This window comes from Brevibacillus sp. 7WMA2 (assembly GCF_010748895.1).
Taxonomy (GTDB): Bacteria; Bacillota; Bacilli; order Brevibacillales; family Brevibacillaceae; genus Brevibacillus_B; species Brevibacillus_B halotolerans.
In genome coordinates, this window is record NZ_CP048799.1 from 25001 (window position 1) to 255686 (window position 230686).

Consider the following 230686-nt stretch of genomic DNA (forward strand, 5'->3'; position numbering starts at 1 on the left):
TAGGTGGGAAGCTGTGAAGCGAGGGCGCCAGCCTTCGTGGAGCTGTCGTTGGGATACCACCCTTGATGTACGGAGTTTCTAACTTGCCGCCCTTATCGGGTGGAAGGACCATGCCAGGTGGGCAGTTTGACTGGGGCGGTCGCCTCCTAAAGAGTAACGGAGGCGCCCAAAGGTTCCCTCAGAATGGTCGGAAATCATTCGTAGAGTGTAAAGGCACAAGGGAGCTTGACTGCGAGACCTACAAGTCGAGCAGGGACGAAAGTCGGGCTTAGTGATCCGGTGGTTCCGCATGGAAGGGCCATCGCTCAACGGATAAAAGCTACCCTGGGGATAACAGGCTTATCTCCCCCAAGAGTCCACATCGACGGGGAGGTTTGGCACCTCGATGTCGGCTCATCGCATCCTGGGGCTGAAGTAGGTCCCAAGGGTTGGGCTGTTCGCCCATTAAAGCGGTACGCGAGCTGGGTTCAGAACGTCGTGAGACAGTTCGGTCCCTATCTGTCGCGGGCGTAGGAAGTTTGAGGAGAGCTGTCCTTAGTACGAGAGGACCGGGATGGACGCACCTCTGGTGCACCAGTTGTCACGCCAGTGGCACAGCTGGGTAGCTATGTGCGGACGGGATAAGCGCTGAAAGCATCTAAGCGTGAAGCCCCCTTCAAGATGAGACTTCCCATAGCGCAAGCTAGTAAGACCCCTTATAGACGATGAGGTTGATAGGTTCGGTGTGGAAGTGCAGTAATGCATGGAGCTGACGAATACTAATCGGTCGAGGACTTATCCACATTGCCTTATGCTAACTTTCATTATTCAGTTTTCAGGGAATAAAGGTATGTGTTTGATATAATTATTCCTTAGGTATATTAAATAAGAATAATGTAGTAGATTGAATCATATAGATTTATTCTGAGGAGTTATTATACGGAGAGTTACCCAAGAGGCCGAAGGGGACGGTTTGCTAAACCGTTAGTATGCGTAAGCGTAGCGAGGGTTCGAATCCCTCACTCTCCGCCATATTGTTTTATATCGTTTTTTGGCGGTGTAGCTCAGCTGGCTAGAGCGTTCGGTTCATACCCGAAAGGTCGGGGGTTCGATCCCCTCCGCCGCTACCATAGGGGCATAGTTTAGTGGTAGAACAAAAGTCTCCAAAACTTTTGGTGTGGGTTCGATTCCTACTGCCCCTGCCAACTTTTACTTACATAATGGCGGTCGTGGCGAAGTGGTTAACGCATCGGATTGTGGCTCCGACACTCGTGGGTTCGATTCCCATCGATCGCCCCTTTTTAATTTCATAAGGGAGTATAGCCAAGTGGTAAGGCACAGGTCTGCAAAACCTTTATTCCCCGGTTCAAATCCGGGTACTCCCTCCAAAATGCGTCTCAGTAGCTCAGCTGGATAGAGCAACCGCCTTCTAAGCGGTCGGTCGGGAGTTCGAGTCTCTCCTGAGACGCCATTTTTATGTATTTGTAAAAATTGAATGCCAACCTTCAAAAAAGGAAATCACATAAGACTCTGCTCGGCCAAAGGGTTCGTATCGCTGAGTTTTTATTTGTTTTTATAGTTGTAAAGAAAAGTAAGAAGTGAGAAATTTGTTAAAAATATTCCATAAAAATTCATATTTTGTCATTTTATACAAAAAAATTGCTGATGAAATAGGATTTTTTATAAGAGACAGAGAATAGGTAAATGATTACATCTAATGTCAATTAGTTCTTTTGTCCCTGGGATAAAAAAACATCACTATAGAAATTTTACTAGGAATATCGGCTGACCTTTAGTTATAGAGGCCAGATTTTTGCATCTTCTGGATTCAAGCCTATTTGAAAAGGGTAGACCTTTTTATAGCAGGCTTTTTTTTCTGTAGTAAATTTTGAGGTTGCAGAATAAGAGTAGGATGAAGAGGGAAACGTGATAGGGACAAGTGTTTCTCAAAAACTGCTTGCAAGATGAAGCGAATCACTGAGCTTTTGCGTCATATTAAGCAACAAATAGATATAGAGAGAAGTAAACATTGATTTTTCCCACTTTTGAACGATTGCAGGCTAGTTGTGAATCGTGTAAACTCGCAAATAGGGTTTGAAGGAGATATAACACTACCTGTATGCATATAAGCATACTAGGTCGAGGAGAAGAAAAGATGGTTGACTTAAAAGATATAATTGAGGGGCTTTTCATCGGTTTTACCACCACAATGGGGTTAGTCAGCATCTATCAAACAGCAATTTCAGTAGGGGGAGGCATTTTACTTCATAAGAAAAAGCCTGTGACCCACAAGCCAGAGAAAACATTTGCTGTATTGATAGCTGCACACAATGAATCAGCGGTTGTTGCACCATTGATCGAGAATTTGAAAAAAATGGACTATCCGCGTGAGATGTACGACATTTTTGTTATCTGTGACAATTGTACAGATAACACCGCGGAGATTGTTCGGAAGCATGGCGCCTATGCTTGCGAACGATTTGACACTTCAAAGCGTGGCAAGGGCTACGGTATTGAGTGGATGCTAGAAAATTTATGGTCACGAGAAAAGCAGTACGATGCTGTCGTAATGTTTGATGCAGATAACTTGGTAGAGAAAAACTTCCTAACTGTCATGAACGATCGTCTATGCAAAGGACAACAAGTTATCCAAGGTTACCTTGACTCCAAAAACCCGTTTGACTCTTGGATTACTCTTTCGTACGCTTGTACGTACTGGTTCACCAACCGTATGTGGCAATTGGCTCGCCATAACCTAGGGTTGCCAAACACATTAGGTGGTACAGGACTTTGTATTGAGAGTAAGCTGTTAAAAGATATGGGTTGGGGGGCAACCAGCTTAACGGAAGACTTAGAGTTTGCAACGAGATGTATCGAACGTGGCATCTATCCTTGCTGGGCTCATGAAACAAAGGTTTTTGACGAAAAACCAATCGACCTAAAATCTTCAATGAAGCAGAGACTTCGTTGGATGCAAGGTCATTATGATGTAGCTGGACGTTACATTGGTTCAGTTGTCAAAAATGGCTTAAAAGCAAGAAGACTAGGAATGCTTGACGCAGCTTTTTACCTCTTTCAACCCATGTATGTGTTGATTGTTACATTTATGTCGGTATTGTTTATGGCCAGATTGTTGAGCTTTAACACGTTCCTACCTACAACAGGCTTCTTGCCTGATTGGTTGATTTACGTGACAACAGGTATTTTCTATTTGTTACCTGTACTCGCATTGTACTTAGAGAAAGTCCCACTAAAAGCTTATTTGGGACTCATCCTGTTGCCAATTTTCTTCCTGACATGGTTACCTATCTTTATTTACGCGTTCTTTACCAAGAACAATCAAGAGTGGAGCCATACTGCACATACACGTGCAATTCAGATAGAAGAAATGCAACAGTAATGTAAACGTAATAAAGTGGGAAATATAATGATAATGAACCGCGGGAAAGAACTGCGGTTCTTTTTTTCTAGTAAAAACTTCGAAATGTTATTGATGTTGATATAAAAGCAACAATTGACGGAAGCATGATATGTGCAAAAATGTGTGGTGTAATATTTTTCACTATTAAAAAGCTCTACAGAAACTGGTATACTGTAGAAATGCATGGGACAGAAGGGAGTATAAAGATGTCAACGGAGGATATACAAAAGAGCTGTCAGCCTCTGCTATGGGGTGATAAGCGTTATCATACATGGAACTATCATTTGCGTAGTATGTTTCAACACAAGGTATTTAAGGTACCGCTAGATGGAGGATTTTCCTGCCCCAATCGAGATGGCAATGTTGCAGTAGGTGGCTGTACATTTTGTAGTGCACGCGGATCGGGGGACTTTGCAGGCGATCGTCGTATGACGTTAGAGAAGCAGTTTCATGATGTTAAGGATCGTATGCATGAAAAATGGCCTACAGCGAAGTACTTAGGTTTTTTTCAGGCATTTAGCAATACCTATGCGCCTGTAGAAGAGCTTCGCGATATGTACGAAACGATTTTACGACAAGATGATGTTGTGGGTCTTTCTATAGCAACCAGACCTGACTGTTTAGAAGATGATGTAGTAGAGTACTTAGCAGAATTAAATGAACGTACCTATCTATGGGTAGAATTAGGGTTGCAAACAGTACATGAACGTACACAGCTACTGATTAATCGTGCCCATGATTATCAATGCTATCTTGATGGACTAGAGAAGCTTCGTAAACATAACATTCGTGTCTGCTCCCACATTATTTATGGATTACCTGGAGAAACTGCCGAAGATATGATGATGACTGCGCAGGCCGCTGCTCATTTGGACGTACAAGGTATTAAAATACATTTGCTACATCTGTTAAAGAAAACGCCAATGGTGAAGCAGTACAATGCTGGTTTATTGGAATTCTTGACACAAGAGGAGTATACGAAATTAGTTGTCGACACTCTGGAAATTCTACCACCAGAAATGATTGTGCATCGTATTACTGGTGATGGGCCTCCTGATATTTTGATTGGGCCGATGTGGAGTCGTAAAAAATGGGAAGTGCTCAATGGCATTGAGGCAGAGATGAAACGTCGTAATACATGGCAAGGAAAGTTCTTTGATCCAAATTGGGTACCGCCTCTGGACCTTGGAAAATAATCGAATCGGAATGTAAAAAAGGAACGCAAGCAATTAGCGTTCCTTTTTTTATTATAAATTCTTGCTTCTTACTACATGCTGGGGAGTTAGCTTTCATGAACAGAGGTGACAGCAAAGCCATGATTCTCCAGTTCCTGAATAATATCAATCAGATTATCTTCCGTTTTAAACTTAACTAAAATACGTCTGACACCAGAGTGTTTAGAATCAAAGGATACACAGGAGATCACATTTGACTTGTGTTCGGTCAAAATACTAGAGATTTCTCGTAACACACCTTTTCCTTCGAAACGGGTTAGGGTTATTCTAGTCCCTTTCACACCCATCCCAAAAACAGATTCTAATACTAACTCCATATCTTTACGTTTAATGATACCAAGAAAACGATTATTCTCGTCTACAATCGGTACAAATGGATAACGCACAATAATAGGGAGGGCGTCTTCATAAAGATGTTCAGTCGTAAGTGGCTTTAAATTCTGATCAACACCATCGGCAAGAGGAAGTTGAGTGAATTCTGTAAAAGTTTTGTCCGCATGATCTTGTTCGAATTTTTCAAACAAACTGCGTTTGCTCAGCGTTCCAAAATAAGTACCATCTTCATTAATCACAGGCATGCTAAGCAATTTTCCCTTTTTCATTTCCTCCAGAGCATGGGCAATGGTGTCGGTTGGCTTTACCACTGTGAGAGAATGTAGTGGTGATAGACAGTCGGTAATGAACATGCAATAACCCCCTTATATCCTGATCTCTTCTTTAGTATAGAAATATCCTGTAGGGCTTGTAAACAATCCTTTTACTTCTTATTCAAATATTTTCGTGCTACATTAGGATAATTTGTAATTATGCCATCAATTTGTAATGAAAAGAGCTCCTGCATGCGTTCCGGAGTGTTCACTGTCCATGCAAGCAGTGATAAATGGTGCTGACGAGCAGCTTGCAGTAGTGCTTTATTTACCTGTTCCTCGGGGGCATGGAGTTCGTCAGCACGAAATTGTTTGGCAATCTCCCAGGGTTTATGTAGTTGTCCGAAATAAAGCATACCGGTGCGAATTTGTGGGTCTAGCTCCTTAACATGCAACAGACTGTGATAATTAAAAGAGGAAATGACCACCTGTTTATGTAAACGAAGATCATGGATGAGACGAATTACATGCTCTTCCAATTGAGGCTGAGGGACGATAAAGTTCTTTAGTTCAATGATAAGTCGAAGCCCAGTTGTTTTGACGAACAATAAGACATCTGATAGCTCTGGAACCTTTGTAGGGGGATAATATTTTCTGCTTTTGGCTGCCGCATTTAGACGATAGATCTGTTCATAGGTGAGATGCCGTACTTCGCCGACCCCGTCAGTTGTATGCTCTACATTGGTATCGTGCATGACAATAAGCTGTTCATCGGCTGTTACTTGAACGTCGATTTCCATACCGTTAGAGCCTTGTAGATAGGCAGCATGAAAAGCTGGAAATGTATTTTCGGGATACATGCCAGAGGCACCCCTGTGAGCATAAATAAGGGTATGCATGGGTGGAATCCTCCTTTTTTCCTGTCTCTTCTTGATACCTATGCGCAAAGGCTATGGTTTAGATATGAAAGAAGCGAATTGTGTCAAAGAGGTACTTTGGACAACTTGTCGAATGACTAGCAATGCAAGGGGTTTTATAATAGAAAGAAATAACGCAATGAGGTGTAAAGAAATGACGATGGAACCGATTGAAAATCTTTCACAAATAATTGTGGATATACATAACCAACGTATCAAGGTAATGGAGTACGACTCTGATCAAATTGACGAGATTGCAAAGTCTTGCAAACAACAGGCTGACAAATTGGGTATGACTAAGCTAATTGTCTATGCCCGACATGAGGATTTGTCAGCCTGGGGGAAACATGGATTTGTACGTGAAGGGATTCTAGAAGGCTGTATGAATGGTCAGAATGCTCACATGCTTCGTTATTTTGTTACATCAGAGCGAGGAACTCCTAAAAATGAGCCACTTGCAGACGAAATTCTACAAATAAGCTTGGCCAAACAAGCAACCAATAGTGTATGCAAGGAGCTACCAGACGATTGTCGTGTCCGCTGGGCTAAGCTTGAAGATGCTGAAGAACTGGCTAAGCTGTATCAAGTTGTTTTTGAGACCTATCCAACCCCCATGCATGATCCCGAGTATGTGCGAACTACGATACAAGCAGACACCTATTACGCTGTTGTAGAAGCAGGGGGCAAGATTGTTTGCGCTGCTTCTGCTGAAGTGACGCCGAATTGGGGATCAGCAGAAATGACGGATTGTGCCACACACCCTGAATGGTTAGGAAAGGGATTGCTTCAGCACCTGTTTGTAGCTTTGGAGCAACATATGCAAGAAATAGGTATTTCCTATCTATATACACTTACACGTGCCCATTCCGCTGCGATGAATGTGACAGCCGCTAAAATGGGCTATCGATATACTGGCAGGCTAATTAACAATTGTGTGATTTCAACCGGCTTTGAAGATATGAATATCTGGGTTAAGCCGTTGAAAGCTGTATGGGACTGATAGCTCCGTAAGCTTACTCTAGGGAATGCCTGACATGTCTGGGTAGAAAATTTGTTGTAAATGATAAGCCATGATGGCTAGCTGTAACTGCCAACGGTGAGATGCGTCTTGAAGTGATCCAGCGGTTTTTTGCTCGATCTGCTGTAAACGGTATTTAAGCGTGTGCCGGTGAATAAATAGACGTTGTGATGTTTTTTGCCCATTCAGACACTCTTCAAAATAAACTTGGATAGTCTCTAACAATTGTTGTCCATGCTTCTGATCATAGTGAAGCAATGTGGCTAAGAGTGGCTTCCAGAGCTCCTGTAAGGCCTCAGGCTGCGCGTGATAGGGAAACAGGAACTGATAGCCGGCTAGTCGGTCAAAATGAGATACAGACTGTATTTGGAGTGCTGGGAGGAGAGCTGATTGGCATTTCATGGCATAGATCGCTTCTTGAACGGCTATTGACAAGGTATCGAAGGAAGCACGGGGGTTGCTAATCCCGATTGCCAACGGATGCTGAGGATACAAATCAAGCCACTTTTTTGCCATTTTTTGAATAAAAACTTCACTAGCCTTATCCTCAGGCATTAGTAATAAGATTTCGGTTGCCCGTTCCTTACTGAGATAAGTAGGCTGATAAACCTCTGCTACCCGCTTTAATAAGGTGGGTAGCTTTTGTAGCATGGCAAAATTATATTCCTTTGCAGAAGGAGTAGCGGGTATGGCTAGCGCAACAACAAGGTGACGGGCATGATGATGTAGAGGGTAGCCTAACATACGGCTGCGTGCCTCCGATTCTGCATTACGTTCAAAGGTTCCGCTTAGTAATTCATCTAAAAAATCGCCTTTTAGACGCCATTCTGCTTGGGCTATCTCCCTGTCCTTACTGCAAGCTAAGGCAGCCAATGTTGAGGCATGCTGCAAAGCGATCATATCCCATTCCTGCCGGCATGTTTGCTGTTTGCGTAAGGTGATAGCGCCAAAGGTAAAACGAGCGGCTTCGATTGGATGGGTTAATTCGATAGAGGAGATGGATTCACGGCTTTGATCAGAGCGGACTTGACGGGAATCTTCTGTTGAGAGCATGTCAACAGTAGCAGGCCGACATGCCTGTGGGCACGTACGAACTAATTCATAGCCAAGTACGTCTGTTATAATTACTTCTCCTTGGGTAACGGTGGCTAATTCGTCTGCAATGGCAGAAAGACCCTCACCTAGCAAAGCTACATTTAACAATCGCTGATGAATTTGTTCTGAATAGCGAATCAGCTCAAATTGACGATTCACAATCGGCTGAAGAATGGCTTTTGTGATGGTAGAGAAATTAAGCTCTGTGGGAATCTCAATTAAAGGGAGTCCAAACTGATTCGCTTGTTGAACAAAAAGCGCTGGAATTTCACGTAAATAAAATCCGGTATGAATCGCAACTCCACTCAATCCTCGAGCTGCCAGTGAAGGTATGAATTGATCGTATTTATCCGTGTTCATCTCCAAACCAAAACCAGTGGTAATAAGAAATTCCCCTGCTTGTAAACGTTCCAAATCCTCTACAATTTCTACGATTGTGACCCATTGAATTGGATGATGTAATCCAGATTCCCCTGCTACCAATCTGGTTTGCACCATATCAGGTAACTGCATGGCTTCACGGATCGTTATAGACATGGGCTTCACCACCTCTCTATTACTTTGAAAACCTCTACTCTTTACATAAACTAGCATTATACAAAATGTACAAAAAATTCTGGTTTTTATCCAGCGTTTTTTGGCCAGGAAGTAGAATGTCAGGAGGTTCTAGATTCGATACGATGAGTAATAAAGTGGCAGTGAAAACGGAAGGAGCGAAGGGCATGGATAGCAAAACCGAACAAAAAAGCTATGTAATTAAACCTGAATGGGGCAAACAATATCCACGAATTTCTCACGGAAAAGGAATTTATTTATATGAAGAGAGCGGAAAGCGTTATATGGATGCTTGTTCAGGGGCTGTAACTGTGAGTATCGGGCATGCGATGGATGAAGTGGTCGATGCTATGAGACAGCAAGCTGAAAAGGTATCCTTTGCTTATCGCTCACACTTCAGTAGTGAAGCAGTAGAGGAGTTAGCGGATATTCTGGCTGCTTGGGCACCTGGTAATGTGAATTGGAGCTTTTTTGTCAGCAGTGGATCAGAGGCAACGGAGACAGCTCAAAAAATTGTAATTCAGTACTGGCAAGAACAAGGACGCATGACCAAAAATCGGATTTTATCACGCTGGATGAGCTATCACGGAATTACGATGGGGGCATTATCCATGTCAGGACATGTGCTAAGACGCAAGCGTTTCGTACCGTTATTGGCAGATTACCCCTGTATATCGGCACCCTATCCCTATCGAAATCAGCAGGGACTTGACAGTGATGCATATGCACGTCAGGCTGCGGATGAGTTAGAAGCGGCCATTATCAGAACAGGAGCGGAAAATGTTGCGGCCTTTATCGCAGAGCCAATTATTGGCGCTTCTGGAGGTGCTGTAGTACCCCCAGACGGCTATTTTGCTCGTATCCGTGAAATTTGTACGAAGCATCACATTTTATTTATAGCCGACGAAGTTATGACAGGTGTGGGGCGTACTGGTAAAAACTTTGGAATTGATCATTGGCAGGTAACGCCTGATGTAATGACGTTGGGGAAAGGAATGAGTTCAGGATATACACCGATGGCAGCCACTATGGTGAGTGATTCCATCATGCAGACGATTGCAGAAGGCTCTGGCTCTATCATGGCAGGTCATACCTACAGCGCTAACCCTCAATCAGCAGCGATCTGTGTGTCTGTGATACGTTACATGCAACAACATCAGCTAGTGCAAAAAGCTGAACAGAATGGAAAGTATTTATTACAACACTTAAAACAAATAGAGCAGGAATTTGACATTGTTGGAGAGGCACGTGGGAAAGGATTACTGTGTGGACTAGAGTTTGTAAAGAACAAGCTGACGAAAGAGCCATTCGCACTCTCACATCAAGTAACCAATCGAATTATCCAAATAGCGTTTGCTAAAGGATTGATGATTTACCCAGCTATTGGAGGTTTAGATGGAATAGCAGGCGATGCGGTCATTATTTCGCCTCCGCTTATCATTGAACAGCATGAAATTGATGAATTGATCCATTTACTGCGTCAGACTTTACAGGAAGCCCAAGCAGAGTTCACGAAAGAGGGAATTTGGTAGAAAGGAGGAGCGCATATGATATCACAATCAACCTGGAATAAAGAGATTTCATTAAAAGAAGCATTGGAGCATTTTCATGATGGGATGACATTGATGGTTGGTGGCTTCGGTGGGGTCGGTAACCCTCCTACCTTAATACAGGGACTATTGGAAAAACAATTCAAAGGACTAACACTGATTAGTAACGATACAGCTTTTCCTGATATTGGGGTCGGACGATTAATTACACAGCGCCGAGTAAAGAAGGTCATTGCTTCTCACATTGGCTCTAATCCGAATGCTGGTGCCCAAATGACGGCAGGGGAGCTGGAGGTGGAATTTTGTCCACAAGGCATTTTGGCAGAAAGAGTTCGAGCAGGTGGAGTAGGTCTAGGAGGAATTTTATCTGACATCGGAATCGGTACAATTGCGGAAGAAGGGAAGCAGCAGGTGATAGTGGATGGAAAAACATTTTTGATTGAGACACCGCTAACTGCCCAAGTGGCTATCGTATCTGCTAAAAAGGCAGATCGATTTGGCAATCTTGTTTTTGATACAAGTGCGCGTAATTTTAACCCCTTGGTGGCCATGGCTGGAGATATCACGATCGTGGAAGCAGAAGAAATTGTTGAGATTGGAGAGCTTGATCCTGAAGAAATCGTGACACCAGGCGTGTTTGTAACCTATATCGTGCAAAGTGAAGGGGTGAATTGGCGATGGGCATGGGAGAAGTAACAAAAGAAGGTACGACGGAGAGTTATCGGGAGCGAATTGCTAGGCGTGCTGCTTTGGAGGTAAAAAGCGGTATGCTGATTAATCTAGGGATCGGGATCCCTACGCTTGTAGCAGATTTTATACCAGAAGAAAAATATGTTTTGTTTCATGCTGAAAATGGCATTGTAGGTACAGGTCCCACTCCCCAGAAAGGAGAAGAAAATCCGAATTTGTGCAACGCGGGAGGCTTTCCTGTTACTTTGATGCCCGGCGCTTCCTTTTTTGATAGTGCCACTGCTTTTGCGGTCATTCGCAGAGGGTTGCTAGATATGACGATTCTTGGGGTGTTAGAGGTAAGTCAGCGTGGTGATATTGCCAATTGGATTGTTCCCGGAAAACGGGTTCCTGGGATGGGCGGTGCGATGGAATTAGCACAAAAGGCAAAGAAGGTTCTAGTCCTTACTACACATTTGGACAAAAATGGTCGCTCCAAGATTGTCCGTGAGTGCAAGCTACCTCTGACCGCAAAAGGAAGTGCCGATATGATAATCACTGATATGGCAGTGATGGAGGTAAAAACGGATGGATTGCATTTATTGGAGGTTATGCATCCATACACCGTAGCAGATGTGATTGGTGCGACAGAAGCAGAGCTGTTATTTAGCGGAGAAGTAACCACTTTTATCTAAGGGGGAGACTACCATGAGCGTAAGCCAGACACTAACATGGCAGGAACGAATTCGTGAGCAGCTACAGAAGGATCGAGCGGGTGCCATAGGCTTGTTGCAGGAATGGGTGCGTGAGGCTAGCGTACAAGGGCAGGAAGCGGGGATTCAGCAGAAAATAGCCAATCACTTGGTAGAGATGGGACTTGAAGTCGATGTGTGGGAGATGACAGGTGACGAGCTTGAAAAGCTGGAGAAACATGCCTATTTTGTTTCGCCGCGTACTGAATTTTCAGGTAGTCCGAACGTAGTAGGGGTATGGAAGGGTACGGGAGGAGGACGTTCTCTTATTCTCAATGGCCATGTTGATGTTGTGCCGGAAGGAGAGCGAAAACAATGGACACAGGAGCCGTTTAGTGGAGAAATTGTGGATGGAAAATTGTATGGCCGCGGGGTAACTGACATGAAAGGTGGCAATCTCGCGTCTCTCGTAGCTATTCAAACCCTCCAACAGCTTGGTGTACGTTTGAAGGGCGATGTTATCTTTCAAAGTGTTGTAGAAGAAGAAAGCGGTGGGGCTGGGACCTTATCCACCATTTTACGTGGGTATAAAGCCGACGCTGCTTTAATACCTGAGCCAACAAACCTGAAAATTTTTCCCAAGCAACAAGGCTCCATGTGGTTCCGCTTGTTCATACGAGGCAGATCGGCACATGGAGGTACACGCTATGAAGGAGTTAGTGCCATCGAAAAAAGCATGACCGTAATCAGACAGATTCAGCGCTTAGAGCAAGAGAGAAATCAACGAATGTCAGACCCTTTATACGCGAAATTGCCTATACCGATCCCGATTAATCTAGGTGTAATACAAGGGGGAAAATGGCCATCATCTGTTTCGGATTTGGTTACAATAGAAGGACGTATGGGTGTAGCACCTGGAGAAGAAATGGAGATGGCCAAAATTGAAATGCAGGCTGCGTTACAAAAGCTTACCGAGGAAGATGAATGGTTTGTAGATCATCCTGTGGAGCTGGAATGGTACGGTGCCAGATGGGTGCCAGGAGAAGTAGAAATGGATCATCCATTGCTTGCACGATTGCAGGAGCTATATCCGTCTGTTTTTGGAGAGGCAGCGATCATAGAAGCATCGCCATGGGGGACTGATGGAGGTCTATTAACGAAGCTGGCCGATACGCCTTCTATCATTATAGGACCAGGGGTAACCCAAGTTGCACATTATCCCGATGAGTATATCGTCCTCGATGATATTTTTGCGTGTGCTGAGTTATTTGCACTGACTCTCATCGAGTGGTGTGAGCTAGCTGATTGAAAAGAAAAACTATTAAACTCATAAATTTTTTTAAAAAGGTGTTGCTATTTGATTTTTTATATGCTATATTTTTTATGTAGAAACGCGGAGGGATACCGAAGTGGTCATAACGGGGCGGTCTTGAAAACCGTTAGGCGGCAACGTCACGGGGGTTCGAATCCCTCTCCCTCCGCCATACATAAAGAATAGCAAACCGATGAGCTGAGAGGTTCCTCGGTTTTTTTGTATGCTTATATAGTGGACGTGTCTAATAGCAAGAGTACATTGTAAATCACTACACAAAATGGATATAAACATACCTATATGAAAAATCCCGGCTCGTAGCCTTAGCAGGCGTGAACCGGGATTCTTACTTAGCAAGTAAAGTTAATAGACGAATATATTGGTGTTTACGGTGTTGATTTACCATCAGCAGCCTTCTGGATGTGTTGCTGAGCTAATTCACCTAGATCTTTAATATTAATGGAGAAATTAAAATTCTTATAGTAGACAGTGGCTTTCGGATCGCCCTTTTTCCCCTCAATACGGATATTCGTCGTCTTGATTTCATAGCTTCCATCTTCACGGAAATTGTAAGTGGCGTCCTTAATTTCAGAATCAATTAAAGGTCTTACAGTAGATGTGAACACTTCATCGACACCATTTACCACCTGACGTCCTATGTTCACCACTTCAGTTGGTGTATAATTGAAACCAAAGACCAGAATAGCCCCGACGACGAGACTAAATAAAACAATTTTGTACAAGGCTTTTAGAAAAAAATTAAGCACAAACACTGCCAATAAGACTAGGATAAGAATTACCCAATAATCCTTAGCAAATGTAATGAGTTGGTCCATTGCTACAAAGTCACTCCTTCATGAAAGGGTAAGAACCATAAGGATTATGTAGGAACTTACCAAATTACGTATTTAGTCTATCATACACAATCTGGTGAACGGATACAAACGTTGCAATCATTTTAGAAAAAAATAATAAAAAAATACTTGTCTTTTTACATATGCTCTAGTATAATAATCCTTGCTGATGTATTTCGCAGGACGAAATTATTTCATACATAATGATTATCAGCTATTATATGGAGGGATACCGAAGTGGTCATAACGGGGCGGTCTTGAAAACCGTTAGGCGGCAACGTCACGGGGGTTCGAATCCCTCTCCCTCCGCCATATTGCTTACATGGGAAGCCGATGACTTGTTCATCGGCTTTTTTACTTTCATAAAAACAATAGGCTACGACTAGAACAAGTTGCTAGGGGATGGATAATCTGTCTTAGGCTGCAATCGTTTGAAGCAGTAAGATTACGGGTATCAATAATGTAAATAGAGTACATAACGAAGATCACACCAATGAAATATGAATGAGTAATCACTTTTTTCCAAAAATACCTTGACGGTCATCAAAAAGCAGAGTACACTAATCTCTGTACTGACTGGTCAGTTTATATGGGGGTACATATTAATGAGTAAAAAGAAGGATTTAATTTATGAAAGTGCCCTGCAAGCTTTTGCCCAATATGGGTATACGGATACAACGATGGATACGATTGCAGAATTTGCCCAGGTAGCTAAGGGTACGTTGTATTATCACTTTAAGACAAAGGAGGAGTTATTCTATTATGTAAATCAAAAGGGAGTGGAAATGCTGATGGAGTCCGTCAAAGGGGCGACGGAAGATAGCAGCTTAACGCCACAGGAACGTCTTTTACACGTACTAGATGAGCATTTGCGCTTCTTTTCGGATAACAGTGAGTTTTGTTTATTGCTGTTAAGTTTCTCCTCAGGAGATATAACACGGGATAATATGGTTCGAACATTATTAGGTAATTATTTTTCTTTAATGGAGAAATACCTGGCAAACATGCAGGAACAAGGCTTTATAAAAAGCGATATGGAAACGCAGACAGTGGTATCCGCTTTGTTTGGGAGTATTGGGTTTGTGGTTCTTCGCAAGATGTTCCGCAATGAGCCAGTTTATACGCTAGAGACCAGAGATACATTACTCATTCTATTTAAAGGAGCTCTGGGACTCGCTTAAATTGCGAATTGGAGTGGAAGGTTATGAGAGAGAATAAAAAGATGATGGTTGGTTTGGTTGGGTTCTTAGCAGCTATCGTACTTTTAGGTGGATACTTACTTTTTTCTGAAAAAAATAGTTATGCCGGAGGTTCCGCGAAACAAGTAACTGCTGTTGTAGAAGGAACCGAGGTAGATTTAGCCTTCAAGGTTCCAGGAACCATTGACAAGATTGATGTTAAAGAGGGCGACAAAGTAGTTGAAGGTCAACTCTTAGCTGTGCTGGGAAGCGCTGAGATTGCAGCAAAACGCGATCAGGCAGCAGCAGCGTACCAATTAGCTCAAGCGAAATTGGAGCAGGCTAAAAAAGGAGTTTCCGTTACCAGCGGATCAAGCGATGCTACGGTAAAGCAGGCTCAGGCAGCTTTGCAAGCAGCTCAAGCTAATTTGCAAGCCAACAAAAACGGGGCTCGTCCAGAAGAGATTGCGCAGCTAAAAGGAAAGCTTCAGGCAACTAAAACAGCTCGCAACTTGGCTCAGACGAACATGAAACGCATGGAGGATTTATTAAAAGAAGGGGCTATTCCAAAAATTAAATTGGAAGAATCTCAGGCTGAATTTGAAAAATACTCCGCTGAATATACGGCAACACAAGAGCAATTAAACATGGCGCAAAAAGGTGCTCGACCAGAACAGATTGAAGCACTTACAGCTCAAGTAAACCAAGCGAATGCAGCATACCAGAATGCAATTGCTGGGCTTGGTCAGGTAGGATTGCGCGAATCTGATGTAAAATCAGCAGAAGCAGGCGTAAAACAAGCAAAAGGTGCTTTGGATGAAGCAGAGGCATACTTGCGCAATACACAAATGATTGCACCTGTTAGCGGTATTGTAAAATCTATTTCCTCACAAAAAGGGGAACTTGTAGCACAAGGCTCTTCCATCATGACAATTCAAGTAGAGAACGATAAATTTGTAAAAATGTATGTGGATGAAAACCAGCTTGGCAACATAAAAGTAGGCGAGAAAACTACATTGTTTGTCCCAAGCTTAAATAAGGAAGTAAATGCGACTGTACAAATGGTGGCACCAGCAGCAGATTTTGCAACGAAGAAAGCAACACAGGAGCTAAACTCCCGTGATTTGCGAGCATTCCAAGTGAAATTGCAAGTGGAGGATATTGATGTACGCCCTGGCTTTACTGTCGAATGGCACCTAAAAGGGGCTGGCGCTCGTGAATAGCTTTTTGCAATTAGTTGCTGACGAATGGCGATCCATTTATACGAATAAAACGATACGTAATATTGTGTTTCTTGTTCCGTGTGTCTATATGCTCATGTTTGGATATTTGTATCAGGAAAAACGCGTGATGGAAATACCGACAGTGGTAGCAGACCTGGACCAAACAGAATTAACAAGAGAATTGATTAGAGCGATTGATAATGATCAAACGTTTTCAGTAACAAATGTAGTTACAACAGAAGAAGAGTTACAACATCTGATGACTTATGAAGAGGCGCAGGTTGGATTTATCATTCCCAAGGGCTTGACCGTCAATGCCAAATTGGGTAAGCCAACAGAGATTTTAAATCTGATTGATGGAAGTAACATGATGGTTTCCAATACCTCTGTTCGCGCTGCGAGCTCTCTAGTGAAAACAATCTCTGGTGGAGTGACGTTAAAAAAGTTAGAGGCGAAAGGTGAATGGGGCAGTGCGGCAACAAACTTTGCGACAGGGATTGACTATCGCTATCGTATTCTGCATAACCCAACCTTTAACTATCTGGCATTTATGATCTTTGGGTTGGCCGGAACTGTTTTGCAGCAGGTAGCATTCTTGAGTGTTTCTTTAAGCGTAACTCGCCAAAAAGAAGAAGGAACTTGGATGGATACCTTAAACGGAAATGGGTTTGTCAAAATTGCGTTAAGTAAAATAACGACTCATATGATCCTTGCCATGTTTAACTTTTTGCTAACCTATGTACTGATCTTTAAATTTTTTGCTGTTACGTACTATGGAAGCTTGAGCTTACTTTTCCTTAGCGGATTTATTTTCAATCTAGCAGTCGTGTCTATTGGATTTGCTATCTCGTTTTTCTCTTCCAATATGCTACAAGCGACACAAACAGCTATGCTAATCGCAGTACCATCATTTATGCTATCTGGATGGACTTGGCCAATTACTTCTATGCCAACAGCGATTGCGATCATAGCAAAATCCTTGCCGCTCACATATTTCCTACATTCCGTACGAGAAATTATCAGTAAAGGACACGGCTGGGAATTTGTTAGCACCGATAATCTTATATTGCTCTTTATGGTTGTCGTGGCGCTATTTGTGGCATTTGTTACGTACATGTATCAAAAGAAATATACTAGAAAAAACTATCAATCTAATTCAGAAACTGTGTTATAAAATAAAAACTTCTTGTAACTCCGGGGCAGTTTTTTTACAATAAACGTAAATCTTAATATCTGTTGCCCTAAGGAGGATTCTCTATGTCAGACGCTCATGTAAAACAGTTATGCGAAGATACCTTTATGCGGTTGAAGAAGGTTAGCATAGAAGTGGAGAGATTCCTAAATCAAACTACTTTAGCAGATTTGATTGAAAGATCTGGAGATGCTGAGGAGTATGAAGCTTACTATGGTAGCTATCTTTCTGATTTACGTCGCTTGTTGGTTTATGCAGAGAATGCCTATGAGAAGTTGGGAATCTGTCTTCGGCGTGCTCGCTTTAACGAGGAGTTTGCCGAAGAAGCCCTCTATCAGGTGTACCACACCTGTGTAATTAATTTTTACTATCCCAAAGGCGAGGTTTACGATGAGGATGGCAGGTACTCGTACACAGGGCAAGACTGCATTATTTTCCGCAAAGAGGTTACTCCTGAACTAGAGAGCCTAACATTAGGATTATCTCGAATTTTTGAGCCTCTACGTGATGAATTGCAGTACTACGAAACAGATTACATTACGAAAAAGCGGATGCAACCGAGCAATTAACAGGAGAATGGGTTTACAAGTATTTATTTTATAACGGCATTATATCTGGGTGGAGACCTTTCATTTTGAAGGGTCTCTTTTTTCTCTGCTAATATGTTGTATGCTTTCTTTTTCTATTATACGAATAAATCAGAAAATTAAAAGGGAGTATATGAAAGAAAAGTGTCAAATTTTTTGACTTTTTTGTGACCTGTTACAAAATTTTACAAAATGAATTGATTTCTCCTTATAAAAAATAGGCTTTCCAAAAATTTTAATGGAACTGTTGCATGTAAGACAACATCTAGTCCATTTGAGGAAAGCCTATTTTTACATAGGGTCTACATCAGTACGGGAAGTTTTAACGAAGCAATCGCTTGACCTACCTGTTGTAGATAGGTTTCTCGAATAGCTTCCTCCACATATGGTACTTCTGCAAAATTATGATAGATAACTGGTTCAAATCCTGAGAATCGTAAAATACCATCTACGACCTGTTTTTTAACAACCTCATCTAGACCGCTTGCCTGCATTTCCTGCTGTGATTCTCGCGTAGTTGTAAAAACTAGGGCTTGTTTCCCCGTTAACAAACCAACAGGTCCATTTTTTTCATATTTAAAAGCAAACCCGTCTGAAAAGATACGATCAATGTAGCCTTTCAAAATGGCTGGCTGTGACCACCACCAAACAGGATGAATCATAATCAATAGATCAGATTCCGATAAAATGGTTTGTTCCTCTTCGATGGCTTTTGGCACTTGCTCTGATTCCAATGCCTGCATATCAGCGGGAGAAAAAATGGGTGAAAATTTTTGTTCATACAAATTACGTAAGATTGGGGTGATACCATGCTTATGCAGGCTCTCTGTCACTTGCTGTAAGATAGCGTGATTAAAGCTTTTCGTTCCAGGATGAGCAAACAAAATGACGGCTTTCAATAACATCGTCCTCCTTTTATATGGGGATATACCTTATTGCTGGTGGGTACGAAATGATTGTAGATAGCGACCCAGCAGTAACTCTAAAAAACGCTGAAAGCCAGAAACTGGAGCCTGTTCAGTGGAAGGCGTAGCCGCGGGAGAAATTAGAGGTGCTGTTTCTTGTCCCACTTGACTTTCCTGTAGCGCTTTTTTTACATTGATATATCCGTACCCATATAATGAATCCCGACCTGGTGCGCCTAAGTCTGTTGCTGTCTTTTCTAGAATTTGTCTGACCTGTTTATTGCTAAGAGAAGGATTAACAGAACGAATTAAACTGGCCACCGCTGCGACATGAGGGCAAGCCATCGACGTGCCTGAGAGTGCCGCATAGTCTTTGTAGATATAGGTACTAGGAATATCTACTCCTGGGGCAACGACACTAACCGTTTTTCCATAATTAGAGAAGTCTGCTAGATTCTCATCCTGATCGACGGCTGAAACCCCAATTACCTCTGGAAAAGCAGCTGGAAAGCTTGGTTGCTCGCTTGCATCGTTTCCAGTGGCAGCTACAAGTACTACATCATTTTGAAAGGCATACGTACATGCTGCCTTTAAGGCTGCGGAGGACACATAATTTCCCACACTTAAATTAATAATTGAAGCTCCATGGTCAACAGCCCACTCGATTCCCTGAGCAATGTCGATAGCACTACCACTACCATCTGCTCCAATTGCTTTAATAGGCATAATCTTACTTTTCCAAGAGATACCGGCGATCCCATCCTTATTATTGGTACGGGCGGCGATAATTCCCGCTACGTGCGTTCCATGACCATTATCGTCTTGTGGACGCTTATTCGTGTTTAATACATTGTATCCATTCACCAATTTCCCTTTGAACTCAGGATGGGTCAAGTCAACCCCTGTATCTACCACGGCTACAATGACCTGACTGGAGCCTTCAGTAATTTCCCAGCTTTGTTCCATACCTAGCTGGTTAAGATTCCATTGATAGCGTTTGTAGTAGGTATCATTAGGTTGTTTATTTGGCAGCAGTAAATAATTGGGTTCAGCATACACAGAATCTGGATGTTCAGCAAAATACCTCATCAGCTGTTCAGTAGATAGCGTGCGGGATTTGATAATCATTGCCTTTTTAAAGTCCCGTTTTACATATCCGTCAACCTTGCGTAGCATTTTTTGTAAATCTTGATTGGAAGGACGGGGAGTGAAGTGAACGACTACCTCTCGGTCAACATAATGGCTCTTATCCTTTTTGTTGTGATGAATGGTCTTGATATGCTGTCGACGCTCCATATCTCGGCGCATGTCCCGGACTTGCTCAACATAGTTAATTTTGGGAACCCGCACTTTATCTTGGGTTACAGCAGGCGGTTCTTTTTTGTTTTCTAAAGTTCGTGAGGTAGGGGATTTCACTGCTTGCGGCATTTGTTTTCCCGGAGTGAGCCAGTGACTTCCCGTAAACAAAACACCTGCTAAAAGGCCAACAAATAATAGTGTAAAGATGGTTTTCACGTAAACTCCTCCCCACATTAGATTATCTTTAGCCTGTACGTTTCCCCGTTCTTTATGACGGAAAATCTTAGTGGAGCCAAATGGTTAAAAATAAAAGGGACAAAGCAAAATAGAAGAGGAACGGTAAATGATATAAGGAGGTATGGAAGGTGGAAAAGCAAAACAATAAGAGTAACAATAAGCAGGCTTCAAGTGATCAGTACGCTACAAAATCATATGATATCAATGATTACCAAAGTAATGACATACAAAGTAAAGGGTTAGCCGTGACGCATGAGCAGGTAAGTGATTCCTATGCGCTGGGGACTGTTGACGGGACAAACATCCGTGAAGAGGATAGTGAGGCAAGCGTCCGAACAGAGTAAAAAATACAGGCATCTCCTAATCGTTCCATGATTTTTAGGGGATGCCTATCTTACCTATTGGTAAATTATAGCTAAAGCCACCACTGTAAAAAGATACTGCTTACATACCCATAGATAGGAGTATTTCGTTTAGCTGCTATTGATCCGTTTAGGGATTGATAAAATGGATTGGTCTTGAGCTTGCTCCATATGTTCTACCTTTCCAAAGCCAAAATTCATGGTAGGAGGACATTTTGGCTCCTTCTCACCTAAATAAAGTGGGGTGTGTAACCTAATCATCACAGGGGAATGAGGTAAGAAACTAGAACTTCCCGTCATGACAATTGGTGCTTTAATCATGGGTAGCGTTGATTTATCTAAAATGTTAGAATAATCAAAAGGTTAAGAGGAATTGATTCGTACTTGGAGAAATATGTATGTCGGAAAGTCTTCTCAGTACATGAACCTAGAGAATCGGAGAGTGAAGAATATGAAAGTTGAAAGCATTCCAGCAACCCATGAAAATAGTAACCTTAAAGATTACGATCGCACTTATGAAGCCTTTCAATGGGAAGATGTAGAGAAACAATTCAGTTGGTACGAGACAGGCAAGGTTAACATGTCCTATGAGGCTATTGATCGTCATGCTCATTCAGAAAAGAAAGATAAAGTAGCGCTTGTCTATAGTGATTCTACACGAGAAGAAAGCTATACCTATGCTGAATTAAGCAGGCTTTCCAACCGTTTTGCTAATGTTCTTCATGATTTGGGAGTAAATAAAGGAGATCGCGTATTTATTTTCATGCCACGTACTCCAGAGCTTTATGTAAGCTTATTGGGGATTTTAAAGAATGGGGCTATTGTAGGCCCGTTATTTGAAGCCTTTATGGAGGCGGCTGTTCGAGATCGACTAGCAGATAGTGAAGCAGTAGCTATTGTGACAACTCCTACCTTACTACCGCGTATTCCAGTTAAGGAGCTATCTCATCTCAAGCATGTTATTGTAGTGGGAGCGAAGGGAGAGGTATCTGACGGACAAGTAAGCTACGAGAAACAAATGGAACAAGCTTCCGATGAATTCGATATGGTTTGGCTAGATCGAGAAGACGGAATGATTTTACACTATACATCAGGTTCTACTGGAAAACCAAAGGGCGTATTGCATGTGCATAATGCAATGATTCAGCATTACCAAACAGGAAAATGGGTACTGGATTTAAAAGATGATGATGTATACTGGTGTACCGCCGACCCAGGCTGGGTGACTGGGACATCTTATGGTATCTTTTCGCCTTGGCTCAATGGTGTAACCAATGTTGTCCGCGGTGGCCGCTTCACACCAGATGACTGGTATAAAACGCTGGAAAAAAATAAAATTACCGTCTGGTATAGTGCACCAACTGCTTTTCGCATGCTGATGGGAGCGGGGGATGAATTAGTTCAAAAATACGATCTTACCTCTTTACGTCATATCTTGAGTGTAGGCGAGCCGCTTAATCCTGAGGTTGTGTATTGGGGTATGAAGGTTTTTGAAAAACGTATCCATGATAACTGGTGGATGACAGAAACAGGTGGGCAATTAATATCCAATTATCCAAGTATGTCGATTAAGCCAGGTTCCATGGGTAAACCAGTACCGGGCGTCTATGCGACCATTCTGGATAATCAAGGAAATGAACTACCGCCCAATCGCATGGGAAATTTGGCTATTAAAGCAGGCTGGCCGTCTATGATGCGAGCTATCTGGAAAAATCTCGCCAAGTATGAAGAGTATTTTTTTATACCTGGATGGTATATTTCAGGCGATTCTGCTTATAAGGATGAGGAAGGCTATTTCTGGTTCCAGGGGCGTATTGACGATGTAATCAATACTTCTGGTGAACGCGTTGGCCCATTTGAAGTCGAAAGTAAATTGGTTGAACACCCTGCTGTTGCTGAAGCTGGAGTTATTGGGAAACCTGATCCTGTGCGTGGAGAAGTAATTAAGGCCTTTATTGCTCTGCGTGACGGGTATGAGGCCAGTGATGAGCTGATGGATGACATTAAGCGATTTGTCAAAGAAGGATTAGCAGCACATGCAGCACCTCGTGAGATTGAGTTCCGTGATAAGCTTCCAAAAACCCGTTCTGGTAAAATCATGCGTCGAGTGCTTAAAGCGTGGGAGCTGGGGCTACCGACCGGAGATTTATCTACAATGGAAGACTAAAGGCAAATGCCAACAAGCGGTCGAATGAAATCGGCTGCTTGTTTATTTTCAGATATAAATGAAAATTCAGGTTTCTAGAGAAAAATTACTTGCAAAATAGAGCTATCTTCGCCTACTTTTATTATAAATACTTATCATATAAAGAGAGTAGGTAAATCCGTGTGAAAGTAAACCTCATCAAGCAGAGCCTGCCCCCTGAAACAGACAAAAAACAGACAAAACCAGAGAGTCATCCCGTTATTGCTATACCATTTGTTCATTCGAGAGCGATGTACACGGCTATTTTATTGCTCCATATCTTTGTTATTTGGTTTGCATTGCAACTAGACCCTGTTCATCCTAGAGTAGTTACCTATCCTTTGATTGCCTTACATTTTATTACGATTGTTATGGGAATCTGGATCTCTATTCAACCATATGAGCATCGAAGGCAGGTTTTAAGCCTACTGTTCTATGCCTATTACGGTTTTCTGACGTCGGTTGATTTATTATTTATTTCCGGCAAGCTTATACATATCTTTTTTCATGTTAAAGAGTGGTGGATGTACGCCATGCTTGGCGTTATTTATATAGGAGCTGGTCTGGAAATAGCTACGGCTGGCAAGTGGCGCTTACTCCTATTCGTTCAGCAACGCGAATGTTCTTACAAGAAAAAAATAACAGCAGAAGAAGCAAGGAAAAGAGAAAAACATTTTACAAATGCGGCGCTTATTATTTTGTCTCCATTAGCTGTCTTATTTGTTTTACCTTTCGCAACAACAAGACAGATTAGCATGGTATTGCTTCTGTTTGTCACAGCGTTATTATTTTTATTATTTGTACGCCAGTTGTCTCTTTATAAAATGGCTCGCAAGCATCCGGCTTGGATCGTGTACCAAATTAAGAGAAAGCAGCGACGAAAATCAGTAGGCGGCTAAACCTGACAGTTGGGTTGTATAGCTTTCTTCTGTTATACTAAATGGGAATAGACAGAAGATTGATACATAGAGCGGGGGATCGGAGTGAAGAAACCATCTATAGCTATGACAATTGCAGGTTCCGATAGTGGCGGTGGGGCTGGAATACAGGCTGATCTTAAAACCTTCCATCAAAGAGGAGTTTATGGCACCAGTGCTCTTACTGCTATTACCGCTCAAAATACACAGGGTGTTCACGGTGTTCATGTAATGACCCCAGAGTTTGTTGCTGATCAAATCAGAGTCGTATTAGATGATTTGCCTGCTGATGCTGTTAAGACAGGCATGCTAGCTACTGCTCCAATTATTCAAGCGGTAGGGGAACAACTTCGCAAGCATCAAGCAACCAAATTGGTAATTGATCCGGTTATGGTGGCTAAAGGCGGTGCCAAGTTACTTCAGGATGAAGCGATTCAAGCGCTTTTGACTCAGCTTCTCCCCCAAGCTCATATGATTACTCCTAATTTACCGGAAGCTGAGGTTTTAGTAGGGAGAACGATTCAAAATGTAGCTGATATGAAGGAAGCAGCAAAATATCTCCACGAATATGGAGTAGCACACGTAGTAATGAAAGGTGGTCATATGCTTGATCACCAACTGACTGATCTATTATTTGATGGTCAATATTTTCATGAAGTTGAGCATGTACGAATTAACACTCGACATACTCATGGAACAGGTTGTACATTCTCAGCATGCCTTACAGCCGAATTAGCTAAAGGAGCTGATGCTGTAACCGCTTTTCATACCGCACAGCAATTTATCGTAATGGCTATTCAAACGGCACCAAATCTTGGCTCTGGTCATGGGCCAACAAACCACTGGGTTCAGCTCCCACTCTAAGTTACCTCTTATGGAAAACCTCTCTCGTTAGCTGATCGCGATTTCACAAAATCATGTAGATAATTTTTAACGGGAGAGGTGCTTTATTAGACAGGACGCATATGATAGTAGAATAACTATTCTGGTTTTTTACCTTTTCTTGAATAGCAATATCTATAGATGTAAGCGTTTTCGTTAATTAAGGAAGGAGTAATGCTTCATGTGGGTTAAATGGGTAAGTATACACCAGTCGTATGGTTTACCGAGAGCAGCTGAGGATTATCGGCAGAGATTAAAACTGGCTCATATCCGAAGTAGAATTACGTCCAAAAAGAGCGGAGCCACCTTCATTTATAATGTCCAGGTTCCTATTGGAGAAAAAGACAGAGCATTGCAGGTGCTTCATACTATGAAAAAAGAGATGCAATTATAATACCCAGTATTCCCCTTGCTACTGATGCATGTAACACGGAAATGCTAGTAGTAAGAGGAGGGATAGCATGACTACTCAGGTGCTGGAAAGACCATCCACTGCAAAGCAGGTCTTTGGAAATCAGACAGGGGGGAATGGCACAACAGGCCCAACTCGATACTTTGAGCCTGATTTGGTTTATTTTGAACCAGATGCGCTTTCCTTTCCACTTGGGAAACAATTGTATGAGAAATACCAGAAATCCGATATTCCTATTAAAATGACCACAAGTCACAATCAGGTGCGTGGAATTCCGGGGGATACGGAACTGCAACAATACCGCAATGCCAAACGTACTTTGGTGGTTGGCGTCAAAAAAACGCTTAAATTCGAACAGTCAAAGCCGTCTGCTGAATATGCGCTTCCTCTGGCGACGGGGTGTGCTGCACACTGTCATTATTGCTATCTAAATACAAATGTAGGTACAAAGCCATATGTTCGCGTCTATGTTAATACAGACGAAATTTTAGCAAAGGCCGAAGCATATATTCAGGAGCGAGTACCAGAGATAACTCGATTTGAAGCGGCTTGTACATCAGATCCGATCAATATTGAGCATCTAACAGGAAATCTAAAAAAAGCGATTGAATTTATGGGAAAGCAGCCATTGGGGCGCTTGCGCTTCGTGACTAAGTTCCATCAGGTTGACTCCTTACTGGATGCAAAGCATAACAAGCATACTCGTTTTCGGTTTAGCATGAATGCAGATTATGTCATACGAAATTTTGAACCGGGAACCTCTTCCTTTGAACAGCGAATTGAGGCAGCGGGAAAGGTCTCGATGGCTGGTTATCCGCTCGGTTTTATTATTGCACCACTGTACTGGTTTGCTGGCTGGGAAGCAGGATATACAGATTTATTGGAACGTCTCAGCTCACGACTAGATGATGAAGCAAAAAAGGATATCACTTTTGAATTGATACAGCACCGATTTACGAAAATAGCTAAAGGCCTCATTCTAAAGAGATACCCAAAAACAAAATTAATCATGAATGAGGAAGAACGAAAATACAAATGGGGAAAGTATGGGAAAGGTAAGTATGTCTATCCTGATATTCAAGCCAATGCATTAAAGACACATATGCAAAAAGAGATTGCAAGGCTCTTTCCGGATGCTAAGATTGAATATTTTACCTGACCTTTTAGTAACAAAAAAGATCGTGCGGATATCGTCTCGCATGATCTTTTTGTATGTACAGTGACATGTTTATATAACCTAAATTTATGGTAGGAATGAAAATAAATTACTAGACAGATAGCGTTCTCCACTGTCTGCACAAATAGCAAGTACTTTTTTTCGGGGCCTAATTGTTTGGCTACCTGCAAGGCTGCATAAACTGCTGCACCGGAAGAGGGTCCGACTAGGATTGCCTCTTGTGAAGCAAGCTTGCGTGTCGTTTCAATAGCTTGCTCATCGGTTATATGAATGATTTCATCGTATACTTGCTGATTCAGAATGGGAGGAATAAAGCCTGGACTTGTGCCTACAATTTGATGGGGACCTGGCTTTCCACCTGCTAATACTGGTGATCCAGATGGTTCTACTACAGCTATGTGCAGATCTTTGTAATGCTGACGTAATACCTCACCGCATCCAGTAATGGTTCCGCCTGTACCTGCCGTTGCCACAAATCCATCAAGTGAGCTTCCCATCTGTTCGATTATTTCTAAAGCAGTGGTATGCCGATGAATATCTGGATTTGAGGCATTCTCGAACTGCATAGGCATAAAGCTGTTTGAAATACTAGCGGCTAATTCCGTAGCTTTGCGAATGGCACCCGGCATTTTTTCGTCGCCAGGGGTGAGAATGATCTCAGCTCCATAAGCACGTAACAGTTGAATGCGTTCGCGGGTCATTGTATCTGGCATAACAATTATGCAACGGTATCCTTTAGCGGCACATGCCATTGCTAAACCGATGCCTGTATTGCCGCTGGTTGGTTCAATGACGGTAGAACCGACTAAAAGCTTGCCTGCCTTTTCTGCTTGTACAAGCATATGGTAGGCCGCTCGGTCTTTAACACTGCCGCTCGGGTTGTATTTTTCTAATTTTACAAAGACCTGTGCCATGTCTTGACTTATCAATCGTTGCAGCTGGACTATCGGAGTGTGACCGATTAAATCAGCCATGGTTTGAGCAACACGCATGTTCGATTCCTCCCTGTGGCTTTATTTTCATTGTTTCTTGTTAATTACATCATAACATATCGGAATTGTGTGTATAATAATTGGCTGCCTACTTCAGTATGTTTTTCCTTTCGACAAATGATCGTTTCACATGGTAAAATGATATTCGTTTTGGTCTTACTGGGAGGGGTACAGATACGCATGAAATCCATTTTTATTACAGTGGAAGGCCCGATTGGGGTAGGGAAAACCTCTTTGTCAAAGGCGATTAGCAAGCAGTGGGGCTTGGAGCTTTTGGAAGAGATTGTGTACGAGAATCCATTTTTGGACAAGTTCTACGAGAATATTTCGGAATGGAGCTTCCAGACTGAGATGTTCTTTCTTTGCAATCGCTATAAACAATTACAAGATATAGCAAAACGGCTACATAATGGGTACTCTGTTGTGGCTGATTATAATATTTTTAAGAATACAATATTTGCTAAACGGACATTGAGTGAAGATAATTTGCCAAAGTACCAGCAAATTTATGGCATCCTGACTAGTGATATTCCTCAAGCTAATTTAGTTATTTATTTAAAAGCTTCTGTCGAAACGGCGATGCAACGGATTGCACTACGTGGTCGAGGGATGGAACAAATGATTGAACGGTCTTATATGGAGAATTTAATCTCGGATTATGAGGAATTTATGCACCAATTTCAATTGATGCATCCAACAATCCCTGTATTGACTATCGAATGTGATCAACTAGATTATGTACACCAACCAGAAGATTTGGACTATGTTATAAAGCGTGTCGCACAATTTTTACCTAACAATCTAACTAAACAGCGATAAGGAGTATATCATGTCGGTTTTTCAAACAAATGAATTGCGTGAAAAGTATCAAATTCCAAGTGATGCGGTTATTACCATTGCTGGAATGGTGGGTGTAGGCAAATCAACGTTTACGAAAGCGCTAGCTGAATTGCTTGGATTCCGTGTTTCTTATGAAAAAGTAGACAATAATCCTTATTTGGATCGATTTTATGATGATTTATCGCGGTGGGGTTTTCATTTACAAATCTTTTTCCTTGCTGAACGCTTTAAGGAACAAAAACGTATCTTTGACTACGGTGGTGGATTTGTGCAGGACCGTTCTATTTATGAAGATACAGGCATCTTTGCTAAAATGCTGCATGATCAGGGAAATATGACAGATGAGGATTATCAGACGTATACTCAATTATTTGAAGCAATGGTGATGACACCTTATTTTCCGCATCCAGATGTGCTGATTTCTTTAGAGGGTAGCTTTGAGGATATCATTGATCGCATTCAGGAACGCGGTCGACCAATGGAACAACAAACTCCGCTTAGTTACTGGAAGGATCTGTATGCTAGGTATGACGAGTGGATTACTAATTTTACATCTTGTCCGGTATTGCGTGTTAATATCAATGAATACGACGTGATGGATGATATCAACTCTGTAGAGGTTGTATTAGCACGTTTGTCTGATAAAATTAATACAGCTCGTCATTACCGACGCTAGTTGTTCCGACGGCTTTGCTGAACAGAATAAGCAAAGCCGTCGTTTTGCTATATTGATTTAGATTGATCCTGCTTTAGGCTTCGATCATCTAGGAGTAAGGGGTTACTTGCAATGGAAGAACGTAAACCTAAAGTTTTCTGCAAACCGGTAAATGTAAAACCTACGAACCGGGGTATGATATAATAACCGAAGTAGTTACAAATGTAACAGACGAAATGAGAATCAAAGGGGTAGAGAGCATGGGAGACGCTTGGTTTGAAAAAAGCTTCCGAGAAGACTATCTGCTGGTATATCAGCATCGAGACGAGGCTTCTGCGGATCAAGAAATACATAATCTATTGGAACGTTTACCTATTAAGAGTAAGGGAAGAGTTCTAGACTTGTGCTGTGGAAGCGGTCGACACTCGCGAGCTATTGCCAAACGTGGTTATGAGGTAGTGGGAGTTGATTTATCTTCTGTGCTGTTAGAGCAGGCAGAGCTACTTAATGACCAAAAGCAGGTTACGTATTATCAATATGATATGAGAGATATTCCGTTTGAGTCGGAATTTGATATTGTTGTTAACTTGTTTACAAGCTTTGGATATTTCTCTGATGATCAAGAGAGTGCTAAGGTTATTAAAAATATGGCGAAAGCTTTACGCTCGGGTGGAGAAGTTGTGATTGATTACCTTAACCCAAGCTATGTAAAAGCTCATCTGGTTCCAGAATCTGAACGAGAAGCAAATGGCTTATTGATTACAGAACGTCGTCTTCTTGAAGATGGTTTTGTAAAAAAAGAGATTACAATCCAAGACGTTGAAGCGAGAGAGCCGCGTATCTATCAGGAACAGGTAAGATTATTTGAATTAGAACAGATGATGGGAATGCTAGAGGACGCTGGATTTATCCAGATTCAGGTCTTTGGTGACTATGCCTTTAAACCTTACGACAAGGGAAGCTCTCCGCGTATGATTTTTCATGCGGTAAAAAAGTAAAGTCGAAAAAAGGAAACGTTTACAAATAAAAAAGGCTTTTCAAAAGAGTGCTATAGCGGGTAAGCTAACAGATAAAGTGCTACTCTCTCAGATTAATAAGGAGGTAACTATGGATATTCATAACCATGCTGCTCTAATGGAAATACTAGAAAAAGCATATGTAAATCAACAAGTGCAGATAACATATACAGACTGGGAAGGCGACGAGCAAGAAGACGAGGTAGTAACTACCTTTCGTGGGACTTTGCTAGGGGTGAGTCTAGTCGATAATGAGTTCGAGGAAAAAGATTTGGCCCTTCGCTTCTTAGAAGATGACGATGAGGTAGAGCTTTTAATGGAAATCCCAGCGGACGAACAAGATCTTGGTGTGAGTGAAGAACAACTAGTACGTATTTTCGGTACAGAGGCGGAGCTTGTTCTAGCAAAATGAGAAATGTTGAAACCTACGGATATTACGGTACGACTGAGCGGATGTCTCAGAAAGAATCGTACCATTTGCATAAATATGTAAAGAGGAAGAAAAACCGCCTTGTGCAAAAAGGGCATTTCTACATTGATGTAGATGCCCTGCAAAGGCCGTGTCACCTAGATTGCTTCAATTGTCATATTGTTCATCGCGAAACGTGTTGTGAGAATGGACAACCGTATGCTGTACAGGACTGGCAGCTTTCCATTATTGAAGCAGAAAGTCGCTCTGTTGCTGTCGCCTATCTGAACGGTCGATCACAACAAAGGGTTATGGAGCATGGTTGCTTTGAATCGGCTGAACCAGGAGTTGTACGTATGGAAAAAGGCTCCTGTCTATTCTACGGACAGGTAGATGGACAGCGCTGCTGTTTGCTGCATGCTCATGGGCTGCGCGAGCAAAAGGATGTGCATTCCATCAAACCGTTTAGCTGTCAGCTATACCCGATTGATTTAGTGATGATGGACAATGAACACATCCTAATAACTGCTTTAACGGAAGAGACAGCAGCCTTTTCACGCTGGGGACATGAATATTTGGACATATTCTACTGTGCTAACAAGGAAAAACGTAAACAAGCAACGCACATTGAAGAACACCTTTTTTCATTAGACGGATATCAGCCTGCTTATATCTGGGGCCGAGAGCTTATCGAACGCTCTTTTGGTGAGGAAGCTTATCAGGCGGTTATCGAAGCCATATATCAGTACAGCTAGAGAGGGAGAAACTGCTATGGACATGGAGTTAAAAGGAAAGACGGTCAAAGAATCACGTACGGTGAAAGCATCGCTTATCTTACCTTCAGATACCAATCATCATGGTACCATTTTTGGCGGGACAATTATGTCTTATGTTGATGAAGTGAGCGCGATTGCGGCGATGCGCCATTCTCGCAAGCCAGTTGTAACAGCTTCGATTGATTCGGTTGACTTTATCGTACCCGCAAAGCTGGGCTTCTCAGTATGTGTGGACGCGTTCGTTACTTCGACGGGGCGTACGTCCATTGAGGTCTTTGTTAAAATCATCAGCGAGAATTTGCAAACTGGGGAACGTCAATTAACCGCTACTTCGTTTGTCACTTTTGTCGCTTTAGATGAAGATGGAAAACCGACTCCTGTACCACCAATCATTCCAGAGACGGAAGAAGAAATTTATCTCTACCAGACGGCACCACAGCGAATAAAAATGCGTAGGGAACGTCGGAATGCAACTCAACAGTTTTACGATTCATTAGATATTACGAAGGATATCTAGCAACAAAGAGAAGCCTAATCCCTGAAGCGAACACTGCTAGGGATTGGGCTTTTTTTGTATGAGACTTAAAAAATAAAATAAATACCAAAAAATACTAGGGAAAAGGGAAAAGAAGCAGAATAAGTAAAATAGCTAACGTGAAGAAATAGCACCTATGGGATAGTACGCAACAAATATTCCACCCATAGGAGGTGAGTCAGCCATTGCAGGCTGAGAAAAATGGGTATCAAACAAACAATAGGTACCAATTATCATAATTCACTCATCAGACTATCTGAAAATTTCGATCCCGTTATGCATAGGTTCCGTAAAAGCTATGAGGATACTCAGAACCAAGGCTGGATGATACCACTGGTATTAAAGCTTGTCCCAGATGTTAGAAGAATGATGGAAGCCGTGAAGAATTTGGACTCGGAAGGAATTGTTAAATCGCTAAGCTCAGTAATACCGAGTGTTGGTATTATTGGAATTCCTTTTGCAGTTCCCTATTTAGGAGTGTCATCTGTAGTAGGTTTTGGAATATCAGGGCTAATTTTATTTGTTTCATTAAGTAGATACCTTTGGTTAATGACGCAGCTAGATAGTACTCATTTTCATATAGGAGCGTATCGGTTTTTAAAAAGAAGAGAGTATGATCTTTTTACAGGGAGCTTTTTGTTTTCGGATTTCTCCTTTAAAGGCTTGTTATATGTTGTCAATCATTCTTTAAATGGAGAAGAAGAATTAAACAAAACGTTTGAAAGACTAAAAAACGAATTTGATAGCTTTACATTTGCTCATCAAGCAAGGTATGAGGAAAAAGAATCCCATCTTTTAAAACAAAACAATGAGCTAGAGGAAGAATTATTACGGCAAAAAGAGGTTATAAACTCGATTATTACCAAAGCAGATCAATCTCTTCATCAGCTATATGATGAACTAAGCGAGGCAAACTTATCCTCTGAATACATGGCGGATTTACTTGACCGGCTAATCACTATTTTATACCGATATCGAAATGGCCGGTTTTCCGTTTCTGACTTGAAATTAATTGCAGACTTTACGATTTATAAGGTAGAAGGAGGACACCTAATAAAAATTGCTGATGAGGGCACAAGTGGTCATAGCCTAGGGGTGATCAGTATGGACTCCAAGGAACATGCTACGTGGGCGGCTGTGCAGGTTGTTAAAACGAAATCTACTGACCCTCTTTTCAATGAACCTCGGAAAAACTATTATATTGCTTCTTATCTGATGAGAATGGGGAATAATGAGCTGTGGGTGTATAATCTTCATTTTCATCGAGACCGGAACAAAAAAGCGGTAGACTTGACAATTCATGATATAATTGATAATAAATTACTGTTCAGATTGATACATGTTCTATGTCTTTTACTGCAAAGCACTGGATTTCCTAAGAAGGAGGAGAGCTCAGATGACCACCTCTTATCAAGATGACACAGACCTACGAAGAATCGTATCCTTAACCCAAAATGAAATCAGTCAAAAACGACAAAAGACTGCTAAAGATATCATTCAGGGCTTTAATCTTATGGCATCCCGTGTTGTAGAAGAAAATAATATACAAATTGCCGCGACACTTAGTGGATCAAAGCATACAGATAGAAAGTCCTAAGCGATAGGGCTTTTTTATTTTGGTCTTGTAACGTTTACATTTTGTTGGTTCTCCATATACTGATAAAAAGGAGGAGAAGGGATGAAGGCTGGTCTTAAGCAAAATGTTTTTGTTCTAAAATGCTACCCCCAAAGAATTCCGAATGAATCCATGAAACAAATCATTAAAAATCGCACAGAAAATGCAAATCGAATCCTTGCTCATTGGAATCAATATACAGAGCGAATTCGTTTTCTTATGAAATAAGATACAGCTATAACGATAAATGCAGGAAGGCACAGAGGATGTTTTTGACATCTGTGCCTTTTTTGAGTGCGTTATTTTACAATTTAGTTGGTAGATAGGATATCTTCTTGGAGGATTTGTTCTGCTAAAGCTAAATCTACATGCAGTTCTCGATCCACCTCAAGCTTTGGTATTACACGACGCAGACGTTGATAGGCTCTTGATGTTCCTTCTCCCAGTTTTCCAGTTGAGAATTCAATTGCTTGGCCAGCACAAATATATTCAATAGCTAAAACTTTACGTACATTGGCTAAAACAGTACGAAGCTTACGCGCTGCGGTCGTTCCCATACTGACATGATCCTCCTGATTGGCAGAGGACGGGATAGAATCAACAGAAGCAGGGTGACATAGTACCTTGTTCTCAGAAACGATCGAAGCAGCTACATATTGGGCGATCATAAATCCAGAATGTAAGCCGCCATTAGGTGTTAGAAATGCTGGTAGGTTACTGAGCTGAGGGTTAACGAGACGCTCTGTCCGGCGCTCCGAAATATTGGCTAACTCAGACATAGCAATTGCTAAAAAATCGGCTACCAACGCCATCGGTTGACCATGGAAATTACCGCCTGAAATGACATCTCCCGTTTCAGAAAATAAGATTGGATTATCTGTGACACTGTTGCATTCACGTGTTACTGTTTGCCAAACATACTCCAGTGTATCACGAGTAGCCCCATGTACTTGCGGGATACAACGCAGACTGTAGGCATCCTGTACCCGAATTTCTCCTTGTTCGGTTGTGCGTTCACTATTTGCTAGATGTTGTAACATCCGTCGCGCAGACTCTTGCTGACCTGGATGAGGCCGTACAGCATGCAATTGAGCATCGTATGCTTTGGGAATTCCGTGAAGTGCTTCCACTGTTAACGAAGCAATAACTTCAGCATTTTCCATAAGAGAACGCGCATCATAAAGAGCAAGACATAAGAGAGCGGTCATTGCCTGTGTCCCATTTATTAATGCTAATCCCTCTTTGGCTCCTAGACGAACGGGAGTCAGATTAGCTTTTTGCAAAGCATCCTTTCCTGACATCCGTTTTCCTTGATATTCGGCTTCTCCCTTACCCAGCATCACCAATACCATGTGTGCTAAGGGAGCCAAATCACCACTAGCCCCTAAAGAGCCCTGCTGAGGAATAATGGGATGAACACCGCGATTGCACATCTCTACTAACAATTGAAGGGTCTTTAAATGAATGCCTGAAAAACCTTGGGATAAAGCATTGATTCTAAGGATCATCATGGCACGAACCACCTCGGTAGGATAAGGCTCTCCCATTCCGCAAGCATGGCTCATAATTAAATTTTCCTGTAAATGGCTAACATCTTCCTGAGAGATCATGACGTCTGAAAATTTACCAAACCCTGTAGTGATTCCATATACGACTTTTTCTTCATGGATTATTTCTTCTACCATTTCACGAGAGTGGAGTACTTTGGCAACAGCATTAGAAGAAAGAGAAATAGGATGATGCTTACGAGCTACCATAACAACCTGTTCAATTGAAAGAGAAGTACCGTCTAATGCTAGTGCGTGTTGAATGGACATGATAAATTTCCTCCTTTAGCAGAGCAGAGAGCGAAAATAAAAGGGGCTAGGAACGAATTCCTAACCCCTTGTTACCCTGATATATAGTTGACATGTCACATTTATATTGGCATGTTACCCTCATTCGCTATTCCTCGCTTTTCGTAATATTGTTATTATGTCAAACGGATAGCCTGAGTGTCAATAAGAGTGTTTGTATAAATAGGTTTGGGCGCGGGTCTTCACCCAAATTGGGCATTGGTCAGGGGTGCATATACTGGTTATTTATCATACCATGCTATATGTCATGTAATAATGAAAGGATGGGGTTAATCGAATGGAAAGTAGTAGCATATATATGCCTGCCAGGGAAAAATATCCGCCTAAGGAAATGATGCCAGTAAGGCCAGCACCAAAAAAGGAGTATCCCAGAAGGCCTACAAGGCCTATGAAACCAATGCGACCAATGCCCAGGCCGCCTAGACAAAGACCTACTGCCCCCATGGTACAGCCCAAAATAGAGATCTATATCTTTAAGTATCATTTCCATTATGAAAAAATGATGGGCTATGAGGATAAGTGCATGCGACATAGAAGATCTCCTAGGCACTACCACAAATATTATCAAATGTATAAGCATCACAAGAAAAAAATGAATTATTACTACCAAAAATGTTATGCCTGCAACTATCACCCAAGTGATTCATGTAGCTCGCATTCTGCCTCTCATTCTTTCTCCGAATCCAGTTGTTCAGCTTCTAGTCCTTCCCATTATGTAGAGCCTTACAAAGATGACGGATGTAAGTGCGGAGGTAAATGTGGCGGCGCATGCAGCGGTAAGTGTGGTCGGTGGCAAAAATAGTCGCTAACAAGCATAAACGTTTCATACTAGTTAGGTCCCACTATCCCTGTGATTGTGGGCTTATTTTTGTACATAGGTTTATAGATAAATGGATTCTTGAGTCTGATTATTGGCTAGCATTTCATTACGCAGTTTCAAAAGAGCTTCATCCTTATTTTTACATTCAAGCATAATATCCACATTATAGTTCTCTAATAGAGGGAGATATGACATAAAGTCCTCATACAAAATATCATCTGCGTGACTGCGATACTCTTTATCAGATTTAGGTGTAGAAAAGTGCATTTTAACAGTCCGAGTTCCCCAAGTTTTGATGATACGCGGTAAGTATTCAGCTAAATCCTCCCCATTATGAAGACAGCGATGATGATGGATATCGAGTACCATAGGTATCTTAATACGCTCACATAAATGTAAGACTTCGCGCATAGTAAAAGAGGTATCGTCATTTTCTACGACGAGGCGCTTTTTTATTTTCTCCGGTAGCTGTAAAAAATTCTCCTCAAACCGATTAAGTGAGCTTTCTTTATCATCATAAACGCCCCCTACATGCGTGACTAACACGGAGTTTTCATCGAGGCCCATTAAATCAAAGACAGAGGCGTGATAATAAAAATCCTTAGTGGTGCTCTCCAGAACTTTTTTAGACGGTGTATTTAAAATGCTGTAATGACCTGGATGGGTGGTCATTCGTATGCCATGCGCACGAATATATTCTCCTACCTTATTAAAATCCCAAGTAAATTCCTTTGCCCAATCCCATTGCTCTGCAACAGAATGTGTAGCAAAAGGCACAAATTCAGAAGGTAATCGGTATAGAAATATGCCATGCTCCACGTTGTATTTCAACAGATCTAAGAGATTAAAAAAATTAGTTTGCATGATTTTTCGTAGTTTTTTTAACTGGTCAGGAGGAGAAAGCTTAGCTAGTTGTCCCAATGTAGTTTTTTTATTTGGATTGTTCTTGGTTGCCATACTGATGCAGGCATAGCCCAGACGGATCAATCATGCTCATTCCTTTCTCCTAATGGTTGGTTAGGAGTAGTATTACCCGATTCATGAAAAAAAGAATACATGAATGTAAGAAGAAGGTGGAAACATAAGCATGATCTGGATGATAGAGGAGGCGTTAACATGGCAGAACATTTATTAGCAGAACAATATCGGGATGGCCTACAGACATTTGGACAAATGATGCCAAATGTATTGCAAGCCTACAATCAATTTACGAGCGCTTGTTTTGCTTCCGGTGCGATGGATAGCAAACAGAAGCACTTAATGGCCCTTGGAATTTCTTTATATGCAGGTAATGAGCACTGTATTGTCTATCATATGGAGGCTGCCTTAGCTGAGGGTGCTAGCCAGCAGGAGATTGCAGAAACAGTAGGCGTCTCTGGAGCGTATGGAGGCGGAACAACTTTTTCGCATGGTGTTATTTTAGTTACCGAGGTTATGAAAGCAAAAAATCAAATTCAATAAAAGAATATGATAAAAAAGATGGTAGCCAGAGAATGGCTCAACCATCTTTTTTACAGTTAGCTCGGGGCAATATGTAATGCATTTTTGACTACATTAAACGCAAGTGTTAGCAAGAGTAGGAGCAACTTTCTCCATTTTTTTAGCTTGGATTTTCATAAGGAAGTACCTCCTTTCTGTTGTCAATTCGATTAATAAGGCAGTTTATGAAAATGAACTAGTCTTACATTAAACGCAAGTGTTAGCAAGGGTAGGAGCGACTTTCTCCATTTTTTTAGCCTGAATTTTCATAAGTAGGACCTCCTTTATGTTTTGTTTTTGTAAGACATGCTCAGTATAAAATATATTCTGAATATTTACAATATTTTTTTGATAAACTATTTTTATAAATATTGAAATAACCCTTATTGATTTCTGACAACATTTTTACAGATGTCCGGAATTTGGAAGAAAAACGATTGTAATCATGCTTTTTCGCAATCTTTTCGTGAAAAATGTTGTATAATAGGAATATAAGAAGGAAATAACGGAGGATATCGTATTTACGATAGATGTTACATAACGGTTCACGGAGAGGAGAGATGGGAATTTGACCAATGTCACCTGCCAAATTGCTCCCGGTGTTTGGACGATCATCACTTATGAAGACTCATGGAAAAGTTACATCAATAATTATGTAGTGGAACGAAATGGACGGTTTTATTTAATTGATACAAATCTTAAAAAGCAACGTTCGTATTTTCAGCAAGCACTTGAGGATATTGGTGCCACTTCAGATAAAGTGGAAGATGTGCTATGTACCCATCGTTTGCCTGATCATATTGGAAATGTGGAGTTGTTTGCCACCAGCCAAAATTGGATTCACCTGCATGATTTTTTTGAACTAGATGATTTTTCGCAAACGTTATTCGGTCATTCCTTTACGGGAGAAAAAGGGCAGATTGGGCTGTTTTCATTTGTGAACTTACCAACTTATACAGAGGGCTCAGTAGCTTTTTTTGATTCCGAAACAAATATTTGTTTTATTGGCGATCACCTTCATTTTTTTGGTATGGACATTGAGCAGGTGATCGGTTATCAGGAGAAATGTCGAAAAGAGCTTATTTTTTATTTCGTGGCCTGGTTACAACGTTGTCCTGATATCGATCAGGTTATGGGATTTCTAGAAGCAACCAAATCATTACTACAGTGGCCCATTGAAATATTGGCGACAGGGCATGGTCCAATTCTACAAGGTAATATTCCGCAATTCCTCCAGGAAATCGTGGAGATATTGTCTCAATACACGGAGCAGCGCTTGGCTTGAATTCATGAAGAGATGACCTAGTAACAAAGAAAGCTCTTAGCTATAGGGCTGTAAAAATAATAGATGACGAATGCATAGTAGGAAAACAAAAACCCTTGTCCACAGTCTGACCCGATTCTTCAAGTGAATCGGGTTTTATAGGCTGAGAAAATGACCGAACGGGCATTTTTTCATGTTTTGAAGTTTCAGTCGTTGCCAAGTACTCTTATTTTGACGAGGAAAGAGAGAAAGACTAATACGCGAATTAGGAGGGGCTGAAAGCGAGGCTACTGGCCATTTAAAGAGCTGAAGATTGAATGACCAGCCAGGATCCGGATGAACTGCCCCGAACCATGCTTAGCGTATGATAAAACGCGCTTAGCAGGTCATGATTAGGGCTTAGCGTATATTTTCGTTAAAATGCTGGCAGACCCCCATTCATAAAATAGACTGTTAACAAAATAAAAACCAATTATATCAAGAAAGGCTCATGATACAACTGGTTTTTTATATGATTAACATTTTCTTACTTTATATCTAAAGATAAATGTACATTTATACTAAATGAAGAGGCGGGTTTTACTAGAATACTTGCACTAATCTATAAGCATTATTTGTAACATCATATACACTCACTTGTAATTTACTTCCAAAAATACCCTCTATTTTTGCTTTACCATTAAGTGTTAAATTCTTCTTATTATCAAAGGAGATTCCAGTAATTTGATTTCGTTGATCATTCGTTAAATCTTTTAACATGTCTGCTGTCGCATAGGTGAAAGAGTACTCTTTATCCAGTCGAGGGAATCCAGGGCCAACATATGATGCATTTACTCTTAATTTTGAATTTACATTAGTTGCTTTACCAGTGAAGTCTATATCTCCAGTGAAGCTTTTCTTGTATAGATTTACTACCACCTTATAGGTTTTACCTGCTGGTACCTTGATGTTTTGAGGAGATGCTGTAAGCGTCTTCGTATCTGTAGTTGTGTTCGTTGTACTCGTAGCGGAATTGAATTCTGCACTCAGTTTTATTCCATCTTTTAATAAAATAGGAATTTTGAAAATAGTATCTCCACTACCTCCGATTTTAAATCCATTTGTAACAGTAGAACTTACAGTGTTTGTAACTGAATGAGAATAGGATGCTGTCGTAAATGTTTGATCCTGATCGGTTGTATTTTTAAATTCGTTTTCACCTATATATTCTGGTTGTAAGTCATTATATGTTACGTTATTTATATCAGAGGCGTTCAGATCTAAGGACATGGTAGTCTTTTTTTCTTTTAATTGGTTTACATAATAGTAAGTCGAGATTTCTTTCCCTCGAAGGTTATTTTGATAATAAAAATCAGAAATTTTGTTCATCTGTTCGTCAACGTTAGTAACATTGGAAGAGTAGGCAGATTTGACAGAGGATTTATGAGCATTTCCTAGTAAATCATTTCTTATCATATTGCTTTTTTCTTCCGCTATTTTCTTATTGTCAGTCTTTTGTTCTGTGTTGCTGACTGCATAAGATGTTACTGGATAGACCGCGAGCTGGGATAAGACGGCTGAAATTGTAAGACATTTGCATATTCTTTTTAGTTTCATACAATTCACTCCTCTTAATTGTTTTCGAAGAGACAATCGGAATGTACCCGATTCTTTCTTCTTTTCACTTGCAAATTCATTATACAAAAAATAGAAGATTATGTTGTGAAATTATTCACATTTAATACCACGTTTTTTTAATAAATATCTTTAAAAATCCTATCGGAGAAGGGGCAGTGGCCAATTTTTTCCTTAGCAAAAAAATATAAAAAAACTTGTGAGCTGAAGGGTAATGGCTCCTAGCCCACAAGTAAAAACCTCACCGGATCATCCTGCATGAGAAGCCGCTTTTGTCCATTCTTGTAGACGCAAGTCAAGTTCTTCTTTACGGAGAAACAGTGTTTGAGAATATGCGTAGTTCCTGATTTTTTCAATATGCTCGACTGCGAGCGTATAACGTCCTGCTGCGGCTTCTATTTCAGCTAAACAAAAATACTGCAAAGCAGGGCGGATTCGTCTTCGCTGTAATAATGATAAGGCGTGCTTAGCAGCTGGAAGGTCCCCCATTCGAGCTTGACAGCAAATAATGACGCCCAGAGCACTGTGCATACGCGGATCTCTCTTATATAGATGTATGCCAATTTGCAGAGCATCCCGATATCGTCCCCGATAATAGCAGGCAACAGCCAAATTGTAAAAAAGATGCTGTAAGAGGCCACGATGAAATAATGTGGGTGATTCTTTACACAAGATAATAGCCTGAGTAATATATGATTCAGCTGCATCGTACTTCCCTTGTAGTAGCTGTTGACTTGATTTGTCGAGTAGCGCTACTGAGCGCTTTTTGTTTCTTAGATAAGAAGCCTCCAGGATCGTTTGCATACGCTCGGGGTTTCGCTTGCATAACAACGTTCTGTAATAGTAGCGAAAAGGCCACTGCAAACGGAGTAAGCCAACGAATAAAACTACTGCCAATCCGGTCAGTGTAGCAGGCAACGTCATCTGAAAATAATGCATATGAACCCTACTCCTCTTCCGTTTTTTCCGTCAAAAAAGTATCTTCATGATATCACAGCTAAGATGACAGGTATAGGGAGGGTTGTATCTGAGTCGGCTGAGAAAAAACGCACAATTGGAAGTGTCGCACCTATTTTTTTGCTATGCTATAATTATGATCGTTGTGTAGAGTATTTATTCTTTTTTGAAAAGAGAGGCGACTTCCATCATGGATAAGTTCAAAGATAGCATGTTGCAGTTGATTGTGGAGACCTCCACTAACTTGCCGCCAGATGTTCGTCATGCCATTAACGCTGCGAAAAAAAGAGAGGATGCTGGCACGCGTGCTGCTTTATCGCTCACTACCATTGCGCAAAACATTAAGATGGCTGAAGAAAATGTTTCCCCAATTTGTCAGGATACAGGAATGCCTACATTTGAAATTAAGACACCGGTAGGAGTTAATCAGATCGCGATGAAGAAAGCGATTCTGGAAGCGATTGCAGAAGCGACACGTACTGGTAAATTACGTACGAACTCTGTAGACTCGTTAACAGGTGCCAACTCTGGAGATAATATTGGACCTGGCACACCTGTTGTTCATTTTGAACAATGGGAAGAGGATTACGCCGAAGTGAAGTTAATTCTTAAAGGTGGCGGCTGTGAAAATAAAAACATACAATATTCTCTTCCCTGTGAGCTTCCCCACTTAGGAAAAGCTGGTCGTGACCTGGATGGCATCCGCAAATGCATCCTGCATGCTGTCTATCAGGCACAAGGTCAAGGCTGTAGCGCTGGCTTTATCGGGGTAGGTATTGGCGGAGACCGTACAAGTGGCTACTCACTTGCCAAGCATCAATTGTTCCGCAGCGCAGATGATTCCAATCCGATTCCTGCGTTAGCTGAATTAGAAGACTATATTATGCAAACGGCAAATGAACTGGGGATCGGAACCATGGGTTTCGGCGGAAATACAACCCTACTTGGCTGTAAAATTGGTGTAGAAAATCGCTTGCCAGCTAGCTTTTTCGTCTCCGTAGCTTATAACTGCTGGGCATTCCGACGCCAAGGGGTGCATATTAAACCAGAAACTGGAGAAATCATCCGTTATTTATACACAGAAGAAAATCATGTGGAAATGGACATGACTTCCGCAAGCGAGGAACAAACAGAGCGTCGTGAGGTTGTATTGGAGGCACCAATAACAGAAGAACAGATTCGCAGTCTTAAAGTGGGTGATGTGGTCACTATTAATGGTATGATGCATACCGGCCGCGATGCCTTGCATAAATACTTAATCGATCATGAGTGTCCAATTGACCTAAATGGTGGCATTATCTATCACTGTGGTCCAGTTATGCTAAAAGATGAAGAAGGGAACTATCATGTCAAAGCAGCAGGGCCTACCACTAGTATTCGTGAGGAGCCATATCAAGGCGACATCATGAAAAAATTCGGAATTCGAGCGGTAATGGGAAAAGGTGGTATGGGTCCTAAAACATTGAAAGCCTTACAAGAGCATGGTGGTGTATACTTAAATGCCATTGGTGGAGCTGCGCAATACTACGCGGATTGTATCGAGCAGGTAGAAGGCGTGGACTACTTGGAATTTGGTATTCCAGAAGCAATGTGGCATTTACGTGTTAAAGGCTTTGCCGCTATAGTCACAATGGATTCACACGGCAACAGCCTACATGCTGATGTAGATAAGGATTCTGCTGAGAAGCTCGCGAAGTATGCAGATCCCGTTTTTAAATAAGAAAAAATTAGTATTCTAAATCAACATGTAGTATTTGAGCGCATAGAAACGGAAAAGACCTTGCAACGCTAACAGTAGCGAACGCAAGGTCTTTTTGTGCATCGATTTAGAAGACAAGTAAGGACAGGGTCAGCATCAGAAGAAAAGGAGAGGATGCCCGTTCCGAGAGAGGTACAAAAGAGGAGTAAGGGTTGCGATACAATGAAGAAATAAAGGAGCTTTTACCTTCCATTCTTGTCAGGTCATAGGTTGATGCCTACCTTTTAAAAAATGGGTATTCGTTTATCTCCTCTCAACCAAAACGGGCATACGGTACTAATAGAAGATAACTTTCTTTAGGGAGCTGGTACGTATGAATTATACTGTTCAACGCGGGGATAGACTATATGCTATTGCTCAACGCTTTGGAGTGCCTATCGATGTACTTATTCGTGTGAATCGTCTATTTCCACCATATGAGCTGTACGTCGGTCAAACTCTTTTCATTCCTAATCAAGGGCCTCCATTACCTAATGTGGATGAGGAACGCAGAATCGAACGTTTAGAGCGTGAGGTACGGAGACTAAATGAAAGGTATAGAGATTTAAATCGTCGCGTCAGAGCTTTAGAACAACATCGCCGTACTTAGTAACTACTAGTATGCTATGCATGGAGGGGAGGAGCTGTATCCGCTCCTCTTTCTTTTTTGACAAAATTCCACTACTATAATGGTGATAAGATGCGGGGGATGGGAGGAATACGTAATGAGTAACAAGTGGAGAATAGCTTTAATCCAAATGGATGTCGTGCTAGGAAATCCAGAGGCAAACAGAGAAAAGGTAAAGAAAATGACCGAAAATTTACGCGAATCAGGCAAAGGGATTGATGCATTATTGCTACCCGAATTATGGGATACTGCCTATGATTTGGAGCGTCTGGACGAGATTGCGGATGAGCAAGGGAAGAATGCCCAGATGTTTTTAAAGGAACTTGCTCGATCACTACATAGCTATGTATATGGTGGCTCTATTGCTGAACATAAGGAAGATGGGGTCTATAATACCTCCTATGTGTTTGATAAGCAGGGAAATTTGGTTGGCTCTTATTCAAAAGCCCATTTATTCAAGCTAATGAATGAACACCAGTTCCTGCAATCAGGTGATCAACTGGGCTTGTATCATATGGACGATCAGAAGGTGGGAGCGGTTATTTGCTATGATATTCGTTTCCCGGAATGGATTCGTCTGCATGCAGTTAAGGGAGCAAAGGTCTTGTTCGTATGTGCTCAGTGGCCAAACCCGAGACTGGCTCATTGGCGCGCCCTATTGATTGCCCGAGCGATTGAAAATCAAATGTATGTCGTTGCTTGCAATCGAGTAGGAAGCGATTCTGCGAGTAGCTTCTTCGGTCACTCTATGGTGATTGATCCATGGGGAGAAGTGATTGCTGAAGCTGGTGAAGAAGAAATGATTCTAACTGCTGAGATCGATTTGGATATTGTCGATCAGGTTCGTTCTAAGATTCCGGTATTTACTGATCGCCGTCCTGATATTTACAACTAAGAAGGCATGGTTGATTGTAGCCTGGAGAAAATGGTCGGTATCTATGCTTCTGCCTACAGCGTTTGCCCCTTTTTTACATAGCCTATAGTAAGGAATGTTAGGAGGTGGGGAACAATGGCTGGACTTAATAGCAAAGGGATGATGCACCATTTTTTAGGGATTCGTACAAAAGTTGTTCAAATCCGAGAGTTAGTGGAGACAGTGGACACCTTATTTACTTCATTCGATCGAATGGGTGAATTAGGGAAAGCTGTTAACCCTTTTAAGGCTAAAAAAACAAAAGAGAACATTCCACACGATATGGATTAATATGGGAAATGCACGCTGAAAAGGTTGCCTTGAGAAGGGCAACCTTTCAACGTGTTGGAAGATCATTTTTATTTTCGCCGTACATATTGAGAATGATCTTTATATAAGTGCCTTACGTTCTTTAAAATCAGTATTCAGGTAATAGCTATGATATACGAGCAGATTTGGGCCTGCACATTCCGCATTTGGGCAAAAACAATTAATGGATTGATTGAGAGAGTGACTTTGCCAACGAGCGAACATAGTCTCTAGGGTATCTGTTTGAATATTTCCTAGAATGCCTACATCCCCAAAGTCAGTTACGGTTACATCTCCGGTAAATATGTTGATATTTAAGCGACAGCGTCCATCAGGGTCGTTACGTACAGTAACATTCTTGGATTGACGCAGACGCAGAATAAGCTCCTGATCATCAGGGTCTTGGCTACATGCGAAAAATGGCAGGGTACCGAACAGCATCCACATCTCTTCATCGCGTACATCTAAAAGGGTGTGAATAGATTCACGTAATTGAGGCAAGCTCAGCACTGGTAAATTTTTGGCGAAATCGCTTTGATACATAGGGTGCACCTCGTGGCGAACACAACCCATTTCTTTAATTAGTTGATGAATCTTCGGGAGCTTTTGCCACGTCCGAGTATTCAGCATGCTTTCGGCAGAGACGATTACACCTGCGTGTGCTAATTTTTTTGCATTGTCCATTGTCAATTGGTACAGTTTCTCTGCTTGGGTGAGCGAAACCTTTTGCGGACTATTTACGTATACCACTTCATGAAAATCCTCAGGCTTACTATAGTTCCACGACATATGCATGACATCAATGTAGGGCAAAACAGCCTCGTAACGGGAAAATGGCAGAGATAAGTTGGAGTTAATCTGTGTGCGCAAGCCCCGATCTGTCGCATACTGTAAAATTGGTGCAATTACATTATTTACTGTCCGTATACTGTACATCGGTTCCCCACCCGTAATGCTAAGGGTTAATAAATCCTTGGCTTCATCTAGACGCTGTAGGATAAGTTCTATTGGCAAGTGTGGATCGTCTTTTATCCGTAATGTTTCACCAACAGCGCAATGTTCACAGCGCAGATTGCATAGATTGGTCACAGTAAACTCGATACTGGTCAATTTGTAGGAAGGTGGTGTAGCATTATATAAAGGCTCCCATGGGTCCTTTTGAGGTGTAATGGGTGTAGTTGGAACAAAGCGTTTCAATGGTGAAACCTCCTTAGTAGAAACATAACGTGGCCTCAATAGCTTTAGATGAGGCTATATGAACAAACACCATTATAACCATAAATGGAGAGGGTGAGAATACCAACACCATGATTGCAGGCATTTCATTTGGCAACGGAGTCTTTTATCACAACAAAAATGTCATTGCATGTGCCGAGGTAAAGAACGGTGTCATCCACACATGGGCTGAGAAAATGGGGATGAGAACGCTATGTAAAATGTGGTGGCGGATTGTCAGCTCATTGCCTTGGTACTATCATATCCTACATTTGTTGATGCTTTTGTATGTTTTTTTTCCGGTTTTAGGAGAATTTGATCCTTTGTGGTTGGTAGTTTATGGAGCAGGCTTTCATTTTATTTTTCCAAAACGATTAAAACAGTTTCATGGAGCTGAGCATAAGGTTTTTAGCTACTATGGGGAAGTTAAACCAGAGAATTGGGAAACAATACAGCAGGCTTCCATTATCAATCGAGGCTGTTCTACGAATATGGTTACTTTTTTCTTTGCTTTTTTTCTTCCAACCATTTGTTTTTTTCAACTGTGGATAGCTATTGTGATTGGACTTGTTGGAATAGGAATATGTAATCTATTATCCAAATATGCACCAAGGCTAATTGAGCCATTGTATCGTGTATCGGGCTTCTTGCAATATTATCTTACAACAAAGGAACCGGAGCGCATACATATGGACACAGCGATTCGGTCTTATGCGTTGTTTATTTATTTTCGGAATATGGAAGAGGCAAACGATTCATTATAGGACTTTGGTTGGTATCTATCTTATGAATAAAGTATGATAGATTCCCATTTTTCTGTCTGATAATATTTCTTTCAGACACATTATTTGTGAAAGAAATATGAAAGATTGAGATAAAAGAAAGAGAGTGGGAACAGATCCATGAAGGTTAGAAAAGAAATCGTAGCAGGTATCACAACAATGTTTGCAATCATTGCGGCTTTTTGTATGCCGGCCGAGATACAAGCGGAAAATCCACATACCCCTAGCACTGTACAAGCGAGTACCTTCACTGATATAGATGAGCATTGGGCGAAATCTTACATTCAATTTCTTGCCGAGCGTGGCATTGTAAAAGGAAAATATATTCCGTTTCGCCCGAACGCTCCGATTTCTCGGGGAGAGGCAATTGCTTTGTTGAATCGAGTAACGCAGTATTCCTACGGAGTTGTAGCTCCTCCTGTTGAAGCAGCTAAAGTAGATAAACGATATCCGCTCGTTCAAGAAGTCAAGCAGGCTGTAGGTACTATGAATGCTATGCTGTATGCGGATCAGAAGGCATATACACGTTTAAATCCAGGGGATAATGCCTTGTACTTGCTTCACCTCAGTGCAGGTAAAAAACCAATGAAAATGGGAGCTATCTTAGAAAGCGATTGGTGGTTATCCGCTGAGCATTTACAAGCACCATTAAATCGAGAAGAAGCTAGCATGCTGTTGTTTCATACGATTCTGCCGAATATTCGACATGATTTACATATAGAGCCGGCTAAAATTCAGGAGGGTTTAAACGGCTATTATCAGGCGACACTTTCGAATGCGTATCAGGATACAAAATCGTTGTATGCTACCGGAATTAAAGGCTATCAACTATTGGAAGATAGCACCGGTTTTTTTCAGCCAACCAAGACTATGACTCGGGCCCAATTCGCGGTTATTTTACAGCGGCTAGTGATCGCCAATGAGCAGCAAAAAGAAAAACAATGGAACGGCTCAGTGCAACAGCAAACACGCATCAGCAATCTGATGCTAACAGCGGCCACCCATGCTTATCTAAGGCAGAACGAGCAAGGGATGACGTCCTACTTCGGGAAAGAGGCATTACAGACGATAGAGAAGCTACGCCCGCTACCTTTGCATGATGTTTTGGGTAGCTATCAGGTGATGGATAGTAATGAAAGTACCATGAAGGCTAAAGGCGCTTATTTTTCCACAATGACTGGTAATTATGAAGTGGAATATGAAATGGTTAAAAGCGACCAGAGTAGCAATCCGTACGGCTGGATTATTACGAAAATTACTCATATCCAAAAATAAAGAAACGATCGTATCCTTGTTAGAAGAGGGTACGATCGTTTTTTGTTTTTACCTGGTAAGTGGATTTTCTTCCAGCTTTCGATACATTTTTCCTTTATCCACATAAGACTGACGAACACGGCGTAAATCCTTAAAATCGTCTTCGTTTAATTCGCGCTTTACCTTAGCGGGAGAGCCTACGACCAATGTCCGAGGGGGGACTTTCATGCCGGGTGGAACCAAAGCACCCGCTGCAACCATAGCCTCTTCTCCGATCTCGGCGCCATCTAGCACAATAGAACCCATACCGATCAAAGCGCCTTGGCGTACGGTGCAGCTATGTAACACGGCGTTATGGCCAATTGTGACATCATCCTCAATAAGGAGTGGACAAAGAGGACTTTGGTGGAGAGTGCTATTATCTTGAACACTGACTCGTTTCCCAATAATAGTAGGAGAGACATCGCCTCGTATGACCGAATTGTACCAGATCGATGTCTCTTCCCCGATAATAACGTCACCCGTGACAACAGCACCTTTGGCGATAAACACGCTAGGATGAATCTGTGGCTCTTTACCTTCAAAAGGGAGTAGTAGCATGAAAAATAAGCCTCCTGTTCGATGATGGATATTTCATTCCTGAGTGAAATGTAGAGTTGCAATACTCTTTTTATAATTCTAACACACAACGATCTACCAAGCTTTGCTAAGGCATTTCTGTGAGTAATCGCTTTGTCTTTAGTCTTTTATAGTAATCGTCTCAGCTTTTTCTTCATAGATAACAGGATAAGGAGCGTTTTGATAAAGTTCATCAAACCTTTCTTTGGTCAGAGCATAAAATAAATGATCTTCCCATTTACCGTTGATTTTAAGATAATTGGCACCGAACCCCTCTTTGACGAATCCTGCTTTTTCCAAAACCCGTTGAGACGCTCGATTATGTGGCATGATATTGGCTTGCAAACGATGCAAAAGAAGTCTATTGAAGGAAAACGACTTGATGAGATGGAGAGCTTCAGTCATATAGCCTTGGCTTTGACAGGAATGGTCTAGATCATAACCGATAAAAGCATTTTGAAAAGGACCGCGAAATACTTGGGATAGTGTTATTTTTCCAACAAGGAGTTCACTGGCTTGCTCAAAGATACCAAAAGAATATCGTTGATCCTGTTCAACCTCTGTCCATTGAGTTGTTTGGATTATGGCATTTTCGAGTGTGAAATAACTCTCGTCACGCAAAGGGACATACGGCGCATGAAATGGTTGATTTGCAAGTAAATAAGTAAGAAAAAATTCTGCATGTGCAGGGGTTAGTAATTGTAAAAAAATAAGCCTACCCTTTATTCGCAGGTTAAATACATTCATTTTCAAACCTCCTAAAAATAAAGTAAATAAGAATAAACATGATATTTTACATCTTTTAGTAGCGTTTCCAGAATGTCAAGGTTGAATTGTACCCCTATATATGATAGATTAATCCTTAGTAAGGCAAGGATTGTGGGTAGTCGCTGTTGTCACCAGCTTGTCTGGGAGACGATAGAGGAAAGTCCAGGCTCGCCCGGGCTGCGATGCCCGGAGTGTTCGTACCTAGTGCAAACTAGGGCAGTGAGGTTCGCCTCATTGACGGCGCAGAAAGGGTTCTCCCTGAGACCCAAGTACGCTGAAAGTGCCACAGAAACGTAGCTTCTCTGGCGACAGAGAAGATGGAACGAGGTAAACCCTGCGAGCGAGAAACCCAAATTAGGTAGGGGAACCGTCTGGACGGAATTGAACGAAAAGGACGGATGGCAAAAGAAATTTTGCCATAGATAGATGACTACAGCTCTTCGTGCGAGGGGAAGGTCCGTTTGCAGCACGAGAGATACAGAACCTGGCTTATAGCATTCCTTGCTTATTCAATATTTTTTAAGTATAAATGTAAATGAAATGATAAAGCAACAAACAAATATGATCGTATAAAAAGGAAAAACCGGTGCAGCAAAGCGCCGGTTTTTTTGTTTCTTTACATGATGCGTACTTTGTATGTTTTCATCCAGAAGTCTACTTGTGCTAAAAAGGCAAACATCTGAGGGGTGCTCATTAATTGACCAAAAAAAGGAATTTCAATCGCAGATGCATCTGTTTGTAGGAGAGTACGGAGGTAAGGAACATCTAATAGAGTATGAAGGGGAGATCTGTTATCATCTAAAACATCGTTAAGCCACTGCCTTGTTGCTAGGGCATATGCGGGATTATGTGTTTTGGGATAAGGACTTTTTTTACGATATAACACATCAGAGGGCAAGATTCCTTCCAAAGCTTTGCGCAAAATGCCTTTTTCCCTGGAATCGTACATTTTCATCTCCCAAGGTACATTCCACATGTATTCTACAAGTCGATGATCGCAAAAGGGTACACGGGCTTCTAGGCTAGCCATCATACTCATGCGATCCTTTCGATCCAGTAACGTATTCATAAACCAGACATGATTTAAGTAAAACATCTCGCGCCGTTTTTCATCTATACGAAACTCCCCCTCCAAGCGGGGAACCTCTGCTAGTGTATCACGAAAACGTCCTTTTACATACGAATCTGGTTGTAACCAAGCCTTCATTTCATTCGAGAGCCATTTGTATCGCTGCTCACTTTTTCGCGCCCATGGAAAAGTTTCTGCATAAAGAGCGTCTTCTTGATGAAACCAAGGATAGCCCCCAAATATTTCGTCAGCGCATTCACCTGAAAGTACGACTGTTGTTTCCTTTTTCATTTCCGCGCAAAAAAGATACAGCGAAGCGTCAATATCTGCCATACCAGGCAAGTCGCGAGCATAAACAGCGGTTTGGAGGGCTTGCACCAACTCGGGGGTATCAAACTCAATATAATGGTGCTGGGTTCCTATATGATCGCTAACTCGTTTAATCCATTGAGAATCTGAATCAGGTTGATAGGCATGGGCAGTGAAAAAGTGGTCATTATCTTTATAATCAATGGAGTAGGTGTGAATCGTTCCTTTTCCTTGATGTTGATAATATCTTGCCGCAATAGCGGTGATGGCGCTGGAATCAAGGCCTCCTGAAAGCAGCATCGAGACAGGAACATCAGCAACGAGTTGACGTTCGATTGCATTTATGACTAAATCACGAATGGTATCGACGGTTGTCTCAAAATTGTCGAGATGCTCACGACTTTTCAAGCTCCAGTACGATTCTGTAGTAAAGCCATTTTGAGAGTATATCCCATAGTAGCCAGGGCGTAACTCATGCATTCCTTTGAATACACCGTGTCCAGGCGTGCGAGCGGGTGAAATAAGCAGTACCTCGGCTAAGCCTTCCCGATCAACAATAGGCTCAACTTCGGGGTGGGCAAGAATAGCTTTTATTTCTGAACCAAATAGAAACTGCCCATCTTTTTCTAGATAAAAGAACGGCTTCACACCCATTCGATCACGTGCGACAAATAAGAGCTGCTCTTTGTCATTCCAGATAGCAAATGCAAAAATACCGTTCAGTCGCTCCAGACATTTTTCTCCCCATTCTACATAAGCCGTGAGTAATACCTCCGTATCTGAGTGGGAAGAGAAGCGGTGACCACGGTCTAGCAATTCCTTGCGTAAATCTTCTGTATTGTACAATTCGCCGTTATACACAAGTGTGTAGCTTATATCCCCATATCTTTTGGTCATGGGCTGAGTTCCGCCTTCAGGATCTACAACAATAAGACGACGATGTCCAAATACAACCCGATCATGAAAAAAATACCCCATACTATCTGGACCTCTGTGTTGAAGTGTCTTAGTCATTGCTTCTATAGTCTCTTGTTCATCTTTTACATTCCGCATAAAACTAGCCCAGCCTGCAATTCCACACATGATTTCTCACCCTTTCTCATCTATGCTTTTTCATGTAAACGTTACTAAGCAAAACGGGTCATCTAGGCTCATCGTATGCAAAGCAGGCTAACATGGTACCCTGTCTCTTTTTTTAAAACAAACAATAAAAAAGTTCTTTTTCCTTTACAATGGCTGATCTTTGATGCGAATATGAAATATACATACATTTTTATCCTTATTTTGGAGGTGCGGTTTGTGCGAGAGGTCATCTCGTGGTCAGAAACAGATGGATTTGTATCTTTTGTTCAAAATTGTCCAGATGCAGTCTTCATTTTTTCTTCAGACGGTACTGTTTTGTATGCCAATCAGTCCTGGTACCAATTGGCAGGTAATTGTTTTTCTGATGAATTCGAAGTAGCCATTGATGTATATCTACTTCGATGTAAACAAGGGATAGTGAGTATAGAGCCAAGTGTCATACAACCATTGTGTACCAATCATGATCCTTACATCATTCAAATTCCTCATAAGGAAGGGGGAATGATGGACGTTTCATTTACGCTTTTTCCGATGAAATGGTATAAAGGAAAAGCGGCTGTGGGAGCTCTTGTACGAGATGTAACAGAGCAAAAGCTAAGACAGAGGAAGCTGGAGGAAATGGAGAAGAGCCTCGATACCTTTATTACGTACACACGGGATGCGCTTTTTCTCATTTCACCCGATTTTCAAATAGTACGTATGAGCAATTCATTTCAGATCATGACCGGGTATTCTCCACAGGAGCTGTATGACAATCCTAGAATCTTACTTCCTGATGCTGTTGCGCTACAAGAACAGGAGCTGCATTTTGATTACGTTGTAAAAACAGGAAAACCTGTATTGTTTCATACGAGACGACGTCATAAGAAGGGGCATCTTCTTGAGATTTGTATGACTTATAAACCTATTTGCAAGAAAGATGCTGGCGTTATAGGTGTAATAGCGGTGATGCGCAATATTACTGAGCGTATTCAGGTTGAGACTGAATTACGAGATGCGAAAGAACTGTTGGAATCTTTCGTAAATAGCGCTTCTGATTGTATCGTGCTTATTGATTTAGATTGGAATATTTTAATGGTGAATCCTGCTTGTGAAAAAATGTATGGATACAGTTATGAAGAATTGCTTATGCATCAAGAAAATCTGCTAAAGCCAGTCATATTGCGAGGAATTATTGATAACACACAAAAGGCTATGAACGGAAAGATGGTTTTGGATGAGGAGAATTCATTTACTCATCGGAATGGACATCTTGTTCACACCCTATCCTCCTATATTCCGATTCGAAATACGGAAGGAAAGATTTTGGCGGTCGCTTTAATTACGAGGGATGTAACGGAACAGAGGAGGATTGCGCAGGCATTGGGTGACAGTGAGGCAAAATATAGATTGATTTCCGAAAATATGACGGATCTTATTGCTATTTTGGATCGGAGTGGACGCTATATTTATGTGTCTCCTTCGTTTAAGACCATTTTAGGATATACACCGGAAAGCTTATTGGGAATGGATTATCGTAAATGGGTACATACCGATGACAGAGAGTTTTTGAAACAGGGACGTAAACGATTAATCGCTGAAGGTAGCGTGATGCAAGTAGAGCTTCGCTATCGGTGTGCTTCAGGCGACTGGATGTATTTGGAGGCTAATGGTACGCCAGTCTTTAATGGGGAAAAAAATTTAGAGCACTTTGTTTTTGTAGCCAGAAATATTACCGATCGGAAACAAGCAGAGGCCTTATTGCGTAACTCGGATAAGCTATCCCTTATTGGAGAGATGGCGGCAGGAGTTGCTCATGAAATTCGCAATCCGCTAACTGCACTGCGAGGCTTTATTCAGTTGTTACAAAATCAAACCAGTGAGCATGATTTTTATTTTGAAGTCATGATATCTGAATTAGATCGAATCAATTTTATTGTAAGCGAGTTATTAGTATTAGCGAAACCGCAAGTTCAGAATGTAAAGCAAAAAAATGTAGTCGATCTCGTTCGTAATGTAATGACGCTATTAGAGAGCCAAGCTTTGATGCATAATGTGATTTTTCAGCTTGAATGTAAAGAGAAGCCAATATTGATCACTTGTGAGGAAAATCAGATTAAACAAGTCTTTATAAATATCATGAAAAATGCAATGGAAGCAATGCCGAATGGTGGAATGATCTATATAACGGTAAAACAGAATGCTCAGATGGTGGATATATGTTTTCGCGATGAAGGATGCGGCATACCGGAAGATCGTGTTAGTAAACTTGGTGAGCCTTTTTATACTACAAAGGATAAAGGAACAGGGCTAGGCCTCATGGTTAGTAAAAAAATCATCAGGGATCATCAGGGCTCCATACTCATTGACAGTGTGATCAATCAAGGAACAACAGTGCATGTGAATGTACCTCTCTCAAGTCTGAAACAATAATAAATAATGTTGACAGCGTAGCAACGAGAAACAGGGAAGGGAGGCGACAAATTGCACATCGGTTGTCATGTAAGCGTACGTCAGGGATATACGGAAGCCGCCCGGATCGCGCAACGCTTGGGAGGGACTTGCTATCAGTATTTTCCTAAAAACCCGCGCAGTTTACAAATCAAATCATTCTCAAGACAGGATGCCCAACAATGTCGTGATTTTTGCAAGGAACACAGGATTATTTCGATTGCCCACACACCATATCCAACTAACTTGTGTACAGAGGGAAGAGAGGAACAAGCGGCAATGGTGGCTTCAGTACGCAATGATTTGGAGATTGCGGACGCGTGTGGATCGATTGGCGTTGTTGTTCATTTCGGGCAATATAAAGGAAATCACCCTGATCCGTTATTTGGCTACCAATTGATGATTCGTTCACTAAATGAAATCTTAGAAGGCTGGACAGGTAATACACTTATTTTACTTGAAAATAATGCTGGTCAGGGAAATAAGATGGGGATGACATTAGAAGAGCTTGTACAAGTGCGTGCATTGATCAATAGACCCGAACTTGTCGGATTTTGCTTCGATACCTGCCATGCCTTTGCAAGTGGATTATGGACAGGAGGGAATTGGGAAGAGGTGCAGAAGCGAGGCGAGGAATTAGGATATTTTACTCATGTGAAGGCTGTTCATCTCAATGATTCTCGCTATCCTACCGGCTCCCATCGTGATCGCCATGCTGATATTGGTTACGGGGAGATCGGTGCTGAAAGGATAGGCGAATTGATTAGAAGCAGGGTTGTTCGTGAGGTTCCCTTATTTTTGGAAACGCCAGCAGAACGACCGGGTGGGCATAAATCAGAAATCGCTTTTGTCAAACAATTGTTTGCAAGTCCACAGTAGGATATGATTAGAGGGACCGTATTTCAGAACGGATTTTACGAGACAGAGGAGATATTATGACACGCACAATTAAAGTAACCATTCACAGCTTTGATAAAATCAAAGAAAATTTAGCTGACCTTAATGAACTAAAACTTTATGAAGAAGCAAATGGCAAGGTCTTAGAAGCAGAAATTGAATCAGATGGCTATGCCATTGTAGATATTACAGAAGAAGAATACATTGAATTAGCTCCAGATGAATATGAGCTAATGATTATGGAATGGAAAGTGGCTGGAAAAATCGACGAGCTGATTTTAGAAACAATGTCAGACCCTAATGATGATAAGGCAATGCTATATCGTGGTGTTGACCCTATTGGAACTGTAAAAATAGAGCCTGTTTCCCTACCGAAAAAACTGATTGAGCAATTAGCAAAGGCTTGGTTCTTGACACCAAAACCAGCTATTGAACCGAAAATAAACGAAAAAGAGTAAAAGGAACATAGATGAGAGGCGTTTTGGTAAAGCAGGATTAAAAAGAGGAGGGGAAGCCCTCCTTTTTTGGATGAGTTGAGTTGGATGAATTTTTGACCAAAAATAAAAGGGCGCCCATTGTGTTAGGGGCCCTTATTTTTCTTACATTTCCTCAGGAGCTTCCAATCCCAATAGACGGAGTCCTTCTTTTAGTACAACAATAACTGCTGCAACCAATTGTAGGCGAGCTTGTTTTACTTGCTCATCCTCTGCGACAATGCGGACATGCGCGTAGAATTTGTTGAAGGTTTGAGCCAGATCAATTACGTATTTTCCAATCTGCGAAGGATCGAATTGATCGCGAGCCTTTTCCAGAATGCTTGGGAACTGCAAGAGAGTAGTAATGACTGCCCATGCTTCTGGGCCCTCTAAAGCATTGTCTACTACGGTTACAGCTCCTGGCTGGTACCCACCTTTTTTCAATAGAGAGCAAGCGCGGGCATGAGTGTATTGAACGTAAGGCCCTGTTTCCCCTTCAAAAGTAAGCATTTCTTCCCAGGAAAAGTTGACATCGTTTAAACGATAATTTTTCAAGTCATGGAAGATAACGGCACCTACACCAACTTGGCGAGCAACCTGTTCTTTATTTGCAAGAGAAGGATTTTTGTCTTGGATTACTTTTAATACGTCTGCGATTGCTTGGGACAATACTTCTTCCAACAGAACGACTTTCCCTTTGCGGGTGGACATTTTTTTACCATCTTTTAACATCATGCCAAATGGAATGTGATGCATATTGTTAGCCCAGTCATAGCCCATTTTTAGCAAGACTTTAAATAGCTGTTGGAAATGCAGGCGTTGTTCTCCGCCAACCACATATAATGCTTTTCCAAAATCATATTGCTCATGGCGATACAAAGCAGCAGCTAGGTCGCGGGTTGCGTAAAGGGTAGCACCGTCACGTTTTTTAATTAAGCAAGGAGGCATGTCGTACTCATCCAGAGATACAACCATTGCGCCTTCGGATTCTGTTAACAATCCTTTTTCCTCTAATAAATCAACAACGCGATCCATTTGATTATTGTAGAATGCTTCTCCATTGAAGGAGTCAAAGGATACACCCATTAATTCATAGATCTTTTTAAATTCTTGTAAGGATTCGTCGCGGAACCATTGCCATAATTGCTGGGCTTCTTGATCGCCGTCCTCTAATTTCTTGAACCATTCACGGCCTTGATCTTCCAGTGTTGGATCGTTTTCTACTTCTTCATGGAAGTGTACATACAGCTTGAGCAATTCTTTAATAGGCTCAGCTTTTACTTTATCTTCATCGCCCCATTTTTTATAGGCAACAATCAGTTTACCAAATTGTGTACCCCAGTCCCCTAAGTGATTGATGCGAACTGGCTGATAGCCATGCTTTTCCATGATGTTTGCAAGTGCATTCCCGATAACGGTTGAGCGCAAATGCCCCATCGAGAAGGGTTTAGCAATGTTTGGAGAAGATAAGTCGATTGGTACCTTTTTACCAGCACCAGCAGTAGTCGCGCCATATGCAGACCCTTGCTCTAGAATCGTTTTAATACAAGCGGTTATAACGCTGGTTTGATCATAAAACAGATTGATATATGCATTTGTCACCTGTACATCCTGTAAGAAAGGCAGAGAAATCTTAGAAGCTAGCTCCGTTGCAATCATTGGTGGTGCTTTGCGTAGAGCTTTAGCTAATTGGAAGCAAGGGAAGGCTAAATCACCCATTTGTGGGTTAGGAGGAGTTTCGAGCATGCCAAGGACACGTTCGCAGGAAAAATCCTCTACGCCCATTTCAGTTAGAGCAGCAGAGATTTGTTCAGCTACTAGTTGTTTGTAATTCATGTTTATTTCATCCTTTCTTTTTAATCAACCTAAACTTTCAGGGAATATGTAATCATTCCGTGGAAAAGTGGGATACAACATAAATATAACCATAGGTATACAAGCACAGAGCGCTTTGATTAGACACAGCATACGATGTTCAAAGCAACAACAGCAAAAAAACCCCCCGTCTCTTTTGGATAGATATCAGTAAAAATCAATCCGTAAAGAGACGAGAGGTTATTTTATCATACTCCCGCGGTACCACTCTTCTTGTTCTTTTCAATTAGACCAATAAATGATCGTAATTGGAAAAAACCTGCTTGATAGCTGTAACGGGCAAACCCGGCAAGCTCTATACATTGTCAATAGACAAGATTCAAGCTGCGTCTCCGAGGTGCGCTTCATCATGGACGTTCTATCAGGCTTCCACCAATCCTGACTCGCTAGTAGCACGAACCATCATTACTCTCCTCATCATCGAGTACATGGCTATATAGCGTCTAGTATACCCAACAAAAGACATTCTAGCAAGCAAGGTTTATCAGTGGCTCTTATTTTGCTGATCCCATTGTGCAAAATAAGATTTGGTAAGGGAATGATATGCTTCCCTACCAAATAAAAGACCCATGGCTTGACCGGTTGATAAAGGAAGATAGTATTCATAGGTTTCATGATTACCGCCTGTCATAAGATCATGGTGGTGAATTTGGTCATGCAAATAGTGCTGTTCACTCTCATGATGTTTTACGACAGTGTAGATTTCAAAGTCCGTCTCTTCTAGTACCTTTACTGGAATCAATGAGGCCTGAAACACAGATGTATGTAAATAGGCTAGATTGTTTTCCATAAAAAACCCTCCATCTATCTTCCTTTTTATCCTAGCAGAGGGCCATTATTTCTACAAGCGAAGGAAAGAATGGATAAGAGATGAAAGGGGCATGTGCCTGCCCCTTCCCCTCTCCTATATTGGTGAGTGTACAAACCTGAGTAATGTTTTTGGGTTTCCTTATGGAGGTATGAAACATTGTAGAATCATGTAGAGGTGGGCGCAGATAAAAAAGAGCGTAATCGAATTCAGGTTTGCCGGTGAAAGAGCTTCTTATATTTTAGCAGCAGCCGCAAGAAATGATGACCAGTAGGATGAACAGCACTAAAATGAAGCTGAAATTATCACCGAAGAAATTTCCGCAGTAAGATGTACTCATGAAAGAATTCCTCCTTAAAGGTTATATGTTTGAAGGTGTCGCTACACGGTTGCTAGTTATCGCAGCAGCTGCAGCTTATGATTACCAGCAGAATGAACAACACTAGAATGAAGCTAAAACTTCCGCCTCCCCAGTTACCGCAAAACGATGTACTCATCTGGCAATTCCTCCTTCGCTTTGTTATTCTACAGTCTATACATATCTGTCTATCTGGTGTGGGCTTATGCCTAAGGGAAGCAAAATTTGGGCAGCAGACTACAAAAAAATAAAAGATTGGCAGATAATCCATTGACGCCAATAATATCTGAATGTTAAGATACCTGTATTCAAAAGACGAACAAAACGTCATATGGACATTTAACTAAATATGATTTCTCTTATCTAGAGAGGCGGAGGGACTGGCCCGAAGATGCCTCGGCAACCGATAGATCAGGTGCCAATTCCAGCAGGGCTGTTTGCCTTGAAAGATAAGAGGGGGTAAGTTCCTACTTAACGAACATTAGTAATCCTCTTCTTGCTTTCAGGCAGGAAGGGGATTTTTTTATTTGCCAAGTCTAATGGAGATTACGGAGGGATATAGGGGATGAACAAACCAACATTGCAAGAGCAGCTAGCACGAAAAATATTGATACTCGATGGTGCAATGGGAACGATGCTACAGCAGGCTAATCTCACAGCGGACGATTTTGGCGGTGAGGAATATGAAGGCTGCAACGAACTATTGAATGTAACAAGACCAGATGTCATCCGGCATATTCATGCTACCTATTTTGAAGCAGGTGCTGACATTGTGGAAACAAACACATTTGGAGCAACTGATGTTGTTTTGGCTGAGTATGACATAGCAGATCGAGATTATGAACTTAATCTGGCGGCTGCACGTATTGCTAAAGAAGTAGCAGATGAATTTAGCACGGAGTCGTGGCCACGTTATGTAGCAGGCTCTATGGGGCCCACTACGAAAACCCTTTCGTTAACAGGGGGCGTTACATTTGAGCAATTAATTCATGCGTACTATTGTCAGACTAAAGCATTGATGGAAGGTGGGGTAGATTTATTACTGGTGGAAACCTCACAGGACACATTGAACGTAAAAGCTGGCGGCATTGGCATACGTCAGGCATTTCAGGAGCTTGGCTATGAGCTGCCTATCATGATTTCTGGAACAATCGAACCGATGGGCACGACTCTGGCAGGCCAAAACATCGAGGCTTTTTATGTATCGATTGAACATCTCAAACCGATCACGATTGGTCTGAATTGCGCGACAGGTCCGGAGTTCATGCGTGATCATTTACGAACCTTATCTGATCTGGCCTTGTGTGGAATCAGTTGTTATCCTAATGCAGGTTTACCTGATGAGAATGGTCACTATCACGAGTCACCGCAGGGGTTAGCGATGAAAATGAAAGCATTTGCGGAAAAGGGATGGCTTAACGTAGCGGGTGGTTGTTGTGGTACCACACCCGAGCATATTCGAGCGCTACACGAAGCATTGCAAGGGATTACACCACGAGAAAATAAAAAGTCTCATGCAACTGCTGTATCAGGCATTGAGGTGCTCTATGTTGAGGACGACAATCGCCCCATTTTTGTAGGGGAACGTACCAACGTTATTGGATCAAAGAAGTTCCGTGACTTGATTGCTGCTGGTCAATTCGAGGAAGGATCAGACATAGCACGGGCACAGGTAAAACGAGGAGCCGCTGTTATAGATATTTGTTTAGCAGACCCTGACCGTGATGAGTACGAGGATATGGAGAAATTTCTTCCATACGTAAGCAGAAAGGTAAAAGCACCGTTGATGATCGATTCCACGGATAAAAAGGTAGTGGAGCTGGGCTTGAAATATTCTCAGGGGAAGGCAATCATTAATTCGATTAATCTAGAAGATGGACTAGATCGTTTTGAAGAGGTTGTACCACTGATTCATAAATATGGAGCGGCTGTGGTTGTCGGGACCATTGATGAAACGGGAATGGCAATCACTCGTGAACGTAAGCTGGAGGTAGCTACACGTTCCTACGATTTGTTGGTAAATCAGTTTGGAATTAATCCGCAGGACATTATTTTTGATGCTCTTGTATTTCCGGTAGGAACAGGCGATGAGCAATACATTGGTTCAGCGCAGGAAACGATAGAAGGTATCCGCCTTATTAAACAACATTTTCCATTATGTAAACAAATTCTGGGTGTGAGCAATGTTTCCTTTGGATTACCCCCGGCAGGTCGTGAGGTTTTAAATGCGGTCTTTTTATATCACACAACAGTAGCCGGGCTTGATTACGCGATTGTTAACACCGAAAAGATAGAACGTTATGCTTCGATTTCTGAAGAGGAACGCAAGCTGGCAGAGGACTTGTTATTTCATACAAACGATGAAACCTTAGCAACGTTTACTGATTTTTATCGGCAGAAAAAGAAAGAGGTTGTAAAAGAGGTATCCAATCTAACGTTAGAAGAACGTTTAGCTAATTATGTGGTGGAAGGCTCGAAGGACGGATTAATCCCAGATTTAACCCTCGCTTTGGAAAAATATGTTCCGCTTGATATTATTAATGGTCCACTTATGAAAGGGATGGAAGAGGTTGGTCGCCTGTTTAACGGGAACCAATTGATTGTAGCAGAAGTGCTACAGAGTGCAGAGGTCATGAAGGCGTCAGTTGCCTTTTTGGAACCGCATATGGAAAAGTCTGAATCAACCGTAAAAGGAAAAATCTTGTTAGCTACGGTTAAAGGGGATGTCCACGATATCGGTAAAAACCTAGTGGAGATCATTTTATCCAATAATGGCTATGAGGTAGTTAATTTAGGGATTAAAGTTGCACCAGAGCAGTTGATTGCTGCTTGTCATCAGGAAAAACCAGATGCCATTGGTCTTTCAGGTTTATTAGTAAAATCAGCGCAGCAGATGGTGATTACCGCGCAGGATTTGCGAAGCTCTGGCATTGATGTACCGCTGATGGTTGGAGGAGCGGCGCTCACGCGTAAATTTACAACAAATCGAATTGCTCCTGAATATGAAGGCATCGTTTTATTCGCAAAAGATGCGATGGATGGCCTGAACCTAGCTAATAAATTGCATGATCCGCAAGCTCGACTGAAGCTGGTAGAGGAATTACAAGCGCAAGCGACAGTCAATCAGGCTCAAATAGAAGAAAAAGCTAGCGAATCAGTTGTTATTCCACAGCCGGAAATGAATCGCTCTGCGACAAGCATTACAACACCGGTCTATGTTGCACCTGATTTGGAGCGCCATGTCTTGCGCAACTATCCGATTAACCATCTGCGTCCTTACGTTAATTTACGTATGCTGCTTGGAAAGCATCTTGGTATCAAGGGCAACGTCGATAAATTAATCGAATCAGGCGACAAGAAAGCGACCGAATTATATGAAATCGTAGATGATTTGCTAAATGAAGCGATCCGTAGTCAGATTTTGCAGGCGAATGGAATGTATCAATTCTTTCCGGCTCAATCTTTTGGCAATGACATCCTGATCTATGATCCAAACGATCATTCAAAGCTGTTAGAACGTTTTACTTTCCCGCGTCAACCGCAAGCTCCTCATCTTTGTCTCGCTGATTTTTTACGGCCTGTGGAAACGAATGAGATGGATTACGTAGCTTTCTTGACAGTTACAGCCGGAAGGGGAGTAAGAAATTTAGCGCAGGAATGGAAAGAAAAAGGGGACTATTTACGTTCTCATGTCCTGCAAGCAGTCGCCCTAGAGCTAGCAGAAGCGTTTGCCGAACGAATTCATCATGTTATTCGCGATTCATGGGGCTTTCCAGACCCAGCAGATATGACTATGCTAGAACGTTTTGGGGCGCGTTATCAGGGAATCCGCGTATCGTTTGGATATCCTGCTTGCCCGGATTTAGAAGATCAAGAAAAACTCTTTAAGCTGTTGTCGCCACAAGACATCGGAATTCAACTAACAGAAGGCTTCATGATGGACCCTGAAGCATCCGTGTCAGCCATGGTATTTGCTCATCCTGAAGCCCGTTATTTTAATGCGACTCCACCAGTTGGAGTGGAAGTGTGATCATAAACGACGAAAAGGGGGAGTCTCAATGGGAAACCGAGATTTGCGGGCTTATCTCACACAGCACGTACTAGTGGGTGACGGAGCGATGGCTACTCAGCTATACGAGCAGGGAGTTCCGATTGGCGTTAGTTACGAAGAGTTATGTTTAAGTAATCCACAGATAATCCGCAACGTACATACCGCTTATTATGAAGCGGGAGCACGGCTGATTGAGACGAATACATTTGGGGCTAATCGGGATAGCTTGTCCCGATATGGCCTAGAAAGTAAGGTTACGCGGATGAATCGAGCCGCGGTGACCCTTGCGAGGGAAGCGGTCGGAGATGATGCTTTCGTAGTTGGAGCGATGGGTTCAATTATTGCTGGACGTGTCCGCACTAAGCAAATCGACCAATTTAAAGACCAGTTCGAAGAGCAAGCTACTTCTCTTTTGCATGCAGGTGTAGACGGAATTTTGCTGGAAACGTTCTTGGATGTTGATGAATTATTGCTAGCGCTGGAGGTGATACGTCCTCTTACAGAGCTACCCATCATAGCCCAGCTTGCTACTTTGGAAGTAGGTACCACGCGTGATGGGCATTCGTTGACGTATGCCTTCCAGCAGATTAAGGATGCAGGAGCGGACGTAATAGGACTCAATTGTCGCTTGGGACCGGCAGAGATCCTGCGTTCCTTCGAAGCTACAGTGTGTCCAGATGATGTTTTTCTCTCTGCATTCCCCAATGCAGGCCGTCTTGGCATGGCTGATGGAACCCTTTCTTACAAATCATCTCCAGACTACTTTGCGGAAAGTGCTTTGCGCTTACATGAACAGGGTGTAAGACTAATTGGGGGGTGTTGTGGTACAACGCCAGAACATACCAGAGCAATTGCAGAAAAATTGGCAGGGCGCAAACCGCTGCCACGGGTGAATCCACCCGCTCCTATTCACTCGGAGAGAATTGAGGTGCAGGCCGTCCAAAAACGTCTTCAGCCAAGTATTATCGAAGAAGTAAAGCACCATCCTACGATTATCGTTGAATTCGATCCGCCTAAGGATCTGCATACAGAAGATTTCTTACAGGGCTGTTGTGCTTTACATGATGCCGGTGCTAATGCAATAACGCTAGCAGATAACTCACTAGCAACAGTTCGTATGAGCAATATGGCTTTAGGAGCCATGATGAAGCGATTAGGAATCGAGCCGCTACTTCACATTGCCTGCCGCGACCGAAATCTGATTGGACAGCAATCACATTTAATGGGTCTTCACGCACTGGGTATTGACCAGGTACTAGTTATTACGGGCGATCCTTCACGCTTTGGAGATTTGCCGGGTGCTAGTTCTGTCTATGATGTGAGCTCATTTGATTTAATCCGTATGGTAAAACAGTTAAATCAAGGCTATGCGTTTTCGGGCAAACAATTGAAGCAGCATGCTCAGTTTATTGTCGGGGCAGCATTTAATCCACATGTGCGCCACTTGGATGCAGCTGTGGCTCGTTTAGAAAAGAAGGTTGAGGCTGGAGCCGATTACATTATGACGCAGCCTGTTTATGATGCCGAGACCATTGTACAAATATATGAAGCCACGAAGCATATTCGTGTACCTATCTTTATTGGCATCATGCCGTTAACGAGCTCGCGTAATGCAGAGTTTTTGCATAACGAGGTACCTGGTATCAAGCTGTCCCCATATGCATTAGAACAAATGAAGCTATTTACAGGTGAAGCCGCTCGTCAGGAAGGGAATCGTATGGCAAAGGAACTAATCGATGCAACGCTTCAATACTTTAATGGAATATACTTGATTACCCCGTTCAATTACTACCAGATGACCGTCGAGCTGACCCAATATATCAGGCAACAAGAGCAAGTAAAGGCAGGCCTTAAAGAAGTGTCCAGCTCATAAGGAGCAGAGAGTTAATCATACCGTTCAGATAAAGGAAGACCCTTACAAGAAAACGTAGGAGGTCTTCTTCGTTATGTACCTTTTTTACGGTTTTGGACAACGGAATAAATAAGGTGAACCATAACCAAAAAAATCAGAATGCCAAGTAAAACATTTGTGGTCTGTATTGCTTTACTTATCTTACTTAATTCAGAATGAATCCCGATTAGAGCATTCCCTGTCTTACTGCTGATATCACCAATACTGTGTGCAATATCGTTAAAATATTGACGTAACGAAGAAAAATCCATTGTTTCCCCTCCAACTCAAAAAAGTAGATATTAATTGGTTAGTATTCTATATTTGGGTAGATAATCACCAATTTTTCTTCCCAAATGTGACAAAACAGAAAAGAAAGTGAAAAATTTCTCATAAAGTGACAGATATAACTTTTGCATTGAAGCCGAACCCGTTATACTACGAATGTAGAATGAAATAGAGATTTTTTTTTGTATGTCCAAAGGGAAGGAAGTGTTAGAAGCATGCTGCATCCTGTTGCTGAACAGTTAGTTTGTTTCTATGAAATAGGGAATATTGATGATTTTCCAAAGAAAGTAGGCCGAGTGGTTTGTGTAGAAGAAACAGAGGTTGCTCTGTTTCGTTTAGATGATGATCAATTCTATGCAGTGGCTAATCGCAATCCACATCCTAGGGGAGGCACATTAGTAGACGGAATCGTTTCTGATCTATTTTTGTATGACCCTTTGTACGACTGGAAAATTTCGCTGGTTGATGGAACAGTACAAGCTCCTGATCGAGGCCAAGTAGAAGTATACCCTGTAGTGGTCGAAGGAAAAACGGTGAAACTAGGCTTGCCTGCTTGCGATAACTTTTTATCTTAACATACACGTGCCTAACACCTAAGGAGTTGGAGACCTTGTATACTGACACTCTGGAAATAATGGCTAAGAACGCAGTAAAGAAAAAAGAGATGCTGGATAAAAGCATAGCCCGCTATTTACTACACGCAGCACTGGCAGGCTGTTATGTAGGGATTGGAATCGTATTAATCTTAACGGTAGGTGAGCCGTTGCTACAAGCGGGTTCCCCTCTTACAATGACATTGATGGGCGTGTCGTTTGGGATTGCTTTAACCTTGGTCATTTTTGCTGGTTCTGATTTGTTTACTGGTAATAATATGTATTTCACCATAGGTGCCTTAAGCGGGGCGACTAAATGGAAGGATGCAGGGAAAAACTGGGTATGGTGCTGGATTGGTAACCTACTCGGTGCAACTGTTTTCTGTCTGATTATTGTAGGTTCGGGTGTGTTTAGTCATGCTTCAAGCGACCATATGCTCTTTTATCTAGCAGCCAAAAAAATGAACTTACCAACTGTGCAATTATTTTTCAGAGGAATTCTTTGTAACTGGTTAGTCTGCTTGTCTATTTGGACAGCGACCCGGGCAAAGGAGGATACAGCGAAACTAATTCTGATTTTCTGGATGTTGTTTGCCTTTATTACCTCTGGCTATGAGCATAGTGTAGCCAACATGACAGTGCTAACGCTGGCGCTAATGCTTCCTCACCCAGAAACGATTACCATTGCGGGCTGGGTTCATAATCTGAGCATTGTTACACTAGGTAATATTGTCGGAGGAGCATTATTTGTAGGCACCATGTATTGGTTGGTATCGCCTATCAAAACCAAGTTTACAAAAGGCAAACAACAGGAAGAACGTAAAGAAATGAAGCAGGTAGCCTCAACAGATAGCGCTACCCTGCAAGCGAAATAATATATACTTCATTCGGGTAAGAAAGGTCTGTTCCTTGGCACGTGGGAGCGGGCCTTTTGTATGTTTAATAAGCATCCCGTCCATAGTAAGAAGATATGTGAAGAGCTGACAGAATAATGAGATAACCGGCAGAACAATCTGAATTCAGCGAGTGCACTTTTTCCTACTAAAAAAAACCAACCAAATGGTGTATTGTGGTACTATTACTGTTGATGGTAAAGACCATTTACATAAACAATAGAGAGAAAAAACGATTATTTTTATTAAAAAGTGGGAGAGATTTACTTGTCTAATAGCACGATAGCGTATATCAAAGTATCCATTGCCATGTCTATAATAGGGAGCTTTGTAGTAGTAAATAAATTTATTTTAGAGCAAATCCCTATTTTTTTAGCATCTGAATTAAGGCTATTGATTGCTAGCCTTATCTTACTGCCAATGTTTTACCGAAAGGAAAGAAGGCTTCCTACCTTATATAAAAAAGATGTTTTTGTTCTACTTATACAAAGCTTCGTAGGGATTTTTCTATTTAGCATCTGCTTGCTATATGGCTTACAATATACGTCCGCTGTGGAGAGCGGGATAGTACTGAGTTGTACTCCAGCTGTAATGGGAGTCATTGCGTACGTTTTTCTTAAAGAGAAATTAGGCTTTGCCAAGATTTCAGGGATTTTGTTAACCATTTTAGGAACGGTTTCTATAAATGTATTCGGAATTATTGCTACAAATAGTATAAGCTTTAGCTCATTATTTGGGAACTTTCTCATTCTTTGTGCTGTTATAGGGGATGCTATCTTTTTTTCGTTTGGAAAACTATTATCGAAAGCTTGGTCTCCTTTAGCTATCTCAACGGCGTTAAGTATTGTAGGGGCGATTTTATTTTTACCACTAGCTATACATGATGCATTAAGCGTTGATCTTTCTGAAATATCCATAACGATTTGGCTGTTGGTTTTCTACACAGCAATTGTCGTAACAATTTTAGCTGTCATTTTAATGAATCAAGGATTAAAAGTGATACCTGCTAGTGTAGCATCCGTGTTTACTGCGTTAACACCCATTACTACGATTTTATTATCGAGTTTAGTACTGAAGGAAGATATCTATTGGTATCATATTTTAGGAATGGGGTTTGTAGTATTGGGAATTATTGTCCTGACCCGAACAAAAGAAAAACCAGTAGGGATGAATGTAGTCAAAACAGACGAAGCTAAATGATAAATACGTCAATTGAGTGAATGTGTGATTTGTTCAATACCATTATAAATAGCCCCCTTGTGCAGCATCTAAAACAGGATGAGCATGCAAGGAGGCTATTTTTTATATGTCTATAAGGAAATACCTTGTCTTATTTCTATAGCTGATATAAATCCTTATACTTTGTTTCTAGATAATGAACTAGATAGCTTGCATTTACTTTTTCCCCGGTAACGTGCTGCAAAAGCTCCTGAGGAGATTTCATTTTTCCGAATTGGTGGATATTCTCGCGTAACCATTGGTTAATCGGTGCAAAATCACCTGCACGTAAAAGATCGTCAAAATTAGGAAGCTGTTTTTTCATTGCATGCGTAAATTGCGCGGCATAAACATTTCCTAGGGAATATGTTGGGAAGTAGCCCATTAAGCCGCTTGACCAATGAACATCCTGTAGGACACCAAGATCATCGCTAGGTACATCGACGCCTAGGTATTCTTTCATTTTCTCGTTCCAAATTTGTGGTAGCTCTCCTACTTCAATGGTTTCATTGATTAAGCCCTTTTCGATTTCATAGCGGACCATGATATGCAAATTGTAGGTGAGTTCGTCTGATTCCGTACGGATAAAGGAAGGTTCCACTAGGTTGGCTGCCCGATAGAAATCTTGTAAGGCTACATCGGCAAACTGCTCAGGGAAAGCTTGTTGCGCCGCTGGATAGAAATGCTCCCAGAAAGGTAAGCTTCGTCCTACCATGTTCTCCCAAAAACGAGACTGGGATTCATGAACGCCCATCGAAGTACCGTTACTTAGCAATAGACCATTGTAAGCCGCATTTACATTTTGCTCATACATACCATGACCTGCTTCATGTATACTGCTCCATAATGCATAACGGAAGTCCTGTTCATCGTATCGGGTGGTTAGACGGACATCGGTGGAGCCGAAGTGAATGCAGAAAGGATGGGTACTCGTATCCAGGCGTCCAGCTTGGAAATCAAAGCCGATTTTTTGGAGCACGAGCTGATTAAATGCCGCTTGATCTGCTTTGGCAAAATGCTTTTCCATAAAGCTAATATTGGGGCGACGATTTGATTCATTGATGGCATGAACCAAAGGAACCGTTTTATCACGCAATAAGGTGAAAATTTGATCTAATTGTTTTACTGTCATACCAGGTTCATATTGATCCAACAAAGTATCATATTTATCTGGCTTTGCTCCCCAGTAATCAATGAATTCCAATTTCATTTTTACGATTTTTTCTAGGTAGGGACGAAACAGGGAAAAATCATTTTTTTCGCGAGCCTCTTCCCAAAGATTTTCAGCTTGGCTTGTAACAAGCACATATTCCTGATAACGGTCGGTAGGAATCTTTTTGTTTAAGTCAAAATCCTTTTTGGATTCTTCCACTAATTTTTGAGTGACCGAATCTAATTGCTTGTAGGCTTGCTCCTCAGTTAGACGTTGTAGGAAATCCTCCATTTGATCGGATGTGGAAAGCTTGAATGCTTCAGTGGATAAGGTCGAAATCACTTCAGAGCGAGCATCCATTCCTTTTTTCGGTGCTTTTGTGCGAAGGTCCCAGTATAAGACGGCAGTTGCATTGTTGTACGCCTGAATTTTTTTAGAGAAAGTAATAAAATCGGCAGCTAATTGATTAATCGTACTCATAGACAGAACGCCTCCTAAAGAAAATTTTCTGATAAAAAATTTTTGTTTGAAAATTATGTATATATTGCGCGCCTACGATATCTTCGCTACACACGCTAACTGTCTCATTATTATAGCGGATTTTTGCTCTAAGTACATCTATCTTCAGCAAAAGAAAAGCAGTAATTTATTTGTTCGCTCTACATTTTGAATAACGGATGATGATATAGCCAATAAAGAAAATAGCAAGGATAGGCGCCATGATGATAGTCCAGTTCATCTCACTATTATGGCTATCTTTAGCTTGTGCGATCTCTTCTAAGGAGCCAGCAACGACATACTTTTGTTTTGGCATCCACCCACTGAGTCCTGTTATCATTTCCCCATTCTTTATCTCTGCCGCTAAATAGATTTCAGCGTGGTTTGGAACAACTTTGTAACTGATAGCTTTAGGTGGTAGAGAACCGACTGAGAGCTTTTGGTCTTTGTCAGTAATCCCATTGATAAACTCAGGTTTTACTGTGATTTCATTTAAAACCAAATCTTCTTTCATTACATAACCTTGTCTAAAGCGATCGGCTTACCAGTAAAGACAGTGTCAGCCGCAATGAATAGTTCATAACCGTCATTACGCCAGTTTCATTTCTTCTTACTCATGGTATGCTGGTATAGAACAGCTTTGATCTGACAAAAGATGGACTCCAAATGGTAAAAGGCACCTTGGAAGCAGACGCACTTGTTAGTGATCAGCTACATGTAAAGCAATCCTATGTTATTCTTCAAAATAACAGGTAGTGATAGCAAGTGTGCTTCTAGTTTGGCTGATTGTTTGGAGTCAAGATATGCAGATATCAGTCCAATGCTCATTAAAGCAGCTATCAAAACAAGTCCGATCATCATTTTTATACGACCGATGATGCACACCCCCTTTGTTGTGAAAATATAGAAACCTTTTACATGAATGACGGATCATGTTGGATAAAGTTTCAGGAAAGATAGGACGTGGTTGAAGAGATTCGTGTTGATTGTAGACTTTTCTCTTTTATCGTGGCGAGTTTGTTTGTATAATCGTACTGGTAGAGAAGCGTAAGGAAGAATTTGATTGCTATAGGAGAATGAATAAATGACTCAATCACAAGCGAATTGGGAGAATGAAATTACGAGACGGCGTACATTCGCTATCATTTCCCACCCGGATGCCGGGAAAACGACAATGACTGAAAAATTATTGTATTATGGAGGCGCTATTCGAGAAGCCGGTGTGGTGAAAGGGCGTAAAAATTCGAAGCATGCTACTTCCGACTGGATGGAGATTGAGAAAAAACGTGGTATCTCAGTAACCTCCTCTGCGATGGACTTTGAATATAAAGGACACCATATTAACATTTTGGATACACCTGGTCATGAAGACTTTAGTGAAGATACGTACCGTACATTGACTGCTGCTGATGCCGCGGTCATGATCATTGACGTAGCAAAAGGGGTAGAGGCGCAGACCATTAAGCTGTTTAAGGTTTGTCGGATGCGTGGGATTCCTATTTTTACCTTTATCAACAAATTGGATCGTCACGGAAAGGACCCGTTCTCTCTTTTAGAAGAACTAGAGAATGTTTTGGGAATCCGCTCTTATCCAATGAACTGGCCAATCGGTATGGGGAGCGATCTTTGCGGTGTATACGACCGAATGAAAAATCGCGTTGAGCTGTATCAGGATGGTAGCGATCACCAGGAGATATCCTCTGTTGAGGTAAGTGGACCTGATGATCCTAAAATTAAGAGCAGCGTAGGCGAGGTTTTGTACGATCAGCTTCAGGAAGAGGTTTCATTGTTAGATATCGCTGGAGATGAATACGATGAGTCGCTGATTGCTAAAGGGGAGCTAACCCCGGTATTTTTCGGTTCGGCGATCAATAACTTCGGCGTGCAAACTTTCCTAGAAAATTTCTTGCAGATGGCGCCATCACCTTCACCAAAGAAAAGTACGATCGGTGAGATTGATCCATTAAGTGGTAAATTCTCTGGTTTTATCTTTAAAATTCAGGCGAACATGAACCCAGCACATCGGGACCGTGTAGCATTTATGCGAATTTGCTCAGGTAAGTTCCAAAGAGGAATGAGTGTTCGTCACGTGCGGTTAGGCAAGGATATTAAATTGGCTCAACCCATGCAATTTATGGCGCAGGATCGCGAAATCGTTGATGAATCATTTGCTGGTGACGTGATTGGGTTATTTGACCCAGGAATTTTTCAAATTGGAGATACACTCTGTGTTGGTCCTGCATTTGAATATGAGGAAATGCCTCATTTCTCTCCAGAATTCTTTGCTAAGGTGACCGTTAAAGACGCGATGAAGCACAAGCAATTTCAAAAAGGCGTCATGCAACTGACAGAAGAAGGTACTGTGCAATTGTTTAAGACCCATCCATGGGATGAACTCATTCTTGGAGTGGTTGGTGTCTTGCAATTTGAAGTACTGGAGTATCGCTTGAAGGCAGAGTACGGCGTTGATATTGAATTACAACGCATGTCCTATCAGATTGCTCGCTGGATCGAAGGAGATAAAGAGACGATGGATGCGGTTAAATCACGTAGCCAATCTGTTACAGATCGTTATGGTCGTCTAGTCATGCTATTTGATAGTGAATACCAATTGCGCATGGCACAGGAAAAATATCCGAAGCTTACTTTCCATGAGAGTTCACTAGGATTACAACGTGTAACGGACTAACATACAAAAGCAACTGCTAGAAGACGCAAGGGATGCAAAGACATCTTTTGCGTCTTTCTTTGTATAAAAAGGTTTTTTCATTCATGAAGCGGACAGCCACTCTCATATAGTGAAAAGAGCAGTAGCAAAGGAAGGAGTGGAAATTGTTTTGCGGAGAAAGTATGCCCTTTGGTTGCTGTTTGTCATTTTGTTTTTGGCCTCGTTCGACATGCATGCACAAATGCCCCTCTTGTCACCCTTTATTGAAGAATTAGGAGCGCCTGCGTTGCTAATTGGACTTTTGTTAAGCGCGTATTCCTTCACCAACCTGATTGGCAATTTGACAGCAGGACCTATCATTGATCGTTATAGCAAAAAAGGATTTATTAGCGCAGGCTTGATGATCTCAGGAATTCTATTAATGCTGCATGGGATTATTGATAGCTCTACGCAATTGCTCGGTATTCGTTTGACCTATGGGTATGTTATGGCTTTTGTTTCTCCAGCTTGCTTTGCAGTACTCGCCTCATCTGCGGATACGGTCGATGAGCAAAATAAAATATTTGTGCAAAAGGGGATTATTCTGACCTTTGCCTCTATTTTGTCACCAGCGGTCGGGGGATTTCTCGCAGGAAGGTTTGGATTTGCTAACTCCTTTGTCATTCTGGGGTGGGTAATGCTCATCACAGGGCTGATTGCATTGCTTTTTTTACCCAAGCATAGTGGTGATGCAAGGAGGGTGAATCCTGAGGAATATGTATTCAAGGAGGAGGTGCAGGAACAAAAGCAGGACCACCAAAACAGCCTGAGTCAAAAGAAAACGGTAAAAGCAACGCTACAGGTGATATTCGGAAGCGTCGGGATGTATCCCGCTTTCTTTTCTGCCTTTGCTATCATGTATGCGCAAGGGACTATGATGTATGAAGTACCGCTATTAATTGCACGTCAGCATTTAGATCCTACTGTCACTGGAATGGTTTTTAGCATGATGGGAATAGGCTCATTGCTTACATTGAGCATAGCGCAGATTCAACGTAAATCGCCTGTGGTTCGCTGCTTAATTGGCCTATCTATGTTGAGTGCCATGTTTTATGCGACAGCAATGAATTGGAATGTCTCGATTTACTGGATGATGTTTATAGTGGGGGGAGCCTTTGGTCTGTTATTTCCGGCAATGACAACCATTTTAACCTCTTATGCTCCACGTCAGCTCTACGGAACCGCATTTAGTTTTTACTCTGCTATTATGTCTGCTGGAGCTATATTAAGTCCGATAGTGGCGGGAATATTTGATAATATCAGTCGCTCATTTTTTACTGGATTTCTCGTGCTGATGACGGCTAGTGTGTGTTGCATCCTGTTTCAGGATAAAAAGTGGCAAGCAGTCTCTCCGGTGCGGCGCTAATATGGCGCCATGACGGGGAGAATTTTCATTTTTTGAGGAGTGAATTGTCAGTACATGGTAAATCTATTAGAGAACGAGGACAAATTAAAAACTTCTTGTGCAAATTGTTACGAAACTATTGCTAGTATGGCTTTTAGCCTCCATACTAAAACTAATTTTGTTAAGGAGGAATGTACATGTCTACAAAACGCAGCATGTGGTCATTATCAACTACTGCTCTCGTACTTATTCCAGTAGCAGTTGGTGTAAATTACATCGGTAAGCTGTTTGCTGGACTCTTAAAATTACCTCTATGGCTGGATGCTATTGGAACAGTGCTGGCTAGTTTGCTTGCGGGTCCTATTATCGGGGGATTGTCTGGACTTATTAACAACATTATTTATGGTTTAACAGTGGACCCGATTTCGTTTGTATATGCTATAACGAGTTTGTGCATGGGCTTGGTTGCAGGGGTAATGGCTTTTAAGGGCTGGATAAACAGTTGGGGTAAGGCGGCGGTTGTTGGATTAACTGTCGGGGTCACCGCTGTACTTATTTCTACACCGCTAAATGTATGGTTTTGGGGAGGACAGACAGGGAATTTATGGGGCGATATTGTGTTTGCATCTGTAATGAACAAGACACAATCCATCTGGCTTGCTTCTTTCTTAGATGAACTAGTGGTGGACGTTCCGGATAAACTTTTAACGGTTTTGGTTGCTTATGGTATATATCGCGTATTGCCAAAGAGCCTTATTCATATGTACAAAAACAAGTCAGATATTGAGTCACTGGATTAAGTTGGTAGATAAGAGGTGTAGAAACCATGAAAACATTAAGTTTATATGTTCAAAAGGATACGGTCATACACCAGATTGATCCGATTACCAAGCTGTTCTATATTGTTTTTGCTATATTGGTACCTATTATTTTACCGACTCTGTACACTGCCTTGTTTGGGATGCTGGTGAGCTTCTTTATTTTATGGATTGGCAAAGTGTTCAAACGTGCTTTGGCAGTCATTAGCTTTGTTGGATTTGTGCTGATAACCATTGTGCTGATCCAAGGTTTTTTTCATGTGGAAAACCAAACAGTACTATTTCATATTGGCTCTTGGGCGTTTTATCAGGAAGGACTACTATATGCGTTGGGAATTTGTTTTCGCGCCTTAAATATTGTAGGAGCCTTTCTCATTCTTGTCCTGACGACGAAACCGTCTGATTTAATTGACTCGCTTGTCCGAAAAGGGTTGTCGCCTCGCTTCGGATATGTATTAAGCTCTGTATTTCAAATTATCCCACAAATGATGGCAACAATGGAAACGATTACAGATGCGCAGCGATCGCGAGGAATGGAGACACAAGGAGGCCTGCTGACCAGAATGAAAGCATTTGTTCCACTAATCGGTCCGGTTGTATTAAGCTCGCTCATTGATACGAAGGAACGAAGCCTAGCCATACAGGTTCGCGGATTTAATGTGGCCGGTCCTAAGACGTTCTTGCAGGAAGAAACACAATATGCACATGGAAAAATGTTACGAGCACTCATGGGAGTAAGCATAGTGATTGCGATTGTTTGGAGGGTTATCGGATGAGTCACATTGAGATTAAACAGCTAAAATATCGGTACCCGATGAGCGAACAATTGGCGTTAGATGGTGTGAGCATGACAGTGCAACGTGGTGAGTTCCTTGGTGTGATTGGACAAAATCGAGCGGGTAAATCAACATTTTGCCAAGCATTAACCGGCCTAGTCCCTCATTTTTATAAAGGAGCCTACGGGGGCAGTGTGATGATTGATGGCACGGATGTGGGCAAAGCAGGAATTGACGAAACCATACGCAAGGTGGGCATTGTCTTTCAGAATCCTTTTACACAGGTGACAGGTGCTAAGCTAACGGTGTATGAAGAAATTGCGTTTGGCTTGGAACAATTGGGTGTGCCTCGTCAACAGATGATGGAGAGAATTGATCAAGTCCTCCATTTGTTAGATATCGAGGAATGCAAGGACCGAGCCCCATTTGACTTGTCAGGCGGTCAGATGCAACGCATGGCAATTGCTAGTGTTATTGCTATGCGTCCTCAGGTGATCGTGCTGGATGAACCTACGTCTCAGCTAGATCCCAAAGGCTCCGAGGAGGTTTTTCGTGCTATTCATAGTTTGAGTCAGGAAGGCATGACTGTCATATTGGCTGAACACAAAATGGAAAAGCTGGCCGAATACGCTGACCGTATTGCTTTATTTCATCAGGGAAAATTGATTGATGTGGATACACCGCCCCGCCTGTTTTCACGCGATGATTTGGCTCAGTACGATATTCAACCACCTGTCTATACCAGAGTATGTCGTGAATTAGGGCTAAAGGTACCTGGTGCAAATACATATCCTGTTACATTAGGGGAAGCACAGCGTTCGTATGAGGCATATCAGCAACCAAATAGGCAAGGGACGGCTGAAGGACAACAAATATCAGATTCCTTGAAAACAACAATAAAGCCTATCGAGCACCATGGGCAACAAAGATCGCAGTCTAATGAGGGTGACCAGTATGATTAAACTAATGGATGTTCGGTTTGGTTATCAAAATGGCCAAGAAGTACTAAAAGGAATATCGCTTGCCTTTGACCAACGCACAACAGCTATTATTGGTCAAAATGGTGCGGGGAAAACAACGTTCGTCAAGCTGTTAAAAGGTTTATTGCAGCCAACAGCGGGTGACATTCTCATTGGAGAGGTTGATACAAAAACAGCAACGGTAGCTCAGCTTGCTGGTTCAATTGGACTCGTCTTTCAAAATCCACATGATCAGATTTTTAAAAGAACGGTAGTAGACGAAGTGATGTTTGGCCCCCTACAGCTTAAGGTAGACGTGCAAACGGCAAAGCAGCGTGCCAAGGAAGCATTGCAGCTAGTAGGCTTGTGGGATCGTCATGCTGAGAATCCACATGATCTGGGACTATCGGAGAAAAAACTAATTACCATCGCATCTGTGGTTGCTATGAATACGGAGGTTGTCATTTTAGACGAGCCAACAATAGCACAGGACGATGCTGGAAAACGGCGGATTGCTGAAATTATTAGGCAGTTGAACCAGGAAGGCAAACTAGTGCTGGCTATTTTGCATGATATGGATTTTGTGGCTGCCCATTTTGAGCGAACCATTGTTTTGAACCAGGGGCAGGTACTCGTTGACGCTGACACTCGCGATGTCTTTTCCAATCGGGAGCTTTTGCAACGCGCAGGATTGGACACGCCCTATGTGACTCAACTAGGTGAAAAGTTAGGGGAAGCTGAAACCGTCCTGACAGCGGAGGAACTGATCAAAAGATGGTCAAGTAAGAGCAAGTAGTCCACGTTAGCCTATTTTGTAACTGATTAACATTTATCGAAAAAGCCCATGGTTTCCACCGCTGAAGAGAAATCATGGGCTTTTCGTGTGTAAAGTCTAAAAATGAATTACAGGAAGGGATTTGAGAGAGGAACAATATAGGTTTATTCCTCAACTAAATGCCGATTTTCAAAAACCTTTATCTGACCGACGGATTGAAATCCTGATCTTTTATAGATATTGATTCCATCAGGAGAGGCTTGGAGAACACAGAGAGGAATTTTTTGTTTTTGGACCTCCATGACAAGAAAATTAAACATTGCCGATCCCAAGCCTCTTCCCCTGTATTCTGATCTTGTAGCAATATCGTAGATACCAACACTCTCTTTGGTGAAAACCAGGGACCCAATTGATACAATCTCCTCTTTGTATGCACCAAGATAGAGCTTCATTTTTTCACTAAATAATTGTGGATAGGAGGAGAGCTGTTCATAATAAGAGCGTACCGAGGATGATTCCTGTGACGTATGAAACAGAGAGGCAAGTACTTCGCCAAATACTCTGATATCTTCAGCAGTTGATACTTGCCTTATGACAAAGCCTTCGGGAGCCAACACAACAGGCTCTAATTGGTCTACATTTGCGAGCATGGCCACATTCATTTCGGCTTCTGCTAATCCAGTACCCTCCAGTATAGGACTCAAATCTTGGCCATCCTCCCAGTACCAAAAGGCCATGGGGAACTTTTTAGTTTGAAAGTGGCGTATATCTTTTTTTAATTCTTTTTCTTCCGATTGGTTTAGTCGATTATTCTGTAATACAATGATATTAAACGTATCTGCGGGAAGACCACAATCTACTTTGACGTAATTTTCTGCATTCTTTACCGCCATGCCAGCTACGTTATTTGCTAGAAATGAAACCTTGTCAATCAGATTGGTCAAAATTACACGCTGGTAATATGTTTGATTGATGTCCATTTTCATGTTCCTTTCATCATTTATCAGGTAAGAGCGCTCTTATATGTAAAAATGATACAATAGCTGAGGAAAAATTGAAATTACTTTCACCATATCTACATCCTCCCATAATATTCTGATAATAATTTTCTTTTACAAACTACGGCGTAGTTGGAAAATCATCATTCGTTGGCGGGGGATTTTACCCATTCTTTCTTCTACTGTTCCAACGTTTATTTTATGCCTGACATTTATAGTAAGTTAGTCATTTTCTTACCTTTTGATAAAAAATAATCGTTATCTATAATTGTTTGTATAAGTAGACTGTGGTATCATGTTTTTTGTAAGCGATACCATTTATACGGCGTGTTACTAGTTAGACTAGGCATAAGCCAAATGAACGGAGCAATTCTTCCGTTTTTTTGCCTTATGCCTTTTTTATTTTATTCGTTAATTTTTAATGCGCTTACATAACCTAGCTGTACCTATTTGACTCAATAGGTAACGTACATCGCCAAGAACTATTAGGAGGAACTACCATGATAAGACACAAAAACAAACTGATCCTTTCATTAGCGCTGGCACTCTCTGTCTCTCCTTTGACTAGCGCATTTGCTCAAGGAGAAACAACTCCTGTTGTGAAAAACGAAACAACAGCACAACGAATCCAGCATCTGGTTGATTCCACAATTGACCTGTTTCGCAATAGCTCTCAAAAAGATAAATTTGCATTAATGGAAAAAAATCTTAAAGAAGCAAGCTCCTTAGACCCGTTTAACATGGAGTTAAAATTCTATTTGGCCTCAACCTTGGTTTTTCAGAAGAAAGTAGAAGAGGCTGTGGGCATCTACAAGCAAATTGTTAATTTCCAGCCTAATCATTTTGAGGCAAATCTCTTGTATGGTGTTTATTCGAAGGTAAATGGCGACGAGGCTACCTATCAAAAATCCATGGCTGCATTACAAAAGATTGATCCACAGCGAGCAGCAGCTTTTCAAGCGAAGCTACAAGCGGCAGATGGATATTTAAAAACGGAACTGAATACCACAGTGCCTCAAAATCTGCCTCAAAAAAATCATGCGATTATTATTTTGGGCTTTGCACTTGAAGATAATGGCTCTATGAAACAACCATTAATTGAACGTTTGCAAGCTGGATTCGCTATTGCAAAAAAATATCCTCATTCCAAAATTATCGTTACAGGTGGCTCGCCAAAAAATGGTATTACAGAAGCAGAAGCGATGAGCAAATGGTTGTTGGAAAAAGGAGTAGATCAGAATCGAATTGTATTAGAAAAAAGTGCATCTGATACAGTTGAAAACGCATTATGCACAACGGCTATTTTAGAGACCATGGAGATTACTGATGCAACCTTAGTAACAAATGCAACACATATGCGTCGAGCTCTATCTGGCTTCCAAGCATCTAGTGATCACTATGCGCGCCTAATGGGAAAAGAAAATAAACGTACCTTTACGAACATGGTATATATGGATTACGCATCTGCTGAAAAAGCAAAGCAAGTAACCAAGGATGAAAAGCTAGGGATTTACCGTGATTTATTACGCACTTCAGGAATCTGGGCATTCCCAGGCTATCAGCGTTAATAGAACAAATAAAGATGGAAAAGCCCCGTTGAATGGGGCTTTTCCTTTCTGTTTAGAAGGGGCAATATTAAGATAATAGTATTATCTATTACTTTAGAATTTATTGTAAAATTCCAGTTCTACACATCTGGATTGTGGTATATTGTTACAACAAGAAGAGAGAGAATAGAAGAGAGGTGCAATATGGAAATTAAGGTGGATGAAAAAGGCAATTCAAAGGTTGCCATGATATCAAGCGACAGCATCATCATTCAGAATGTAAACGATGCTTTGGATTTAATAGCAAACGTAGGATATAATGGATGCGAGAAAATGCTTTTGAGAAAAGAACACCTGACTGAGGAGTTCTTTGATTTAAAAACAGGTCTTGCAGGTGAAATTCTACAAAAGTATACAAATTATAAAATGAAGCTTGCACTGGTTGGCGAATTTGACTCCTATAACAGCAAGAGTTTGAAAGACTTTATGTACGAATGCAACAAAGGAAAACAGGTGTTTTTCAAACGAACAGAAGAGGCAGCGTTAGAAGCGCTACATGGTATAGATACGTAAAAATAAGCGGTGTCAGATCAGTATTTTTCGTAGTCAATAATTCCATATAAAGCACAATCCAAATGTTAGCAAATCACTAGAAAAAGACCATCTAAACGTACTAGATGGTCTTTCTTTTCATTACTCATCACCTGTCGCCACAGGGCTATCTGGATAGGAGGACCAATCGCTCCAGCTTCCTCCGTACAGCTTGGCATCGGGTCGACCGGCTCTCATAAGCGCTAGAAGATTAACGCATGCTGTTACACCCGATCCACAGTACACGATAATTTGTTCTTGCTGTAATAACTCATCGAAATGATTTTGCAGTTGTTCCTTCGTTTGTAATGTACCGTCTGCTTGCAGGGTATATTTGTAAAAGAAACACTTGGCTCCAGGAATGTGTCCCGCCTTAGGGTCCAATGGTTCCATTTCCCCACGATAGCGCTCCGGGGCACGAGAATCCAGAAGAGGTGTAGAAGACTCCCGCTGGACCACTTCATTCTTGGTAAGAAGCATATCTGATTGGACATTAGCTGTGAAGGAACGTGGCTTTCTATGCAGGATTTCTGTACTAGTCGGATAAGTAGCTCTGTTCCATGCGGCATAACCACCATCAAGTACATATACCCGCTCATGTCCAACGTAGCGTAACATCCACCACAAGCGTGCTGCCATTGCCAAATCATCCCCGTCATAGGCGACAACGGTTGTATGTTGGTCAATACCAATTCGGGAAAATAAAGCTTCCATAGCGGCAATGTTCGGCAATGGATGGCGTCCACCATGTCCCTGCTCTGTTTTTTGGCCGGATAGGTCTGACTCCAAGCTGATGTAGACGGCCCCTGGAATATGCCCTGCATCGTATTCTGCACGCCCTAGATCTGGTTGTCCAAGTATAAAACGGCAGTCTAGTATTACAATTGAAGGATCATTCAGGTGTTCATAAAGCCAATCAGCTTGCACCATGGGATCTTGCAGCTTACTCTGTAACATTTCATCCCTTCCTTCCAAACAAGATCGAAATTATTGCCTTTTTTCTACTATAGCAGATTAAAAGTTGTTTCGTCTTTGAAAAGAATGATACATTGAGGATAGAGGGGCATACCTTTCCGTTTTCATGAAATACATATGATTTAGAGCAAGAAAACATTTTTGTTTTATTAGAGATTGTCAATATTCATAGGTTAGATAGATTAACAGGTAGGAGGATACCATGATAAAAGCGCTAGTGTTTGATTTTGACGGAACCATCTTAGATACGGAATGGACATTATATCAATCATTTAAGGAAATCTATGATTCTTATGGTGTAATACTTCCTGTTGATCTATGGTCACAAGGGGTGGGGAGTGAGCTTGTATTTGACCCTTTTTCTCATTTAGAAGAGCTGATTCAAACTCCGATTGACCGAGTTGCAACAGAAGATAAATGGTTGAATCGTCACAGAGAATTGTTGCAGACAACAGATTTGCGCCCAGGTGTACGGGATTATTTAGAAGCAGCGCGTAATCTAGGGTTAAAAATTGGTCTTGCCTCTAGCTCTCCCCGTTCTTGGGTAGACCCTCATCTAAAGAAATATGGTATACGGGATTATTTTTCTTGTGTCTTAACCAAGGATGATGTACTGCAAGTCAAACCTGACCCAGAGCTTTACACAAAAACGCTTGAGTGCCTAGGAGTAAGACCGTATGAAGCAATTGCCGTGGAGGATTCAGTCACTGGAGCGAAAGCTGCCAAAGCGGCTGGAATGTACTGTATGATTACACCGCATGAGCTATCTCGTAAGCATATTTTTGCAGAGTATGATGTGCGGCTGGAATCTCTTGCGGAGAGACAGTTGGAGCAGGTGTTAGAAGATTTTAAATAACGTTCTTGTAAAGAATTGATTTTTCATATAACATACGCTATTAAAATTCCATACGAAAACCCTTCTGATCCCCAGCCATTTTTAAGACGGGATAAGCAGAAGGGTTTTAATTTGTTATCTATATCGGTGTTCATTCTGTTATTGACGTTTACCAAGGAAGACGACATCGTCATCATCTGAAATGGAATGTTCGCGAGGCTTGTTCTGAAAAGGCCCGTTTTTATGCGACACAGTACTGGAAAAAACATGAGGGCTATTGCCATTTTTCAGTCCTTGGATAAACCGACTAGCTTTCCCTGCTATAACAAGTGCCACTACGGCAATCAATACAATTGGAATCAAAGCTAACATCGCTAAAATGAGTAAAAATTTCATCTTGGTCTCCCCTTTAAGTCGGTTAGTAATATATACGAAATAGGAGCAGGGAAGTTTCAGGCTTGTAAATATTTTTGAAAAGGTGTAAAGTCAATTTCTTTTTCTTTTAAATGGGCAATCAAAAATTTATGATCACGTTTTGGCGTTGCGATGATATATCCGCGAATGATTAGCTCTGTTGTCATATGCTCAGCTTTTTCATCTAGTGCCAACTGTCCAATTTTAGCAGCAATGGTACGTCTCGCAACGGGACGGAACAACTCAGGCACAGGGCTAACCAGTTCGTTTAATAGCTGAAGGCTATCGTCATCCCACATATGACTAGTCTGATCAATAAAGTGATCTTGCCAATCTAATTCCGATTTACCATCCTGCTTAGGCATTGATTTTAGAAATTTTCGGAACATAAAATAGCCACCAATGGCAAACAGACCAACTAGCACAATAGTCCAACCGACAATAAACCAGGAAAACAATCCGTTCACAAGCTACACCTCGTTATCGTTATGCTTCTTACTATCCGTAATTTAACTATCGATCTAATATTTTCATTGTACAACAAATATTCCGTTTTTTTAAGAGGAGGAATAGGCCGAAGCTAGCCAAACTCACACCAATTACCTATACTGAATTGCCTAATCAAGGATTTTCTCTTTCCAATTCTACACGAAATGAGTAAGATAGATAGTACAATAGCTGTTGGAAAAGGGGGCTCGTGTCTATGTTTACACTTGGACAACGGGTAATTATCACAGCAGATTCCTTTGAACAATCGTTGCCAATCGGAGAACATGCCTATCTTATTGGCCGCGATCGCAACCCGGATTCGGCTTTTGACTGGTTGATTCGTGTCCCAAAATATGATCGGCATTTTCCTGTAACGGATAAAGATATTGCTTTAGAAGAGACCATTTGGGCGGAAGCAGCTGAGCGAGCGCAGCAAGAAGCTTTGCTTGACTTTGCCTTGGCTACCAAAAATGAAGCTTTGTTTCGAAAAGTGGTAGGTCTTGCTGACGAAGACCCTGAACAAGGTGCGACAAAGGAATCACCTGAGGAATTTATTCGTAAGGTAAATATGAAAGCTTGGATATAGGTAACGATCAGAATGATTTCCCTGTAGGGCCTAATGAAAAGGCGGCTTGGGGAGATCATTTTGTATTTTCTCTGCCTTCATTGCAGGAATTGCAGGGTGATAACAAGAAATCTGTTAGAGAAGAGATCGATTTTTTAAAAACTAGGTGACGAAGCTCATATCGCCATGGAAAGAGAGGCCTTTTAGCCATGTCAGATTTTATCGAATTTCAAAATGAAGATGGACAGAGTATGCAGTTATCCCGTGAGGATTTTCAAAATACAATAATTCCGAAGTATATGGAGCTTTACTGGAATGAGAATGAAAAATTACGAGAGTTCGCGATGGAGCTGGTGCGTCAGGAATTTCCTGAGCAGGCTTCTAAAGCAGCGGATCGCTTATTGGAATTATACGGACCAATTGAACCAGCAATGATATTCCGTTCCATTGTACATATGCAAATAGGGGAATTTCCACAGGCTCAGAAGCTATTGCACGAAACGATTGATCAATACCCAGAATCAGCTACCGCTCATCTTAATCTCGCTCGCCTGTATGCTCATGGAGGCGAGGAGCATACGGCAGGATTACTGTTGCAAAAGTCATTGCTTATTGATCCAAATCAGGACAATGCATTAGAATGGCTGACTACCTCCTTTATGGAAGCAGGTAAGAAAGAGGAGCTATATCAATATTTAACCGAGCTTGGTAATCGCGAAGGTGCATGGCGTCCGCATTATGTGTTAGCCCTAGTTGCTTTAAAGGAAGGCGACCTGTTGACGGCTATGAATATGTTTAAAGAAACGCTAGAGAAAGTAAACGGTCATGAAGAAATTGTCATGAACGTGACAGGGGAACTTGGACAGGCAGGGTACGTTTATCAGCTTATCCAGATTAGCGAGCAATATTGGAAACCAAGCTTTGAACGTCCATATGCAGGTTTTAACTATATCAATGCGCTGTTACAAACAGATGAGACAAAAAAAGCGATTGATGTCTTAAAAGAATTAGTAGAACATACGCGTGAAGAATTTAAGCCAGCGGTACAAGAATATGTGGACAAATTGCCACAGGAACTTCTGGAAGCACACCAAGCCGAAGAGAAAAATCCAGTAGCCACCAATGGAGAAACGAAGAAGTCTTGGTGGAAAATTTGGTAATTAGCAAAAGACACGTATAAAAAAGAGACAAGGCGCTATTTTCCTTTTCGGAAGATGGGGTCTTGTTTTTTGTTTGTAACGGTGTTTGAAGGATAAACAGTTTGTTGACGATATCCTCTAGTAACCAGAACAAAAAGGTGATAAAATGCAAGTAAATATTTGATAATGATTATCATTTTTAATGATGGGCATATCTTTCGTGAAATGAATCTACGAATGTAGACATAAATGCTAACGAAAAGGCTACCTGTTACAACGTATACAGATATAAAACGGCACAATACCATCAGATCCAGATCAATAAACTATCGAGGAGGAACATACTCATGACAGAAGCAATGCAGACGTTGGCAACACTCATTACGTCCAGAAGAACTGTACGCCAAACCGAAAACACTCCCATTCCGCTGGAGACGATCTATAAAATTTTAGAGCAGGCAGCATATGCTCCTTTTCATAGCGAAGTAGAGCCTTGGGCAGTCAAAATTGCTTCCACTGAGCAAGAAAAAAAGTTTTTTTTCCAATGTGTCTTTAATAGCTACGAACGAATTGGGATTTTTGAATCTCATACGGATGAGAAAAAGGAAAAGGTGAGAGAGTCATATCGAGAATACTTTGAAGGTACACCGATTTCCATGCTGATAGCAACAGATGTATTTGATCATGAGAAAAAGAATTTTGAAGCAGTTGGGGCTACGTGTGCCTTTATTCAAAACATCCAATTGCTATGCTGGGAGCAGAACATTGGGGCTGTATGGCGGACCAATCCTTATATTTTTGACGCAGAATTTACAAAGGAAATCGGTTTTCGTTCCAACCAAAAAATTGTAGGTTCTCTTCATTTAGGCTATCCACAGCAGGTACCGAAAGCTAAAGAACGCCGAGCATTAGATCAATGGGTATCGAGTATTCAAGTAGGGGCGAAATAAGAGGCCAGACGATAGCGATAGCAATCTCAACATTCCATGTACCACCAGCGTGTGGCGATGGAATGTTTTTTTGTAATTTGTAAAGGGAAGGTAAAAGTTATAAGTAGATTTGCATAAGCTTGTGATTTGAAATAGGGCAGGATATACTTAATTTGTTTCCTGGGAAACAAAAAAGAAAGGAGAAGTGGATACATGATTACACAACAAATTGTCGGGAAGCTGCAAAAGCTACTGCATCAACATGAAGAAAACCTGAAGCAAAGACGTACTGGCTTATTGAACTCGATTCGAGATTTAGACAGGTTGACAGGAGAGCTGACTTTATCTGAACTGCATGTAATCGCTTGTATAGGAAAACAGGGTCAAGTAAATGTAACAGCTATTTCACAAGAGATGGATATGACTCGTGGAGCGATTTCTAAGATTAGTACGAAGCTTTTGCAAAGAGGTTATCTAGTAAAAAAACAAAGAGCTGATAATCAAAAAGAGGTACATTTTCAGTTAACACCGATGGGTGATGAAATTTTTCGTTTACATGAGGAGCTACATGAACAGGCAGAGAGGCGAATCGAGAGGTTTTTACAAAAATACTCCAGCTCTGAACTTGCTTTTATTGATCGTTTGCTCAGCGATGCCATTGCTGAACATAAAAACAAGCAGACAGAATAGGAAATTGTGAATTGGTTAGGAGGAAAGAGAGAATGAAGACAAAAGTGATTTTGTATACATTAGCCATCAGCGCGTTAGTAGGATCGCTGTCTCAAAACATCTACACGCCGATCTTACAGCAAATGCAGGAGCAATTACATACATCACCGTACTTAATCAATCTAAGCATTTCTGTGTTCACTATCGCTCTAGCTGTCATGCAAATCGTGTATGGCCCCCTTATTGATAGTATCGGACGCAGGGCTGTGTTGCTTCCTAGTCTGCTTCTCTATGTGATAGCTTCTGTGGGATGCGCCTTTGCCGAAAGCATTTTTGGATTTTTATTCTATCGTGTATTACAAGGAATCGGAGTAGCCGCAATTCCAGTGATAGCAGCTACGGTCATTGGGGATATATTTGAAGGTTCGCATAGAGCTCAAGCTATGAGCAGCTATCAGATGCTTCTATCCCTAGCATCGGTCATCGGGCCATTATTGGGCGGGTTTATTGGAGGACAGAGTGGATTTGCGGGTATTTTCACCTTTTTAGGTGTAACGGGTCTCGTTATGTTTCTCGCTAGCTTAGTCTTTGTACCAGAAACGAAGCCCACAAAGGGAATCGTACGAACATTTCAACTACAGGCTTATGGAAAAGTACTTGTTCACCCGATTGGGCGGCTAGTCCTGTTGCTTGGCTTTGCTCAGTTTTATTTGTTTTACAGTGTATTGGTGTTTTTACCACATGTGCTCCAGAACACATATGGGTTATCTGCTCAGCAAACAGGGCTAGCTTTTTTACCATTGTCCCTATGCTTGATGGCAGGGAGCTTTGTAAGTGGAAGATTGAAAAAGAAACAGCAGGAAAGAACTGAACAAAGATTGGTGTTCACTTGCTTTTTACATCTGATAGCGGTCGTCATTTTTACACTGACCGCAAATATTTCTGTAGGATGGCTTTTGTTTAGCTTATCTTTATACGGTTTTAGCGGCGGTTATGCCATGCCAATCCAAAGTACGCTGCTAACGGAGCTCTTTGTAGCAGAGCGAGCAACAGCGATTGGCTTCTACAATTTTATTCGTTATGTCGGCATGGCGGCAGGGCCGATTATCGGTAGCTTCTTGTATCAAGGGGGACAATTTGTTTTGACATTTGGAGTAGGAGCTACGGGATTTGCGATTGTCATTTTATTTGCAAGGAACATGATTAGAATAGGTGAAAAACAGCTTTTGCAATAGCTGGTGCCGGTTAAAAGCTTTCTTACGTCAAAACAACATCATTACTTAGGAAGGGTCATCCAAGGGACGTGGGTGACTTTTTTTGTGATCTAACATCACTAAAAAACAAGAGACAGTAAGAAACAACTAATCTAGTATTACTACGAACGAACTCTGGATCGATAAGGAAACCGGTCTAAAGCTAAAGTTCATTACCAATGCAAATAACAAACAAATTTCCGAGTATATCGTAACTAAGGTTGATTTTCATCCACAATTTCATGAAAAAGACTTTACTCTTGATTTACCTAAGGATGTTAAAATAATAGAAAACTAAGCCGAAAGAAGCCAGTGAGTTATATCCTCAAAGAAATACATGAAAACATACCCATCTAATAAAAAATGACTCTGACGTTCATTCAGGGTTATTTTTTTATGCCCTAGCACTTGTGAACGTTACAGGTAGAGATGCAAAAGTAAACGATTTGATGCATTTTGATCATTGTCGTATATTGACGGAATTTGTATAATAAGCGTACCTTTTCAAACTTGTTATCTTTCAATCCAATGGTGGAAAGGGTAACGTTATCAATCTAATATTTGATTGATTAACCTGAAGATGAATTATAAATGATCAGAAAAAGCTCTTGCCAAAGCATAAGAGCTTTTTACGCCTTGTTCGCCATAATGAGCCAAATGAATCATGTAGAAAAAGATTCATAGAGTGGACAGGTTTGGTTAGGTTTGAGTACTGAGGATTCTATATAACTGGAAAAGGGGAGATGATCTATGTTTTTTAAGTCAGTACAAGCTAACGAGCTTACTGCATTCGTAGAGGAAAGCCGGAAATTACGCAAAATGGTTGAAATGAATGACTTTTCCACTGAGTTTCAGCCGTCTACAGATAACCCAGAAGCAAAGGAATTTGCTGAAAATCTGAATGAGATTTTAAGAACGATGCAAAGCTTTAGAGAAAATGTAGCCGTTCGACTTGAATTGGTAACGGAAGCCATTGAAGTGGGCTTATGGGATATGAATGTGATAGCAGGTGATCCTGTAAATCCTCAGAATACGTTTACCTGGACGAATGAATTCCGCAAAATGCTGGGCTATCGGGATGAAACTGATTTTCCTAACGTGCTTCACAGCTGGGCATCAAAACTGCATCCAGATGATCATGACCAGGTTCTAGAAGCTTTTGAAAAGCATCTATTGGATCACTCAGGAAAAACTCCTTATGATGTGGAGTATCGTTTATTATTAAAAAACGGTGAATATCGCTGGTTCCGAGCTACTGGGGCAACGATTCGAGATGCTAATGGCGTTCCTTTACGGGTCGCAGGTGCCTTATTCGATATACACGATAAGAAAATGAAAGAACAAGAATTAGAATCCTTGGTAGAACGGTATGATCTTATCAATCGTGTTCTAGTGGAAGCTCCTTGGGATATGACCGTTGTTGAGGGCGATGTCATTAATCCCAATAATGAATTTTGGTGGTCACCTCAATTCCGAAGAGCTCTTGGATTTAAAGATGAAACAGATTTCCCAAATGTGATGAGTAGCTGGAGCAGCAGACTTCACCCAGAGGATGAAAAACGAACATTAGAAGCCTTTGCTAATCACTTGAATGATTATAGCGGGAAAACTCCATTTGATATTGATTATCGACTACGCTTAAAAAATGGTGAATATCGTTGGTATCATGCTAGCGGTGAAACGATTCGAAGTCGCACTGGTATTCCATTGCGAGTAGCTGGGACCATACGGGATATTACCCTTGAGAAAAACAAAGAGCAGGTCGTACGTGAAATGACCTCTCAAATGAAGCATCTGTCAGACTCGATTAGCGATATGGTGAAAGGTGTTAATTCAATAACGAATCAAGCTCAGGAGCTTGCAGTTGCGCAGGATCAATCAACTGAAGCGGCCAATCAAGCGAAGGGCAGTGCAGATGAAACCAAAAATATTTCAAATTTTATTAAAGAAATTGCTGAGCAGACGAATTTGTTAGGCTTAAATGCAGCCATCGAAGCAGCACGTGCAGGTGAGCAGGGGCGAGGTTTTGGGATTGTCGCAGACGAGGTAAGAAAGCTAGCTGTACATAGCGCAAATGCTACTGTAAACATTGAAAGCAGTTTGAATGAAATGAAGGAACTCATTGAAACCATTCTATTGCATATTGGAAAAATGAGTACTCTTACACAGACACAGGCGGCCTTGACAGAGCAAGTAAACTCATCAATGGATGAGATTAATAAAATGTCACAGTCCCTAGTAGATTTTACGAAAACATTATAAGCTACTTATATCGTATTATGAAGCTTACTAGAATCTATACCGGCAAGCAGCCGGGCATCCATTAACACGGTTGTGCCCGGTTGCTTATTTTTAGGCAGGTAGGATGTACGATGAACAAAGTTTTTTAATTCCGTTGCTTTAGGTATTCCTCAAGTTGAATAGATATGTACATCAACACTCCCACAAGTGCCCCAACCATCACACCGTCCAAGAAAAAGCCGATACTTCCCCCAACTAAAGCAAACGTCATTACCTTTGTACCCATCATAGTAGTATCTCCTTTTTTACTAGAGTTGAAGTTTTTATTATATCAATAGTTACAATGTTTTTTGTATACCAAAAAATCAGTTTTTCATTGGGTGAGGTGGGCTTGCCACATCTATTTCCTCTTTAGCAGAACTCAATATCTTTATTTTTATCATGATGAAGAAGAAAGCAAGCAAGGCAAATGTAATTCCGCTCCAAATGAGCTGATGTATGCCCAGTTGAGAGATAAACCAGCCACCAATAGAAGTTCCCAACGTAATTCCAAGATTGGAGAATGAGACAAATAAACTGTTGCCAAATTCAGGAGATTCCTTTGCCTCAGTCATGAGCCATGTTTGGCTGACGATTAGCCCTCCAGAATGTATGATTCCCCAAAAGAATACGACAGCCGCCATTGGAATGAAAGAAGAACCAAAATAGTAAGCAAGTACGTAAATTACTATATAGAGAAGAGGAAACGATATCACTGTCTTCATCATGTTTTTTTGTAAGGAAGACCCGAATAAAAAATTGCCAAAAATCATAATGAGGCCAAACAGCATCAACATGAAACTAATCCATGAGCCGTTCATGTGTGTTACCTGCCCCAGATATTCAGCAAAATAGCTATATACAGTAAACATAGCTGCAAAGATGCATATAACTGTGGCGATATTTACCCATAGTCCCGGTTTACGTAATATGCTAATCTGCTTTCCATAAGACATCTTTTCTTTAACAGGCATGGAGGGGAGCCAAAATAAAATTCCTGCAAAAGCAATCGCGCTTACAATAGCCCCAAACAGAAAAGCGGCCTCTAACGAGAACTGCTCGGCGAGAAAAGAGGTTAAAGGTATACCAAAGGCAAATCCGACAGTTATCCCAGCAAAAACCTTTGTAATCGCATGCCCGCTTTTTTCTAAAGGGACAAGTTTGGCAGCAGTTACGAGAGCCACTGAAAAAAAGATGGGATGAAAAATAGCAGGCAGAATACGGAAAGCTAGCATCATCTCGAAGCTAGTTGTATAAGCGTAAACCATATTTGAAATCATGAACATAAGGACTGCGGTTAACAGAATTCCTTTTCGATTGATGCCAGAAGCAAGCAATGTCAGAAATGGACCTGTAATAGCAACGACTAAAGCAAAGATACTTACAAGTAGTCCAGCTTGTGAAGTTGTTATGTTAAATTTTTGTGTGATCTGAGGGAGAACCCCTACAATCCCCATTTCAGTGGTAATAATACCAAATACACCTAAAGCTAGCATTATGATAAGAAGAGGGTTAAGCTTTTTCATGTAAATAAATCTCCATTCTTATTTGTATCGGTCATTTTACATACAAAAAACTATATATCTATATATATAGATGTTAAAGGTAAAAAAGAAAAGCCTCCTTTCCTTTTATAGTTCTTGTTGGACATACTCGGCAAATTCCCGAATGGTCTTTTCGTTTCGTCGATAATACGTCCATTTTCCGATTCGTTCTGATTCCAACAACCCAGCTTTTTGCATGGTTAACAAGTAACTAGAAATGACTGATTGGGCTAAACCAGATTTTGTTTGGATATCGCCCACACATACACCAATTTGAAAACTCAGCCCTTGTTGTAAATAAGGTCTTTCATCAAAGAATTCCCCTGGATTTTTTAACCATAGTAAGATTTGTCGACGAGTCTCGTTAGTCAGTGCTTTATAAATCAATGAAGGTTCCATGGAGATTATTATATCTATTTTTATAGATTTGTAAATATAAGAAGTGTGCATTGTAATTTTTTAAGATGGCTGAAAGGAAAAAGCCGCCCCGAATAGGAGCAACTTTTTGGTATTGCTATCTATTTAAACTGGCTGGTAAGCCTCTTCTCTAGGTAGCTGACACCTTGGTACATCAAAGCGGCGACGAGAGCAATGACGAAGAGAGACACCATGACCAGGGAAAAATTAAATACCTGAAAGCCATAAATAATGAGATAGCCTAAGCCTTTTTGAGCAACTAGAAATTCTCCAACAACAACACCTATCCAAGAAAGTCCGACATTTACCTTTAAGGATGAAATAATCGTTGGCATTGTGGCAGGAAATATCACCTTGGCAAACATCTGACTTTTTCTTGCACCAAAGGTCTGCATGACCTTCAGATAGTTAGGATTAACCTCACGGAAGCCGGAATAGATCGTGATGGCGGTAATAATAATCGAAACAGAGAGGGTCGTGGCAATTATGGAGATGACTCCGGGACCTAAACCTACAATGAACAGAGGCCCCAATGCTACTTTAGGCATGCTATTTGCGATAATTAAATAGGGTTCTAGCACGCGCGATAAAAATGGGGACCACCAAATCATAATAGCCAGTAAGGTACCGAGGAGAGTTCCGAGTAAGAAGCCAATGATCGTTTCAAGGACGGTTACGCTGGTATGCATCAACAAGCTCATATCAGCCATCTTTTCGATAAACAAACTCCAGATTCGGCTAGGTGAGCTAAACAATAGGACATCAATCCATTTGAAGAAAGCAGCCAATTCCCATGTGCCTAAAAAAACAAATAAGATGAGAAGCTGGGTGAGAAAAACTAACCATTTTGTACGTGTGACGCCATGTTTATACTGCTGATGAATATGATCAATGTTAATCTGCTCCATCAGAACTTCCCTCCATCTCTCTCCACACGTGGTTATACAGATCGGAGAAGCCAGTCAATTGTCGAGCTTGGAACGGCAACGCCTGACGGATTAACTCTGGTATCTTCATTTCTGAACGAATGCGTCCCGGATTTCGATCTAATATGTAGATTCGGTCTCCCATAGCTACAGCTTCTTGTAAATCATGGGTGACTAAAATAGCGGTTTTTTTGTGACGACGCAAGGTTTTGATAATAAGGTCTTCGAGCTTAAGCTTCGTCTGATGATCCAGAGCGGAGAAGGGTTCATCGAGAAGTAGGATTTCCGGTTGACAGGCAAGCGTTCGGACCAAGGCTACACGCTGTCTCATTCCGCCAGACAATTGCTGTGGAGAAGCTTTGCGAAAATGAATCAGCTCCATTTCTTCCAGTAAATGCAATGCGTATTCTTCATTTGCTTTGCTGCGGATTCCCTGCACTTCTAATCCGAGAAACACATTCTCTTCTATGGTGCGCCAGTTAAATAAATAATCCTGCTGAAGCATATAGCCAACCTTAAGAGTCGTTCCTGTTAGCTGACTCCCGTCTACGTATATTTGACCTGCTGTAGGCTTTTCGAGTCCTGCTATGAGTGAAAGCAAGGTGGTTTTTCCGCAACCACTAGGGCCTACTAAACAGACGAACTCACCTTCCTCCACATGCAAGGAAATATTGTTTACTGCCATAAATGCATTGCGTGGTGTTACGTATAGATGGGTGACATCATTTACCTCAATTTTTGCCTGGGGAGAAGGGGGCATAGGCTATTTACCTCCTATCGCCTGATTGGCAAATGTTTCATTCACTAGTTTTTCATAGGGGATTGACTGTTTCAGCTCTCCAGCAGTCTTCATAATTTCTAATAATAATTCCCAGTCAGCTTTTTTTAATAAGGGAGTGGCTGAATAGGAACCCTGCTCCTGATAACGCTGAATAGAACGAGTGAGAATATCTGCTTTTACATCAGAAAAATAGGGAGTAATTACTTTTGCCACTTCCTCGGCAGAATGAGAGTTTACCCATTGTTGCCCTTTATATATGGCGTTAGTGAATTTCTGAATATTCTTCTTGTTTTTCTGGATATAGCTTTGTTTCGTCATATAGCTGGTATAAGGAACATTACCACTTTCCTTACCAAAGGAGGCTACTACATGACCTATGCCTTCTTGTTCGAATTGAGATGCTGTTGGTTCAAAGAGTTGTACAAAATCTCCAGTACCTGAAGCGAAGGCGGAAGGGATATTTTTAAATTCAATGTTTTGAAGAACGGTAGCATCCGTTTGGGGCTCAATTTTATTTTTTTTAAGGACAAACTCGCCGACCATTTGAGGCATTCCACCCTTTCGTTGACCGAGGAATACCTTGTCTTTTACCTGATCCCACGAAAAGTGCTTTGATTTGGGCCGGGCGACTAAGAATGTGCCGTCAGTTTGGGTAAGCTGGGGGAAATTACACATATAACAGGGTTAACGCATAGAATATTCAATTCGAATTTTCTTGTTTCTTCCGCGTTCTCGGTAAATAATAACTTTTTCGAATAAACTATGAAGCAGCTCTTTTTTGCGAAATACGTCTGCTAAACGATACTGTTCTCTGATATTGGTCATTTTTTTAATTTTGCGATATTTTTCCTCTGGGGTTTCCTCTTCCACATCATAAGCATTGATGAGTTCTTGCAGTTCATTTTCCTTATGGTTCAAAGTGTTGATCTTTTCAAAAAGTGTTTCCTTTGGAATAGGGTTGCTGTCGTTCATGAACACATCGTACCACTTTTCTTTTTGTGTTTGGATTTTTGCTATCTCATTCCTGATTTTATCTAAATCTAATTCGACTTCTCTTTGATTTTCGACCTTTTCTACGAAATACTCTTTTGATGTAATCAATCTATCGATCTCGCCGAGGAGAGGGTCTAATATTCTCTGATCATGGGTCATGCGGTTACATCCCAGACAACGATAATACGTCTTTTGATCGCGATGATCGTAGAACCCTTGCATATTGTGTTCTTCACAGTGCCCGCAACGTAGTATCCCTGTCAAAGGGAACTTTCCTTTCCTTGGCGATTGACCGGACTTTTCCTCCATTGTCTTTTTGACCTTGGCGAACAATTGTTTTGAGATGATGGGAGGATGGTTCTCCAGCACAATTTTATTACCCCATCGGTATACGCCTATGTACATGTCGTTCAACAGAATATCCCGAACGGAAATATGGTTCCAACGTTTAGCGATACGTGGACGAACATCCATTTCATTAAGGTGTTTAGCAATCGACCGATACCCAAAACCTTCCACGTACCATTGGTATATCTTTTCTACTGTCTTTGCTTCCTGCTCAATGATTGTACATGTAAAATCTTTATCGAAGTGATAACCAAATGGGGAGTGTCCTCCAGGTTTCTTGCCCTCATCAATCATCTGTTCAATGCCGAATTTCACACGCTCTGCTAAGTTCTCCCTTTCCCACTGTGCCAGAGCCGCAACAAGTGTAATGAATAGGCGCCCCATAGCTGTTGAGGTGTCATATACTTCAGTAGCTGATCTGAAAGCGACATCATGTTTTTCAAATAGCTGCAGCAGTAAGTAAAGATCGAGAACAGACCGAGTAAGTCGATCCAAACGGTACACTAGAACCATATCAAGGGTTCCTTTTTTGATATCCTTTAATAGACGTTGCATTTGTGGCCTTTGAATATCTTTTGCTGACCATCCTTCTTCGATATATTCCTCTACGATTTCCCAGCCTTGGCTTTTACAAAATGCTCGGAGTCGTTCACGTTGAGCTGGGATAGAGAAGCCTTCTTTTGCTTGTTCATCTGTTGAAACACGTACATAAATCGCTACTCTTGTGATTATGACTTTTTTCATTAAACTCACTTTCTCTCCATTTTATATACTTACCCATCTCAGTTGGGATACCGTTACGTAGACAAATCTCATCTGAGGCTTCTTCGCATTGAATTTTGTCTTCGTGAATGAGCAATTTTACTGCAAATGCATTTACGTGCCTTTCAAATTTATCTGGATTAAGAGTTGGTTTTGTCCTAGGTCAGTAAAAGAAAATGATTCCCAAGTACACGAGAGATTATAAAAGAGCAATTAGTTTTGTAACATTTGACCAAGTTGTTTCTTGTTTCCTCCATTATTTACTCTTTAATTGATGTCGCTCTTGATGTCATTCTCCTAATTCTTTTAATGCTTATTCATTTTCTTTGCTTCCCAGAATAATCCTGTCAAACCTTCCATGATACGCTGTCGAGCATTTTCATCTAATGGAATACCATCAAACATCAGATCACCATCTTCTTGAAGCATTTTTCTAAAATCGCGATTATCTTTGAAAGTGGCCCAAAACGGAATTGATTCGCTCATTCCAGCATTGCCAAGCAAAAAGTCTACAGATTCATTGTGGATATCTGCTATTTTTTTATCATTGTAAGATCTGGTTTTAAATGTCATTTTCCCAAGCGTTATATCTAGGACGTTTTACTCCTGACAAATCTGCCATTTGAGCTTGGGGTACATGTCGTTTGTTCCTTAGTTTTGTTATGGGTTCTCCGATTTTCATAAGTGTTGTCCTCAACGAATCGTTGCATACATCTTCTACAAGGGAGATGGTGCTTATGGAAGGTGGAAGAACGAGACCGGAAATTTGGGCAATCGGTAGACGGGAACCATCAAAAGAGGCTCTTGACCGATTCATTGAGATTTACCTTGATATTCTTACAGAGAACGAGCGCAAAGGAAAAGAAGTGGCTATGAAAGCTGAGAAGGATAGTGAATCAAGCGACTCCTAAGGGGTCGTAAACATGGACAAGTTATGATAAGGAAGATAGCTGAAGACGATGATAAAAAACGTACTCTTTGGATGGCTGTAAACTCCGTATACAGAGAACGTCAATTACAGATCGCACAGGAACATTCTCGGCAGTCGATTTACACATTCCATACGAAAGAACTCCGTAAAGAACGCGAAATGATCATAAAGCAGTTTGAAGGTTAGTCACCTACGAGTGGCTATTTTTATATCAATAATGAATATTCTTATCATAAGTATATTGAAAAGGCAGAATTAACGGAGTATTATATATTCATAATCTTTTATGTAATTTTTTTACAATAAAGGTTAATTGTTGAAATTAGGAGGAGGATGGTCAAAATGAAAGTTGGACGTAAGTTTTTAATTTCATTAATGGGATTGTCTCTGATGTTATCAACAGGAGCGACAGGAGCATTAGCGAGTGAAAATGTAACCAACACCCCAAACCAATTTCCACCAAGTATTCATAAGTCTGAAAAAAGCGTTCTTCCAGTAGATGTTGCCCGTGAGAATTTTGTTAAAGACACACTTTACCATGCATTTTACCAAGTGGGTCAAGGAAAAAAGAATGTGGTGGTTTATAATTTAAATCAAAGATATTCTCATAATCTACAAGGCATTCAAACATCTTATACAGTGCGTTATGGTAACATTCTTTATGGAGTGTGGGTTTTCACAGATGGTGAATTCTGGAATAACGGGGATGGCGGATGGATTAACGGGGGGTATCAAGGTAGTTTTGACAGATATGCAGGATATGTACGATTCCATAGAATAAGTTAAAATCCCGTTTGAGGGGATGGCTAGATCAAGGCAATCAGTTGACTTAATGTAAAAAGATTGAAAGCGAGCTGCTGCAAATCGGCATCATGATTAATCTTGATGTAGATGCACTGGCTCGCTTTTTATATGCTCGAAAGATGTATATAAAAGTTACAGATGCCTTGTTACAAACGGAATTGACAGTGTAGCGTAAACAAGCAATTCATGATGATAATAGGGCAGTAATTGACAAGAACGAATGAGAGGAAGCAAATGCAGTTACGAAGATGGATACTCAGGAAAATATTATGTTGGACAAGTCCAAATTTACGGATCGGACAATTGGCAGACGAGTTGAAGGTTGCTAGTGGTCAAAAAGCACAAAATAATGGCGTCTAGTGACATAAATATAGTCACTATTATGTAAGGTTATATTTGAAATTCCTTCGCATAATGATAATATAGCCATATAGCTATATGGTAATTATAAAGGAGGCATTATTCACATGGATTTAATCCAACTTTCTTCGGCCTTAAAAGCATTAGGTGATCCAACCCGGCTTAAAATCATTGCCTTATTAAATCAAAGGGATTGTTGCGTATGTGAATTAGTCCCGATCTTCGGTATTTCTCAACCTTCGATATCTAGGCACATGAGTCGTCTAAAGAACGAGAATTTAGTAAATGAAACACGGAAAGGGCAATGGGTCTTTTACTCTTTGAATCGTTCAACTATGGAGAAAATCGGTTTGTCTCTTGCACAGCTACCTGATTGCACCTCAGATTTTGAGAAATTGAAAGAAGCAAACTTACAGATTACTTGCGATTAAACCCTCTACTAAAAAGAAAGGTAAGGGAGATGTAACAATGAGTCATGTAGGGAAAAAACGTCTTTCGTTTTTAGATCGCTACCTAACACTTTGGATTTTTTTGGCTATGGGCATTGGAGTTGGTTTTGGGTTTATCTATCCACAGTTAGTAAATAAGTTAAATAGCTTACAGGTGGGAACCACATCCATTCCCCTTGCAATGGGTCTTATCTTAATGATGTACCCACCACTTGCAAAGGTACGTTATGAAGAAATGGGAAGAGTTTTTAAGGATACTAAGGTTTTAATCCTTTCTCTTGTTCAAAACTGGATTATCGGCCCAATTTTAATGTTTGGTCTTGCCATCTTATTCCTATCAGATAAGCCAGAGTACATGGTCGGCTTAATTATGATTGGCTTGGCACGTTGTATTGCTATGGTAATTGTTTGGAATGATCTTGCCAAAGGAGATACGGAATATGCTGCTGGATTAGTGGCATTTAATTCAGTTTTCCAAATGCTTTTCTTTTCAGTGTATGCCTATTTATTTGTAACTGTCATTCCAGAATGGTTGGGGTTAGAAGGTGCAGTTGTTTCGGTCACTATGGTGGAAGTAGCGAAGACTGTCATGGTTTACCTAGGAGTTCCATTTCTTGCAGGGATGCTGACACGTTTTACTCTTGTAAAAGTAAAAGGGCGCCACTGGTATGAAAACGAGTTTATTCCTAAAATTAGTCCCATCACCCTAATTGCTTTACTCTTCACCATTATCGTGATGTTTTCCTTAAAAGGCGATGCCATTATCAGCTTACCACTCGATGTAGTTCGTATTGCAATCCCATTACTAATTTATTTTGTACTCATGTTTTTTCTTTCTTTCTTTATGGGAAAGAAAATGGGAGCAAGCTACCCAGTTACAACAACACTTGCTTTTACGGCAGGTAGTAATAACTTTGAACTTGCGATCGCTGTTGCAGTAGGAGTGTTTGGTATTCACTCCGGTGCTGCCTTTGCAGCAGTTATTGGCCCATTAGTAGAAGTACCAGTCATGATTGCACTAGTAAATGTGGCTTTCTGGTTTAAACGAATGTATTTTACTGAACAGAAAACGTAAATTATAGGAGCCTGTCGATTCGGGTAAGGGTTGCAAGTGGACAGGAGCCGCAGAAAAAAAAGTAAACAGTTACTAGAAACGAGAAAACGTCCGAATGCGAGGGAGATTCGGACGTTTTACATAATGATTTTTTAGTTAAGATTAAAAGGGACAGCTACTCTTCTTTATCCTTTTTTTTGTAAATCTTATCCAAAAGGATAGAAACAAACAAGGTTACTACGAAGCTAATTAAGTAACGAACAGGCTCTCTGATAAACCAATTATCAGCTATATTCATATCCTTTGTAATTTGCATAGTAGCATATACAGAAAAGATAATTAGAACCAACTTTAAAGTCTCTGTGTTCATTTTATCTCCTTTCTGTTTATTAAATGATAGCGTAAACGATACCTTCTACAATATAACCGCAAGTTTTTGCAACCCACCCCCAAACATATGGCTCCAGGGCTTTGGTTACAGTTTCACGTATTTCTTCTAATGGACCCAATAAAATTATGCCATTCCAAAGAGTAAGCCATTTCTCTTCAGAAAGTTTTTCTTTTAAAATATCAGGGAATTTAGAATACATCTTTTTCGGTAACTCTTTTTTCACATACCCTTTCCCAAAATATTTCATTAGCTTTGATCCAAGAGAAACAAAACCCTGTGCTTCAAGTTGTGCAGGCTCTTTTACTACTACTCTTGGTGTAGTTTCTAAAATGTCCTTAGCAGTTTCTTGGATGATTTTATCCATCTCTTGTTTCGACATTGGAGTTTGGTAAGAAACTGATTGTGACACTTTTTCTTGAGCAAACGCGCTGGTCGCCGGAGCTATAGCAGTCCCTAGAAAACCAACCGTAGATAAAATTGCAATTCCTTTAATAAACTTTTTGTTCATCATAAAGTGTAACCTCTTTTCCTAATGTTTTCAATAAAGTGATATTTTTACATTAGCGATTTCATTTTCAAATAAAAGAAATGAATTGTCTCATATTAACATGTTGTAAACCTCCTAGAAGGTCTTTAGTGAATAGCTGAAAAGCGGCTTTTTAATTATGCCCCCTACTGGGTTTCGTAACGTTTTCCGTACAGCTTATTCATATCGACCAACTAGCGTCTAAGCTTCTGTAAATCATCTTTCGATTGGGTGTTTTCCATTTCACATTCCTTTATTTGAGTGATACAATTAATCCGAATAACAATTTTTGTTATTCACGACAGGGGCGTTCCAATTAGTTTGATGGCTAGGGGAACGTCCTTTTGAAGTGTAAACAAACCTAATTCTAATCCCTCCTTTCTTCCTCTTGTGCAATATTTTACCAACCGTATTGTTTTTTCTACAAAATAGAAAAAAGTCGAAACACTCAACAAAATTTGACAAACTATTACATAATTCGCACCTTGGTATAAATAAAAAGAACACCACTCTGTAAAAAGTGTGGTGTCCACTGGAAAAATTTCAAAGGATTAATGTCCAGGGTCTTCGTTATAACCTTTTGAGCTGAATACGTTTCTGGATATGATTCCGTAAATTTATAGTACATACCGAACTAGTCCGCCTTCCCGCCAATCCCAAATTAACTATAATTCAAAGTGAAATGATGAGGTTCATTTACCTGTTGTAAAGTTAACTTCAGATGAGCAAAATTAATGATCGGATCTTGCCCACCCTGTTGATCGACATAAATGCTGGTCTCGGACCCCACCAATGCGACATCAATGCCATTAGATAGCAGGGAGGTCATTGTTTTGTCGCCACCCCAAGTAGTTATGACTTCGACCTCCAAGCCCTCTTCTTTGAAAAATCCCTTTTCTAAAGCAACGTATTGTGGAGCGTAGAAAAGAGAGCGTGTAACCTCTCCTACTCGGAGCTTATTGGTATCGCTACTGGAACAGCCGGTCAAAAAGCTGAAAAGCCCTAGGCAAAGAATAATGCCTAGGATAAGGAATTGTTTCATCAAAAAACCTCCTAGGCGTTTCGTTTTACTCTAACCTATGCCAGATTGCGGTGAATGGTGAAAGTGAAAAAAATAGTAAGAGGTATGAATCATGATGCCTTTCGGAACTGTAATGGTAGAAGGTTAGATGAAATTTTGCTCCAAATATGATAAGATTGGTAAAATATGCACGTGGATTTTACATAAAGGATGGAGGTGGATAGGGCATGCAGATTGTTTTTCTTGGAACTAGCTCAGGCGCCCCTACCACTAAGCGGAATGTATCGGGTATCGGACTTCGTCTCATGGATCGAGGCGCGTGGTGGCTCATTGACTGTGGGGAAGGTACGCAACACCAAATCATGCGTTCTGTGCTGAATATTTCGCAGTTGGAAAAGATATTTATTACGCATTTGCATGGCGATCATTTATACGGATTAATTGGCATGCTTGCCAGTCGTTCTCTACGTGGGGCTGAAACAGGCGGAATTACGCTATATGGTCCAAAAGGCATTGATGAGTATGTACAAGCCATCATGCGTATTAGTCCCGTTCATTTACAGTATCCCCTAATCATTAAAGTGGTGGAGGAAGGAATTATTTACGAGGATGATACCATTGTCGTGGAAGCGGCAAAGGTGAAGCATCGCGTTCCAGCCTTTGCCTATTCGATGACAGAGAAGCCACGTCCTGGTGCGTTTAAGATTGAATTAGCAAAAGAGGCGGGTATTCCTAAAGGGCCCATGTATGCTCAGCTTAAAGCGGGAGGGACTGTTCAATTAGAGGATGGCAGGGTTTTTCATGGTAAAGACTTTGTTCACCCACCTCAGCCAGGCCTTAAGGTTGCATTTAGTGGCGATACAATACCTTGTCAGAATATGGTGCGTTTAGCCCAAGGAGCAGATATGCTTGTGCACGAATCTACCTATGTTCATCAGCATCTGGAATTAGCTGAACGAAGTGGGCATTCCACAGCAAAACAAGCGGCAGAAATCGCTGTTGCAGCAGAAGCAAAAGGCTTATTGCTTACCCATTTGAGCCCACGTTATGATATTGAAGACGGACCGATTACTCTTGATGATATGCTACAGGAAGCGCAGGAGGTTTTTCTGAACAGCCAGATCGCTCAGGATTTGTGTGTTTATGAGGTAAAAAGAACGCGTTTGCTGTAACGTAAATGCTTGATAAGAATTAGGTAAACCCTTGTAGCATAAATAATAGTACTGCAAGGGTTTTTCCATTTGAAAGAAGAAATAATTGAATTAAATAAATATTTTTAATTGGTAATGATTATCATTTAAGGTATAATTATCTTAGTTAAATCCTTTCAATGCATGCTGTAAAAAGGAGGGAGTAAAGATGAATCTACCTATAGATTTCACGGTACAAACAAAAGCGCAGTTGCGAGAGGTAGTCGGCTCGCCGTCTGAGGCTTTACTAGAAAAAATATTACCTAGCTTAGAGGAACAAAGCCGCTACTTTATTCAGCATTCGTCCATTGTATGTGCTACAACTAAGCAAAGGAATCATTTCTTGCATGGGTCTATGTTTGGCGGGGAAAAGGGCTTTGTCCGTTTTATTGCTGAGAATAGTTTGCTTATCCCCATAAAAGAAGCTGGCGACTACATGCGTTTGATTGAAAATATCAATGCGAATCCATTCATCGGGCTGCTATTTTTTATCCAAGGAGTAAGCGAAACCCTACGAGTTAATGGCAGGGCCAGCATTGTTAAAGAGAAAGCACTTCTAACCGCCCATTTTCCAGCAGATCAGCAGCTCACAGCAGCGATCCGGGTAGATGTCGAGGAATGCTTTTTTCATTGTGCCAAAGCCTTTATTCGCTCCAAGCTGTGGGATTCTACAACCTATCTACCTAGCTATCATACAGAGATGTCTTCAGCAAGTGACTTCTTCTACCAGCACACGATTCTAAGCGAACAAATGCAATCCTTTATTACACACGCTCCATTCATTTGTGTCGGCACCAGTCAAATGGAAGGAGGAGCTGATATATCGCCCAAAGGTGATCCGGCGGGCTTTGTACAAATACTAGATGAACGTACCATTTTGATTCCCGATCGTCCTGGTAACAAAATTTGCGATAATTTTGAGAATATACTTGTTAATCCATCTATATGTGTTCTCTTTTTTGTTCCAGGTGTAGATCATATCCTCCATGTTCAAGGCAAAGCTTCTATTGTAAAGGAAGCCAAAATATTAGAACCTCTCTCAATAGCAGGAAAACGCCCGGCGCTAGGAATATGGATAGAACTTCAACAAGTGACCTTAGCTTACTCGCAAGCAATGGTGGATGCGGGATTATGGAATCCGGCTAATCAAATAGATCGAAAGATGTTCCCAACGATGGGAGAGATGGTGATGAAACAACTAGCTCATTCAAAATTAACAAAGGGAATGAGTGCCAAGGCCTTTGATGACATGGTCAGCCAAGAGTACAAGCAGCATTTATATTAAGTGGGGATGAATCGGATAGATGCTACTGACCGACTTTTACAATTAGGCAGCAGGAAACGAAGATTATTAAAAGAGATGAGCTGCTACTGCCTCGGCATCATCAGCTTCCAACACACGTAAGGACTTTGCAGGTGGGGCAGGGAGAGTTGAGGGTGGACGTTTTTTGCTAATCCCGAAAGGAGGAGCGATCCCTTCTAGGAGAAATCCTGATAGCATCCACTACTAATATGACAAGTCTAAAGACAGAAGATAGAGTTATCGTTGATGGCGGACAGGTGGGTGTTCGCCTTCTATATTTTAGGGCATTATTGCTTCGATGTTAAAAGGAAAATGTTTAACCCGGAGAAAAATTTATGAAATGCCACTAACACGTGCTAAAGCACGATCTATCCTAAACATTACAGAACGGATGCTACTGCTTTGAAGTAATACTAATGGCGTCATTGTTCGTCCCTGTTGGCGTTCGGCGTTGTAATCATATCGGTATGACGCGCATTCTGTAAATTTAGGATAGATACATACTTTATAAGCCAGGGGTAACATAGAGCTTACTTACAGACCTCTCCCTTTATATGCTGGCTACTTTTTTGTAAAATAGTGCTTTTTTCTCATGGATATACAATATATTTACTTTTTTAAAAATGTTTAGTGAAACAGTACAGCAGAAAGAGCAAGCTCGCTTATCGATGCATTGCAAATTTTGACGTTTTGCCAATACGTTTCGGCTTAAAATTAACCAAAACGATGCTTCCAGTAATCAATAAAAGTCCAACAATCAGCTTATATGTCACCTGTTCATGTAAGAAAAGCACGCTGAACATGACGGAGATGAGTGGAATGAGAAAGGTAAAAGCGCCCACCTTACTGGCTTCGATTGTTGCGAGCAGTTGAAAATAAACTAGCCAGCCCAATGCAATGACGAAAATTGAGATAAAAAGAGTAACAATGATAAACGAGGTATTCCAAGCAATATCAGACCAGCTCTCAATGGCTGAACCTGAACCCAGCATGACGATGCCGCCAATTGTAATTTGTAGGGCTGTCATCCAAACAGAGTCGACCTGATCTGCTGTTTTTTTCGTATAAACCGTCCCACAGGCCCAGCTAATGGCAGAGGCGATAGCGAATATAATCCCCCATGCTGACATATTCCCAGTAAACCCATCGGTAGTTAATGAGGCAACGCCGAAAAATCCGAGTAAAAGACCGAGAATTTTTAATCCGTACATGGATTCTCCAAGCCAAATCCAGGAAAAAACCCCGAGTAGCACAGGCTGAAGGAATACGATAGCCGAGAACAATCCGGCAGGCATGTACTGTAAGCCAATGGTTTGAAAGCCATAGTAGAGTATGATGTTCAAAGCTGAGGAAATGAGATAGATATGCCACGTTCCTTTTAAATGAAGCTGTTTTCGTTTCCATACAGCAAAGGAAATGAGAAGAAGGCCGCCGATAAATGTCCTCAAGCCAGCGAACAGCAGTGGCGGGGTATAGGTTAATGCGTATTTGGAAAGCGGCCAATTAACGCCCCACATAAGAACCAAAAATGCGAGATATAGACCTGCCTTTATACGAGATTGTTGAAGCATGTATATGTCACTCCTTGTCTTGGTGTCATTGTACATGATAAAATGATTTCTCATATAAATAAAATGAATGTTTTTTATAGGGGGCATATCATTTTTGTTATGACACATGCACAAATAGAGTTATTCGTCAAAATTGCGGATACTGGGAGCTTCACCAAAGCAGGTCTAGAACTAAATATGACGCAGCCTGCCGTCAGTCGTGCCATCTCTACACTTGAAGCGGAGCTGGATGTAACTCTTCTGATTCGGGATCGGAAAAACGGTATTATGCTTACCGATGTGGGAAAGCGAATTTTAGTTTTATTTCGGGATATTTTACAGTCCTTCGAAAAAGTACACCAGGAAATTGCAAGTGAAAAAGGTCTTGAAATCGGCACGATACGTGTTGGTGCATTTCCAGTGGCGTCTGCTCACTTTTTACCCAAAATAATTAAGGTCATGGCTGAACAATATCCTCAGTTGGAGTTTGTGATCTATGAAGGAACCATCGATGAAATTAAAGAGTGGCTAGAAACCCGGGTAATCGATGTTGGTTTAATTATCCCGCCGGACGATGAATTTGAAACGATACCGTTATTTCGAGAGAGAATGTATGCGGTGATAAGAGATGACCATCCCCTGCAAAATCGCCCAGTTATCTCTGTCAAAGATTTGAGCAACGAGCCGTTGATTAGCTGTAAATCAGGTTACGAGCCGCCTATTGTTGATTTGTTTAATCGAGCACGAGTAGACCTGAGGATTCGATTTGTGGTCAGAAACGTCAACTCAGCGCTAAGTATGGTACAGGAGGGACTTGGAATTGCGGTGCTGTCGGAATTATCGCTTTGGGCGCTTCCGCCTAATGTTCTCAAAAAAGAACTGGAGCCAGAAGCATTTAGAGACATTCGTTTGGCAGTTCCTTCATTGAAGGAGTCTTCCAATGCCGTTCAAACGTTTATCCAAACAGCACGTAAGCTCTTTGCCTAAAGCTTTTAAAAGGGGGCTTATTGCTGTACAGATAAAGCAAAGGAGTGAGGAATACCAGCCTCACTCCTTTTATTATGCAAGATGGGGTTTAAATAAGGATTATCCATTAATGTTCAGCTTTTTTGTCGCAATAGAATCGGGTATCTTTCGCGAAAATAGTTCAAATTATAATGTTTTGAAAAATTTTTTGAAAAGTTTAAGAGGGGTCTCCTTTATTTTTCGTTATATATAAATGAACAGACAAAAAGGTAAGAGCTGCGCAGCCCCTTTTTGGAATGGGAGGATAGTCAATGCAGGAAGATGAGGAGATTATAGAGCAAATCTTACAGGGTAACAAAGAAATCTATGCTCAAATTATTCATAAATATAAGGGTAAAGTGGCTTCCATCCTTACGAAAATGCTAGGTCATACATCAAATATACAAGACATTGTTCAAGAGATTTTTATTAAGGCATACTACCATTTGCCAGAATATCAATCACAACAAAAATTTTCGGCATGGCTATATCGTATCTCCATTAATCGTGGACTAGATGAGGTACGCATGCGAAAAAGAACCCCGTTAGTTAGTGACCTAACCTTTGAAATAATGGATAGCTATACACCTGAAAAAGCCTATCTGGACAAGGAGCAAAAAGAGTTTTTGCAGCATCTTTTATTACGTGTTGACGACGAGTATCAAACCATTCTTGAGATGCACTATATTCAGGATTTAAGCTACAAAGAAATTAGTGAAAAATTATGTGTATCGATGAGTACGGTAAGAATGCGGCTTTCTTATGCTAGAAAAAAGGTAAAGGATGAATTTATTCGGATGAACAAAAGGGGGGAGTTTATTTATGAAGTGCCTAAGCCAAGAGCATCTGATAGCATACATGCACGATAAGCTTCCTGCAACGAAGAGAGAGCAACTAGAAAAACATCTGGATTATTGTAGCGATTGTCAAAAACAGCTAGAGCAATTTGTTAATGAATTGGATAGCATTGGTGATGACGGATGGATAGTCGATTCGTTTTCAGAAACGTTTGAACAAGACATCATAAATAAAATCCACCCTTATCCGGTAAGTGTGTTGAAACAATCAGTCCCACATAAGTTGTCTCCAAAAATGAATTGGAAAAAAAGGAGTATAGACATAATGAAAAAAATGACGATTACGGTAGCTGGATTGGCATTGGTTGTATCTTTAGGAACGCTTGTTTCTCCTACTTTTGCTACCTATGTAAGTGGATTGTATACCGGTCAGACAGATGCTGGTATACATGTTGTTTCGACGAAAAACAGCTTATTTTCTGACTACAAGAAAGCTGATAAAGGTCTTATACATGCTATACAAAAAGGATATTCAAAACCTTTGGATTTGTCTGTTACAGATCATGGGCTTACTTTTGAAGTAAAAGAGGTTCTAGCCGATCCCTTGCGAATTGCCATGGTTATTGGTGTGAAGGATAGCAAGGGAAATCGTTTAGATGCAAGCGAGTTGTATGATGAAGAGGAAATTAGCTTGAAGGATAAAAAGGGAAATGTATTGAAGCCGAATCAGGAGCTTGCTAATGATCCTCTTTATAAGCAGGAATCAGATTTTTGGGCTTACAATATACATGGTGATTATATCGTGCTAGAGCGGACACTATTCGATTTTTATGGGAAAGAAAATGCTTTACCAGATGAAATGAACGTTGAACTTACTGTGAAAAAATTAGGTGAAACGAATGGGAATTGGAAAATACAGGTTCCGATTGAGATGGAAAAGGCCAAAGAGGCAACAAAAATGAAAAAGATTAACCAGGAATATACCAGTCCTCAGGGATTAAAGATTAGTTTGAAAGAGGTCGTTTTTGCTCCAAGTGGTACTCAGCTTATTATGGAGACAACAGCTAAGGGGGCAGATAAAGAGTTTACCTATGAGCTTGTTGATGAACAAGGAAAGAATATGGCTGCATGGGAAAGTCCTTACTTAAGAGGAACGCCTCCTGTTGATGAGCCTCTTTCTGAAAAGAATGGAAGCAGTAATAAAAATGTATTAGATTCTCTCACAGAGCGTATTAGATTAGCAGAAGGATCAGATAGATGGTTCCATACGTTTACCCCTACTTCAGAGAAAATGTCCTTTAGGCTTACCTCACTCTTTCTACGTGAGACAGCCAATTTTCAGGCGAAATTGAACATAGAGAAGCTACAAAAAGAACCTATAAAAGTTGAGGGGCAAGGGAATCCCTTCCGTTTTACAAAGTATAATCAAGACGAAAAAACAGTGAAGGGGGGAAGTAGTATTGATTTTGAAGCGGTTTTCCCAAAAGATTTCATAAACGTGAGTGGATGGAAAATCAAGGATGAAACTGGGGAACGAATAAATAAGGTTTTCCACTCTGAGAAGACAACGATCACCCCAAATGGAAATATCCAATTACAAGGGAAGCTGATATTTGATAATAAAGGCAAGCTTCCAAAAGAGCTTACCATTTCCTATGATAAAGTATTAAAACAAAACCACAATGTACAGTGGGAAGTACCTTTTCATCTAGAGAAATAATGCTAATCGCTACAATAAGTCATATTACCGTTATGTCAAGCTGTCCAATTTGGACGGCTTTTTTTCTTGAAGAAGCAATCTTTAGTAACCGGGTAACATTTTTTCTAAGTTCCCACTTTCGTACACTAGGCATATGGTATAGGCAAAAGCAACAAAACAAGAAGCAGGTGACCAAAAATGTACGAAGGTCTAAGAGAAAACCCGTTTTATCCTGAAGGCGATCTTGGAAAAATGTCATGGCAACCGTATCCTCACCAGCATTTCAATTATCCTTATCCAGATAATTATCCTGACTCTTCTCCTATTACCTTTGTTTTAGTTCACGGTTCTTGGGGGGATTGTAGCTATTGGCATAATACAGTCGAGGAACTGTATCAGATGGGTAACTCAGTATATACTCCAAATTTACCGGGACATGGTAGCGATACAAATAAAGCGGTAACTCACGAAGATTATGTTAGGTCCGTCGTTGATTTTATAGAGAAGAGAAATTTATGTAATATTGTTCTTGTCGGGCATAGCTTCGGGGGAACGGTTATTTCTAAAGTGGCAGAACAGATTCCCAAGCGAATTAGACGGCTGGTGTTTATGGACGCGTTCGTTTTACAGAATGGCTATAGTGTCGCGGACGAGATACCACCCGAGGGAAAGGCTCTCTGGGAGGAGCTTGCCCAAAAATCACCTGACAATACAATTATGCTACCTTTTCTAAATTGGCGGGAAACGTTTATGAATACAGCCGATCTTGAACTGGCTACAGAGATTTATCAAACCGTCACTCCAGAACCAGCGGGGCCATTATTTCAAAAGCTGGATCTGTCGGTATTCGATAGCTTGGATATTCCCAAAAGCTACTACTACCTCACAGAGGATATAGCGGTTCCACAAGGGGAGCAGTATGGATGGCATCCACACATGTCCAACCGACTTGGATTGTTTCGGTTAATTAAATCAAAAGGGGATCATATGACATCCTTTTATACCATGCCGTCCATGATTGCAAAAAATCTGGTCAGAGCAGGTAGAGATTAATGAAAATGTAAGGTATTTTTGCTCATTACTTGATCTATTTTGCTTGGCTTATTCCAAATTGTTTTGGAGTAAGTCTTTTTTGTAAAAAAATTTATTTTCCCTATAAGATTTTTACTTCATTTTGAATAGCAAGGATAGAAGGATTTTACGTAAAGATTTTCTCTTTACCAACGCTCCATTTAATGCCATAATGTCGCCATACAGTGTCAATAATAGACAGGAGTGAAATGAAAGAATGAAACGCATTACTTTTCAAACCCCGAATGAGCTTGCCGATTATGGACGTGAGCGCGATGTAGCAATTACTGTGGAATATCGCGATGAAAATGGAAAGCAACGTCAAGTGATCCTATCTGATGAACGTTTAGCCGAAATTGGAGAGTATTTGGCAAAACCAAATGCTATGGCGTATTTTAAAGAGGAGAAAATCTTCTATGAAGTAAATGCTGCATGGCTTCGAGCCTGATAACAGTAGCACGTTGTATCTGAATACATACTCGATATGGCGTTTTTGTGGGTTTATAGCGCTGTTTATTTGGTTGGATGTACGTCCAACCTCAGCTTTATATTACCTGAATATTCTGTTGATAATAGGGGCCGGGATTTAGCATTACAAGTCTGAACACATGAAGCGGAAACCCTTTGAAAGCAAACAGAAAAAATTAGTTTGAAAATCGGAGCGATTCTTCTCTTGCCTTCGTGAAAAAGTAGTCATAAAACCCATTTTTCCTTTGATAGAAAGGTTCAATGGGTATTTTTGTTTTTATTAGGTATTAGTTATCATGTCGTATAAAAAACGTACGAGAAACATAGTTTTATACTTATTTTCATACACAAAAACCGAGTTGCTTACACCTCAAGCATAGAAATATCACCCGTGTATTTCAGTCGGTTCAAAATCCTGCTGAATACGAAACCAAATGTTTAGATCATTGATTGTACTCGCTAACTCAGCAATTTCAGAATTAAGCTCACACGAACGTTCAAAATCCTCTTCCTGATAGAGCTCCGCTTGTTTTTGGTTAATAACAGCTTCAAGAGCGATCACGCGATCTGGTATTCTAGAACGAATTTCTTCCCATTGCAACAAGATATCGGCCCTCTCAGCAGGATCGTATTCTTCCCATTCCAAATAGAGAAAGGGAATGAGAATGCCAAGCCGCTCCTCATGTTTGAATTCATAACGTACCACGTATCTGACTCCCTTCAGCAAAGCATGCTATAATTATCGTATACGAAAAAGAGCAAATAATATAGAGCTATGCTACATAAAACTGCATATATAGAAAAGCTGATGTATGCAGGATACAGTTATATGAAAGGAATATAATATGAATCAAAAATCTAGAGTCTTAATAGATGCAGATGCTTGTCCCAAAAAGGCTCTCCAGATAGCAGTCGAGCTATGTCAACTATACGGCTATGAGCTGATCACCTTCGCTAGCTATAACCATCAATTTCAGCATGATAATCATGTGGTTGTAGATGCAGGCTCACAAGCAGTGGATATTCGTTTAACGAATGAAGCGAAAGCAGGCGATATCGTGGTGACGCAGGATATTGGTTTGGGCGCTATGGTAATGGGGAAGGGGGCCAGAGCCCTGACACCACATGGTAAAATTTTCACTTCAGATAACATTACATTTGATTTAGAAGTACGTAATGAAAAGGCGAGATTCCGACGTGGCGGTGGACGAACAAAAGGACCGCACGCTAGAACTCCAATGGACGACCAACATTTCCGGGAAGCACTGACGCACCTGATACAGGGGGGAGGCGAGTAGTGATGAAAAAAGACAGGATGCAAGACGCCTCACCCTTTCATAGCAGGTTTTCTCTATTGATAGCAGCTATTTTATTTATCGCTTTCTTTTGGATAACCTATCTGGTCATTGGGCTCGGTTCTCATGTGATGGATGAATGGGGCATCATGATGAGTAAGGAAGTACGCAAGCCCTACTTAACGATTATTATGCATGCTATTACCCAATTGGGAGATGTGTACATTTTAGTGATTGTGGTAGTCCTGTTTGTCACAGGCTGGTGGAAAAAGCATCGGATAGAGTCCTGGTTTTTTCTGGGGACGCTAGCTTTTGGTTTTTTAGGAAAAGAAATTCTAAAAAGAACGATTATGCGCGAGCGGCCTATTGATGTAAATTTGATTGATCTTCCTTCCTCATGGTCCTTCCCTAGTGGGCATACGACATTTAGTACCTTATTTTTTGGAATGGGAGCCTATTTGCTATGGAAGCATCAGCGTGGGCGTACAAACGCATGGATTTGGCCGATGATAGGCATTGCCATTCCTTTATTGGTTGGATGCAGCCGAATTTATTTAGGAGTGCATTTCTTCAGTGATGTTGTGGCAGCTTGGTTATATTCTGCTGGATGTATCCTTGTATCAGCCTATTTGTATGAAAGAAGACAGGCACGAGCTCTAAATTAGGTAAGGCTGAAAAAAAGAAGTGGCCAAACGAACTCTGTTGACATATAAATGGGAAGTATGGTAGGGTAAATATTAATTGTTGAATTTATCTGACTATTACTCAGTAGCTCAATGGTGGAGCAACCGGCTGTTAACCAGTAGGCTGGCGGTTCGAGTCCTGCTGAGGAGCCATGCTCCTGTAGCTCAGTCGGTAGAGCGTTTCCATGGTAAGGAAGAGGTCGCAGGTTCGATTCCTGTCGGGTGCATTCCTTTCTCCGTTATAGATTGATGAGGCGTAACCTAGCAGGGTAGCGTCTCTTTTTATTGAGAAAATTATTTTTTACAGTTTTACTGTTGCTTTTTTCTGGAAAAAAGCGAAATCTGTGTTACAATGATATGCATAAACACTTATATTGTGTTGGTATGCATCAGCCCGCAAAAGAGTTGTTACTTTTGAGAACGATACACGGCTGGAAGAGTCATTTTTCTTCAAAAAACTTCTTACATGGTGAAACCTTTTACCTGTCTGATCGTATACCTTACCTGTCAGTCGAAAAGAGAGGGGAATATATCTTATTATGAAAAGAAACAAGCTATTGATGGTCTTCATGGCATTAGCATTAATGTTTACGACCGTTGGAATAAACGCTCATGAAGTAGACGCAAAGCGCGGTGGTGGATACAAGTCTGGTTCGAAATCATTCCAACCTACACAAAGTACAACTACTCCAAAATCTAATGCAAAGCAAGATCAAAACGTAAACAGCAAAACAAACACTACTGCACCAGCAGCAAATACTGCTAGCAAAAGCGGCGGTTTCATGAAAGGCTTATTGTTTGGTGGATTGGCAGGTATGTTGTTTGGTGGTCTGTTAGGTCACCTAGGTGGTTTTGGAGCGTTTGCGGCTGCATTATTGAATATCCTGATGCTAGTAGGGATTGTCTTGCTGGTGGTTCGTCTCTTCCAGATGGTGCGAAATAATAAAAACAATAATAAATATAAGGAACAGGAAAACCGATGGAAACAATAAGACTATTAGAACAGGATCTTATTAACGCAATTTGTCTTTACATTGCTGAGAAAAGAGAGATCGAACCTTATCAGGTAAATGTCGAACTGATGTGGGATGAGGAATATGGTTATTCTGCCGAAGTGAATGCGAACGAGCGAGAGCAGGTTCTGATTGAGGCCAATATGCTAGAGGCCCTGCGCAAGTACTTGCGTGATCAGATGGAGCTAGATCCATTTTCAGCTCGCATTCAGCTAGATATTGATGATGAAGAGGGCATGATCGCTCTTGTATCCTACAACGAATGATAAAAAGCCACGTGGAGTATCTACACTCTGCGTGGCTTTTTGCGTGTGTAACTACATTTTTAGGTAGCCTATTACGACTTTTTGGCTTCTCTTGTATCATTCATAAATAAACGCCAGAAGTATAGAAAGCCCGGAGTAAGAATAGCAAATCCTACGATATAGACAACAAACATAGCCCGAAAATTATTTGGATGTGTGAAGCCTGATTCGATCGTAACATTTGGATAAACCAAATAAGGAAGATGAGCTACACCATAGGCATAGCTGGCTAACAGGTACTGAATGATAGCAGCAATGGTAGCGAAGCGTGGGAAGCTAAGCCAGCCTTTTCGTCTAGATGTAGCATATAACGATGCGTAAGAGAGTAGGAAAAAGCCAGCAGAAGCGACTAGCCAGCCAGTCTGAGAACGCAAATTGGCATAAATCCAAGAGGCCTCGCTGGACATGGTAATTACGACCGCAATGGCCAGCACAATTGTGATAGGGCCTACAATCCGAGCATCTCTGCGATAAATTTGAAATGCTTCCCGTTCGCCAAGAACATTGGAAAAATCGGCTAGCAAAAGTGAGGAAAGAAAAAGAGTACTAGTAATCGCCAGCCCAATATACATATATTCATGTGGACTTGAAAACAGTCTGAGTAGCTGAAGCTGTTCGTAGCCGTTTTCAAGTGTAATAAAGCCGCCCTGTGTGATTGGCAATACACTGATTAATAGGGCAGGAATCAAGATACCCGTAATGCCTGAGATTATCGACATCATTTTACGATAATCCTCTACTACATGAGAAAAAACCAAGAAGGCACTTCGCAACAACAGCAAGAGCAATATTAAACTGCCAGGTATAATCAATACAGTGCCTAACGTATAGGTAGCTCCCGGGAAAAAGGTAACAAGTGCTATGACGATCAGTACGATAAAGACATTCGTTACTTCCCAAGAGGGAGAAAGATAACGATTAGCGATTTGGGTTGCTTTGGTCTGATCGCGATCCCGATAAATCATAGACCAAAAGCCCGCACCAAAGTCGATGGAAGCAGCGACCGAATAGATAAAGACGAACCCCCACAGCATGGTAACTGCAATAATGGTATCACTCATGCTTCTCCCTCCAAGCTGATGGGATGTCGGCGGAAATAATAACGGAAGACTAGGATTGTTGCGATAGCCATGAACAGATAGATTCCTAAGAATAACAGAAATAGCGCACCTAAGCCCTGTGACTGGGTAGTAGCATCTGCTGTTTTCATCACACGATATAAAATCCAAGGCTGACGGCCGGTACATGCGAAAATCCAGCCAGCCTCAATACCTAGCATAGATAAAGGTCCACTTAGGACAAAAATCCACAATACCCATCGAGGATAATGAGAATGCTTGAGCCATTTTTTCCAAACAAAACCGATAAAACCAACAAAAATGAGTGCACCACCAACCAACACCATAAAATTAAAGAGGGTATGGACAAAGAGTGGAGGCCATTCGTCCCGCGGGAAATCATTTAGCCCTACGACCACCTCATTTGGTGTATTTCCCGCTAGCACACTTAGCACCCAAGGAATTTCAAGTCCATATTTTACTTGCTGTGTCGCCTCATCCGTGATTCCACCGATAACAAGAGGAGCATGGGACTGTGTCTCAAATAAACCCTCTGCCGCGGCCAATTTTTCTGGTTGATATTGATGCAAATGCTGAGCAGAATCATGTCCATTGATCCCTGTCAGTAAGGAAAATGTACCACCGATGACCAGCCCCATTAATAAGGCTTTTTGATGAAAGGCATATTCACGAGACGTTTTATTGACCTTCAGCATTTTATAGGCCGCGATCGATGCAATGACAAACGCACCTGTCATATAGGCGGAAACAACGACATGCCCGGCTGTAACAAAAAAGCTAGGGTTAAAAAATGCTTTCCAAGGGTCGACGTCAACCACTTCTCCATTGACCAAATGAAAGCCGGTCGGAGTCCCTTCAAAGGCGTGAACATTGGTAATGAGCACAGCGGAAGCAGTGGCCCCAATTAAAACAAGTAGTACACTTACAATTCGCATTTTGGGAGAGAGACGGTGTGCTGCATATACATAAATAGATAAAAACAAGGCTTCTAAAAAAAAAGCAAAGATTTCAATTTGGAAGGGGAGAGAGATAACCTTGCCGACGACTTCCATAAAACCGGGCCATAGTAAGGATAATTGCACACCTGAGATCGTTCCAGAGGGAATAGCGATTCCAAGTAAAATGGCCTGTCCTTTGGTCCAGCGCTTTGCCATTAGGGAATAGTCGGCGTCCTTTGTGCGCTGATACAACAGCTCTGCGATTAAAATCATTAACGGCAAGCCAACGCCAAGCGAAGCAAAAATAATATGAAAGCCCATCGTCATACCAAAGGTGCTTCTGGCGATCAGAATTTGATCCATATCCCAACAACCTTTCTCCGTAACAAGTTCCTCCTTACCTTTGCATTTTTTTCCTGTTATTATGCATGAAGGTTGGAAAAAGGCTCCATTTGGCTTTCAATATTGACCCCACCATCGCTATACCTATCGTTCTAAAATATCAAACATTCATTGTTGCAATTACTTTTTATTAGTCCCCAATTTGCTCTCACTAGGTATAGTTATGAAAAAAGTAGGTAACAGATAAAAATAAAAAAGACCTTGTTAACAAGGTCTTTTACGATGGTTATATTGTATGGAGCGGGTGATGGGAATCGAACCCACGCGACCAGCTTGGAAGGCTGGAGTTCTACCATTGAACTACACCCGCATATATGATTGGTGCGGACAAGAGGACTTGAACCTCCACGGTGTTGCCACCACTAGAACCTGAATCTAGCGCGTCTGCCAATTCCGCCATGACCGCAAAATTAGTGCGTTTTCTAGCGTTGTGACCGCGTCTTTATTGACGTCCTGTAATAGATCGTTCTGGCAACCGTTAGGCTATAACGTTGGACTATCGCACTATTACGGATTAGACTCTACAAAAGCGCGCCTCGCAACTGACAAAATCTATTTTAAACCAAACGGGCTATACCTGTCAATATCCGAATTATTCCGAAATATCAACGCATTTTTCTAACATAAGATGAGGTCAGGTTGAGAACAGCTAAATGATTAAGGTCTAATCTCGTTCTTCGTGGCTGGCGTTCTTTTTTGTTCAGAAACTTTCGAATTGTACTTAATACGCTGTCACTGTAAATTATAGGAAGAGGTTTGACTATAACCATGATTTTTCAAGGCGCTATTAATTAGCGTCTTTTTTTTGTGAAAATTTTGTGATTTATTGTCGGAATTTGAAGAACGTTTCAAATTTTTTATTCCACATCAAATATCGAAAAGGTATGGTAAAATAATCCACAGGAGGAAGAAAGGAGGGTTTGGAATTTTTTCTTATAACTCAAAGGGACGTTCCCTAGTCGCCATACTAACTGGAACGCCCCACCATCATGAATAACAAAAATTGTTATTCGGATTAATTGTATCACTCAAATAAAGGAATGTGAAATGGAAAATACCCAATCGAAAGATGATCTACAGAAGCTTATAGAAATCCTCCGCCAAGAACTAGAACAGTTATACTTCAAAAAAGGCTCATTTCTACACCCAACCGTACTACAACTGAGCCAACAACTAGATGAGTACATCGTAATCTTACAGAAGCATAGACGCTAGTTGGTCGATATGAATAAAGTTGTACGGGAAACTTTACAAAGCCCAGTACGGGGAATAATTATAAAGCCGTGGTTCAGCTATTCATTGAAGACCTCTTAGGAGGTTAGTATGGGGTGACTCCCATCGAGACAGTGATCATGCAAGAAGAATCAGAAAACAAAAACTAAGACAAAGTGGTTAGCACATCGTCTAGGTCTGAAAAGTAAGCCAGAGATGTAGACGTTTTTCTCGAAACAAGAAATAGTAAACCTAAAAAGTCCATAAAACGAACCAAATTCCAGAAAATATGTTAATATTTTAATATTAGCTTATTAGTATCGTTGGGGAGGATAGTATGAAAAAAAAGACTCTTGCTTCATTAGCAACACTTTTGGTATTATCTGTAACAGTCTTTTCGGGGTTAGGGTTATCAGGTGTAAGTGCGAAAAAACATGAAACACCAAATGAAGATTTTGTCTACCTAAATGAGCAACCAGTTAAGACTAATGAGGTTATCTATGCAACTCCTGAAAACCAGGAAGAATTAGTAAAAAAATACGGTTTGGAAAAACCTTCTCAAACAGCTAAGTTACGATCAATACGAGTAATTGATACGCCTGCAGAAATGGAACAAAAACACGGAAATGAACACAAAAATAAAACATTAGCTCTTGGGGGATATCGTTTTGAAAAAGAGAAAACCAAAAATGTAGATGGATCAGACGAAATTGCCCGGGGTAAATATTTTTGTAACAAAAAGTCAGGTTCTTGCAAGGCAGAAATCGCTTTATCAGCAAATGAAGATGTAAGTGTAGAACTTAATGCAACATTCGGAGCAAGCTATAATGATGTAGTATCTGCAGAGTTCGGGTATTCGGTAGGAAGTACTGTAGGTGTTTCAACAACAGTAAATGTACAAAATGAATCAATACCTGCTAAAAAGACTTGGATTGTTGTGGGATACCCAGTATATAAATCTACTTTCTTCAAGCTTTACGATGACTCTATTTTTGGCTCAAGATATATTGGAAGCGGAACATTTATGGTTCCTAAAAGATCAAGTTTAGCTGTTACAGATTGGATTCAAGGTTAAACCCTAGGTTTGATTCTGAATATAAGCATTACGTAAACAAACGTCCGAACCTAAATTCGGACGTTTGTTCTTTTATTATCATTATTTATTCCTTTTCATGAAACAAAAATTACTTATTCTGCGGCTCCTGTCCACTAGCAATCCTTACCCAATCTGCCCGTTCCCCAAGATATTGAGTCAGATTCTTCATTCCCATTGCATCACTAACTTTCCATTGTGTTTTGAATACTAAAATGATCTCATCTGCAAGCATTCTATCCATCGTTGTTTCCTCCTTTATAATTGCATCCCAAAAATCTTTTTCCATACAGTTCATGTCCACATTACCGTAAATCCCAGCCACTTTCCCACAGTGGGAATACTGGAATACCGCCCCTTCTTATACGAAATCGAGGGCGAGATGAATCCTATCTACTTGCAGACGTGGGATATAGCTAGGTGTCTAGCAATCGGGCTACTTGTATGCTGGCATATGTATCGAATGGATAAAAGAATGGCAATACAAACAAAGAGAGTAGCTATCTAATGCTTGCGGATTTTTTTCCGCTGATGTCGATTTAACTCAGAAATTCGGGGTAAAAAGAGATAGAAGAGTAAACAAAAATTGAAACGAAATGGCCTCCTCATACGTATGGATATATATAATACTACCGGAGTAGGAATTCTGGTTGAAAGCGAGGGACATAAGGTGGAAGATAAAAAGAAAATTCGCCACATGTTATTCTTCACTGGTTCATTCGGGTTTGCTGTCTTCGCTATGGTTGTTGTCACCGAGATTATTCGTGTCTCCATGCACTAGTCTCATACTCAAAAAGCGAATATCGAACATAAAAGTGACTCGGATAGAAAGAGAGGCGGCCATTACGGCCGTCTTTTTTTTGTATGAAATCTATATTTTTCGACAATATGTAATTATTTGTGGATAATTCAAAAAAAGAAATCCACAAGAGTATATATACATTTATACGTCTTTTGCACAATTACCCCACAGGCTATCAACAGGATTTCCACAGCACTTGTGGATATCGGAACGATTGTTCGTTTTTTTAATAGCTGATACAATACGGTATAGAATAAAAGGGAGGTGACAAGCGTGAGATACTTAAGTGATACGATGTTGATAGAAGTATATCAACGTGCAGTCGCCCTTCATCTCGATGCCGATTTTATTTTCTTGGTAGAAGCTGAAATGGCGCGTAGGAAACTCTCTTTTCAAAGTGCTTGAGTTATGTAGGTATTAGACTTACAAACATAAACTAGAAAACGGGCAAATCGAGATAGCCACCCTATGGAAGGGTGGCACTTATTTTTTGCTTATAGCAGGACTTCAAACATTGTAATGTTATGTAGGGGTTGCTTGTTTTCTTGTAGATCTTCTGGGAAATATAAAAAGACCGGTCCTTTGTCTCGAATTGGTTTACCGTCTTTTGAGAATTGAAGAATGATTTGCTTGGATTTTTCCAGAGAAACATCTACATAATCTTGTTGCTCACGGTGAATACGTAGAGTCGTGGCGTTCGGATGAGGCTTGGCATTTTCCAAAAAAGGTGCAAATTTGATTGCATAATCGCCCTCAAGCACTTTTCGTTCTTCAACCAAGCTTTTGCGTTGACTAGGAGGAGTGGCGCCTTCCTTCATTTCTTTTTCCCAATGCAGGGCTGCACTACGGATATATCTATTTGTCTCTTGTAATTCCAGATGCTCCTGCTCCTTATAAGAAGACAGTTCGAATTTTCGGTCATCAAACACCCACACGCTTGGATCAATGGTGATAGGGAATTCTACAGCTCCCTTTACTACAATCACGTCTGCCATTTTGGTCTTCCTCTCTGTTAGCCTTTTCCTACTTCATTATTGTATCGCAGGATGTAGAGTGCCGCAATGAATGTGTTGGTTAGAAGAGTTTATTGGCAACGTTTTCACAGCCGTTTAACATATTATGCACTATGAATAAAAGGTTATCCCCTTTTCAAATGACTCGTTATGACGTACTATGTATGTATGGTAAGGACGTGTCCAAACGGAGGGATAGGTTTTGACAGACGTAAAAATTCATAACGATATGGCCAATAAAGCTTTAGCGTTATTAAGAGCAGATGCGGATAAAATATATAAATTAATTGATGTTCAGATGGAGAACTTGAACATGCCACAGTGTCCTTTATACGAAGAGGTGCTTGATACACAGATGTTCGGTTTGTCGCGTGAAATCGAGTTCGCTGTTCGCCTAGGTGTAGTAGAGGAAGATGAAGGCAGGTCTATTCTGGAAAATCTTGAACACAAATTAGCCGATTTACACGAGCTCTTTAACGAAAAAAAATAAAAACTCGCTAGGAAAGCTTTCTTTCCTTAGCGAGTTTTTGTTACGTGTGGACGATCTAATCGAAGAAGAAGGCTGTACCAAGAATCAGATACACAATTAACAGCAATACTCCTTCGAACCAATTGGTTTTACCGTCTCGACAGATCGAAATCGTGATAATGGTTGATACGGCAATTGCTGTGAGCTCTGGTACAGTAAAAACGATGTTCATAGGAGAACCGAATAAGAGACTGATTAAGACCAGTGTGGGAGCTACGAACAAAGCTACTTGTAAACTAGAACCCACAGCAATTTCCACAGCTGCGCCGATACGCCCTTTCAATGCTAGTAGGACTGCGGCACTGTGCTCCGCGGCATTTCCAATAATAGCAATGACAAAAGCACCCACAAACAGCTCTGACCAGCCAAAGGTATGTGAGACTGCTTCCACACTATGTACTAACCACTCGGATACCACAGCGACAAAGAATGTTGATAGTACCAGCATGACGATGGACACTGGCTTTGACCAAATAGCCTCGCTCTCATATTGTTCCACATCAGTGAGAAACGATTTATGTGTGACCATCGAGAAGATCAGCCACAGTACATACGCAATAATTAATAAGATCGCAATCACGATCGACAGAGTGTTAATCTTATCAAGGGATAGCTCAGACATAAAGACAGCAGGAATAAATAACGAAACCAAAGCCAACGTCATCATGGAAGCATTGTGCCCGGCTAGTTGGCTATTAAAGATTTGTTCTTTAAATTTTAAACCACCAAGCAATACGCTTAAGCCTAAAACCAATAAAAGATTTCCGATAACAGAGCCTGTGATAGACGCTTTTACCATCTCAAACAAACCTTCTCTAACTAAAAAGAACGCAATAATTAATTCCGCGGCATTGCCAAAGGTTGCGTTTAAGAATCCACCAATGCGATCCCCTGCATAATGAGCGACATTCTCCGTAGCTTTTCCTAACCAGGATGCGAGAAAGATAATGGCTAAGGAAGCTGTGATAAACCGTAATACTTCATTTTCTGTGAAATAGTGAAACCCAGCCGCCAGTGCGAAGCTTCCCCCTACCAGCAAATAAAATAGCCGCATGCTTTTCATACCATATAACCCCTCATTTCTTACCGGTTTATTTCCCACTGTTTGTTGCAGAGATGATCGAGATTCATGAGTGCATATTCCCTTTACGTTAAAGGAAAACTAAGGAAAACGTAAGGAGGTGCTTTATGTTTGCTCCCTATTGCTGTCCGGTATGCCGCACTAATCGTATGAGATTTACCATCATACGTCAACAACCCCAATATGTTCGCTTACATCCGCAAACCGGTGAGACCGTAGAAGAATTGACGCAAACGGAATTAGATGCTTTTCATCAGCCGTATAAAGGGGATGACTATCTTGTTCAATGTGGCATCTGTGGTACCATTGAAAGCGAAGAAAGGTTTGTAAAAATGGCGCAACACTCATTTGGACCAAAATGAGCACGCTGAAACATTATTATGTCTATTAAAAAGAGAGAAACCTGGTAATGATTTATACCAGGTTTTACATCTTTATACGGTTAAATCTCATGATTATCTACAAAAGATGTGTTTACCTATCCTTTTAATTTGCGGGCGACTCCAGATCCAAGCAGAGGTTGCTGTATCTGGATTAAAATAATAGGTAGCGCCTTCACTAGGGTCCCACCCCTTTAGAGCATCTTGAACTGCCTTTCGCGCTGTTTCATCTGGTGATAGATAAATTTGACCGTCAGCTACAGCTGTAAATGCACGTGGTTCAAACACAACAGCAGCCGGTGAATTAGGGAAGGATGGGCTTTTGGTACGATTTAAAATAACGGCCGCGACTGCAACCTGTCCGGTATACGGTTCACCGCGTGCTTCTCCATATACAGCTTGGGCCATAATTTGCAGGTCATTAGTCGAAAAGCCATTAGAAGCCGTGATTACTTGATTTCCTTTTTCTTTTGGTTTAAAAGTCCCCATCACATAATTTTTTGTTGCATTGTACAGTCGGACTTTTGTTTTATCGTCTAGCTCCCCGGTAATAGTCATGCCAAATTCATATTGAAAAAGACGCAGAGCATTTCTTGTGCGAGGACCGAAAATAGAATCGATATCTCCTGTGTAAAAACCAATATGTTTAAGCCTCTCCTGTAGTTCTCTTACATTGGTCCCTGTGCTTCCTTCCTTATAGGTAGGACCCATGGTAAATGCTTGTGTGATACTTGGAATACTACTAACCAGAAATGCAGTACACAAGATTACTCCGAAACACCAATACATAACTTTTTGCACTGTATGTATGCCTCCCTTTTGTAAAAAAGCTACGTTAGTAAACGGTAGTTCGTTTTGTAAGGGTAGTTTGTCCGATTTTCTATTGGTTTAAAAGCTGGTAAAATTTTCGAGAATAGTGCTTCAAGCCTTTGCCGAAACCCGTTATAATAAAAGAAAAACATTTTTGAAGCAGCACATGATTAGTTGGGTAAACTATGTACAACAGGTAAGTAGCGCTACATAAGGGCGGTTCACATAAGGAGGCGGTAGGGATGGATTCCGTGAAAGACCAAATCAGAGTGGCAGATCAAGTAGTTGCAGTTATTGCAGGAGTAGCGGCTCAAGAGATTGAAGAGGTAGCTGTAGGCGGTTCTACTACATTTTATGATGAATGGACGAAGCGATTAGGTGCGAAGAATAACGCAAAAGGAATCATGGTCGAAATAGGAGACATGGGTGCTTCTATTACATTATGGGTTTCTGTTCGATACGGAACTATCATTAGCAAGACCTGCCAGCATCTACAAGAGAAAGTAAAAGAAACAGTGGAGTTTTTAACAGGATTGACGGTTTATGAAGTAAACGTACGCGTCGAGGGCCTCACGATTGAATAACGAGAACCAAGTATAGGTATACACAGAAATAGAAAAAATCCAACGACGAATTTGTTGCTGTCGTTGGATTTTTTATGTTTGTGAAGGGGAAAAACCTATCCTTGCATCGAGGAGCTCTGGGCATTTTTTTGTCTATTAACATCACGAGATACGCTTAGTAGGATTCCCATGCTCGTCATACAAATCAACAGGGATGATCCACCATAACTGATAAATGGCAAGGGTACACCTGTCAAAGGTATAGCACCTGTTACACCACCGATATTAATCATTGCCTGAATGCTAATCATGGTAACAATTCCTGTTCCAGCCAGCGTAGCAAAGGTATCAGTTGATCGTAAGCTGATCTGCAGTCCTCGAATGATTAACAGCAGATATAAGAGCAGGAAGATTGAGGTACCGATTAGCCCCATCTCTTCAGCAATAACGGAAAAGATAAAATCGGTATATGCCTCAGGTAGATACAGATACTTCTGCAAGCTTTTCCCGAACCCTGTACCGAAGATTCCACCTCGTGCAATAGCATAGAGGGATTGAACCATATGAAATCCTTTATCTAATGGATCATTCCAAGGATTAGTAAAAGAGGTTAATCGTGCCCAAGCATGTTGTTTTACCATGATATAAGTAGTAATAAACAGAGTAGATGGAGGGACCGTAAGCAAAAAGATATGCTTAATATTAGCTCCACCTGCTATTAAGATAACCCCAGCCGTTCCTAAAATAATGGCTGCAGTTCCTAAATCCGGCTGGGCCATAATCATCAAAAAGAAAATACCCGTAACTGTCAAAGGTGGTATTAAACCTGTTTTGAAGCTTCGGAAGGCATCTCCCTTTTTGGCGATGAGGGCTGACAGATACAGAATTAATCCCAGCTTGGCAACCTCTGAGGTTTGTAAATTCATAAAGCCTAATTTAATCCATGATTGCGCACCGTTAGCTTTGTTCCCAAATCCAGGAATATAAACAAGTAGAAGTAAGAAAAAGCTACCGATGGCAATCAACAGGAAGTTTTTCTTATAAAAGGAGAAGGGGATGTTCATAACAAAGAACATAAGAAACAAACCCAAGATGGCAAAGATGATTTGTCTTTTTGCGAAGTACAAACCGTCACCTAGACATTGATCACAACCTTTGGATGTCAATATTCCGGTTTGAGCATAGATGTAGCTGGAGCTCATTACCATCGTAATGCCAAAGCCTACAAGTAGCACTGTTAAAAAAAGTAGGAGAAAATCTGGTACGCCCCGAGTTTTCATTGAAAAAGAAATCACCCCTAGAAATGAAACAGAGAGGTGGGTATGTCCTCTCTGCTTGTGTAAAGTATTTGAACAAACTGAACCTTCATACTGTTATGCTAATTTGTCTTTTAATCCTTGTAAAATCTGTTTTGCATTGTTGAGTACGCCATCTGGCATAGGACAGTCATAATCAATTCCATGCGGGAACAGATGCTTGCCAATGAATGGCTCGTCCAATTTTAATACAGTGTCTGGATCTTCCATTTTGCCTTCTACACAATGTGCTTGAATGCGAAGATAGTACGTGGTGTCTCTATCCTTTAGCTTGTAATCGTAGGTTGCATGGGTATAATCCCAAGCAAAACGCGTGAAACCTAAGCTATCCATAGCAATGTCCAAGTCGGCTAGAGTTCCTTGTTGGCCGCCGATTCCCGTTTCTTTGAGAAGCATTCTGCCTTCCTCCTTCGTGATATTCACTCCCTTATGATAGTAGGTTTTTCCTGATTGTGCAATGATTATGAGACGTAAAAAATAGCTCGATTGCATGAAAGAATACAGGAGGGGGGAAACTAACCTTTGTTTAAGTACGGAAGGAGGAAGAAAAATGGCAAAAAGAACATTACGTGAAATCATGACCGAGAATCTTGCTACCGTTACATTATTAGATAATGTATATGAAGTAGCGGTGAAAATGAGAGATTGGGACGTTGGCGTTATCCCAGTTGTGAATGAGCAAAAAGATGTTATCGGAGTAATTACAGACCGTGATATCGTCATTCGTGGACTTGCTGAAAAGCACCAAGGCTCTAGTAAGGTCGAAGAGGTTATGAGTAGAGACATCGTGCTTGGTACCCCAGAAATGACCGTGGATGCAGCAGCTAAGCTGATGGCCAAGCATCAAATTCGTCGTCTGCCGGTAGTTGATAACGGAAAATTAGTTGGCATTGTGGCGATTGGAGACATGGCAATCCGCAACATTTTACAAGATGAGGCTGGAGAAGCGTTAGCAGAGATTTCCGAAACAGCTTCACGCCATTAAAATTTAAAATGAAGAGAGCATTTGTGGGCACTCGAAAAACGAGTGTCTTTTTCTATTTTATTTTTTTGTGTCATTCCATAATATTTGGGCTTGTCTTTTTTGGACCCAATTTATCCCTTTTCGCATAGGCTGTAACGAAGAGGAAAGGAGGGTCCACATGGGTTTTTTCGATTTTGACTTCTTAAATGGAGATAACGAGGAACTGATATGGATCATCATAATCGTCGTGGTTTTATTTGTACTACTCGTTGATTGGGACTGGGAATAATGACCGGATAAAAAGGCGGCCTACCAAGATGTTGTGGGTCGTTTTTTGCTTTATAAGAATAGAAAAACTGTAGACAAGCACGTATGTTTGGTATGATGGGAAAGGTAGAAATAAACAAAAAGCATGGAGGATTTGTACATGAGAACAATGTTTGCCAAAACGAAGCATTTATTAGCCATTCTTTCCCTTGGTGTTGCCTTGGCGGTTAGTGGATGCGCCACTGACAAAGACAGCCAAGAAAACAACGAGCCTACTCCCAATGGAAAAATGAAAGTTAAAATAGAGAGAGTGGTCGATGGGGATACCTTTAAAACAACAAGAGGTGATAAGGTAAGGCTAATCGGAGTGGATACACCAGAGACGGTAAAGCCCAATACTCCTGTACAGCCATATGGAAAAGAAGCGAGTAACTATTCGAAAAGTATGTTAGAAGGCAAGGAGGTCACTCTTCAATTCGATGTTCAGCCTTTCGATAAATATCAAAGATTATTAGCTTATGTTTATTTAGAAGATGGCACATTCTATAATGAGCATCTTGTACATGAAGGATACGCTCGCATCATGACAGTTCCACCTAATGTAGCCCAAGCAGAAGTGTTCTTAAAGGCAGAACAGGATGCTAGAGAAAATAATCGAGGGCTCTGGGCATTAGATGTTTATCAGAAAGCGGATCAGGATAAGCAAATGAATACATCCTCGAAGAAGCAAAAGAATCAATATGATAAAAAGGAAAGTAGTTCACAAAAGGAAAGTAGCTCGCAAAAAGACAACAGCAAGCAGCAAATCAAAGGAAATATTAATTCAAAGGGTGAAAAAATTTATCATGTGCCTGGTGGACGTTATTATGAGCAAACAAAACCAGAAGAGTGGTTTGATACCGAAGAAGCTGCAATAAAAGCAGGATTTAGAAAATCAAAGGAATAACATTTAGATGATTGTTTGAATATTATAATGTTATCTGATACACTACGATGTAGAGAGATCGGAAAATGAGGTGCTGCGGGATGAGGAAAAATCTGAATCATAAGCATAATGGACAAGAAAAAAACTCCAATTATTCTCACGTAGAACATCAAGATAACGAAATTGTAACGAAAACTTGCTGTGGTGAACAGGGGCAGCATTCCCATGCAGATCACCATCAGCACGAGCATTGTCAAGATGCAGGTCACTCGCATCAAGACCATCATCACAAAAATCATAGTCACGATCACGAACATCATAAACACACTCATCACGGCCATAATCATGCTGAACATTCACACGCTACAGGATGCTGTTCAGCCCAACATGAAATGGCGACGAATGAATTAACCAATAAACCCGCTGCACAGGTATATCATATTGAGGGCATGGATTGCGGCTCCTGCGCATTGACGTTACAGAAGCATGTGCAGAAAAGCCTGAACATGTCTGAAGTAGAAGTAAACTTTAGCACAGCTAAAATGCGCTTAGGTAAAAAAGCTAATGTTGAACAAGTTCTCCAAGCTATTACGGAAGCTGGTTACAAAGGTACATATCAAGACGGAAATGATCGCTTGGCTAGTGTTGAACCGGAAGCTTGGTGGCGAAATGAGGCGGTTTGGCGTACGGGAACAGCAGGTTTTTTTATTCTGGCAGGGCTTATACTGCATGCGTTCCAGTTAGAACTGCTGGGGAATAGTGCTTATGCTATAGCTATGGTGATTGCTGGATTAAAGCCATTAAAAGCCGCCTGGTATGCTCTAAAAAGCAAATCGGCCGATATGAATCTGCTGATGAGCTTAGCGGCAATAGGTGCAGCTTTTATTGGGGAATGGTTAGAAGGGGCAACGGTTGTTTTCTTATTTGGACTTGGGAACGCTTTGCAAACCCTATCTATCAATAAAACGCGTCAATCTATCCGCTCCTTGCTACGTTTAGCACCAAAGGAAGCGATTGTTTATAGAGGAGCCGAATGGGTTAGTATCCCAGTAAAAGATGTACTAGTTGGAGAGCGCTTGTTAATCAAAGCAGGTGAAGGAATTCCTCTTGATGGGTTTATTGTTAAAGGGATTTCAACGTTTAATCAGGCGCCGATCACTGGGGAATCCATGCCAGTTGACAAAGGCGTAGGTGACACTCTTTTTGCTGGTAGTATAAACGAAACTGACGTAGTTGAGATGGAAGTCACGAAGATCGGCTCCGATTCGACGTTAGCTCGCATCATTCATTTAGTGGAGGAAGCACAGGAGAAGAAGGCACCGACGGAGCAGTTCGTAGAGAAATTTGCTAGAATTTATACGCCCATTGTCATTGTAGTGGCCCTAGCTGTTATTATTTTGCCTCCTTTATTTACAGGAGAGTGGCAACATTGGTTTTACCGTGGCTTGGAGCTATTGGTGATCGCTTGCCCTTGCGCCTTAGTGATTTCGACTCCAGTTGCAGTAGTGTCAGCTATTGGCAGTGCGGCACGTCATGGTGTGCTTATTAAGGGTGGAGCCGCCTTGGAGATGATTGGTCATTTAAAGCAAGTGGCGTGTGATAAGACGGGTACGATCACAACTGGAAAATTACAGGTTGAAAAAATTCTTACTCTTCAGGAACGTTCAGAGACAGAAATTCTTGAAAAGGCGGCCATGATCGAGCAATCCTCACATCATCCTATTGCTACAGCTATCCTGTTGCAGGCAAGGGAAAATGGGATTCTCCCGCAGAATTCTGATCATCATCAAACCATTGTTGGTAAGGGTGCTAGTGCTACCCTGTCAGGAATCACGTATTTGGCTGGGAATGAAAAGCTGTTTATCGAATATAATGTTGAGGTTGGCCTTTTACAAGAACAGATTAAAGAAGAGCAACAAGCTGGCAAGACGATTGTATTAGTGGGAACAACAAAAGAAATTTGGGGTGCCCTCATCATATCTGATACCATTCGCCCAACAAGCCAACAGGTGATGCAGCAATTACAAGGCATTGGCGTAAAAACCTTGTTGCTGACGGGAGATAATGCCGGAGCGGCACAGCATATGGCTCAAAAAGTGGGGATCGGACACGTACAAGCAGGATTGTTGCCAGAGGATAAGCTGGAGGCAATAAAGGTAGCGAAAAAGCGAGAAGGTGGCACGATCGCAATGGTGGGTGACGGTATTAATGATGCCCCAGCTTTAGCTACTGCTGATGTAGGTATTGCGATGGGAGGAGCAGGGACAGATACTGCGATGGAAACAGCAGGAATTGTATTGATGGCTGATGACCTAGAAAAATTACCATATGTAATTAGACTTAGCCAACAAGCGTTAGCGATTATCAAGCAAAACATATATTTCTCTCTGTTGATCAAAGCCATTGCACTACTTTTGATCATCCCAAATTGGCTCACACTGTGGATGGCCGTCATTAGCGATACAGGAGCAGCCATGATTGTTATTCTTAATAGCATGAGGCTATTGAGAAAGTAATTTTACAAGAGAATAAAATTCGCTTAACGAACTGATCAATGAAGTAGACGATTGTAGCATAAACAGGGAAAAACAGGGCACTCTAGGGCTATATTCACCAAAAAGTAAGGAGTGTCCTGTATGATCCAAAAATTGCGTGGACGTCGTTTTTACTTATTTATTTTGTTTGTAGCTATTTTAGAGCTATCCATGATGGGATTGCATTCATTGGAAGGAAAAAAGGCAACTCACAGCAATCAGACACATGTACTTGCTGAAGAAGTGAAGAAGCCCTCTCTTGTCGTGGAACACCAAGTAAAAGGCAATGATCTGGAATTAAAATTGATTGTTCAAGATTTCCGGTTCTCATTGGAAAACATGGGAAAAGAAAATAAAGACGGTGAAGGCCATGTCCATTTGTATGTAGATGGGAAGAAAATAGCCAAGATTTTTGGACCGCAATTTACCTTAGCGGATGTGGCTCCCGGTAAGCACAAAATAGAAGTGGAATTAGCCCATAACAACCATGAATCCTATGGTGTCAAACAGACCTTTGAAATCGTAGTCAACTAAGCAAATGAAAAAGAGAGTCTTATGAGGCTTTCGCCTACATAGGAAAAAGCTGTGGAGTCCATGAAGACCATCCACAGCTTTTTCCTTTTCGCTCTGTCGTTCGTTATTATAGGTAGTTTATGGTTACGTGTTGTGCATCTTGAGGTAAGGTAATCACCGTAGTTGGGTAGGTAATTACTTGAAGCAGCATTGATTTTTGAGGTCGCTCTTCTACGACATGGATGACATAAGTTCCGTCAGTCTCTTGCTGGACCTTGTCAACCTTGATAGAATAGCCACTGGTAGGGCGCTCACCAAGCGCAATGGCTACATAGGTGAGATCATTTTCATGAATCAGTCGATAGCCACCCTGTTCTTGTATATCGGCAAGCGCCAGATCTACAGAAGTGGGGTAGGAAGTAGGAGCAGTGCTAAAATCATTCATAGATACAACTCCTTTTTGGTTAGACTGTTGAATATTGTGAGGCAAAGAGATATCCTGAGCTGTTGCAGTTGGGGTCGTGTTAATGTAGGAAATCAGGATTCCTCCCATTAGCAATAAACCTGCTAATACATGTTTCATTCTCTATCCCTCCTATGATTTCCTCCATCTACCGTTACGAATAGAGGTGAGCTTCGTGAATTTATATAAATGTCTGGATATGTTGTCAGAACGTACAATGGAAGAGATTATCCAGGAACAGAACCGGCGATTAAACATCAAATGCGACAAATCTTTAATGAACCGACTACAGGATGCAAGCTTCTGTCAATCATTATGGGAAGCACTCACAGAGCACGAGCGTCAAGCAGTGTCTCTTTTTTATACAAATGCGCAACAGGGATTTATACGTAAGCGTGAATTTGAGACAATTACTCAGCAAGATATTCTGTTAACAGCAGGTCTTACAAAGCTACGTCGACTAGGTATTATTTATACGGTTCGAAAAATGTGGAGCGAGATAGGCTATATGATGCCATTCGAATTACGTAAAAATATATACGCCTTTAGTAGCCTTACACACAAAAAAGGGATAGAACCATCAGTAAAAGAGGAAGCCATCCCGCATGTATTTTCCTATTCACTTCCAGCAGGGCGCGGTATCCATATGGATATGCTTGCCTTTCTGCTGTTTTTAAGAGAACAATCGGTTTCTCTTACACAAAAAAATGGAATACCCCGGCGAATGCTCCTCAAATGGATGGATCGCATTTCTTTGAGAGATGAACATATGCGGGGGTGGTTTTCTAGTCTTTTGCCGTCTGAAGTAAAGGTAGATGATCAAACGCCCGTTTCTTTTCTCTTTGATCTATCCTTACGAATGCGGCTTGTCTATTTACAAGATAAAAGAATTTGCCTGCATCCCGCAATATTAAATGATTGGTTACGAAAGAAAAATGTGGAACAGCTTGAGGATATCAAAACAAACTTATTACGATACTATGCGCCAAAGGAGTCGTGGCAAGAAGGATTTCTATTTGAATTGCAATTGCTCGATAAAGAATGGTACAGGATAGATGAGATTCTTTCTAAGCTAACGAAGATAGGTTATAGGCTACCAGAACAGACCCTGGAGCAATTGAAAAAGACCTGGTTACATCCTTTGCTTGGTTTTGGACTCATTCAATTAGGCGAAGATAATGAACAAAACCTGTGGATTCGCCATAATCCCTATCATCAGGATCAGGGGGATCATCAGCCTAAATGGTATTTGGATTCGACTGGTGAAGTCATGGTTCCTCCGGGTATGATGTTAGCTCAGCTTTGGGAGCTAAGCCGTTTGGGAGAAATGAATGTAGCTGGGGATTTTATTACCTGCAATGTAACCTCCCAACGTGTGCAGACCTACTTATCGACAGGAGGAAGTGTTGACCAAATTCTTCAATTTTTCCACGAGCATACAGCCCATCCAGTACCAGACTCTGTTGCTCAACTCCTCATAAAATGGTCAGAGGACGCGAAACAGCTCTCCTATGAGCAGGTGATTCGGTTTAAAACAACCAGTCCTGCATTGTTAGCTGAATTACGTGATATAGGAATTCTTGCCCCGTTTATATCGGAGGTCATTTCGCCTGTAGCTTTTTTACTTCCTGAAAGTAAATTGGAGGAATTTATCTCCTTGCTTAGGGAATGTGGGTATGAGCCGCAGTCAGGGGAAATCCGTCGTTTCCAGGCTTTAGGCTCCAATTTCGATGAGGCTCACTCGGATAACAATCTCATTCCATCAGAGATAAACCTAGATAGTGAAGGCTTTTTCCCCTTGGTAACAGCCTTTCTTGATTTCAAGGTTGAAAATGTTTTTCCTGATGTCGGTGAAGCCATCCCGGGTCTATCAGCCTTACCAAAAATGTGGACGGAACATTATCAAGGCTATCATCCAAATACGATGCGCCTGATACTAAAACGAGCACAGGAGCTCCGATTAGAGGTACAATGCCAAACCCATCGACAAGATGAATGGACGGGCAGAGTACAGGAAGTGGAATTGGAACATGGGTACTGGCAAGTACGTATGATGTCAAAAGATAAATTTTGGAAAGAAAAAGTGGATGAAATATCACGGCTACGTATCCTGATTCCAGCATATTTATAGGAAAGCCAAGTAAAAAATGTGTGATGTTTAAATCTTTCCTGTGCCTCCATGAGGGGTTTCGTGCTAAAATAATAGTAGGTTTGCCTGTAAAGGAGGTAAAACATGATAGATATACCAAGTGAATTAGATATGGCTAGCTTGTTGTATGAGGCTGATCATTTAGCCATTATGATAAATGAATCACAAGAAGTGAATGATTATTTACAAACGAAGCAAGCTATGGAAAATGACGAGAAAGTCTTACTATATATCCAGCGCTTTGAGCGTAAAAAGCTAGACTATGAAGAAGTGCAACGTTTTGGTAAGTACCACCCTGATTTCCACAAGGTAATGGCTGAGATAAGAGAATTAAAGCAGTCTTATGAAGCGTTGCCAACTGTTCGTGAATTTAAGAAAGCAGAAGCAAGCTTAGATCAGCTATTGTATCAAGTAGGTCGTGTTATAGCTGATTCTGTATCAGAGAGTGTTAAAGTTCCTAGCAATAACCCAATTATGGAGGCAATGGCCAGCGGTTGCGGTACTGGTGGCAGCTGTGGTTGCGGTAACAAAGAAAAGAAACACGCTTAATGAAAAATACGACAGCGCTCATAAAACTACGTTTTTTGCTAAAAGACGTAGTTTGAGCCTGATTACATAGGATTGTCAGTAGAGGAAGGAGTTTTCAGGGCACGATGAGACTGAAAAGATTGGGAGTAGCTGTTTGGATTAAAAATCCTCGTGTTGCGAAGAATTTACGAAAATTCGGCACCATTCATTACGTATCCAAAAGACTCAATTACGTTGCCATGTATGTGGACGCTGAAGAAATTGAGCAAGTGATATCACAATTAGAGCGGCTTCACTTTGTACTAAAGGTTGAACGTTCACATCGCCATGAAATCCCAACTGAGTATAACAATGCGAAGCCGGATAAAGCGAAGGAATTTGACTATCAATTAGAGAAAAATCAACTGATGGCTTTGGCTGAATCATTAATCAGCGATAATACATCTATCGCCAAATCGGAGCATCCGACAGCAAAGCCTATCCCGGTTCAAAGCTAGCTAGCAGAGCTTTTGATTGTAAAACATAAAGGAGCTTTTCTCATCCAATCAGTTCGTTGTGATGGGAAAAGTCTTTTTTATTCTTCTTCATGTTGTCCTGGTGAAGGCGCGAGTAAATAAAAAAGTGAACTTTGTTTCACTTTTTTGTAATTGGGCCACGTGGTATGATAAGGAAATAAGGTTTAAGGTAAGGTAAAATATTACAGCTTTGTTTGAATGCGCTTACAATTATATGGACAAAGAGAGAGCGAGGGGACAAAGACAGGATGAAACTAGATATTAACTGCGATATGGGAGAGATGTTTGGGCGTCATCGACTTGATGAAGATATGGGAATTTTACGCTGGATTACATCGGTCAATATTGCTTGTGGCTTTCACTCTGGGGACCCGCATGTGATATGCCGTACGGTTGAAGCAGCACTGAAGCAGGGTGTAAAAATAGGAGCTCATCCCGGTTACCCTGACGTTCATGGGTTTGGTCGTCGTTCCATGAATTTGTCCATGCGCGAAGTATATGAGCTGGTGTTATATCAGGTGTCTGCTTTGGAAGGAATTACAAGAGCACTGGGAGGCACATTGCATCATGTGAAGCTGCATGGAGCTCTGTACAATGAAGCAGCGGAGCGGCCAGAATTAGCAGAAGCAGTTGTTCGCGCTATTACGGATATTCGAGAGGATTTAATCCTGTACGCATTATCAGGAAGCTCGTTGGTTCAGGTCGGGCTAGAGCATGGGCTGTATGTGGCGGAGGAAGTATTTGCAGATCGAGCATACCTGCCGAATGGGCGATTAGCCCCCCGAGAATTGGAAGGAAGCATTTTAATTAGCAAGGAGGAGCAATTGCAGCAGGCAAGTCAGCTCGTAAAAGAACAACGGGTACGAACGGTAGATGGCAGTGTCATTGAATTAGCCGCAGATACGCTTTGCATTCATAGAGAAAGTCCTGATTGCATACATGTTCTAAAGGAACTGCATCGTTGGGCACAGCAAAACGAGGTTTGTCTAGAGGCGGTTGCTGTGTGTTAATTTAGAAAAGGGCGACTTAGGTCGCCTTTCTAGCCACGGGGTGATATTTCTGAAAAATAAGTTAATTCATTCTTTACGGCATACACTATTGAAAACGATGGCTCCTTTTATAGGAGGTGGAAGTAGCCCTTCGTCCCTTTTTATTCCAGAAGCGCGCAATGTTACAGTGAAAACCTTTGATGGCAAAGCAGGGAATTGGCTTACTACTAAAAATCCTGTTCAATACCAAGCAGCTATTGTGCAGGGAAATGATAGCTTGGCTCCCTTAGCGTGGGGGGACCCGATGCAGGGGACGGGCTGGTATCACATGTATAAGCCGGGAGAGATTACAGGAAAGCAGATCAATGGCATGCTAGATGATGCCAAATTTCTGATCCGTATCCCAGATGATTGGAATGGAAAATTAGTGGTGGCTGGAGTACCGGCGACACGTAATGAAACATCAACCGATTTATTATTCAGTGATTATGTTCTAGGACAAGGCTACGCTTTTGCGGCTATTGATAAAGGAACTCAGGGGAAGTGTGATCCAAATGATCCGTTAGCAAAAGTGAAGAATGCACTGATAGCAAAGGACGACAGCATAGCGAAATGGCATAGGTGCTTTCGACAGGTAACAAAAGTAGCTCAGGATTACTTAACCACTCATCATCAAGAGCAGTTGATTTCCAGCAAGGACGACGGCAATCCGGCTCATGGTTTACTGACTGAACATCATCGGGTTCCTACCTATGCCATGGGAATTTCTAACGGTGGCTATGTAGTGAGGTATGCACTGGAACATGATGATCCCCAATTAACGGGAGAGCCAGCTCTATTTGATGGAGGACTAGAGCTGGAAGGGGTGATGTGGCAAGCAGAGGCTCCGAATTTGATTAGCTCGCTCACCACCGTTGTACAACATGCCTATGCTGCCATATATAGCACAGGGGACGGACAAAAGCAGGCACGCACATGCATCTATGAGGCTGGAATGCCAGTAGGCTCTGAAAAATTATGGGCATATTATGATCAGCTCTATTGGTTTGTTAGCCTAAATATTTATCGAGATAAGTTCGATCCCACCGCTCCTAATCGCTTGGCTTGGCAGGATTATCTCTGCTTTGATCAAACCGGCCTGCGTGACCGAAGCTATGACCATATTTTTGCTTCTTATGATTATAAAAAAAGACCTACATCGGTCAAACAAGCAGTTCAGCCAATTGCAAATACCGGCCGGATACACGCGCCGCTTATTTCAGTTGCTGGAACGTGGGACGCTTTGATTTTTCCCGATCTGCATGCAAAGGCTTATGCAAAATTAATCCAGCAGGCAGGGCAAGCGAGTAAGCATCGGTTGTACATGATTGAACAAGCGAATCATGTGGACGGTCTGGTTTGGAGCAAGGTTGATCCTGAGCATGAATTACAGCCAATGCTACCTTATGCACACCAATGTTTTGATTTATTGGTCGAATGGGTGGAAAAAGGAATAAGTCCTCCTGCTAGTAAAAGCATATCAACCCCACTTCATCCAGCGCATGTAATTGATGTAGTGACTGGAGAAGAAAGGGAACCATAGGGGTGAGATGAAAAATATCAGTAACAAAGAAACGCAGCGTATTTCCTGTCCGTATGCAGGTTTATTCTGCGTTTCTTCTTATTTTTTAGAAATGATGTCACACAGTAGAAATCGACTATGTTACAATCTGTAAAGAAGTTTCTTGCATTAGCCGATTGTACCAGTAGAGGAATTATTATTCAGCTTTGGCTTGGGAAGTAGTGGGGAGAGTTCTACATGAAAGCAATACATAAGAAAAGTTTAGCAGTATGTGTAGGTTTATTGATGTGCTTTGCAGCGATGGGAGCCTACATGAAATTACCTGAGATTAAGGAGTTTTTATCCTCTTTACAATCTGATTCTTTATTTTATAACAGTACAACCTCAGTAGATCCGTTTCGTAAAGAAGAGTTGTTACCGCCAGTAGTCAAAGAACTTAATCCTTCTTATACAATTAAGGCATCTTTATTGCCTGATCAAGCAACAATAGCAGGAACGGTTACTATGACTTTTGATAATCCACAGACGGAGAAGCTATATCTGTATTATTACGGTTATAAATGGAACAACAACAAAATTTCCGCCATTCGCTGGAAAGGAAAAAGTATGTCCTATAACCGGCGCGATCCTGTCCTTGTGTTGGATAACCCAGCTAAAAACGAAACTCGAACACAGCTAGAAGTGGTTTTTGAAACAAAGGTTCCACGTGGGCCAACTCGCTTTGGTGTTCATCAAGGAATTTGGACCTTAACACATTGGTACCCGATGCTTGGAGCTATGGATCAGCAGAAGCGCTGGTATGAGCCTCCACAGGTCATCGGATATGGTGACCCTTACATTTATCATTATGCCGATTATGAAGTCGATATGGTCGCTCCCTCTTCATTTAATTGGGTAACTTCATGGGGAAGAGGAAAGAAATTCAGTAATGAAGGTGGCCGATCTACTTATCATTTTACAGGGAAAAAGCTACTTAATTTTACAATGGTAGGCAGTCCATTATACAAAGTTGAAACGGTCAAAATCTCTCCAAATCTAACAGTGGATATTGGATCGACAGATGTAACTCGTTTGGCAAAATTAAAGGAGATTGCTACTCAGGTTCTGCCGATTTACAGCAAATTGATGGGCGAGCTTCCTTATCCTCGAATTGGTATAGCAGAGACAGGAGATGACACAGTCTATGCTATGGAATACGCGAATATGGCTATTATCGCCAAGCATAAGGTTAACAGCAATCAGGTAGAGCATTGGTTACCGCATGAGTTAGCTCATTTGTGGTGGTACAATTCTGTTGAAAATATTGAGCCATATACAGGATGGATGGACGAAGGATTAGTAGAGGCGAGTGTTACCTTTTATTATCGGGAACGCTATGGAGAAAAAGCCGCGGCCAAAATATTAGCGGAGTATCAGGCGGAGGCGAATAGGCTGGCAAAAGCTTATCCATATGGGAAACTTTCGAATCACCTGACACAGTTTAAGGATTACTATGAATTTGATTGGACCTGGTACTCCAATGCGGCCTTACTGTTCGATAATTTACGAAAACAACTAGGGGACCAATTATTCTTTGACTTTTTAAAACGGGTGCAAAGCAATTACCAGCATAAAGTCATTGGTCCAGAGCATTTGGATCAGGCGTTAGGTCAAATCTTAGAAGCTGAGGCCCAGTATTTTGTGCCAAATGTCCATAAACAAAATCAAAAGAGCTTTATCCCAATTGCTGCGGAATATTATGTGAATATCATTATAGGTCAAACTCATTTTTATCCAGTTACAAGGGGACGCATCCGTAATCAAGTAGTTTATTTGCCCCTACGCGAAACCTTGGAGCAGTTAGGTTTTAAGGTAACATCGGATCAAGCCAACCGTACAATACGAGCAGAGTCAAAGCGTAACGTCATTGTTTTCCATGAAAAATCAGATCGTTATGTTTTAAATGGGGTTGAACAGAAAATGCCGGTTCCTTTGTTAGAGTGGCACGCACGCAGCTTATTCCCACTTGCTTTGCTAAACGAGGGCTTAGGGTACCGAGTAACTTATCAGAAGGAAAAGCGGACGGTCACCATTCAATAATAGTGACGAGGGGAAAAACACCATGCAATCAACCAATATTATTCTCATTGGATTTATGGGAACAGGTAAATCAACAGTAGGTGAACAGCTCGCACAGCGGCTACATTATGAGCGATGTGATCTAGATGAAGAAATCGTCAAAGTAACGGGGAAAACAATCCCCCAAATTTTTGCCGAGGATGGCGAAGAGATATTTAGACAGCTTGAGACGAATGTGTTACGTCAATTGGCTGACGGAAATCGTCGCGTGATAATCACGGGTGGCGGAGCGGTGTTGCGACCTGAGAACGTTCAGGTAATGCTTCAGCATGGACGAGTAGTAGCCCTTACTGCTTGCGAGCAGGAGATTATTCGCCGTGTTGAACGAGATCAGAATCGGCCGCTTCTTCAAGGAAATGTGAAGGAAAAAGTACGAGAACTGCTACAAGCACGCGCAGGGGCATACGATTTTGCTCCGGTTCAAATCGATACAACTGGGAAAACGATAGAAGAAATTGTCGATGAAATAACCACCGCATAACGATTTAAATTGCTCTTCTTCGGCAACACTAATGCCAAGGGAGGGATGCGCGATGTCATCGCAAGAATACGTAAAGTATATGACCAAGCGCTTTGTGCAATATTTGGAGACTCCTAAGGAAGAGCGTCGGCGACAACGTGAAGTGCCGCGCGAACCCTGGTCCTCTAAATGGTTTGGCGCAATCCCGATGTCCATCAAGCTATTATTCAAAAAATAACATCTGGGGGTTCTTATGCCAAAAGTAGCCGTAGAAAAAACATTATCCCATGTAAGCTCGATGCTACGCAGTAATGGTTTTGATGTGGTTGAATTGGGAAATTGGCAACAGATGGTAGATGCTGTAGTCATTACAGGTATGGATGAAAACTTGATTGGGGATCAGTCCAAGAGTATTGCGGGAGCGCCTGTTATCAATGCAGAGGGCATGACACTGGATGAAATTTTTCATCAGGTAAATGAGCGCTGTTCTCCTGTTGATGATGGTTTTCGCTGAATAAAGGTCAAAACGGTGGTATTCTCTCACATGAAAGGAGAGAAACCACCGTTTTGCTATTTTACATGGTTTGATGAAGTGTGTACGATACTTCCCACTTGTTCAATATAAGAGTAAGGTAAGAAACGCAACCCCGAGTCCCAGACACCTATGTACGGTTCGTTATCCCAGAGGTGAACGGTTCCGATAGTAAAAGGAGCCATCACTTCTTTTTCGAACAAATCGGCAGTAATAACAATCGGTTCATTTGGTTTTTGAGTGAGCAAGTAGGTTAGCTCTTGTTTTGGCGTAGTAGGACGATTCACTCTTGCGGTTAACCAGTCAATACGGGAAAAAGGGTCCGTTTCCGTAGATAGCAACGTCCGGCTCAAAGTTAGTTGAGCCTCTTTATCCACTAATTTTTGACTAGCGATACGATGCATAACGGAAGGATCAGGCTTGAGTCGAGACGGAAACTTTTCGCCGGATTTCGCATCGATATATTCATGCGTATCTGCTATCGGTATGCGCCAATACGATGTAAAACCATCATAATATAATTCTGCTTTCGCATCTTTTGGTGCTAGCTTTTGATCAAACAATGTATATTCACCCAGTCCGTATTCCATCAAAACAAATTCAGGAGTTACTTGGTTTGCTGTCTCCTGTGACTCGGTGACAATCATATAGCCAAGGGGTTTGTCTTTTTCCTTTATTGTGACCAGCCATTCATGTGAACCAGGACCTAATGCTTGGATTTCAATGCTAGCTTGTTTCCAGGCTTTGAACTGACTATCCTTTTCTTCTAATTTTTTCATCCAAGTCTGAATGTGTTGGGTAAAAGCTGCGGTCCATGGACCTTCTTGTGCAGCATGCGCTTGAGAAGAGGGAAGCGAGAATAAGAGGAGTAGCAACAAGAATCGGCTCGCTAGTGAACGTAGTTTCATACACTGAGACACCATCCCTTCGTAGGTTACGTTACCTATTGTAACCAAATGCCATCAAAAGATTTGTTGGTTGCTGTCAGCTCTCCTCTATATTTCTTCGCTGTTGTTTTACAAATTTCTGGGCTATGTAGAATCAGGTCTAACTAAGCAATGCACCGATTAGATTGGTGGCAAATTAAATAAATAAAACAGGCCACCATTAATAAGCTTTACGTCGACACGCGGTTCATATTGCCAGCGTAATTCGCTCATACGTCGCTCTTTTTCCTCCTCGATACTACTTGCTTTCCATTCCTCTTGTTCGACTTGCTCCTTTGGTGTTTCTTGTATGCCGTTTATTCGTAGAAAATCAAGAATACGTCCACCCTTTTGTAAATGATCCTGCATCGTTGCAGGGGATTGCGAGAGTGTGACAGGGATCGATTCGTCAGCGATAGGTGTCGGACGCTTCACCGAGAGCAAATGCCCCAATGGAGAAGGGGAATCCGTGTGAAGAACCGGAGTTTCGCTTGTTTCACCTTGTATACTCTTACCGATTTGACTCTTTGCCTGTGGAGTAGGGGTTAAAACGGAAGCATTTGAGGCCTCTTCTAAATCGGCTTCTCCAGTAGCTTCTTCTTTAGAAGTTGTTTTTGAAGCCTTAGCCTCCTCCCGCTCTTGTTCTAGTGCCGCATGCTTGTAATATTCCTCTAAGATATCTAACTCCTCCTGAAGACGAAGGCGAGCTTGGTCAGCCCAGGAATGATCTTGATTATCTAAAAAATGGTACACTTCACTTTTAGCCATTTCAATAGCTTGGGGAATGTCCAGACGACGATCCAATGTATAAAAATAATCAGGTATAGCAGGAGTAAGCTGTAACCGCTTGAGAAACGGGTAAAAATCCTGAACCACTCGCGCTTGATGTAGATTTACCCCGAGAGAAAGAAGGAAATCGCGTTTTTTGTCACAGATAAAAGAAACTTTTATATTTAAATGGAGCCAAGGAGTTAACGCTGTCGATCTTCGTGTCGACATACTTGCTTTTTGCAAGATACCCTTTGGAGTTTCGTACATACAAACAAAACGTCCGTGCTTGTAAGTAGATTCAAAGATTTGCTGAAGCCGTTTTGAACCAAAATGAATATGCTCAGCCCGCAGCTCCTTTGGAATCTCTGTCTGAGGAAAATAAAGGGTGAGGTGGAGTGGCTGAGGAGCGATGTTCATTTTCTCCACCCAAGACCAGTAAAATGGGCGATTCCCGATATCCTTATCTACATCCTCTGGTAATTTTACAGTGACATAGTCTGGATGGTTCTCAACTACGTGTGACTGAAAGGCTGCAAAATACTTTTCTACGAATTCCCGTACTTCCGTCTGTTGCATGAGGGGGAACTTCCTTTCTCGATAAGTGATGAAGGTGTGAGAATTTCCTGAACCACCGGTTGCAAAGGTGCTTATGATTGCGGAAGGGATTGTGGGTGTTTATGCAGCTCTTTATTTTGGCGTAGAGAGCGAAGCACACTGCCCATATTATCCATTTTTAACGCCATTTCTTTATTGGAGCGGGAATCCATAATGATTTCTACAAGACTTTGCTCCAAGGATTTTGTTAAAGCAAGACGTTCTACTATATCATCTAGCTCGCCAATAACCATTTCAAATAGATCAATTTTTTCATATAGCAGGCGAAGAATATGTTCTTCGATCGTATCGGTGGTGGATAAGTTATAGATAAACACATCCTTTTTTTGACCGAGTCGATGAACACGTCCGATTCTTTGTTCGATGCGCATTGGATTCCAGGGCATGTCATAATTGATAACGTGATTGCAAAATTGCAGGTTAATTCCTTCCCCGCCAGCTTCAGTAGCAATGAGTACCTGTGCCCGGTTTTGAAACAAGTCCGTCATCCAATCCTTTTTACTACGCTTAAAGCCTCCCCTGAAAGGCACCGATGTAATACCGTTTTCGCTTAAATATTTTTGTAAATAGTTTTGCGTAGCACGATATTCGGTAAAGATGATCACCTTGTCATTGATTTGTTTTAATAGCTCTACGGTTTTTGTCGCTTTGGAATGCGTCTTAATTTGCTTGATCATATCGACTAAACGCATGATTTCCGCCCGTTTCGGAGAGGCCTCCGGGGCTTTTTGATGCATATGATATAACGTCATGAAAGCTGCTTCACGACTTGAGCATACCTCTCGTTGCAAGGTTAATAAAGCTAGAGCATTGACCTTTCCCGTCTCCTGCTGATATCTTTCCTTGACGAATTGAGTAACGCCATCATAAAGCGCACGCTCCTCAACAGATAACTCAATCGGGATAGATTGAACACGGCGCGGAGTAAAATGAACTCCTCCGTCACTGCGGCGATTGCGGATCATAATTTTTTTGATTTCCGTTTGCAATTTACCACTGTTCTTAGCTTGGCGTTTGCCATCTACATAGGTGGATGAGAAGGACTGCGTATGCCCTAAATGCCCAGGACGAAGTAAATTGATTAGATTATAGAGTTCATCCATCTCGTTTTGAATAGGGGTGGCAGTCAGCAGCAGGCAATATTTTTTCTTAATTTCTTTCACGAACTGATAATTTTTCGTCCGTTTATTTTTTAGCTTGTGTGCCTCATCAATGATTAACATATCATAATCAATATCAAGCACATGCCGACGGTGAGGGTCCCGTTTAGCAGTATCAATCGAGGCCACAACCACATCATATTGGCGCCACATGTACTCCTTCTTTTGTGGCATGGCTGGGATGCCGAATTTTTGATTAAGCTCCTTGGTCCATTGTATGACAAGAGAAGCGGGTACAAGGATCAGAATTTTTTTGGCTAATCCGCGTACCATATACTCTTTCATTATGAGTCCTGCTTCAATCGTTTTACCTAGCCCTACTTCATCGGCCAAAATAGCCCGACCCCTCATCTGATTTAGAACGCGATTAGCCGTTTCGATTTGATGAGGGAAGGGTTCTACATAAGGGAGGTACTTTAAACATTGAAGCTGATCAAAATCAGTTACTGCCAATGCCTCCTCTGCCTGTAACGCGAGCTGAAACAACTCCCATTTATTCCAAGGCCCATCCTGCTGAATTAATTCTTCCAAAGGGGCAACCCAGCTCGTATCGAAAGAAAGTGAGAAATTCGTCATACATGGTATCTCCCTTCTTACTATCTTAAAATCACAAGGTAAATCTATTTAAAAAACGAACATTTTTATGATGTAAGCGTTTTAATGTTAATAAATAATTGCTGTTTTGCAAATTTCTGTTTTCTTCTTTCCAAAGTCATGTTAGGATAAAGGAGACAGACAGGAAGACACGTTATAGTATGCGTTTCTTTCATAGATTTTATGTACAATAACCCTTCTTTTGCGAATGAAGGTAGTAGGGAGAGACTGCGAGTATTATCTGTGCAGCGCCGAAGGAGCAAACCAGAAATGGTGAATCTCTCAGGCAAAAGAACCTCTACTGGACGCACCTCTGGAGAGAGCTTTTTTCATAGAAGCCACCAAAGGGGAAACCTACTTACCAGTAGGGTAACTCTCAGGTACCGGGACAGAGAGCTTGGAGAGCGGGCGCTTATTTGCGTTGGCTGTTACAGGTTCGCTGTCTTTTTTTGTGCTATCAAAAATGATCATGATGCAAAAAAAGATAGGAAAAGAGCAACAAGACTCTGCCGGCGCCAAGTTTCGTTTAGGTGAAAAACAAAGAGATGAAGAAAGCGAGTGGTTACATGTCAAAGCTGAAGCAAACGCCATTGTATCCGATCTATGCTACACACGGGGCCAAAACCATTGATTTTGGCGGCTGGGACCTTCCCGTTCAATTTAGTAGCATCACGCAAGAACACGAAGCGGTTCGTACAAAAGCAGGCCTATTTGATGTATCCCACATGGGTGAAGTGGAAGTAAAAGGGGAAGGTGCCCTGTATTATTTACAACGCTTGACTACGAACGATGTATCTAAACTAGAGGACGGTCAGGCTCAATATGCAGCGATGTGTTATCCAGATGGTGGTACTGTTGATGACTTAATCATTTATAAAAAACGAGATCATGATTACTTGCTAGTAATTAACGCTGGCAATATTGATAAGGATTTTGCTTGGATGCAGGAAAATCTAACAGAAAATGTCACTGTTACAAATATCTCATCCCAAATAGCACAGCTTGCGATTCAAGGTCCGCTTGCTGAAACGATTCTACAGAAAATGACGGATGTGAACCTCAAGGAGATCGGGTTCTTCCAATTTGAAGAAAACGTTTCCATTGGTGGGATTACTGCGCTAGTATCGCGTAGTGGTTATACGGGAGAGGATGGCTTTGAACTGTACGTGGATCAAGCTGATGCCATTGAGCTATGGGGAAAATTATTGGTAAATGGCAAAGAGGATGGCTTGGTTCCATGCGGATTAGGTGCACGTGATACCTTACGCTTTGAAGCTAAGCTACCATTATACGGTCAAGAGCTATCCCAGAACATTACGCCAATCGAAGCAGGTATTGGTTTTGCAGTTAAAGTAGATAAAGATGTGCCAAGCATTGGACATGACGTGTTGCTGGAGCAAAAAACGAATGGGGCTTTACGCAAGCTAGTTGGATTAGAAATGATTGATCGTGGTATTCCTCGCACACATTATCCAGTATTTGTTGGCGATGAACAGATTGGAGAGGTTACTACTGGGACACAATCGCCTACTTTGAAAAAGAATGTAGGGCTGGCGCTGATTCAAACTGCTCATGCTACTATCGACAATGAGGTAGAAGTAGAGATACGTGGAAAACGCCTGCGTGCTAAAATTATCGCCACTCCATTTTATAAACGACCTAAAAAGTAAGGAATTCGAGAAGTTAAATCAGAGGGGGAACCATCCGTGACATATCGTTATCTACCAACTACGGAGCAAGATAAGAAAGAGATGCTGGAATTTCTGGGTGTTTCCAGCGTGGATGAATTGTTTTCCGATATACCTGAAGAAGTACGTTTTCCAAGAGAATTAGCAATAGACGAAGCGCTATCTGAGCCAGATCTAGTAAAATTCATGGGCGGATTAGCTTCGAAAAATGCTAACTTTACAACTCATGTAAACTTTTTAGGAGCTGGGGTGTACCAGCATTATACGCCAAGCACCGTTAACCATATGTTATTGCGTGGTGAGTTTTTTACTGCTTATACTCCGTACCAACCCGAAATCAGCCAAGGGGAGCTACAGGCAATCTTTGAGTTTCAAACAATGGTTTGTGAACTCACAGGCATGGAGGTAGCCAATTCCTCAATGTATGACGGGTATACCTCGATGGCGGAAGCAGCAATGATGGCGGCTGGTCATAAAGGGAAGCCACGTGTAATTGTCTCCAAGACAGTTCATCCAGAATCACGCGCGGTCCTTGCAACCTATGCATATGGTCAACAAGTAGAGGTAGTTGAAGTAGACTTCACCGAGGAGGGTGTCACTAATTTATCGCAGCTACAGGCTGCTTTAGAGGTGGAAACAGCCGCCGTATTGGTTCAATACCCTAACTTTTTTGGTAGCGTAGAGGATTTACGGGCAATTGAACAGCTTACTCATGAAAAAGGGGCTCTTCTTATTGTCTCCTCCAATCCAGTTGCACTTGGCTTATTAGAAGCACCAGGAAAATTAGGAGCAGACATCGTAGTCGGAGATATGCAACCGTTCGGAATTCCAGTGTCCTTCGGAGGTCCGCACTGCGGATATTTTGCTACAACTTCCAAATTAATGCGGAAAATGCCAGGCCGTATTGTGGGTCAGACCAAGGATGAGGATGGCAAACGTGGTTTTGTACTCACCCTTCAAGCACGTGAGCAGCATATTCGTCGCGAAAAAGCGACTTCTAATATTTGTTCCAATCAAGCCTTGCTAGCGCTGGCTTCTTCGATCGCGTTAACTGCACTTGGTAAACAGGGAGTGCAGGAAATGTCACAAATGAACCTGCATAAAGCCCATTATGCGAAACAGGTGCTGGACCAACTAGACGGTGTAGAAAATGTATTTACAGCTCCATTTTTTAATGAATTTGTTATCAAGTTGCCAATAGCTGTAGCTGATGTGAATCGTAGCTTGCTACAAAAAGGCATCATTGGCGGTTATGATCTGGGTCTCGCTTATCCGGAGCTTGCCAACCATATGCTGATCGCCGTGACAGAGCTAAGAACCAAAGCAGAAATTGATCAGTTGGCAAAAGAATTGGAGGCGATCCTACATGCGTAACGATAAACAAAAAGAGATCATTTTTGAAATGAGCAAGCCAGGACGTGTAGCTTATAGCTTACCAAAAAATGATGTTCCTGAAGCTGAGATCTCCTCTTATTTTCCAGAGCATTTGATCAGAAAAACGCCAGCAGAATTGCCAGAAGTCTCCGAGTTGCAATTAGTGCGCCATTATACCGAATTATCGCGTCGGAATCATGGTATTGACAATGGATTCTATCCGTTAGGCTCTTGCACGATGAAGTACAATCCAAAAATTAATGAAGATATTGCTCGTTTTGCAGGATTTGCTCAGGTACATCCTTATCAACCGGAGGAATCGGTGCAAGGTTCACTAGAATTATTATATAATCTACAAAATGAGCTGGCTGAAATCACAGGCATGGACGCTGTGACCTTACAACCTGCGGCAGGTGCAGCAGGAGAATGGACAGGGTTGCTATTGATTCGGGCTTATCATGAAAGTCGGGGAGAAAAGCGTACAAAGGTCATCGTGCCAAACTCTGCCCATGGTACCAATCCTGCATCTGCAACGATTGCGGGATTGGAAACAATCACAATTCCATCCGATGAGCGTGGACTTGTTGATATTGAAGCTTTGCGTCAGGCAGTAGGGCCAGATACGGCAGCCTTGATGCTCACGAATCCAAATACACTAGGTCTATTCGAAGAAAATATTGTGGAAATGGCTCAGATCGTACATGAAGCGGGTGGAAAACTGTACTATGACGGAGCGAATGCAAACGCCATTTTAGGAATTGCTCGCCCGGGCGATATGGGCTTTGATGTTGTGCATTTGAATTTGCATAAAACCTTCACAGGTCCTCACGGTGGCGGTGGTCCAGGAGCAGGTCCGGTTGGCGTAAAAGAAGATTTACTTCCATTCCTGCCAAAACCAATGGTGAAGAAGACGGATGAAGGCACTTTTACACTCGATTACAATATCCCAGCTTCCATTGGCCGAGTAAAAGGTTTTTATGGCAACTTTGGCATTTTGGTTCGCGCTTACAGCTATATACGCACGATGGGACCAGATGGCTTGCTACAGGTGTCTCAAAACGCTGTGTTAAACGCTAACTATATGATGCGTAAGTTAGCTACTGCATTTGAGTTACCTTTTGATCGAGTGTGTAAGCATGAATTTGTTCTCTCTGGCGTTCGTCAGAAGAAATTAGGGGTACGTACGCTTGATATGGCTAAGCGTTTACTAGATTTCGGCTATCATCCACCTACAATCTACTTCCCATTGATTGTGGATGAATGCTTAATGATTGAACCAACCGAGACAGAAAGCAAGGAAACTCTTGATGAATTCATCGAGGTGCTCCTGCAGATTGCCAAAGAATGCGAAGAAAATCCAGAATTGGTTCAAGAAGCACCTCATACAACGGTAGTAAAACGACTTGACGAAGCAACAGCAGCAAGAAAACCAATCTTGCGCTACCAGCCTGAAGCTTAAAGATTTATATGTTGGATCAAACATCCCGTGTCCTCTACAGGTTACACGGGATGTTTTTGTATAAGCTCCTCATTAACGAGTAGGAGCTTTTTGTTGTTTCCAAAAAGGGATATGCTGGTTTACGGGTAAAGAAAAGTGACATTTTTAAAAGCAATATGTTTGATACTAAAGTGCTGATTCTCCCCCATTTGCTGTGGGAAAATCGGTTGTTTTTGGTGTCGAGATATCCGGTAGTTCAATAATAGTTCTTAAATTTGTAACATATTTATCATTTATTTTGATACTTTCGTCCGATATAAAAGTGTAAAGGAATGACTGGAGGGAATCATACCGAATGAAAGTATTTAATATTTGTAAGAAAATTAGCCTAGTGACCAATATTCGTATCCTTGTTGCGATTGGTTTACTGTTCAGCTTGATTATGAGTGGGCTAGGAATGTATTTTATGAAAGATATTAATGATTCATCTACGTTAATTAATCGAAATGTCGTAGACCCATTAGTGAAAGCAAATAATTTACGTTCAGACTTTTATAAGCTAAGATTTGCTGTTCTGCAAACCATAAGTGAGTATGATGCAAAAAATTATGACGAGATTGATAAGCTGTACAATACTGTTTTAGCTTCGGAAGCTGATTACTTTACGAATCGGGAAGAAAATGAGTTTGACCGAGAAAAGAAGACGCAGATTGATCAATTATTACGTGGCTATTTTGAAAATTGGGTGACGATTCGCGATACGTATTTAAAGGCAAACAACCCAGTCCTGCAAGATGTTAAGCAGACCTTTGCCGAGTATGCGATTAAGTTGGATAATAATATAAATGATCTCATTCTTTACTTAACAACAAATGGAGACAAGCTAGACTCAGATGCAACAGAAAAATATGAGAACGCATGGAGCTACTATGCTATTTTAATGGGATCTGTTATTTTTATCGTCGTTTTGGTATCATATATACTTTCTACTTCTATTAATAATTCAGCTAAAGAAATGATTCAGTACTGTGAAGAATTTGGAAAAGGGAATCTTACCATTAAGATTGAGGAAGCTGACAATACGGAGTTTGGTAGAATGAGAGGGGCATTGGCGAATGCCGTCGTAAATACCTCAGCAATGATTGATACTGTACAACGAAAATCAGATGACTTAACAAAGGCCTCACATAATTTAAGTGCTATATCGGAGCAGCTAAGTGCGGCGTTTGAAATCGTCTCACAATCTGTCCATGAAACCTCTACTGGGGTGGGAGAACAAACCAGAGACCTAGTAGCGATCGCTGAGACCATGGCTGAATTTGGCGAACAGCTAACGGAAATTGTCCAATCTATTCAAGTAGTCGATGGATTAACTCGCGATATTCAAGACGTAGCACGCGAAAGCGACATACATATGAATAAAGCTGCTCAATCTGTGGAGCATACCAATGAAGTCTTCTTAGGACTAATTAGAAATATCACGAAAGTAAATGAGAATGTAAACAAGATTGATGAATTTACAGGTTTAATTAATACAATAGCGGATCAGACTAATTTATTAGCCTTAAATGCAGCAATTGAATCGGCGCGTGCTGGTGAACATGGAAAGGGCTTTGCAGTAGTAGCAAATGAGGTGAGAAAGCTAGCAGAACAATCTCGCATTTTCTCCCAACGCATTAGTGACCAGATTGGAACGATTTCTAAGGATTCCGAGCATATGCTACAAACAGCAGATGAGATGCAGATGGAAATGTATACGCAGAAGAACGATATTGCTAATGCATTGCATTCCTTTGCCAACATTACAAAAGCTGTAGAAGATATCGGTCCGAAAATTCATCATCTAAGTCAAAGTGCCGGCCATATCCTTCAAGAAAAAGAAACTATTTCTGCAAGAGTAGAAAATAGTACGGCCGTTGCGGAAGAAATATTTGCGAAAACAGAAGAGATTGCCAGCACTTCTGAACAAACAACAGCTTCCTCACAGGAAGTGGCTACGACAGCAGAGGTTATGTCAGAAATGACCAATGATATGCAGGCAGTAATGAACAATTTTAAAGTATAAATGTAATCAGGAAATATAGATAGAGACAGGCGCTCGACAGTTGGCGCTTGTCTCTTACTCTATAGAAGCCTTACAATGAGGAGTGTACTATGTCTAAGCAGCGTTGTTTGCGACAGATATAGAGTGCGAGCAGTCCTCATTAACAAGATTGCTCCCAGCCGCTTGATTGGACGTAGATATATGGGAGGTATTTAGCATGGAAATGGAAAAATGGCGTTATGTGGTGACTCCGCCTATGTCACCTGAAATGAATATGGCAATTGACGAAGCCATTTTAACTTTGCACAGCCAAGGAAAAGTACCGCCTACCGTTCGTTTTTATACATGGAACCCGGCGACTCTCTCTATCGGTTATTTTCAAAAAATGGAAAAAGAGATCAATATTGATGAAGTGAAGCGCCTTGGACTTGGATTGGTTCGACGCCCGACAGGAGGACGAGCAGTCCTTCATGATGCTGAGCTTACCTATAGTGTGATAGTATCTGAAGACCATCCGCAGATGCCAAAAAGCGTCACAGAAGCTTATAAGGTAATTTCCATGGGCTTATTACATGGATTTCAGAAGCTAGGGTTAAAAGCGGAGATGGTGTCGCTTGCTACAGAGGAGGAGAAGGCAAAATATAATTCTCCAGGCTCGTCTGCATGCTTTGATTCCCCTTCCTGGTATGAATTAGTGGTAGAAGGAAAAAAAGTAGCAGGCAGTGCACAAACACGTCAGAAGGGTGTTATCCTACAGCATGGCTCCATCTTGTTGGATATGGATGTTGATTTGCTATTTTCTCTGTTAACCTTCCCGAGTGAACGTGTCAAGGAACGGATGATGAATAGCTTTAAACAAAAAGCCGTTACGATAAACGAAGTAAGCTCAAAACCTATTTCTTTAGAAGAAGCGATTGAAGCCTTTTATCAAGGGTTTGCCGAGGGTCTGGGCATTGAGCTTATCCCGATGGATTTGACAGCTGAAGAGCAGCAATTGGCGAAAGAATTAGCGGAAAATCGTTATCGTACGGATGAATGGAATTTCCGCCGATAGAAGCACCTGAAGCCACTTTTCTTGATCTATAATCAAACACAATGAAGCTTTTGGAGAAAATAAACATAAGCGGAAGCAAAAAAATACTGTAGGCGTAAGAAAAAGCCGTTCCCTCAAACATCAACGAGGAGAACGGCTTTTTTACTAGAAAAATACCTTCGCATATAAAAAGAGGGCTCTTTTTATAAAAGATGTACACCCTGTCTTTTACTTGGTGATGCTATTACGGTCAATAGCGATGTGCTCTTCAAAGGCTTCTTGTAAACGTCGAACGATAGTACCCACTTTACCATCTCCTACAGGCGTACCTTGAAGCTCAATGATGGGAGTTATTTCGCTTGTAGTACCAGTAATGAATAATTCATCAGCCATTTGAGCAAAATTCACAGAAAATACTTCTTCTACTACCGGGATGCCCAGAGTTTTGGCTAATTGAATAACAGTACGCCGCGTAATCCCGTGCAAAATTAGGTTAGTAGCTGGATGGGTATGTATTTTGCCATCTTTCACAGCAAATAGATTAGCTGAAGTAGCTTCCGTAATGGTTCCATTTCGGTGAAGAATTGCTTCGTCTACTCCTTGCTCTGTCGCTTGCTGTTTAGCCCAAGTGGCCCCGAGCAGATTAAGACTTTTAATATCACAGCGCAACCAACGAATGTCATCGACAAGTCCAGCCCTTAACCCATTTTGCATCTGTTGAATCGGGCGTAATTTAGGTACAGCATACATCGTTAAAATAGGGCGGGTATTTGACGGGAATGTAAATTGCCGCTCTGACACGCCACGAGTAATTTGCATGTAAAGGATTGCATCTTCAGAAAATTGCAAGGAATACTGTCTAAGGACTTTATGAGCAATTTCGGTTAATTCTGTGCGAGTTGGGATCGTTAGAGAAAGCTCCTTTGCACTGCGTTCCAAGCGAATCATGTGCTCGTCCCACTGATAGAAGCGACCATTATAGATACGCACAACCTCATAAATTCCGTCCCCAAACTGATAGCCTCGATCCTCTGGAAAAATAGCAGGCTCATCGGGTTTATACCAAACTCCATCTACATAATACATGAAAGTTCCTCCCAAGGGAATAGGATGATAGTAACACAATATCTAGTGATAAATGTCGAAAAAAATTCTTATATATTCAATATATTGATTTGCAGGCAGGCGTATGGTATCGTTAAAACCGTCTTACATAAAGATAACAAAATGATCTGAGAGGGTCAATTTGAAATATATTTTGGAGGGGAAAAGACCGTGGGTTTAGTAGAACATAAGCCATTAGAAGGGTTAAGTGAAAAGATCTTTTTGGACCGTTATGCAATGAAAGATCTGGATTACATAAATACAAAGGTTGGAGATACCGTTCTCGTATTAACCAAGGATGACCCGAAATTTCCGCAAAAAGAAGTGGGTGAAATTGTTGCCCTGGAGAAAAATCAAGTATCCATTCTACTAAGAAACGGAGAAACCATTACCACAACGGTAGAAAAAACGACCCGTCCAATTGAAGTAACGCCGGAAGCAATGTGGGATCGCTTGGCTCGCGCAATTGCTTCTGTAGAGAAGACAGAAGAAAAACAAGCAGAATGGACAAGTAAATTTCGTGAATTGCTAGACGATTGGAAATTAGTACCAGGCGGCCGCATTGCAGCAGGTGCAGGAGCAAGCGAAGAATTAACCCTCTTTAACTGCTATGTAATTCCGTCACCGCATGATTCACGAGGTGGCATTATGGATACGCTGACTCAAATGACAGAGATAATGTCACGTGGAGGCGGTGTTGGTATTAACTTATCCAGCCTCCGTCCTCGGCGTGCGTTGGTACGTGGAGTCAATGGTTCCTCAAGTGGCTCAGTATCCTGGGGCGGCTTGTTCAGCTATACCACAGGTCTAATTGAGCAGGGTGGCTCACGCCGCGGTGCTCTGATGCTAATGATGAATGATTGGCATCCAGACCTTATGGAATTCATTACGGTAAAACAAACGATGGGGCTTGTTACAAATGCCAATCTATCGGTTTGTATCTCCAATAGCTTCATGAAAGCTGTAAAAGAGGACTTAGACTGGGAGCTCGTGTTTCCAGATGTAAATGATCCTGATTATGATGCATTGTGGGACGGAAACATGAAAAAATGGCGCGAGGAGCTAGGTAAACCCGTCAAATTGGTTAAGACCGTTCGTGCCCGGGAGATTTGGCATACCATCATTGAATCTGCATGGAAATCGGCTGAGCCTGGGGTTGTATTTACAGAGTATTATAATGACATGTCTAATAGCTGGTATTTTAACCCAATCATTTGCACGAATCCGTGCGGGGAACAAGGACTTCCAGCTTGGGGCGTATGTAATTTATCCTCGTTAAATCTATCTAAATTCGTTCTGGATAACGAGGTAGACTGGACAAGCCTAGGTGAAGCTGTTCGTTATTCGATCCGTTTCTTGGATAACGTAATTGATGCGACTCCTTATCATTTTGAAGAGAACAGAGAAAATCAGCAGTCAGAGCGTCGTGTAGGATTAGGAACCATGGGTCTTGCCGAAATGATGATTAAATTAGGGATTCGTTATGGCAGTCCTATGTCTTTAGATTTTTTGGACAAGCTTTATAACTTTATCGCCCGCGAAGCATACTTGGCATCTGCTGATATAGCAAAGGAAAAAGGTAGCTTTCCTAAATTTGATGCTGAAAAATATCTCATGAGCGGTTTTATGAAACAGTTTGATGAAGAAGTACGAGAAGCAATACGTGAAAAAGGAATTCGCAACGTAACCTTATTAACACAGGCACCAACGGGGTCTACTGGAACGATGGTAGGTACATCTACAGGGATTGAGCCGTATTATGCATTCGAATACTACCGTCAAAGTCGCCTTGGCTTTGATAAACAGTACGTGCCGATCGCTCAGGAATGGATGGATGCCCATCCGGGTCTAGACCTGCCAGAGTATTTTGTTTGTGCGATGGACTTAGCCGCTGAAGATCATGTACGTGTTCAAGCTGCAATTCAAAAATGGGTGGACTCTTCCATTTCGAAAACAGCTAACGCTCCACACGATTTCACAGTAGAAGATACAAAGAATCTGTATGAACTGGCGTTTGACTTAGGTTGCAAAGGGGTAACAATCTATCGAGATGGCAGCCGTGATGTACAGGTATTGTCTACGGAGAAAAAGGAAGAGAAGGTAGGGGCAAGTAACGATCAAGCATCAGCGAAGGAACAAAAGGACTCAGAGCCCAAAACAAGCCAGGAAGCTGCGTCTGCTGGTCAGGATCAGGGTGTGAAAAGCGGAAGGGATGGAGCTACAGAACGTGCTTATAATAAACGTCCGAAACGTTTAAGTGGTGCTACCTATAAAATGAACACACCTCTTGGAAAAGCGTATATTACAATCAACGATGTAGATCATGCTCCGTTTGAAGTGATTGTGAATGTAGGAAAAGCTGGAAGCGATGTGTTTGCAATGTCAGAGGCTTTAGGGCGCGTATCCACCTTATTCCTACGTTTTGGAGAGTTACCAGATGGCAACAAGGCCCGGTTGTTAATTAAACATTTAAAAGGGATTGGTGGCTCAGGAGCAGTTGGTTTTGGAGCAAACCGTGTGGAATCCATCCCAGATGCTGTAGCAAAAGCATTAGAAATGCATCTTGACGGGGAAGACGAGCATCAGGCAGTAGCAGCTACTAGCAGCTATTCAATCACCTCAGCTCCAGATAAAGAAGAGGTGCATCACGACGTATACGGCGATGCTGATCACAAAGACTTCTGCCCATCATGCGGCTCTGCGACATTATTGCATGCAGAAGGATGTAAGACATGTACAACTTGCGGATTTTCCAAATGCTCGTAATGTTATAGACCGCAGTGCAGTGATCACGATCCCTCAAGCATAAGATTTGGTTTCGATCAAACGGCTCTATTCGCAGCTTTTGCGGTAGAGCTGTTTTTTCATTTCTAATTGGCAGCAGACCTTTGCAAAATGCCGCTGAAATGGGACACTTCGAAATTGTGAAATATTTATTGAAGCATCCTACGATTAAGGATCAATATGGGGAACGACCGTACACAGAAGCGGTCTATAGAAGGTATTCACCAAATGAAAAAATTAATACTTCAGCGAGTAAAGACCCCCTAATCAGGGTCTTTTTTATGTTTACCTATCATGAATACAGGAATTATTGACTTAATTCTGTAAATACTACTAATCTCTTAGCATGTTCTTGGGTTTTCTTATTAAATTTGCCAGAGCAAGTGACCAGATTCAGATTAGAGGTATTTGACTCGCCGAAAATTCTCTCTAAGGGAGCTTCTTTCGTTTTAAAAGTGGTTACTTCTTTGACTGCATAGATAAGCCGATGGTCGTTTGAATCTGAGACGATAACATGATCGCCATGCTTTAATTTTTTTAAATGATAAAAGATCGCTGGACCCGTGTAATGATCAAAGTGACCAGCAATAACAGCATTTCCCTTTTCACCTGGTTTTGTCCACGGAGATAAAATGCCTACTTTATCAAATGCCTTCGGAACATCCATATTTCCTTCCACTGTTATTCCTACTGTTTCTATTGTTGTATCCAATCCAATAGAGGGAATTTGTAGGCGATTTGGTATGAAGGATGCTGTTACCGGTTTTCTCTGTGAAGTTGAAGAGGAACCAGTTGTTGTATTTGATTGCTTTTCTTCAACATGAGGAAAGGCTTGATCCCTAGATAGAGAATGGGGGATGGCAGGCTTTTTTTCCGGATTAGCGGAGCCTGAACACCCTGAAAGGATACATATCAGTAAAGCAAGGAAAAATATTCTCATCTTACATACCTCTTATTCATAACAGCATTACTTATTTAATTGATTGAAAATATTCCATCAGGGATTCGTTTTTACATAAAACATTCCCTGATGGAAAAGACTGAAAGAGTTTTTACTGTTTAGTTACTTGCTCCACCCATACCTGTTTTAGGCATTCCTTTAATATGGAATTTGTGATGTTTTTTATGAGACATTGTTTTTGCCTTGTGGTGTTTCTTGTGAGACATTGTTTTTGCCTTGTGGTGTTTCTTGTGAGACACTGTTTTTACCTTATGGTGTTTATGATGTCCTTCTTCCATAGCGAATACGGAAGCATTAGAGAACACAAAACAAATAGCAAGTGTTACAGCTGCTAATTTTTTCATTTTATTCGTCCTTTCAAGGTTTAATGGTGTACTACATTTCATATAGTCTCCACTTGGCAAAGGGATATGACAGTAAAAAATTCCTACAAACGTGTCCATTTTGGTATCCTTTATAGAAGAAAAAGTTATCAAAGCGAAGCATCTGTGATTGGACTAATCTCTACATTTCGTATCGTAACTGGTAAATGAATCCTAAATACTCCTGAGAATCAATGGATATCCTATAAAATGAATTATTTTTATGGCCCACAGGGAAATAGAACAAGTTATACCAGTAAAAGATCGGATAAAATACGAAATGTAGGGGACTCAAAATGAAAAAGGTATTTTGGATTCTTGTAGCTTTGACCATTATGTTTATAAATAATACAGAAGAGGTTAAAGCGGAGCATGCAGAAATTGAAAGCTTGTTACATAGTATGTATAACGAACGTTCCAAAGCAATGATCACGAAGGAGCATGAGGCAATCAAGCATCATTATCTTACTACTTATAAAAGCAGTCGATCTGCACTAGAACATGAAAGAAATCGGAGTACGTATATTCATACATGGGGATCAAAAAGAAACCTATCATTTATAGATGCTGAAAGTAAAATTCAAATTGTAAATATTAAGCGTATAGGAGCGAAAGCAAAGGTTTTTTTAAAACAATCACAACTAATCACGTACCAACATAATGGTGTTCCCTTTCAACCACAAAAATTTGGAATTGGAACGCGACATCTCCTAACTTTAGAGCAAAAAGATAGCAAATGGTACATTGTGAAAGAATGGTATCTGGACCCTTTAGAGGAAAATCCGAATTTAATTCCTGTATCAAAAAAATTCGTTACCAAAGAAGAGTTAGCCGCATATAAGCAAAGAAAGAAAAAAATAAGATATAACCGTGAGAAAGCGGTTGCTTACGCGGAAAAGTATGCTGGTGCAGCCCCTATGGCAGGGAACAATCACCGATACAACCGGAAATACGCAGATTATACATATGAAGGAGGGGACTGTACCAATTTCACTTCTCAAGTGCTGGGGGACCCGCTAGAAGGTGGAGGACTCCCTATGAATGGAGGATGGTTTTATAGGAAAGGTGGGAGCGTTGCTTGGATCAGAACCGATGCCTTGTACCAATTTCTTATTCATAGTGGGTACGGGAAATTAATTGCACGAGGGACATATAAAGAGGTAGCGAAACCGAACAAAAAATTTCCTCAAGGTGCCCTTTCCCATCTTGAACCAGGCGATTTGATTGCTTATGAACTTGAAGGGAATATTGATCATTTCTCCATCGTAACCGCTAGGGATGATCAGGGCTATGTATTAGTAAACTCTCATTCCGCTGATCGTTATCATGTACCGTGGGATTTGGGATGGGATAAGAAAACCAAATTTTATCTGATCCATATCAGAGATTAACAGAAAGAATTTATGGAATAACATGGGACAGCCCCACATACACATCTCTTAATGAAAACTCTTCATAAGGAGTAGACCTATGGGGCTGCCACTTATCATACGTCAATTTCTTTTACGTAGTGGTCTTCTATTTCTCGTCAAAATAATTGGTGCAATCGGACGTATTTTCTTATTTCGGATTTTTGGCGCAGAAGGTATGGGATTGTATCAAATGGTGTATGCCTTTTATGGATTTGTTTTAACCTTAGTAACAGCAGGGCTACCTACCTCTTTGTCCTTAACAACAGCCAAGGATGTTCATAAGGGTATGTATTTTCTAAAGGTCTCCCTAATTCTTACGTGCATTTTAGGTGGAAGTGCAACGATATTATCATACAGTTACGCTGAGATCATTGCTGATTGGTACGGAGATTCGAAACTAACTGTCGCTATTCAACTCCTGTCACCTGTTTTTTTGTTTGTACCTCAGCTCCATTTATTCCGCGGCTTTTTTCAAGGAGTTGAAATATACGGTTCTATTTCCTTTTCTGAACTGCTAGAGCAATCAATGCGAGTTATTACGATGCTTGTTTTAGCAAATATTTGGATTTCGTATGGAGTATCAGTTGCGGTTGGAGGAGCGGTGCTTGGAGCTGTAGTGGGAGGATTGTCAGCTCTTCTTTTTTTTATCGGGATCTATCTTCTACAGCGCAAGAAGCTGCGTTACTTGAGTCTACCTTCACGTTTTCATCATAGTACTGAAACCTCGATTTTTTTAAAAATGTCTGTAAGTGTGCTGGCAACTAGGCTGTTACTTCCATTAACGGATTTTATAGACTCGATATTAATTCCCAACCGTCTCATGCATTCAGGTTTAACTGCTCATCAATCTACCAGCATTTATGGGGAAATAACAGGTATGGCATTAACCATTGTTTATTTACCTTCGATGGTTACATCTGCATTTCTGCATGTGATTATTCCTAAAATTGCGGGGAATTGGGAAAAGAATAATGTGGGGCAATTTAGAAGCCGTGTCAACAAATCTATGAAGGTTGGCTGGTTATGGGGAATTAGTGCATCCTTGTATTTCTTTTTGTATGGTCAAAACATTTCACAAGCGATTACGGGAGATGCTTCCCTTGCTTATTCTTTGATTAGTCTATCTTTGATTCCTTTTTTATCAGGGATTCGAGACATTTCCACTAACATACTATGGGTGAAAGGTCGAAAAAAAGGACCGTTAGTAGGTGTAATAGTAGGCTCTATTATTTCAATCATTATCAACTATTGGCTGGTTGGAATTCCCTCCTTTCAATACAGTGGGATTGTCATTGGAATTGTATCGTTTGAACTAGCTTCTCTACTTTGGAATTTGCATTACATGCGACGTTTTTTATCATGGAAAATAGTAATCGAGTCCGGTGTATTCATTGTTTTTTGCTATACAATTGGACGAATGCTAGAAGGTTTTCCTTTATTCATTCATGTTGTACTTTACTTTAGTTGTGTGTCTCTTTACTTTTTTCTGCGTTTTTCCCGGCGAATAATCTATATGTAGTGCATTTCAGCTTGTTGTGTTCTGAAGATAGTGATTTGGTTGGAAAGCTTTTACTAGTGGAAAGTATCGATTACTTTGGTAGGATTGTGTGAGGAAAGAAGGGAGGATATAGGTATGGTTTCAAGTGTAAAACTCAGCTCAATCCTAACAAAGTCCGTGCTTATTTGTTCCATTGGTCTTTCTTTTACCTGTGGTACTGCTTATGCAACTGGAATAAATAAAGAAAAGCAAAACGGGACAACCAATCATAGCTCTACAATAACTGTATCAAAACCGAAATGGGAAGATACGGCTGATCATATTATTTCTCTAGGGAAAACCTATATGGGAACCCCTTATGTTTATGGTGCAGAACGTTTTCAAGATAAAACCTTTGATTGCTCTTCTTATGTACAATACCTGTATGGGAAATCTGGCATCTCACTCGGCTGGCACGCTAGAGAGCAAGCGAAGCAAGGGACATGGATTCCATTTGATCAAATCCAAAAGGGAGATCTTTTGTTTTTTGCAGATGAAAAATTTCCTAATGAAACGGGTCTAAATAAGGTTAGACATGTTGGGATCTACATGGGAGATGGGAAAATCCTCCACACCTATGAAGAAGGAATAGGTGTAATTATTAGTGATTTCCAAAATGATAAACTAGAGGACGACTATTGGTATAACTACTTTCTTTTTGCAAAAAGAGTTATTCCTGAAGCAACTAAATAAATCAGAACTGAAATTTGATGTATACCTCATGAGACCAAGTAGCTCCATGTATTGATTGGAGATCTGGTTGAATGAGGTTTTTTTATGAGCAAAAGGAGGTATCAAGGGGAGAGGAGCGTTAAAGGATGACGATAACGTAACATAGCAAATTTTCATGCAAAAGACTTGCTACTGATCGGGTATATGTATTTATTCTCTTGGTCAAAACTGTACGTGAGGTGAGCAATCATGCATGAATATATGGACACGATAGGGAGAACAATCCTTTCCTTTGGTCTGCTTTTACTGGTAGCCAGAGTTCTAGGAAAGCAGACCTTATCTAACATGACGTTTCACGATTTTGTGACAGGGATTACACTGGGAGCAATTGCAGCCAATCTAGCTTTTAATGAAAAAATTAAAATGATGGAATTGATTTTGTCTTTAGCGGTATTTTCAGGAACTTCTTATCTTATGTCAAATATAGCTATTAAAATACAAAAATCAAGAAAATGGATATCGGGAGCGCCGACCGTACTTATTGAAAATGGGAAAATTTTAGAGGAGAATATGAGGAAAAATAAATATACGATGGATTCCCTTAACCAATCTCTTCGGCAAAAAGATATTTTTAATCTCCAAGAGGTTGAGAATGCTGTTGTAGAGACTAATGGAAAATTATCTGTACAAAAGAAAACAGAATTTCAGAGTGTAACTAAGAAGGATTTGCAAATTTTCACAGGAGGGAAAGAAAAATTTCCGATAGAGCTAGTTATGGAAGGGCAAATATTAGAAGACAATTTACGCCAAAATAAATTATCAAAGGACTGGTTGCATAAAGAAATCAAACGGATTGGAAAGGATCTAGATGAGATTTTCTATGCTGTAAAAACCACAAACGGGACAATTGTTTTTGATTTTTACGCAGATCACATAAAATCTCCGATTGATAAAGAATAGTAGTTAAAAAAATTCTTTTACAGTAAAAAGACAACGGGATTCCTTCGTTGTCTTTTTTTCTATGTTTTATTTCCTCTATGCAATTAATGATTTACATCGTTTACTAGTTCATCAAATTGCACCTATTGATAAAAATAATCCAAATTATTTTTATTGTAAAATATTGTAAAAATTAATAATATAATATATGTTAGTAATAGATGGTATTTTGTAGAAAAAAGTTTGCATATGAAAGGAGGTTCTAGGTGGTAGCTGTCTTGTTCTAGGTGTGTTGTTTACCCATTATGTTTTGCCCGGGTGTATCATCATTCAAATCCAAATTGATAGGAGGAGAAGGAATATGAAAAAAGCGATGTTGCTCTTGGTTATTTCATTGATGACGTATGCCTGTTTCGGATTTTTACCTGCTGTTGGGGCAGAAGAGTATTCGGAAAATAACAACAAAGAACCGATCATCCTAGTAAATGGATTTCTAGGCTGGGGAAGAGAAGAGGTACTTGGTTTTAAGTATTGGGGTGGATTTCATGATATACAGGAAAAACTAAAAACAGATGGCTACCAAGTGTTTACCTCGGCTGTAGGGCCTGTTTCAAGTAACTGGGATCGTGCTTGTGAGTTGTATGCTCAAATAAATGGGGGAACAGTGGATTATGGAGCGGCTCATGCCGAGGAACATGGACATGCCCGTTTTGGACGTACGTATGAAGGATTTAATGTGAATTGGGATGAGAACAATAAAGTGCATCTAGTCGGTCACAGTATGGGCGGACAGACAAGCCGTACTCTTGTCCAATTGTTAAACGAAGGTAGTCGTGAGGAGCAGGAATATAAAAATCAACATCCTGAAGTAGAATTATCTCCTTTGTTTGAAGGCGGCAAATCATTTGTTCGGAGTGTTACAACACTTGCTAGTCCTCACAATGGGACAACCCTTGCTGATGGTGTAGGGACGTTTATTCCATTTGCTAAGGATCTTCTTGTTGCTACTGCTTTTTTTCTACATAGTGCAGACTACACGGTGTATGACTTTAAACTGGATCAATGGGGGATTAAGAAAAAGAAGGGCGAATCGGTTGTTAGCTATTCAAAGCGTGTATGGAATAGCCCCATTTGGAGTGATACCAAAGATACCTGCCAATGGGACCTTAGTACAGATGGGGCCCGGGAATTGAATAGCTGGGTAAAAACGCAACCAGATGTCTATTATTTTTCTTATAGCGCCAGCGCAACAAAGCCAGGAATATTGACAGGAGTGCATATCCCCATCCTATCAATGAATAAAGCATTATTGGGAAATGCGCTATTTATGGGATCATATTTGCGAAACGATCAAAATCGTCCGATTATTGATGAATCATGGTGGGAAAATGATGGGGTTATTAATACAAATTCTATGATCGGTCCAGAAACAGATGAAATTGTTCCATACAGACAGAAAGCACAAATCGGTAAATGGAACTATTTGGGTAAAAAAGCAGGCTGGGATCATCTCGATCTAATTGGATTAAGTATATCTGATTCACTTGGCTTCTCGGATATTACGATGTTTTATAGGGACATTGCTAAGCTGGTAACAAAATTACCGCATAATGAGGTCGATTATTGAAGGCGTTTTCATTTTGGGTAAGTCAAATGGAATAGATCATTTGCTTTTCAAGAGGATTGTTTTTTAAACATTCCTCTCTTTCTATTTTCTCAATGATTCTATGAACAATCATCAATCTAGATCAGAGGTACAATCATTTGCATAGCTTCTCATGACTAAATCTCAATTGATAGATTGATTAACAATAAACACACTTGACATATAGGTTATATTTGCTAAAATAAGTACTGGCCAACAGGTGATAATGATTATCAATATCGTATTTTTGATGCTTTTTGCAATTTTTTATTGTACATAAAGGTGGTTATACTGATGTCAGAAGAAGGAGCGGCTCATTCTTTATCCAGAGCAGTAGATAAAGCACCGCGTTATATGGTTGCAAGTATGATGCTCACGATTGGTGTTTTCCTGCTAGTGCTCGGATTTTTACTGTCTATTTCATATGGTGCCGCAGACGTCGGGTTCCGAGAAGTATGGGATATGATCTTTTTTTTCAACTCTGATTCACCTGCACATCTACTCATATACGAATTGCGAATGCCAAGAGCATTAAGTGGAATTTTTGTCGGCGCTTGCCTTGCGGTATCTGGATCAATTATGCAGGGAATCACTCGTAATCCATTAGCAACTCCTTCCATTATGGGCCTGTCACAAGGATCAGGTCTGGCGATTGCGATCGCTATGATTCTCTTCCCAGCAATTAATTATTTTGAAATGGTTATTTTTTCTTTTAGTGGAGCTGCGGTTGGGGTCATGGTTGTTTACGCAATCAGTGCGCTGTCACCAGGAGGGATGTCACCAGTTAAGCTTGTTTTGGCTGGTACAGCGGTAAGCACTCTATTTGGTGCTTTATCAACTGGGCTAGCCATTTATTTTAAAATCGCTCAGGATATGAGCTTTTTTGCAGCGGGCGGCTTAACAATGGTGCGATGGGATGCGATTGGCATGATTTTGCCAGTAAGTGTCGTTTGCCTTCTATTGTCGATTATGCTGTCACGCTATGTAACGGTTCTTAGTTTTGGTGAAGACGTAGCTATTGGACTTGGGCAACGAACCATGTTGATTAAGACATGCTGCACGATAATCGTATTGTTCATGACAGGGGCAGCAGTATCTGTTGCAGGGGGAGTTGGGTTTGTAGGATTGATTATTCCCCATATCATGCGTTCGATTGTTGGTGTTGATTATCGGTTGATCATACCTTGTTCGGCAGTATTTGGTGGTGTACTTGTTACCTTTGCAGATATTGCAGCAAGATGGTTCAACTCGCCATATGAAACACCAATTGGTACTGTTACAGCTGTTATTGGTGTACCGTTCTTCCTGTATATGGCTCGTAGGGAAGGAAGGAGTTTATGATGCAATCAATTTTATACAGACGCGCGCCTCTCATCATGGGATTGCTTGTTGCGATGATTGTTACAGTAATCTTAATTAGCTTGAATTCAGGTTCAATTCCTATTTCCCCATTGGAAGTATGGGAGACGTTTTTAAATGGTGGAACGCGTCAGCAAGAAACGGTACTCTTTCAGTTTCGCATGCCACGTTTGGTCATTGCTTTGCTCATTGGCAGTGGACTCGCGGTTTCTGGTGTAATTTTACAGGGCTTATCTCGAAATGCATTGGCAGACCCGGGTATTTTGGGGATTAACGCAGGAGCTGGATTGGCTGTAGTGCTGTTCATGTATTTTGCATTTGAAACAAAGAATATTAAGAATGTTCTGCCTGTTATGATGATTCCGATAGTTGCTTTAATAGGAGCCGGTGTTACCTCATTGCTTATCTTTATGCTTGCGTGGAAGCGAGGGATTACTCCAATTCGCTTAATTCTTGTAGGGATAGCAGTTTCGGCTGGAATCGGTGCGATAAATACTGTTGTGTCATTAAAGCTTGCTTTTGCAAATTTTATGTATGCTACAGTCTGGCTTGCAGGTAGCCTGTGGGGAACCAGTTGGACCTTTGTTATTGCCATACTTCCATGGATTCTCATTCTTGTTCCGTATGCGATATGGAAAGCTCGATATCTGAATGTACTTAATCTAGGCGATGAATTAGCAACTGGTGTTGGAATGAGAGTAGAACGAGAGCGTGGAAAATTAATTTTTGTGAGTGCCGGACTTGCTGGAGCTTGCGTTGCGGCTGGTGGAGGTATTGGGTTTATCGGACTGGTTGCACCACATATCGCCCGCAAACTGGTTGGACCGAAGCATCAATTTCTCATCCCTACTGCTACGCTTGTGGGGGCATTACTGCTATTGTTGGCCGATTTAGTAGCACGTAATATACTAACGCGTACAGAAGTTCCAGTTGGTATCGTAATCTCTGTTCTTGGGGCGCCCTATTTCATCTATCTTTTAATGAAAACGAAAACCTAACAAGCTACTAATATAATATTCTTTGGGGTTTTTTGTAGTAACTCGTAGGGCACATCTTGTGCTTATAGATAAAAAAGGAGATCAATCTATGAAACGTTTCATGAATGTAATGATTATTTTTGTACTATTGTTTGTTTTTGCAGGTTGCAGCCAGAAGGAATCGGCTTCAGTAGCAAGTAAGCAGGAAGGAGCATCCCAACAAGCAGGGGACACTGAGTTTAAAACGGTAAAAACCTCCCGCGGAGAAGTGAAAATTCCTGTACATCCAAAACGTGTTGTTGACCTTGCTTATGCAACCGAAGAATTATTAATTATGGGGATCAAGCCTGTGATGTCTACTTCAGGCCCTGATTTGCCGGATTATTTAAAAGGGAAGCTTGACGGAGTAGCGTTAGTTGAAACTAGTTCAGTTAAAGTAGAAGACGTAATGGCCTTACAACCGGATTTGATTCTTACAAGCAACCGCACTGAAAAGCTTTACGATCAGCTTACGCAAATTGCACCAACCGTTCAACTGGAAGGAGACTTTTACACTTGGCGTGAAAGATTCCCGGAAATGGCAAGTATTTTAGGCAAAGAAAAAGAAATGAACGAATGGCTTGCTCAATATGATGCAAAAGCGAAACAAATTGGGGATGAAATTAAAAAGCAATCGAAGGATGCAACCTTTGCTCTATATGTAACAAACGCTTCCCAATATCGTATCTATGGTAAGGCGCTTTTAGGAGATGTTTTATTTACTGATTTAGGCTTGCCTATGGCAGAAGGAGCTCCGAAAGAAAAGCTTGTAGAAATCGTATCGCTTGAAAATCTGTATAAGTTTGATCCAGACTATATTTTCTTAGGATTATACGGTAGCAATCTCGCTGTGGCACAGAAAAAGCTGGATGATATGCAGAAATCAGAGCTTTGGGGTAAGCTAAAAGCGGTTAAAAATGGACATGTTTATATGCTAGACAACCCTACATGGTCTCTTGGAACCTTCCCGCTTGGAAAAGAGAAAGCGATTGAAATGGTTCGTGATCTTGTTTTAAAAAAAAAGAACTAAAGAGTTTATTTCATTCAATGAAGCACGATAAAAATATGTGCTAGAACGTAAAGCTACCTTTTCTTTATGGAAGGTAGCTTTTTACGTTTCACCATGAAAGAACTGTTGTGAGAACAACAAGAATGAAGGAAGATAGATAGTGAATCAAAAGATGATAGGTCTTATTAGTTTTGTTTCGGCGAAGATACATAAACGCTTAGATTGATAGCTAAGGATAAAAATGACCAATAGAAAAAGCAGTAGGTTATACCTACCGCTTTTTTCATTCTACGTATTTCGTTTTCCTGACATTTATTATAACGATATTTTGAAATAAGTAGCATAACTCGTGTGAGTTGCTAGTGATGCAAGGTGAATAACCACTAGGATGTCTTGAATATAGCTTCTTCTTTCTCATTCAGTGGTTTTATGATACTAGCTTTTTTGGCATTCGATGAAAAACGTGGAAAGTTAATCACGATTGACACGATACCGCAAACAGCAACTAGCAATGGATAAAAAGCAAATGGCAATAGTTCGATTGGTGAGAGTGCAGCAAATCCTGCTGCTGTTAACATTTGAGCCCCGTAAGGAATGATCCCTTGTACGCTGCACGAAAATAAATCTAGTAAGCTTGCAGATTTTCTTGGATCGATTTCATATTGATCTGAAATATTTTTAGCAAGCGGACCTGCGAAAAGGATAGCGATTGTATTATTAGCTGTGCACATATTTGTCAGGCTCACAAGACCAGCAATACCAAATTCTGCGCCTTTTTTTGAGCGAATATTACGCGTCAATACATGTAATAGATATTGAATCCCGCCATTATGTTGAATAATCTCAATCATTCCACCAATGAGCATGGTTAGCAATACAAGCTCCATCATTCCACTAATCCCTAGTGTCACATTTTTGAAGAAAGTGGCAAGTGTGTAGCTTCCATCTATCATTCCGATGACACCTGATAAAACAGTTCCTCCCATTAGAACCACAAGTACATTCCAGCCAAGCAAGGCCGCAAGCAGCACTCCTGCATAAGGTAACACTTTGACCCAATTGAAGGTTCCAACTGTAATATTTGTATGACTTCCTAATGTAAGCACGATTAATAGGATGCAAGTTAAAATGGCCGCTGGTAATACAATTAAAAAGTTGGTTTTGAATTTATCTTTCATTTCTGTTCCTTGCGTGCGTACTGCGGCAATTGTCGTATCCGAAATAAATGATAAATTATCTCCGAACATAGCTCCTCCGACAACAGTAGCCATTGTGAATGCAACAGAGATATCAGTCTGTTGGCTGATTCCTACGGCAATTGGAGCTAATGCAGCAATAGTTCCCATGGATGTCCCCATTGCTAGTGAAATAAATGATCCGATTACAAATAAACCAACAACTAGAAGACCCTGAGGCAAAACGGAAAGGGCTAGGTTTACGGTAGCTTCAACACTACCCATACCTTTAGCTGTTTGAGAAAACGCACCAGCTAATACAAAAATTAATAACATAATAACGATATTTGGATTGCCTGCTCCTTTAGCAAATCGTTCTACCTTTGTGGTAAAACTGTCTTTTCGGTTCATGACTAATGCCACCGTACTCGCGATCAAAATAGCAACAATGATAGGTAGCTGATAAAAATCTCCAGTAATAATTCCAGAGCCAATAAATAGTGCTAAAAATATACCAAGAGGCAATAAAGCCAACGCACTTCCTTTTGTCTGATTCATCAATAACACCCTCTCTATTTCTACCTTTTTCTGAGAAAAAATGAAGAAGACCTCTTCTCGTGAGAAGAGGTCTTATATGGGATAAGAATCACTCTTCTCATCTTTCAAGCACATGCTTGCTGGATTTGGCACAGCACTCTAAATACGAGTCCGCTGCCGAGGCATCAAAGGGCCAGTCCCTCCGCCTCTCTTGATAAGAAGGTTTCATATTTTATTCTCGGATGCTTAAGCTTTTTCTACTTTACTCTTTTCTGAGAAAAATGTCAAATATTTTTTAGTGAAACTTAAATTATGCCGAGGATACTACAGCCTAGCTCCATTTTTTATCATCAATAGATTCTTAAGAAAGACTACTCCGCATATAGGAATGCTTGTACTTGTAGGTAAGCCGGTAATCCCCGATTCCAGTTGATAGGTTAGCAATAGGAGTAGCAAATGGAAATATCGCCCATCAAACGGTATAATAAAAAAAGATGTAATGAAAAAGGGAGTGAATTTGAGTGAAGCAGGATATCATAGAGCGTTTTACAAGATATGTACAGATTGATACACAATCCAATGCACAGAGTCAGACAGTTCCGTCTACACCAGGTCAGCTAGAGCTGGGTAAATTGCTAGTTGAAGAACTAAAGGCGATGGGACTTTCAGAGGTTACGATGGATGCAAATGGATATGTCATGGCGACACTCCCTACAAATACGGATAAGCAGGTTCCCGTAATCGGCTTTTTATCCCATCTAGATACTGCCACGGATTTTACAGGCAAAAATGTTAATCCGCAGGTTCACGAAAATTTTGACGGTAAAGCCATTACGCTAAATAAGGAACGGGGCGTTGTTTTATCACCGGAATTATTTCCAGAGCTACCGTCCTACAAGGGTCACACATTGATTACGACCGATGGGACAACCTTGCTTGGAGCAGATGATAAAGCGGGTATCACTGAAATTATGACCGCCATGGATTATTTGCTAAAGCATCCGGAAATTAAACATGGGAAAATTAGGGTGGCGTTCACTCCTGACGAAGAAATCAGTAGAGGGCCGGCTCATTTTGATGTGGCAGCTTTTGGTGCGAAATTTGCGTACACAATGGACGGAGGGCCACTAGGTGGCTTGGAGTATGAAAGCTTTAACGCCGCAGAACTCAAGCTTACTTTTAAGGGAGTTAGCACGCATCCTGGAACAGCCAAAAATAAAATGCTAAACGCTAGTAAGCTAGCAATGGAATTCCATGCACAACTTCCTGAAGAAGAGGCGCCAGAGTACACAGAGGGCTATGAGGGCTTTTACCATCTTAGCTCAATAAACGGTGATGTCGAACAAAGTAAATCTCAATACATTATTAGAGATTTTGATAAAGATCATTTTCATGCCAAAAAAGAGAAAGTAACAAGCATCGTGAAAAAGATGCAAGAGAAATACGGCGAAGAAAATATCAGCTTTGAACTCAATGATCAATACTACAACATGCGCGATAAAATTGAACCGGTTAAGGAAGTTGTTGACATTGCCTATGAAGCGATGAAAAACCTCAATATCGAGCCGGTAATCAGCCCGATCCGAGGTGGTACGGATGGCTCTCAATTATCATATATGGGTCTGCCAACGCCAAATATTTTTACTGGTGGGGAAAATTATCACGGTAAATTCGAATATGTTTCTGTAGATAATATGGAAAAAGCTGTTCAGGTTATTATCGAGATAGCTCGGTTGTTTGAAGAAAAAGCATGATGAAAGCAAGCTAAAAAGAAATCAAATCCCCTTGGAGTCAACAATTATGAAGTTCCATGCACGCATGGATTCGTTATTGTTGAGCAAAGGGGATTTTGTTTATAAATATGTACTACATAATCTTAGTAATCCCATCAAAATAACGCCGAAAATGACAGTAATGGCAAGGCTTTTCGTCCGCAAAGCTAATAATAGAGTAGGAACTATCGCAATGAGTGTTAGCCAATTCACTCCGATTGAATCACTGCTTTTATCAATGACACTCTCCACAACGAGGGCTGTGAGAATACAAATAGGTATAAAAGAAAGCCATTTAAGTACAGGGGCAGGCAATTGTAAGTTACGGACCACTAAAAATGGCAGAATACGCGGAATTACTGTTACAAATGTACAACCGAGTATGAGAAGAAGAATGGATAGATTAAGGCTCATTTATCAGTCACCACCCCAATAGTAGCTACAATAACCGTCGCTAAAATGACTGCAACGTGTGAAGGGACCAGAAAGGATAAAACCAGCATAGCTATGATCATATATACAACAAGACTGAGAGAATGCTTGAGCTTTGAAGGCTCCATAGATTGCAATTGCAGGACAAGTAAGGCTACAAACATTGCTGTTAAAGCAAAATCCAATCCAAATACCATCGGATTCGTAATCCATTTCCCAAGAATAGCTCTTAGCATGCACGATAAGATCCAAATGATATAAGCGGTAAGATTTAGACCATTCATCCAGCGATCGTTTATCTGCTCTCCCTTTGTAATCTTATTGATAGCAACACCGAAGGACTCATCTGTAACCAGTGCGCCGATTCCGATGTTTTTGAATAAAGAATATTTGGTGAAGGAGGGAGCTAGAGTTGCGCTTAATAAAAAGTTGCGTAGATTTACAATAAAAGTAGTTACAATAATGGCTGAGTAGGGACTATTCGCTGCTAATAGGGCACAAATGATAAATTGAGCTGACCCGGCATATACCAAAGCCGATAATAAAGTAATTTCTAAAATGCTCAAGTGAGAAGAGACACCAATTACTCCAGCTGCTAATCCAATACTAATGTAGCCCAACAAGGTAGGGATACAATCCTTAACGCCTTGGCCGAATGTAGGGGCATTAGCTTCCTTCATCCTGGTTTCTCTTCCTATATTCATCTCCAGTGTAACCACTCCTTTGCAGTATTTTCCCCCTTATCTATGGAAGGGAGGTTGTGACTTTAAAAAATATTAAAACAACATTGTGGTTTTGTTAAAAATTACATTTTATCAAGTATATTGAAAATTAGCAACAATTATATAAAAAATTAGTAAAGCTATGAACGTTTTGTTCTTCCTTTATAAATTCTTGAGAATTTCTATTTATGATGAATCATGTTCGTAGAGCTGGAAAGGAAGGATTCATCATGAAAATAAAAGGAATAAAAGCCGCGATTGTTTATAGTACTCTGGTTCTTGGATTGACCTTGTTTGCTAATGTTACAAAGATTTATTTGCTGATCGGGCTCGTTCAATTATCGCCTATGCTGGTATTAGGGCTAATGCTTCTATTTTTTTCAGAACGTAAAGCTACAATTCGATCCACTGGAATCGGAAAGCTTGGGAATTGGAAGTGGTACATTCTAGCGGGGGTCTCAGGTTTACCAATTCTTATCAGCTTTTTAGTGGCTTGGGGAATCGGTTATATTGCGCTCCCAACGGCTGCTTTTTTAAACACCGGAGCTGCTCATTTTACAGTATTTGAGTATGTTGGTTACATGACAAAAGCATTTTGGAGCCCAGCCATGCTGATCTCAATGGCGATTTTTGCATTCGGTGAAGAAATTGGATGGAGAGGATACCTACAACCCAAGCTAACGGAAACGTATGGAAGTAAGAGAGCAATTTTGGGAACCTCTATAGTATGGGCACTATTTCATTATCCGTTCTACTTAAATGGCTATAATGAAGATGGAAATTTTATTGTCACAATACTGCTGTTTACGATTATGATCTTTCCGCTTTCTGTTTTTATAGGGTGGATTCGTTTTGCAAGCGGTAGTATTTGGCCTGCGGTGCTTAGTCATACCATGATTAATCTTACTCGAAGCTGGTTGGAGCAGTTGTTTACAACAAAAGCAGAGGGATGGACTTACATAGCTGGAGAATCAGGTATGGTAACGATCATATTGTGGGGTTTTGTGGCCTGGTTCATCTGGCGCAGTTTGTCGCGAACAACAACATGCACTCCCATGTAACCCATGCTAGCTGGTGCGGTATATAGTATTTTCACCAATTCTATGGTATAAAAAGTGATGTTAAATCCGATAGATAACGTATATACCATTGTTAGCAGATAAGCAGGTGAATCAAATGAATGCGAGGCAAATAGAGATCTTGCGTATTCTATTAACACAATCCGACCAGCATGTATTAGTACAAGAGATAGCAGAAAAGGTAGGCTGCTCGGAAAAGACGATTCGCAATGATTGTAAAAGAATACAGGACTACCTTAGAGAGCATTCAAATGCCACCTTAATCCGAAAACCGGGATTAGGGGTTTTCCTAGAGATAGAAGAGCATGAAAAAGCAAGCTTATTTCACAAATTACACATAGTGAATCATCCAATCAAATATGAATCTGATGAAAAAATGATTCTTGAAATAGCTTATCAGTTAGTTATGAATGTAAAGCCCATAACTGTTCAGGAGCTTGCTTCCAAATACTTTGTCAACAAAGCGGTTATCAAAAAAAGTTTGGACAAAATTGAAAAGTGGCTAAACGTTTGGGGACTTACGTTGATCTCTAAGCAAAAAGTAGGTCTAATGATTGAAGGGAACGAAAAAGCCAAAAGAACTGCATTAGCCCGATTATCACAATTGACCAATAATTCTCAGCTTAGTGACTCATTTATTAAGGAGCAATTTTCATCCCATGAGGTTGAGATTGTCAAAAATGAATTAAAACAGCTCCAAAAGCGACATTCCTTCTTTTTTACGGATGAAACGCTGGAAGGGTTGATCGTACATGTTCTGCTGATGATTAGGCGAACAAAGCTTAAACAGCCTATTACTCTCTCAGAGAAAGAAAGAACCCTTCTACAAGATAAAAAAGAATATGAATGGACTGCTGAATTTCTTACATCATTGGAAGCTATTTTTGCAGTAAGGTTTCCAGAGGTTGAAATCACTTATCTGGCCTTACACATTTTGGGTGGTAAAATTCGTTATCAGCAAAAGAATGAACCATTGAAAATAGATGATTTTACTGAAAATAATCCAGTTCTTTCACAGCTTTTGTCACTATTGATTACGCGCATGTCTGAGTTTAATATGATTGAATTTATGAACGACCAAGCTTTACTGGACGGCTTGAAGGTTCATTTATATACAACTTTAAATCGCCTTACTTACGGTCTTCCTGTATCGAATCCGATGCTAAGTGATATAAAGAGAATGTATCCGTATATGTTTGATATGGTGCTTTGTGTATTAGAAGAGGTCTATCAATCGCTCTCTCTTTCAATACCTGAGGAGGAAGCAGCTTATCTTGTGTTACATTTTCAAGCTTCCATTGAGCGCTTTCATAGCAATCGGGAAAAAACAAAGAATGTTGTCATTGTTTGTCATATGGGGATTGGAATGTCTCAACTGTTACGAACAAAGCTCGAACGGAAATTTATTTCTATTCATATTGTAGCGTGTCTAGCTAAGGCTGATGTAAAAGAGTATCTTGCTAATCATGACGTAGACTTTGTTATATCGACTGTTTCGCTGCCTGAAATAAATATCCCTTATATTGTTATTTCTCCGTTATTAGGGGCTACGGAAGAAAAAAGACTAGAGAATTTTATTACACAACTGAATGAACCTGTACAGCAGGCACCGAAAGAATCTGTGCTTTTGAAATTTACCACTCCTTTTTTAGTTTTTTTACATCAGGATGCCAAACATCGCTATGAGTTGATTGAAATGCTTGCAACTGTTTTACATGAAAAAGGATTTGTGGAGAAGGAATACACGCATCATGCTATTACCCGGGAAAGAATGTCATCGACTAATATTGGTTCAGGTGTCGCTATCCCACATGGTAATCCCAAATTGATTAGACATTCAGCTATTGCGATTGCTACGTTGAAGGAACCAATTGAGTGGGGATCGGAAAAGGTATCACTCGTCTTCATGCTGGCAGTAAAGAATGACGATCAAGAGGATACGCGACAACTATTCCGGGAATTATCGTTTATCAGTGAACAGCCAGCTTTTATTCAAACGCTTATAAAGGAAACAGATAACATGCAATTTCTATCTCATTTTCACCAAAGCAAATAAAATCTCACATTTTGCTTTGCCTACTCCAAGGGAAATAAAATTCGTTTTTCCGGAAACTACGGAAAAAAACTAAACTTTTGTCCGATCGATTTCGCAGTATAGTATATGTAAGCGATTTCGAAATAGATAAAGGGGGATTAGTGATGAAACTCTTGGCGATTACTTCATGTCCTAATGGAATTGCCCATACGTATATGGCGGCAGAAAATCTCCAAAAAGCTGCTGATAAATTAGGTGTTCAGATGAAAGTGGAAACACAGGGCTCGATTGGAGTAGAAAATAAATTTACAGAACAGGAAATACGTGAAGCGGATGGTATCATTATTGCTGCTGATAAAACAGTCGACAAAGATCGCTTCATTGGGAAAAAGGTATTACTTGTTGGGGTTCAGGATGGTATACGCAAGCCTGAAGAGCTAATCAATTTAGTATCAAGTGGAGAAGTACCTATCTATCAGGGTCAAGCCAATGCGGTAGAGAACAAGACTACTGAGAAAGCTGATAAGCAAAACTCATTTTATCGTCATTTGATGAGTGGTGTATCCTACATGGTCCCATTCATCGTTATCGGCGGGCTATTAATCGCCATTGCCTTAACACTTGGAGGAGAAAAAACACCTGGTGGTTTGGTTATTCCAGATGCTTCATTCTGGAAGACCATTGAGAAGCTTGGCGCAGCCTCCTTTACCTTCATGGTTCCTATTCTTGCTGGTTTTATTGCCTTTAGTATTGCGGATCGACCAGGTCTTGCTCCTGGTATGATTGGTGGATTAATTGCCGCGAATGGGAGCTTCTATGGAAGTGAAGCAGGAGCTGGCTTTATCGGTGGTATTATTGCAGGTTTCTTAGCAGGTTATGTAGCATTAGGAATTAAAAGTATGAAAGTTCCAAAAGCCATCCAGCCTATTATGCCAATCATTATCATTCCGGTATTTGCTTCCCTTATTGTAGGTCTGGTGTTTGTCTATGTTATTGGATCGCCTATTGCACAGGTATTTGAGGCTTTAACAGCGTGGTTATCAAGCATGCAAGGTACAAGCTCCATTCTCTTAGCTATTATCCTAGGTGCTATGATTTCCTTTGATATGGGTGGGCCTGTTAATAAAGTTGCCTTCTTGTTCGGTTCTGCCATGATTGCAGAGGGAAACTATGATATCATGGGAGCCATTGCGGTTGCGATCTGTATCCCTCCAATTGGTATGGGTTTAGCTACTTTTATCAATAAGAAGAAATATCAGGATACTGAACGAGAAGCAGGGAAAGCGACATTTACAATGGGGTTATTTGGGATTACAGAAGGAGCTATTCCCTTCGCAGCTCAGGACCCATTCCGCGTTATTCCAAGTATCATGATTGGTTCCATCGTAGGTTCGGTTATCGCTATGGTGGGACATGTTGGAGATAAAGTAGCACATGGAGGCCCAATCGTTGCTGTACTTGGTGCTGTTGATAATGTTTTGATGTTCTTCCTCGCAGTTATTGTAGGTGCGATTGTAACAGCAGTATTGGTCAATATCTTAAAAAAAGATATACAAAATGGAAATGCTCCAGCTACAAAAGCAGTAGCAGATTCAACAACCAAGCAAAGCCTTCCTAAGGAAGAAAGAAAAGTAAAGCCTGTGGAAATTAAAAAACTAACTGATATTACCAGCTTAGAATTAATAGATGTAGATGTAGCAGGTGCAATACGCGATGAGGTCATTGATGAAATGATCCATAAGTTGAAGCGTGCAGGAGCAATTGATTCTACTTCCGAGTTCAAGCAGGCGATACTAAGCCGCGAACAAGAAAGCTCCACAGGAATTGGCATGAACATTGCTATTCCTCATGGAAAATCGGAGACCGTCCAAAAAACAAGCGTGGTGTTTGGGCTTAAACGTGACGGAGTAAATTGGAACAGTCTTGACGGGTCCGATGCAAAGTTAATTTTTATGATCGCTGTTCCAAAAGAGAGTGAAGGAAATGAACACTTAAAAATTCTTCAAATGCTATCTCGCAAGCTTATGGACGAAGGCTTTAGAGAACAGCTATTATCAATTAAAACAAAGGAAGAGGCCTACCAGCTATTGGGGTCTATTGAATAAAAAGCTATTCTAGCATCTGGAAGATGACTCATATAAATACTGGGATCAATAAAGGCCCTCTCTCCTTTTCTAAGGGGAGAGGGCCTTCCCTTTTCATCGTAAACCTAGAAAAGAAGGCAGATTGAGTACTTCTACTCCTTTTCTCTATGAATGTGAATGAGAGCCATGCAAATTAGATATGTACTAGACCGGAGGAGACATGATGAAACAGACGATTTTGCTTGTAGATGATGAACTAGATATGATAACGTTCATGCGCGATGCGTTAGAAGATGAAGGCTATGAAGTCATGACAGCATTACATGCTGAACAGGCGTTTCTGATGATCAGTGAGAAGCTGCCCGATCTAATTGTGCTTGATGTGATGATGCCTGGAACAGACGGATTTTCGTTTTGTAAACAAATGAGAGATAGGGTAGATGGACCGATCCTTTTTGTGAGCGCTAAACAAAGTGAGGCGGATCGCATTTATGGATTAGCAGTAGGCGGAGATGATTATTTAGTAAAACCGTTTAGCTTGCAGGAGCTTAAGGCACGGATTGCCGCTCATTTACGCCGTGAGCAGCGCTTGTTTAATCGGAAAAACCTCGGAATCATACGATTTGGACCGTTTACTCTGGATATACAAGGACATGAACTACGTTGTAACGAGATACTGATTCCACTTACGCTCAGGGAATTTTCTATCGTGGAACTGTTAGCACTTCACCCCGGGCAGGTGTTTGCACGAGAGCATATTTATCAAAAAGTCTGGGGGATTGATGCTACAGGTGACGACTCAACTGTAACGGAGCACATCAAAAATATACGTGCTAAGATGTTTACGGCTGATCCAGCCTATCGCTTTATCGAAACCATATGGGGAGTAGGATATAAATGGGGCACAGGCAGATGAAAAGCAAACGGACAGTAAAACGTCAATTTTTGATGTATTTTACTCTTACGCTTGGACTTAGCTTTATTATGACGATTGTGGCATGGAGTTTCATTTTCTGGGCTTTCTTCCAAGCAGGATCGTCATTTATAAGACCTGCCAACTATTATGAAAAACAGATGACAGCTATCCGATCATATATTAATGAGCAGGGAAGTCGTTTGTTACAGCAAGAAAAGAGGAAGGAGCTTGAGAACGTCATTCCTCTAGAAGGAATGGATTATGCGATTTATCTGTTAAATGGTAAGCAGTTGTACGGAACGATACAGCATTCGCCGATTTCAAACCAAAAGCAGCTGCTTACAATGCTAAATACCATCGAAAATGTCAAGGCAAATAAAATAAGGCATGTTCATCCGCTGGTAGATGAAACAGACTCGCTTCAAGGTGCAATTGTTCTCGAATATGGGCTGGCTGTATCCGGGGCAACTCCGGAGTTAATTCCTGTTGTAAAAATATTTAGACTCATGACGGTTTTATTGCCCTTTATTCTAGTGTGTGTATTTGCATGGATTTTTGGTCATCGATTTAACAAACAGCTAAATGAACCCATACAACAATTAATAGAAGGAACGAAGCGAGTACAGTCACGAGATTTGAATTTCACATTTTCGTATGAAGGTACGCAGGAATTGACTCAGCTTACACAGGCATTTGAAGATATGCGCAAGGCCTTATCTGATTCCCTACAAAGGGAAATGCATTTGGTGCAGGAACGGCGGGATATGGTAGCGGCGCTTGCTCATGATTTAAGAACCCCTTTAGCTATCATTCAAGGACATGTAGAGGGACTGATGAATGGCGGACCAAAACGTCAGGAACGGCTGGATAGCTATTTATTGACTATACAGAAAAACACGCAAAGGGCAGCAAGAATGATTGGAGAAATCAATGAGGTATCTGAAATGGAAAAGCCTGAGTTTCGGTTGCAATGGCAGGATGTAGATTTGCAACAATTCGTTCAAGACAAGGTATCTGACTATGAACAGCTCTGTCATCAATATAGGCTACATTTTCTTTGCAGCTATGAAGATCTGCGACAGAAACGAACCACTATTAAAATGGACCCTGACCGGATTGCACAAATAGTAGATAATGTAGTTTCCAACAGTAGCCGATTTACCGCTGAAAATGGGGAAATTCATTGGGAGCTGTGCATGACAGACCTTCAATGGACGATGAAGGTTAGTGATACTGGTTCGGGCTTTTCGAAGAGCAGTACTCCTTTTTTATTCGATAAATTTTATCAGGAGGATCGATTGCAACCACAGCGTAAGGGACATGTTGGACTTGGCTTGTACATTGTTAAATTGTTGACGATGAAACATGGCGGGACAGTTGAAGCTTCCAATACACCGGAGGGTGGTGCTTACGTGTTGTTCCATTTTCCAATCAGATCGGGAAAAGAATGAAGGATGTGTAAAAATGAATAAGGTTTTAGGAAATCGTTCTTCCACATGGAAAAGCGGGGATACATAAAGAAATCCATTTGTTATTAATTTACAAGTATGCTTCTGCCGAAAGAGCAGTTCAAATGGTAAGAAATGTACATTAGGAGGAAATGAAGAAAAAGAGGCTATTCCTGATTGCGATCGGATAGCCTCTTTTCTGTTGGAAAGTAATTTATATTTACTCTATCTCCTATACTGCTTGCGCATAGATAACACAATTCCAATCAATATCATGTTAGAAAGGAGCGAACTGCCACCATAAGATAAAAATGGCAAGGCTATTCCCTTTACTGGCATTAATCCAATGGTCATTCCAATGTTTTGAAAGGTTTGAAAGGTGAGGACAGCTACAATTCCAGAGCATACGCAGGCACAAAATATATCATTTGATTCATTCCCAATTTTTATCACACGATACATAAGAATAAAGAAGAGTGAAACAATCAGTACTGCAATGATATATCCACCTTCTTCTCCAATGGTTGCAAAAATAAAATCAGAATGCTTTTCAGGAATATAAACGTTTCCTTGTCCAATCCCTTTTCCTTCCAGTCCTCCAGAACCAATTGCTAACAGGCTCTGCATGGATTGATAGCCTTCATCTTTAAAGGTAGAGGGATCAAGCCATCCTAAAATCCTCTGTTGTCTGTGGCCACTAAAGAGCGAAAGGACATAGGTTCTGAATACATCAGGGAGTTCAAAATATAAATACAGCAAAAAGGATACCAAAAAGGCGGGAATTAATGAGAGTGTTAAGATTAATTTGGTTTGTAGCTGGGAAAGGAACATAATTGCTATTATGGAAATCAAATAGAGAATAACCATTCCAGTATCTGGCTGGGTATACACTAAAATAGACGGAAGCAGGGTTATACCTAGTAATTTGGCAATTAATAATAGATCGCTTCCAATGGTTTTCATAATATGTTTTTTTTGATGCTCCATTACCAGATAACTAGCCAAAAGGATAATGGCAACCTTTAAAAACTCTGATGGTTGAATGGAGCCTATACCTGGCAAGGAAAACCATCGCTTTGCCCCATTAAGTATAGGGGCAATTTTTTCTGGAGAAAATTTAAGAACGATAATACAAAGCAGACAAAAAACATAAAAAACCCAAGATAATTTCTTAATCTGTTCCATATCTAAAATAGAAATATAGAGCATCAGAGCAAATCCAATTACATAGTATATGGTTTGTTTTCCGACGAAGTTTGTCTGTCCGTATTGACCCGTTTGCTGACTACTATAAATAAAGAGAAGGCTAGTAGTGAGAAAAATAACAAGGATTAGCATGATGAGCCAGTCTAGTTTTTTCAGATGTTTGTAAATTATGTTCATGTAAAAGTCCTCTGGTTTCAAATAAGTATGAGCCTTGAAAAAATCAACAACGATCATTTAGGCTCATATTATATTACGAATGATGTAGGCGTGAGGTAACAAGCTTCTAAAAAACAATTCTTGTATCAACGCCTTGTCATCCCACGAGGATAAAGGCATACCACAGGTACCACTATGAATTTTATCAAAAAAGGCACTTGCAAAGGGGAGCTTCGCAAGTGCCTTATTCTTATTTAAAAATAACTACGCTAGAGGATGCTTCATCCCAAGACATGTTAAAACGTAAATTGTCTGTAATCGTACGTATTGGCAGCATTGGGATATTGTTTTTCAATTGAACAGCATCTGTCATGTTGTAATTCTTGCCATTAATAGAAACGACCTTTGATCCAACTTTAAATACCATGGTTGTGTTGCCACTTTTAACAGTAGCGCCTGTTTTTGTGTAGGATGTGCTTACTTTTAGTCCATCACGAATAAAAGTAGCCGGTACCATTGTGTTACCATTCACAGTTTGTGGTGCTGCAGCTAATGGGAAGGTTTTCCCTTGGGATTTATAGGAAGCTGTACCCACTTTGAAGCTAATCCCGTTTTGGGCACCTACCATTACTTGACGAGTGAACAGTGGGTTTCTTTCCTCAGATGTATAAACCCCAATATTATACACATTGGATGCTGCCGGTGTTTGAAGTTTAGCATTTTCATTGATGGTTACACTTACTGCTTGACCTGCAGGAATAGCAAGTGATGGATAGATAACCAGATTCTGACCACGAGTGCCTACATAGCTAGGATACGCACCATTTACTGTCACAGCATTGGTTGCGATCGTAGTAGGGACACGGAAAGAAGTTGGCATCGCTACTTCAATGAAATCATTCGTATTCAGTCCAACTCCTAGCGCTTTAATCCCAACTGTCATACCTGAAATTGCATTTGGATTCGGCTTACTCAATTTTACCGTAGCAGTGCTGTTATTCACTGGCACGGGGGTTGGAGTAGGATTCGTTGGGTTCGTTGGGTTAGTTGGATATGTCGGATTCGTAGGTGTTACGGAAGTACCTGAAACAGTAAAAGATTTTGAACGGTAGGTAACATCATTATGCTTTACAGCCATTTCATAACTACCTGACGTTGTTGGGTTCTTAATAAAGGCTTCCATTTTAAAGTCGATACGAATTTTATCAGTGCTAGAGAAATTACTCGGTGTTCTCAGAGAAATCGTGCGTCCAGATATATTTGCCGAGCTAACCTGTGTACCATTAATTGTTGCTGATGTAGCAGACATGTAACCAGGTAGCATATCTTGGGACGGGAATTCGATATAAATATCGTTACCGTATCGTAGGTCTTCTTTTAATTTTACTTCCATGGATACAGTTGTACGTGCACCAACTGAGCTATCTGATAGGGAAACACTATAGTCGCTGCTAACAGAAGAAGAGCCCTTCTTCACATCAAATTCTTTTGATGTATAGGTCGTGTTTTTGTACTCAACTTCAATTTTATAGGAAGAGCTGGAGGATGGAGTTTTAAAGCCAGCCCCTTTTTTGAATGAAATCTCAAGTTTTTTCTCATCATTATCCTTGGAGCTCGGTTTAATTTTTACCGTTCTACCAGAGACGCTGACATCTTTCGGAGTGTGACCGTTAATTTCTACATCGTCTGTGCTGAGTCTGCTTGGAACCATGCTAGATTCAGGGAAAGTAACCTCAATATATTTTGAATCGTCCAATTTGTCTTCTAACGTAAATTTAGATAGCTCAATAGAGGTTTTTTCATCTGAGTAGCTACTGCCTAAAGACACAGAGAAAGCATTTTTTTCACTGCCGCTTTTGCTAGAAGAGCCTTTTGATTTTGTGATCTCGATTTTTTCATCATCATCACTATCGCCATCATCGACGGAGATTTTGTAATCGTCGGCTTTATCAGGGTTGATAACATCTTCAATGACGATTTTGACATCATCGCCTTTACCGATATTTTTGCTTAGTTCAATCGTAATTTTACCCTTTTTAACAGTAACATCCTTTGGTTCCTTACCATTTACTTCCACAGAACTAGTTTTAACTTTGTCCAGGTCAAAATCAGAATCAAAATCTACCTCAATCTCGTTTGTTTTCTTGTCTGATTCAAACTTTATCGTATAGGTAGTTTTCTCACCTGCTTTGGTGCTCTTGGCGTTGATAGATAAACTAGATACAGCATAAGCACCTTGTGGCACAGAGAGTAGGGGTGTGATTGCCAGAGTTGTGGCTAGCAGTAAGAATGCGCTTTTTTTCATTTGTTTCCTCATTGTTTTCCTCCTGAATATCCATAAAATTTTGCCTGTAGACAGCAACCTACTCCCTCTTTAAGCCATAAAACAGGGCAAAACAAAGGGAAGTCGTTGATAACCCCAAAGCATATTTTTGGTAATCGTAAATAGAGACGTTGGGGAAGGGAATAAGTTACACAGAAAATGAGAAAAATTCGCCATTTTTTTGCTCAAATGTGTTCTCCCATTAAAAAGGAGCTGGGTTCCCGATTTCTACCATATGGCAAAATTTAATATAGACTTCTTTTGGATAGAAAGTTAAAATGTGGACTGAAGAAATGGTTGATAATCGTTATCAAAATCATGAGTTTCTGTGTAACGATCTGACTTACATATTGGAGGATGAACATGCTACATTTCACACAACGAGGCTTCATGCCGATTATGCTGCTGCTTCTAGCTTTGATAGTTAGTGCTTGCAATACGACACCAAACACAGTGTCGCAGCCAAATAACGCGGGTAATTCTTCTGCTGAAAAAAAGACAAAGGTCTTTAAAGATGCCACGGGAGAAATCGAAATTCCTACTCATCCAGAGCGTATTGTCAGCATTACTTTTTTAGGTGATTTGGCAGCGCTGGGTGTAAAACCGGTAGGAGCTGGATCAATTGCCCTAGAGAATTCAGTATTGCTGTCTAAAGAGCTGGAGGGCGTGGAAAATGTAGGGGATGTTTCCATTGAGAAAGTGATGCAGCTAAAGCCAGATTTAATCATTGTACCAACCTATTTGCCTTCAGAAATGACGGAGCAGTTGAAAAAAATTGCCCCGACGGTTTCTTTACCTTCGGGAACACTTGAAGGTACTGACCCAATTGAGGAGGTTCGGACTTTTGGAAGGCTATTAGGAAAAGAATCGGAAGCGGAAGCATTTATTACTCGTTATAATGAAAAAGCTAAAGCGGCTAAAGAAAAAGTAAAAGCCATGATTGGATCAAATGAAACAGTAGGTAGCTACTCAATCTGGGCCAAAAATTTCTGGGTGTGGCCAAAAACACGTGATGCTGGCTACAATCTGATGGAAATGTTTGAGTTAAAGCCGGTAGAGAAAGTGAAACAAGAGATTTTCCCAACTCGTCAAGGGAAGGATATTTCCTTAGAGCTTTTGCCTGATTATGCTGCTGATCACATGTTTATCAGCGTATATGAACCAGACGGTGGAGCAGAGCGTGCAAAGGAAATCATGAACAGTCCAATCTGGAAAAATCTAGAGGCAGTAAAGCATAATCATGTATACATGCTTGATTCCAAGAAGTTTTGAATGACAGATGGATTGAATTTGGAGAAGCAGTTGGATATCATTGTTGATCTAATTGAAAGTAAGAATAAGCAATAAGCTAAAGAAAAAGGCACCAGGAACGCCTGAACCTGATAAATGGGGTGGAAAGGTTACGAATGTAGAAGGCTTATTTAAGATGAAGCCAGATCATATTATTGGTTAGCTGATAATGATAAAAATGTGTTAGAAGAAAGCAGTCTCTGGAAAGGGCTACAGGCAGTGAAAAATGGAAGAGTATATCGAATGACCAGTAGGCAAAATTACAATGAGGCATTTTTCGCTCTTGGCAAACAAGCTCTGATGGAACAGGTAAGTAAGGCAATTTTGCAGAAGGAAAAGGAATAAATTAAGTCATAACGCTTATTTCTCCGAATAATAGACAGTAATCTGTCCGTTATTCGGTTTTTTTCATTTATAATGAGGGAAGACATAGAGAGAAGGGGATAGCTACAAAAGTAATCAAGCTGATACGAACTTAGAGAAGTTGTTGAGCTGTACATGCAACCATTGGTTTCAGAGTGGAAAATGTTTGCTACTAGTGTCCATAACATCATTGAGGGGGATGAGGAGTGAATAACGTTACTAGATAGTACGATTGTAAGTTCAAAACATGTAGCTTCTTAACGACATCTGGCTAATGTAGTTGTCTAGAAGGTAAATAGGAGAGGGTTCAGGTGAGAAAATCAGCTATCGTAGGCGTACTGTTTATTATAATAGGTGTCATGGGATGTGTAGGCTGGGTTTTACAAGGGGGAATTTATGGACAAAAAGCAGCAAGTATCATTAACGAAAAGGCGATCGAGCATACACAATTCAAACAACTTATAGTGGATAGTGCTAGTAAGGATATTCATATTGTTCCAAGTAATGATGATTACATAAAGATTCGGTTGAACGAGAAATCTGGATGGTTTGGTACCAGAAATACAGAGCTACAAGTAACAGAGGAGAATGATAAGCTTCTGATTGCAACAACACGCCCTCCGACTTGGTTTAGCCTTAATTTTAGCATGGATGACGAAGGTTTAACTATCTCGCTTCCCCAAAAAACGTGGGAAAAAATGAAGCTTAGCAGCACTTCAGGTAATATCACGGCGGGCGATGTGTTTGCCAAAGAATTTGTAGCATCCAGTACATCCGGGGACATAGAGATGAAACAGCTTGAAAGTGAAAAGAGTGATATTCAGGTTACTTCAGGAAATGTGGAAATCTCCAGGCTTGTCGCTACGTATTCAACATTTGAATCTACCTCAGGTGACATAGACGTACAAGAAGCAACTGGAGAGATAAAAGCAAATAGTACCTCAGGAAACATTGATCTAAAGACGGCTGAAGTGGCGCACAATCTAACCTTGGAAGCATCTAGTGGTAATATTAATATCGTTACGACGAAACAGCCTATAGATACCCGGCTTGTAGCAAAGACATCCTCTGGAGAGATTCAGACCAATCTAGAAGGATTCCGCTTCAACAGCATCTCGAATCATAACGTAGAGGCCACGAATGGCAAAGAGATCAAACGTACCGTTCACATTCAAACAACCTCAGGAGATATCGCATTTATGCAACGATAGGAAAAAGGAGACAATAATACTACACGATTAGGCTTAGAGGATAATTTTCATCGTGTAAGACTTCTATGTGTTTCTCTTTTTTTTACATACAATTTAAGTACGATGCTAAGCAAGAAGGGAAGCCAAAAAAGTATAAGTTTACAAAAAAGCAACGTAGAGGTCTTACACGATGTTGTATAATAAAGACAAGCTTTTATTCAAATCGGGTTTTACATAAACGAATTCAGGCTTTTAATAAGCAAGGATACTTAGATGAACAAATAGGAAGGTGTAGAACGTGTATCTTCGCCAAGTGCGGCTGCTAACTGAAAAATACCCTAATCGTAAGGAGTATCCCTTTTCGATTCCTGCACTGCAAAACCTAGAGAGTTTATCGCTTGATAAAAATATCACCTTTTTTGTAGGTGAGAATGGATCGGGAAAATCTACTCTGCTAGAAGCCATTGCTTATCAATGCGATTTCCATACAGCGGGTGGGGGCAGACATAATTACTATGAAGTGGATGCTTCCGATGCCCCTTTAGGGGAGTATATTCAGTTATCGTGGCTACCTAAGATTACGAAGGGTTTTTTTTTGCGGGCAGAAACCTTCTATCAGTTTGCTAGTCATATAGACAGTATAAACGGCACGGGTAGCTACGGAGGACGTTCCTTACATGCTCAGTCACACGGTGAATCGTTTCTCTCTCTTTTTCGCAATCGGTTTGGTCATAAAGCAATTTATTTACTAGACGAGCCGGAAGCGGCCTTGTCACCTGCACGACAGCTTTCCTTATTACGTTTAATGAAAGATCTAGAGAGATCAGCACAGTTTATTATTGCTACGCATTCACCGATACTACTAGCATTTCCAGGAGCACAAATTTATAACTTTGACCAATCTCCTATTGCGACGACTAGCTATGAGCAAACATTGCACTACCAGATTACGAAACGGTTTTTAGAAAATAAAGAGGCAATGCTTGCAGAGTTATTTCGTGATGAGGATGAATAATTATATTCTTATCGGCATGTAATGGGATAGAGAGGAAAAAAATGGACTTGGATTCACTAACATGTTACTTTACTAATATACGTACCTTCATTTGAAACCAGATTACGTTATTAAACGTATTAAGATATACCAACATAAAGGAGCACGAAACCCTTATATGACCTCTCTAAAAGAAGTATTTAAAAGTACAATCATGAAAAAAATTATTGTATTACTTATCTTAATTGCACTTGTCTACATGTTTCGAAGTATGATGAACATGATCTTGCTCTTTTTTATCATTACCTTTTTGATGAACGAATTGCATCAATTTCTTGTTCGTCGGCTGAGCATCGAGCGAAAGGTACTGAAGAAAGTCACATTGATTCTCCAGTATGCAGTGTTTATTTCACTGATTGTCATTGGGTTACTACGATTTTTACCGAGTGTGATTACTGAATTATCGCCGCTTGTACAGCAAGTGATTGCTTTTTATGAGAAACCGATTATTCCAGTGGATAATTTTATACTAGAATTCATGGTAGAGTCGTTGCAAAAGATTAACCTAGCAAGCTATGTGAATAATGGGATGGAATTTTTAGTTGGTGTTGTTACCAATGCAAGTAAGCTAGGTATCAATTTTGTGATTGCCATGATTTTAAGTCTTTTCTTCCTGCTGGAAAAAGAAAAGATCTTCTTTTTAACCTCGAAAGTAAGAACAAGCAAGCTATCTTATTTCTATGAGGATTTTCGTTCCTTTGGGAATAAGTTTACACAGTCCTTTGGAAAAGTAATTGAAGTACAATTTATGATCTCCTTGGTTAACTGCATTATGTCAATAATTGCTTTATGGATTATGGATTTTCCGCATCTATTTGCATTAGGAATCATGATTTTCGTACTTGGCTTGATTCCGGTGGCAGGTGTCATTATTTCATTGATTCCTCTGTGTGCTATCGCTTTTAGTATTGGGGGCTTTATCAAGATTATCTATGTACTTATCATGATTGCTGTATTGCATGCTATCGAAGCCTATCTGCTAAATCCAAAGCTAATGTCGTCCAAAACCAAGTTACCGATCTTTGTTACATTTGCTGTATTGATTATCTCAGAACACTTTATCGGGGTATGGGGACTGATACTGGGGATTCCGATCTTCATATTCCTACTGGATTTACTTGAAGTTAAATTTATGGAAAAGCAGTGATTTGTACAGAAAAAAGCCTAACGTATTTCCTTGTGGAAAGGAGCGTTGGGCTTTTTACTCATAGAAAAGCCAATATTTGTCGTTACATAAAAGAAGAGAATTTTAGATTGCTGGCTCCGGAAAGCGGAAGGAGGCACACATGGTAAACGAACGAAGGATTGTAATCTTTCTAGTTATTCTGTTCATGTATGTTACGACCCTTTTCTTAGGAGGTTCGGAGATGATGAAGGGAAAACTGGTGAATTCGGATCTATTTACAACGAATTCACTTAACTCCGATAAACTCTTGTCTACTAGTGAACAAAAGACACTGCATACAGGTTCCATTGCATCACTTTTACAAAAGCGTCCGTTAGTTGTTGTTGCGGGACCAAACCTGCCTAAAGGGGCGAATGAGGATTTGATAAAAACGCAACTTTCAAGCTCATTAGCTCCGTTGTTTCAAGACGTACAGCAGACAGGGCAGGAATCTCCTTTAGTCATCGTCGTACCGCCTAACAAGCAACTCCCAGTGTACCAGGCACTACCTTTTTATAGCCCAGAACAGGTTCTTGGGATTACGAATGCCGCCGGGGAGTGGTTTCCGATAACGGATGAACAGTGTGCATGTAATAGTCAACAGCTTGTGGCATCCATCAAAAAAAGGATCGATGAACAGCAGCATTCTTTACTAGGATTATTATCTTTACGGACAGCACTTTATCATTACTATCTTCGAACACATACGCTTCCAAAGCAGCTTAATCAATTGGTGCAAGCATCTCCGAATAATTATTTGTCCCAAATTCCTGCACCTCCAGTGGGCGCTCAGGAAGGCTGGATTTACAATCCAACCGCCTTTCAACCGCAAAGGCCTTGGGAAAGTATGGAGCAGGTAGTAGGGACAAAGGGGCTACATTTGTTAGCGAAAGGGCTTCAGCCAATTGAAGTTAACATCTCGATTCCTGAATTTCGGATGCATGTGGTGAGTGGCTCCTATCTATTGCGTTCCTACCCAGTGGCGCTAGGAGCTCGCAATCAGACACCTGTTGGAGATTTTAGCATTGCACTAAAGGTAAATAAGCCTAGATCAGCAACTAAAGTATATGGAACGCGTGCTTTAGCATTGAGTAACCCCGATTATGCTATCCACGGGACGAATGACCCTTCTTCTATCGGTAAAGCAGTGTCTAAAGGCTGCATTCGGCTGTTTAATCGCGATGTGGAAGAATTGTATAGCTTAGTCCCATTAGGAACGAAAGTACATATTGGTAAGACAAAGCTGAAAACATCATCAGCAATGGGCCTCCCAGGAAGCGGCAAGCCGTATCTACTTCCCGGAAGATCAGATGAGAAGTCAAAAAAATTCTATCACTGGCGTAGATAAAGTGGCATTGCAAAAACAGATAAAATAGCGTGACCAAAGTTGAGAATCGATATCGCCTATGCTATTATCTTTGGTAAAGGTTTGACTCCCCCTATTAAAAGTATGGTGATAGAAATGCTTTCATTTGCTAGATTAAGTAAGTGTAAACCCCCTATTCCGTAATCGTTATGTGCAGAGTTTTGAGATTTGCACATGATAGGGGGAATCGGTATGACCAAAAAAATCTCAACACCGTCACTGTTACTATTTATTATTCTTGTCGGCTTTCCACAAATTAGTGAAACGATATATACACCTTCTTTACCTGATATTTCACAGGCGCTTGGAGTTAGTAGCAATATCATTCAATTGACATTAAGCCTTTACTTCTTTGGCTTTGCCCTAGGAGTCTTCTTTTGGGGAAGACTATCTGATGTAATTGGAAGGCGGCCAGCATTGCTATGGGGTATATTTATTTATGGAGCTGGCAGTCTTGGCTGCTATCTGTCTAATGCAGTTGAGTGGCTATTAGTCAGTAGATTTGTTCAGGCCTTTGGAGCAAGTACTGGCTCTGTGGTGACGCAAGCCATTCTCCGTGAAAGCATAGACGGAGGTAGACGTCATGCTGTGTTTGCCCAGATCTCTGCTGCGCTTGCTTTTACTCCCGCAATTGGCCCCTTACTGGGAGGATTCATTGATCAGGCTTTGGGATTTCGGGCTGTTTTCTTTACCCTTGTTGTGATGGGGGTACTTGTTTTTGTTTACACATGGAGGGCATTACCTGAGACAAGATTATCTGTAACTTCCAAAAGTAGTGTAAGTTTGGTAGCCAAACGCATGGCTCGTGATCAAAGAGTCTGGTTGTTTGGATTGCTGATTGGAATAACGAATGGAATTTTGTTCAGTTACTATGCAGAGGCTCCTTTTATTTACATGGAGTTTTTTCATATGACACCAGGTGTGTTTGGATTTTTTGGTGTTTTTGTAGCTTTAGCGTCCATAATTGGTGCGTTGCTTTCAAAGAAATTGCTACAGAAGCTTTCAGCCGAGCTGATTATTTATGTAGGATCGCTTGTAACGGCATTGGGTGCCGGGAGCCTAACCGCTCTGGTGCTTATTGGTTTAGATTCGTCGATCCTGTCATTGGTATTACTAGTTAGTTGTGTTTTTATACTTTTGATGGGGATTGGGATGGCTATACCGAATGGTTTAAGCTTAGCATTGGTACATTATCATGATACACAAGGTACAGCAGGTGCTATATTTGGACTAAGCTACTACTTTCTCGTAAGTTTTATTACGACAGGGATGAGCTATCTTCATAATGGGATGCTGTTGCCTATGCCAATGTATTTTCTTTTACTGGCTTTGGTCATGATAGTTGTCAGCTACAAGCTGATGATTCCACCGAATACGATGAAATAAAGAACAAAGAAGGGCCTACAATTATGTAGGTCTTTCTTTTTCACTATTTACATAGGGTAGGGGGGTATAGTATTATGAATTTAACAATGCTGATAAGGAGAGATATCATGATGACCAAAACAGTTTTGCATGTAGAAGGAATGTCTTGCAAGAGCTGTGCAGCAAAGATTAAACTAGCAAGCAAGGCATTAGGCGCTAAAAAAGTTCAGGTAGATCTTGTTCAAAAGCAGGTGGAAATTGAGCATGACACTAATAGCCTAGAAGCCATCCTTTTACAAGAACATGTGGAGAAATTGGGATATAAGGTAGTCGAAGACAGCGAAGGCAACTGAAAAAGAGCTGTCGCAGTACAATGACTTTTTGTTGTATGATAATAAGATTCACGAAAAGCAAATCTATTTAGTAGAAGGGGCCTTGACTTCACAGAAGGGGGCTTTTTTAAAACGATATAATATACCTATATAGGGTATTGTATAGGTAAGGGAGGTAGTAGCATGGCGGAGAATGTCGCAGCAAATAAGCAACAAAAAACCACAATGCAAATTACTGGAATGACTTGCGCCGCGTGTGCCCGACGGATCGAAAAGGGATTGCAGAAGACAGAGGGGGTTCAGGATGCCACAGTTAATCTTAGCTTAGAACGGGCTTCGGTTACGTTTGACCCCAAAAAGGTAAGTGTGGTTGATCTGGAGCAACGTATAGAGTCCCTTGGGTATGGTACGGTTAAGGAGAAAGCAGAGCTCCTTGTTACTGGAATGACATGTGCTGCATGTGCGACTCGAATCGAAAAGGGCCTTAAAAAGCTTCCTGGGGTCTTGGAAGCAAGTGTGAATCTAGCGATGGAACGAGCAACGGTGGTGTATCAGCCTTCCGAGACAACTACGGTTGATTTCGTAAAAAAGGTAGAGAATTTAGGATATGGAGCAAGTCTGAAGCAGGAGGAGCAAGTAGACGAGTCTGATCATCGAAAAAGAGAGATCGCTAAGCAAAAGCGTAAACTGATCTTCTCTGCAATCCTATCTCTTCCATTGCTATGGACGATGGTGAAGCATTTTTCGTTTACCTCATTTATTTGGGCGCCTGAGATTTTGATGAACCCATGGATTCAATTACTATTGGCCACTCCCGTACAGTTCATGATTGGGTGGCAATTTTACCAAGGAGCGTATAAGGCACTTCGCAATGGCTCAGCAAACATGGATGTATTAGTAGCGTTAGGAACATCAGCAGCTTATTTTTACAGTCTTTATGAAACGATTAGAAGTATGCAGGCCATGCATCATGATATCCATCTTTATTATGAAACTAGTGCTGTACTCATTACCTTAATTTTATTAGGAAAACTTTTTGAAGCATTAGCAAAGGGACGCACATCGGAAGCCATCAAAACCTTAATGGGACTTCAGGCAAAGACGGCTACGGTTATACGCAATGGCCAAGAACTGGTCATTGCTGTGGAGGAAGTGCAGGTTAATGATCTGTTTCTTGTGAAGCCAGGAGAAAAAATACCGGTAGATGGAGAGATTGTTGAGGGAAAATCCTCGGTGGATGAATCAATGCTAACGGGAGAAAGCATTCCTGTGGAAAAAGAATCAGGCGATCAAGTGATAGGAGCTACGATTAATAAAAACGGTGTTTTACAAGTAAAGGCAACAAAGGTCGGCAGGGAAACAGCATTGGCCCAAATCATTAAAGTAGTGGAAGAAGCACAGGGATCTAAAGCGCCGATTCAACGTGTGGCCGACAAGATTTCAGGTATTTTTGTTCCGATTGTAGTATCGCTTGCCGTTTTGGCTTTTCTGATTTGGTACTTCTTCATTACACCAGGCGATTTTACTAGCGCACTAGAAATTCTAATAGCTGTTCTAGTCATTGCTTGCCCGTGTGCACTTGGTTTAGCAACTCCAACCTCAATCATGGCAGGCTCTGGTCGGGCAGCAGAAGCGGGTGTTCTATTTAAGGGTGGAGAACATTTGGAAGCGACACATCGAATTGATACAGTCCTACTTGATAAAACGGGGACGATTACAAAGGGTAAGCCTGAATTGACAGATGTGCTGACGGCAGATCACTGGGAAAAACAACAATTTCTTCAGTATATCGCTAGTGCTGAGAAAAACTCCGAGCATCCTTTAGCAGAGGCCATTGTGGCGGGCGTCATTGAGCAGGGGATTGATTTGCAAAGCCCTAGCGAATTCGAAGCCATTCCAGGGTACGGTGTGCGAGCCATTATTGGGGGGAAAGAAGTATTAGTTGGAACACGCAAGCTCATGGGGAAATTTGCGGTACAGATCGATCTAGCATTGCCTATTATGGAAAAATGGGAGCAGGAAGGTAAAACAGCGATGCTGGCTGCCATTGATCAGCGATATGCCGGAGTGATCGCAGTAGCGGATACCGTCAAACAAACCTCCCGAGAAGCGATTGCTCGCTTAAAAGAAATGGGCTTAAGCGTCTATATGGTCACAGGCGATAATGAACGAACAGCAAAAGCGATCGCGGCACAGGTTGGTGTCGAGCATGTGATCGCAGAAGTGTTGCCAGAGGGAAAAGCAGCCGAAGTAACTAAGTTACAACAAGCAGGCAAAAAAGTAGCGATGGTTGGAGATGGAATTAACGATGCTCCAGCATTAGCCACAGCAGATATAGGTATCGCCATGGGAACGGGTACAGATATAGCGATGGAAGCAGCAGATATTACGTTGATGCGGGGCGATCTAAATAGCATTGCGGATGCCTTCACGATGAGCAAGAAAACGATGACGAACATCAAACAAAACTTATTTTGGGCGCTGGCCTACAATTGTTTAGGGATTCCCATTGCGGCTGCTGGGTTATTAGCTCCATGGTTGGCAGGTGCAGCGATGGCATTAAGCTCCGTATCGGTTGTGTTAAATGCTCTGCGATTACAACGGGTAAAGCTTTAAAAAGAGAATAAATAATTGTAAAACGAAAATAAAAAAAGATGACTACATAAAACAGTGGTCATCTTTTTTGTTTATCAAAAAAATAACATTTTTTCAAAAAACTTACCCGTATAAGTTGGTAGATTTAATATCGTTGTTATATAGGTAATTTTCTGAATAATCTTTTGTTAAAATGTTACTTTTTGTCGGATAGATGAATCTTTTCAAATTAGATTGAAACTAGTGAACTAAATGTGATAAATATCACACATGGGGTATGGAACAATCTGAGAAAATAACGCAAGGATAGATAAAATACCTTTTAGTTAAAAAACTATCAAGAGAGAGGGATGAGGAAATCAATGGATTTGGATCTGGTAATGCTTTCACGTACTCAGTTTGCTTCCACAACGATTTTCCACTTCATCTTCGTCCCATTGACGATTGGATTATCTTTTCTAATCGCAATAATGGAAACGATGTATGTGGTCAAAGGGGAAGAAAAATATAAGCACATGGCAAAGTTCTGGGGCAAGCTGTTCCTGATTAACTTTGGTGTGGGTGTCGTAACAGGGATTCTACAGGAGTTCCAATTTGGTATGAACTGGTCTAATTATTCAAGATTTGTCGGTGACGTTTTCGGTGCACCCCTTGCAATTGAGGCATTATTAGCTTTCTTTTTGGAATCTACATTTATCGGTTTATGGATTTTTGGTTGGGAGCGTTTGTCGAAAAAGGTTCACTGTCTCTGTATTTGGCTGGTGGCTTTCGGTACGACAATGTCTGCTTTCTGGATACTGTTAGCCAACTCTTTTATGCAACGACCTGTAGGCTTTGAGATCAACAATGGTCGAGCGGAGATGAATGACTTTTTTGCGCTCGTTACGAATGGTCAGTTAATGGTAGAGTTCCCGCATACGATTTTTTCCGCGTTTGCGACGGGAGCTTTCCTAGTAGCTGGTGTTAGTGCTTATAAATTATTGCGTAAACAAGAGGTATCATTCTTTAAATCATCTTTTCAGTTATCGATTGTGGTTGCACTTCTATCTTCTCTCCTAGTAGCTGTATTTGGTCACCAGCAAGCTCAATATCTGGTGGGAACACAGCCTATGAAAATGGCTGCAAGTGAAGCCTTGTGGGAAAGAAGTCCGGACCCAGCTCCTTGGACAGTATTTGCTACGATTGATCCAGAAAACAAGAAAAATGGAATAGAGGTTTCAATCCCATACCTGTTAAGCTATCTATCCTATAGTAAATTCTCAGGTGACCTTCCTGGAATGAATGAGTTACAAGCTGAATACGAACAAAAATATGGTCCTGGCGATTATATTCCACCTGTTCGCACGACATTCTGGAGCTTCCGCATCATGGTAGCAGGTGGTAGTTTAATGATTCTCCTTGCAATGATCGGATTCTATCTATCATGGCGCAAAAAGCTAGAGCAGCCAAATAAATGGTTTATGCATGCAATGGTATATAGTATTTCTTTACCATTTATCGCAAATACAGCAGGGTGGGTTATGACTGAATTTGGTCGTCAGCCATGGACTGTTTTTGGATTGATGAAAACTGAAGATAGTATTTCACCTAGCGTATCTGCTGGCGAAGTGTTATTCTCCCTGATTGCTTTTAGTACGATTTATTTGGTGCTGTTCATCGTGCTCCTTTATTTGTTTACTCGTGTTATCAAGAAGGGTCCTTATGCTCTAGTGAAGGCAGAAGCAAGTACAAATGACCCGTTTAATAAGGAGGAAACTCATGCTTTCTCTTAATGAACTCTGGTTTGTTTTAATCGCCGTTTTATTTATTGGCTTCTTCTTTTTAGAGGGCTTTGATTTTGGAATTGGAATGTCTACTACTTTCCTAGCCAAATCAGACATAGAGCGCCGTGTTTTAATCAATTCAATTGGCCCGTTCTGGGATGCGAATGAAGTATGGCTCTTGACCGCAGGGGGAGCGATGTTTGCTGCATTCCCTAACTGGTATGCAACTCTGTTTAGTGGCTTTTATTTACCGTTAGTATTTCTTCTATTAGCGTTAATCGGTCGCGGTGTTGCTTTTGAATACCGTGGCAAAGTAGATAATCCTGTATGGAGAAAAGTTTGGGATGTTGCGATTTTTATCGGTAGCTTTTTACCGCCATTCCTACTGGGTGTAGTATTTGCTTGTCTATTAAAGGGCTTACCAATTGATGCAAACATGGAAATGAACGCTGGATTGTTTGACATGGTTAATCTGTATAGCGTGATGGGCGGAGTAACCGTTGTTGTTCTTTGCCAAGTACACGGTCTTTTGTTTGCAACACTACGGACAACAGGTGATCTGCGCTTACGTGCTCGCAAGCAGGCAAAAATGCTGTTGGTTCCATTAGCACTTCTGTTGGTTATCTTTGGAAGTATGACCTACTTCATGACGGATATTTTTGCCGTTCGGGGTGGAATACTAAGCGTGATAGCCGTATTAGGTGTCATTGCTTATGTGCTAGCTGGTTACTTTATTTCGAAAGAACGCGATGGCTGGGCATTCGGTATGACTGGTACAGTAATTGCTCTTTCCATTAGTTCCGTATTTATTGGATTGTTCCCGCGTGTAATGATTAGCTCGATTGACAGTATGTTCAACCTAACTATTCAAAATGCATCATCTAGTCCATACTCTCTTAAAATCATGACGATTGTAGCTTTATCCTTGCTACCATTTGTATTGGGCTATCAAATTTGGAGTTACTTTGTATTTCATAAACGTGTACATGAGAAGGAGCACTTGGAATATTAATGGGTAAAAACTTACTCGGTTATAAAGGAATTGTGCCGGTTCTACTAGCAGTAGCTGTGCTTGTTCTAATCCAAAGCTTGTCCATTCTATACCAGGCAAAATGGTTGGCGGAAGTTATTTCCGCCCTTTTTGCTGGTCAAAAACTACAGGAACTATATATGGGCTTGGGTTTGTTTTTGTTGGCGTTTCTCGTTCGTCATTTGACCAACCTGCTGCAACAGAAAATCGCCTATCGCTTTGCGATGAAGACAGGCAGTGATGTACGTAAAAGGTTAATGGAAAAACTATTTTTGTTAGGACCGCGTTTTGCTAAAACACAGGGTACAGGGAATGTGGTAACGCTCGTGATCGAGGGAGTTGCGCAATTTCGGACCTATCTCGAATTGATTATTCCCCGCATGGTTAGTACGGCGATCACACCTTGGATCATTCTTGCTTATGTAGCCTGGCAGGATATGATTTCTGGAATTATTTTGCTTGTTACGATGCCGATTTTAATTGTGTTTATGATTCTAATTGGTCTTGCAGCTAAGGGAAAAATGGATCGCCAATGGAAATCATATCGCATTTTATCCAACCATTTTGTAGATGCATTGCGTGGATTGGAAACCCTTAAATATTTAGGATTAAGCCGTTCGCATAGCAAAACAATCGAGCGTGTGAGTGATCGCTATCGTTCTGCGACGATGGGCACCTTACGCGTAGCTTTTCTATCATCATTTGCGCTGGATTTTTTCACAATGCTTTCCGTGGCTTGTGTTGCGGTTAGTCTAGGGCTACGACTTATTTCTGGGGAAATTTTTCTGTTATCAGGGTTAACCGTTTTGATTTTGGCCCCCGAATATTTCTTGCCAATTCGTATGGTGGGCGCTGATTATCATGCGACATTAAATGGGAAAGAAGCAGGAGAGGCGATTCAAGCGATTCTGAAACAGCAGGTAGCTCAAGGCAAGGAAGAAGATTCTAGCGTAACGATAAGCGAATGGACAAATGAAAGCTCTCTGGTACTTACTTCTATTGGTATGAAGCATGAGAGTCAAACAAACTCAATTCAGAAAGAACAAGCCCTTTTGGAAGCTAAGCCTTCCCTAAAAGATATCTCTTTTAGCATAACAGGTAAACAAAAGATCGGAATTATTGGAGAAAGTGGTGCAGGTAAGTCCACATTAATTGATGTACTTGCTGGATTTTTGGCTCCCACATCTGGACAAATGGAGTTGAATGGACAACGGGTATCTTCGCTATGTCAAGCAAAATGGCAAAGCCAAACAACCTATATTCCTCAGCATCCATATATTTTTTCATGCTCGCTATATGATAATGTCAGGTTTTACTCTCCTACAGCTAGTGATGATCAGATAGATAAGGCGATTCAAGCTGCTGGTCTAGGTGATTTATTCAATAGTTTGCCTAGAAAAGGTGAAGAACGAATCGGGAATGGCGGACGTACATTAAGTGGTGGACAGGAGCAACGCATCGCTCTTGCTCGTGCATTTTTAAGCAATCGACCTATAATTTTATTAGACGAACCGACCGCTCATCTTGATATTGAAACGGAATATGAACTAAAAGAGACGATGCTCTCTTTGTTTGAAGATAAATTAGTGCTGCTAGCGACACATAGGCTTCATTGGATGCTTGATATGGACCTTATCATTGTATTGGAGCAGGGGATGATAAAAGAAGTAGGTACACATGCAGAGTTGCTTGCCAAACGAGGAACCTACTATCAAATGATTGCAATGCAAGGGGAGGAAATCTAATGAAGCGAGAAGAATGGCTTTTCCCCTACATGAAAGCTTATGCGAGAAGGTTTGCTCTTATTGTCCTTTTAGGCGTATGTACGGCTGTAACAGCTAGTTCCTTGATGTTTACATCTGGCTTTCTCATTTCTAAATCAGCATTACGACCTGAAAATATTTTATTGGTCTATGTGCCTGTAGTATTGGTTCGTACGTTTGGGATCAGTCGTGCTGTTGTTCATTATGTGGAACGGTTGGTAGGACATGATACAATCTTGCGGATTTTATCAAAAATGCGTTTACGGTTGTATCAGATTTTGGAACCGCAGGCTTTATTTGTTCGTTCACGCTTCCGCACAGGTGATCTACTGGGTGTTCTGGCTGATGATGTCGAGTATCTTCAAAATGTCTACTTACGCACTATTTTTCCTAGCATCGTGGCATTGGTTATGTATGTGGTGGTGCTTGCGGTCATTGGCTGGTTTGATACGGGATTTGCCTTGTTCATGGCTTTTTTAATCCTGTTATTGCTATTTGTGTTTCCGGCTATTTCACTCGTGTTGACCAAACAACTGCAAACAGAAAGCAAATCCGAACGCAATGGGTTATATCAAAAACTAACTGATGCCATAATGGGGATGGGCGACTGGGTAATTAGTGGTAGGGAGGAGCAGTTTGTTCATTCCTACGAGCAGGATGAGGCGAAAGTAGCCCGCATTGACGCTACATTAAGCGAATGGAGTAAGTGGCGTAATTTCCTAGGACAAACGATTGTGGGTTGTATTATTGTAGCCATGTTATTTTGGACAGGTGATCAATATGCTATGGGTGAAATTGCTGTCACATTGATCGCAGCTTTGGTACTGGTAATGTTTCCGGTGATGGATATCTTTTTACCAATCTCAGAAGCGATTGAGAAGATCCCCCAATATCAAAACTCATTAGACCGCCTGAACAGTATTGATAAGGCAGATGGAAAAAACCGTACAAGTGAGTTCCAGTCAAAGATTGATGAACAACAAATAAAAGTAGCTCAGAAGGATGCACACATCCGTATCGAGGAAGTCACTTATCAATATGCTCCAGAAGCACCTGTTGCCGTTCAACAGGTATCGCTTACTGTGCCGCAGGGTAAAAAAATAGCAATTATCGGACGAAGCGGTGCTGGTAAATCAACGTTATTAAAGCTCATACAGGGAGCGCTTCTTCCTACTCAGGGGCGTGTCAGCATTCAGGGGATACCGGCAGATCATTATGGAGAGCATATTCCGACGATCATGTCAGTATTAAATCAAAGCCCCCATCTGTTTGATACTACTGTAGAAAATAATATTCGACTTGGAAAGGTCGAAGCGTCTGATGAGGAATTGAGGCAGGTTTGCAGACAGGTTCAATTGGATCGTTTAATCGAATCCTTGCCAGAAGGGTATCAAACGCAAATGAATGAGACAGGGCAACGCTTTTCGGGCGGCGAACGTCAACGAATTGCACTTGCACGCATTCTTCTACAAAATACATCGATCGTCTTGCTCGATGAACCTACTGTTGGGCTAGATCCTCGTACGGAACGGGAGCTTTTGCGGACTATTTTTAACACCTTGAACGAAAAAACGCTCATTTGGATCACCCATCATTTGGTGGGGGCAGAGCATATGGATGAAATCATTTTTATGGAGGATGGAAGGATTGTCATGCGAGGAACACATACAGAATTAATGAATAAAGAGCCTCGCTATATGAACCTCTATCGTTTGGATCGACCTGAGGAATTTGAAGTAAACTGAGAATGCTTGCATAAAAATGAGGAAGTAGCAAATGGTACGGACACTTTTGCTGACTTCCTCTATTTTTTTATGCGATACATGCCAGAGTGATTCAATGTAACGTGGACTTGAATGGTTTTTAGTGACGCCTTTGTTAAGATAATTCCACTATTGTCGGACAGACGCTTCCAGGCCTGTATATCTTGTTTGTACAGATGATTTTTTAGTGAATATAGATCAATTCCCTTTTTGATTCCGTGTTGATAGGTATCTCTAATTTCTTGTTTTATTTTTTTCTCTGCTCTTTTACGAAGCTCCTCCATATCCGCCTTCTCGGATAATTCATCTATTGACCCATGCACCTTTACAGAAATGGAAAATCGGGGTTGACCACTTTGATCAAATGTAAACCTTACCTGATGCTTGGGCTTGGAAAAGGACAGGTTAGCCAATGGTTTATCTTCACGATCTAGATGAACGAAGGTTTGAACGGTATCGGGTGTCATCCAACGTAAACCAGCAATCTTCGCAGATGGAAACCACCCGCCATTGGTTCCCTCTTTAATGGCATAGACGCCATCTATTTGGAATTGAGGTGATTCTTTTTGATTTCTGGTCCATTCCTTTTGGCTAGTACTTAGGGATGGTAGTAATAACGTAAGCCCAGGCTCCCTTATTTCGTAAACAAACCGTTGAAAACTTATTGGTGCAATGATCGAATCTTGTTTAAAGGATTCTTCCGGATTATGTAAGATGGTCAGGAGTGGTGACAGTCCAAATAATGATGGAGTAGTAAATAAGCTGTCTATAGGCTTATCTGAGCCAAAAATCCAAGGAGTGTATCGTACCTCAGGATAACGAAGCAAGCTATCAATATTTGCTAAAAGATCTTTCGCTAACATCCTCTCACTTAGAACAATTCCAGTAACATAATCCCAAACAACACGTAATTGGTTCGATTTGAAAAAATGATTTATGGCTCGATCAATCGTTTTTCCTTTGGCCTGAGCGGTCCAAATAGGCTTGTCTACTTTATTACTAGCTCCTTCCTGCTTAGCAATATTGGTGAAATCAAGCGACTGTGTGTAAATAATAAATTCTCCATCCTTAAAATCAATCCCGAGTGCTGTCACGTAGTTGAGGTCTTGAATATTTTTATTATCCCAACAGCCGGTTAACAAAATCAACAGAAGGATTGTCGATAGATAGGAGATACATGTCCGAGACATCTTCCTCACGCTTCATCACTGCCTTGTCTAGTGGGATCGGTTGTATGCAGGATTTTCGGCCGTTTTTTCATCGCTTTTAAAGGAAGAGCGATTAACGATTGGAGCATATCTTTAAAGGTTGGCGGAGAGATTGGTGCTAAATAAGGAAGGCCGAATGATTCCTGAGTGCTCAGATAAAGTACAATTGATAAAACAGAGAGAAAAAAACCGTACATCCCTAAAAAGGACGATACAATGAGTACAAATATTCGCAGGACACTCACTGTTCCGCTCAACGATTGATTGACTAAGGTAAAGGTTGCTACTGCCGTCACTGCAGCAACGACCAAGGTAGTGGGGGAACCAAGCCCGGCACGGATAGAGGCATCCCCAACAATTAATCCCCCAACTACCGCTACTGTTTGGCCCACCGCTTTTGGCAAACGAATACCAGCCTCACGAAAAATTTCAAACAAACCCAGCATCAAGAACATTTCCATGGAGGATGAAAGAGGTAGTCCAACCCTCGCAGTGGTTACTGTAGCTAACAGAGGAAACGGTAATTGTTCTACATTAAAGGAAATCAAAGCAGTCCAGAATCCAGGAGTAAAAATGGAAACGATCAAGCCAAGGAGCCTAAGGATACGCTCAAAGGTAACGAAATAGAAGGGAAAGTGGATATCCTCAGGTGATTTTAGGGTCAAAAGAAGATTGGTAGGCCCAATCAATGCCATAGGAGAACCTTCTATAAAAATGATAAAGCGTCCGCGCAATAAGCTCTGTACAACATAATCAGGACGTCCAACATAATCCAATAAAGGAAATAAAGAATAAGAAGAGTCCCCTAACGCTTCCCCAAGCTGAGAGCTACTGACTAATGCATCTACACTAATGCTGGTAAGCCGATGCCGTACTTCTTCTACGAGTTTGGGATCAATAATATCTTTTATATACAAAAGAGCTACCTGAGATTGACTGCGTTGACCGATCGTAAAGCGTTCATGCCACATTGATTCAGAGCGAAGTCTTTTTCTAATCAGGGCTATGTTTGTTGAAACGCTTTCTGTAAACCCATCCTTTGGGCCTTTGACTGAAATCTCCGTATTAGATTCTTCAGGCGAACGATTTGGGGGATCTGAAATATCCAATACAAAGGCTCGATCATATGAATCGACAGTAATGATGAGCTTCCCAATAAACAGATCTCGCTCAATCTCTTTTAGATCAATAGGCGAATCAATAGGCTGCACGGGTAAGCTTCGATCTAACTCTTCTAATGAGGAATATCTGCTAAACTTTTTTTGGAGATCGGAAAACACAAATTGCCGATACATTCTAGCATCGATTAATCCATCACAATAAAAAAACGAAATAGGTACAGATGAATCTGTGGTAGCAAACTGAAATGTTTCTACTTTTACATCAGCACATTTTGCAAAATAGTCACAGAGAAGCTGACGTAAGCCGATACTGTTTGTGCTGGTAGCTTGGTTATGTTGATTTGCTTCCTTTTGCATGTTCATCCGTACCTCTCGCGTTCTGTTTTGACCAGCTTCCAATGAAAGCAAGTAAGAGAGAAATAGCCAATAAAACAAATAAAGCTAAGGGAAAATAGATTCTTTTAAAGGAATCAATTAATAAAGGGTCCTTTGTATGCAATAAGATAATAACTACAATAAGGCTGCCAGACAAAACCGTTACTAGGATTTGATGACCACGTTTTTTTATGGGGAGGATATCATAAATAAGGAATAAAGCTAGTGAAACACGTATAAATGCTCCAGATAACCATTGGAAAATTGAGAGAAAATCAACATGCTCAATATACTTGCCAATGGTTACGAGACGCCATTGCTCAAAAGATGGATACATTTGATTCGCAGCTTCTTTTGGCCCGAAACTAGCTACTGCTCCCATATAGGGGCCAAGTGTCAGGCCAGCGAGTAGGATACAGAGCCACACTGCCTTTTTAAAGGTGATTGAGGTAGAAATGTGGTGTTGTAGCATCAACAGAAAGATGATTTCTACCATACCATTTCCAACGATCATTGCACCTCTTAGAACGGGAAGATAACCATTTTCGAGAATCGGCAGTAAAAGCGAATAATTCTTGTACTGAAAGTTGGCGCCCATCACGAAATACCCTAATAAAAGAACGATTGGTAATATGATTCCAGCACAAATCGCCAAGGGTTGGATACCAGATAAAGCACAAAGTATGGATAAGAGGATTATGCTGGCAGCTACCAAAAATACAGGGGTTTGCGGTAAATAGGAAATCTTGGTCCACATGGTCATATCCAGAGTTGTAACATATATATCTGAAAGTAAGTAGAGAATGAACAGCCCGATGATGATCCAAGCAAACCAAGCACTGCTCTGTTGCGTAATCCAAGAGAATAAACTCGTGCCCCTTTGCCGACGAATAATGAACAGCAACAGAGGAAGCCAACAAATTGTAAGTATCATAGCGATGAGAATACTAATCCAACCGTCTCTTTCAACTGTACGAAGTAATAAGGGAATTAAAATAACATGGTTAAGAAGTCCTGTTGATAGAAAGAGAATGCAGCAGGCTTGAAGGAACGTAATAGGTGTATTTCTATATTTCACAAGATATCCTCCATTTACTAAAAATGGATTTTTCTTAGTGTGATCGAAATCAAACAAGTTTAATCGAAAAAAGTCTTTCCTAATAAAGGAAAGACTTGGGGGTTAATGACTGTGATTATGTTCATGCTTGTCACTTGTTTGAGGTCCTGTTTCACATAAAAGCTCCTGATGTAAAATACTTGAATCTTCAATTTGAATGGTGGAGTGGGTAATGCCGAATTGATGTTCTAATAAGTGTAACGCTTCTTGCAGAATAGGGTAACTGGCTAAGCCATCTTTAACATGTAAGTGGCAACTGAGTGAATCAAATCCAGAGGTAACCGTCCAGATATGTAAATCATGCACACTAGTAACTCCTTCAATCTTGGATAGAGCATCCGAAACCTGATCAGCGTCTATAGAAGCTGGTGTGCTTTCCATGAGAACATCAACAGAATCTCTAGTAACACGCCAGGCGCTTAACATAATTAGAACCGCTACTACTACACTGATGATGGGGTCTGCGATATACCAATTGAATTTCCACATGAGAAGACCTGCTAGAATAGCCCCTACTGATCCCAATAAATCACCAAGGACATGCAAAAAAGCACTACGAATATTCAGGTTGTTTTTGTAATCACCACGCATCAGAACGAAGGCGGCTGCAATGTTAGCCAATAGACCAACGAACGCAATCCCCATCATCGACAGACTTGCTACTTCAGGTGGTGCGAAGAATCGTTGATAAGCCTCCCAAATGATGACAAGGGAGATAACCACGAGCATTACACCATTAATGAGCGCGGCTAGGATTTCGAAGCGATAAAAGCCGTATGTTTTTTTGGCTGAAGGTTTTCTAGTGGCAAAAAACATGGCGATCAGACTAAGAAATAGAGCAGAAGAGTCGCTTAGCATATGCCCTGCATCCGACAAAAGGGCAAGGCTGTTTGTGAGAAAGCCGCCAATTACCTCTACAATTAAAAAAGCAGTGATTATGAATAGGGAAATCAATAGAGCGCGCTTGTTCGCTCCTTTCCCGTGATGATGATGTCCTCCGTGAGAATGATCATGATGGTGTCCCATATAAATTCTCCTTTCAACAAGAAATCAGTAAGCTATACTCCTTTAAACGTGGATAGATGTTTATGTATTGTTGCCTTGTTTGATTTATATTATATAACCAAACCGCCAAACATTCAAATGTTTATTTGAATGTTTGAATGATGATCTGCTGATTCTCCTTTTCTCATAACGGGTAAATAATAGGAACGAAAGAGACGGAGGTAGAAAGGATGCAAGTAACATCTCAACAGGTAGCGAATTGCCTACAAGTGTGTAAAGCTTGTTTACAGGCCTGCAATGAATGCTATGCAGCCTGTCTACAGGATAGTGATCTGGATAAATACCGAGATTGTCTTTTCATCGTACGGCAAAGTGCAGAGATATGTATGCTAGCAATTAGTGCATTATCCTTGGATAGCATGTTTTGTAGTCAGATCTGCAAATTAACAGCGGAAATCTGCGAAGCATGTGCAAAAATATGCAGTCAGTTTGAACAAGATCATTGTCAGGCCTGCGCTCATGCTTGCTATCAATGCGTAGCAGCCTGTCGGGAAATGGTCGTTCACTAACTTGGCAGACAGTCGCCGATTTTGTATCATTGACTTTATTGGTAGGCGATAATGTATTAGGATAAAAATGTGATAAACTAAAGGGAAGCAAACGGTTGGAAAAGGGGAAAATGAGATGAACGTAAATACTGTATACATCGTGGAAGATGATCCCAAACTAGCTGAACTCTTACAAAGTTATATTGAAAAATATGGATATCAAGCTGTTATTGTTAAGAATTTTGAACGTGTGATAGAGGAATTTCAAGAGCTGAATCCACAGTTGGTTCTTTTAGATGTGAATTTGCCAAAATTCGATGGTTATTATTGGTGCCGTCAAATCAGAAAAATTTCTACATGTCCAATCCTGTTCATTTCGGCCCGAGCAGGCGAAATGGATCAGATTCTAGGCTTGGAGAACGGAGCAGATGACTATATAGCTAAACCGTTTCATTATGATGTTGTGATGGCCAAAATCCGCAGCCATTTACGCCGCAACTATGGAGATTATGCGCCTAAAATGCAGGAGAGAATTGTACAACAGGCTGGATTAACATTGTACCCAGAACGAATGGAGCTCACCTTACATAATGAAATGGTGAGTTTAACCAAAAAAGAAGCTGTATTAATTGAAGAGCTAATGAAACGCTACCCTCGCATTGTGAGTCGGGAGCGTTTGCTAGAAAACTTATGGGATGATCAGGTGTACGTGGACGATAATACATTAAATGTGAATATCACACGTGTCCGTAAAAAGTTTCAGGAATTAGGGATTGAAGATGCAATTGAAACAGTACGAGGAGCTGGGTACCGTTTAGTGCTAACGTGGGGGAATGAAGCGTGAAGTTGTTCTTTCGTGAACATCTGCGGCTGATATTCTTTCAGGTTTTTCAATTGCTGTTTGTTTTGTTCATCTTATTATTAGACGGATATGCTAAAAATTCCGTGTTAATCTATATGTTTGTTTTAAGTATAGGCTTGTTAGCTATCTATCTTTTTATTACTTACATCCGCTCAAGAGAATTTTATTTGCATTTAGAAAAGCCAATGGAAACGCTGGAGGATTCTTTAGTTGATTTTCACGAAACACCAGTTAGTGAAGCGTATGCTGAAGCAATGCAAAGTCAATATCGGATGTATCAGCAAATGATCCTTGAGCATGAGCGAAAGAAGGACGAGCATGTCACTTTCATGAATCAGTGGGTTCACCAGATGAAGACACCTCTATCTGTCATTCAGTTATTAGTACAGGATGAGGATGATCCGCCTTTCCCAAGTATCAGAGAAGAGGCGGAGCGAATTGGACGAGGGTTAGAAATGGTCCTGCATACATCCCGCCTAGAAGTATTTGAGCGAGACTTCCGTGTTGATTCTGTTGAATTGAAGCCTATTGTACAACGGGTCATACAGGAGAATAAAACCTATTTTATTCGCAATCAGGTTTATCCAGATGTACAAATTCCGGATGGACTGTATGTGAAATCGGATTCGAAATGGCTTCCTTTTATGTTAAATCAAATTATTACGAATGCCATTAAATATTCCGCAGGCTCTAAGCAAAAGGTTACAATTTCGGCAACCCAAGAGGAGACAGAGGTTAGATTAGAAATTACCGATAGAGGAGTAGGCATTCCCGAAGCAGATATTAAACGGGTATTCCGTCCTTTCTTTACTGGAGAGAATGGGCGTAAATATCGAGAATCAACGGGAATGGGACTATATTTGGTACAACAGATTAGCGAGAAATTAGATCATCAGGTGAGCATTACCTCAGCAGTAGGAGAGGGAACGACAGTTTCGTTGGTTTTCCCCTGCCATATGATCAAGTAATGACAGTTCTTATCTAGAAGCCAAGAACACCCTAATACTGAGACAATCATGAGCATGTTTGTAAATACAGTAGCTATTTTTGCAAAGCTTGATTCATCAAAAACCTTTGCTGATTTCCTAAAAGAGTTACAGGAGTGCGTACAAGGGGCTTTTGAACATCAGGATTACCTGTTTGAGTGGCTATTGGAAATGGAAAATAAAGAGGAAAAAAGCTAACCGACCGTGGGATCTGTACAGCCTGCGGTCGGTTTTTTGAATAATCCCCTATGCTAACGGGTTGAATTCATGACGTGGATTTCTTTGTTTGCATCGATTCTGTACGCTGCTGAAGCATCCCTTCAGCATTGATGCTGGTAACTGCTATTGAGACTGAAGGCAAAAGCTGTTAATAAACTGATGAACCAATAAATTAACCTCGTGATAAGCTTTGGTAGGAAGCTGATGCTTATAACGGGGAATGGAACGAATTTTTGCCATCGGTAAGTGAGAAGCCATTTCTTTAGCAAAGCAGGTAAAATGCGGATCCTTTTCACCCGTTAATAAAAGAATGGGGAACTTAATCTCATGGAGGCGATCCAACACATCGTAGCAAGCAGCATAGTGATAATAGTCAGCAATCCCTATTGGGTTTCCTTTTATTGCATCTTTATAATTTCGTATAAACGTAAGGAAATTATTAGAATTACTATAGCCAATTACCGTTGATAATGTGTGTAGAGCCCCTCGTCGAGCTAACTTTTCAGCAATCGTAATTAATCGATGCAGATAGGGACTTCTACAGTGGGCCATTCCGCTTAATAATATTGCACCTCTGACGTGCTGAGGTTTTTTTAACATCATTTCTAATGCGATAGAGCCTCCAGTAGAATAGCCTAACAGGACGGCTTGTTCAATACAGAGATGCTCTAATAATAGATGTAAGTCAGATGCGATTCCTTCATAGGTAAAGGGATGGGCTGAAATACTGCTCCTGCCGTGTCCTCTCAAATCCACTGTAATCACCTTATAGCGGTCTTGCAGCTCTTTTTGCTGGTAATAAAAAATGCTGCCTGTAAGCAGAGGGGGGTGGATACACAAAATCGGAAGCCCTTCCCCTTTTATCTCATAGTGAATGGTTGCGCCATTTGCAATAAAGTAAGGCATATGATACCTCCGTTTTACATGTTTAATTACTAATCTGCGCAAGCCAATCTGGTTTCAAACATCAAGGTGGCTATTAAGGTTGCTAGAACATGGGTTTGCTTGTATAGTCTTGATAGATGACGTAAAGGTACGGGTGACATATGGAAGAAAATAAAATTAGTAAGATGGTCGAAGCAGCTAAAATGTATTATCAATTGGATTTGAGTCAACAAGAGATTGCTAAGCAATTAGGTGTATCAAGACCAACTGTATCGAGACTGCTACAGCAAGCCAAGGCTGAAGGCATTGTGCGCATTGAAATTATGGACCCAGAGGAAAGTCTTCAGCGCATTGAGCTGGAACTAGCGCAAAAATATCATTTAAAAGCTGTTATGGTTGTACCAGTAGCGACTAATGACGAGACACTCATTAAAGAAATGATTGGGAAACGAACCGCACAGTATCTTCATGAGGTTGTCACAGATCATGATATAATCGCAGTTACGTGGGGCACGACAATGTATCGAGTAGCCATGGAATTGCAGCCAAAAGCCATTCAGGGGGCACAGGTGGTACAATTAAAGGGGGGTGTGAGCCATTCGCAAACAAATACCTATGCCTCAGAGGTATTGCATTTGTTTGGACAAGCCTACCAAACTACGCCGCATTATTTGCCTCTACCCGCAATCGTCGACTCAGCGTTGGTAAAAGAAACAGTAGAGACAGATCGTTACATACAACGACAGCTAGAACTAGCACGAAAGGCTAACATTGCTATCTTTACAGTAGGTGGAGTGATGTCTGATGCCTTATTGTTTCGATTAGGCTATTTTAGTGAACATGATTTAGCCTTGTTAGCCGAGCGGGCAGTTGGCGATATCTGCTCCCGGTTCTACGATCAGGACGGTAACATTGTAAATGAAGAGCTAACGAACCGGACAGTTGGTATCCCGATAGAGGAGCTCAAGAGTAAGGAACGGTCTATTTTAGTCGCTGGAGGCTCAACCAAGCTAGAGGCAATTAGGGGAGCAATCCGTGGTGGTTATAATAATGTTTTGGTTACTGATCAATATACTGCCAAGGAATTATTAAAAAAATAAAAAGGGAATAAAACAACTCAAATGACCTTTAGATTGCAAGAAAAAGAGGCAAGCTTCCCTTTATGGAGCAGGCCTCTTTTTGCTTTTCGAAAATTCATGCTTGTAATCTTCACAAAATGTCTTAAAATAGGTGCTTACCCTTTTTAAAGACAGCAGACCGTTACTACCTTCTGAATAGGGCTCCATTTATATATGATACGAATTGGACAAATGTTCAAACGAGATTTGACATTTTTTCATGAGGCTGGTAAGGTGAAGATGGAGATACTGAAGTAGGTAATCTCACGGTAGTAGCTGTCAACATACATAATGAAACAGCAGGTGATCAATATGAGAATGGTCGATTTAATTGAAAAGAAACGCGATGGGAAAGAACTGACCAAAGAAGAGATTATCTTTATCGTTGAGGGTTTTACGGATGGATCTATTCCGGATTATCAAATGTCTGCTTTAGCTATGGCGATTTACTTTCAGGGGATGACTCCAGAAGAAACAGCCTATCTGACAATGGCCATGGTTGAATCAGGTGATCAGATTGATTTGTCCGCTATAGAAGGTGTAAAGGTAGACAAACACAGCACAGGTGGTGTTGGTGACACTACAACGCTAGTACTTGCTCCGCTAGTTGCGGCAGTAGGTGTTCCTGTAGCAAAAATGTCTGGTCGTGGTCTAGGACACACAGGCGGTACAATAGACAAGCTAGAAGCAGTAACAGGCTTCCATGTCGAGATTGATAATGATGAATTTAACCGTTTAGTGAACACAAATAAAGTAGCCGTAGTTGGACAAAGCGGTAATCTTACCCCCGCTGATAAAAAGCTATATGGCTTACGTGATGTCACAGGATCAGTAAGCTCCATTCCATTAATTGCAAGCTCGATTATGAGTAAAAAGATTGCTTCTGGTGCGGATGCCATTGTTTTGGATGTAAAAACAGGCGCCGGAGCCTTCATGAAAACGTTAGATGATGCGAAAGAACTAGCTAGTACCATGGTTAAAATCGGTAACCAAGTAGGGCGAAAAACGATGGCGGTTATTTCTGACATGAGTCAGCCTCTTGGTTTTGCAATCGGAAATGCTTTAGAAGTGAAGGAAGCAATTGACACGTTAAAAGGTGAAGGGCCAGAAGATCTGCGTGAACTTTGCTTAGTATTAGGCTCTCAAATGGTTTATTTAGCAGGTGAAGCGGCAAGTCTAGAAGAAGCACGGACCAAGCTCGAAGAAGTGATTGCAAATGGCAAAGCACTCGAAACCTTTAAAACCTTCCTGGCTGCACAAGGCGGAGATGCTAGCGTTGTCGATCAACCGGAGCGTTTGCCAACAGCTCAATTTACAATAGAGGTTCCAGCCAAGGAAGATGGTTATGTAGCCGAGATTATTGCCGATGATATTGGTACAGCGGCAATGATTTTAGGAGCAGGACGTGCTACGAAAGAATCTGAAATCGACCTAGCTGTTGGTCTGATCCTGCATAAAAAAGTGGGGGATCAGGTGAAGCAAGGGGAGTCGCTTGTAACGATCCACAGTAATACACAGGACGTCGATCAGGTGATTGAACGTATCTATCAATCATATGGATTCTCCAAAGGCCCAGTGGAAGCATTGCCGTTGGTTTATTGTGAAATTAAAGAATAGATAACTGGTAACGGTTGCGAAAGAGGGATGTACATGTCCAAAGAAAGCGTAGCAAAATATATTGATCACACAGCACTAAAGCCGGATACAACTAGAGACATGATTGTAGGGCTTTGTGAAGAAGCAAAAGAATATCGATTTGCTTCCGTTTGTGTGAATCCTACTTGGGTAAGCTTGTGCGCGGAGCTTTTGAAGGAAGCTCCAGAGGTCAAGGTGTGCACGGTTATCGGGTTTCCTTTAGGCGCGAACACTCCTGACCTGAAAGCCTATGAAACAACGAACGCGATTGAAAACGGTGCTACTGAAGTAGATATGGTTATAAACGTTGGTGCATTAAAAGACAAAAATGACCAGCTAGTTGAACAGGATATCCGTGCAGTAGTAGAAGCAGCAAAAGGCAAAGCACTGGTCAAGGTTATTATTGAAACGTGCTTGCTCACTGAAGAAGAAAAAGTACGTGCGTGTAAATTATCCGTGAAAGCTGGAGCGGATTTTGTCAAGACATCAACAGGCTTTTCAACAGGCGGAGCCACTGCGGAAGATATAGCTTTAATGCGAAAAACAGTAGGTCCCGAGTTAGGGGTAAAAGCCTCTGGCGGTATTCGCAGCTATGCAGATGTTGAAAAAATGCTTCAAGCTGGCGCGTGCCGGATCGGTGCAAGTGCGGGTGTGTCCATTGTAAAGGGCGAGGTATCGAACTCGCAATACTAGGGCCAAGCATATAGGGATTAATGAAAAAAGCGCTTCTCTTTCAGAAGTTATTTCTGCAAGGAGAAGCGCTTTTTGTCATGCAAAAACAGTCGCTGCCTTATTGTGCTGTTGTGTAGTCGGAACAAAGTATCAAGTATCGTTGGTATCCTGTGGAGGCTTACGCTTGCCGCTAAACTGCACGATGAGAATGCTTAATAAAGCGAGGCCAACATAAGTGATCGTGCTGTAAAGCAAGGGGTAAAGAAAGGAGAAGAAGATGCCAAAGAAGGAGATTACCCCTACAAAGCTTACTAAGGTAAGAACAAGCGGTAGCTCACTCACCTGCGTCTCCTGAAGTAACGGGTCAGTTAGACTGCGTAGGAGGATGCTTGCCAGTATAATGACATGTCCGAGACTTATAGGCAGATAAGCATACACACTATACGGCAATTGAGCCATCAAAATTTCCACAATGGGCTTGAGGTGGGTATGAACATCATGCCAATGCGATAAGATTTGCAAATGAATGAACAATCCAATAACACCAAACAATAAGCTGCTTAATACGATGCCAAGTCGCAATGAAGAAAGTGACTCTGTTTCGCGCACCAAAGGGAGAAGCACAGCCATGCTAAAAAATAGATGCAGGCCAGTAAATAATAAACCATTCCAAAGCCATTTTAGGTTTAGCTGATAAGATAAACTGGGTAATGGAATATGAGTTTGATTGCTATATAAAAACAATACAATGATGACAGCTCCCACTATGCACCCTGCGGCTATTTTAGCTAAGGAAGCGTTGGGGAGCCTAGCGCCCAAAAAGACGAGCACAAGGAAAACAAGTAAACCAAGCAGTGGTGATAGGGAGGTTGTCTGCTCCAAAAAAATTGCTTGATCCGCTAACATGATCCCACTGTATAAGATGATGATGAGAGCTGTAAAGAAACCAAGTACATGAGTGAGCTGTGGCCCGATAAGGTGGGCTAAAAACTGAGACAGGGAGAATAGCTGATTTCGATAGGCTAGGTGAAGAGATTCATACAGAATCCAAGTCATCGCTATAATAGCCAAGATTAAACCAATGGAACCCCAGGTGCCGTAGTAGGTAAAAAACCGCAACCATTCATAACCGCTGAGAAATCCCGCCCCAAGCATCGAGGATGTAAGTAAGGACGTGACACGAAAGGTTTTTTTTATCATTGACCATCTTCCTTCTTGTTGGAAAAATGTTGAAGAAGACAAGGAGTTATATCCTGATATCAGTCTATGAGGGGAGCCTGTTCATTCAGAACAACAGCTTGATTTTTATACTTATTAAATAAATTTGTTTACTCAAATAATGAGATTCGTTATCATAGAAATAAACGAAAAGCAATAAATGGAATGCTTTTTTAGAGGGAAGGATGTTTTCTTAATGAAGATTGTTGGAATAGCAGGCTCGATGAATGTTGAATCCAGCACAAAAAAGGTAATGCAAATTGTTTTAGATTCAGCAAAGATGGAAGGGGCAGAAGTTGAATTAATTCATTTAGCTGAGTGGCCACTGCCTCTATATGATGCTAGAAGCGATGCTAGTACGTATCCAGAGATTGTTCATCAATTTGTGAAGAAAGTAGCGGAAGCCGATGCACTTGTGGTTGGTTCTCCAGAATATCACGGAACCATTACAGGTGCTTTGAAAAACTCGTTTGATTTTTTGGAAGGGCGATTTTTACAGGGAAAACCAGTCGCAATTATTGGCGTAGCAGGCGGAAGTATGGGAGCAACGAATACGGTTAATACACTACAGCTTATATTCCGTAATTTGCATGCTTATCCGTTACCAGGTTCTCCGAGCGTTTCTAATTCCTATAAAGCGTTTACAGAGGACAACACCTTGCAGGACGAACGTCTTCAGGAACGCTTTGTGAACTTGGGGAAGGAACTGGTTTGGATGACCAAAAAATTAAAATAGGACAATTATTTTAGCAAATGCCGGAAAATCTTTCAACTTTCCCTTGAAACAAAAGCAAAGAAAGCGGTATGATAGAGTCATATGTCTTTGGCGATACTGGCTGAAACGAGGGATGAGAGTGCCAACTCCAAGTATGGAAGATTATCTGGAAAGAATTTATAGTTTAATTGATACCAAGGGATATGCTCGTGTGTCCGATATTGCAGAAGCGTTAGAGGTGCATCCGTCCTCTGTTACAAAAATGGTACAGAAACTAGATAAAGACAATTACTTAGTCTATGAAAAATATCGCGGGCTAGTCTTAACGGCTAAAGGAAAAAAAGTAGGTAAACGTTTAGTGCGGCGACATGCATTACTGGAAGATTTCTTGACGCTAATCGGTGTCGATCAGGATTTAATTTATAAGGACGTTGAGGGAATTGAACACCACTTGAGCTGGGAATCCATTGCTAGCATAGAGTATTTGGTTCAATTTTTAAAAGAGGATCCTTCACGTGTTGCTGAACTCATGCGTATTCGAGAGGAAGACGAACAAAAAGAGGACACGGATACTAAACCAGATTCCATGTAGCACAGAAGGCAAGCCAGATAAGCTTGCTTTTTTGTGTTTTTTATCCCTAATTTTCAGGAGTAGGATAACTATCCTGCCGCATAAACTATTTGTGGATTCATCCTTGTATGAATGGAGGGAGCACATGCGAGTAGATGCGGTTTTTGAAGGGGGAGGCATGAAGGGGATAGCTTTGATTGGAGCGATTACGGCGATGGAACAGCATGGATACCAGTGGGAGAGCGTTGCTGGCACGTCAGCAGGTTCCATCGTTGCCGCTCTGTTGGCTGCCGGATATCGTCATCAAGAGCTTCGGGAGATATTCGAAACGTTAAATTTTTTGCAATTTTTAAAAAGGAAAGGCTTATCGAAAGTTCCTTATCTTGGCTCATGCTATAACCTGATCGTCCAAAAGGGCTTGTATCCCAGTGATGAAATTGAACGTTTTGTCAGTCAATTATTGCTCAAAAAAGGAATTCGTACCTTTGGTGATTTGCCGAAAGAAAAATTACGCATCATCGCTTCTGACATCAGTGCTGGCACCATGCTAACCCTACCAGATGACCTACCTGATTTTGAAATTAACCCAGAAACCTTCCCGATCGCAAAAGCAGTTCGAATGAGCTGTGCAATCCCCTATTTCTTCCAACCTTATTTTTTGTATAAAAACAAGACCCCTCATATCATTGTAGATGGTGGTCTATTGAGTAATTTTCCCGTTTGGCTGTTTGATTCTAAGGAAAGGCCCTTATGGCCGACCTTTGGCTTTCGTTTAAATGATAGGTCGGTTCCTGTTCGTCCTCAAACAGTGAAAAGCTTATACGGTTTATCCAAGGCTTTGCTAATGACCATGATGGACGCCCATGATCGGTTTCATGTAAAAAAAGCAGAAGCTATTCGCACGGTTTTCATTCCTACCAAGGGCTATAGCGCCATTGATTTCCATTTAAGCGCCGCTCAACGACAAGAGTTATTTGATTCAGGGAAAAAGGCAGCGGAGGACTTCTTAAACAAGTGGGATTTTAATAAGTACGTTACTGCTTATCGGAGTGAAAAAAATAACAGCTTTCTGGTTTGAAAGCTGTTACTGATACATCTTCGGCTTATTTTGTTTCGTTTTATCACGTTTGTCTTTTTTACTGCCTTTACTGCCTTCAATAACCTGAAAGGGATTGGGGCGACGATTAGCTGTTACAGATCGCTTTAATCCTGGTTTCATTGGTCTGACCTTAGGAGTTTTTTTGGTGAACCGCGGCATGAACTTGCCTGTTTTCAAAAAATTACGCGCAAGATACAACAGAAGAGCAGAAAAGGCAATTAACGCGATCATTGTACCGGGGTTCTGTAAAAATTGGGTTGTAAATCCTACAACCGCCAACAGCATGATTACCCCAAAAACCGGATAAAGAAAGCCTCTTTTCACTAGCTTCACCTCTTTAAGATAGGTTACTTAACCGGTGGTAGCAAGGTTTTGATTCTTCATAAATTCTTGATCCCGTTCCCTCATTTTTTCAAAAGAGGCAATAGCTACTTCCACTTGCGTATCATCAGGTTCTCTTGTCGTGATGCGCTGCAACCAGAGCCCAGGATAACCCAAGAAACGAAGAACTGGAATATCTCGCAATAGATTGGTTCCTTGTAAAACCTCATACGAAACGCCAATTACCACTGGTAACAAGATAATCCGTTGAACAACACGATCCCACATTGTATGGTAATCAACTAAGGAGTATACAAACACCCCGACAATAATGGAAAAAATGAGAAAGCTACTGCCACAACGGTAGTGTAGGGTGGAAAAACTTTGCACGTTCTTTACTGTTAATTCTACCCCAGCCTCATACGCATTAATCACTTTATGTTCAGCGCCGTGATATTGAAATAAGCGTTTGATCAATGGTGTCTGGGCAATCAAGCTAATATAGCCGATGAGCAGGAAGAATTTAATTCCGCCTTCAATTAAATTTTGCCACACACCAGCCGGAACCCATTTTCCAAATAGAAAGCCTGCAAGTATAGCTGGTACAACCGTAAATAAAATTTTACCAACTAGAAAAGAAAGTACACCTACCACGGCGACGCCTAATATTAGTGTCATCTTAGATGGACCAGAGCTTTTATCTGCCTCATCATCTGATTCCATGCTGTATTGTTCAGAAGCGAAGTTCAGATGCTTAGCTCCGCTGGCACTTGCCTCAATCAATCCAACGATACCGCGAAGAAAAGGAATTTTTTTCAGGTTATTCACCCATGCGATCGTCTTTTTAGGCTCTTCAAAGAATTCAATCTCCTGATTCTTTCGGCGGATGGCGGTTACGGTCACTTTTCTACCGCCAAACATAACGCCTTCTATTACGGCTTGCCCGCCATATGCTGGCACATTTTGTTGCTTCAAATTTAATCACCATCCTTAATTTCTATTGTAACCGAAAGTTATATCCTTCTGCCACCTAATGTTCCAAGGTACTTTTCGCAATGAAATATTTCATGTTTTTCCTAGATATAGCCATACTAGTACCGAGGTGATTAACGTGAGTGCAACTATCTCGAAACAACAACGGCTAAAAACAGAGGAATCTGAAGAGCAGCAACCTAAAAATCGATCCTCGTCTGATAAAAAATTAAAGGCAAAACCGATCCAGGCGAAGACCATTTTAGAATTTTCGATATGCGGAACGTTGATCTGGAGTATTCTTCGTATCCTGATGCACTTCTTTCAATTTACTCCTTACGGGCTCTATGTCTTTGCACGTCCATTCATTGGCAAAGCTAGAGAGAATTCCTACGCAGGTCTAGCTTTAGGAGTGGTAATGTTATTTCTAATTATTTTTGTCGGATGCTTGGTGTATAGCTTTGTTCTTGGAAACATATACAATTGGTGGCTTGGGGCATTGTATGGAATTGCGTTTTTTTATTTATTTGGGTATTTTTTTCATATGCATCGCTGGGGATGGGGTGTCTGGAGTACAGAATTTTTCTGGTTTATGTCAATAGGGATGTTTATTGGGATGAGTATTGTAGCGGCAAGATTTGATATCGAGGAAGCAAAAACGTAAGAGACCAATAATGTAGCAATGAAAAGAATATGATAAGATAGACAGAGATTAAGGGGGAAGGGAGATGACCAACTATGATCTCTGTCTTGGTATTAAATGGACCCAATTTACATGCATTAGGGAAACGTGAGCCTACTATTTACGGCCAGGATACGTTAGAAGATATTGTAGCGCATTTGCAAGAGGTAGCAAATGAACTGCATGTCTCAATGGGACATCTTCAATCCAATCATGAAGGTGTATTAATCGATGCTATTCATGATGCACGAGATGTATACGATGGGATTATTATGAACCCTGGGGCGTTTACTCACTATAGCTATGCGATTCGTGACGCAGTAGCCAGTGTGTCGTTGCCTTTGATTGAGGTTCACATCTCCAATGTTCACAAGCGTGAAGAGTTCCGTCATACGTCTGTCATTGCTCCTGTAGCGTTGGGACAGATTGTCGGGCTGGGTAACGATGGGTACGAATGGGCATTACGGGCCATGGTTCGCCATTTGCAACACAACAGAAGTACATAGAAGTCAACCAGAATGGGAGAGATCATGATGTCACATCGTTTGGAAAAACTAAGAGCTGTATTGAAGGAACAAAATGTAGATGCACTCATTATTGAGAGCGAAGTAAATCGTCAGTATATTAGTAATTTTAGTGGTTCCACAGGATGGGCAATCGTATCTTTGGACCAAGCTAAATTTGTAACAGATTTTCGCTATATCGAACAAGCCACGAACGAATGTACAGGTTTTGAAGTCATTAATAATAAACGTCAAGCATTACCGACGATAAAACAAGTGCTCCAAGATATGAAGGTAGCAAAGGTTGGATTTGAGGCGGAACATACAAGCTATGCGACCTTTGAAGCTTGGAAGCAGACGTTAGACCATGTGGAGTTAGTGGCTACGAAGGGTCTTGTGGAGAAATTGCGTTTATACAAAGACGAAGCGGAAATAGCTATTATGAGACAGGCAGCCCAATTATCTGATGCTGCTTTTGCCCATGTGATCAAAATGATTAAACCGGGAATTCGTGAAATAGACGTAGCCAGTGAGCTGGAATACTATATGCGTAAGCACGGGGCAAAAGGCTCCGGCTTTGATATCATTGTAGCTTCAGGAAAACGCGGGGCCTTACCGCATGGTCGTGCTAGTGAAAAAGTGATAGAAGCCGGAGATATGGTAACGATTGATTTTGGGGCACATTATAAGGGTTATCACTCTGACATGACACGTACCTTTGCTGTTGGCGAACCTGATCCGAAAATGAAGGAAATCTACGAGATTGTGTTACGGGCAGAGCTGGAAGGTGTGAATCGGGTAAAGGTTGGGATGACCGGTAAAGAAGTAGATGCATTGACGCGTGATATCATTAAAGAAGCAGGATATGGGGATTACTACGGTCATGCTGCTGGTCATGGCTTAGGAATGGACGTCCATGAGGCGCCTGCGGTCTCGATGCTTTCAGACACGGTACTTGAGCCGGGTATGGTGATAACAATTGAGCCGGGCATTTATGTCGAGGGCCTTGGTGGAGTACGTATTGAAGATGATGTGGTATTAACTGAAAATGGAATCGAGATTCTGAACAAAACTCCAAAAGAGTTGCTGATTTTGCCGGTATAAATTATACTATGTAAGGTTGAGTTATATTTAGGAGGAAAAGCATGATTTCTGTAAACGATTTTCGCACTGGTTTAACTATTGAAGTTGACGGTAATATTTATTCAGTACTTGAATTCCAACACGTAAAACCAGGAAAAGGTGCGGCATTCGTTCGTTCCAAACTGCGTAACCTGCGCAATGGCAACGTAACGGAAATGACCTTCCGTGGTGGAGAAAAAGTAAACCCTGCTCGTATTGAATCAAGCACAATGCAATACTTGTATGCTAGCGGTGATGATTATACGTTCATGAATACAGAAACGTATGAGCAAATCACTTTTACCCAACAACAAATTGAGCATGAGTTGAAATTCCTTAAAGAAAACATGAATGTTCAAATCATGCAATATAATGGTGAGACGATCGGTATCCAGCTTCCAAACACAGTTGAATTGGAAGTTGCAGAAACAGAACCAGGTATTAAAGGTGATACAGCTACAGGTGCTTCTAAAAAAGCAACGTTGGAAACTGGCTTTATCGTAAACGTACCATTGTTCGTTAACCAAGGTGACAAGTTGATCATTGATACTCGTACTCAAGCGTACGTGTCTCGTGCATAAGTAAAATAACTACACAGAATAGCAAAGAGAAACTGCCGATTTTCGGTAGTTTTTTTGCTATCTGATATTAGCATCATTAAGGAATACATGAAAACAAGCCTCTAGTTTGAAGGAATCTAGGGCTTGTTTTTTTATTATTTCTCTGCTCGAATGTCACGTAATGTAATTCGTTCAAGCTGGAGAAAAGCAAAATCACTGGTTAAGCCTTCACCTGTGGGAGATTGAGAAACGATCCCTACTTTTACGGTAGCGCTAACTGGTAAACGGAAATATCTAACTGTTTGAAATTTTCCTCCATTCAAGGAATAATGCAAGGCGAAGGTATCCCCTTTTCTAGCCATTTGTCTCTCACGTTTACATCATCAATAAAATTTTTACAATTAACTGTCATGTTTTTGACTTAGCGGGATCAAATAGACATACAAAACGAAAAGGGGGAGGCATTTCATTGTGTATGAGGATATAAAGCAGGCGGATCAGGATCTTGCTATGACGAGAGAGGCATATCTGGAATTCCTGATGGCAGAGTACGGAGAGAGAATTATTCAATTGGTGTATCTCATCGTAAAAGACCGTAATATGTCGGAGGATATCACACAGGAGGTATTTCTAAAGGCCTTTCGTGGGCTACATTCATTTCGAGGAGAAAGTAATGTAAAAACGTGGCTGTATCGAATTGCTATTAACGAAGCAAAAAAATACTTGCGTTCATGGTCCTTTCGGCGAATTTTCTCTACCTTCAAAAAAGAAGATGTTCTTCATAATCAATATGAAAAAACCGGACAACGAGTAGAGGAGACGGTAATTGGCAAACTGACAAAGGCAGAAATGGCAGAGAAGGTTATGTCATTGTCTCCTCAGTACCGGCAGATTATTTTACTGCATTACTATGAGGATTTTACAGTAAAGGAAATCGCGCAGGTGCTTGAAATATCCGCAGAGGCCGTTCGCACGAAGCTACATCGGGCACGAAAGAGCTTTAAGTCATTATTAGAAAGGGAGGGAGTAGAATGGATGTAGAAAAAGAGTTTCGTGAATCTGTCCAGACTGTAAGCCGGAATGCAGCTAAGGATGTGCGTTTTACCGCTGATTTAGAAAAAAGGATTAAAGACAAGGCCAGCATGGGTGTGCGCAAACGTCATCGCAGACTTTATACAGTGGCCACAGCAGTAGCCTGCCTTGCTTTGGCGATAACGGTATGGAAATTGACACCTGCAGGATTACAGGAGATGTTGAAACAGTCGGCAACTGCTTTGACAGAGAAAAAGACGAACGCCATCGTTGAGAAAGCTCTACAGTCCCTTCAAAAAGCAATCCCTGATTTAAGTAGCTATCAGGTTAACATCAGGGAAACAACGGATAACAGAATTAATGTTCAGCTACGAGCAAAGGACGGTAAGCTTGCGAAGGTGGCTATCAACAAGGAAACTGGGAGTGTAGAAGTGTTTAAGTGGTTTAAGGGAGATTCCTCTGAGCAAATTCCATCCAAAAAGATCGCTAAAGAAAAAGCGGATTTATTTTTGAAATCTCTGCTCGGTGATCATAGTGAAGAATATCAGCAGATTGCGATAAGTGAGATAAAGCCACCACAAAGTGGATACCTACAGTTGGATGTGAAAGGAATGAATGTCTCCTATCAACAGATGAAAAACGGAGAACCTGTTCCTTTCGCTAAGCTATCAGTATGGGTGGATGGTTCCGGGAGAATTGCTTCCTACGGGGAGCTTAACAAAGCAGAGCAAGCGATGCTTATCAAGCTGAAGGAAGCCATTCCTGAGTTAAATACCGAAGCAGCTTTGACAAACAAAGAGATAGAGTCCTCTGGATACCATTTTTCATTAGCGAATGCTGATAAAGAAGGAAATACGGTAATGATCAGAACGGAGGGAAAAGGCGAATTATTGAAAAACTACAGACTGGAAAGCCCAAGAAATGAGAATGTTGAATGGGCACAAAAGTCGTTGATGAATGAAAAAGCGAATCTATTTTTACAGCATATGCTTGGAGACGATTTTACCAATTATCAAGAGGAAGGAACAGTTGACAGAGCTAGCTACATGCGCTTTTACAACGGATTGCCTGTGCTAGAGGATAATCTTACCGTTGTAGTAGATAAAGCAGGACGTATCACTTATTACTCCAGAGCAACAGGCTTGTACGACCTAGCTAGTTTACCTGATCGCTCAAAAGCAATTTCTCAGAAAAAAGCGGAAGAAGCATTAACGCATAATATGAAACTACGCTACATCGAGCGTTCAGTAGTCAAGCGTGATCCAGAAACACATCAGGTAATCGAAGAACGCCCGTTGCTTGACTATACTCCAACCGTTACACATGTACAAATGGGTGAAATTCGCACACTTAACTGGTATATAGATGCAGGTACTGGAAAAGTAGAGCGTGGAATGGGTAATAATGGAATTGAATATGATCGTCGTATGACACATGAGCCAATCAGACTCAAAGCCGTAAAACCAACGATGATCAAAACCAAGGAAGAAGCGGTTCGTCTATTGACGGATCAATTTGGAGTGAAGGTAACTGGCCTTCCAGTGAGTGAGAGGGAAGGGAAATCTAGGTTTGGGGCAAAACAGCATGTATTCCAATGGCAAACAAACAATGAGAAGCGCCTTGAGGTGGTTACGAATGCCAAAACAGGTCAGGTGGAGGAAATATATATCCCCAGAGCTGATGGTAAGATCACCGTTTCTCAACAAGACGCCTTAAAGGAAGCGATCGCTACTCTGGAAAAATACGTAGATCCAGGGGTTATCGAAGTACAAATTAGTCAAATTCTAGAGCCGCAAGAGGCTAACCCTGTAAATTCAGGTAACTGGCATTTTTCATTCTTTAAGAGTCAGGATGGTGTACCGGTTATCGAACAATATCCTGATTTGGCTTATCAGGTTTCTGTTGACCCGTCTACGGGAAAGGTTAATGGATTCCAAAATCTAACACAATGGAAGGACAAAATTGTTCTGCCCGATAAGAGTCAAGTAGTTCCAGTAAAGGAGGCTGTACAGGAATACCTCAAAGTCATGCCGCTTCAATTAGCATATACCCTAAAGGGAGTCGATGGAGAGAAATTGTCAGAGCCGAAATTAATCTACGTTTCAATAGGCACAAAAGAGAATGCTGATAAACATATTTATTTAAACGCCATTACAGGAAAAGTAGAAGTGCGATAAGCTCATAGAAACATGTAGCTGATCACATACAAAAATACACCCGATCCTATGGCATTGGAAAGCTTAGAAGAGACAAACAGAGCTCCTAAGAACCAACGTCAGATAAGCGGGTGTATTTTTACTTTTTTCTTGTCATAACTAACCCTCACATTGCTTTGCCTATCCAGTCCAATAGTTTCATGAAAAAAGCTGTTATACCAGCAGCCATTAAAGGACCGACAGGCACTCCTCTAAAGAATACAATCCCAATAATAGAACCAATAACTAAACCTACAATTAACTGAGGGTCAGCACGTAGCATATCCAGTCCTTTTCCGTTTAGATGGGTAGCTAATATACCCCCTATCAATGCCATAATCCCAACAACGGTGGTAAACAGTGGAGTTACATCCTTAAGCGATACCTTTTCACTGGCAAACGGCACGAGAACGGATACGGTTAAAAAGAGAAGGCCCAATTCCAGACCACGTCTCTCCACAGTCGGAAATAGGCGTTCTAACGAAGTTAATTTTAAGACCAACAATAAGCTAGCTGCGGTAGCAATGATAGGAGAACGACCAATCAGGCCAATAATGATGAGTACTACCAACATAATTTCACCGCTTGTGACATGCATGCTTCATCGAACCCCTGTCCTGTGTCTTCCTCTCAAACTTATGAGCCAAGCAGGGGGAGTATGCATTTTTCCTTACATACTGGAACGATTTTATAAAGATTGAGCTGACTAGCCATTTCGATATCTTCCTGATAATGATGCTGCTGTAGACGTTTTCCCGTTTTACTATTCATCATCACTTGTAAGAGGGAAGGAGCAAATGTCTGATAGGCTCCTCGCATTGCTTCCGCTAAATCACATACCTCGATGGAGGGGAGAAAACGCTTCGCCTCCTCCACTAAGTAGCCAGCACACAGACCATCCTCTAGAGCGAATTCCATTCGGGTCCCAGAGCAATATAAGGTGATATCGCGTTTTAATTGAAGGGCTTGAGCTATACAAGCTGATGCATTTAGAAAAGAAGCGATATACAAATTCTCAGCCTTCTCGGCTTTTTGCATGGCACGGGTACCATTTGTAGTGGTTAACACTAGATGAGGTGTCTGTTCCCAATTTACCTTTTTCATAGCAATCGGAGAATTATTTTCATCAAACGAGGTGATTTTTTTGCAATGGCGTTCCCCAGCTAGAATAGATTCAGATGTCCGTAGAGCCAGTGCTTGCCTAATTGTCTCAGTAGCACTAATGGACCGACAACCGTGAGCCAGAGCGCTGACAATCGTGCTAGTTGAGCGGAGTACATCAATGACGATGACGGTTCGATGGATGATCTGTTCTACTCGTATTTCTTCAACGGTGGGGACCAGCTCTATTCGCATACCAATCTTCTCCTGTCTTCTAATACCTGATAGGCGGTATCACCACGCAACCCACGACGCAGAGTTTCAAGAGATAAGAGATCTACAGGAGCAATGTTTCCTAGATTAGCGTCAAGTCCGATTGTCTTTAACAAGCCGACCTGTTGGGGTTTCTGCGGAGCTTCCCAGATTAGCCTAGTTGCTAGCGTAGAGGCTTGTTGTATGACTTGACGTACGAATTCTGAATCAATTTCGCCTTGTTTGTTATAAATTCCCACATTACCGCTTTCACGTGCTTCTACAATGACATAGTCGGCACCAGCATTCACGTCTCCCACGAGTGTTGACAGGAGCATTTCCTGATCAGCACGGAAGGTACTCGCCTTTTGACCATATTCTGAAAATACGCGAAAGCCCATTTCTCTAGCCATCGAAATCGCGTCATGCCTTTCCTGAGTGGAAATAGGCATACTTCCATCTGAAATTTCTACTGCGTTAAATCCAGCATCGCGAATTCGTTCCAGATATGTCTTAATCCCATCCTGTGTATAGGCTATTTCAAAAAAGGTTCCGCCCGGCATAATCGCAATATCTAGAGAGAGAGCTAATGTTAGCTTTTCTTCTAGCACAGAAAAAGGATAGAGAACAGAGGTTCCGAAGCCTAGTTTATAAATATCAATGTAGGAGGAAGCAGTGTGTAGCAAATCTTTCATGGCGTGCAAGCCTAATCCTTTGTCTATTACCATGGTAATTCCGGTATGACGTGGCTTACATTCTCGGGTACAGGATGGATCTACCCATTGAGTCGGCCAGAACGCAGTCTCTTTTTCCATTCGTAAGCTCTCTCCAATCCATAGGCATTTGTTTTACCATATGCAGTCTGTGTCTACATGGTCGAAGGGGTATAAGCCTATCTATTTTTGATTGCGAAAAGGACATAACAGCGGACAAGTTGCATAGAGTGGGTAAGAGAAGGGAGAGACGTGCATGTGGGAAAAGGCAATTATTGGGATGGCGTCCCTACGATTGTTGTCCGGCAGTATGGAAATTATTGTAGCTTTGCTCATCCTTAAGGTAAACCAAGTTGAAAAAGCATTGATCTATAATTCCAGCTTAGCGTTGATTGGTCCCTTAATCTTACTCACAACAACAACGATTGGAATGGTAGGTATATCTGACAAATTATCACTTACGAAAATACTATGGATTTTTATTGGGGTAACTTGCATTTTGATTGGCGTAAAAAGTAAATAGTGCTTGAGGGTTCTGGGGAATACTACCCACTAGCATACGTGAGGAGGTATTCTTATGGAACATGTGGAACAGCATTTGGCTTATTTACAAGGATTACTGGAGGGACTGGACCCAGAACTAGCAGGGTTGGAAGAAAAAGCCTTGTATAGACTTGTACAGCTTTGTGATGATTTGGTAGCGGAAATGAGAACGATCCATGTACGTGTAGAAGAATGTGAACAATATGTTGAGGCTGTAGACGAAGATTTAACCGATCTGGAGTACCTGTTATACGATGATGATGAATTTTATGAAACGGTATACGAAGACTATCAAGAAGCGATGAATTACAGAGAGCGATTCTCCGATTTGGATGACTCGGACGAAGCGTATTATTACGAAGCGCTACACGATACAGATAGAAAAGGGACCGTTTCACATGTCCACGAATTAGAATGTCCTCAATGCAGAGAGGTTTTAATGGTGAAAGAAGAGGTTGATCCTGAGGGCTATCATTCCTATGAAATAACCAATCGCTCACATCGGGATGTTTATAACCCTTCCTAGTTCACTTCTACATGCATAAGAGTAGGTCACTCTAGTAAGGGAAAAAGTTGTACTAGTTTTCCTTGGCTTGATAGTCATAAATGTTGTCCCTTCCTGCATAGGATGAGATAAGTCTGAGTGGACAAAGGGGAGACTTTATGAAACATATCTTGTCTTTGTTGCCGACAGAGATTCGTGCCGTGATAGCCGCTCTGCCTGTAAACGTGCAAGAACATGTAGAAGAGATTCGACTACGACAAAATTTACCGATCGAGATTCGTTACGGACATCAGGCTAGTTATGTAACGCCTTCAGGCCAGCTAACAGCCAATTTTCGCCAAGGGTGGATGTTTCGTGAGGATTCTAGCGTGAAATTGCTTAATCAGATTAGTCAGCACTCGCTTTATGCACTGGAGGAAGAATTAAAACGTGGCTACATTACGGTTGTCGGAGGACATCGTATCGGTATCGCCGGCAGGGTGGTGTTAGAGCATGGAGATGTTAAAGGAATTCGAGATATTACCAGTTTTAATATAAGGATTGCCCGCGAGAAAAAGGGAGTTGCCAGGGACATTCTAGCCTATTTATTTGATCAGGGGCAATTCCAATCAACATTGGTGATCTCGCCTCCTCAATGTGGCAAAACAACATTACTTCGTGATTTGGCAAGAAGCATTAGTTACGGGAATGAGTGGTCTTCTAGCAAAAAAGTAGGGATTGTGGACGAACGCTCCGAAATAGCTGGATGCTACAATGGTATTCCTCAACGAGACGTAGGGCCGCGCACCGATGTGTTGGACGCTTGTCCGAAAGCGATTGGAATGATGATGATGATTCGTTCCATGTCACCTGACCTGGTTGTGGTGGACGAAATCGGAAGACAGGAGGACAGCGAAGCGATATGGGAGGCTTTGCATGCAGGGGTAGGAGTGTTATGCAGCGCTCACGGAATTTCGCTTGAAGATATCGCGAAGCGGCCTACGATTTCTCGTTTAATCAAGGAAAGAGTCTTTAAACGGTACGTGATTCTTAGTCGCAAGCACGGAGCTGGCACAATGGATGGACTATACGATGAACACTTGCGATCGATTCAAAAGGAGAAGGTCATATGCTTAAGATAGGGGCAGCCATCGTAGTGCTAGTGTCAGCCTCTCTCATTGGTATCCAGCTCGGAAAGCGTTATAGCGACCGAGTAAAAGAATTAAGAGCTTTGCTTCACTCCTTGCAAATGCTAGAGACGGAGATCGTGTATGGAGCTACGCCCCTCTCGCTAGCCTTTGAAAAAATTTCTGATCGAGTGACCCACAGCATTGGGAATCTGTACAAGCGGGCTAGTGAGCTATTGCAAACAAATGCAGGCGAATCCACTCAAATGGTCTGGCAAACCGCATTAGAGCAGACGTGGAGCTTAACTGCACTGCGAAAAGAGGAGAAGGAAATTTTAAAGAACCTAGGCTATGTGATGGGAAATTCTGATCGAGAGGACCAGAAGAAACATCTGCAACTAACAGTCTTTCATTTACGAGGTTTAGAAGAAGAGGCCAAGGAAGAACAGCTCAAGTATGAAAAAATGTACAAAAATTTAGGATTTTTAGGCGGACTTCTCATTGTCATATTAATGATGTAAGAGCGAGGTGTGGGGCGTGGGCTTTGATTTGACTCCAGTGTTTCAAATTGCCGGCGTTGGGTTTATCGTTGCGATAATTCAGACGGTGCTAAAAGCCTCAGGAAAGGAAGACATTGCTCAATGGGCGACGTTGGTCGGATTTATCATTGTGTTGTTTATGGTAGCGCATTATCTAGGTGATTTATTTACCGAGGTCAAACGAGTCTTCCTTTTTAATTAGGGGGTGAGGAGCCGTTGGACATCGTACAAATTGTCGGTCTGGGCTTAGTAGCAACGCTTCTCGCCCTTGTTATCAAAGAACAAAAACCCTTATTCGCCTTTTTATTGGCTATCGTAAGCGGTGTCATCATTTTTACCTTTTTAATTGGAAAGATATCTGATGTTATTCGTGTTTTAGAAAAGTTAGCTGTCCATGCAGACCTCAATCTTGTGTTTCTTAGCACGATTCTAAAGATTATTGGGATTGCTTACATTGCCGAATTTGGAGCGCAGGTGACAAGAGATGCTGGACAAGGGGCAATCGCCTCCAAAATTGAATTGGCTGGCAAAGTGCTAATTCTTGTCATGGCTGTTCCCATTATTCAAATCATTATTGAAACAGTCGTCAATTTACTGCCTGCTTAAAGGGAGGTGAGGATGAACGATGGCGCACAGATGTACCCTCTTGCTCCTGTTTCTTCTGCTATTCTTTGCAAATGGTGCCATCGCAGCATCATCAAATCCCGAGAATTTTTCGCCAGTAGAAAAAATGGTCAAGCAGCAGACGGAGCATTTAAATCTACAACAAATTGAGACCTTTTGGAAAAAGACATTGGACCAGTATGAGGGGTACCTGCCAGATCTGAAACAAAAAGGCTTCATGCAATTGCTGATGGAGGATGGCGGTTTGTCACCATCAGGGATGCTTAAAGGTATTTTAAAATTCTTCTTTCATGAAATTCTGATGAATGGGAAGCTACTCAGCTCGATCATCATCATTACGGTATTCGCGATGCTACTAGAATCCATGCAAAATGCTTTTGAAAAAAATACAGTATCCGTCGTAGCTTACGCTATTGCTTATCTGGTTCTGATGGTGCTTGCGATGAATAGCTTTCATGTGGCGATTACCTATGCCAAGGATGCCATTCAAGGGATGTCAGACTTTATGCTTGCCATGATACCGCTTGTACTTGCCTTGCTTGCTTCCATGGGTAACATGGCCTCAGCAGCTATGTTCCATCCTATTATTGTCTTCATGATCAATATAAGCGGGTTTCTCATTTCCACGATCATTTTTCCGCTTTTATTTCTCTCAGCCATGCTGTCTATTGTGAGTCTATTTTCAGAGAGATATAAAGTAACGCAGCTCGCGATCTTGCTTCGAAATGTAGCCATGGGAGTGATGGGTTCCTTTTTAACAATCTTTCTTGCCATCTTGAGCATTCAGGGAGCTACCACAGCAATGGCAGATGGGGTCACGATTCGAACAGCAAAGTATATCACAGGTAATTTTGTACCTGTGGTTGGGCGAATGTTCACGGATGCAGCAGATACCGTCGTAAGTGCTTCTGTTCTTGTTAAAAATGCAGTGGGACTGGCTGGTGTGATCATTCTGCTCCTCTTATGTGCTTTTCCAGCTATGAAAATTCTGATATTGGCCCTTATCTATAATTTTTCCTCAGCGATACTGCAACCGTTGGGAAATAGCCCGATTATCAAAGCACTAGGTACTATCGGTAAAAGTCTGCTGTATGTTTTTGCAGCCCTAGCAACAGTTGGATTGATGTTCTTTTTAGCCATCACCATCATTATTGCAGCTGGAAACATATCCTTGATGGTTCGGTAGGTGAAATGAAATGGAATGGTTGAATCTCTGGTTGCGAAAGGTTGTTCTGCTAGTGTTGTTAGCCGCCTTTCTGGATCTTATTCTGCCCAATACGAAGATACAGCAATACGTGAAAATGGTGATGGGGCTTATTATTTTGCTAACAATCATGTCGCCAGTCTTCTCTATATTTCAAATTACGCCAGATGAAATAGCCACAAAAATTGGCATGTACCAAAACGAGCAGAACAAGAAAAAGCAAGAGGAACAGTCACAGTGGGAGCAATTAACCCAGAAATTAATTCAAGCCAAAGATGATCAAATGAACCAATATGTCTCCTCACAATTAAGTAATCTGCTTACTGAAAAGGTAAAGCTGACTTTTGGAGTGACGCTCTCAGATGTAGCGATTCGGTTTGCATCGCATGGCACCAGAGAACAAGCAATAAAAGAAATCACGGCAACGATTGGGCCCGATCAACCTCCTACAAATAAAGCCCGGCAAGAACGGAAGGAAGGGATAAATCCACCTATTGAAAAAATTACGCCGATCCAATCTGTTGAAATAAATCTAAATAATCAACAAGAGAGAAGTGAGAGAAAGGATGAAGCCGTTGTAGCTTCTGCTTCGGTGGCAAAACAAGACCCGCTTCATGCAGAGATTGCGGCGTATCTTGCCAAGGAATGCGGTGTGGAAATAAAGCAGGTCCAAATAATTGCTCCCAAACGGGAAGCGGAAAAGCGCTGATTGGGCGGTATCTGAAAGGGGGGACCCATTATGCTGAATTCATTAAAGAAACTGATTCAATCCAAGGACGAGCCAAAAAAGATGAAGCCGCTTCATTATTTTATTATCCTGCTTTGCTTAGGCGCGGCATTCATGATCTTTACAGATTTTTTGTCGTTCACCCCAGATATAGCACGAGAACAAGAAGGTACCTATAGTTCTGTACAGCCTCCTGATGATCCGGTTAAAAGTGCTCCCGCTTTCTCTTCTCATGCAACAGGTGGCGATTTAATTCGGGAATACGAGAATCGTTTTGAAACCCAGCTCAAGGATATTTTAGAAAAGGTAACAGGAGTAGGCTCTGTAGAAGTGATGGTGAATCTCGATTCGACTCCAGAAGTGGTGGTAGAGAAAAATCGGGAACAACGACAAGCCACTACAAACGAAACCGATAAAGAAAAAGCGACTCGCGCTCAAAGTGACCAATCCCGCAACGAACAGGTAGTGATCATGAATGGTTCCAAACAAGAACAGCCTGTCGTAGTGAAAACCTTAAAACCTAAAGTGAGAGGAGTGCTGGTTGTAGCAAAAGGAGCCGAAAACATTCAGGTGAAAGCGTGGATTACAGAAGCCGTGCAGAAAACATTAGAAGTACCTGCTTATAAAATTTCTATTTTGCCCAAAAAATAGTAGGAGGGATTTCAAATGATTTTACGTAAACAAACAGTCTGGTTGTTAACAATGCTTGCGGTAATGGTCGTGTTGTCCGGATATTATATGGTTAAAGGTCCAAATGATCAGGTGCCGGCAACCACTGATCATAAAGAAGCACAAAAGGAAGATCAATCGATCACAGGGATTGAAGTAGATACCAAGCAATTAGACCAGCCAATGCAAGATGCAAAACCTGTTGAAAGCAAAGGAGAAGTAGATAAAGCTACAGCACAGTCTTCTGGCAAAGATGTTGAGAAGCCGAATCAAAAAGCCGCCAATAAAACTCCAGCCACAGCACCCGATACGACGACATTGCCTGCACCAGAATCAGCCGATGTTTTCCAAGGATATAAGCTGAAACGAGAAGCGATGACCCAATTGCAAAAGGATGAGCAAACAGCTATTATGACCAACTCCAATTCAACTCCTCAAGCGATAGCAGAAGCAAATGCACGTTTAGAGGAATTATCCACGCTTGAGCAACAAACACTAGCGTTAGAAGAGCTAATCAAAACAAAGGGCTATAAAGATTGCGTAGTAAATACCCAAAAGGACAGTGTCAGCATTATTGTGCAGAAGGATAAGGTCGATTCGAAGGAAGCAATTAAATTGATTGCTCTTGCCAAACAACATTTAAATGTTCCAGGCAAAAATATTACAGTTAGTTTTCAACCCTAAGGGGGAAAAAAGGATTTCTTTCTCGAAATTAGTTATGAATGAGAAAGAAATCCTTTCTTGACGTTCGCGTGACAAAAAGTTACCATAAATTTTATGACCAGCTCATAACATGCAATCATAATCGTCATTCTAATCGACAAAAGAGCTGAATTATTGAATGAACAAAGGGGTGCTAGGTAGTGTTTAAACTGCATGAGATCCGTGAAATTATCAAATTGCTGGACCAATCCTCCATTAAAGAATTTGAGCTTGAGACGGATGGCTCTAAGCTCTCTATTAAAAAAAGCGGCGGAGTAGAAGTATCTCAACCAGTTGTTGTATGCTCTGAGCCTGTTGCTTATACATCAGCTCCAGCCGAGCAACACGCACCGAAAATGGAAGCTGCTGTTGCACCACAACAAGCTCCTGCAGCACCAGCTGTTGCGGCTCCATCAGTAGAAAATGAGGCTAATTTGCATAAAATTGTTTCTCCAATGGTAGGTACATTCTACATATCTCCAGAACCAGGAGCACCAGTCTATGTAAATCCGGGTGATCGAGTTACGCCAAATAAGGTTGTATGTATTGTAGAAGCAATGAAATTATTTAATGAAATCGAAGCAGAAGTGACTGGCGAAATCGTTAAAGTCCTAGTAGAAGATGGACAACTAGTAGAATACGGTCAACCTTTATTCTTGGTAAAGGCACAATAATTGGAGGAGAACGCGATGTTTCAAAAGATTCTCATTGCCAACCGCGGTGAAATTGCCGTGCGCGTTATCCGTGCATGCCGCGAATTAGGTATCCAAACGGTTGCTGTATACTCTGAGGCAGATCGAGAAGCCTTGCATGTAAAGCTCGCGGATGAGGCTTACTGTATAGGACCTACTGCTTCGAAAGACAGCTATTTAAATATGGCAAGTATCATGAGCGTTGCGACCAAAGTGGGAGCAGATGCGATTCATCCGGGATATGGATTTTTAGCAGAGAATGCTGACTTTGCTGAGATTTGCTCGGCTTGTAACATCACTTTTATCGGACCAGATCCAGAAGCAATAACTGG

221 protein-coding genes, 11 tRNA genes, 1 rRNA gene, 1 other RNA gene, 4 pseudogenes, 3 riboswitches and 1 other annotated feature (2 of these 242 cut by a window edge) are annotated in these 230686 nt (G+C 41.1%); of the genes and pseudogenes, 164 read left to right on the plus strand and 74 right to left on the minus strand.

Annotated features, from left to right (window positions below):
• From GOP56_RS00120 to GOP56_RS00160, 9 genes are all read left to right on the plus strand, one after another.
• Nucleotides 1-782 (plus strand): 23S ribosomal RNA (locus GOP56_RS00120) (it extends 2148 nt beyond the left edge of the window).
• Nucleotides 783-920: 138 nt separating this feature from the next.
• Nucleotides 921-1011 (plus strand) — tRNA-Ser (locus GOP56_RS00125).
• A 21-nt stretch (nucleotides 1012-1032) separates the two neighbouring features.
• Nucleotides 1033-1109: transfer RNA gene (locus GOP56_RS00130), tRNA-Met, on the plus strand.
• Between the two features lies 1 nt (nucleotide 1110).
• Nucleotides 1111-1184: transfer RNA gene (locus GOP56_RS00135), tRNA-Trp, on the plus strand.
• Between the two features lie 18 nt (nucleotides 1185-1202).
• Nucleotides 1203-1275, plus strand: a tRNA-His gene (locus GOP56_RS00140).
• Between the two features lie 17 nt (nucleotides 1276-1292).
• Nucleotides 1293-1367: transfer RNA gene (locus GOP56_RS00145), tRNA-Cys, on the plus strand.
• Between the two features lie 6 nt (nucleotides 1368-1373).
• Nucleotides 1374-1450 (plus strand) — tRNA-Arg (locus GOP56_RS00150).
• Nucleotides 1451-2134: 684 nt separating this feature from the next.
• The gene (locus GOP56_RS00155) at nucleotides 2135-3379 is read left to right on the plus strand and encodes a glycosyltransferase family 2 protein (protein ID WP_003338168.1); all 1245 of its coding nucleotides are present in this window, start codon (nucleotides 2135-2137) and stop codon (nucleotides 3377-3379) included.
• Between the two features lie 227 nt (nucleotides 3380-3606).
• Nucleotides 3607-4596, plus strand: coding sequence for a tRNA modification radical SAM protein MnmL/YtqA (locus GOP56_RS00160; protein ID WP_003338167.1), 990 nt, complete (start codon nucleotides 3607-3609; stop codon nucleotides 4594-4596).
• 86 nt (nucleotides 4597-4682) lie between these two features.
• Here GOP56_RS00160 and GOP56_RS00165 read toward each other — a convergent pair whose 3' ends face one another.
• A complete protein-coding gene (locus tag GOP56_RS00165) occupies nucleotides 4683-5321 on the minus strand; it encodes a CBS domain-containing protein (protein WP_003338166.1) in 639 nt (212 codons plus the stop codon).
• Nucleotides 5322-5392: 71 nt separating this feature from the next.
• On the minus strand, nucleotides 5393-6121 hold the full coding sequence (locus GOP56_RS00170) for a glycerophosphodiester phosphodiesterase (protein ID WP_003338164.1): 729 nt from the start codon (nucleotides 6119-6121) through the stop codon (nucleotides 5393-5395).
• Between the two features lie 172 nt (nucleotides 6122-6293).
• Here GOP56_RS00170 and ablB point away from each other — a divergent pair, with 172 nt between their 5' ends.
• A complete protein-coding gene (ablB, locus tag GOP56_RS00175; RefSeq protein ID WP_163244169.1) occupies nucleotides 6294-7139 on the plus strand; it encodes a putative beta-lysine N-acetyltransferase in 846 nt (281 codons plus the stop codon).
• 18 nt (nucleotides 7140-7157) lie between these two features.
• Here ablB and GOP56_RS00180 read toward each other — a convergent pair whose 3' ends face one another.
• Entirely contained in the window at nucleotides 7158-8789 is a 1632-nt protein-coding gene (locus GOP56_RS00180) for a PucR family transcriptional regulator (RefSeq protein ID WP_163244170.1), read from the minus strand.
• Between the two features lie 185 nt (nucleotides 8790-8974).
• Here GOP56_RS00180 and GOP56_RS00185 point away from each other — a divergent pair, with 185 nt between their 5' ends.
• From GOP56_RS00185 to GOP56_RS00205, 5 genes are all read left to right on the plus strand, one after another.
• Nucleotides 8975-10339: an aspartate aminotransferase family protein gene (locus GOP56_RS00185; protein WP_163246768.1), complete on the plus strand. Its 1365-nt coding sequence runs from the start codon at nucleotides 8975-8977 to the stop codon at nucleotides 10337-10339.
• A gap of 15 nt (nucleotides 10340-10354) precedes the next feature.
• Nucleotides 10355-11053 carry a 3-oxoacid CoA-transferase subunit A gene (locus GOP56_RS00190; protein ID WP_163244171.1) on the plus strand — a complete coding sequence of 233 codons (699 nt, stop codon included), beginning with the start codon at nucleotides 10355-10357 and terminating at the stop codon, nucleotides 11051-11053.
• On the plus strand, nucleotides 11035-11721 hold the full coding sequence (locus GOP56_RS00195; RefSeq protein WP_035318861.1) for a 3-oxoacid CoA-transferase subunit B: 687 nt from the start codon (nucleotides 11035-11037) through the stop codon (nucleotides 11719-11721). The genes GOP56_RS00190 and GOP56_RS00195 overlap by 19 nt, the downstream gene beginning before the upstream one ends.
• A 13-nt stretch (nucleotides 11722-11734) precedes the next feature.
• Nucleotides 11735-13027, plus strand: a complete 1293-nt coding sequence (locus GOP56_RS00200; RefSeq protein WP_163244172.1) for a peptidase — start codon at nucleotides 11735-11737, stop codon at nucleotides 13025-13027.
• 86 nt (nucleotides 13028-13113) lie between these two features.
• Nucleotides 13114-13202 (plus strand) — tRNA-Ser (locus tag GOP56_RS00205).
• A gap of 214 nt (nucleotides 13203-13416) precedes the next feature.
• Here GOP56_RS00205 and GOP56_RS00210 read toward each other — a convergent pair.
• A complete protein-coding gene (locus tag GOP56_RS00210) occupies nucleotides 13417-13866 on the minus strand; it encodes a hypothetical protein (protein WP_003338157.1) in 450 nt (149 codons plus the stop codon).
• Nucleotides 13867-14107: 241 nt separating this feature from the next.
• Between GOP56_RS00210 and GOP56_RS00215 the strand changes: the two genes are divergently transcribed.
• From GOP56_RS00215 to GOP56_RS00235, 5 genes are all read left to right on the plus strand, one after another.
• Nucleotides 14108-14196: transfer RNA gene (locus tag GOP56_RS00215), tRNA-Ser, on the plus strand.
• A gap of 293 nt (nucleotides 14197-14489) precedes the next feature.
• Nucleotides 14490-15065, plus strand: coding sequence for a TetR/AcrR family transcriptional regulator (locus GOP56_RS00220; RefSeq protein WP_003338155.1), 576 nt, complete (start codon nucleotides 14490-14492; stop codon nucleotides 15063-15065).
• A gap of 23 nt (nucleotides 15066-15088) precedes the next feature.
• On the plus strand, nucleotides 15089-16285 hold the full coding sequence (locus tag GOP56_RS00225; protein ID WP_003343734.1) for an HlyD family secretion protein: 1197 nt from the start codon (nucleotides 15089-15091) through the stop codon (nucleotides 16283-16285).
• Nucleotides 16278-17459: an ABC transporter permease gene (locus GOP56_RS00230; protein ID WP_003338153.1), complete on the plus strand. Its 1182-nt coding sequence runs from the start codon at nucleotides 16278-16280 to the stop codon at nucleotides 17457-17459. The genes GOP56_RS00225 and GOP56_RS00230 overlap by 8 nt, the downstream gene beginning before the upstream one ends.
• 83 nt (nucleotides 17460-17542) lie before the next feature.
• On the plus strand, nucleotides 17543-18046 hold the full coding sequence (locus GOP56_RS00235) for a DUF3907 family protein (RefSeq protein WP_003338152.1): 504 nt from the start codon (nucleotides 17543-17545) through the stop codon (nucleotides 18044-18046).
• A 320-nt stretch (nucleotides 18047-18366) separates the two neighbouring features.
• Here the strand turns inward: GOP56_RS00235 and GOP56_RS00240 are convergent, their stop codons facing one another.
• Both GOP56_RS00240 and GOP56_RS00245 read right to left on the minus strand, forming a co-directional pair.
• On the minus strand, nucleotides 18367-18969 hold the full coding sequence (locus GOP56_RS00240; protein WP_254068530.1) for an NAD(P)H-dependent oxidoreductase: 603 nt from the start codon (nucleotides 18967-18969) through the stop codon (nucleotides 18367-18369).
• A gap of 27 nt (nucleotides 18970-18996) precedes the next feature.
• The gene (locus tag GOP56_RS00245) at nucleotides 18997-20484 is read right to left on the minus strand and encodes a S8 family peptidase (protein WP_003338150.1); all 1488 of its coding nucleotides are present in this window, start codon (nucleotides 20482-20484) and stop codon (nucleotides 18997-18999) included.
• Between the two features lie 149 nt (nucleotides 20485-20633).
• Here GOP56_RS00245 and GOP56_RS00250 point away from each other — a divergent pair, with 149 nt between their 5' ends.
• From GOP56_RS00250 to splB, 6 genes are all read left to right on the plus strand, one after another.
• Nucleotides 20634-20849: a YozQ family protein gene (locus GOP56_RS00250; RefSeq protein WP_003343740.1), complete on the plus strand. Its 216-nt coding sequence runs from the start codon at nucleotides 20634-20636 to the stop codon at nucleotides 20847-20849.
• Between the two features lie 469 nt (nucleotides 20850-21318).
• On the plus strand, nucleotides 21319-23034 hold the full coding sequence (gene acsA, locus GOP56_RS00260) for an acetate--CoA ligase (RefSeq protein ID WP_163244175.1): 1716 nt from the start codon (nucleotides 21319-21321) through the stop codon (nucleotides 23032-23034).
• 161 nt (nucleotides 23035-23195) lie between these two features.
• The gene (locus GOP56_RS00265; RefSeq protein WP_163244176.1) at nucleotides 23196-23951 is read left to right on the plus strand and encodes a hypothetical protein; all 756 of its coding nucleotides are present in this window, start codon (nucleotides 23196-23198) and stop codon (nucleotides 23949-23951) included.
• Between the two features lie 84 nt (nucleotides 23952-24035).
• Complete coding sequence (gene thiD / locus GOP56_RS00270) at nucleotides 24036-24833, plus strand: bifunctional hydroxymethylpyrimidine kinase/phosphomethylpyrimidine kinase (protein WP_163244177.1); 798 nt, start codon at nucleotides 24036-24038, stop codon at nucleotides 24831-24833.
• Between the two features lie 199 nt (nucleotides 24834-25032).
• The gene (locus GOP56_RS00275; RefSeq protein ID WP_163244178.1) at nucleotides 25033-25245 is read left to right on the plus strand and encodes an SPOR domain-containing protein; all 213 of its coding nucleotides are present in this window, start codon (nucleotides 25033-25035) and stop codon (nucleotides 25243-25245) included.
• Between the two features lie 67 nt (nucleotides 25246-25312).
• Nucleotides 25313-26422 (plus strand): spore photoproduct lyase, encoded by a 1110-nt coding sequence (splB, locus tag GOP56_RS00280; RefSeq protein ID WP_003338142.1) that lies wholly within the window; start codon nucleotides 25313-25315, stop codon nucleotides 26420-26422.
• 84 nt (nucleotides 26423-26506) lie between these two features.
• Here splB and cysK read toward each other — a convergent pair.
• A pseudogene (cysK, locus tag GOP56_RS00285) lies at nucleotides 26507-27432 on the minus strand (cysteine synthase A).
• Nucleotides 27433-27612: 180 nt separating this feature from the next.
• Here cysK and GOP56_RS00290 point away from each other — a divergent pair.
• From GOP56_RS00290 to GOP56_RS23245, 9 genes are all read left to right on the plus strand, one after another.
• A complete protein-coding gene (locus GOP56_RS00290) occupies nucleotides 27613-28251 on the plus strand; it encodes a deoxynucleoside kinase (protein ID WP_003338140.1) in 639 nt (212 codons plus the stop codon).
• A 10-nt stretch (nucleotides 28252-28261) separates the two neighbouring features.
• Nucleotides 28262-28948: a deoxynucleoside kinase gene (locus GOP56_RS00295; protein ID WP_035318867.1), complete on the plus strand. Its 687-nt coding sequence runs from the start codon at nucleotides 28262-28264 to the stop codon at nucleotides 28946-28948.
• Nucleotides 28949-29187: 239 nt separating this feature from the next.
• On the plus strand, nucleotides 29188-29925 hold the full coding sequence (locus GOP56_RS00300; protein ID WP_163244179.1) for a class I SAM-dependent methyltransferase: 738 nt from the start codon (nucleotides 29188-29190) through the stop codon (nucleotides 29923-29925).
• Between the two features lie 109 nt (nucleotides 29926-30034).
• The gene (locus tag GOP56_RS00305) at nucleotides 30035-30355 is read left to right on the plus strand and encodes a hypothetical protein (RefSeq protein WP_003343761.1); all 321 of its coding nucleotides are present in this window, start codon (nucleotides 30035-30037) and stop codon (nucleotides 30353-30355) included.
• The gene (locus GOP56_RS00310; protein WP_003338136.1) at nucleotides 30352-31107 is read left to right on the plus strand and encodes a DUF3109 family protein; all 756 of its coding nucleotides are present in this window, start codon (nucleotides 30352-30354) and stop codon (nucleotides 31105-31107) included. Before GOP56_RS00305 ends, GOP56_RS00310 begins: the two co-directional genes overlap by 4 nt.
• A gap of 16 nt (nucleotides 31108-31123) precedes the next feature.
• The gene (locus GOP56_RS00315; RefSeq protein WP_003338135.1) at nucleotides 31124-31645 is read left to right on the plus strand and encodes an acyl-CoA thioesterase; all 522 of its coding nucleotides are present in this window, start codon (nucleotides 31124-31126) and stop codon (nucleotides 31643-31645) included.
• Nucleotides 31646-31864: 219 nt separating this feature from the next.
• Nucleotides 31865-33082, plus strand: a complete 1218-nt coding sequence (locus GOP56_RS00320; protein ID WP_163244180.1) for a hypothetical protein — start codon at nucleotides 31865-31867, stop codon at nucleotides 33080-33082.
• Complete coding sequence (locus GOP56_RS00325; protein WP_101667827.1) at nucleotides 33060-33260, plus strand: hypothetical protein; 201 nt, start codon at nucleotides 33060-33062, stop codon at nucleotides 33258-33260. The genes GOP56_RS00320 and GOP56_RS00325 overlap by 23 nt, the downstream gene beginning before the upstream one ends.
• Nucleotides 33261-33341: 81 nt before the next feature.
• On the plus strand, nucleotides 33342-33506 hold the full coding sequence (locus GOP56_RS23245) for a hypothetical protein (RefSeq protein WP_174250644.1): 165 nt from the start codon (nucleotides 33342-33344) through the stop codon (nucleotides 33504-33506).
• A gap of 83 nt (nucleotides 33507-33589) precedes the next feature.
• Here GOP56_RS23245 and hutH read toward each other — a convergent pair whose 3' ends face one another.
• Nucleotides 33590-35095, minus strand: coding sequence for a histidine ammonia-lyase (gene hutH, locus GOP56_RS00330; protein WP_163244181.1), 1506 nt, complete (start codon nucleotides 35093-35095; stop codon nucleotides 33590-33592).
• A 919-nt stretch (nucleotides 35096-36014) separates the two neighbouring features.
• Nucleotides 36015-36941 (minus strand): UV DNA damage repair endonuclease UvsE, encoded by a 927-nt coding sequence (uvsE, locus tag GOP56_RS00340; RefSeq protein WP_163244182.1) that lies wholly within the window; start codon nucleotides 36939-36941, stop codon nucleotides 36015-36017.
• Nucleotides 36942-37070: 129 nt separating this feature from the next.
• On the opposite strand from uvsE, the gene GOP56_RS00345 reads away from it, so the two are divergent.
• Nucleotides 37071-37415, plus strand: coding sequence for a carboxymuconolactone decarboxylase family protein (locus GOP56_RS00345; protein ID WP_003338127.1), 345 nt, complete (start codon nucleotides 37071-37073; stop codon nucleotides 37413-37415).
• A gap of 586 nt (nucleotides 37416-38001) precedes the next feature.
• Complete coding sequence (locus GOP56_RS00350) at nucleotides 38002-38718, plus strand: MBL fold metallo-hydrolase (protein WP_163244183.1); 717 nt, start codon at nucleotides 38002-38004, stop codon at nucleotides 38716-38718.
• A gap of 561 nt (nucleotides 38719-39279) precedes the next feature.
• On the opposite strand, the gene GOP56_RS00355 is transcribed toward GOP56_RS00350, so the two are convergent.
• Together GOP56_RS00355 and GOP56_RS00360 are read right to left on the minus strand one after the other, a co-directional pair.
• The gene (locus tag GOP56_RS00355; protein WP_163244184.1) at nucleotides 39280-40293 is read right to left on the minus strand and encodes an ETX/MTX2 family pore-forming toxin; all 1014 of its coding nucleotides are present in this window, start codon (nucleotides 40291-40293) and stop codon (nucleotides 39280-39282) included.
• Between the two features lie 267 nt (nucleotides 40294-40560).
• Nucleotides 40561-41250: a tetratricopeptide repeat protein gene (locus tag GOP56_RS00360; RefSeq protein WP_163244185.1), complete on the minus strand. Its 690-nt coding sequence runs from the start codon at nucleotides 41248-41250 to the stop codon at nucleotides 40561-40563.
• Nucleotides 41251-41458: 208 nt separating this feature from the next.
• Here GOP56_RS00360 and GOP56_RS00365 point away from each other — a divergent pair, with 208 nt between their 5' ends.
• From GOP56_RS00365 to GOP56_RS00380, 4 genes are all read left to right on the plus strand, one after another.
• Complete coding sequence (locus tag GOP56_RS00365) at nucleotides 41459-42988, plus strand: fumarate hydratase (protein WP_163244186.1); 1530 nt, start codon at nucleotides 41459-41461, stop codon at nucleotides 42986-42988.
• Nucleotides 42989-43340: 352 nt separating this feature from the next.
• Nucleotides 43341-43616 carry a LysM peptidoglycan-binding domain-containing protein gene (locus GOP56_RS00370; RefSeq protein ID WP_163244187.1) on the plus strand — a complete coding sequence of 92 codons (276 nt, stop codon included), beginning with the start codon at nucleotides 43341-43343 and terminating at the stop codon, nucleotides 43614-43616.
• 115 nt (nucleotides 43617-43731) lie between these two features.
• Nucleotides 43732-44529: a carbon-nitrogen family hydrolase gene (locus GOP56_RS00375; protein WP_163244188.1), complete on the plus strand. Its 798-nt coding sequence runs from the start codon at nucleotides 43732-43734 to the stop codon at nucleotides 44527-44529.
• 114 nt (nucleotides 44530-44643) lie between these two features.
• On the plus strand, nucleotides 44644-44838 hold the full coding sequence (locus GOP56_RS00380) for a hypothetical protein (protein WP_003338117.1): 195 nt from the start codon (nucleotides 44644-44646) through the stop codon (nucleotides 44836-44838).
• Nucleotides 44839-44937: 99 nt separating this feature from the next.
• On the opposite strand, the gene yfkAB is transcribed toward GOP56_RS00380, so the two are convergent.
• Nucleotides 44938-46053, minus strand: a complete 1116-nt coding sequence (gene yfkAB / locus GOP56_RS00385) for a radical SAM/CxCxxxxC motif protein YfkAB (protein ID WP_003343789.1) — start codon at nucleotides 46051-46053, stop codon at nucleotides 44938-44940.
• A 110-nt stretch (nucleotides 46054-46163) separates the two neighbouring features.
• Between yfkAB and GOP56_RS00390 the strand changes: the two genes are divergently transcribed.
• Together GOP56_RS00390 and GOP56_RS00395 are read left to right on the plus strand one after the other, a co-directional pair.
• Nucleotides 46164-46835, plus strand: a complete 672-nt coding sequence (locus GOP56_RS00390) for a DUF1385 domain-containing protein (protein ID WP_003338115.1) — start codon at nucleotides 46164-46166, stop codon at nucleotides 46833-46835.
• A gap of 138 nt (nucleotides 46836-46973) precedes the next feature.
• Entirely contained in the window at nucleotides 46974-48128 is a 1155-nt protein-coding gene (locus tag GOP56_RS00395; RefSeq protein ID WP_163244189.1) for an S-layer homology domain-containing protein, read from the plus strand.
• Nucleotides 48129-48176: 48 nt separating this feature from the next.
• Here the strand turns inward: GOP56_RS00395 and GOP56_RS00400 are convergent, their stop codons facing one another.
• Both GOP56_RS00400 and GOP56_RS00405 read right to left on the minus strand, forming a co-directional pair.
• Nucleotides 48177-48707, minus strand: coding sequence for a gamma carbonic anhydrase (locus tag GOP56_RS00400; protein WP_022584959.1), 531 nt, complete (start codon nucleotides 48705-48707; stop codon nucleotides 48177-48179).
• 138 nt (nucleotides 48708-48845) lie between these two features.
• Nucleotides 48846-49472, minus strand: a complete 627-nt coding sequence (locus GOP56_RS00405; RefSeq protein ID WP_163244190.1) for a GNAT family N-acetyltransferase — start codon at nucleotides 49470-49472, stop codon at nucleotides 48846-48848.
• A 128-nt stretch (nucleotides 49473-49600) separates the two neighbouring features.
• On the opposite strand from GOP56_RS00405, the gene rnpB reads away from it, so the two are divergent.
• Nucleotides 49601-49990, plus strand: an RNA gene (gene rnpB, locus GOP56_RS00410) — RNase P RNA component class B.
• A 119-nt stretch (nucleotides 49991-50109) separates the two neighbouring features.
• On the opposite strand, the gene asnB is transcribed toward rnpB, so the two are convergent.
• On the minus strand, nucleotides 50110-51954 hold the full coding sequence (gene asnB, locus GOP56_RS00415; RefSeq protein WP_163244191.1) for an asparagine synthase (glutamine-hydrolyzing): 1845 nt from the start codon (nucleotides 51952-51954) through the stop codon (nucleotides 50110-50112).
• A 216-nt stretch (nucleotides 51955-52170) separates the two neighbouring features.
• Here asnB and GOP56_RS00420 point away from each other — a divergent pair, with 216 nt between their 5' ends.
• Genes GOP56_RS00420 through GOP56_RS00430 form a run of 3 tightly spaced genes read left to right on the plus strand, consistent with a single transcriptional unit; the run spans nucleotide 52171 to nucleotide 55739 of the window.
• Nucleotides 52171-54366 carry a PAS domain S-box protein gene (locus GOP56_RS00420; RefSeq protein WP_163244192.1) on the plus strand — a complete coding sequence of 732 codons (2196 nt, stop codon included), beginning with the start codon at nucleotides 52171-52173 and terminating at the stop codon, nucleotides 54364-54366.
• 51 nt (nucleotides 54367-54417) lie between these two features.
• Nucleotides 54418-55263 (plus strand): deoxyribonuclease IV, encoded by an 846-nt coding sequence (locus GOP56_RS00425; RefSeq protein WP_163244193.1) that lies wholly within the window; start codon nucleotides 54418-54420, stop codon nucleotides 55261-55263.
• Between the two features lie 56 nt (nucleotides 55264-55319).
• Nucleotides 55320-55739 (plus strand): hypothetical protein, encoded by a 420-nt coding sequence (locus tag GOP56_RS00430; protein ID WP_163244194.1) that lies wholly within the window; start codon nucleotides 55320-55322, stop codon nucleotides 55737-55739.
• Between the two features lie 141 nt (nucleotides 55740-55880).
• Here GOP56_RS00430 and argS read toward each other — a convergent pair whose 3' ends face one another.
• The 4 genes from argS to GOP56_RS24275 form a co-directional block, all read right to left on the minus strand.
• Nucleotides 55881-57593 carry an arginine--tRNA ligase gene (gene argS / locus GOP56_RS00435; RefSeq protein ID WP_003343802.1) on the minus strand — a complete coding sequence of 571 codons (1713 nt, stop codon included), beginning with the start codon at nucleotides 57591-57593 and terminating at the stop codon, nucleotides 55881-55883.
• Between the two features lie 204 nt (nucleotides 57594-57797).
• Nucleotides 57798-58062: a binding site (T-box leader), on the minus strand.
• Between the two features lie 54 nt (nucleotides 58063-58116).
• Nucleotides 58117-58422, minus strand: coding sequence for a hypothetical protein (locus tag GOP56_RS00440; RefSeq protein ID WP_163244150.1), 306 nt, complete (start codon nucleotides 58420-58422; stop codon nucleotides 58117-58119).
• Nucleotides 58423-58681: 259 nt separating this feature from the next.
• Nucleotides 58682-58780 (minus strand): YjcZ family sporulation protein, encoded by a 99-nt coding sequence (locus GOP56_RS00445; protein ID WP_081476738.1) that lies wholly within the window; start codon nucleotides 58778-58780, stop codon nucleotides 58682-58684.
• Nucleotides 58781-58832: 52 nt separating this feature from the next.
• Nucleotides 58833-59129: a YjcZ family sporulation protein gene (locus GOP56_RS24275; RefSeq protein WP_081476739.1), complete on the minus strand. Its 297-nt coding sequence runs from the start codon at nucleotides 59127-59129 to the stop codon at nucleotides 58833-58835.
• A 25-nt stretch (nucleotides 59130-59154) separates the two neighbouring features.
• A riboswitch (SAM riboswitch) is annotated at nucleotides 59155-59254 on the plus strand.
• A gap of 109 nt (nucleotides 59255-59363) precedes the next feature.
• Between GOP56_RS24275 and metH the strand changes: the two genes are divergently transcribed.
• Both metH and GOP56_RS00460 read left to right on the plus strand, forming a co-directional pair.
• Nucleotides 59364-62828: a methionine synthase gene (metH, locus tag GOP56_RS00455; RefSeq protein WP_163244195.1), complete on the plus strand. Its 3465-nt coding sequence runs from the start codon at nucleotides 59364-59366 to the stop codon at nucleotides 62826-62828.
• A gap of 28 nt (nucleotides 62829-62856) precedes the next feature.
• On the plus strand, nucleotides 62857-64722 hold the full coding sequence (locus GOP56_RS00460; RefSeq protein ID WP_163244196.1) for a bifunctional homocysteine S-methyltransferase/methylenetetrahydrofolate reductase: 1866 nt from the start codon (nucleotides 62857-62859) through the stop codon (nucleotides 64720-64722).
• Nucleotides 64723-64793: 71 nt separating this feature from the next.
• Here GOP56_RS00460 and GOP56_RS00465 read toward each other — a convergent pair whose 3' ends face one another.
• Entirely contained in the window at nucleotides 64794-65012 is a 219-nt protein-coding gene (locus GOP56_RS00465) for a hypothetical protein (protein ID WP_096887252.1), read from the minus strand.
• 231 nt (nucleotides 65013-65243) lie between these two features.
• Here GOP56_RS00465 and nirD point away from each other — a divergent pair, with 231 nt between their 5' ends.
• From nirD to GOP56_RS00480, 3 genes are all read left to right on the plus strand, one after another.
• Nucleotides 65244-65603, plus strand: coding sequence for a nitrite reductase small subunit NirD (nirD, locus tag GOP56_RS00470; RefSeq protein WP_003338097.1), 360 nt, complete (start codon nucleotides 65244-65246; stop codon nucleotides 65601-65603).
• A gap of 35 nt (nucleotides 65604-65638) precedes the next feature.
• On the plus strand, nucleotides 65639-66496 hold the full coding sequence (locus GOP56_RS00475) for a formate/nitrite transporter family protein (protein WP_163244197.1): 858 nt from the start codon (nucleotides 65639-65641) through the stop codon (nucleotides 66494-66496).
• A 285-nt stretch (nucleotides 66497-66781) separates the two neighbouring features.
• Complete coding sequence (locus GOP56_RS00480) at nucleotides 66782-67714, plus strand: DMT family transporter (protein ID WP_022584969.1); 933 nt, start codon at nucleotides 66782-66784, stop codon at nucleotides 67712-67714.
• A 136-nt stretch (nucleotides 67715-67850) separates the two neighbouring features.
• Here GOP56_RS00480 and GOP56_RS00485 read toward each other — a convergent pair whose 3' ends face one another.
• A complete protein-coding gene (locus GOP56_RS00485; RefSeq protein ID WP_022584970.1) occupies nucleotides 67851-69365 on the minus strand; it encodes a carboxypeptidase M32 in 1515 nt (504 codons plus the stop codon).
• A 166-nt stretch (nucleotides 69366-69531) separates the two neighbouring features.
• Nucleotides 69532-69897 carry a hypothetical protein gene (locus GOP56_RS00490; protein WP_163244198.1) on the minus strand — a complete coding sequence of 122 codons (366 nt, stop codon included), beginning with the start codon at nucleotides 69895-69897 and terminating at the stop codon, nucleotides 69532-69534.
• 570 nt (nucleotides 69898-70467) lie between these two features.
• Between GOP56_RS00490 and GOP56_RS00495 the strand changes: the two genes are divergently transcribed.
• The 6 genes from GOP56_RS00495 (at nucleotide 70468) to GOP56_RS00520 (ending at nucleotide 76784) form a co-directional block, all read left to right on the plus strand.
• Entirely contained in the window at nucleotides 70468-72072 is a 1605-nt protein-coding gene (locus GOP56_RS00495) for a peptide chain release factor 3 (protein WP_163244199.1), read from the plus strand.
• 148 nt (nucleotides 72073-72220) lie between these two features.
• A complete protein-coding gene (locus tag GOP56_RS00500) occupies nucleotides 72221-73456 on the plus strand; it encodes an MFS transporter (RefSeq protein WP_163244200.1) in 1236 nt (411 codons plus the stop codon).
• Between the two features lie 176 nt (nucleotides 73457-73632).
• The gene (locus GOP56_RS00505) at nucleotides 73633-74235 is read left to right on the plus strand and encodes a hypothetical protein (RefSeq protein ID WP_003338089.1); all 603 of its coding nucleotides are present in this window, start codon (nucleotides 73633-73635) and stop codon (nucleotides 74233-74235) included.
• A 26-nt stretch (nucleotides 74236-74261) separates the two neighbouring features.
• Nucleotides 74262-75029, plus strand: a complete 768-nt coding sequence (locus GOP56_RS00510) for an energy-coupling factor transporter transmembrane component T family protein (protein ID WP_163244201.1) — start codon at nucleotides 74262-74264, stop codon at nucleotides 75027-75029.
• Nucleotides 75026-75991 (plus strand): energy-coupling factor ABC transporter ATP-binding protein, encoded by a 966-nt coding sequence (locus GOP56_RS00515; protein ID WP_163244202.1) that lies wholly within the window; start codon nucleotides 75026-75028, stop codon nucleotides 75989-75991. Before GOP56_RS00510 ends, GOP56_RS00515 begins: the two co-directional genes overlap by 4 nt.
• On the plus strand, nucleotides 75984-76784 hold the full coding sequence (locus tag GOP56_RS00520) for an energy-coupling factor ABC transporter ATP-binding protein (protein WP_003343827.1): 801 nt from the start codon (nucleotides 75984-75986) through the stop codon (nucleotides 76782-76784). Before GOP56_RS00515 ends, GOP56_RS00520 begins: the two co-directional genes overlap by 8 nt.
• A gap of 143 nt (nucleotides 76785-76927) precedes the next feature.
• Here the strand turns inward: GOP56_RS00520 and GOP56_RS00525 are convergent, their stop codons facing one another.
• Complete coding sequence (locus GOP56_RS00525) at nucleotides 76928-77743, minus strand: GNAT family N-acetyltransferase (RefSeq protein ID WP_163246769.1); 816 nt, start codon at nucleotides 77741-77743, stop codon at nucleotides 76928-76930.
• Between the two features lie 518 nt (nucleotides 77744-78261).
• Here GOP56_RS00525 and GOP56_RS00530 point away from each other — a divergent pair.
• Nucleotides 78262-79329, plus strand: coding sequence for a YdcF family protein (locus GOP56_RS00530; RefSeq protein ID WP_163244203.1), 1068 nt, complete (start codon nucleotides 78262-78264; stop codon nucleotides 79327-79329).
• A 183-nt stretch (nucleotides 79330-79512) separates the two neighbouring features.
• Nucleotides 79513-79881 carry a DUF4180 domain-containing protein gene (locus GOP56_RS00535; RefSeq protein ID WP_163244204.1) on the plus strand — a complete coding sequence of 123 codons (369 nt, stop codon included), beginning with the start codon at nucleotides 79513-79515 and terminating at the stop codon, nucleotides 79879-79881.
• Nucleotides 79882-80001: 120 nt separating this feature from the next.
• Here GOP56_RS00535 and GOP56_RS00540 read toward each other — a convergent pair whose 3' ends face one another.
• Complete coding sequence (locus GOP56_RS00540; protein WP_163244205.1) at nucleotides 80002-80856, minus strand: sulfurtransferase; 855 nt, start codon at nucleotides 80854-80856, stop codon at nucleotides 80002-80004.
• Nucleotides 80857-81076: 220 nt separating this feature from the next.
• On the opposite strand from GOP56_RS00540, the gene GOP56_RS00545 reads away from it, so the two are divergent.
• Nucleotides 81077-81730, plus strand: coding sequence for an HAD family hydrolase (locus GOP56_RS00545; RefSeq protein ID WP_101667855.1), 654 nt, complete (start codon nucleotides 81077-81079; stop codon nucleotides 81728-81730).
• Between the two features lie 138 nt (nucleotides 81731-81868).
• Here GOP56_RS00545 and GOP56_RS00550 read toward each other — a convergent pair whose 3' ends face one another.
• Nucleotides 81869-82105, minus strand: a complete 237-nt coding sequence (locus GOP56_RS00550; RefSeq protein WP_121473768.1) for a hypothetical protein — start codon at nucleotides 82103-82105, stop codon at nucleotides 81869-81871.
• A 56-nt stretch (nucleotides 82106-82161) separates the two neighbouring features.
• Entirely contained in the window at nucleotides 82162-82590 is a 429-nt protein-coding gene (locus tag GOP56_RS00555; protein WP_003338078.1) for a DUF2621 domain-containing protein, read from the minus strand.
• Between the two features lie 236 nt (nucleotides 82591-82826).
• Between GOP56_RS00555 and GOP56_RS00560 the strand changes: the two genes are divergently transcribed.
• The 6 genes from GOP56_RS00560 (at nucleotide 82827) to GOP56_RS24235 (ending at nucleotide 89429) form a co-directional block, all read left to right on the plus strand.
• Nucleotides 82827-83198, plus strand: coding sequence for an ATPase (locus GOP56_RS00560; RefSeq protein WP_163244206.1), 372 nt, complete (start codon nucleotides 82827-82829; stop codon nucleotides 83196-83198).
• Nucleotides 83199-83386: 188 nt separating this feature from the next.
• Entirely contained in the window at nucleotides 83387-84337 is a 951-nt protein-coding gene (locus GOP56_RS00565; RefSeq protein ID WP_003338072.1) for a tetratricopeptide repeat protein, read from the plus strand.
• 326 nt (nucleotides 84338-84663) lie between these two features.
• Nucleotides 84664-85266: a nitroreductase family protein gene (locus GOP56_RS00570; RefSeq protein ID WP_163244207.1), complete on the plus strand. Its 603-nt coding sequence runs from the start codon at nucleotides 84664-84666 to the stop codon at nucleotides 85264-85266.
• A 192-nt stretch (nucleotides 85267-85458) separates the two neighbouring features.
• Nucleotides 85459-85935 (plus strand): MarR family transcriptional regulator, encoded by a 477-nt coding sequence (locus GOP56_RS00575; RefSeq protein ID WP_022584985.1) that lies wholly within the window; start codon nucleotides 85459-85461, stop codon nucleotides 85933-85935.
• Nucleotides 85936-85967: 32 nt separating this feature from the next.
• Nucleotides 85968-87149: an MFS transporter gene (locus GOP56_RS00580; protein WP_163244208.1), complete on the plus strand. Its 1182-nt coding sequence runs from the start codon at nucleotides 85968-85970 to the stop codon at nucleotides 87147-87149.
• A 768-nt stretch (nucleotides 87150-87917) separates the two neighbouring features.
• On the plus strand, nucleotides 87918-89429 hold the full coding sequence (locus tag GOP56_RS24235) for a methyl-accepting chemotaxis protein (protein WP_163244209.1): 1512 nt from the start codon (nucleotides 87918-87920) through the stop codon (nucleotides 89427-89429).
• A gap of 124 nt (nucleotides 89430-89553) precedes the next feature.
• On the opposite strand, the gene GOP56_RS23250 is transcribed toward GOP56_RS24235, so the two are convergent.
• From GOP56_RS23250 to GOP56_RS24285, 9 genes and pseudogenes are all read right to left on the minus strand, one after another.
• The gene (locus tag GOP56_RS23250) at nucleotides 89554-89697 is read right to left on the minus strand and encodes a hypothetical protein (RefSeq protein WP_003338065.1); all 144 of its coding nucleotides are present in this window, start codon (nucleotides 89695-89697) and stop codon (nucleotides 89554-89556) included.
• Nucleotides 89698-89773: 76 nt separating this feature from the next.
• Nucleotides 89774-90973 (minus strand): MFS transporter, encoded by a 1200-nt coding sequence (locus GOP56_RS00590; protein ID WP_163244210.1) that lies wholly within the window; start codon nucleotides 90971-90973, stop codon nucleotides 89774-89776.
• A 105-nt stretch (nucleotides 90974-91078) separates the two neighbouring features.
• Nucleotides 91079-91390, minus strand: coding sequence for an ArsR/SmtB family transcription factor (locus tag GOP56_RS00595; RefSeq protein WP_003343852.1), 312 nt, complete (start codon nucleotides 91388-91390; stop codon nucleotides 91079-91081).
• A gap of 119 nt (nucleotides 91391-91509) precedes the next feature.
• Nucleotides 91510-92316: an ABC transporter permease gene (locus tag GOP56_RS00600; protein ID WP_163244211.1), complete on the minus strand. Its 807-nt coding sequence runs from the start codon at nucleotides 92314-92316 to the stop codon at nucleotides 91510-91512.
• The gene (locus tag GOP56_RS00605) at nucleotides 92303-93094 is read right to left on the minus strand and encodes an ABC transporter ATP-binding protein (RefSeq protein ID WP_163244212.1); all 792 of its coding nucleotides are present in this window, start codon (nucleotides 93092-93094) and stop codon (nucleotides 92303-92305) included. The genes GOP56_RS00600 and GOP56_RS00605 overlap by 14 nt, the downstream gene beginning before the upstream one ends.
• 3 nt (nucleotides 93095-93097) lie before the next feature.
• Nucleotides 93098-93784 (minus strand): annotated as a pseudogene (locus tag GOP56_RS00610) (ABC transporter substrate-binding protein); the annotation flags it as partial.
• A gap of 15 nt (nucleotides 93785-93799) precedes the next feature.
• Nucleotides 93800-95200: a recombinase family protein gene (locus tag GOP56_RS00615; RefSeq protein WP_163244214.1), complete on the minus strand. Its 1401-nt coding sequence runs from the start codon at nucleotides 95198-95200 to the stop codon at nucleotides 93800-93802.
• 324 nt (nucleotides 95201-95524) lie between these two features.
• The gene (locus GOP56_RS24280) at nucleotides 95525-95791 is read right to left on the minus strand and encodes a hypothetical protein (RefSeq protein WP_371807977.1); all 267 of its coding nucleotides are present in this window, start codon (nucleotides 95789-95791) and stop codon (nucleotides 95525-95527) included.
• The gene (locus tag GOP56_RS24285) at nucleotides 95781-96035 is read right to left on the minus strand and encodes a helix-turn-helix domain-containing protein (RefSeq protein WP_371807978.1); all 255 of its coding nucleotides are present in this window, start codon (nucleotides 96033-96035) and stop codon (nucleotides 95781-95783) included. Before GOP56_RS24285 ends, GOP56_RS24280 begins: the two co-directional genes overlap by 11 nt.
• On the opposite strand from GOP56_RS24285, the gene GOP56_RS00625 reads away from it, so the two are divergent.
• The 5 genes and pseudogenes from GOP56_RS00625 (at nucleotide 95956) to arsB (ending at nucleotide 98837) form a co-directional block, all read left to right on the plus strand.
• Complete coding sequence (locus GOP56_RS00625; RefSeq protein ID WP_233882704.1) at nucleotides 95956-96129, plus strand: hypothetical protein; 174 nt, start codon at nucleotides 95956-95958, stop codon at nucleotides 96127-96129. The two genes, GOP56_RS24285 and GOP56_RS00625, sit on opposite strands and share 80 nt — an antisense overlap.
• A 362-nt stretch (nucleotides 96130-96491) precedes the next feature.
• The gene (locus GOP56_RS00630) at nucleotides 96492-96935 is read left to right on the plus strand and encodes a hypothetical protein (RefSeq protein ID WP_003338054.1); all 444 of its coding nucleotides are present in this window, start codon (nucleotides 96492-96494) and stop codon (nucleotides 96933-96935) included.
• 50 nt (nucleotides 96936-96985) lie between these two features.
• Nucleotides 96986-97105 (plus strand): annotated as a pseudogene (locus GOP56_RS23635) (phage terminase small subunit P27 family); the annotation flags it as partial.
• A 315-nt stretch (nucleotides 97106-97420) separates the two neighbouring features.
• Nucleotides 97421-97744, plus strand: coding sequence for an ArsR/SmtB family transcription factor (locus tag GOP56_RS00635; protein ID WP_163244215.1), 324 nt, complete (start codon nucleotides 97421-97423; stop codon nucleotides 97742-97744).
• Nucleotides 97745-97781: 37 nt separating this feature from the next.
• Entirely contained in the window at nucleotides 97782-98837 is a 1056-nt protein-coding gene (gene arsB / locus GOP56_RS00640) for an ACR3 family arsenite efflux transporter (RefSeq protein WP_163244216.1), read from the plus strand.
• A gap of 154 nt (nucleotides 98838-98991) precedes the next feature.
• Here arsB and GOP56_RS00645 read toward each other — a convergent pair whose 3' ends face one another.
• The 3 genes and pseudogenes from GOP56_RS00645 to GOP56_RS00655 all read right to left on the minus strand — a co-directional run.
• The gene (locus GOP56_RS00645; RefSeq protein ID WP_101667863.1) at nucleotides 98992-99186 is read right to left on the minus strand and encodes a hypothetical protein; all 195 of its coding nucleotides are present in this window, start codon (nucleotides 99184-99186) and stop codon (nucleotides 98992-98994) included.
• Between the two features lie 19 nt (nucleotides 99187-99205).
• Nucleotides 99206-99718, minus strand: a complete 513-nt coding sequence (locus GOP56_RS00650; RefSeq protein ID WP_163244217.1) for a hypothetical protein — start codon at nucleotides 99716-99718, stop codon at nucleotides 99206-99208.
• Between the two features lie 724 nt (nucleotides 99719-100442).
• Nucleotides 100443-100775 (minus strand): annotated as a pseudogene (locus GOP56_RS00655) (ABC transporter substrate-binding protein); the annotation flags it as partial.
• Between the two features lie 206 nt (nucleotides 100776-100981).
• Here GOP56_RS00655 and rnz point away from each other — a divergent pair.
• The gene (gene rnz, locus GOP56_RS00660; protein ID WP_003338045.1) at nucleotides 100982-101926 is read left to right on the plus strand and encodes a ribonuclease Z; all 945 of its coding nucleotides are present in this window, start codon (nucleotides 100982-100984) and stop codon (nucleotides 101924-101926) included.
• A 187-nt stretch (nucleotides 101927-102113) separates the two neighbouring features.
• A complete protein-coding gene (locus tag GOP56_RS00665; protein WP_163244218.1) occupies nucleotides 102114-103229 on the plus strand; it encodes an MSMEG_1061 family FMN-dependent PPOX-type flavoprotein in 1116 nt (371 codons plus the stop codon).
• Between the two features lie 680 nt (nucleotides 103230-103909).
• Here GOP56_RS00665 and GOP56_RS00670 read toward each other — a convergent pair.
• Entirely contained in the window at nucleotides 103910-104818 is a 909-nt protein-coding gene (locus GOP56_RS00670; protein ID WP_163244219.1) for a DMT family transporter, read from the minus strand.
• Between the two features lie 99 nt (nucleotides 104819-104917).
• Between GOP56_RS00670 and GOP56_RS00675 the strand changes: the two genes are divergently transcribed.
• The 5 genes from GOP56_RS00675 to GOP56_RS00695 all read left to right on the plus strand — a co-directional run bounded on the left by GOP56_RS00675 (nucleotide 104918) and on the right by GOP56_RS00695 (nucleotide 109817).
• Nucleotides 104918-105784 carry a LysR family transcriptional regulator gene (locus tag GOP56_RS00675; RefSeq protein WP_022585003.1) on the plus strand — a complete coding sequence of 289 codons (867 nt, stop codon included), beginning with the start codon at nucleotides 104918-104920 and terminating at the stop codon, nucleotides 105782-105784.
• 290 nt (nucleotides 105785-106074) lie between these two features.
• Nucleotides 106075-106671 carry an RNA polymerase sigma factor gene (locus tag GOP56_RS00680; RefSeq protein WP_163244220.1) on the plus strand — a complete coding sequence of 199 codons (597 nt, stop codon included), beginning with the start codon at nucleotides 106075-106077 and terminating at the stop codon, nucleotides 106669-106671.
• Nucleotides 106625-108319: a DUF4179 domain-containing protein gene (locus GOP56_RS00685; protein ID WP_163244221.1), complete on the plus strand. Its 1695-nt coding sequence runs from the start codon at nucleotides 106625-106627 to the stop codon at nucleotides 108317-108319. The genes GOP56_RS00680 and GOP56_RS00685 overlap by 47 nt, the downstream gene beginning before the upstream one ends.
• 177 nt (nucleotides 108320-108496) lie before the next feature.
• Nucleotides 108497-109351, plus strand: a complete 855-nt coding sequence (locus GOP56_RS00690; RefSeq protein WP_163244222.1) for an alpha/beta hydrolase — start codon at nucleotides 108497-108499, stop codon at nucleotides 109349-109351.
• A gap of 235 nt (nucleotides 109352-109586) precedes the next feature.
• A complete protein-coding gene (locus GOP56_RS00695) occupies nucleotides 109587-109817 on the plus strand; it encodes a hypothetical protein (protein ID WP_003338034.1) in 231 nt (76 codons plus the stop codon).
• 405 nt (nucleotides 109818-110222) lie between these two features.
• On the opposite strand, the gene GOP56_RS00700 is transcribed toward GOP56_RS00695, so the two are convergent.
• The gene (locus GOP56_RS00700; RefSeq protein WP_163244223.1) at nucleotides 110223-110543 is read right to left on the minus strand and encodes a hypothetical protein; all 321 of its coding nucleotides are present in this window, start codon (nucleotides 110541-110543) and stop codon (nucleotides 110223-110225) included.
• 139 nt (nucleotides 110544-110682) lie between these two features.
• Here GOP56_RS00700 and GOP56_RS00705 point away from each other — a divergent pair, with 139 nt between their 5' ends.
• The 5 genes from GOP56_RS00705 (at nucleotide 110683) to GOP56_RS00725 (ending at nucleotide 113094) form a co-directional block, all read left to right on the plus strand.
• On the plus strand, nucleotides 110683-111135 hold the full coding sequence (locus GOP56_RS00705; protein WP_003338030.1) for a YaiI/YqxD family protein: 453 nt from the start codon (nucleotides 110683-110685) through the stop codon (nucleotides 111133-111135).
• Between the two features lie 2 nt (nucleotides 111136-111137).
• Nucleotides 111138-111797, plus strand: coding sequence for a phosphatase PAP2 family protein (locus tag GOP56_RS00710; RefSeq protein WP_163244224.1), 660 nt, complete (start codon nucleotides 111138-111140; stop codon nucleotides 111795-111797).
• A gap of 172 nt (nucleotides 111798-111969) precedes the next feature.
• A tRNA-Thr gene (locus GOP56_RS00715) sits at nucleotides 111970-112042 on the plus strand.
• A 312-nt stretch (nucleotides 112043-112354) separates the two neighbouring features.
• The gene (locus GOP56_RS00720) at nucleotides 112355-112807 is read left to right on the plus strand and encodes a hypothetical protein (protein WP_003338027.1); all 453 of its coding nucleotides are present in this window, start codon (nucleotides 112355-112357) and stop codon (nucleotides 112805-112807) included.
• Complete coding sequence (locus tag GOP56_RS00725) at nucleotides 112795-113094, plus strand: YxcD family protein (protein ID WP_003338026.1); 300 nt, start codon at nucleotides 112795-112797, stop codon at nucleotides 113092-113094. Before GOP56_RS00720 ends, GOP56_RS00725 begins: the two co-directional genes overlap by 13 nt.
• Nucleotides 113095-113165: 71 nt before the next feature.
• Here GOP56_RS00725 and GOP56_RS00730 read toward each other — a convergent pair whose 3' ends face one another.
• The 4 genes from GOP56_RS00730 to GOP56_RS00745 all read right to left on the minus strand — a co-directional run bounded on the left by GOP56_RS00730 (nucleotide 113166) and on the right by GOP56_RS00745 (nucleotide 115958).
• Entirely contained in the window at nucleotides 113166-114194 is a 1029-nt protein-coding gene (locus tag GOP56_RS00730) for a cytochrome d ubiquinol oxidase subunit II (protein ID WP_003344257.1), read from the minus strand.
• Nucleotides 114191-115513: a cytochrome ubiquinol oxidase subunit I gene (locus tag GOP56_RS00735; protein ID WP_003344256.1), complete on the minus strand. Its 1323-nt coding sequence runs from the start codon at nucleotides 115511-115513 to the stop codon at nucleotides 114191-114193. The genes GOP56_RS00730 and GOP56_RS00735 overlap by 4 nt, the downstream gene beginning before the upstream one ends.
• A 275-nt stretch (nucleotides 115514-115788) precedes the next feature.
• Nucleotides 115789-115862 (minus strand) — tRNA-Gly (locus tag GOP56_RS00740).
• A gap of 9 nt (nucleotides 115863-115871) precedes the next feature.
• Nucleotides 115872-115958: transfer RNA gene (locus tag GOP56_RS00745), tRNA-Leu, on the minus strand.
• Nucleotides 115959-116599: 641 nt separating this feature from the next.
• On the opposite strand from GOP56_RS00745, the gene GOP56_RS00750 reads away from it, so the two are divergent.
• A complete protein-coding gene (locus GOP56_RS00750) occupies nucleotides 116600-116767 on the plus strand; it encodes an aspartyl-phosphate phosphatase Spo0E family protein (protein ID WP_003344253.1) in 168 nt (55 codons plus the stop codon).
• Nucleotides 116768-117101: 334 nt separating this feature from the next.
• Complete coding sequence (locus tag GOP56_RS00755) at nucleotides 117102-117839, plus strand: hypothetical protein (RefSeq protein WP_163244225.1); 738 nt, start codon at nucleotides 117102-117104, stop codon at nucleotides 117837-117839.
• A gap of 109 nt (nucleotides 117840-117948) precedes the next feature.
• Here GOP56_RS00755 and GOP56_RS00760 read toward each other — a convergent pair whose 3' ends face one another.
• Complete coding sequence (locus tag GOP56_RS00760; protein ID WP_022585015.1) at nucleotides 117949-118101, minus strand: hypothetical protein; 153 nt, start codon at nucleotides 118099-118101, stop codon at nucleotides 117949-117951.
• A gap of 342 nt (nucleotides 118102-118443) precedes the next feature.
• Between GOP56_RS00760 and GOP56_RS00765 the strand changes: the two genes are divergently transcribed.
• Together GOP56_RS00765 and GOP56_RS00770 are read left to right on the plus strand one after the other, a co-directional pair.
• On the plus strand, nucleotides 118444-118638 hold the full coding sequence (locus GOP56_RS00765; RefSeq protein WP_035293006.1) for a hypothetical protein: 195 nt from the start codon (nucleotides 118444-118446) through the stop codon (nucleotides 118636-118638).
• Nucleotides 118639-118932: 294 nt separating this feature from the next.
• Nucleotides 118933-119064 carry a sporulation histidine kinase inhibitor Sda gene (locus GOP56_RS00770; protein ID WP_003344248.1) on the plus strand — a complete coding sequence of 44 codons (132 nt, stop codon included), beginning with the start codon at nucleotides 118933-118935 and terminating at the stop codon, nucleotides 119062-119064.
• 89 nt (nucleotides 119065-119153) lie between these two features.
• On the opposite strand, the gene GOP56_RS00775 is transcribed toward GOP56_RS00770, so the two are convergent.
• The gene (locus GOP56_RS00775; protein WP_163244227.1) at nucleotides 119154-119654 is read right to left on the minus strand and encodes a hypothetical protein; all 501 of its coding nucleotides are present in this window, start codon (nucleotides 119652-119654) and stop codon (nucleotides 119154-119156) included.
• Between the two features lie 247 nt (nucleotides 119655-119901).
• Here GOP56_RS00775 and GOP56_RS00780 point away from each other — a divergent pair, with 247 nt between their 5' ends.
• A complete protein-coding gene (locus GOP56_RS00780; protein ID WP_031309229.1) occupies nucleotides 119902-120162 on the plus strand; it encodes an Fpa/YlaN family protein in 261 nt (86 codons plus the stop codon).
• A gap of 55 nt (nucleotides 120163-120217) precedes the next feature.
• On the opposite strand, the gene cax is transcribed toward GOP56_RS00780, so the two are convergent.
• Nucleotides 120218-121264 carry a calcium/proton exchanger gene (cax, locus tag GOP56_RS00785; RefSeq protein ID WP_003344246.1) on the minus strand — a complete coding sequence of 349 codons (1047 nt, stop codon included), beginning with the start codon at nucleotides 121262-121264 and terminating at the stop codon, nucleotides 120218-120220.
• A 125-nt stretch (nucleotides 121265-121389) separates the two neighbouring features.
• Here cax and GOP56_RS00790 point away from each other — a divergent pair, with 125 nt between their 5' ends.
• Nucleotides 121390-121644 (plus strand): hypothetical protein, encoded by a 255-nt coding sequence (locus GOP56_RS00790; RefSeq protein ID WP_163244228.1) that lies wholly within the window; start codon nucleotides 121390-121392, stop codon nucleotides 121642-121644.
• Nucleotides 121645-121737: 93 nt separating this feature from the next.
• Here the strand turns inward: GOP56_RS00790 and sleB are convergent, their stop codons facing one another.
• Nucleotides 121738-122463, minus strand: coding sequence for a spore cortex-lytic enzyme (gene sleB / locus GOP56_RS00795; protein WP_003338010.1), 726 nt, complete (start codon nucleotides 122461-122463; stop codon nucleotides 121738-121740).
• Between the two features lie 251 nt (nucleotides 122464-122714).
• Between sleB and GOP56_RS00800 the strand changes: the two genes are divergently transcribed.
• Entirely contained in the window at nucleotides 122715-123056 is a 342-nt protein-coding gene (locus GOP56_RS00800; protein WP_003344243.1) for an Asp23/Gls24 family envelope stress response protein, read from the plus strand.
• A gap of 95 nt (nucleotides 123057-123151) precedes the next feature.
• Here GOP56_RS00800 and ftsW read toward each other — a convergent pair whose 3' ends face one another.
• Nucleotides 123152-124315 carry a putative lipid II flippase FtsW gene (gene ftsW, locus GOP56_RS00805; RefSeq protein WP_163244229.1) on the minus strand — a complete coding sequence of 388 codons (1164 nt, stop codon included), beginning with the start codon at nucleotides 124313-124315 and terminating at the stop codon, nucleotides 123152-123154.
• A gap of 93 nt (nucleotides 124316-124408) precedes the next feature.
• Nucleotides 124409-124747 carry a YugN family protein gene (locus GOP56_RS00810; protein WP_003338007.1) on the minus strand — a complete coding sequence of 113 codons (339 nt, stop codon included), beginning with the start codon at nucleotides 124745-124747 and terminating at the stop codon, nucleotides 124409-124411.
• 154 nt (nucleotides 124748-124901) lie between these two features.
• Between GOP56_RS00810 and GOP56_RS00815 the strand changes: the two genes are divergently transcribed.
• The 4 genes from GOP56_RS00815 to GOP56_RS00830 all read left to right on the plus strand — a co-directional run bounded on the left by GOP56_RS00815 (nucleotide 124902) and on the right by GOP56_RS00830 (nucleotide 129575).
• Nucleotides 124902-125336, plus strand: a complete 435-nt coding sequence (locus GOP56_RS00815) for a CBS domain-containing protein (RefSeq protein WP_163244230.1) — start codon at nucleotides 124902-124904, stop codon at nucleotides 125334-125336.
• A 406-nt stretch (nucleotides 125337-125742) separates the two neighbouring features.
• The gene (locus GOP56_RS00820) at nucleotides 125743-126528 is read left to right on the plus strand and encodes a thermonuclease family protein (RefSeq protein WP_254068532.1); all 786 of its coding nucleotides are present in this window, start codon (nucleotides 125743-125745) and stop codon (nucleotides 126526-126528) included.
• Between the two features lie 80 nt (nucleotides 126529-126608).
• Nucleotides 126609-129023, plus strand: a complete 2415-nt coding sequence (locus tag GOP56_RS00825; RefSeq protein WP_163244231.1) for a heavy metal translocating P-type ATPase — start codon at nucleotides 126609-126611, stop codon at nucleotides 129021-129023.
• A 120-nt stretch (nucleotides 129024-129143) separates the two neighbouring features.
• Nucleotides 129144-129575 (plus strand): hypothetical protein, encoded by a 432-nt coding sequence (locus GOP56_RS00830; RefSeq protein ID WP_163244232.1) that lies wholly within the window; start codon nucleotides 129144-129146, stop codon nucleotides 129573-129575.
• A gap of 106 nt (nucleotides 129576-129681) precedes the next feature.
• On the opposite strand, the gene GOP56_RS00835 is transcribed toward GOP56_RS00830, so the two are convergent.
• Complete coding sequence (locus tag GOP56_RS00835; protein ID WP_003338000.1) at nucleotides 129682-130137, minus strand: protease complex subunit PrcB family protein; 456 nt, start codon at nucleotides 130135-130137, stop codon at nucleotides 129682-129684.
• 55 nt (nucleotides 130138-130192) lie between these two features.
• On the opposite strand from GOP56_RS00835, the gene GOP56_RS00840 reads away from it, so the two are divergent.
• From GOP56_RS00840 to GOP56_RS00880, 9 genes are all read left to right on the plus strand, one after another.
• Nucleotides 130193-132148 carry a hypothetical protein gene (locus GOP56_RS00840; RefSeq protein ID WP_163244233.1) on the plus strand — a complete coding sequence of 652 codons (1956 nt, stop codon included), beginning with the start codon at nucleotides 130193-130195 and terminating at the stop codon, nucleotides 132146-132148.
• Between the two features lie 102 nt (nucleotides 132149-132250).
• Nucleotides 132251-132715 (plus strand): YlbF/YmcA family competence regulator, encoded by a 465-nt coding sequence (locus tag GOP56_RS00845; RefSeq protein ID WP_003337998.1) that lies wholly within the window; start codon nucleotides 132251-132253, stop codon nucleotides 132713-132715.
• A gap of 104 nt (nucleotides 132716-132819) precedes the next feature.
• Nucleotides 132820-133191 (plus strand): YlbG family protein, encoded by a 372-nt coding sequence (locus GOP56_RS00850; RefSeq protein ID WP_163244234.1) that lies wholly within the window; start codon nucleotides 132820-132822, stop codon nucleotides 133189-133191.
• Nucleotides 133192-133457: 266 nt separating this feature from the next.
• Nucleotides 133458-134219: a 5-oxoprolinase subunit PxpA gene (locus GOP56_RS00855; protein WP_003337996.1), complete on the plus strand. Its 762-nt coding sequence runs from the start codon at nucleotides 133458-133460 to the stop codon at nucleotides 134217-134219.
• A 97-nt stretch (nucleotides 134220-134316) separates the two neighbouring features.
• Nucleotides 134317-135780 (plus strand): alpha/beta hydrolase, encoded by a 1464-nt coding sequence (locus tag GOP56_RS00860; protein WP_163246771.1) that lies wholly within the window; start codon nucleotides 134317-134319, stop codon nucleotides 135778-135780.
• Nucleotides 135781-135996: 216 nt separating this feature from the next.
• Complete coding sequence (locus GOP56_RS00865) at nucleotides 135997-137838, plus strand: stalk domain-containing protein (protein WP_163244235.1); 1842 nt, start codon at nucleotides 135997-135999, stop codon at nucleotides 137836-137838.
• Between the two features lie 22 nt (nucleotides 137839-137860).
• A complete protein-coding gene (locus GOP56_RS00870; protein ID WP_163244236.1) occupies nucleotides 137861-138358 on the plus strand; it encodes a shikimate kinase in 498 nt (165 codons plus the stop codon).
• Nucleotides 138359-138410: 52 nt separating this feature from the next.
• The gene (locus GOP56_RS00875) at nucleotides 138411-138575 is read left to right on the plus strand and encodes a YqzE family protein (RefSeq protein WP_022585028.1); all 165 of its coding nucleotides are present in this window, start codon (nucleotides 138411-138413) and stop codon (nucleotides 138573-138575) included.
• Nucleotides 138576-138590: 15 nt separating this feature from the next.
• Complete coding sequence (locus GOP56_RS00880; RefSeq protein ID WP_003337991.1) at nucleotides 138591-138851, plus strand: YkuS family protein; 261 nt, start codon at nucleotides 138591-138593, stop codon at nucleotides 138849-138851.
• A gap of 56 nt (nucleotides 138852-138907) precedes the next feature.
• On the opposite strand, the gene GOP56_RS00885 is transcribed toward GOP56_RS00880, so the two are convergent.
• The 3 genes from GOP56_RS00885 to GOP56_RS00895 all read right to left on the minus strand — a co-directional run bounded on the left by GOP56_RS00885 (nucleotide 138908) and on the right by GOP56_RS00895 (nucleotide 142917).
• Complete coding sequence (locus GOP56_RS00885; protein ID WP_163244237.1) at nucleotides 138908-139777, minus strand: hypothetical protein; 870 nt, start codon at nucleotides 139775-139777, stop codon at nucleotides 138908-138910.
• Nucleotides 139778-139936: 159 nt separating this feature from the next.
• A complete protein-coding gene (locus tag GOP56_RS00890; protein ID WP_163244238.1) occupies nucleotides 139937-141142 on the minus strand; it encodes a YqhG family protein in 1206 nt (401 codons plus the stop codon).
• Nucleotides 141143-141213: 71 nt separating this feature from the next.
• Nucleotides 141214-142917 (minus strand): DEAD/DEAH box helicase, encoded by a 1704-nt coding sequence (locus GOP56_RS00895; RefSeq protein WP_163244239.1) that lies wholly within the window; start codon nucleotides 142915-142917, stop codon nucleotides 141214-141216.
• A gap of 227 nt (nucleotides 142918-143144) precedes the next feature.
• A riboswitch (glycine riboswitch) is annotated at nucleotides 143145-143242 on the plus strand.
• Between the two features lie 259 nt (nucleotides 143243-143501).
• On the opposite strand from GOP56_RS00895, the gene gcvT reads away from it, so the two are divergent.
• The 5 genes from gcvT to GOP56_RS00920 all read left to right on the plus strand — a co-directional run bounded on the left by gcvT (nucleotide 143502) and on the right by GOP56_RS00920 (nucleotide 150533).
• On the plus strand, nucleotides 143502-144605 hold the full coding sequence (gcvT, locus tag GOP56_RS00900; RefSeq protein ID WP_163246772.1) for a glycine cleavage system aminomethyltransferase GcvT: 1104 nt from the start codon (nucleotides 143502-143504) through the stop codon (nucleotides 144603-144605).
• A gap of 36 nt (nucleotides 144606-144641) precedes the next feature.
• On the plus strand, nucleotides 144642-145997 hold the full coding sequence (gene gcvPA, locus GOP56_RS00905; RefSeq protein ID WP_163244240.1) for an aminomethyl-transferring glycine dehydrogenase subunit GcvPA: 1356 nt from the start codon (nucleotides 144642-144644) through the stop codon (nucleotides 145995-145997).
• Nucleotides 145990-147456, plus strand: coding sequence for an aminomethyl-transferring glycine dehydrogenase subunit GcvPB (gene gcvPB / locus GOP56_RS00910; protein ID WP_163244241.1), 1467 nt, complete (start codon nucleotides 145990-145992; stop codon nucleotides 147454-147456). Before gcvPA ends, gcvPB begins: the two co-directional genes overlap by 8 nt.
• 334 nt (nucleotides 147457-147790) lie before the next feature.
• On the plus strand, nucleotides 147791-149500 hold the full coding sequence (locus GOP56_RS00915; RefSeq protein ID WP_163244242.1) for a methyl-accepting chemotaxis protein: 1710 nt from the start codon (nucleotides 147791-147793) through the stop codon (nucleotides 149498-149500).
• Between the two features lie 202 nt (nucleotides 149501-149702).
• Nucleotides 149703-150533 carry a lipoate--protein ligase family protein gene (locus GOP56_RS00920; protein ID WP_173645590.1) on the plus strand — a complete coding sequence of 277 codons (831 nt, stop codon included), beginning with the start codon at nucleotides 149703-149705 and terminating at the stop codon, nucleotides 150531-150533.
• A gap of 207 nt (nucleotides 150534-150740) precedes the next feature.
• Here GOP56_RS00920 and dat read toward each other — a convergent pair whose 3' ends face one another.
• Nucleotides 150741-151598, minus strand: coding sequence for a D-amino-acid transaminase (gene dat, locus GOP56_RS00925; RefSeq protein WP_163244243.1), 858 nt, complete (start codon nucleotides 151596-151598; stop codon nucleotides 150741-150743).
• Nucleotides 151599-151787: 189 nt separating this feature from the next.
• Between dat and GOP56_RS00930 the strand changes: the two genes are divergently transcribed.
• The gene (locus GOP56_RS00930; protein WP_163244244.1) at nucleotides 151788-154382 is read left to right on the plus strand and encodes an adenosylcobalamin-dependent ribonucleoside-diphosphate reductase; all 2595 of its coding nucleotides are present in this window, start codon (nucleotides 151788-151790) and stop codon (nucleotides 154380-154382) included.
• Between the two features lie 325 nt (nucleotides 154383-154707).
• Here GOP56_RS00930 and GOP56_RS00935 read toward each other — a convergent pair whose 3' ends face one another.
• Together GOP56_RS00935 and GOP56_RS00940 are read right to left on the minus strand one after the other, a co-directional pair.
• On the minus strand, nucleotides 154708-155340 hold the full coding sequence (locus tag GOP56_RS00935; RefSeq protein ID WP_003337975.1) for a class F sortase: 633 nt from the start codon (nucleotides 155338-155340) through the stop codon (nucleotides 154708-154710).
• A gap of 119 nt (nucleotides 155341-155459) precedes the next feature.
• Complete coding sequence (locus GOP56_RS00940) at nucleotides 155460-155705, minus strand: hypothetical protein (protein ID WP_163244245.1); 246 nt, start codon at nucleotides 155703-155705, stop codon at nucleotides 155460-155462.
• 314 nt (nucleotides 155706-156019) lie between these two features.
• On the opposite strand from GOP56_RS00940, the gene GOP56_RS00945 reads away from it, so the two are divergent.
• The 8 genes from GOP56_RS00945 (at nucleotide 156020) to GOP56_RS00980 (ending at nucleotide 165333) form a co-directional block, all read left to right on the plus strand.
• Entirely contained in the window at nucleotides 156020-157114 is a 1095-nt protein-coding gene (locus tag GOP56_RS00945) for an amidase domain-containing protein (protein ID WP_022585039.1), read from the plus strand.
• A gap of 79 nt (nucleotides 157115-157193) precedes the next feature.
• A complete protein-coding gene (locus GOP56_RS00950; protein WP_163244246.1) occupies nucleotides 157194-158654 on the plus strand; it encodes an oligosaccharide flippase family protein in 1461 nt (486 codons plus the stop codon).
• A 114-nt stretch (nucleotides 158655-158768) separates the two neighbouring features.
• Nucleotides 158769-159365 (plus strand): C40 family peptidase, encoded by a 597-nt coding sequence (locus tag GOP56_RS00955; protein ID WP_163244247.1) that lies wholly within the window; start codon nucleotides 158769-158771, stop codon nucleotides 159363-159365.
• A gap of 228 nt (nucleotides 159366-159593) precedes the next feature.
• The gene (locus GOP56_RS00960) at nucleotides 159594-160304 is read left to right on the plus strand and encodes a DUF421 domain-containing protein (protein ID WP_163244248.1); all 711 of its coding nucleotides are present in this window, start codon (nucleotides 159594-159596) and stop codon (nucleotides 160302-160304) included.
• A gap of 376 nt (nucleotides 160305-160680) precedes the next feature.
• Nucleotides 160681-161910, plus strand: a complete 1230-nt coding sequence (locus tag GOP56_RS00965) for a lipase family alpha/beta hydrolase (protein WP_233882818.1) — start codon at nucleotides 160681-160683, stop codon at nucleotides 161908-161910.
• A 312-nt stretch (nucleotides 161911-162222) separates the two neighbouring features.
• Complete coding sequence (locus tag GOP56_RS00970) at nucleotides 162223-163269, plus strand: FecCD family ABC transporter permease (protein ID WP_096887305.1); 1047 nt, start codon at nucleotides 162223-162225, stop codon at nucleotides 163267-163269.
• Complete coding sequence (locus GOP56_RS00975) at nucleotides 163266-164285, plus strand: FecCD family ABC transporter permease (protein WP_174250646.1); 1020 nt, start codon at nucleotides 163266-163268, stop codon at nucleotides 164283-164285. Before GOP56_RS00970 ends, GOP56_RS00975 begins: the two co-directional genes overlap by 4 nt.
• 88 nt (nucleotides 164286-164373) lie before the next feature.
• Entirely contained in the window at nucleotides 164374-165333 is a 960-nt protein-coding gene (locus tag GOP56_RS00980; RefSeq protein WP_003344183.1) for an ABC transporter substrate-binding protein, read from the plus strand.
• Nucleotides 165334-165695: 362 nt separating this feature from the next.
• Here GOP56_RS00980 and GOP56_RS00985 read toward each other — a convergent pair whose 3' ends face one another.
• Complete coding sequence (locus GOP56_RS00985) at nucleotides 165696-167045, minus strand: Na+/H+ antiporter NhaC family protein (RefSeq protein ID WP_163244249.1); 1350 nt, start codon at nucleotides 167043-167045, stop codon at nucleotides 165696-165698.
• A 94-nt stretch (nucleotides 167046-167139) separates the two neighbouring features.
• A riboswitch (SAM riboswitch) is annotated at nucleotides 167140-167245 on the minus strand.
• 300 nt (nucleotides 167246-167545) lie between these two features.
• On the opposite strand from GOP56_RS00985, the gene pepT reads away from it, so the two are divergent.
• Nucleotides 167546-168778, plus strand: a complete 1233-nt coding sequence (gene pepT, locus GOP56_RS00990) for a peptidase T (RefSeq protein ID WP_163244250.1) — start codon at nucleotides 167546-167548, stop codon at nucleotides 168776-168778.
• Between the two features lie 99 nt (nucleotides 168779-168877).
• Here the strand turns inward: pepT and GOP56_RS00995 are convergent, their stop codons facing one another.
• Both GOP56_RS00995 and GOP56_RS01000 read right to left on the minus strand, forming a co-directional pair.
• Nucleotides 168878-169210, minus strand: a complete 333-nt coding sequence (locus GOP56_RS00995) for an AzlD domain-containing protein (RefSeq protein ID WP_003337960.1) — start codon at nucleotides 169208-169210, stop codon at nucleotides 168878-168880.
• Entirely contained in the window at nucleotides 169207-169908 is a 702-nt protein-coding gene (locus GOP56_RS01000) for an AzlC family ABC transporter permease (RefSeq protein WP_163244251.1), read from the minus strand. Before GOP56_RS01000 ends, GOP56_RS00995 begins: the two co-directional genes overlap by 4 nt.
• Nucleotides 169909-170180: 272 nt before the next feature.
• On the opposite strand from GOP56_RS01000, the gene GOP56_RS01005 reads away from it, so the two are divergent.
• The 5 genes from GOP56_RS01005 (at nucleotide 170181) to GOP56_RS01025 (ending at nucleotide 177515) form a co-directional block, all read left to right on the plus strand.
• Nucleotides 170181-171011, plus strand: a complete 831-nt coding sequence (locus tag GOP56_RS01005; protein ID WP_163244252.1) for a CPBP family intramembrane glutamic endopeptidase — start codon at nucleotides 170181-170183, stop codon at nucleotides 171009-171011.
• A gap of 115 nt (nucleotides 171012-171126) precedes the next feature.
• Nucleotides 171127-173085 (plus strand): BglG family transcription antiterminator, encoded by a 1959-nt coding sequence (locus GOP56_RS01010; RefSeq protein ID WP_163244253.1) that lies wholly within the window; start codon nucleotides 171127-171129, stop codon nucleotides 173083-173085.
• A 143-nt stretch (nucleotides 173086-173228) separates the two neighbouring features.
• On the plus strand, nucleotides 173229-175169 hold the full coding sequence (locus GOP56_RS01015) for a PTS fructose transporter subunit IIABC (RefSeq protein WP_163244254.1): 1941 nt from the start codon (nucleotides 173229-173231) through the stop codon (nucleotides 175167-175169).
• Nucleotides 175170-175371: 202 nt separating this feature from the next.
• Entirely contained in the window at nucleotides 175372-176064 is a 693-nt protein-coding gene (locus tag GOP56_RS01020) for a response regulator transcription factor (RefSeq protein ID WP_163246774.1), read from the plus strand.
• A complete protein-coding gene (locus GOP56_RS01025) occupies nucleotides 176046-177515 on the plus strand; it encodes a sensor histidine kinase (RefSeq protein ID WP_163244255.1) in 1470 nt (489 codons plus the stop codon). Before GOP56_RS01020 ends, GOP56_RS01025 begins: the two co-directional genes overlap by 19 nt.
• A gap of 222 nt (nucleotides 177516-177737) precedes the next feature.
• On the opposite strand, the gene GOP56_RS01030 is transcribed toward GOP56_RS01025, so the two are convergent.
• Together GOP56_RS01030 and GOP56_RS01035 are read right to left on the minus strand one after the other, a co-directional pair.
• Entirely contained in the window at nucleotides 177738-178895 is a 1158-nt protein-coding gene (locus GOP56_RS01030; RefSeq protein WP_035318937.1) for an FtsW/RodA/SpoVE family cell cycle protein, read from the minus strand.
• A gap of 229 nt (nucleotides 178896-179124) precedes the next feature.
• Nucleotides 179125-181191 carry a stalk domain-containing protein gene (locus GOP56_RS01035; protein ID WP_163244256.1) on the minus strand — a complete coding sequence of 689 codons (2067 nt, stop codon included), beginning with the start codon at nucleotides 181189-181191 and terminating at the stop codon, nucleotides 179125-179127.
• 369 nt (nucleotides 181192-181560) lie between these two features.
• Between GOP56_RS01035 and GOP56_RS01040 the strand changes: the two genes are divergently transcribed.
• The 12 genes from GOP56_RS01040 (at nucleotide 181561) to cydC (ending at nucleotide 198218) form a co-directional block, all read left to right on the plus strand.
• Nucleotides 181561-182469, plus strand: coding sequence for an ABC transporter substrate-binding protein (locus GOP56_RS01040; RefSeq protein WP_254068534.1), 909 nt, complete (start codon nucleotides 181561-181563; stop codon nucleotides 182467-182469).
• Between the two features lie 692 nt (nucleotides 182470-183161).
• Entirely contained in the window at nucleotides 183162-184061 is a 900-nt protein-coding gene (locus GOP56_RS01045) for a DUF4097 family beta strand repeat-containing protein (RefSeq protein WP_163244257.1), read from the plus strand.
• 277 nt (nucleotides 184062-184338) lie between these two features.
• On the plus strand, nucleotides 184339-185055 hold the full coding sequence (locus tag GOP56_RS01050) for an AAA family ATPase (protein WP_163244258.1): 717 nt from the start codon (nucleotides 184339-184341) through the stop codon (nucleotides 185053-185055).
• A 157-nt stretch (nucleotides 185056-185212) separates the two neighbouring features.
• Nucleotides 185213-186241: an AI-2E family transporter gene (locus GOP56_RS01055; RefSeq protein ID WP_163244259.1), complete on the plus strand. Its 1029-nt coding sequence runs from the start codon at nucleotides 185213-185215 to the stop codon at nucleotides 186239-186241.
• A 220-nt stretch (nucleotides 186242-186461) separates the two neighbouring features.
• Nucleotides 186462-187607: a L,D-transpeptidase gene (locus GOP56_RS01060; protein ID WP_254068536.1), complete on the plus strand. Its 1146-nt coding sequence runs from the start codon at nucleotides 186462-186464 to the stop codon at nucleotides 187605-187607.
• Between the two features lie 210 nt (nucleotides 187608-187817).
• Nucleotides 187818-189011 (plus strand): multidrug effflux MFS transporter, encoded by a 1194-nt coding sequence (locus GOP56_RS01065; protein WP_163244261.1) that lies wholly within the window; start codon nucleotides 187818-187820, stop codon nucleotides 189009-189011.
• A gap of 107 nt (nucleotides 189012-189118) precedes the next feature.
• Nucleotides 189119-189343 (plus strand): heavy-metal-associated domain-containing protein, encoded by a 225-nt coding sequence (locus GOP56_RS01070; RefSeq protein WP_163244262.1) that lies wholly within the window; start codon nucleotides 189119-189121, stop codon nucleotides 189341-189343.
• A gap of 162 nt (nucleotides 189344-189505) precedes the next feature.
• Nucleotides 189506-191938 carry a heavy metal translocating P-type ATPase gene (locus GOP56_RS01075; RefSeq protein ID WP_163244263.1) on the plus strand — a complete coding sequence of 811 codons (2433 nt, stop codon included), beginning with the start codon at nucleotides 189506-189508 and terminating at the stop codon, nucleotides 191936-191938.
• Nucleotides 191939-192279: 341 nt separating this feature from the next.
• The gene (locus GOP56_RS01080) at nucleotides 192280-193689 is read left to right on the plus strand and encodes a cytochrome ubiquinol oxidase subunit I (protein WP_276209067.1); all 1410 of its coding nucleotides are present in this window, start codon (nucleotides 192280-192282) and stop codon (nucleotides 193687-193689) included.
• Nucleotides 193676-194692: a cytochrome d ubiquinol oxidase subunit II gene (gene cydB / locus GOP56_RS01085; protein WP_096888086.1), complete on the plus strand. Its 1017-nt coding sequence runs from the start codon at nucleotides 193676-193678 to the stop codon at nucleotides 194690-194692. The genes GOP56_RS01080 and cydB overlap by 14 nt, the downstream gene beginning before the upstream one ends.
• Nucleotides 194692-196455 (plus strand): thiol reductant ABC exporter subunit CydD, encoded by a 1764-nt coding sequence (cydD, locus tag GOP56_RS01090; RefSeq protein WP_163244264.1) that lies wholly within the window; start codon nucleotides 194692-194694, stop codon nucleotides 196453-196455. Before cydB ends, cydD begins: the two co-directional genes overlap by 1 nt.
• On the plus strand, nucleotides 196455-198218 hold the full coding sequence (gene cydC, locus GOP56_RS01095) for a thiol reductant ABC exporter subunit CydC (RefSeq protein ID WP_163244265.1): 1764 nt from the start codon (nucleotides 196455-196457) through the stop codon (nucleotides 198216-198218). The genes cydD and cydC overlap by 1 nt, the downstream gene beginning before the upstream one ends.
• 59 nt (nucleotides 198219-198277) lie before the next feature.
• Here cydC and GOP56_RS01100 read toward each other — a convergent pair whose 3' ends face one another.
• From GOP56_RS01100 to GOP56_RS01115, 4 genes are all read right to left on the minus strand, one after another.
• Entirely contained in the window at nucleotides 198278-199426 is a 1149-nt protein-coding gene (locus GOP56_RS01100; RefSeq protein ID WP_163244266.1) for a Ger(x)C family spore germination protein, read from the minus strand.
• A gap of 5 nt (nucleotides 199427-199431) precedes the next feature.
• Complete coding sequence (locus GOP56_RS01105; protein WP_163246775.1) at nucleotides 199432-200922, minus strand: spore germination protein; 1491 nt, start codon at nucleotides 200920-200922, stop codon at nucleotides 199432-199434.
• A complete protein-coding gene (locus GOP56_RS01110) occupies nucleotides 200897-202018 on the minus strand; it encodes a GerAB/ArcD/ProY family transporter (RefSeq protein ID WP_101667925.1) in 1122 nt (373 codons plus the stop codon). The genes GOP56_RS01105 and GOP56_RS01110 overlap by 26 nt, the downstream gene beginning before the upstream one ends.
• 102 nt (nucleotides 202019-202120) lie before the next feature.
• Nucleotides 202121-203083, minus strand: a complete 963-nt coding sequence (locus GOP56_RS01115; RefSeq protein WP_163244267.1) for a cation diffusion facilitator family transporter — start codon at nucleotides 203081-203083, stop codon at nucleotides 202121-202123.
• Between the two features lie 209 nt (nucleotides 203084-203292).
• Here GOP56_RS01115 and GOP56_RS01120 point away from each other — a divergent pair, with 209 nt between their 5' ends.
• The 4 genes from GOP56_RS01120 to GOP56_RS01135 all read left to right on the plus strand — a co-directional run bounded on the left by GOP56_RS01120 (nucleotide 203293) and on the right by GOP56_RS01135 (nucleotide 205656).
• Nucleotides 203293-203631, plus strand: a complete 339-nt coding sequence (locus GOP56_RS01120; protein WP_163244268.1) for a four-helix bundle copper-binding protein — start codon at nucleotides 203293-203295, stop codon at nucleotides 203629-203631.
• Nucleotides 203632-203746: 115 nt separating this feature from the next.
• Nucleotides 203747-204454, plus strand: a complete 708-nt coding sequence (locus GOP56_RS01125; RefSeq protein ID WP_003337929.1) for a response regulator transcription factor — start codon at nucleotides 203747-203749, stop codon at nucleotides 204452-204454.
• Nucleotides 204451-205440, plus strand: coding sequence for a sensor histidine kinase (locus GOP56_RS01130; protein ID WP_031414294.1), 990 nt, complete (start codon nucleotides 204451-204453; stop codon nucleotides 205438-205440). The genes GOP56_RS01125 and GOP56_RS01130 overlap by 4 nt, the downstream gene beginning before the upstream one ends.
• A gap of 48 nt (nucleotides 205441-205488) precedes the next feature.
• A complete protein-coding gene (locus GOP56_RS01135; RefSeq protein ID WP_163244269.1) occupies nucleotides 205489-205656 on the plus strand; it encodes a condensation domain-containing protein in 168 nt (55 codons plus the stop codon).
• A gap of 144 nt (nucleotides 205657-205800) precedes the next feature.
• Here the strand turns inward: GOP56_RS01135 and GOP56_RS01140 are convergent, their stop codons facing one another.
• The gene (locus tag GOP56_RS01140) at nucleotides 205801-206583 is read right to left on the minus strand and encodes an alpha/beta fold hydrolase (RefSeq protein ID WP_068792885.1); all 783 of its coding nucleotides are present in this window, start codon (nucleotides 206581-206583) and stop codon (nucleotides 205801-205803) included.
• A gap of 140 nt (nucleotides 206584-206723) precedes the next feature.
• Here GOP56_RS01140 and GOP56_RS01145 point away from each other — a divergent pair, with 140 nt between their 5' ends.
• From GOP56_RS01145 to deoC, 3 genes are all read left to right on the plus strand, one after another.
• Nucleotides 206724-207662: a DNA-binding transcriptional repressor DeoR gene (locus GOP56_RS01145; RefSeq protein ID WP_101667929.1), complete on the plus strand. Its 939-nt coding sequence runs from the start codon at nucleotides 206724-206726 to the stop codon at nucleotides 207660-207662.
• Between the two features lie 330 nt (nucleotides 207663-207992).
• Nucleotides 207993-209297, plus strand: a complete 1305-nt coding sequence (locus GOP56_RS01150) for a pyrimidine-nucleoside phosphorylase (RefSeq protein ID WP_003337923.1) — start codon at nucleotides 207993-207995, stop codon at nucleotides 209295-209297.
• 33 nt (nucleotides 209298-209330) lie between these two features.
• The gene (gene deoC, locus GOP56_RS01155; protein ID WP_163244270.1) at nucleotides 209331-210008 is read left to right on the plus strand and encodes a deoxyribose-phosphate aldolase; all 678 of its coding nucleotides are present in this window, start codon (nucleotides 209331-209333) and stop codon (nucleotides 210006-210008) included.
• Nucleotides 210009-210137: 129 nt separating this feature from the next.
• On the opposite strand, the gene GOP56_RS01160 is transcribed toward deoC, so the two are convergent.
• Nucleotides 210138-211187, minus strand: coding sequence for a hypothetical protein (locus tag GOP56_RS01160; protein ID WP_163244271.1), 1050 nt, complete (start codon nucleotides 211185-211187; stop codon nucleotides 210138-210140).
• A gap of 214 nt (nucleotides 211188-211401) precedes the next feature.
• Here GOP56_RS01160 and GOP56_RS01165 point away from each other — a divergent pair, with 214 nt between their 5' ends.
• The 3 genes from GOP56_RS01165 (at nucleotide 211402) to GOP56_RS01175 (ending at nucleotide 213569) form a co-directional block, all read left to right on the plus strand.
• Nucleotides 211402-211941 carry an NADPH-dependent FMN reductase gene (locus GOP56_RS01165; protein ID WP_022585078.1) on the plus strand — a complete coding sequence of 180 codons (540 nt, stop codon included), beginning with the start codon at nucleotides 211402-211404 and terminating at the stop codon, nucleotides 211939-211941.
• A 118-nt stretch (nucleotides 211942-212059) separates the two neighbouring features.
• Nucleotides 212060-212512: a transcriptional regulator MntR gene (gene mntR / locus GOP56_RS01170; protein ID WP_003337919.1), complete on the plus strand. Its 453-nt coding sequence runs from the start codon at nucleotides 212060-212062 to the stop codon at nucleotides 212510-212512.
• A gap of 124 nt (nucleotides 212513-212636) precedes the next feature.
• Entirely contained in the window at nucleotides 212637-213569 is a 933-nt protein-coding gene (locus GOP56_RS01175) for a patatin-like phospholipase family protein (protein WP_003337918.1), read from the plus strand.
• 6 nt (nucleotides 213570-213575) lie between these two features.
• Here GOP56_RS01175 and GOP56_RS01180 read toward each other — a convergent pair whose 3' ends face one another.
• Together GOP56_RS01180 and GOP56_RS01185 are read right to left on the minus strand one after the other, a co-directional pair.
• A complete protein-coding gene (locus GOP56_RS01180; RefSeq protein WP_003343949.1) occupies nucleotides 213576-213914 on the minus strand; it encodes a TMEM14 family protein in 339 nt (112 codons plus the stop codon).
• A 27-nt stretch (nucleotides 213915-213941) separates the two neighbouring features.
• The gene (locus GOP56_RS01185; RefSeq protein ID WP_003343947.1) at nucleotides 213942-214886 is read right to left on the minus strand and encodes a DUF1385 domain-containing protein; all 945 of its coding nucleotides are present in this window, start codon (nucleotides 214884-214886) and stop codon (nucleotides 213942-213944) included.
• Between the two features lie 136 nt (nucleotides 214887-215022).
• Here GOP56_RS01185 and GOP56_RS01190 point away from each other — a divergent pair, with 136 nt between their 5' ends.
• The 4 genes from GOP56_RS01190 (at nucleotide 215023) to efp (ending at nucleotide 217771) form a co-directional block, all read left to right on the plus strand.
• Complete coding sequence (locus GOP56_RS01190; protein ID WP_163244272.1) at nucleotides 215023-215547, plus strand: YqhR family membrane protein; 525 nt, start codon at nucleotides 215023-215025, stop codon at nucleotides 215545-215547.
• A gap of 74 nt (nucleotides 215548-215621) precedes the next feature.
• Nucleotides 215622-216071: a type II 3-dehydroquinate dehydratase gene (aroQ, locus tag GOP56_RS01195; protein ID WP_163244273.1), complete on the plus strand. Its 450-nt coding sequence runs from the start codon at nucleotides 215622-215624 to the stop codon at nucleotides 216069-216071.
• A gap of 27 nt (nucleotides 216072-216098) precedes the next feature.
• Nucleotides 216099-217172 (plus strand): M24 family metallopeptidase, encoded by a 1074-nt coding sequence (locus GOP56_RS01200; protein WP_035318889.1) that lies wholly within the window; start codon nucleotides 216099-216101, stop codon nucleotides 217170-217172.
• Between the two features lie 41 nt (nucleotides 217173-217213).
• A complete protein-coding gene (gene efp / locus GOP56_RS01205; RefSeq protein WP_163244274.1) occupies nucleotides 217214-217771 on the plus strand; it encodes an elongation factor P in 558 nt (185 codons plus the stop codon).
• Nucleotides 217772-217905: 134 nt separating this feature from the next.
• Here the strand turns inward: efp and GOP56_RS01210 are convergent, their stop codons facing one another.
• On the minus strand, nucleotides 217906-218112 hold the full coding sequence (locus GOP56_RS01210; RefSeq protein ID WP_163244275.1) for a DUF1349 domain-containing protein: 207 nt from the start codon (nucleotides 218110-218112) through the stop codon (nucleotides 217906-217908).
• Nucleotides 218113-218221: 109 nt separating this feature from the next.
• Between GOP56_RS01210 and GOP56_RS01215 the strand changes: the two genes are divergently transcribed.
• Entirely contained in the window at nucleotides 218222-218791 is a 570-nt protein-coding gene (locus GOP56_RS01215; RefSeq protein WP_163244276.1) for a sigma-70 family RNA polymerase sigma factor, read from the plus strand.
• Nucleotides 218782-220959 carry a YcdB/YcdC domain-containing protein gene (locus GOP56_RS01220; protein WP_163244277.1) on the plus strand — a complete coding sequence of 726 codons (2178 nt, stop codon included), beginning with the start codon at nucleotides 218782-218784 and terminating at the stop codon, nucleotides 220957-220959. The genes GOP56_RS01215 and GOP56_RS01220 overlap by 10 nt, the downstream gene beginning before the upstream one ends.
• Nucleotides 220960-221104: 145 nt before the next feature.
• Here the strand turns inward: GOP56_RS01220 and GOP56_RS01225 are convergent, their stop codons facing one another.
• The 3 genes from GOP56_RS01225 to GOP56_RS01235 are packed head-to-tail and all read right to left on the minus strand — an operon-like array spanning nucleotide 221105 to nucleotide 223145.
• On the minus strand, nucleotides 221105-221575 hold the full coding sequence (locus tag GOP56_RS01225; RefSeq protein WP_003337908.1) for a DUF441 domain-containing protein: 471 nt from the start codon (nucleotides 221573-221575) through the stop codon (nucleotides 221105-221107).
• Nucleotides 221576-221613: 38 nt separating this feature from the next.
• Nucleotides 221614-222333 carry a 2-phosphosulfolactate phosphatase gene (locus GOP56_RS01230; RefSeq protein WP_101667937.1) on the minus strand — a complete coding sequence of 240 codons (720 nt, stop codon included), beginning with the start codon at nucleotides 222331-222333 and terminating at the stop codon, nucleotides 221614-221616.
• Nucleotides 222324-223145: a phosphosulfolactate synthase gene (locus GOP56_RS01235; protein ID WP_163244278.1), complete on the minus strand. Its 822-nt coding sequence runs from the start codon at nucleotides 223143-223145 to the stop codon at nucleotides 222324-222326. Before GOP56_RS01235 ends, GOP56_RS01230 begins: the two co-directional genes overlap by 10 nt.
• Nucleotides 223146-223299: 154 nt before the next feature.
• On the opposite strand from GOP56_RS01235, the gene GOP56_RS01240 reads away from it, so the two are divergent.
• The 12 genes from GOP56_RS01240 to accC form a co-directional block, all read left to right on the plus strand.
• Nucleotides 223300-223566, plus strand: coding sequence for a YqhV family protein (locus tag GOP56_RS01240; RefSeq protein ID WP_003337904.1), 267 nt, complete (start codon nucleotides 223300-223302; stop codon nucleotides 223564-223566).
• A 54-nt stretch (nucleotides 223567-223620) separates the two neighbouring features.
• On the plus strand, nucleotides 223621-224112 hold the full coding sequence (locus tag GOP56_RS01245; RefSeq protein WP_003337903.1) for a CD1247 N-terminal domain-containing protein: 492 nt from the start codon (nucleotides 223621-223623) through the stop codon (nucleotides 224110-224112).
• 137 nt (nucleotides 224113-224249) lie between these two features.
• Nucleotides 224250-225212 carry a stage III sporulation protein AA gene (gene spoIIIAA / locus GOP56_RS01250; protein ID WP_003343925.1) on the plus strand — a complete coding sequence of 321 codons (963 nt, stop codon included), beginning with the start codon at nucleotides 224250-224252 and terminating at the stop codon, nucleotides 225210-225212.
• Nucleotides 225200-225718 (plus strand): stage III sporulation protein SpoIIIAB, encoded by a 519-nt coding sequence (gene spoIIIAB, locus GOP56_RS01255; protein WP_003343923.1) that lies wholly within the window; start codon nucleotides 225200-225202, stop codon nucleotides 225716-225718. The genes spoIIIAA and spoIIIAB overlap by 13 nt, the downstream gene beginning before the upstream one ends.
• Nucleotides 225719-225734: 16 nt before the next feature.
• Entirely contained in the window at nucleotides 225735-225938 is a 204-nt protein-coding gene (gene spoIIIAC, locus GOP56_RS01260) for a stage III sporulation protein AC (RefSeq protein ID WP_003337900.1), read from the plus strand.
• Nucleotides 225939-225952: 14 nt separating this feature from the next.
• Nucleotides 225953-226342, plus strand: a complete 390-nt coding sequence (gene spoIIIAD / locus GOP56_RS01265; protein WP_003337898.1) for a stage III sporulation protein AD — start codon at nucleotides 225953-225955, stop codon at nucleotides 226340-226342.
• A 19-nt stretch (nucleotides 226343-226361) separates the two neighbouring features.
• A complete protein-coding gene (gene spoIIIAE / locus GOP56_RS01270) occupies nucleotides 226362-227546 on the plus strand; it encodes a stage III sporulation protein AE (RefSeq protein WP_003337897.1) in 1185 nt (394 codons plus the stop codon).
• A gap of 10 nt (nucleotides 227547-227556) precedes the next feature.
• Complete coding sequence (gene spoIIIAF / locus GOP56_RS01275; protein ID WP_163244279.1) at nucleotides 227557-228273, plus strand: stage III sporulation protein AF; 717 nt, start codon at nucleotides 227557-227559, stop codon at nucleotides 228271-228273.
• Nucleotides 228274-228303: 30 nt separating this feature from the next.
• Nucleotides 228304-228942, plus strand: coding sequence for a stage III sporulation protein AG (gene spoIIIAG / locus GOP56_RS01280; protein WP_003337895.1), 639 nt, complete (start codon nucleotides 228304-228306; stop codon nucleotides 228940-228942).
• 15 nt (nucleotides 228943-228957) lie between these two features.
• Entirely contained in the window at nucleotides 228958-229644 is a 687-nt protein-coding gene (locus tag GOP56_RS01285) for a SpoIIIAH-like family protein (protein WP_003343917.1), read from the plus strand.
• A 179-nt stretch (nucleotides 229645-229823) separates the two neighbouring features.
• Entirely contained in the window at nucleotides 229824-230336 is a 513-nt protein-coding gene (gene accB, locus GOP56_RS01290) for an acetyl-CoA carboxylase biotin carboxyl carrier protein (protein WP_163244280.1), read from the plus strand.
• 15 nt (nucleotides 230337-230351) lie between these two features.
• Nucleotides 230352-230686, plus strand: the 5' portion of a protein-coding gene (gene accC / locus GOP56_RS01295) for an acetyl-CoA carboxylase biotin carboxylase subunit (RefSeq protein WP_003337892.1). Its footprint extends 1021 nt past the window's final position; the window shows 335 of its 1356 coding nt (coding positions 1-335); the start codon lies at nucleotides 230352-230354; its stop codon lies beyond the right edge, outside the window.

What these genes read in the sequence shown, in the direction of transcription:
- GOP56_RS00320 (WP_163244180.1), top strand. Translation starts at nt 31,865, where the DNA reads ATGGGTATCAAACAAACAATAGGTACCAATTATCATAATTCACTCATC.
- GOP56_RS01010 (WP_163244253.1), top strand. Translation starts at nt 171,127, where the DNA reads ATGAATGCGAGGCAAATAGAGATCTTGCGTATTCTATTAACACAATCC.
- GOP56_RS00730 (WP_003344257.1), bottom strand. Translation starts at nt 114,194, where the DNA reads ATGAGTGATACCATTATTGCAGTTACCATGCTGTGGGGGTTCGTCTTT.
- GOP56_RS01080 (WP_276209067.1), top strand. Translation starts at nt 192,280, where the DNA reads ATGGATTTGGATCTGGTAATGCTTTCACGTACTCAGTTTGCTTCCACA.
- GOP56_RS00635 (WP_163244215.1), top strand. Translation starts at nt 97,421, where the DNA reads ATGGATTTAATCCAACTTTCTTCGGCCTTAAAAGCATTAGGTGATCCA.
- GOP56_RS00710 (WP_163244224.1), top strand. Translation starts at nt 111,138, where the DNA reads ATGAAAAAAGACAGGATGCAAGACGCCTCACCCTTTCATAGCAGGTTT.
- GOP56_RS00815 (WP_163244230.1), top strand. Translation starts at nt 124,902, where the DNA reads ATGGCAAAAAGAACATTACGTGAAATCATGACCGAGAATCTTGCTACC.
- aroQ (WP_163244273.1), top strand. Translation starts at nt 215,622, where the DNA reads ATGATCTCTGTCTTGGTATTAAATGGACCCAATTTACATGCATTAGGG.
- GOP56_RS00540 (WP_163244205.1), bottom strand. Translation starts at nt 80,856, where the DNA reads ATGTTACAGAGTAAGCTGCAAGATCCCATGGTGCAAGCTGATTGGCTT.
- GOP56_RS00595 (WP_003343852.1), bottom strand. Translation starts at nt 91,390, where the DNA reads ATGGAACCTTCATTGATTTATAAAGCACTGACTAACGAGACTCGTCGA.
- GOP56_RS00800 (WP_003344243.1), top strand. Translation starts at nt 122,715, where the DNA reads ATGGATTCCGTGAAAGACCAAATCAGAGTGGCAGATCAAGTAGTTGCA.
- GOP56_RS00460 (WP_163244196.1), top strand. Translation starts at nt 62,857, where the DNA reads ATGGGAAACCGAGATTTGCGGGCTTATCTCACACAGCACGTACTAGTG.
- GOP56_RS00760 (WP_022585015.1), bottom strand. Translation starts at nt 118,101, where the DNA reads ATGGATAGAATGCTTGCAGATGAGATCATTTTAGTATTCAAAACACAA.
- GOP56_RS00970 (WP_096887305.1), top strand. Translation starts at nt 162,223, where the DNA reads ATGTCAGAAGAAGGAGCGGCTCATTCTTTATCCAGAGCAGTAGATAAA.
- efp (WP_163244274.1), top strand. Translation starts at nt 217,214, where the DNA reads ATGATTTCTGTAAACGATTTTCGCACTGGTTTAACTATTGAAGTTGAC.
- gcvT (WP_163246772.1), top strand. Translation starts at nt 143,502, where the DNA reads ATGTCAAAGCTGAAGCAAACGCCATTGTATCCGATCTATGCTACACAC.
- GOP56_RS00355 (WP_163244184.1), bottom strand. Translation starts at nt 40,293, where the DNA reads ATGAAACTAAAAAGAATATGCAAATGTCTTACAATTTCAGCCGTCTTA.
- GOP56_RS00915 (WP_163244242.1), top strand. Translation starts at nt 147,791, where the DNA reads ATGAAAGTATTTAATATTTGTAAGAAAATTAGCCTAGTGACCAATATT.
- GOP56_RS00590 (WP_163244210.1), bottom strand. Translation starts at nt 90,973, where the DNA reads ATGAAAAAGCTTAACCCTCTTCTTATCATAATGCTAGCTTTAGGTGTA.
- rnz (WP_003338045.1), top strand. Translation starts at nt 100,982, where the DNA reads ATGCAGATTGTTTTTCTTGGAACTAGCTCAGGCGCCCCTACCACTAAG.
- cydD (WP_163244264.1), top strand. Translation starts at nt 194,692, where the DNA reads ATGGGTAAAAACTTACTCGGTTATAAAGGAATTGTGCCGGTTCTACTA.
- GOP56_RS00860 (WP_163246771.1), top strand. Translation starts at nt 134,317, where the DNA reads ATGGCTCCTTTTATAGGAGGTGGAAGTAGCCCTTCGTCCCTTTTTATT.
- spoIIIAF (WP_163244279.1), top strand. Translation starts at nt 227,557, where the DNA reads ATGGAATGGTTGAATCTCTGGTTGCGAAAGGTTGTTCTGCTAGTGTTG.
- GOP56_RS00695 (WP_003338034.1), top strand. Translation starts at nt 109,587, where the DNA reads ATGAAACGCATTACTTTTCAAACCCCGAATGAGCTTGCCGATTATGGA.
- GOP56_RS00855 (WP_003337996.1), top strand. Translation starts at nt 133,458, where the DNA reads ATGAAACTAGATATTAACTGCGATATGGGAGAGATGTTTGGGCGTCAT.
- GOP56_RS00705 (WP_003338030.1), top strand. Translation starts at nt 110,683, where the DNA reads ATGAATCAAAAATCTAGAGTCTTAATAGATGCAGATGCTTGTCCCAAA.
- GOP56_RS00405 (WP_163244190.1), bottom strand. Translation starts at nt 49,472, where the DNA reads ATGAATGTATTTAACCTGCGAATAAAGGGTAGGCTTATTTTTTTACAA.
- GOP56_RS00495 (WP_163244199.1), top strand. Translation starts at nt 70,468, where the DNA reads ATGACTCAATCACAAGCGAATTGGGAGAATGAAATTACGAGACGGCGT.
- GOP56_RS00240 (WP_254068530.1), bottom strand. Translation starts at nt 18,969, where the DNA reads ATGTTATTGAAAGCCGTCATTTTGTTTGCTCATCCTGGAACGAAAAGC.
- GOP56_RS00875 (WP_022585028.1), top strand. Translation starts at nt 138,411, where the DNA reads ATGTCATCGCAAGAATACGTAAAGTATATGACCAAGCGCTTTGTGCAA.
- GOP56_RS00835 (WP_003338000.1), bottom strand. Translation starts at nt 130,137, where the DNA reads ATGAAACATGTATTAGCAGGTTTATTGCTAATGGGAGGAATCCTGATT.
- GOP56_RS00235 (WP_003338152.1), top strand. Translation starts at nt 17,543, where the DNA reads ATGTCAGACGCTCATGTAAAACAGTTATGCGAAGATACCTTTATGCGG.
- GOP56_RS00895 (WP_163244239.1), bottom strand. Translation starts at nt 142,917, where the DNA reads ATGACGAATTTCTCACTTTCTTTCGATACGAGCTGGGTTGCCCCTTTG.
- GOP56_RS00300 (WP_163244179.1), top strand. Translation starts at nt 29,188, where the DNA reads ATGGGAGACGCTTGGTTTGAAAAAAGCTTCCGAGAAGACTATCTGCTG.
- argS (WP_003343802.1), bottom strand. Translation starts at nt 57,593, where the DNA reads ATGAATTACAAACAACTAGTAGCTGAACAAATCTCTGCTGCTCTAACT.
- GOP56_RS00995 (WP_003337960.1), bottom strand. Translation starts at nt 169,210, where the DNA reads ATGAGCCTTAATCTATCCATTCTTCTTCTCATACTCGGTTGTACATTT.
- GOP56_RS00980 (WP_003344183.1), top strand. Translation starts at nt 164,374, where the DNA reads ATGAAACGTTTCATGAATGTAATGATTATTTTTGTACTATTGTTTGTT.
- GOP56_RS00445 (WP_081476738.1), bottom strand. Translation starts at nt 58,780, where the DNA reads ATGAGTACATCTTACTGCGGAAATTTCTTCGGTGATAATTTCAGCTTC.
- GOP56_RS00665 (WP_163244218.1), top strand. Translation starts at nt 102,114, where the DNA reads ATGAATCTACCTATAGATTTCACGGTACAAACAAAAGCGCAGTTGCGA.
- GOP56_RS00360 (WP_163244185.1), bottom strand. Translation starts at nt 41,250, where the DNA reads ATGCATTATTTTCAGATGACGTTGCCTGCTACACTGACCGGATTGGCA.
- deoC (WP_163244270.1), top strand. Translation starts at nt 209,331, where the DNA reads ATGTCCAAAGAAAGCGTAGCAAAATATATTGATCACACAGCACTAAAG.
- GOP56_RS00945 (WP_022585039.1), top strand. Translation starts at nt 156,020, where the DNA reads ATGAAAAAGGTATTTTGGATTCTTGTAGCTTTGACCATTATGTTTATA.
- GOP56_RS00490 (WP_163244198.1), bottom strand. Translation starts at nt 69,897, where the DNA reads ATGAAAGAAGATTTGGTTTTAAATGAAATCACAGTAAAACCTGAGTTT.
- cydC (WP_163244265.1), top strand. Translation starts at nt 196,455, where the DNA reads ATGAAGCGAGAAGAATGGCTTTTCCCCTACATGAAAGCTTATGCGAGA.
- GOP56_RS00535 (WP_163244204.1), top strand. Translation starts at nt 79,513, where the DNA reads ATGGAAATTAAGGTGGATGAAAAAGGCAATTCAAAGGTTGCCATGATA.
- GOP56_RS00525 (WP_163246769.1), bottom strand. Translation starts at nt 77,743, where the DNA reads ATGGACATCAATCAAACATATTACCAGCGTGTAATTTTGACCAATCTG.
- GOP56_RS01100 (WP_163244266.1), bottom strand. Translation starts at nt 199,426, where the DNA reads ATGTCTCGGACATGTATCTCCTATCTATCGACAATCCTTCTGTTGATT.
- GOP56_RS00395 (WP_163244189.1), top strand. Translation starts at nt 46,974, where the DNA reads ATGAAGGTTAGAAAAGAAATCGTAGCAGGTATCACAACAATGTTTGCA.
- GOP56_RS24275 (WP_081476739.1), bottom strand. Translation starts at nt 59,129, where the DNA reads ATGACGTTTTGTTCGTCTTTTGAATACAGGTATCTTAACATTCAGATA.
- GOP56_RS01060 (WP_254068536.1), top strand. Translation starts at nt 186,462, where the DNA reads ATGATGAAGGGAAAACTGGTGAATTCGGATCTATTTACAACGAATTCA.
- GOP56_RS00545 (WP_101667855.1), top strand. Translation starts at nt 81,077, where the DNA reads ATGATAAAAGCGCTAGTGTTTGATTTTGACGGAACCATCTTAGATACG.
- GOP56_RS00185 (WP_163246768.1), top strand. Translation starts at nt 8,975, where the DNA reads ATGGATAGCAAAACCGAACAAAAAAGCTATGTAATTAAACCTGAATGG.
- arsB (WP_163244216.1), top strand. Translation starts at nt 97,782, where the DNA reads ATGAGTCATGTAGGGAAAAAACGTCTTTCGTTTTTAGATCGCTACCTA.
- GOP56_RS00465 (WP_096887252.1), bottom strand. Translation starts at nt 65,012, where the DNA reads ATGGATTTTTCTTCGTTACGTCAATATTTTAACGATATTGCACACAGT.
- GOP56_RS00845 (WP_003337998.1), top strand. Translation starts at nt 132,251, where the DNA reads ATGATAGATATACCAAGTGAATTAGATATGGCTAGCTTGTTGTATGAG.
- GOP56_RS00685 (WP_163244221.1), top strand. Translation starts at nt 106,625, where the DNA reads ATGAAGTGCCTAAGCCAAGAGCATCTGATAGCATACATGCACGATAAG.
- acsA (WP_163244175.1), top strand. Translation starts at nt 21,319, where the DNA reads ATGAAAGTTGAAAGCATTCCAGCAACCCATGAAAATAGTAACCTTAAA.
- GOP56_RS01245 (WP_003337903.1), top strand. Translation starts at nt 223,621, where the DNA reads ATGGAACATGTGGAACAGCATTTGGCTTATTTACAAGGATTACTGGAG.
- GOP56_RS00880 (WP_003337991.1), top strand. Translation starts at nt 138,591, where the DNA reads ATGCCAAAAGTAGCCGTAGAAAAAACATTATCCCATGTAAGCTCGATG.
- spoIIIAA (WP_003343925.1), top strand. Translation starts at nt 224,250, where the DNA reads ATGAAACATATCTTGTCTTTGTTGCCGACAGAGATTCGTGCCGTGATA.
- GOP56_RS00430 (WP_163244194.1), top strand. Translation starts at nt 55,320, where the DNA reads ATGACACGCACAATTAAAGTAACCATTCACAGCTTTGATAAAATCAAA.
- GOP56_RS01000 (WP_163244251.1), bottom strand. Translation starts at nt 169,908, where the DNA reads ATGAAGGAAGCTAATGCCCCTACATTCGGCCAAGGCGTTAAGGATTGT.
- asnB (WP_163244191.1), bottom strand. Translation starts at nt 51,954, where the DNA reads ATGTGTGGAATTGCAGGCTGGGCTAGTTTTATGCGGAATGTAAAAGAT.
- splB (WP_003338142.1), top strand. Translation starts at nt 25,313, where the DNA reads ATGACTACTCAGGTGCTGGAAAGACCATCCACTGCAAAGCAGGTCTTT.
- GOP56_RS00920 (WP_173645590.1), top strand. Translation starts at nt 149,703, where the DNA reads ATGGAAAAATGGCGTTATGTGGTGACTCCGCCTATGTCACCTGAAATG.
- GOP56_RS01165 (WP_022585078.1), top strand. Translation starts at nt 211,402, where the DNA reads ATGAAGATTGTTGGAATAGCAGGCTCGATGAATGTTGAATCCAGCACA.
- GOP56_RS01005 (WP_163244252.1), top strand. Translation starts at nt 170,181, where the DNA reads ATGAAAATAAAAGGAATAAAAGCCGCGATTGTTTATAGTACTCTGGTT.
- GOP56_RS01105 (WP_163246775.1), bottom strand. Translation starts at nt 200,922, where the DNA reads ATGCAAAAGGAAGCAAATCAACATAACCAAGCTACCAGCACAAACAGT.
- spoIIIAG (WP_003337895.1), top strand. Translation starts at nt 228,304, where the DNA reads ATGCTGAATTCATTAAAGAAACTGATTCAATCCAAGGACGAGCCAAAA.
- GOP56_RS00510 (WP_163244201.1), top strand. Translation starts at nt 74,262, where the DNA reads ATGAAAACATTAAGTTTATATGTTCAAAAGGATACGGTCATACACCAG.
- GOP56_RS01230 (WP_101667937.1), bottom strand. Translation starts at nt 222,333, where the DNA reads ATGCGAATAGAGCTGGTCCCCACCGTTGAAGAAATACGAGTAGAACAG.
- GOP56_RS01235 (WP_163244278.1), bottom strand. Translation starts at nt 223,145, where the DNA reads ATGGAAAAAGAGACTGCGTTCTGGCCGACTCAATGGGTAGATCCATCC.
- GOP56_RS01055 (WP_163244259.1), top strand. Translation starts at nt 185,213, where the DNA reads ATGACCTCTCTAAAAGAAGTATTTAAAAGTACAATCATGAAAAAAATT.
- GOP56_RS00170 (WP_003338164.1), bottom strand. Translation starts at nt 6,121, where the DNA reads ATGCATACCCTTATTTATGCTCACAGGGGTGCCTCTGGCATGTATCCC.
- GOP56_RS00400 (WP_022584959.1), bottom strand. Translation starts at nt 48,707, where the DNA reads ATGCTACTACTCCCTTTTGAAGGTAAAGAGCCACAGATTCATCCTAGC.
- GOP56_RS00600 (WP_163244211.1), bottom strand. Translation starts at nt 92,316, where the DNA reads ATGGAGCAGATTAACATTGATCATATTCATCAGCAGTATAAACATGGC.
- GOP56_RS00200 (WP_163244172.1), top strand. Translation starts at nt 11,735, where the DNA reads ATGAGCGTAAGCCAGACACTAACATGGCAGGAACGAATTCGTGAGCAG.
- GOP56_RS00275 (WP_163244178.1), top strand. Translation starts at nt 25,033, where the DNA reads ATGTGGGTTAAATGGGTAAGTATACACCAGTCGTATGGTTTACCGAGA.
- GOP56_RS00825 (WP_163244231.1), top strand. Translation starts at nt 126,609, where the DNA reads ATGAGGAAAAATCTGAATCATAAGCATAATGGACAAGAAAAAAACTCC.
- dat (WP_163244243.1), bottom strand. Translation starts at nt 151,598, where the DNA reads ATGTATTATGTAGATGGAGTTTGGTATAAACCCGATGAGCCTGCTATT.
- GOP56_RS01150 (WP_003337923.1), top strand. Translation starts at nt 207,993, where the DNA reads ATGAGAATGGTCGATTTAATTGAAAAGAAACGCGATGGGAAAGAACTG.
- GOP56_RS00650 (WP_163244217.1), bottom strand. Translation starts at nt 99,718, where the DNA reads ATGATGAACAAAAAGTTTATTAAAGGAATTGCAATTTTATCTACGGTT.
- GOP56_RS00675 (WP_022585003.1), top strand. Translation starts at nt 104,918, where the DNA reads ATGACACATGCACAAATAGAGTTATTCGTCAAAATTGCGGATACTGGG.
- GOP56_RS00515 (WP_163244202.1), top strand. Translation starts at nt 75,026, where the DNA reads ATGAGTCACATTGAGATTAAACAGCTAAAATATCGGTACCCGATGAGC.
- ftsW (WP_163244229.1), bottom strand. Translation starts at nt 124,315, where the DNA reads ATGAAAACTCGGGGCGTACCAGATTTTCTCCTACTTTTTTTAACAGTG.
- GOP56_RS00720 (WP_003338027.1), top strand. Translation starts at nt 112,355, where the DNA reads ATGAAAAGAAACAAGCTATTGATGGTCTTCATGGCATTAGCATTAATG.
- GOP56_RS00325 (WP_101667827.1), top strand. Translation starts at nt 33,060, where the DNA reads ATGACCACCTCTTATCAAGATGACACAGACCTACGAAGAATCGTATCC.
- GOP56_RS00680 (WP_163244220.1), top strand. Translation starts at nt 106,075, where the DNA reads ATGCAGGAAGATGAGGAGATTATAGAGCAAATCTTACAGGGTAACAAA.
- GOP56_RS00370 (WP_163244187.1), top strand. Translation starts at nt 43,341, where the DNA reads ATGAATTATACTGTTCAACGCGGGGATAGACTATATGCTATTGCTCAA.
- GOP56_RS00775 (WP_163244227.1), bottom strand. Translation starts at nt 119,654, where the DNA reads ATGGCAGACGTGATTGTAGTAAAGGGAGCTGTAGAATTCCCTATCACC.
- GOP56_RS01140 (WP_068792885.1), bottom strand. Translation starts at nt 206,583, where the DNA reads ATGCCTTACTTTATTGCAAATGGCGCAACCATTCACTATGAGATAAAA.
- GOP56_RS01065 (WP_163244261.1), top strand. Translation starts at nt 187,818, where the DNA reads ATGACCAAAAAAATCTCAACACCGTCACTGTTACTATTTATTATTCTT.
- GOP56_RS00195 (WP_035318861.1), top strand. Translation starts at nt 11,035, where the DNA reads ATGGGCATGGGAGAAGTAACAAAAGAAGGTACGACGGAGAGTTATCGG.
- GOP56_RS00160 (WP_003338167.1), top strand. Translation starts at nt 3,607, where the DNA reads ATGTCAACGGAGGATATACAAAAGAGCTGTCAGCCTCTGCTATGGGGT.
- cax (WP_003344246.1), bottom strand. Translation starts at nt 121,264, where the DNA reads ATGAAAAGCATGCGGCTATTTTATTTGCTGGTAGGGGGAAGCTTCGCA.
- hutH (WP_163244181.1), bottom strand. Translation starts at nt 35,095, where the DNA reads ATGTCCATTCAACACGCACTAGCATTAGACGGTACTTCTCTTTCAATT.
- GOP56_RS01035 (WP_163244256.1), bottom strand. Translation starts at nt 181,191, where the DNA reads ATGAGGAAACAAATGAAAAAAAGCGCATTCTTACTGCTAGCCACAACT.
- nirD (WP_003338097.1), top strand. Translation starts at nt 65,244, where the DNA reads ATGCTGCATCCTGTTGCTGAACAGTTAGTTTGTTTCTATGAAATAGGG.
- GOP56_RS00305 (WP_003343761.1), top strand. Translation starts at nt 30,035, where the DNA reads ATGGATATTCATAACCATGCTGCTCTAATGGAAATACTAGAAAAAGCA.
- GOP56_RS00560 (WP_163244206.1), top strand. Translation starts at nt 82,827, where the DNA reads ATGTTTACACTTGGACAACGGGTAATTATCACAGCAGATTCCTTTGAA.
- GOP56_RS01115 (WP_163244267.1), bottom strand. Translation starts at nt 203,083, where the DNA reads ATGGGACACCATCATGATCATTCTCACGGAGGACATCATCATCACGGG.
- GOP56_RS01145 (WP_101667929.1), top strand. Translation starts at nt 206,724, where the DNA reads ATGGAAGAAAATAAAATTAGTAAGATGGTCGAAGCAGCTAAAATGTAT.
- GOP56_RS00225 (WP_003343734.1), top strand. Translation starts at nt 15,089, where the DNA reads ATGAGAGAGAATAAAAAGATGATGGTTGGTTTGGTTGGGTTCTTAGCA.
- GOP56_RS00830 (WP_163244232.1), top strand. Translation starts at nt 129,144, where the DNA reads ATGATCCAAAAATTGCGTGGACGTCGTTTTTACTTATTTATTTTGTTT.
- GOP56_RS01120 (WP_163244268.1), top strand. Translation starts at nt 203,293, where the DNA reads ATGCAAGTAACATCTCAACAGGTAGCGAATTGCCTACAAGTGTGTAAA.
- GOP56_RS00810 (WP_003338007.1), bottom strand. Translation starts at nt 124,747, where the DNA reads ATGCTTCTCAAAGAAACGGGAATCGGCGGCCAACAAGGAACTCTAGCC.
- GOP56_RS01135 (WP_163244269.1), top strand. Translation starts at nt 205,489, where the DNA reads ATGAGCATGTTTGTAAATACAGTAGCTATTTTTGCAAAGCTTGATTCA.
- GOP56_RS01285 (WP_003343917.1), top strand. Translation starts at nt 228,958, where the DNA reads ATGATTTTACGTAAACAAACAGTCTGGTTGTTAACAATGCTTGCGGTA.
- GOP56_RS01020 (WP_163246774.1), top strand. Translation starts at nt 175,372, where the DNA reads ATGAAACAGACGATTTTGCTTGTAGATGATGAACTAGATATGATAACG.
- GOP56_RS00670 (WP_163244219.1), bottom strand. Translation starts at nt 104,818, where the DNA reads ATGCTTCAACAATCTCGTATAAAGGCAGGTCTATATCTCGCATTTTTG.
- GOP56_RS23245 (WP_174250644.1), top strand. Translation starts at nt 33,342, where the DNA reads ATGAAGGCTGGTCTTAAGCAAAATGTTTTTGTTCTAAAATGCTACCCC.
- GOP56_RS00615 (WP_163244214.1), bottom strand. Translation starts at nt 95,200, where the DNA reads ATGAAAAAAGTCATAATCACAAGAGTAGCGATTTATGTACGTGTTTCA.
- GOP56_RS01125 (WP_003337929.1), top strand. Translation starts at nt 203,747, where the DNA reads ATGAACGTAAATACTGTATACATCGTGGAAGATGATCCCAAACTAGCT.
- GOP56_RS00165 (WP_003338166.1), bottom strand. Translation starts at nt 5,321, where the DNA reads ATGTTCATTACCGACTGTCTATCACCACTACATTCTCTCACAGTGGTA.
- gcvPB (WP_163244241.1), top strand. Translation starts at nt 145,990, where the DNA reads ATGCGTAACGATAAACAAAAAGAGATCATTTTTGAAATGAGCAAGCCA.
- GOP56_RS00210 (WP_003338157.1), bottom strand. Translation starts at nt 13,866, where the DNA reads ATGGACCAACTCATTACATTTGCTAAGGATTATTGGGTAATTCTTATC.
- GOP56_RS00605 (WP_163244212.1), bottom strand. Translation starts at nt 93,094, where the DNA reads ATGCCCCCTTCTCCCCAGGCAAAAATTGAGGTAAATGATGTCACCCAT.
- GOP56_RS00390 (WP_003338115.1), top strand. Translation starts at nt 46,164, where the DNA reads ATGATTGCAGGCATTTCATTTGGCAACGGAGTCTTTTATCACAACAAA.
- GOP56_RS00290 (WP_003338140.1), top strand. Translation starts at nt 27,613, where the DNA reads ATGAAATCCATTTTTATTACAGTGGAAGGCCCGATTGGGGTAGGGAAA.
- GOP56_RS00565 (WP_003338072.1), top strand. Translation starts at nt 83,387, where the DNA reads ATGTCAGATTTTATCGAATTTCAAAATGAAGATGGACAGAGTATGCAG.
- GOP56_RS01175 (WP_003337918.1), top strand. Translation starts at nt 212,637, where the DNA reads ATGCGAGTAGATGCGGTTTTTGAAGGGGGAGGCATGAAGGGGATAGCT.
- GOP56_RS00295 (WP_035318867.1), top strand. Translation starts at nt 28,262, where the DNA reads ATGTCGGTTTTTCAAACAAATGAATTGCGTGAAAAGTATCAAATTCCA.
- GOP56_RS00315 (WP_003338135.1), top strand. Translation starts at nt 31,124, where the DNA reads ATGGACATGGAGTTAAAAGGAAAGACGGTCAAAGAATCACGTACGGTG.
- GOP56_RS01025 (WP_163244255.1), top strand. Translation starts at nt 176,046, where the DNA reads ATGGGGCACAGGCAGATGAAAAGCAAACGGACAGTAAAACGTCAATTT.
- GOP56_RS01075 (WP_163244263.1), top strand. Translation starts at nt 189,506, where the DNA reads ATGGCGGAGAATGTCGCAGCAAATAAGCAACAAAAAACCACAATGCAA.
- GOP56_RS00735 (WP_003344256.1), bottom strand. Translation starts at nt 115,513, where the DNA reads ATGGATCAAATTCTGATCGCCAGAAGCACCTTTGGTATGACGATGGGC.
- GOP56_RS00645 (WP_101667863.1), bottom strand. Translation starts at nt 99,186, where the DNA reads ATGAACACAGAGACTTTAAAGTTGGTTCTAATTATCTTTTCTGTATAT.
- spoIIIAB (WP_003343923.1), top strand. Translation starts at nt 225,200, where the DNA reads ATGCTTAAGATAGGGGCAGCCATCGTAGTGCTAGTGTCAGCCTCTCTC.
- GOP56_RS01220 (WP_163244277.1), top strand. Translation starts at nt 218,782, where the DNA reads ATGGATGTAGAAAAAGAGTTTCGTGAATCTGTCCAGACTGTAAGCCGG.
- GOP56_RS00865 (WP_163244235.1), top strand. Translation starts at nt 135,997, where the DNA reads ATGAAAGCAATACATAAGAAAAGTTTAGCAGTATGTGTAGGTTTATTG.
- GOP56_RS00375 (WP_163244188.1), top strand. Translation starts at nt 43,732, where the DNA reads ATGAGTAACAAGTGGAGAATAGCTTTAATCCAAATGGATGTCGTGCTA.
- GOP56_RS00750 (WP_003344253.1), top strand. Translation starts at nt 116,600, where the DNA reads ATGGAAAATACCCAATCGAAAGATGATCTACAGAAGCTTATAGAAATC.
- GOP56_RS00365 (WP_163244186.1), top strand. Translation starts at nt 41,459, where the DNA reads ATGGATAAGTTCAAAGATAGCATGTTGCAGTTGATTGTGGAGACCTCC.
- GOP56_RS01070 (WP_163244262.1), top strand. Translation starts at nt 189,119, where the DNA reads ATGATGACCAAAACAGTTTTGCATGTAGAAGGAATGTCTTGCAAGAGC.
- GOP56_RS00380 (WP_003338117.1), top strand. Translation starts at nt 44,644, where the DNA reads ATGGCTGGACTTAATAGCAAAGGGATGATGCACCATTTTTTAGGGATT.
- GOP56_RS00155 (WP_003338168.1), top strand. Translation starts at nt 2,135, where the DNA reads ATGGTTGACTTAAAAGATATAATTGAGGGGCTTTTCATCGGTTTTACC.
- GOP56_RS01240 (WP_003337904.1), top strand. Translation starts at nt 223,300, where the DNA reads ATGTGGGAAAAGGCAATTATTGGGATGGCGTCCCTACGATTGTTGTCC.
- GOP56_RS01200 (WP_035318889.1), top strand. Translation starts at nt 216,099, where the DNA reads ATGTCACATCGTTTGGAAAAACTAAGAGCTGTATTGAAGGAACAAAAT.
- GOP56_RS24235 (WP_163244209.1), top strand. Translation starts at nt 87,918, where the DNA reads ATGTTTTTTAAGTCAGTACAAGCTAACGAGCTTACTGCATTCGTAGAG.
- GOP56_RS00975 (WP_174250646.1), top strand. Translation starts at nt 163,266, where the DNA reads ATGATGCAATCAATTTTATACAGACGCGCGCCTCTCATCATGGGATTG.
- GOP56_RS00530 (WP_163244203.1), top strand. Translation starts at nt 78,262, where the DNA reads ATGATAAGACACAAAAACAAACTGATCCTTTCATTAGCGCTGGCACTC.
- GOP56_RS00190 (WP_163244171.1), top strand. Translation starts at nt 10,355, where the DNA reads ATGATATCACAATCAACCTGGAATAAAGAGATTTCATTAAAAGAAGCA.
- GOP56_RS01030 (WP_035318937.1), bottom strand. Translation starts at nt 178,895, where the DNA reads ATGAACATAATTTACAAACATCTGAAAAAACTAGACTGGCTCATCATG.
- GOP56_RS00985 (WP_163244249.1), bottom strand. Translation starts at nt 167,045, where the DNA reads ATGAATCAGACAAAAGGAAGTGCGTTGGCTTTATTGCCTCTTGGTATA.
- GOP56_RS00575 (WP_022584985.1), top strand. Translation starts at nt 85,459, where the DNA reads ATGATTACACAACAAATTGTCGGGAAGCTGCAAAAGCTACTGCATCAA.
- metH (WP_163244195.1), top strand. Translation starts at nt 59,364, where the DNA reads ATGAACAAACCAACATTGCAAGAGCAGCTAGCACGAAAAATATTGATA.
- GOP56_RS00935 (WP_003337975.1), bottom strand. Translation starts at nt 155,340, where the DNA reads ATGAGAATATTTTTCCTTGCTTTACTGATATGTATCCTTTCAGGGTGT.
- GOP56_RS24285 (WP_371807978.1), bottom strand. Translation starts at nt 96,035, where the DNA reads ATGAATCGGTCAAGAGCCTCTTTTGATGGTTCCCGTCTACCGATTGCC.
- GOP56_RS00220 (WP_003338155.1), top strand. Translation starts at nt 14,490, where the DNA reads ATGAGTAAAAAGAAGGATTTAATTTATGAAAGTGCCCTGCAAGCTTTT.
- GOP56_RS00630 (WP_003338054.1), top strand. Translation starts at nt 96,492, where the DNA reads ATGAAAGTTGGACGTAAGTTTTTAATTTCATTAATGGGATTGTCTCTG.
- GOP56_RS00625 (WP_233882704.1), top strand. Translation starts at nt 95,956, where the DNA reads ATGGAAGGTGGAAGAACGAGACCGGAAATTTGGGCAATCGGTAGACGG.
- ablB (WP_163244169.1), top strand. Translation starts at nt 6,294, where the DNA reads ATGACGATGGAACCGATTGAAAATCTTTCACAAATAATTGTGGATATA.
- GOP56_RS01040 (WP_254068534.1), top strand. Translation starts at nt 181,561, where the DNA reads ATGCTACATTTCACACAACGAGGCTTCATGCCGATTATGCTGCTGCTT.
- GOP56_RS00885 (WP_163244237.1), bottom strand. Translation starts at nt 139,777, where the DNA reads ATGAAACTACGTTCACTAGCGAGCCGATTCTTGTTGCTACTCCTCTTA.
- GOP56_RS01210 (WP_163244275.1), bottom strand. Translation starts at nt 218,112, where the DNA reads ATGGCTAGAAAAGGGGATACCTTCGCCTTGCATTATTCCTTGAATGGA.
- GOP56_RS00520 (WP_003343827.1), top strand. Translation starts at nt 75,984, where the DNA reads ATGATTAAACTAATGGATGTTCGGTTTGGTTATCAAAATGGCCAAGAA.
- GOP56_RS00505 (WP_003338089.1), top strand. Translation starts at nt 73,633, where the DNA reads ATGTCTACAAAACGCAGCATGTGGTCATTATCAACTACTGCTCTCGTA.
- GOP56_RS00790 (WP_163244228.1), top strand. Translation starts at nt 121,390, where the DNA reads ATGTTTGCTCCCTATTGCTGTCCGGTATGCCGCACTAATCGTATGAGA.
- GOP56_RS00345 (WP_003338127.1), top strand. Translation starts at nt 37,071, where the DNA reads ATGGCAGAACATTTATTAGCAGAACAATATCGGGATGGCCTACAGACA.
- GOP56_RS00550 (WP_121473768.1), bottom strand. Translation starts at nt 82,105, where the DNA reads ATGAAATTTTTACTCATTTTAGCGATGTTAGCTTTGATTCCAATTGTA.
- GOP56_RS00890 (WP_163244238.1), bottom strand. Translation starts at nt 141,142, where the DNA reads ATGCAACAGACGGAAGTACGGGAATTCGTAGAAAAGTATTTTGCAGCC.
- GOP56_RS00485 (WP_022584970.1), bottom strand. Translation starts at nt 69,365, where the DNA reads ATGAGTACGATTAATCAATTAGCTGCCGATTTTATTACTTTCTCTAAA.
- spoIIIAE (WP_003337897.1), top strand. Translation starts at nt 226,362, where the DNA reads ATGGCGCACAGATGTACCCTCTTGCTCCTGTTTCTTCTGCTATTCTTT.
- GOP56_RS00725 (WP_003338026.1), top strand. Translation starts at nt 112,795, where the DNA reads ATGGAAACAATAAGACTATTAGAACAGGATCTTATTAACGCAATTTGT.
- GOP56_RS00870 (WP_163244236.1), top strand. Translation starts at nt 137,861, where the DNA reads ATGCAATCAACCAATATTATTCTCATTGGATTTATGGGAACAGGTAAA.
- GOP56_RS01015 (WP_163244254.1), top strand. Translation starts at nt 173,229, where the DNA reads ATGAAACTCTTGGCGATTACTTCATGTCCTAATGGAATTGCCCATACG.
- GOP56_RS24280 (WP_371807977.1), bottom strand. Translation starts at nt 95,791, where the DNA reads ATGACATTTAAAACCAGATCTTACAATGATAAAAAAATAGCAGATATC.
- GOP56_RS00940 (WP_163244245.1), bottom strand. Translation starts at nt 155,705, where the DNA reads ATGAAAAAATTAGCAGCTGTAACACTTGCTATTTGTTTTGTGTTCTCT.
- GOP56_RS00570 (WP_163244207.1), top strand. Translation starts at nt 84,664, where the DNA reads ATGACAGAAGCAATGCAGACGTTGGCAACACTCATTACGTCCAGAAGA.
- GOP56_RS00690 (WP_163244222.1), top strand. Translation starts at nt 108,497, where the DNA reads ATGTACGAAGGTCTAAGAGAAAACCCGTTTTATCCTGAAGGCGATCTT.
- GOP56_RS00955 (WP_163244247.1), top strand. Translation starts at nt 158,769, where the DNA reads ATGGTTTCAAGTGTAAAACTCAGCTCAATCCTAACAAAGTCCGTGCTT.
- GOP56_RS00580 (WP_163244208.1), top strand. Translation starts at nt 85,968, where the DNA reads ATGAAGACAAAAGTGATTTTGTATACATTAGCCATCAGCGCGTTAGTA.
- GOP56_RS00780 (WP_031309229.1), top strand. Translation starts at nt 119,902, where the DNA reads ATGGCCAATAAAGCTTTAGCGTTATTAAGAGCAGATGCGGATAAAATA.
- GOP56_RS00960 (WP_163244248.1), top strand. Translation starts at nt 159,594, where the DNA reads ATGCATGAATATATGGACACGATAGGGAGAACAATCCTTTCCTTTGGT.
- GOP56_RS00850 (WP_163244234.1), top strand. Translation starts at nt 132,820, where the DNA reads ATGAGACTGAAAAGATTGGGAGTAGCTGTTTGGATTAAAAATCCTCGT.
- GOP56_RS00440 (WP_163244150.1), bottom strand. Translation starts at nt 58,422, where the DNA reads ATGGAAAACAATCTAGCCTATTTACATACATCTGTGTTTCAGGCCTCA.
- GOP56_RS23250 (WP_003338065.1), bottom strand. Translation starts at nt 89,697, where the DNA reads ATGATGGGTACAAAGGTAATGACGTTTGCTTTAGTTGGGGGAAGTATC.
- GOP56_RS00755 (WP_163244225.1), top strand. Translation starts at nt 117,102, where the DNA reads ATGAAAAAAAAGACTCTTGCTTCATTAGCAACACTTTTGGTATTATCT.
- GOP56_RS00950 (WP_163244246.1), top strand. Translation starts at nt 157,194, where the DNA reads ATGGGGCTGCCACTTATCATACGTCAATTTCTTTTACGTAGTGGTCTT.
- GOP56_RS01160 (WP_163244271.1), bottom strand. Translation starts at nt 211,187, where the DNA reads ATGATAAAAAAAACCTTTCGTGTCACGTCCTTACTTACATCCTCGATG.
- GOP56_RS00180 (WP_163244170.1), bottom strand. Translation starts at nt 8,789, where the DNA reads ATGTCTATAACGATCCGTGAAGCCATGCAGTTACCTGATATGGTGCAA.
- GOP56_RS00310 (WP_003338136.1), top strand. Translation starts at nt 30,352, where the DNA reads ATGAGAAATGTTGAAACCTACGGATATTACGGTACGACTGAGCGGATG.
- cydB (WP_096888086.1), top strand. Translation starts at nt 193,676, where the DNA reads ATGCTTTCTCTTAATGAACTCTGGTTTGTTTTAATCGCCGTTTTATTT.
- GOP56_RS01225 (WP_003337908.1), bottom strand. Translation starts at nt 221,575, where the DNA reads ATGCATGTCACAAGCGGTGAAATTATGTTGGTAGTACTCATCATTATT.
- GOP56_RS00965 (WP_233882818.1), top strand. Translation starts at nt 160,681, where the DNA reads ATGACGTATGCCTGTTTCGGATTTTTACCTGCTGTTGGGGCAGAAGAG.
- GOP56_RS00820 (WP_254068532.1), top strand. Translation starts at nt 125,743, where the DNA reads ATGAGAACAATGTTTGCCAAAACGAAGCATTTATTAGCCATTCTTTCC.